207 protein-coding genes, 2 tRNA genes, 1 other RNA gene and 2 pseudogenes (2 of these 212 running past the window's edge) are annotated in these 225,591 nt (G+C 63.1%); 113 read left to right on the top strand and 99 right to left on the bottom strand.

Annotation, left to right across the window (positions count from 1 at the left end; translation table 11 throughout):
- The 9 genes from dhaL to NKJ80_RS01545 all read right to left on the bottom strand — a co-directional run.
- Positions 1 to 279: the 5' portion of a dihydroxyacetone kinase subunit DhaL gene (dhaL, locus tag NKJ80_RS01585; protein ID WP_023668780.1), read on the bottom strand. The gene continues 324 nt to the left of window position 1, outside the view; the window shows 279 of its 603 coding nt (coding positions 1–279); its start codon is at positions 277 to 279; its stop codon lies beyond the left edge, outside the window.
- A gap of 70 nt (positions 280 to 349) precedes the next feature.
- On the bottom strand, positions 350 to 1,993 hold the full coding sequence (locus tag NKJ80_RS01580; RefSeq protein WP_352496919.1) for a dihydroxyacetone kinase subunit DhaK: 1,644 nt from the start codon (positions 1,991 to 1,993) through the stop codon (positions 350 to 352).
- Between the two features lie 60 nt (positions 1,994 to 2,053).
- Entirely contained in the window at positions 2,054 to 3,067 is a 1,014-nt protein-coding gene (locus tag NKJ80_RS01575) for an ABC transporter ATP-binding protein (protein ID WP_352496918.1), read from the bottom strand.
- Complete coding sequence (locus NKJ80_RS01570) at positions 3,060 to 4,172, bottom strand: ABC transporter ATP-binding protein (RefSeq protein WP_352496917.1); 1,113 nt, start codon at positions 4,170 to 4,172, stop codon at positions 3,060 to 3,062. The genes NKJ80_RS01575 and NKJ80_RS01570 overlap by 8 nt, the downstream gene beginning before the upstream one ends.
- Before the next feature lie 2 nt (positions 4,173 to 4,174).
- Positions 4,175 to 4,378 (bottom strand): hypothetical protein, encoded by a 204-nt coding sequence (locus tag NKJ80_RS01565; protein WP_023694181.1) that lies wholly within the window; start codon positions 4,376 to 4,378, stop codon positions 4,175 to 4,177.
- 214 nt (positions 4,379 to 4,592) lie between these two features.
- Positions 4,593 to 5,543 carry a carbohydrate ABC transporter permease gene (locus tag NKJ80_RS01560; RefSeq protein WP_352496916.1) on the bottom strand — a complete coding sequence of 317 codons (951 nt, stop codon included), beginning with the start codon at positions 5,541 to 5,543 and terminating at the stop codon, positions 4,593 to 4,595.
- Complete coding sequence (locus NKJ80_RS01555) at positions 5,540 to 6,487, bottom strand: carbohydrate ABC transporter permease (protein ID WP_352497096.1); 948 nt, start codon at positions 6,485 to 6,487, stop codon at positions 5,540 to 5,542. The genes NKJ80_RS01560 and NKJ80_RS01555 overlap by 4 nt, the downstream gene beginning before the upstream one ends.
- 229 nt (positions 6,488 to 6,716) lie before the next feature.
- The gene (locus tag NKJ80_RS01550; protein ID WP_352496915.1) at positions 6,717 to 8,048 is read right to left on the bottom strand and encodes an ABC transporter substrate-binding protein; all 1,332 of its coding nucleotides are present in this window, start codon (positions 8,046 to 8,048) and stop codon (positions 6,717 to 6,719) included.
- Between the two features lie 251 nt (positions 8,049 to 8,299).
- Positions 8,300 to 8,998, bottom strand: a complete 699-nt coding sequence (locus tag NKJ80_RS01545) for a PIG-L deacetylase family protein (protein ID WP_352496914.1) — start codon at positions 8,996 to 8,998, stop codon at positions 8,300 to 8,302.
- 26 nt (positions 8,999 to 9,024) lie between these two features.
- Between NKJ80_RS01545 and NKJ80_RS01540 the strand changes: the two genes are divergently transcribed.
- The 4 genes from NKJ80_RS01540 to NKJ80_RS01525 all read left to right on the top strand — a co-directional run bounded on the left by NKJ80_RS01540 (position 9,025) and on the right by NKJ80_RS01525 (position 14,426).
- Complete coding sequence (locus tag NKJ80_RS01540; protein ID WP_023725843.1) at positions 9,025 to 9,915, top strand: DMT family transporter; 891 nt, start codon at positions 9,025 to 9,027, stop codon at positions 9,913 to 9,915.
- 40 nt (positions 9,916 to 9,955) lie between these two features.
- A complete protein-coding gene (hrpB, locus tag NKJ80_RS01535; protein WP_352496913.1) occupies positions 9,956 to 12,418 on the top strand; it encodes an ATP-dependent helicase HrpB in 2,463 nt (820 codons plus the stop codon).
- A gap of 32 nt (positions 12,419 to 12,450) precedes the next feature.
- Complete coding sequence (locus NKJ80_RS01530; protein WP_023729620.1) at positions 12,451 to 13,776, top strand: ActS/PrrB/RegB family redox-sensitive histidine kinase; 1,326 nt, start codon at positions 12,451 to 12,453, stop codon at positions 13,774 to 13,776.
- An 86-nt stretch (positions 13,777 to 13,862) separates the two neighbouring features.
- Entirely contained in the window at positions 13,863 to 14,426 is a 564-nt protein-coding gene (locus NKJ80_RS01525; protein ID WP_023672848.1) for an ActR/PrrA/RegA family redox response regulator transcription factor, read from the top strand.
- A gap of 233 nt (positions 14,427 to 14,659) precedes the next feature.
- Here NKJ80_RS01525 and NKJ80_RS01515 read toward each other — a convergent pair.
- Positions 14,660 to 15,778 (bottom strand): annotated as a pseudogene (locus NKJ80_RS01515) (integrase core domain-containing protein); the annotation flags it as partial.
- Between the two features lie 312 nt (positions 15,779 to 16,090).
- On the opposite strand from NKJ80_RS01515, the gene nhaA reads away from it, so the two are divergent.
- A complete protein-coding gene (gene nhaA, locus NKJ80_RS01510) occupies positions 16,091 to 17,278 on the top strand; it encodes a Na+/H+ antiporter NhaA (protein ID WP_352496910.1) in 1,188 nt (395 codons plus the stop codon).
- Positions 17,279 to 17,329: 51 nt separating this feature from the next.
- Here the strand turns inward: nhaA and NKJ80_RS01505 are convergent, their stop codons facing one another.
- From NKJ80_RS01505 to NKJ80_RS01490, 4 genes are all read right to left on the bottom strand, one after another.
- Positions 17,330 to 17,830, bottom strand: coding sequence for an MmcB family DNA repair protein (locus NKJ80_RS01505; RefSeq protein ID WP_352496909.1), 501 nt, complete (start codon positions 17,828 to 17,830; stop codon positions 17,330 to 17,332).
- Between the two features lie 404 nt (positions 17,831 to 18,234).
- A complete protein-coding gene (locus tag NKJ80_RS01500) occupies positions 18,235 to 18,426 on the bottom strand; it encodes a hypothetical protein (RefSeq protein ID WP_023828578.1) in 192 nt (63 codons plus the stop codon).
- Positions 18,419 to 18,604, bottom strand: a complete 186-nt coding sequence (locus NKJ80_RS01495) for a hypothetical protein (protein ID WP_352496908.1) — start codon at positions 18,602 to 18,604, stop codon at positions 18,419 to 18,421. Before NKJ80_RS01495 ends, NKJ80_RS01500 begins: the two co-directional genes overlap by 8 nt.
- 181 nt (positions 18,605 to 18,785) lie before the next feature.
- Positions 18,786 to 19,310: a hypothetical protein gene (locus NKJ80_RS01490; protein WP_352496907.1), complete on the bottom strand. Its 525-nt coding sequence runs from the start codon at positions 19,308 to 19,310 to the stop codon at positions 18,786 to 18,788.
- A 133-nt stretch (positions 19,311 to 19,443) separates the two neighbouring features.
- On the opposite strand from NKJ80_RS01490, the gene NKJ80_RS01485 reads away from it, so the two are divergent.
- Positions 19,444 to 19,533, top strand: a tRNA-Phe gene (locus tag NKJ80_RS01485).
- Between the two features lie 329 nt (positions 19,534 to 19,862).
- On the opposite strand, the gene NKJ80_RS01480 is transcribed toward NKJ80_RS01485, so the two are convergent.
- The gene (locus NKJ80_RS01480; protein WP_023828575.1) at positions 19,863 to 20,816 is read right to left on the bottom strand and encodes an IS1595 family transposase; all 954 of its coding nucleotides are present in this window, start codon (positions 20,814 to 20,816) and stop codon (positions 19,863 to 19,865) included.
- Here NKJ80_RS01480 and NKJ80_RS01475 point away from each other — a divergent pair.
- A complete protein-coding gene (locus NKJ80_RS01475; RefSeq protein ID WP_023828574.1) occupies positions 20,815 to 21,243 on the top strand; it encodes a hypothetical protein in 429 nt (142 codons plus the stop codon). The genes NKJ80_RS01480 and NKJ80_RS01475 overlap by 2 nt on opposite strands.
- Positions 21,244 to 21,502: 259 nt before the next feature.
- On the opposite strand, the gene cueR is transcribed toward NKJ80_RS01475, so the two are convergent.
- The gene (gene cueR / locus NKJ80_RS01470) at positions 21,503 to 21,922 is read right to left on the bottom strand and encodes a Cu(I)-responsive transcriptional regulator (RefSeq protein ID WP_023703112.1); all 420 of its coding nucleotides are present in this window, start codon (positions 21,920 to 21,922) and stop codon (positions 21,503 to 21,505) included.
- A gap of 238 nt (positions 21,923 to 22,160) precedes the next feature.
- On the opposite strand from cueR, the gene NKJ80_RS01465 reads away from it, so the two are divergent.
- Positions 22,161 to 22,778 (top strand): L,D-transpeptidase, encoded by a 618-nt coding sequence (locus NKJ80_RS01465; RefSeq protein ID WP_023692663.1) that lies wholly within the window; start codon positions 22,161 to 22,163, stop codon positions 22,776 to 22,778.
- A 182-nt stretch (positions 22,779 to 22,960) separates the two neighbouring features.
- On the opposite strand, the gene NKJ80_RS01460 is transcribed toward NKJ80_RS01465, so the two are convergent.
- From NKJ80_RS01460 to NKJ80_RS01435, 6 genes are all read right to left on the bottom strand, one after another.
- Entirely contained in the window at positions 22,961 to 23,530 is a 570-nt protein-coding gene (locus NKJ80_RS01460) for a NifU family protein (protein ID WP_023685140.1), read from the bottom strand.
- Positions 23,531 to 23,731: 201 nt separating this feature from the next.
- On the bottom strand, positions 23,732 to 24,223 hold the full coding sequence (locus NKJ80_RS01455; protein WP_023672856.1) for a universal stress protein: 492 nt from the start codon (positions 24,221 to 24,223) through the stop codon (positions 23,732 to 23,734).
- A gap of 101 nt (positions 24,224 to 24,324) precedes the next feature.
- On the bottom strand, positions 24,325 to 25,392 hold the full coding sequence (gene trpS / locus NKJ80_RS01450; RefSeq protein WP_023672858.1) for a tryptophan--tRNA ligase: 1,068 nt from the start codon (positions 25,390 to 25,392) through the stop codon (positions 24,325 to 24,327).
- A gap of 172 nt (positions 25,393 to 25,564) precedes the next feature.
- Complete coding sequence (murJ, locus tag NKJ80_RS01445; protein WP_352496906.1) at positions 25,565 to 27,172, bottom strand: murein biosynthesis integral membrane protein MurJ; 1,608 nt, start codon at positions 27,170 to 27,172, stop codon at positions 25,565 to 25,567.
- Positions 27,173 to 27,248: 76 nt separating this feature from the next.
- A complete protein-coding gene (locus tag NKJ80_RS01440; RefSeq protein WP_352496905.1) occupies positions 27,249 to 30,044 on the bottom strand; it encodes a [protein-PII] uridylyltransferase in 2,796 nt (931 codons plus the stop codon).
- A 33-nt stretch (positions 30,045 to 30,077) separates the two neighbouring features.
- The gene (locus NKJ80_RS01435) at positions 30,078 to 30,920 is read right to left on the bottom strand and encodes a glycosyltransferase family 25 protein (protein ID WP_352496904.1); all 843 of its coding nucleotides are present in this window, start codon (positions 30,918 to 30,920) and stop codon (positions 30,078 to 30,080) included.
- A 176-nt stretch (positions 30,921 to 31,096) separates the two neighbouring features.
- On the opposite strand from NKJ80_RS01435, the gene NKJ80_RS01430 reads away from it, so the two are divergent.
- From NKJ80_RS01430 to NKJ80_RS01415, 4 genes are all read left to right on the top strand, one after another.
- Positions 31,097 to 33,610 carry a heavy metal translocating P-type ATPase gene (locus NKJ80_RS01430; RefSeq protein ID WP_352496903.1) on the top strand — a complete coding sequence of 838 codons (2,514 nt, stop codon included), beginning with the start codon at positions 31,097 to 31,099 and terminating at the stop codon, positions 33,608 to 33,610.
- Positions 33,611 to 33,653: 43 nt separating this feature from the next.
- Positions 33,654 to 34,037, top strand: coding sequence for a CopM family metallochaperone (gene copM / locus NKJ80_RS01425; protein WP_023823806.1), 384 nt, complete (start codon positions 33,654 to 33,656; stop codon positions 34,035 to 34,037).
- A gap of 96 nt (positions 34,038 to 34,133) precedes the next feature.
- Positions 34,134 to 34,979, top strand: a complete 846-nt coding sequence (locus tag NKJ80_RS01420) for an aldo/keto reductase (protein WP_352496902.1) — start codon at positions 34,134 to 34,136, stop codon at positions 34,977 to 34,979.
- A 52-nt stretch (positions 34,980 to 35,031) separates the two neighbouring features.
- Positions 35,032 to 35,790 carry an MBL fold metallo-hydrolase gene (locus NKJ80_RS01415; protein WP_245261098.1) on the top strand — a complete coding sequence of 253 codons (759 nt, stop codon included), beginning with the start codon at positions 35,032 to 35,034 and terminating at the stop codon, positions 35,788 to 35,790.
- A gap of 4 nt (positions 35,791 to 35,794) precedes the next feature.
- On the opposite strand, the gene NKJ80_RS01410 is transcribed toward NKJ80_RS01415, so the two are convergent.
- The 3 genes from NKJ80_RS01410 to mutS form a co-directional block, all read right to left on the bottom strand.
- Entirely contained in the window at positions 35,795 to 36,349 is a 555-nt protein-coding gene (locus NKJ80_RS01410; protein WP_023703548.1) for a TetR/AcrR family transcriptional regulator, read from the bottom strand.
- 66 nt (positions 36,350 to 36,415) lie between these two features.
- Positions 36,416 to 36,880: a nuclear transport factor 2 family protein gene (locus NKJ80_RS01405; protein WP_352496901.1), complete on the bottom strand. Its 465-nt coding sequence runs from the start codon at positions 36,878 to 36,880 to the stop codon at positions 36,416 to 36,418.
- Positions 36,881 to 36,953: 73 nt separating this feature from the next.
- The gene (mutS, locus tag NKJ80_RS01400) at positions 36,954 to 39,683 is read right to left on the bottom strand and encodes a DNA mismatch repair protein MutS (RefSeq protein WP_352496900.1); all 2,730 of its coding nucleotides are present in this window, start codon (positions 39,681 to 39,683) and stop codon (positions 36,954 to 36,956) included.
- Positions 39,684 to 39,847: 164 nt separating this feature from the next.
- Here mutS and NKJ80_RS01395 point away from each other — a divergent pair, with 164 nt between their 5' ends.
- From NKJ80_RS01395 to NKJ80_RS01385, 3 genes are all read left to right on the top strand, one after another.
- The gene (locus NKJ80_RS01395) at positions 39,848 to 41,029 is read left to right on the top strand and encodes a glycosyltransferase family protein (protein ID WP_352496899.1); all 1,182 of its coding nucleotides are present in this window, start codon (positions 39,848 to 39,850) and stop codon (positions 41,027 to 41,029) included.
- 143 nt (positions 41,030 to 41,172) lie between these two features.
- Positions 41,173 to 43,452 carry an NADP-dependent malic enzyme gene (locus NKJ80_RS01390; protein WP_023685127.1) on the top strand — a complete coding sequence of 760 codons (2,280 nt, stop codon included), beginning with the start codon at positions 41,173 to 41,175 and terminating at the stop codon, positions 43,450 to 43,452.
- Positions 43,453 to 43,576: 124 nt separating this feature from the next.
- Positions 43,577 to 44,650 (top strand): sensor domain-containing diguanylate cyclase, encoded by a 1,074-nt coding sequence (locus NKJ80_RS01385; protein ID WP_023732507.1) that lies wholly within the window; start codon positions 43,577 to 43,579, stop codon positions 44,648 to 44,650.
- A 71-nt stretch (positions 44,651 to 44,721) separates the two neighbouring features.
- Here the strand turns inward: NKJ80_RS01385 and NKJ80_RS01380 are convergent, their stop codons facing one another.
- A complete protein-coding gene (locus NKJ80_RS01380) occupies positions 44,722 to 45,714 on the bottom strand; it encodes an adenosine kinase (RefSeq protein WP_023692653.1) in 993 nt (330 codons plus the stop codon).
- 215 nt (positions 45,715 to 45,929) lie between these two features.
- Here NKJ80_RS01380 and NKJ80_RS01375 point away from each other — a divergent pair, with 215 nt between their 5' ends.
- Together NKJ80_RS01375 and NKJ80_RS01370 are read left to right on the top strand one after the other, a co-directional pair.
- Entirely contained in the window at positions 45,930 to 46,832 is a 903-nt protein-coding gene (locus NKJ80_RS01375) for a DMT family transporter (RefSeq protein ID WP_023690035.1), read from the top strand.
- A 197-nt stretch (positions 46,833 to 47,029) separates the two neighbouring features.
- Entirely contained in the window at positions 47,030 to 47,731 is a 702-nt protein-coding gene (locus tag NKJ80_RS01370) for a sulfate transporter family protein (protein ID WP_023690036.1), read from the top strand.
- Between the two features lie 5 nt (positions 47,732 to 47,736).
- On the opposite strand, the gene NKJ80_RS01365 is transcribed toward NKJ80_RS01370, so the two are convergent.
- From NKJ80_RS01365 to NKJ80_RS01340, 6 genes are all read right to left on the bottom strand, one after another.
- Positions 47,737 to 48,735 carry a proline racemase family protein gene (locus NKJ80_RS01365; RefSeq protein ID WP_352461788.1) on the bottom strand — a complete coding sequence of 333 codons (999 nt, stop codon included), beginning with the start codon at positions 48,733 to 48,735 and terminating at the stop codon, positions 47,737 to 47,739.
- A 13-nt stretch (positions 48,736 to 48,748) separates the two neighbouring features.
- Positions 48,749 to 49,552 (bottom strand): isocitrate lyase/PEP mutase family protein, encoded by an 804-nt coding sequence (locus tag NKJ80_RS01360; protein ID WP_023732504.1) that lies wholly within the window; start codon positions 49,550 to 49,552, stop codon positions 48,749 to 48,751.
- 77 nt (positions 49,553 to 49,629) lie between these two features.
- On the bottom strand, positions 49,630 to 50,448 hold the full coding sequence (locus NKJ80_RS01355; RefSeq protein WP_245274483.1) for a hypothetical protein: 819 nt from the start codon (positions 50,446 to 50,448) through the stop codon (positions 49,630 to 49,632).
- A gap of 176 nt (positions 50,449 to 50,624) precedes the next feature.
- Positions 50,625 to 51,284 (bottom strand): HAD family hydrolase, encoded by a 660-nt coding sequence (locus tag NKJ80_RS01350; protein ID WP_352461785.1) that lies wholly within the window; start codon positions 51,282 to 51,284, stop codon positions 50,625 to 50,627.
- 1 nt (position 51,285) lies between these two features.
- Positions 51,286 to 51,771, bottom strand: coding sequence for a dUTP diphosphatase (dut, locus tag NKJ80_RS01345; protein WP_023672879.1), 486 nt, complete (start codon positions 51,769 to 51,771; stop codon positions 51,286 to 51,288).
- Between the two features lie 85 nt (positions 51,772 to 51,856).
- Positions 51,857 to 52,327 (bottom strand): Lrp/AsnC family transcriptional regulator, encoded by a 471-nt coding sequence (locus tag NKJ80_RS01340; RefSeq protein ID WP_023672880.1) that lies wholly within the window; start codon positions 52,325 to 52,327, stop codon positions 51,857 to 51,859.
- Positions 52,328 to 52,440: 113 nt separating this feature from the next.
- Between NKJ80_RS01340 and NKJ80_RS01335 the strand changes: the two genes are divergently transcribed.
- The 3 genes from NKJ80_RS01335 to NKJ80_RS01325 all read left to right on the top strand — a co-directional run bounded on the left by NKJ80_RS01335 (position 52,441) and on the right by NKJ80_RS01325 (position 55,180).
- Complete coding sequence (locus NKJ80_RS01335; RefSeq protein ID WP_023685117.1) at positions 52,441 to 52,695, top strand: DUF6356 family protein; 255 nt, start codon at positions 52,441 to 52,443, stop codon at positions 52,693 to 52,695.
- A gap of 15 nt (positions 52,696 to 52,710) precedes the next feature.
- The gene (locus tag NKJ80_RS01330) at positions 52,711 to 53,505 is read left to right on the top strand and encodes a class II glutamine amidotransferase (protein WP_023685116.1); all 795 of its coding nucleotides are present in this window, start codon (positions 52,711 to 52,713) and stop codon (positions 53,503 to 53,505) included.
- Between the two features lie 301 nt (positions 53,506 to 53,806).
- Positions 53,807 to 55,180 carry an amidase gene (locus tag NKJ80_RS01325; protein WP_352496898.1) on the top strand — a complete coding sequence of 458 codons (1,374 nt, stop codon included), beginning with the start codon at positions 53,807 to 53,809 and terminating at the stop codon, positions 55,178 to 55,180.
- Here the strand turns inward: NKJ80_RS01325 and NKJ80_RS01320 are convergent.
- Positions 55,174 to 56,247, bottom strand: a complete 1,074-nt coding sequence (locus tag NKJ80_RS01320) for an NAD(P)/FAD-dependent oxidoreductase (RefSeq protein ID WP_023672884.1) — start codon at positions 56,245 to 56,247, stop codon at positions 55,174 to 55,176. The genes NKJ80_RS01325 and NKJ80_RS01320 overlap by 7 nt on opposite strands.
- A 138-nt stretch (positions 56,248 to 56,385) precedes the next feature.
- Between NKJ80_RS01320 and NKJ80_RS01315 the strand changes: the two genes are divergently transcribed.
- A complete protein-coding gene (locus NKJ80_RS01315) occupies positions 56,386 to 57,978 on the top strand; it encodes a peptide chain release factor 3 (protein ID WP_023755673.1) in 1,593 nt (530 codons plus the stop codon).
- Positions 57,979 to 58,157: 179 nt separating this feature from the next.
- On the opposite strand, the gene NKJ80_RS01310 is transcribed toward NKJ80_RS01315, so the two are convergent.
- A complete protein-coding gene (locus tag NKJ80_RS01310) occupies positions 58,158 to 58,628 on the bottom strand; it encodes a VOC family protein (RefSeq protein ID WP_023672886.1) in 471 nt (156 codons plus the stop codon).
- Between the two features lie 270 nt (positions 58,629 to 58,898).
- Here NKJ80_RS01310 and ilvD point away from each other — a divergent pair, with 270 nt between their 5' ends.
- Positions 58,899 to 60,743, top strand: a complete 1,845-nt coding sequence (gene ilvD, locus NKJ80_RS01305; protein WP_031246581.1) for a dihydroxy-acid dehydratase — start codon at positions 58,899 to 58,901, stop codon at positions 60,741 to 60,743.
- A gap of 10 nt (positions 60,744 to 60,753) precedes the next feature.
- On the opposite strand, the gene NKJ80_RS01300 is transcribed toward ilvD, so the two are convergent.
- Together NKJ80_RS01300 and NKJ80_RS01295 are read right to left on the bottom strand one after the other, a co-directional pair.
- Positions 60,754 to 61,224, bottom strand: coding sequence for a hypothetical protein (locus NKJ80_RS01300; protein WP_156033682.1), 471 nt, complete (start codon positions 61,222 to 61,224; stop codon positions 60,754 to 60,756).
- Between the two features lie 54 nt (positions 61,225 to 61,278).
- Positions 61,279 to 63,036, bottom strand: coding sequence for an ABC transporter ATP-binding protein (locus NKJ80_RS01295; protein WP_352496897.1), 1,758 nt, complete (start codon positions 63,034 to 63,036; stop codon positions 61,279 to 61,281).
- 175 nt (positions 63,037 to 63,211) lie between these two features.
- Between NKJ80_RS01295 and NKJ80_RS01290 the strand changes: the two genes are divergently transcribed.
- The gene (locus NKJ80_RS01290; protein ID WP_352496896.1) at positions 63,212 to 64,492 is read left to right on the top strand and encodes an amidohydrolase family protein; all 1,281 of its coding nucleotides are present in this window, start codon (positions 63,212 to 63,214) and stop codon (positions 64,490 to 64,492) included.
- A 72-nt stretch (positions 64,493 to 64,564) separates the two neighbouring features.
- A complete protein-coding gene (locus tag NKJ80_RS01285; RefSeq protein WP_352496895.1) occupies positions 64,565 to 65,488 on the top strand; it encodes a DMT family transporter in 924 nt (307 codons plus the stop codon).
- Between the two features lies 1 nt (position 65,489).
- Here the strand turns inward: NKJ80_RS01285 and NKJ80_RS01280 are convergent, their stop codons facing one another.
- The gene (locus NKJ80_RS01280) at positions 65,490 to 66,392 is read right to left on the bottom strand and encodes a phosphotransferase family protein (RefSeq protein ID WP_023715584.1); all 903 of its coding nucleotides are present in this window, start codon (positions 66,390 to 66,392) and stop codon (positions 65,490 to 65,492) included.
- Positions 66,393 to 66,498: 106 nt separating this feature from the next.
- Here NKJ80_RS01280 and NKJ80_RS01275 point away from each other — a divergent pair, with 106 nt between their 5' ends.
- Positions 66,499 to 67,131, top strand: coding sequence for a class I SAM-dependent DNA methyltransferase (locus NKJ80_RS01275; protein WP_352496894.1), 633 nt, complete (start codon positions 66,499 to 66,501; stop codon positions 67,129 to 67,131).
- Positions 67,132 to 67,143: 12 nt separating this feature from the next.
- Here the strand turns inward: NKJ80_RS01275 and NKJ80_RS01270 are convergent, their stop codons facing one another.
- Both NKJ80_RS01270 and NKJ80_RS01265 read right to left on the bottom strand, forming a co-directional pair.
- Positions 67,144 to 69,597 (bottom strand): GcvT family protein, encoded by a 2,454-nt coding sequence (locus NKJ80_RS01270; protein WP_352496893.1) that lies wholly within the window; start codon positions 69,595 to 69,597, stop codon positions 67,144 to 67,146.
- On the bottom strand, positions 69,594 to 70,478 hold the full coding sequence (locus NKJ80_RS01265; RefSeq protein WP_352496892.1) for a phosphotransferase: 885 nt from the start codon (positions 70,476 to 70,478) through the stop codon (positions 69,594 to 69,596). Before NKJ80_RS01265 ends, NKJ80_RS01270 begins: the two co-directional genes overlap by 4 nt.
- 420 nt (positions 70,479 to 70,898) lie before the next feature.
- Between NKJ80_RS01265 and NKJ80_RS01260 the strand changes: the two genes are divergently transcribed.
- The 10 genes from NKJ80_RS01260 to NKJ80_RS01215 all read left to right on the top strand — a co-directional run bounded on the left by NKJ80_RS01260 (position 70,899) and on the right by NKJ80_RS01215 (position 80,618).
- Entirely contained in the window at positions 70,899 to 71,663 is a 765-nt protein-coding gene (locus tag NKJ80_RS01260) for a DeoR/GlpR family DNA-binding transcription regulator (protein WP_352496891.1), read from the top strand.
- A 69-nt stretch (positions 71,664 to 71,732) separates the two neighbouring features.
- On the top strand, positions 71,733 to 72,008 hold the full coding sequence (locus NKJ80_RS01255) for a hypothetical protein (RefSeq protein WP_155923951.1): 276 nt from the start codon (positions 71,733 to 71,735) through the stop codon (positions 72,006 to 72,008).
- A 55-nt stretch (positions 72,009 to 72,063) separates the two neighbouring features.
- Positions 72,064 to 72,675, top strand: a complete 612-nt coding sequence (locus tag NKJ80_RS01250; protein ID WP_023692634.1) for a DedA family protein — start codon at positions 72,064 to 72,066, stop codon at positions 72,673 to 72,675.
- Positions 72,676 to 72,755: 80 nt separating this feature from the next.
- Positions 72,756 to 73,667 (top strand): LysR family transcriptional regulator, encoded by a 912-nt coding sequence (locus tag NKJ80_RS01245; RefSeq protein WP_023673412.1) that lies wholly within the window; start codon positions 72,756 to 72,758, stop codon positions 73,665 to 73,667.
- 211 nt (positions 73,668 to 73,878) lie between these two features.
- Positions 73,879 to 75,033 carry an ABC transporter substrate-binding protein gene (locus tag NKJ80_RS01240; RefSeq protein ID WP_023692632.1) on the top strand — a complete coding sequence of 385 codons (1,155 nt, stop codon included), beginning with the start codon at positions 73,879 to 73,881 and terminating at the stop codon, positions 75,031 to 75,033.
- Positions 75,034 to 75,243: 210 nt separating this feature from the next.
- Positions 75,244 to 76,242 (top strand): ABC transporter ATP-binding protein, encoded by a 999-nt coding sequence (locus tag NKJ80_RS01235; RefSeq protein WP_352497095.1) that lies wholly within the window; start codon positions 75,244 to 75,246, stop codon positions 76,240 to 76,242.
- A gap of 220 nt (positions 76,243 to 76,462) precedes the next feature.
- Entirely contained in the window at positions 76,463 to 77,428 is a 966-nt protein-coding gene (locus tag NKJ80_RS01230) for an ABC transporter permease (RefSeq protein WP_352496890.1), read from the top strand.
- On the top strand, positions 77,418 to 78,233 hold the full coding sequence (locus NKJ80_RS01225) for an ABC transporter permease (RefSeq protein ID WP_023673416.1): 816 nt from the start codon (positions 77,418 to 77,420) through the stop codon (positions 78,231 to 78,233). Before NKJ80_RS01230 ends, NKJ80_RS01225 begins: the two co-directional genes overlap by 11 nt.
- Before the next feature lie 105 nt (positions 78,234 to 78,338).
- Positions 78,339 to 79,766, top strand: coding sequence for a gamma-aminobutyraldehyde dehydrogenase (locus NKJ80_RS01220; RefSeq protein WP_352496889.1), 1,428 nt, complete (start codon positions 78,339 to 78,341; stop codon positions 79,764 to 79,766).
- A 153-nt stretch (positions 79,767 to 79,919) separates the two neighbouring features.
- Positions 79,920 to 80,618, top strand: a complete 699-nt coding sequence (locus NKJ80_RS01215) for a DUF3592 domain-containing protein (RefSeq protein WP_352496888.1) — start codon at positions 79,920 to 79,922, stop codon at positions 80,616 to 80,618.
- Between the two features lie 28 nt (positions 80,619 to 80,646).
- Here the strand turns inward: NKJ80_RS01215 and NKJ80_RS01210 are convergent, their stop codons facing one another.
- From NKJ80_RS01210 to NKJ80_RS01165, 10 genes are all read right to left on the bottom strand, one after another.
- The gene (locus NKJ80_RS01210; RefSeq protein ID WP_023834344.1) at positions 80,647 to 80,961 is read right to left on the bottom strand and encodes a hypothetical protein; all 315 of its coding nucleotides are present in this window, start codon (positions 80,959 to 80,961) and stop codon (positions 80,647 to 80,649) included.
- A gap of 55 nt (positions 80,962 to 81,016) precedes the next feature.
- The gene (locus NKJ80_RS01205; RefSeq protein ID WP_352496887.1) at positions 81,017 to 81,379 is read right to left on the bottom strand and encodes a nuclear transport factor 2 family protein; all 363 of its coding nucleotides are present in this window, start codon (positions 81,377 to 81,379) and stop codon (positions 81,017 to 81,019) included.
- A gap of 76 nt (positions 81,380 to 81,455) precedes the next feature.
- Positions 81,456 to 81,935, bottom strand: coding sequence for a carboxymuconolactone decarboxylase family protein (locus NKJ80_RS01200; protein WP_023688798.1), 480 nt, complete (start codon positions 81,933 to 81,935; stop codon positions 81,456 to 81,458).
- A 110-nt stretch (positions 81,936 to 82,045) separates the two neighbouring features.
- Complete coding sequence (locus NKJ80_RS01195; protein WP_023823790.1) at positions 82,046 to 83,599, bottom strand: alpha/beta fold hydrolase; 1,554 nt, start codon at positions 83,597 to 83,599, stop codon at positions 82,046 to 82,048.
- Between the two features lie 134 nt (positions 83,600 to 83,733).
- Positions 83,734 to 84,048 (bottom strand): formate dehydrogenase subunit delta, encoded by a 315-nt coding sequence (locus tag NKJ80_RS01190; protein WP_023688796.1) that lies wholly within the window; start codon positions 84,046 to 84,048, stop codon positions 83,734 to 83,736.
- Entirely contained in the window at positions 84,038 to 84,868 is an 831-nt protein-coding gene (gene fdhD, locus NKJ80_RS01185; RefSeq protein WP_352496886.1) for a formate dehydrogenase accessory sulfurtransferase FdhD, read from the bottom strand. The genes NKJ80_RS01190 and fdhD overlap by 11 nt, the downstream gene beginning before the upstream one ends.
- 220 nt (positions 84,869 to 85,088) lie before the next feature.
- Positions 85,089 to 88,001 carry a formate dehydrogenase subunit alpha gene (gene fdhF / locus NKJ80_RS01180; protein WP_352496885.1) on the bottom strand — a complete coding sequence of 971 codons (2,913 nt, stop codon included), beginning with the start codon at positions 87,999 to 88,001 and terminating at the stop codon, positions 85,089 to 85,091.
- A gap of 10 nt (positions 88,002 to 88,011) precedes the next feature.
- Entirely contained in the window at positions 88,012 to 89,568 is a 1,557-nt protein-coding gene (locus tag NKJ80_RS01175) for a formate dehydrogenase beta subunit (RefSeq protein ID WP_023673426.1), read from the bottom strand.
- Positions 89,565 to 90,044 (bottom strand): formate dehydrogenase subunit gamma, encoded by a 480-nt coding sequence (locus NKJ80_RS01170; RefSeq protein WP_023738147.1) that lies wholly within the window; start codon positions 90,042 to 90,044, stop codon positions 89,565 to 89,567. Before NKJ80_RS01170 ends, NKJ80_RS01175 begins: the two co-directional genes overlap by 4 nt.
- 194 nt (positions 90,045 to 90,238) lie before the next feature.
- A complete protein-coding gene (locus NKJ80_RS01165; RefSeq protein ID WP_023688790.1) occupies positions 90,239 to 91,138 on the bottom strand; it encodes a LysR family transcriptional regulator in 900 nt (299 codons plus the stop codon).
- Between the two features lie 158 nt (positions 91,139 to 91,296).
- On the opposite strand from NKJ80_RS01165, the gene NKJ80_RS01160 reads away from it, so the two are divergent.
- From NKJ80_RS01160 to NKJ80_RS01150, 3 genes are all read left to right on the top strand, one after another.
- Entirely contained in the window at positions 91,297 to 91,938 is a 642-nt protein-coding gene (locus NKJ80_RS01160) for a DUF47 domain-containing protein (protein WP_023673429.1), read from the top strand.
- A gap of 3 nt (positions 91,939 to 91,941) precedes the next feature.
- Positions 91,942 to 92,946: an inorganic phosphate transporter gene (locus tag NKJ80_RS01155; protein ID WP_023703518.1), complete on the top strand. Its 1,005-nt coding sequence runs from the start codon at positions 91,942 to 91,944 to the stop codon at positions 92,944 to 92,946.
- Positions 92,947 to 93,024: 78 nt separating this feature from the next.
- Entirely contained in the window at positions 93,025 to 94,215 is a 1,191-nt protein-coding gene (locus tag NKJ80_RS01150; protein WP_023703517.1) for an Mrp/NBP35 family ATP-binding protein, read from the top strand.
- Between the two features lie 159 nt (positions 94,216 to 94,374).
- Here the strand turns inward: NKJ80_RS01150 and NKJ80_RS01145 are convergent, their stop codons facing one another.
- Positions 94,375 to 94,833 carry an SRPBCC family protein gene (locus NKJ80_RS01145; protein WP_352496884.1) on the bottom strand — a complete coding sequence of 153 codons (459 nt, stop codon included), beginning with the start codon at positions 94,831 to 94,833 and terminating at the stop codon, positions 94,375 to 94,377.
- Positions 94,834 to 94,976: 143 nt separating this feature from the next.
- Here NKJ80_RS01145 and NKJ80_RS01140 point away from each other — a divergent pair, with 143 nt between their 5' ends.
- Together NKJ80_RS01140 and NKJ80_RS01135 are read left to right on the top strand one after the other, a co-directional pair.
- Positions 94,977 to 96,782: an IlvD/Edd family dehydratase gene (locus tag NKJ80_RS01140; protein ID WP_352496883.1), complete on the top strand. Its 1,806-nt coding sequence runs from the start codon at positions 94,977 to 94,979 to the stop codon at positions 96,780 to 96,782.
- 136 nt (positions 96,783 to 96,918) lie between these two features.
- Positions 96,919 to 97,317, top strand: a complete 399-nt coding sequence (locus NKJ80_RS01135) for a hypothetical protein (RefSeq protein ID WP_023692622.1) — start codon at positions 96,919 to 96,921, stop codon at positions 97,315 to 97,317.
- Positions 97,318 to 97,334: 17 nt separating this feature from the next.
- On the opposite strand, the gene NKJ80_RS01130 is transcribed toward NKJ80_RS01135, so the two are convergent.
- The gene (locus tag NKJ80_RS01130) at positions 97,335 to 98,954 is read right to left on the bottom strand and encodes a trimethylamine methyltransferase family protein (protein WP_023745244.1); all 1,620 of its coding nucleotides are present in this window, start codon (positions 98,952 to 98,954) and stop codon (positions 97,335 to 97,337) included.
- Positions 98,955 to 99,160: 206 nt separating this feature from the next.
- A complete protein-coding gene (gene pdxR, locus NKJ80_RS01125; RefSeq protein WP_352496882.1) occupies positions 99,161 to 100,654 on the bottom strand; it encodes a MocR-like pyridoxine biosynthesis transcription factor PdxR in 1,494 nt (497 codons plus the stop codon).
- 427 nt (positions 100,655 to 101,081) lie between these two features.
- Between pdxR and pgi the strand changes: the two genes are divergently transcribed.
- Both pgi and NKJ80_RS01115 read left to right on the top strand, forming a co-directional pair.
- Complete coding sequence (gene pgi, locus NKJ80_RS01120; RefSeq protein WP_502902170.1) at positions 101,082 to 102,725, top strand: glucose-6-phosphate isomerase; 1,644 nt, start codon at positions 101,082 to 101,084, stop codon at positions 102,723 to 102,725.
- Positions 102,722 to 103,453 carry an HAD family hydrolase gene (locus tag NKJ80_RS01115; protein ID WP_352443985.1) on the top strand — a complete coding sequence of 244 codons (732 nt, stop codon included), beginning with the start codon at positions 102,722 to 102,724 and terminating at the stop codon, positions 103,451 to 103,453. The genes pgi and NKJ80_RS01115 overlap by 4 nt, the downstream gene beginning before the upstream one ends.
- A 140-nt stretch (positions 103,454 to 103,593) precedes the next feature.
- Here the strand turns inward: NKJ80_RS01115 and NKJ80_RS01110 are convergent, their stop codons facing one another.
- From NKJ80_RS01110 to NKJ80_RS01100, 3 genes are all read right to left on the bottom strand, one after another.
- A complete protein-coding gene (locus tag NKJ80_RS01110) occupies positions 103,594 to 105,084 on the bottom strand; it encodes a gamma-glutamylcyclotransferase family protein (RefSeq protein ID WP_031239443.1) in 1,491 nt (496 codons plus the stop codon).
- A 132-nt stretch (positions 105,085 to 105,216) separates the two neighbouring features.
- Positions 105,217 to 105,900, bottom strand: a complete 684-nt coding sequence (locus NKJ80_RS01105; RefSeq protein ID WP_502902178.1) for a class I SAM-dependent methyltransferase — start codon at positions 105,898 to 105,900, stop codon at positions 105,217 to 105,219.
- Between the two features lie 80 nt (positions 105,901 to 105,980).
- The gene (locus tag NKJ80_RS01100; protein ID WP_352496881.1) at positions 105,981 to 107,972 is read right to left on the bottom strand and encodes a long-chain fatty acid--CoA ligase; all 1,992 of its coding nucleotides are present in this window, start codon (positions 107,970 to 107,972) and stop codon (positions 105,981 to 105,983) included.
- Positions 107,973 to 108,448: 476 nt separating this feature from the next.
- Between NKJ80_RS01100 and NKJ80_RS01095 the strand changes: the two genes are divergently transcribed.
- The 5 genes from NKJ80_RS01095 to NKJ80_RS01075 are packed head-to-tail and all read left to right on the top strand — an operon-like array spanning position 108,449 to position 113,688.
- The gene (locus tag NKJ80_RS01095; protein WP_023669491.1) at positions 108,449 to 110,047 is read left to right on the top strand and encodes an ABC transporter substrate-binding protein; all 1,599 of its coding nucleotides are present in this window, start codon (positions 108,449 to 108,451) and stop codon (positions 110,045 to 110,047) included.
- 47 nt (positions 110,048 to 110,094) lie between these two features.
- Positions 110,095 to 111,102, top strand: a complete 1,008-nt coding sequence (locus tag NKJ80_RS01090) for an ABC transporter permease subunit (RefSeq protein WP_023692619.1) — start codon at positions 110,095 to 110,097, stop codon at positions 111,100 to 111,102.
- Positions 111,103 to 111,128: 26 nt separating this feature from the next.
- Positions 111,129 to 112,013 carry an ABC transporter permease subunit gene (locus NKJ80_RS01085; protein ID WP_050485757.1) on the top strand — a complete coding sequence of 295 codons (885 nt, stop codon included), beginning with the start codon at positions 111,129 to 111,131 and terminating at the stop codon, positions 112,011 to 112,013.
- Positions 112,013 to 112,858: an ABC transporter ATP-binding protein gene (locus NKJ80_RS01080; RefSeq protein ID WP_023692618.1), complete on the top strand. Its 846-nt coding sequence runs from the start codon at positions 112,013 to 112,015 to the stop codon at positions 112,856 to 112,858. Before NKJ80_RS01085 ends, NKJ80_RS01080 begins: the two co-directional genes overlap by 1 nt.
- Positions 112,858 to 113,688, top strand: a complete 831-nt coding sequence (locus NKJ80_RS01075) for a dipeptide ABC transporter ATP-binding protein (protein WP_023682050.1) — start codon at positions 112,858 to 112,860, stop codon at positions 113,686 to 113,688. The genes NKJ80_RS01080 and NKJ80_RS01075 overlap by 1 nt, the downstream gene beginning before the upstream one ends.
- Positions 113,689 to 113,811: 123 nt before the next feature.
- On the opposite strand, the gene NKJ80_RS01070 is transcribed toward NKJ80_RS01075, so the two are convergent.
- The 6 genes from NKJ80_RS01070 to NKJ80_RS01045 all read right to left on the bottom strand — a co-directional run bounded on the left by NKJ80_RS01070 (position 113,812) and on the right by NKJ80_RS01045 (position 119,696).
- Entirely contained in the window at positions 113,812 to 115,608 is a 1,797-nt protein-coding gene (locus tag NKJ80_RS01070) for an ABC transporter ATP-binding protein (protein ID WP_027049321.1), read from the bottom strand.
- Positions 115,608 to 116,654 carry a glycosyltransferase family 2 protein gene (locus NKJ80_RS01065; RefSeq protein WP_023682048.1) on the bottom strand — a complete coding sequence of 349 codons (1,047 nt, stop codon included), beginning with the start codon at positions 116,652 to 116,654 and terminating at the stop codon, positions 115,608 to 115,610. Before NKJ80_RS01065 ends, NKJ80_RS01070 begins: the two co-directional genes overlap by 1 nt.
- Positions 116,651 to 117,763: a glycosyltransferase family 2 protein gene (locus NKJ80_RS01060; protein ID WP_023682047.1), complete on the bottom strand. Its 1,113-nt coding sequence runs from the start codon at positions 117,761 to 117,763 to the stop codon at positions 116,651 to 116,653. Before NKJ80_RS01060 ends, NKJ80_RS01065 begins: the two co-directional genes overlap by 4 nt.
- Entirely contained in the window at positions 117,760 to 118,941 is a 1,182-nt protein-coding gene (locus NKJ80_RS01055; protein WP_023736161.1) for an acyltransferase family protein, read from the bottom strand. The genes NKJ80_RS01060 and NKJ80_RS01055 overlap by 4 nt, the downstream gene beginning before the upstream one ends.
- Positions 118,941 to 119,129, bottom strand: a complete 189-nt coding sequence (locus tag NKJ80_RS01050; protein WP_023736160.1) for a hypothetical protein — start codon at positions 119,127 to 119,129, stop codon at positions 118,941 to 118,943. Before NKJ80_RS01050 ends, NKJ80_RS01055 begins: the two co-directional genes overlap by 1 nt.
- A 491-nt stretch (positions 119,130 to 119,620) precedes the next feature.
- Positions 119,621 to 119,696: transfer RNA gene (locus NKJ80_RS01045), tRNA-Thr, on the bottom strand.
- A gap of 352 nt (positions 119,697 to 120,048) precedes the next feature.
- Between NKJ80_RS01045 and NKJ80_RS01040 the strand changes: the two genes are divergently transcribed.
- A complete protein-coding gene (locus NKJ80_RS01040) occupies positions 120,049 to 121,290 on the top strand; it encodes a hypothetical protein (RefSeq protein WP_023736159.1) in 1,242 nt (413 codons plus the stop codon).
- Positions 121,291 to 121,342: 52 nt separating this feature from the next.
- On the opposite strand, the gene NKJ80_RS01035 is transcribed toward NKJ80_RS01040, so the two are convergent.
- The 3 genes from NKJ80_RS01035 to NKJ80_RS01025 all read right to left on the bottom strand — a co-directional run bounded on the left by NKJ80_RS01035 (position 121,343) and on the right by NKJ80_RS01025 (position 125,037).
- Complete coding sequence (locus tag NKJ80_RS01035; RefSeq protein WP_023740782.1) at positions 121,343 to 122,161, bottom strand: isocitrate lyase/PEP mutase family protein; 819 nt, start codon at positions 122,159 to 122,161, stop codon at positions 121,343 to 121,345.
- Between the two features lie 43 nt (positions 122,162 to 122,204).
- A complete protein-coding gene (locus tag NKJ80_RS01030; protein WP_352496880.1) occupies positions 122,205 to 123,803 on the bottom strand; it encodes a cisplatin damage response ATP-dependent DNA ligase in 1,599 nt (532 codons plus the stop codon).
- Between the two features lie 223 nt (positions 123,804 to 124,026).
- Positions 124,027 to 125,037 carry a ligase-associated DNA damage response exonuclease gene (locus NKJ80_RS01025; RefSeq protein ID WP_023731394.1) on the bottom strand — a complete coding sequence of 337 codons (1,011 nt, stop codon included), beginning with the start codon at positions 125,035 to 125,037 and terminating at the stop codon, positions 124,027 to 124,029.
- 105 nt (positions 125,038 to 125,142) lie between these two features.
- Here NKJ80_RS01025 and NKJ80_RS01020 point away from each other — a divergent pair, with 105 nt between their 5' ends.
- A complete protein-coding gene (locus tag NKJ80_RS01020; RefSeq protein ID WP_023699440.1) occupies positions 125,143 to 126,075 on the top strand; it encodes a class I SAM-dependent DNA methyltransferase in 933 nt (310 codons plus the stop codon).
- A gap of 104 nt (positions 126,076 to 126,179) precedes the next feature.
- Positions 126,180 to 126,536 carry a hypothetical protein gene (locus NKJ80_RS01015; protein WP_023725789.1) on the top strand — a complete coding sequence of 119 codons (357 nt, stop codon included), beginning with the start codon at positions 126,180 to 126,182 and terminating at the stop codon, positions 126,534 to 126,536.
- Between the two features lie 12 nt (positions 126,537 to 126,548).
- On the opposite strand, the gene NKJ80_RS01010 is transcribed toward NKJ80_RS01015, so the two are convergent.
- From NKJ80_RS01010 to NKJ80_RS00980, 7 genes are all read right to left on the bottom strand, one after another.
- On the bottom strand, positions 126,549 to 127,490 hold the full coding sequence (locus NKJ80_RS01010) for a 2-hydroxyacid dehydrogenase (protein ID WP_023696755.1): 942 nt from the start codon (positions 127,488 to 127,490) through the stop codon (positions 126,549 to 126,551).
- A 19-nt stretch (positions 127,491 to 127,509) separates the two neighbouring features.
- On the bottom strand, positions 127,510 to 129,141 hold the full coding sequence (locus NKJ80_RS01005) for an ABC transporter ATP-binding protein (protein ID WP_023688772.1): 1,632 nt from the start codon (positions 129,139 to 129,141) through the stop codon (positions 127,510 to 127,512).
- Positions 129,138 to 130,277, bottom strand: a complete 1,140-nt coding sequence (locus NKJ80_RS01000) for an ABC transporter permease (protein ID WP_023682037.1) — start codon at positions 130,275 to 130,277, stop codon at positions 129,138 to 129,140. Before NKJ80_RS01000 ends, NKJ80_RS01005 begins: the two co-directional genes overlap by 4 nt.
- Positions 130,277 to 131,374 (bottom strand): microcin C ABC transporter permease YejB, encoded by a 1,098-nt coding sequence (locus tag NKJ80_RS00995; protein ID WP_023669509.1) that lies wholly within the window; start codon positions 131,372 to 131,374, stop codon positions 130,277 to 130,279. The genes NKJ80_RS01000 and NKJ80_RS00995 overlap by 1 nt, the downstream gene beginning before the upstream one ends.
- Before the next feature lie 174 nt (positions 131,375 to 131,548).
- On the bottom strand, positions 131,549 to 133,417 hold the full coding sequence (locus NKJ80_RS00990; protein ID WP_023682036.1) for an extracellular solute-binding protein: 1,869 nt from the start codon (positions 133,415 to 133,417) through the stop codon (positions 131,549 to 131,551).
- Positions 133,417 to 135,294, bottom strand: coding sequence for an extracellular solute-binding protein (locus NKJ80_RS00985; protein ID WP_023682035.1), 1,878 nt, complete (start codon positions 135,292 to 135,294; stop codon positions 133,417 to 133,419). Before NKJ80_RS00985 ends, NKJ80_RS00990 begins: the two co-directional genes overlap by 1 nt.
- A gap of 151 nt (positions 135,295 to 135,445) precedes the next feature.
- On the bottom strand, positions 135,446 to 136,111 hold the full coding sequence (locus NKJ80_RS00980) for a c-type cytochrome (RefSeq protein ID WP_023669512.1): 666 nt from the start codon (positions 136,109 to 136,111) through the stop codon (positions 135,446 to 135,448).
- Positions 136,112 to 136,304: 193 nt separating this feature from the next.
- Here NKJ80_RS00980 and NKJ80_RS00975 point away from each other — a divergent pair, with 193 nt between their 5' ends.
- Together NKJ80_RS00975 and NKJ80_RS00970 are read left to right on the top strand one after the other, a co-directional pair.
- The gene (locus NKJ80_RS00975) at positions 136,305 to 137,030 is read left to right on the top strand and encodes a 3-deoxy-manno-octulosonate cytidylyltransferase (protein WP_023669513.1); all 726 of its coding nucleotides are present in this window, start codon (positions 136,305 to 136,307) and stop codon (positions 137,028 to 137,030) included.
- A 23-nt stretch (positions 137,031 to 137,053) separates the two neighbouring features.
- A complete protein-coding gene (locus NKJ80_RS00970; RefSeq protein WP_023682034.1) occupies positions 137,054 to 137,917 on the top strand; it encodes a prephenate dehydratase in 864 nt (287 codons plus the stop codon).
- 7 nt (positions 137,918 to 137,924) lie between these two features.
- Here NKJ80_RS00970 and NKJ80_RS00965 read toward each other — a convergent pair whose 3' ends face one another.
- The 3 genes from NKJ80_RS00965 to NKJ80_RS00955 form a co-directional block, all read right to left on the bottom strand.
- Positions 137,925 to 138,230 (bottom strand): Dabb family protein, encoded by a 306-nt coding sequence (locus NKJ80_RS00965; RefSeq protein WP_023669515.1) that lies wholly within the window; start codon positions 138,228 to 138,230, stop codon positions 137,925 to 137,927.
- 75 nt (positions 138,231 to 138,305) lie between these two features.
- Positions 138,306 to 139,247 carry an NAD(+) diphosphatase gene (gene nudC, locus NKJ80_RS00960; protein WP_352496879.1) on the bottom strand — a complete coding sequence of 314 codons (942 nt, stop codon included), beginning with the start codon at positions 139,245 to 139,247 and terminating at the stop codon, positions 138,306 to 138,308.
- Between the two features lie 35 nt (positions 139,248 to 139,282).
- On the bottom strand, positions 139,283 to 139,702 hold the full coding sequence (locus tag NKJ80_RS00955; protein WP_023669517.1) for an HIT domain-containing protein: 420 nt from the start codon (positions 139,700 to 139,702) through the stop codon (positions 139,283 to 139,285).
- 157 nt (positions 139,703 to 139,859) lie between these two features.
- Between NKJ80_RS00955 and ffs the strand changes: the two genes are divergently transcribed.
- The 12 genes from ffs (at position 139,860) to NKJ80_RS00895 (ending at position 151,571) form a co-directional block, all read left to right on the top strand.
- Positions 139,860 to 139,956: signal recognition particle sRNA small type (ffs, locus tag NKJ80_RS00950), an RNA gene on the top strand.
- Between the two features lie 204 nt (positions 139,957 to 140,160).
- The gene (locus NKJ80_RS00945) at positions 140,161 to 141,972 is read left to right on the top strand and encodes a DNA polymerase III subunit gamma/tau (protein ID WP_352496878.1); all 1,812 of its coding nucleotides are present in this window, start codon (positions 140,161 to 140,163) and stop codon (positions 141,970 to 141,972) included.
- A gap of 31 nt (positions 141,973 to 142,003) precedes the next feature.
- Positions 142,004 to 142,327: a YbaB/EbfC family nucleoid-associated protein gene (locus NKJ80_RS00940; RefSeq protein ID WP_023669519.1), complete on the top strand. Its 324-nt coding sequence runs from the start codon at positions 142,004 to 142,006 to the stop codon at positions 142,325 to 142,327.
- Between the two features lie 218 nt (positions 142,328 to 142,545).
- A complete protein-coding gene (locus NKJ80_RS00935) occupies positions 142,546 to 143,514 on the top strand; it encodes a cell wall hydrolase (RefSeq protein ID WP_023696746.1) in 969 nt (322 codons plus the stop codon).
- A gap of 97 nt (positions 143,515 to 143,611) precedes the next feature.
- On the top strand, positions 143,612 to 144,217 hold the full coding sequence (gene recR / locus NKJ80_RS00930) for a recombination mediator RecR (RefSeq protein ID WP_023696745.1): 606 nt from the start codon (positions 143,612 to 143,614) through the stop codon (positions 144,215 to 144,217).
- A gap of 194 nt (positions 144,218 to 144,411) precedes the next feature.
- Positions 144,412 to 145,689 carry a lytic murein transglycosylase gene (locus NKJ80_RS00925; protein ID WP_023696744.1) on the top strand — a complete coding sequence of 426 codons (1,278 nt, stop codon included), beginning with the start codon at positions 144,412 to 144,414 and terminating at the stop codon, positions 145,687 to 145,689.
- 264 nt (positions 145,690 to 145,953) lie between these two features.
- A complete protein-coding gene (locus NKJ80_RS00920) occupies positions 145,954 to 147,597 on the top strand; it encodes an ABC transporter substrate-binding protein (RefSeq protein WP_023725785.1) in 1,644 nt (547 codons plus the stop codon).
- 19 nt (positions 147,598 to 147,616) lie between these two features.
- Positions 147,617 to 148,684 carry an ABC transporter permease gene (locus NKJ80_RS00915; protein WP_023669524.1) on the top strand — a complete coding sequence of 356 codons (1,068 nt, stop codon included), beginning with the start codon at positions 147,617 to 147,619 and terminating at the stop codon, positions 148,682 to 148,684.
- Positions 148,681 to 149,601, top strand: coding sequence for a nickel transporter permease (gene nikC, locus NKJ80_RS00910; RefSeq protein WP_023682024.1), 921 nt, complete (start codon positions 148,681 to 148,683; stop codon positions 149,599 to 149,601). Before NKJ80_RS00915 ends, nikC begins: the two co-directional genes overlap by 4 nt.
- Before the next feature lie 10 nt (positions 149,602 to 149,611).
- On the top strand, positions 149,612 to 150,448 hold the full coding sequence (locus tag NKJ80_RS00905) for an ABC transporter ATP-binding protein (RefSeq protein WP_023669526.1): 837 nt from the start codon (positions 149,612 to 149,614) through the stop codon (positions 150,446 to 150,448).
- Positions 150,445 to 151,194, top strand: a complete 750-nt coding sequence (locus NKJ80_RS00900; protein WP_023669527.1) for an ABC transporter ATP-binding protein — start codon at positions 150,445 to 150,447, stop codon at positions 151,192 to 151,194. Before NKJ80_RS00905 ends, NKJ80_RS00900 begins: the two co-directional genes overlap by 4 nt.
- A 38-nt stretch (positions 151,195 to 151,232) precedes the next feature.
- Positions 151,233 to 151,571, top strand: a complete 339-nt coding sequence (locus NKJ80_RS00895; RefSeq protein WP_023696743.1) for a DUF2185 domain-containing protein — start codon at positions 151,233 to 151,235, stop codon at positions 151,569 to 151,571.
- Between the two features lie 12 nt (positions 151,572 to 151,583).
- On the opposite strand, the pseudogene NKJ80_RS00890 reads toward NKJ80_RS00895, so the two are convergent.
- Positions 151,584 to 152,367, bottom strand: a pseudogene (locus tag NKJ80_RS00890) (efflux RND transporter permease subunit); the annotation flags it as partial.
- Between the two features lie 194 nt (positions 152,368 to 152,561).
- Here NKJ80_RS00890 and NKJ80_RS00885 point away from each other — a divergent pair.
- Positions 152,562 to 153,839 carry a 4-aminobutyrate--2-oxoglutarate transaminase gene (locus NKJ80_RS00885; protein WP_023738174.1) on the top strand — a complete coding sequence of 426 codons (1,278 nt, stop codon included), beginning with the start codon at positions 152,562 to 152,564 and terminating at the stop codon, positions 153,837 to 153,839.
- Positions 153,840 to 153,960: 121 nt separating this feature from the next.
- On the opposite strand, the gene NKJ80_RS00880 is transcribed toward NKJ80_RS00885, so the two are convergent.
- Entirely contained in the window at positions 153,961 to 155,214 is a 1,254-nt protein-coding gene (locus NKJ80_RS00880) for an NAD(P)/FAD-dependent oxidoreductase (RefSeq protein ID WP_023696740.1), read from the bottom strand.
- 489 nt (positions 155,215 to 155,703) lie between these two features.
- Here NKJ80_RS00880 and NKJ80_RS00875 point away from each other — a divergent pair, with 489 nt between their 5' ends.
- The 18 genes from NKJ80_RS00875 to trmB all read left to right on the top strand — a co-directional run bounded on the left by NKJ80_RS00875 (position 155,704) and on the right by trmB (position 172,957).
- On the top strand, positions 155,704 to 156,996 hold the full coding sequence (locus tag NKJ80_RS00875; protein WP_352497093.1) for an imelysin family protein: 1,293 nt from the start codon (positions 155,704 to 155,706) through the stop codon (positions 156,994 to 156,996).
- A gap of 53 nt (positions 156,997 to 157,049) precedes the next feature.
- On the top strand, positions 157,050 to 157,361 hold the full coding sequence (locus NKJ80_RS00870) for a (2Fe-2S)-binding protein (RefSeq protein ID WP_023669536.1): 312 nt from the start codon (positions 157,050 to 157,052) through the stop codon (positions 157,359 to 157,361).
- Positions 157,327 to 157,812: a bacterioferritin gene (bfr, locus tag NKJ80_RS00865; protein WP_023669537.1), complete on the top strand. Its 486-nt coding sequence runs from the start codon at positions 157,327 to 157,329 to the stop codon at positions 157,810 to 157,812. The genes NKJ80_RS00870 and bfr overlap by 35 nt, the downstream gene beginning before the upstream one ends.
- Positions 157,813 to 157,824: 12 nt before the next feature.
- Entirely contained in the window at positions 157,825 to 159,414 is a 1,590-nt protein-coding gene (locus NKJ80_RS00860) for a di-heme oxidoreductase family protein (RefSeq protein WP_352496877.1), read from the top strand.
- The gene (locus NKJ80_RS00855; RefSeq protein WP_023682016.1) at positions 159,414 to 160,493 is read left to right on the top strand and encodes an imelysin family protein; all 1,080 of its coding nucleotides are present in this window, start codon (positions 159,414 to 159,416) and stop codon (positions 160,491 to 160,493) included. The genes NKJ80_RS00860 and NKJ80_RS00855 overlap by 1 nt, the downstream gene beginning before the upstream one ends.
- 3 nt (positions 160,494 to 160,496) lie before the next feature.
- A complete protein-coding gene (locus NKJ80_RS00850; RefSeq protein ID WP_352496876.1) occupies positions 160,497 to 161,612 on the top strand; it encodes a DUF1513 domain-containing protein in 1,116 nt (371 codons plus the stop codon).
- A gap of 106 nt (positions 161,613 to 161,718) precedes the next feature.
- Positions 161,719 to 162,396, top strand: a complete 678-nt coding sequence (gene tsaB, locus NKJ80_RS00845; RefSeq protein ID WP_352459200.1) for a tRNA (adenosine(37)-N6)-threonylcarbamoyltransferase complex dimerization subunit type 1 TsaB — start codon at positions 161,719 to 161,721, stop codon at positions 162,394 to 162,396.
- Positions 162,396 to 162,890 carry a ribosomal protein S18-alanine N-acetyltransferase gene (rimI, locus tag NKJ80_RS00840; RefSeq protein WP_352459199.1) on the top strand — a complete coding sequence of 165 codons (495 nt, stop codon included), beginning with the start codon at positions 162,396 to 162,398 and terminating at the stop codon, positions 162,888 to 162,890. The genes tsaB and rimI overlap by 1 nt, the downstream gene beginning before the upstream one ends.
- 28 nt (positions 162,891 to 162,918) lie before the next feature.
- Positions 162,919 to 163,719, top strand: coding sequence for a lyso-ornithine lipid O-acyltransferase (gene olsA / locus NKJ80_RS00835; RefSeq protein ID WP_023682014.1), 801 nt, complete (start codon positions 162,919 to 162,921; stop codon positions 163,717 to 163,719).
- Between the two features lie 76 nt (positions 163,720 to 163,795).
- Complete coding sequence (gene miaB / locus NKJ80_RS00830; RefSeq protein ID WP_352459198.1) at positions 163,796 to 165,205, top strand: tRNA (N6-isopentenyl adenosine(37)-C2)-methylthiotransferase MiaB; 1,410 nt, start codon at positions 163,796 to 163,798, stop codon at positions 165,203 to 165,205.
- Between the two features lie 83 nt (positions 165,206 to 165,288).
- Entirely contained in the window at positions 165,289 to 166,281 is a 993-nt protein-coding gene (locus NKJ80_RS00825; protein ID WP_027049340.1) for a PhoH family protein, read from the top strand.
- A gap of 17 nt (positions 166,282 to 166,298) precedes the next feature.
- Entirely contained in the window at positions 166,299 to 166,805 is a 507-nt protein-coding gene (gene ybeY, locus NKJ80_RS00820) for an rRNA maturation RNase YbeY (RefSeq protein ID WP_023711440.1), read from the top strand.
- A gap of 28 nt (positions 166,806 to 166,833) precedes the next feature.
- The gene (locus NKJ80_RS00815) at positions 166,834 to 167,928 is read left to right on the top strand and encodes a hemolysin family protein (protein WP_023682011.1); all 1,095 of its coding nucleotides are present in this window, start codon (positions 166,834 to 166,836) and stop codon (positions 167,926 to 167,928) included.
- Positions 167,929 to 167,948: 20 nt separating this feature from the next.
- Entirely contained in the window at positions 167,949 to 168,419 is a 471-nt protein-coding gene (locus tag NKJ80_RS00810) for a VOC family protein (protein WP_023669548.1), read from the top strand.
- A 77-nt stretch (positions 168,420 to 168,496) separates the two neighbouring features.
- Positions 168,497 to 170,089: an apolipoprotein N-acyltransferase gene (gene lnt / locus NKJ80_RS00805; RefSeq protein ID WP_023669549.1), complete on the top strand. Its 1,593-nt coding sequence runs from the start codon at positions 168,497 to 168,499 to the stop codon at positions 170,087 to 170,089.
- 137 nt (positions 170,090 to 170,226) lie between these two features.
- Entirely contained in the window at positions 170,227 to 170,646 is a 420-nt protein-coding gene (locus tag NKJ80_RS00800; RefSeq protein WP_023669550.1) for a helix-turn-helix domain-containing protein, read from the top strand.
- Between the two features lie 222 nt (positions 170,647 to 170,868).
- Positions 170,869 to 172,134, top strand: a complete 1,266-nt coding sequence (gene metK / locus NKJ80_RS00795; protein WP_023669551.1) for a methionine adenosyltransferase — start codon at positions 170,869 to 170,871, stop codon at positions 172,132 to 172,134.
- Positions 172,135 to 172,255: 121 nt separating this feature from the next.
- On the top strand, positions 172,256 to 172,957 hold the full coding sequence (gene trmB, locus NKJ80_RS00790; RefSeq protein WP_023669552.1) for a tRNA (guanine(46)-N(7))-methyltransferase TrmB: 702 nt from the start codon (positions 172,256 to 172,258) through the stop codon (positions 172,955 to 172,957).
- Positions 172,958 to 172,998: 41 nt separating this feature from the next.
- On the opposite strand, the gene NKJ80_RS00785 is transcribed toward trmB, so the two are convergent.
- Positions 172,999 to 173,163 carry a hypothetical protein gene (locus tag NKJ80_RS00785; RefSeq protein WP_023669553.1) on the bottom strand — a complete coding sequence of 55 codons (165 nt, stop codon included), beginning with the start codon at positions 173,161 to 173,163 and terminating at the stop codon, positions 172,999 to 173,001.
- Positions 173,164 to 173,498: 335 nt separating this feature from the next.
- Here NKJ80_RS00785 and rimP point away from each other — a divergent pair, with 335 nt between their 5' ends.
- The 10 genes from rimP (at position 173,499) to NKJ80_RS00735 (ending at position 185,721) form a co-directional block, all read left to right on the top strand.
- Positions 173,499 to 174,143, top strand: coding sequence for a ribosome maturation factor RimP (gene rimP, locus NKJ80_RS00780; RefSeq protein WP_023669554.1), 645 nt, complete (start codon positions 173,499 to 173,501; stop codon positions 174,141 to 174,143).
- A gap of 47 nt (positions 174,144 to 174,190) precedes the next feature.
- Positions 174,191 to 175,786: a transcription termination factor NusA gene (gene nusA, locus NKJ80_RS00775; RefSeq protein ID WP_023669555.1), complete on the top strand. Its 1,596-nt coding sequence runs from the start codon at positions 174,191 to 174,193 to the stop codon at positions 175,784 to 175,786.
- Positions 175,787 to 175,824: 38 nt separating this feature from the next.
- Positions 175,825 to 176,475, top strand: coding sequence for an RNA-binding protein (locus NKJ80_RS00770; protein ID WP_023669556.1), 651 nt, complete (start codon positions 175,825 to 175,827; stop codon positions 176,473 to 176,475).
- Positions 176,472 to 179,036, top strand: a complete 2,565-nt coding sequence (gene infB, locus NKJ80_RS00765; protein WP_023669557.1) for a translation initiation factor IF-2 — start codon at positions 176,472 to 176,474, stop codon at positions 179,034 to 179,036. The genes NKJ80_RS00770 and infB overlap by 4 nt, the downstream gene beginning before the upstream one ends.
- 161 nt (positions 179,037 to 179,197) lie before the next feature.
- Positions 179,198 to 179,617: a 30S ribosome-binding factor RbfA gene (rbfA, locus tag NKJ80_RS00760; protein ID WP_023669558.1), complete on the top strand. Its 420-nt coding sequence runs from the start codon at positions 179,198 to 179,200 to the stop codon at positions 179,615 to 179,617.
- Complete coding sequence (gene truB, locus NKJ80_RS00755) at positions 179,617 to 180,588, top strand: tRNA pseudouridine(55) synthase TruB (protein ID WP_352496875.1); 972 nt, start codon at positions 179,617 to 179,619, stop codon at positions 180,586 to 180,588. The genes rbfA and truB overlap by 1 nt, the downstream gene beginning before the upstream one ends.
- 44 nt (positions 180,589 to 180,632) lie before the next feature.
- Entirely contained in the window at positions 180,633 to 181,727 is a 1,095-nt protein-coding gene (gene corA / locus NKJ80_RS00750; RefSeq protein ID WP_023682006.1) for a magnesium/cobalt transporter CorA, read from the top strand.
- A gap of 95 nt (positions 181,728 to 181,822) precedes the next feature.
- Complete coding sequence (gene rpsO / locus NKJ80_RS00745; RefSeq protein WP_280790898.1) at positions 181,823 to 182,197, top strand: 30S ribosomal protein S15; 375 nt, start codon at positions 181,823 to 181,825, stop codon at positions 182,195 to 182,197.
- A 277-nt stretch (positions 182,198 to 182,474) separates the two neighbouring features.
- Entirely contained in the window at positions 182,475 to 184,622 is a 2,148-nt protein-coding gene (gene pnp / locus NKJ80_RS00740; protein ID WP_023682005.1) for a polyribonucleotide nucleotidyltransferase, read from the top strand.
- Positions 184,623 to 184,707: 85 nt separating this feature from the next.
- The gene (locus NKJ80_RS00735; protein WP_023715304.1) at positions 184,708 to 185,721 is read left to right on the top strand and encodes a class I SAM-dependent methyltransferase; all 1,014 of its coding nucleotides are present in this window, start codon (positions 184,708 to 184,710) and stop codon (positions 185,719 to 185,721) included.
- Between the two features lie 16 nt (positions 185,722 to 185,737).
- Here NKJ80_RS00735 and NKJ80_RS00730 read toward each other — a convergent pair whose 3' ends face one another.
- The 4 genes from NKJ80_RS00730 to fabA all read right to left on the bottom strand — a co-directional run bounded on the left by NKJ80_RS00730 (position 185,738) and on the right by fabA (position 190,180).
- Complete coding sequence (locus NKJ80_RS00730; RefSeq protein WP_023688736.1) at positions 185,738 to 187,291, bottom strand: putative bifunctional diguanylate cyclase/phosphodiesterase; 1,554 nt, start codon at positions 187,289 to 187,291, stop codon at positions 185,738 to 185,740.
- A gap of 183 nt (positions 187,292 to 187,474) precedes the next feature.
- Positions 187,475 to 188,287 (bottom strand): enoyl-ACP reductase FabI, encoded by an 813-nt coding sequence (gene fabI / locus NKJ80_RS00725; RefSeq protein ID WP_023669564.1) that lies wholly within the window; start codon positions 188,285 to 188,287, stop codon positions 187,475 to 187,477.
- A gap of 34 nt (positions 188,288 to 188,321) precedes the next feature.
- The gene (gene fabB, locus NKJ80_RS00720) at positions 188,322 to 189,542 is read right to left on the bottom strand and encodes a beta-ketoacyl-ACP synthase I (protein ID WP_023696728.1); all 1,221 of its coding nucleotides are present in this window, start codon (positions 189,540 to 189,542) and stop codon (positions 188,322 to 188,324) included.
- Between the two features lie 122 nt (positions 189,543 to 189,664).
- Positions 189,665 to 190,180 carry a 3-hydroxyacyl-[acyl-carrier-protein] dehydratase FabA gene (gene fabA, locus NKJ80_RS00715; protein WP_023669566.1) on the bottom strand — a complete coding sequence of 172 codons (516 nt, stop codon included), beginning with the start codon at positions 190,178 to 190,180 and terminating at the stop codon, positions 189,665 to 189,667.
- A gap of 344 nt (positions 190,181 to 190,524) precedes the next feature.
- Between fabA and irrA the strand changes: the two genes are divergently transcribed.
- Both irrA and NKJ80_RS00705 read left to right on the top strand, forming a co-directional pair.
- Positions 190,525 to 190,956 (top strand): iron response transcriptional regulator IrrA, encoded by a 432-nt coding sequence (gene irrA, locus NKJ80_RS00710; RefSeq protein ID WP_031193300.1) that lies wholly within the window; start codon positions 190,525 to 190,527, stop codon positions 190,954 to 190,956.
- A gap of 10 nt (positions 190,957 to 190,966) precedes the next feature.
- Positions 190,967 to 191,326 (top strand): DUF4260 domain-containing protein, encoded by a 360-nt coding sequence (locus NKJ80_RS00705; protein WP_023669568.1) that lies wholly within the window; start codon positions 190,967 to 190,969, stop codon positions 191,324 to 191,326.
- 13 nt (positions 191,327 to 191,339) lie between these two features.
- Here NKJ80_RS00705 and NKJ80_RS00700 read toward each other — a convergent pair whose 3' ends face one another.
- Positions 191,340 to 191,897: an SH3 domain-containing protein gene (locus tag NKJ80_RS00700; RefSeq protein ID WP_023669569.1), complete on the bottom strand. Its 558-nt coding sequence runs from the start codon at positions 191,895 to 191,897 to the stop codon at positions 191,340 to 191,342.
- 157 nt (positions 191,898 to 192,054) lie between these two features.
- On the opposite strand from NKJ80_RS00700, the gene NKJ80_RS00695 reads away from it, so the two are divergent.
- A complete protein-coding gene (locus NKJ80_RS00695; protein ID WP_352496874.1) occupies positions 192,055 to 193,056 on the top strand; it encodes a 2-hydroxyacid dehydrogenase in 1,002 nt (333 codons plus the stop codon).
- Positions 193,057 to 193,068: 12 nt separating this feature from the next.
- Here the strand turns inward: NKJ80_RS00695 and NKJ80_RS00690 are convergent, their stop codons facing one another.
- From NKJ80_RS00690 to dnaA, 7 genes are all read right to left on the bottom strand, one after another.
- A complete protein-coding gene (locus tag NKJ80_RS00690) occupies positions 193,069 to 193,482 on the bottom strand; it encodes an aconitase X swivel domain-containing protein (protein WP_352496873.1) in 414 nt (137 codons plus the stop codon).
- Entirely contained in the window at positions 193,479 to 194,732 is a 1,254-nt protein-coding gene (locus tag NKJ80_RS00685; protein ID WP_352496872.1) for an aconitase X, read from the bottom strand. The genes NKJ80_RS00690 and NKJ80_RS00685 overlap by 4 nt, the downstream gene beginning before the upstream one ends.
- Positions 194,729 to 195,217 carry a GNAT family N-acetyltransferase gene (locus NKJ80_RS00680; RefSeq protein ID WP_023745275.1) on the bottom strand — a complete coding sequence of 163 codons (489 nt, stop codon included), beginning with the start codon at positions 195,215 to 195,217 and terminating at the stop codon, positions 194,729 to 194,731. The genes NKJ80_RS00685 and NKJ80_RS00680 overlap by 4 nt, the downstream gene beginning before the upstream one ends.
- Positions 195,218 to 195,221: 4 nt before the next feature.
- Positions 195,222 to 195,977, bottom strand: coding sequence for a molybdopterin-synthase adenylyltransferase MoeB (locus NKJ80_RS00675; RefSeq protein ID WP_352496871.1), 756 nt, complete (start codon positions 195,975 to 195,977; stop codon positions 195,222 to 195,224).
- Between the two features lie 31 nt (positions 195,978 to 196,008).
- On the bottom strand, positions 196,009 to 197,154 hold the full coding sequence (gene recF / locus NKJ80_RS00670) for a DNA replication/repair protein RecF (RefSeq protein WP_352496870.1): 1,146 nt from the start codon (positions 197,152 to 197,154) through the stop codon (positions 196,009 to 196,011).
- Positions 197,155 to 197,212: 58 nt separating this feature from the next.
- Positions 197,213 to 198,331 carry a DNA polymerase III subunit beta gene (dnaN, locus tag NKJ80_RS00665; RefSeq protein ID WP_023669575.1) on the bottom strand — a complete coding sequence of 373 codons (1,119 nt, stop codon included), beginning with the start codon at positions 198,329 to 198,331 and terminating at the stop codon, positions 197,213 to 197,215.
- 277 nt (positions 198,332 to 198,608) lie between these two features.
- The gene (dnaA, locus tag NKJ80_RS00660) at positions 198,609 to 200,153 is read right to left on the bottom strand and encodes a chromosomal replication initiator protein DnaA (RefSeq protein ID WP_031195619.1); all 1,545 of its coding nucleotides are present in this window, start codon (positions 200,151 to 200,153) and stop codon (positions 198,609 to 198,611) included.
- Between the two features lie 605 nt (positions 200,154 to 200,758).
- Here dnaA and NKJ80_RS00655 point away from each other — a divergent pair.
- Positions 200,759 to 200,974, top strand: coding sequence for a hypothetical protein (locus tag NKJ80_RS00655; protein ID WP_155923752.1), 216 nt, complete (start codon positions 200,759 to 200,761; stop codon positions 200,972 to 200,974).
- A gap of 26 nt (positions 200,975 to 201,000) precedes the next feature.
- Here NKJ80_RS00655 and rpsT read toward each other — a convergent pair whose 3' ends face one another.
- The 4 genes from rpsT to NKJ80_RS00635 all read right to left on the bottom strand — a co-directional run bounded on the left by rpsT (position 201,001) and on the right by NKJ80_RS00635 (position 204,362).
- Entirely contained in the window at positions 201,001 to 201,267 is a 267-nt protein-coding gene (gene rpsT, locus NKJ80_RS00650; RefSeq protein WP_023681995.1) for a 30S ribosomal protein S20, read from the bottom strand.
- Positions 201,268 to 201,426: 159 nt separating this feature from the next.
- Positions 201,427 to 202,200: an enoyl-CoA hydratase gene (locus tag NKJ80_RS00645; RefSeq protein ID WP_023681994.1), complete on the bottom strand. Its 774-nt coding sequence runs from the start codon at positions 202,198 to 202,200 to the stop codon at positions 201,427 to 201,429.
- 40 nt (positions 202,201 to 202,240) lie between these two features.
- Entirely contained in the window at positions 202,241 to 203,131 is an 891-nt protein-coding gene (gene mutM / locus NKJ80_RS00640; protein ID WP_023681993.1) for a bifunctional DNA-formamidopyrimidine glycosylase/DNA-(apurinic or apyrimidinic site) lyase, read from the bottom strand.
- Entirely contained in the window at positions 203,124 to 204,362 is a 1,239-nt protein-coding gene (locus NKJ80_RS00635) for a phosphopentomutase (RefSeq protein ID WP_352496869.1), read from the bottom strand. Before NKJ80_RS00635 ends, mutM begins: the two co-directional genes overlap by 8 nt.
- A 175-nt stretch (positions 204,363 to 204,537) precedes the next feature.
- On the opposite strand from NKJ80_RS00635, the gene NKJ80_RS00630 reads away from it, so the two are divergent.
- Positions 204,538 to 205,491 carry a PhnD/SsuA/transferrin family substrate-binding protein gene (locus tag NKJ80_RS00630; RefSeq protein WP_352496868.1) on the top strand — a complete coding sequence of 318 codons (954 nt, stop codon included), beginning with the start codon at positions 204,538 to 204,540 and terminating at the stop codon, positions 205,489 to 205,491.
- 26 nt (positions 205,492 to 205,517) lie between these two features.
- Here the strand turns inward: NKJ80_RS00630 and NKJ80_RS00625 are convergent, their stop codons facing one another.
- The 3 genes from NKJ80_RS00625 to NKJ80_RS00615 all read right to left on the bottom strand — a co-directional run bounded on the left by NKJ80_RS00625 (position 205,518) and on the right by NKJ80_RS00615 (position 207,377).
- Positions 205,518 to 206,153 carry a TadE/TadG family type IV pilus assembly protein gene (locus NKJ80_RS00625; RefSeq protein WP_023699476.1) on the bottom strand — a complete coding sequence of 212 codons (636 nt, stop codon included), beginning with the start codon at positions 206,151 to 206,153 and terminating at the stop codon, positions 205,518 to 205,520.
- Positions 206,154 to 206,183: 30 nt separating this feature from the next.
- Positions 206,184 to 206,801, bottom strand: coding sequence for a TadE/TadG family type IV pilus assembly protein (locus NKJ80_RS00620; protein ID WP_050587055.1), 618 nt, complete (start codon positions 206,799 to 206,801; stop codon positions 206,184 to 206,186).
- 153 nt (positions 206,802 to 206,954) lie between these two features.
- Positions 206,955 to 207,377: a pilus assembly protein N-terminal domain-containing protein gene (locus NKJ80_RS00615; protein ID WP_023681988.1), complete on the bottom strand. Its 423-nt coding sequence runs from the start codon at positions 207,375 to 207,377 to the stop codon at positions 206,955 to 206,957.
- A gap of 347 nt (positions 207,378 to 207,724) precedes the next feature.
- On the opposite strand from NKJ80_RS00615, the gene NKJ80_RS00610 reads away from it, so the two are divergent.
- The 9 genes from NKJ80_RS00610 (at position 207,725) to NKJ80_RS00570 (ending at position 217,080) form a co-directional block, all read left to right on the top strand.
- Complete coding sequence (locus NKJ80_RS00610) at positions 207,725 to 207,913, top strand: Flp family type IVb pilin (protein WP_023692564.1); 189 nt, start codon at positions 207,725 to 207,727, stop codon at positions 207,911 to 207,913.
- Between the two features lie 211 nt (positions 207,914 to 208,124).
- A complete protein-coding gene (locus NKJ80_RS00605) occupies positions 208,125 to 208,643 on the top strand; it encodes an A24 family peptidase (protein WP_023688722.1) in 519 nt (172 codons plus the stop codon).
- A 205-nt stretch (positions 208,644 to 208,848) separates the two neighbouring features.
- The gene (gene cpaB, locus NKJ80_RS00600; RefSeq protein WP_023669587.1) at positions 208,849 to 209,661 is read left to right on the top strand and encodes a Flp pilus assembly protein CpaB; all 813 of its coding nucleotides are present in this window, start codon (positions 208,849 to 208,851) and stop codon (positions 209,659 to 209,661) included.
- Positions 209,658 to 211,169 carry a type II and III secretion system protein family protein gene (locus NKJ80_RS00595; RefSeq protein WP_352496867.1) on the top strand — a complete coding sequence of 504 codons (1,512 nt, stop codon included), beginning with the start codon at positions 209,658 to 209,660 and terminating at the stop codon, positions 211,167 to 211,169. The genes cpaB and NKJ80_RS00595 overlap by 4 nt, the downstream gene beginning before the upstream one ends.
- Positions 211,170 to 211,182: 13 nt before the next feature.
- Positions 211,183 to 211,920, top strand: a complete 738-nt coding sequence (locus NKJ80_RS00590) for a CpaD family pilus assembly protein (RefSeq protein ID WP_023732427.1) — start codon at positions 211,183 to 211,185, stop codon at positions 211,918 to 211,920.
- A gap of 55 nt (positions 211,921 to 211,975) precedes the next feature.
- Positions 211,976 to 213,259: a CpaE/TadZ family protein gene (locus NKJ80_RS00585; protein WP_023692561.1), complete on the top strand. Its 1,284-nt coding sequence runs from the start codon at positions 211,976 to 211,978 to the stop codon at positions 213,257 to 213,259.
- 86 nt (positions 213,260 to 213,345) lie between these two features.
- Complete coding sequence (locus tag NKJ80_RS00580) at positions 213,346 to 214,854, top strand: TadA family conjugal transfer-associated ATPase (protein ID WP_023688717.1); 1,509 nt, start codon at positions 213,346 to 213,348, stop codon at positions 214,852 to 214,854.
- A 155-nt stretch (positions 214,855 to 215,009) separates the two neighbouring features.
- A complete protein-coding gene (locus tag NKJ80_RS00575; protein WP_023669592.1) occupies positions 215,010 to 216,023 on the top strand; it encodes a type II secretion system F family protein in 1,014 nt (337 codons plus the stop codon).
- Positions 216,024 to 216,063: 40 nt separating this feature from the next.
- Positions 216,064 to 217,080 carry a type II secretion system F family protein gene (locus tag NKJ80_RS00570; protein ID WP_023692560.1) on the top strand — a complete coding sequence of 339 codons (1,017 nt, stop codon included), beginning with the start codon at positions 216,064 to 216,066 and terminating at the stop codon, positions 217,078 to 217,080.
- Between the two features lie 113 nt (positions 217,081 to 217,193).
- Here the strand turns inward: NKJ80_RS00570 and NKJ80_RS00565 are convergent, their stop codons facing one another.
- Positions 217,194 to 218,015 carry a tetratricopeptide repeat protein gene (locus NKJ80_RS00565; protein ID WP_023669594.1) on the bottom strand — a complete coding sequence of 274 codons (822 nt, stop codon included), beginning with the start codon at positions 218,013 to 218,015 and terminating at the stop codon, positions 217,194 to 217,196.
- A 237-nt stretch (positions 218,016 to 218,252) separates the two neighbouring features.
- Between NKJ80_RS00565 and NKJ80_RS00560 the strand changes: the two genes are divergently transcribed.
- The 3 genes from NKJ80_RS00560 (at position 218,253) to NKJ80_RS00550 (ending at position 220,924) form a co-directional block, all read left to right on the top strand.
- The gene (locus tag NKJ80_RS00560) at positions 218,253 to 219,614 is read left to right on the top strand and encodes a leucyl aminopeptidase family protein (RefSeq protein ID WP_023732424.1); all 1,362 of its coding nucleotides are present in this window, start codon (positions 218,253 to 218,255) and stop codon (positions 219,612 to 219,614) included.
- A 69-nt stretch (positions 219,615 to 219,683) separates the two neighbouring features.
- Positions 219,684 to 220,034 carry a MarR family winged helix-turn-helix transcriptional regulator gene (locus tag NKJ80_RS00555; protein ID WP_023669596.1) on the top strand — a complete coding sequence of 117 codons (351 nt, stop codon included), beginning with the start codon at positions 219,684 to 219,686 and terminating at the stop codon, positions 220,032 to 220,034.
- A 29-nt stretch (positions 220,035 to 220,063) separates the two neighbouring features.
- Positions 220,064 to 220,924, top strand: coding sequence for a C40 family peptidase (locus tag NKJ80_RS00550; RefSeq protein WP_023732423.1), 861 nt, complete (start codon positions 220,064 to 220,066; stop codon positions 220,922 to 220,924).
- 142 nt (positions 220,925 to 221,066) lie between these two features.
- On the opposite strand, the gene NKJ80_RS00545 is transcribed toward NKJ80_RS00550, so the two are convergent.
- A complete protein-coding gene (locus NKJ80_RS00545; protein ID WP_245260071.1) occupies positions 221,067 to 221,261 on the bottom strand; it encodes a hypothetical protein in 195 nt (64 codons plus the stop codon).
- On the opposite strand from NKJ80_RS00545, the gene NKJ80_RS00540 reads away from it, so the two are divergent.
- Entirely contained in the window at positions 221,169 to 223,673 is a 2,505-nt protein-coding gene (locus tag NKJ80_RS00540) for a ligase-associated DNA damage response DEXH box helicase (protein WP_352497092.1), read from the top strand. The two genes, NKJ80_RS00545 and NKJ80_RS00540, sit on opposite strands and share 93 nt — an antisense overlap.
- Positions 223,670 to 224,386, top strand: a complete 717-nt coding sequence (gene pdeM, locus NKJ80_RS00535; protein WP_023681974.1) for a ligase-associated DNA damage response endonuclease PdeM — start codon at positions 223,670 to 223,672, stop codon at positions 224,384 to 224,386. Before NKJ80_RS00540 ends, pdeM begins: the two co-directional genes overlap by 4 nt.
- 4 nt (positions 224,387 to 224,390) lie before the next feature.
- Here the strand turns inward: pdeM and NKJ80_RS00530 are convergent, their stop codons facing one another.
- Positions 224,391 to 225,362 (bottom strand): quinone oxidoreductase family protein, encoded by a 972-nt coding sequence (locus NKJ80_RS00530; protein ID WP_352496866.1) that lies wholly within the window; start codon positions 225,360 to 225,362, stop codon positions 224,391 to 224,393.
- Positions 225,363 to 225,456: 94 nt separating this feature from the next.
- On the opposite strand from NKJ80_RS00530, the gene NKJ80_RS00525 reads away from it, so the two are divergent.
- On the top strand, positions 225,457 to 225,591 hold the 5' portion of the coding sequence (locus NKJ80_RS00525; protein ID WP_023699491.1) for a LysR substrate-binding domain-containing protein. Its footprint extends 744 nt past the window's final position; only the first 135 of its 879 coding nucleotides appear in the window; the start codon lies at positions 225,457 to 225,459; its stop codon lies off the right edge, out of view.

Raw genomic sequence — 225,591 nt, 5'->3', positions numbered from 1 at the left:
AATCTCCTTGCCCAGCGCCAGGAACAATGTACCGAAGAGCGGCCCGGATGCACCGCCAACCGTCATCACCAGCTTGGTGCCGATCGCCTTCAGCGCCTCGGGCAGCGGCTTGGCCGAAAACGCCTCGGCATCGGCACGCAAGGCCTCAAACCCGCGCTTCATGTTCAGCCCATGGTCACCGTCGCCGATCGCCTGGTCGAGCGCGGTCAACTCTTCCGAGTGAGCGGCGATCGTGTCCGCGGCGGCGGTGATCAGCCTGGCAAGGTCGAACGCTGCCATGTCCAGATTCCCGGTTTCGGTCCTGCCGGCAGTATCGAAAGAATTCTCATTCGACAATCGAAGCATGCCATCAGGCCGTTGCATGCAGCGCGGCGGCGGCCGCGAACACTTCGGCCACGGCATGGGCGCCAGGGTCGGCCACGCCCTGCAATTTGGTGCCGACATAGGCGGAGCGTCCGGCTTTCGCCTTCTCCATGGCCGCGGTCGCCTCGGCGCCGTGCCTCGCCGCGGTCGCCGCGGCATCCAGCCCCTTGGCGTCGAGCGCCTTCAGCGCCGGCTCCAGGGCATCGACCATGGTGCGGTCGCCGACCCCGGCGCCGCCATAGAAGGTCATCCGGTCAAGCCCGGCAAGCAGCGCCTTGGACAGGGTTGCTCCGCCATTCGAAGCCTGAGCCGCCGCCGTGAAGAAGATCGACAGCAGGACGCCTGAGGAGCCGCCCATTGCGACGCCCAGACTATCGCCTATAGCCGCAAGCGTGGCGGCAGGGTCGGCCAGCGGCAGCGCATCGAGCCGTTCCAGCACGCTGCGCGCGCCGGTCGCAACCGTCGAGCCGGTATCGCCGTCGCCCGTCTTGGCGTCTAGCCCGTTCAGTGTCTCTTCGAGCGCGATCAGCCGTCCGCAGACCGTGACGATCAAACGCCTGGTGCCGGAATCCTGGCTGGCCCTTTGGGCTGCGCTGTTTCCAGCCGCTTTCGCCATAGGCACGATAGCCGGCGCGACGACGGTTTTGGCCGGCATCCAGGCATGTGGGCCGACAGGCGCCAGCAAGGCTGCCTCGCGCGCCGCATCGAGCTTGATCAGCGACAGCGAAAAACCGTTCATGTTGAGCGCCGTCATCAGCGGTCCGGGGCCGATCGCAAGCTTCACGGTCTTGGCCAGCGGCGAGGCCAGCACGGCATTGGCGACCAGCGACATTTCGAGCGGCGGCACCGAGCCGAGATTGTTGATGAGCAACGCGTGGCTGGCGTTCGGGTCGAGCCGCACCGCCAGCCGCTCCGCCATGATCGCCACAAGTCTGTCGGCGCTCTGCACGGCGATGCGCTCGACGCCCGGCTCGCCATGGATGCCGAGGCCGAGTTCGCCGTCATTTTCGCCGAACCGCTCTTCATGTGGCTGGCCGGGGATCGAGCAGGACGACAGCGACATGCCGAGCGAGATGATGTCCTTCGCCGCCACGCGAGCGGCTGTAGCAACGGCTGCCAGGTCTTGACCGGTCTCCGACAAATGGCCGGCGATCTTATGTACGAACAAGGTGCCGGCGACGCCGCGCGGCTGGTTGATATCCGGCAGGGCGATGTCGTCGGCGACGATCGCCATCTCGACGCGAAACCCTTCGGCGCGCGCTTTCTCGGCCGCCAGGCCGAAATTGAGCCGGTCGCCGGTGTAGTTCTTGACGATCAGCAGGCAGCCGGCCGGGCCGGTCACCGCGCGGATGGCGGCCAGCACCGCCTCGACGCTGGGCGAGGCGAAGATCTCGCCCGAAACCGCCGCCGTCAGCATGCCCTTGCCGACAAAGCCGGCATGGGACGGTTCGTGTCCGGCGCCGCCACCGGAGACGACGGCAACTTTCGCCTTGTCCCAGTCGGCGCGCAGCACGACCTTGATCTCGGGATAACCGTCGAGGCGCGCGAGATCGCCGGAACCGATGGTCCGCAACAGGCCATCCAGCGCCTCGGTGACGATCGTTTCCCTGCGGTTGAAAAAGTGCTTCATCGAGTTCGTCCCGTATTCGCAATCGTCAGTCAGAAGCCGGCGTCTAGACCGCCGAAATCTTCACATCAGCCTTTGTCCGTCGGCGCCGAAATACAGCGGCGAGCGGTAGCGGATCACCACCTTGTCGCCCTCGGCCAGATCCGTATCGGGGTCGGTGAGCGTCACCAGTTTCTTCGGGCCGACCGTAACATGCAGATGGTTCTGGTCCCCGAGATGTTCGACCCAGTCGACGACGCCGTCGGCATGGCCGTTTGCGGTCTTCTCGATCGACAGATGCTCGGTGCGCGCGCCGATGGTCTTGGTTCCGGTCGGCGCCCCACCATCAGGCAGCAGCCCGGCCGGCAGCAGGTTGATCGCCGGCTGGCCGAGGCGGGCCGCGACATGAAGGTTTGCCGGCTCCGAATAGATCATGCGCGGCGTGCCGATCTGCACCAGCACGCCGTCATTGAGGATGCCGATGCGGTCGGCCATGGTCATCGCCTCGATCTGATCGTGGGTGACGTACAGCATGGTGGCGCCGAGTTCGGCCTGGATACGCTTGAGTTCGAGCCTGAGATCGGCGCGCAATTTGGCATCCAGCGACGACAGCGGTTCGTCCATCAGATAGATCGACGGCTTGCGCACCAGCGCGCGCCCAATGGCGACGCGCTGCATTTCGCCACCCGAAAGCTTGGTCGAGCGGTTGTTCAGCTTGTGGTGGATGCGCACCATCTTCGCCACCTCTTCGACGCGGCGGCGAATCTGGTCCTCCGGTACTTTCCGCGCTGGCGAACGCAGCGGGAAGGCGAGGTTGTCGTAGACCGACAGATGCGGGTAGAGCGAATATTGCTGGAACACGAAGGCGGTGTCGCGCTCGGCCGGCGACAGCGTCGTCGCATCGTGGCCGCCAATATGGATCGTGCCGCCATCCGGCCGCTCCAGTCCGGCGATCAATCTCAGCGTCGTCGTCTTGCCGGCGCCGGTCGGGCCGAGCAGCACGACGAATTCGCCATCGGCGATGTTAAGGTCGAGGCCATCGACGGCGACATGGTCGCCGAAGCTTTTGGTCACGCCCTTGATGTGCACGTCAGCCATGCTGCGCTCTCCCTTGAGAGGCGGTATCGTGGATCGCGGTGCGCACCGCCCGACCCGAGCCCTTGTCGAACAGCGACAGCCGCGCGCTGTTCAACGTCAGCCCGACATGATCGCCGGCAGCGAGCCGGATTTCGGCCGGCACCCGCGCCTTGATGATGCCGTCCGCCGTCTCCACCGCCACGATCTGCGTCGTGCCGAGATATTCGGTGCCGTAGATGGTGCCGCGCAGTTTCGACGCATCGTCGAAACGGATGTGCTCGGGACGGATGCCGAGCGCCATGTCGGCGGGCGCAATTTCCTCGCGCACTTCCGGCACCGCCACCTTGGCGCCTTGCACGACGATCTCCTTCGCCCCCTTCGCCAATCCGCCGCCAAAGCCGAGAAAGTTCATTGGCGGCGAGCCGATGAAATCGGCGACGAACATGGTTGCCGGGCGGTCGTAGATCTCGCGCGGAGTGCCGAACTGTTCGATGACGCCATGGTTCATCACCGCGATCTTGTCGGCCATCGACATTGCTTCCATCTGGTCGTGGGTGACATAGACCGTGGTGGCGTGGATGCGGTTGTGCAGCTCGCGCAGCTCATGCACCATCAGATCGCGGAATTCGGTGTCGAGCGTGCCGAGCGGCTCGTCCATCAGAAAACACTTTGGCCGCCGCACGATGGCACGGCCGAGCGCGACCCGCTGGCGGTCGCCGCCGGCAAGCCCTGAGACCGATTTGTTGAGCAGATGGTCGATGCGCAAAAGCTTGGCCGTCTCGTCGACGCGTTGGCGGATTTCGGCCGACGGCATTCCTTGCGCGAGAAGCGGGAAGCCGATGTTCTTGCGCACATTCATATGCGGATAGAGCGCGAACAGCTGGAAGACAAAGGCGATGTCGCGTTCGCGCGCCCGGCGCATGGAGACGTCCTCGCCGCCGAGCAGGATCTGGCCACCGGTCGGCAATTCGAGGCCGGCGATCATGCGCAGCGTCGTCGTCTTGCCGCAGCCCGAGGGACCAAGCATCACGAAGAACTCGCCATCCTCGACGACAAAGCTGGAATCCTGCACCGCGACGAAATCGCCGAAGGCCTTTCTCAAATGTTGGACGCGGATTTCGGCCATGATTATTCCGGGAATTTCGAGACGATGATGAACATCACCGTGCCGGCGAGCATGGTGATGAAGGAATAGGTGTAGAGCGCCAGCGCGAAAGGCTGGAACAGCATCAGGAAGCCGACGGCGATGAGCGCCGTCGCAATGTTTTCCATGAGGCCGCGTCGAGCCCAGCGCGGCCAGGATGACTTTTTGGAGATGGCTGGGCGCGTCATGCGTAGCTCCCTTCCTTCTGCCCGGCAACGGGGCGAGACGGTTGCCAGGTGGTTCCCCCACTCCGTCGCTGCTTCGCAGCGCCACCTCTCCCCCCTCCGGAGGGAGAGGAAGGGAGTCTGGTTGAATGAAGTTCGCGCCCTTCCTCTCCCCCGTCGATCGGGGGGGAGGTGTCGAGCGAAGCTCGACGGAGTGGGGGTCGACCTGGCACACCACTCATTTGCGAACCGCGCCGAAAGTGATGCCGCGCAGCAACTGCTTGCGTAGCAGGATGGTGAAGACCAGGATCGGCACCAGGAAGATCGTCGTGCCCGCCGCCACCGCCGGCCAGTCCTGGCCGCCTTCACCGATAATGGTCGGGATGAAGGGCGGTGCGGTCTGCGCCGTGCCGGAGGTCAGCAGCGCCGCGAATGCATATTCGTTCCAGGCAAAGATCAGGCAGAAGATGGCGGTCGCGGCGATGCCGGTGGTCGCTTGCGGCAGCACGGTACGCCAGAAGGCCTGCAGCCTGGTATAGCCGTCGATCATCGCCGCTTCTTCATACTCGCGCGGGATCTCGTCGATGAAGCCTTTCAGCAGCCACACCGCGAGCGACACGTTGACCGCGGTGTAGAGCAGGATCATGCCGAGCGCGGTGTCGGACAGGCCGAGCTCGCGGTACATCAGGTAGATGGGAATGGCGACCGCGATCGGTGGCATGAAGCGCGTCGACAGGATGAAGAACAAGAGGTCATCGGCCAGCGGCACCTTGAAGCGCGAGAAACCGTAGGCCGAGAGCGTGCCGAGGAATACGGCGCAGAAGGTGGAACCGAAGGCGATGATCAGTGAGTTGACGAAGCGCGGCAGGAAGTTGGACGGGCCGGCAATCGCCATGTTGCGCTTGCGCGAGGTCTCGTCGCAGAAACCGGTCGCGGGTCCGAGCGAGTTGATGTAGTCGGGCGTTTGCCTGGTGCGCGTCGTGAACAGGTTGCAATAGCCCTCGATGCTCGGCTGGAACAGAATCTTGGGCGGATAGGCGATCGAATCCGGCGGCGTCTTGAAGCTGGTGGCGAAGATCCACAGCAACGGCACGATCGAGATCAGCGCGTAGAGCACGATGATCGTGCCGGCGATCCGCTTCGAATTGGCCGAGGGGGCGACGACGGAGTGGGCGGTGGTCAGGCTCATCTCTGCTTCACCTTGTTCAGCGCCTTGACGTAGATGTTGGCCAGCCCAAACACCGCGACGAACAGGATGATGGCGAAGGCCGAGGAATATCCGGTGCGCCAGCTCTCGAACGCCTGCCGCTTCAGCGTGATCGAGGCGACCTCGGTGGTCGAGCCCGGCCCGCCACCGGTCAGCAGGTTGACCATGTCGAACATCTTGAAGTTCTCGATGCCGCGAAACAGCACCGCCAGCATGATGAAGGGCAGCGCCATCGGCAGCGTGATCGACCAGAACTGCCGCCAGTTGGACGCGCGGTCGACCTCGGCGGCTTCATAGATGTATTCGGGGATGGAGCGCAGGCCGGCGAGACAGATCAGCATGACATAGGGCGTCCACATCCAGGTGTCGACGATGATGATCGACCACGGCGCCAGCGACACGTTGGACAGCATCTGGATGTCGGTCGGTGGTATCCGGGTGACGAACGAGATGGCGTAGGCGAACAGGCCGATCTGCGGCTCGTAGAGGAAACGCCAGAAATTGCCGACCACCGCCGGCGACAGCATCATCGGCACCAGGATGATGGTCGTCCAGAAGGCGTGGCCGCGAAACTTCCTGTCGATCAGCCACGCCAGCGTGAAACCGATCAGCGTCTGCAGCAGGATCGTCCAGAACACGAAATGCGCCGTCGTCTGCATGGCGATCCAGATGTCCTGGTCGCCGAGGATGCGCTGGTAGTTGGCGAAGCCGAGGTTTTTCACCACCTCGTTCGGGCGGTTCGCGCGGAAGTTGGTGAAGGACAGGTAGATCGCCCAGAACAGCGGGAAGATGTTGATGGCCAAGAGCAACAGGATCGTCGGCGAGATGAACAGCCAGGCGAGGCCCTTGTCGCTCATCCCCCGGACCTTGCGGGCCAACGGCTCCGGGGTCGCCCGGGCAACGTTCTCCGCAGTCCGATTGAGCATGGTGAGTCCTGCTTCGGTCACGTCAAGTCTCGACACTGGAATTTATCTGAACTGCGTCCCGTGCCAAGGGCAGCACGGGACCAAGAGCATGATGCCGAAAAGTGTGAAGCGGTTTTCGGACGACATCATGCTCTCTCTCTTTTTAGCCCTGAGGCGGATGATTTCTGATCGATTCGGCCTGAAAATCATCCGCCTCTGGGGTCAGGCTCGGGAGGAGCCGTTGGTCCGGTTACATCTTGCCGTCGTCCTGGAACACTTGCGTCCAGTCCTTGACCAGGCCGTCAAGCGCGTCCTTGGCCGAACCCTGGCCGGCTACGACATAGTCGTGGAAGCGCTTCTGCGACGCCTGCAGCAGCGGTGCGTAGCTCGGCTCGGCCCAGAAGTCCTTCACGATCGCCATCGAGTCGAGGAAGGTCTGCGCATAAGGCTGGCTGGACGGGAAGGCCGGGTCCTTGACCACCGCGTTCAGGCAGGAATAGCCGCCGAGCGACCACCATTTGGCCTGCACATCCTTGTTGGCGAACCACTTGATGTATTTCAGCGCCGATTCCTGCTTGTCTGAATAGGACACCACCGAAATGCCCTGGCCGCCGAGCTGCGCGAACTGGGCGCCGCCGGGACCCTTCGGATTGACGAAGTAGCCGATCTTGTCGCCGCCGACATTCTCGTCCTTCTGCAGGCCGGGCCAGGTGAAGGCGAAGTTCATGTGCATGGCCACCTGACCGGATTTGAAGGCGTCGACGCCTTCGCCCATATAGCTGTTCGAGGCACCCGGAGGCGTGCAGCAATCATAGAGCGACTTGTAGAACTCCAGGCCTTTGACCGCGTCTGGCGAATTGACGAAGCCTTCCATCTCGTAGGGCTTCTTCAGGTTTTCATACTGGAAGCCGAAGCTGTAGAGCACGTCCATGGCGCCCATGGTGATGCCCTCCGAGCCGCGCTCGGTGTAGATAGAGGCGCCATAGACGGTCTTGCCGTCTATCTCGCGCTTCTGGAAGAACTCGGCGACCTGCTTCAGTTGGTCGAAGGTGGTCGGCGGGCCGAGATCCCAGCCAAATTTTTCCTTGAATTCCTTCTGCAGCTCCGGCTTGGAGAACCAATCCTTGCGGTAGGTCCAGCCGACGACGTCGCCCATGGCCGGCAGCGCCCAGTAGTTCGGCGTGTTCTTCGGCCATTCGGAATAGCCGACGACGGTTGCCGGCACGAAGTCGTCCATGCTGATCTTCTCCTTGTCGAAGAAGTCGTTCAGCTTGACGTAGTGGCCGTTCTCGGCCGAGCCGCCGATCCACTGGCTGTCGCCGATGATCAGGTCGCAAAGTTTGCCGTGCGAGTTGAGCTCGTTGAGGAAGCGGTCGGCATAGTTGGTCCACGGCACGAATTCGAATTTCATGCCGATGCCGGTTTCCTTGGTAAAATCCTTGGACAGTTCGACCAGCGCGTTTGCCGGATCCCAGGCGGCCCAGCAAAGCGTCAGGTCTTCAGCGTGCGCCGCGTTCGAGACGGCTGTCGACGCGGTAATCGCCGAGGCCAGCCCCAACGCCAGTTTCAAGCTCGATTTCATGCCTTCCTCCCATTTGCGAAACGCGCCCGGATGGCCGTTTCAAGAACCCCTCAACCCTCGCTCCTCCGAGGGGCTAAACACGGCACGCTATGCGTCGCCAGGGCGGCGCGGTGCGCCGCAGATGTTTAGTAATTTGTTTAGTGATGCAATTTTTACTAAACAAGGCAAGCGAATTCGTCGCTGCGCCGCAACATGGCGAAACGGCGATTGAAATCGTTGGATGATTGCCGGACGGCTCGCCCGGAAGTTGCTTAGCCGGGGTCGCCTATAATTTTCGTCTGCGGCGTCACCGGCCGAACAGGGGGCGCGGGCGGCAGCAGCGCGCGGATGTCGGCGAAGGGAAATGTTGGCTCGAATCGGAAGGCCTCGGCCAGGGAGCCGGGAACGCTGTTGCATTGCCCGGCGCGAAACTCATTCTGGACGCGCGCTCTGTCGACATATTGCTCCGGCCACTGCGACTGGTGCGCTCGGATCGCCTGCGTCTTGATATCGCCGTAGGCGGAAATGTCGACGTAATGCGTCGGCACAAAACCGGTGCCGCCCATCGTGTCGGCATGCAGCACGGGGACGCCGAACGAGGCCGCGATGCGCACGCCGTCCGACAAAGCACGATGGTCGGCGTGATAGTCGTTGGGGGCATGCGTGATCACCAGATCCGCCGCGGTCTCGCGTATCAGCGCTTTCAGCGAAGCGATCAGTGCCGCATCGGCCACCAGTTCGCCGTCGGGAAAGTCGAGAAAGCGAAGGGTTGCGCCGAGCAACGCCGCAGCGGCCGCCGCCTCGTCGCGGCGGACACGAGCCAAAACGCTCGGGTCGCCCATGCCGCCCCTGGCGCCATCCGTGGCCACGGCAAAAGTCAGTTCTGCGCCTTGCGTGGCATAGGCAGCCAGCGTACCGAACATGAATATCTCGATGTCGTCGGGATGCGCGCCGAGCGCCAATACCTTCACTGCACTCTCCCCGGAAATGGAAAAACGTGACGAACGGAATCCTGCTCGCCCTCATCGCCTATGCAAGCTATTCGTGCAGCGATGCCGTTATCAAGAGCCTTGGCGGACAGTTCACCGTCTTCGAGATCGGCTTCTTCATCACGCTGTTTGCCGGCTGCTTCCTGTTTTTCAGCCGCCCAGTCGATGAGCGCTGGCGCGACTTCTGGCGCACCGGGCGGCCATGGGCGGTGCAGGCCCGCGCTTGGGCCGGCATCGCCTCCGGCGTGCTCAGCGTCTACGCCTTCACCACCATTCCGCTGGCCGAGACCTATGCACTGATCTTCCTGGCGCCGCTTTGCGTTACCATTCTCTCGACCGTCATCCTGAAGGAAAAGGTCGGTCCATGGCGCTGGCTGGCGGTGGTTGCCGGCTTTGCAGGTGTCATGCTGGTGGTGCGGCCAGGTTTTCGCGAGTTGCATCTCGGACACCTTGCCGCCTTCACGGTGGCCTTCCTCGCCGCGGCCAGCGTCATCCTGATGCGGTCGCTCGCCCAGCAGGAAAAGCGCACCACCATGCTCGGCGTGCTCATCGGTTACGGGCTGCTGTTCAACGGGGCCGGCACCATCGCCACATCGTTCACCCTCCCCAACGCCATGCAACTGCTGTGGCTGGTGCTGGGCGGCGCCTTTACCGCCGGCGGCCAATTGCTGCAGCTGCTGGCCGCCAAATACGCGCCGGCCAACCGCATGGCGCCGACGCATTATTCGCAGATCGTCTGGGCGGTCATCCTCGGCGCGCTGTTCTTCCAGGAGTATCCGGACTGGATATCGCTGGTCGGCCTTGCCGTCGTCGGCGCGTCCGGCCTGCTCACCATGGTGCGCGAGGAGGTGCGGCTGGGCACGGTGCGCTGGAACCCGTTTTCACGCACAAGGCTTTGAGCCGTTGCACGGTTGTGGTGACCGCTGATATGCGGACGCAATGACGACGAGATCCTTGCCGGAGCTTCCGGTATCCGCCGTGCTGCCGGCCCTGAGCGAGGCGCTCGGCTCCGGCAACAGCGCCGTCCTGGTGGCGCCGCCCGGCGCCGGCAAGACGACGCTGGTGCCGCTGGCGCTGCTCGATGCGCCCTGGCTGGTCGCCGGCAAGATCGTCCTGCTCGAACCGCGCCGGCTCGCCGCCCGCGCCGCCGCCCGCCGCATGGCGGAATTGCTTGATGAAGAGCCCGGCGCCACTGTCGGCTATGCCATGCGCATGGAAAACCGCACATCGGCCCGGACAAAAATCCTGGTCGTCACCGAAGGCGTCCTGGCGCGCTTGATCCTAGACGATCCCGAGCTGCCCGGCGTCTCGGCGGTGATTTTCGACGAATTCCACGAGCGCTCGCTCGACGGCGATTTCGGCCTGGCACTGGCGCTCGACGTGCAGGGCGCGCTGCGGCCGGATTTGCGGCTGCTGGTGATGTCGGCAACGCTCGATGGCGCGCGCGTCGCGAAACTCCTGTCCGGCGCCTCGGTGATCGAAAGCCAAGGCCGTGCGTTCCCCGTAGATGTCAGATACGACGAGCGGCCAGCCGGCGTTCCCATCGAAGACGCCATGGCCAAGGCGATCCGCTCCGCTCTTGCCGGCGAGAGCGGCAGCGTGCTCGCCTTCCTGCCGGGACAGCGCGAGATCGAGCGCACCGCCGAGCGGCTGCAGGGCCGGCTCGGCGCCGACACCGACATCGTGCCGCTCTACGGCCAGCTCGATAACAGGGCGCAGGATGCCGCCATCAAACCGGCGCCGCCCGGCCGCCGCAAGGTGGTGCTGGCGACGTCGATCGCCGAGACCTCGATCACCATCGACGGCGTGCGCGTCGTCATCGATTCCGGCCTGTCGCGGCTGCCGCGCTACGAACCGGCGAGCGGCCTGACCCGGCTGGAGACGGTGCGCGTTTCCAGGGCGTCCGCCGACCAGCGCGCCGGTCGCGCCGGACGCACGCAGCCAGGTGTCGCCATTCGGCTGTGGCGGGCCGAGCAGACGGCGGCACTTCCCGCCTTCACCCCGCCCGAGATTCTTGAGGCCGATCTGTCCGGGTTGCTGCTCGATTGCGCCGCCTTCGGCGTCGCCGATCCGGCGAGCCTGTCCTTCCTCGATCCGCCGCCCACTCCCGCGCTCAACGAGGCGCGGGCGCTGCTCCTGGCGCTGCACGCCATCGATGCGGCCGGCCGGCTGACGGAGGCGGGCGGCGCGATGCGCAAGCTGGCGCTGCCCGTGCGGCTCGCACACATGGTCGCTGAAGCCGCTGGCGGCGGCCACGCGCTCGAGGCTGCGATGCTAGCCGTCCTGCTCACCGAGCGTGGCCTCGGCGGCGATGGCGCCGATCTCGAACGGCGGCTCATCCGTTTTCGCACTGAGAAGTCGCCGCGCGCCGTTGGGGCAAGGCAGCTGGCCGAGCGGCTGGCGAAGCAGGCGGGCGGCGCCAAGAGCAGCGAAGCCGCTTCTGCCGGTCTTTTGCTCATCCACGCCTGGCCGGACCGCGTCGCCAGGGCGCGCGGCGAGCGTGGCCGTTTCGTGCTCGCCAACGGCTCCGGCGCCATGCTCGACGCCGCCGATCCGCTGGCCGGTGAGACCTGGCTGGTCGTCGCCGACCTGCTGGGCAAGGCGCAAAACGCCCGTATAACCGCCGCGGCCTCGGTCCACGAGACCGACATCCGTGCCGCTCTCGCCGACAGGATCGAGATTCGCCGCGAGACGAGTTTCGACCGCGAGCGGCGCGCGGTGCGCGTGCGCGAGACCGCCAGGCTCGGCGCCATCACTTTGTCGGAGCGCATGCTGCCCGCACCAACTGGAACAGACGCCGACCGCGCCATCCTGGATGCCTTGCGCGAGCACGGCCTGTCGCTGCTGGAATGGGGCAAGGACGGCGAGACGCTGCGCCAACGGCTCGGCTGGCTGCATCGCGGCCTAGGCGCGCCTTGGCCCGATGTTTCGGAAGCCGCCCTGCTCGAACGCCTCGACGACTGGCTGCTGCCGTTCCTGTCGGGCAAGGCGTCCTTCGCCGCCATCGACCCCGGCACGCTGTCATCGGGCCTGATGGCGCTGGTGCCGCATGATTTGCAGCGCAAGATCGGCACACTGGCGCCGACCCATTTCGACGCGCCGTCCGGCAGCCATGTGCCGATCCGCTATGACGGCGAATGGCCGGTGCTGGCGATCCGCGTGCAGGAACTATTCGGCCTTGACCGCCATCCGGCAATCGCCAACGGCACCGTGCCGCTGACGCTCGAGCTGTTGTCGCCGGCGCACCGGCCAATCCAGACGACGCGCGACCTGCCCGGCTTCTGGCGCGGCTCCTGGGCCGATGTGCGCACCGACATGCGCGGCCGCTATCCCCGCCATGTCTGGCCGGAAAATCCGCTGCTCGCTGCGGCCACCGCCCGCGCCAAACCGCGAGGGACCTAGCGCTTGTCCTTTCCCGGCTATAATCCTTGGCCATGATCAACATCGTGCACGCGCCAGACTTCCAGCAAAGCCAGCGGCTGCGCCTCAACACGCTGATCCGGCTGCGCTGGCTGGCCATCGTGGGCCAGAGCCTGGCGGTGCTGGTCGTCGCCTATGGGCTCAAATTCCCGCTGCCGGTCAGCCTCTGCTTCGCGCTGGTCGCCTGCTCGGCCTGGCTTAACCTGGTGCTGACCTTCCGCTATCCGGCAGCGCACCGGCTGACCCCGTTCTCAGCCTTTTTCATCCTGACCTTCGACAGCCTGCAGCTTGCCGGCCTGCTCTTTTTGACTGGCGGCCTCACCAACCCGTTCTCGGTGCTGATGACCGTGCCCGTCGTCATCTCGGCGGCGTCGCTGCCGCTGCGGCTGACTGCGGTGCTCGGCGCGCTGGTCATGGCGGCGGCCACGTTGCTGGTCTTCTTCCACCAGCCGCTGCCATGGTACGAGGGCGCGCCGCTGCCCATGCCATTCATCTATGTCGCCGGCATATGGATGGCGGTGTTTTCCTCGATCGCCTTCACTGCCATCTATGCCTTCCGCGTTGCCGAGGAAGCCCGCCTGCTCGCCAATGCGCTTGCCGCCACCGAACTGGTGTTGCAGCGCGAGCAGCATCTGTCGGCGCTCGATGGCCTCGCCGCCGCCGCCGCGCACGAACTCGGCACGCCGCTCGCCACCATCGCGCTTGTCTCCAAGGAAATGGAGAAGGCGCTGGGTAACGATCCGAAATATGGTGAGGATGTGAAGCTGTTGCGCTCGCAGAGCGAGCGCTGCCGCGAGATCCTGAAGCGGCTGACCAGCCTGTCCTCCGAGGGCGAGGCGCATCTGTCGCGTCTGCCGCTGACCTCGCTGGTCGAGGAGGTGACGGCGCCGCACCGCGATTTCGGCATCTCGATCAAGCTTCGGCCGGGCGAGCGCGTCGGCCCCGAACCGGTGGGACGGCGCAACCCCGGCGTCATCTACGGCCTCGGCAATCTCGTCGAGAACGCGGTCGACTTCGCCCGCAACAGTGTGACGGTGCGCTGGAGCTGGGACGAGCTCGACGTCACCTTCTCGATCATCGACGACGGGCCGGGCTTTCCGCCCGAAATCATCGACCGCATCGGCGAGCCCTATATGTCGACGCGCCAGGGCAACGAGGCCGGCGGTGGCCTGGGTCTCGGGCTGTTCATCGCCAAGACCTTGCTCGAACGCTCCGGCGCCACGCTCGATTTCCGCAATTCGAGCGGACTGGGCGAAGGCGCGATCGTGCAGATATCGTGGCCGCGCACGGTCTTCCTCAACCCGGAATCGGTGGGGATCTCGATGTTCGACACCGCGTAAAAGCCTTGGCGGAGGCGGCAAAATTGGACAATGGCGTTCAGGAACTATATCTGCGTAAAATTAAGGCAGCAGGATTTTTTGAGATAATGACTGGCGAAGAAGCAATTGGCGCAATGGTCGAAGGCGAGGACACCTCGCTGCTCATCGTCGACGACGACAAGCCGTTCCTGACGCGGCTGGCCCGCGCCATGGAAACCAGGGGTTTCGTGGTCGAGACGGCCGAGAGCGTCGAGGAGGCAGTGGCCAAGGCGCGCGCCCACCCGCCGGCCTATGCGGTGGTCGACATGCGGCTTGGCGACGGCAACGGCCTCGACGTCGTCGCCGCCATCCGCGAGAAGCGCGACGATGCCCGCACCGTCATCCTCACCGGCTACGGCAACATCGCCACCGCGGTGACCGCGGTGAAGCTCGGCGCCATCGACTATCTGTCGAAGCCGGCTGACGCCGACGACGTGTTTGCAGCGCTCACCCGCACCGCCGGCGAGCGCGCCGCCCCCCCGGAAAATCCGATGTCGGCCGACCGCGTGCGCTGGGAACACATCCAGCGCGTCTACGAAATGTGCGACCGCAACGTGTCGGAAACCGCGCGCCGGCTCAACATGCATCGCCGCACGCTGCAGCGCATACTCGCCAAGCGCGCACCACGCTGAGGTTCACGCGCCGGTGGCGCCGGCCGCCAATTGCCGAACCTCAGCGCTGCCCCTCACCTGCCTGCCGGCATCCTCTCCCCGTATAGAGACGGGGGAGAGGGGCGCTCTCATCGCCGGTTTCGCCAATCGCCGGCGTTGCAGGAGACGACGGCGAGGCTGAAGCTGCTGTCCAGTCGATAGATGGGTAACACTTTGAACCGGATACATAGGTGACACTTCTCTCCCCCTATGCGGCGGACAAGCTTCATGCGGCGTGTGTCGATGATGCCGAGCGGGTGGGCATGGAATGAGAGTGTCCATTGTCCGTCTTCGGTCTCCAACGCAGCGACCGGTTCGCCCGCCAGCGCTTGCGAGACATATATGAAGCCGCCATTCCATCGGATCTCGCCATTGTGGCGCACGCGGCGGACCGAGGCCTCGGCCGGATAGACGGGCTCGGGTGGTGTCCTGGGCATGGCGCGCTGTGAGGACCGGTAGTGCTGGGCGGGCGTATCCATGCCCAGCGCCTCATGGGGACGTTCCTCATTGTAGCTTTGCCGGAAGGTCTCGAAGGCCTGGCCCTGTGCCGTTCAGTCGGCTTCCGGTGCCTCGGCCATCGGCAGCATGGTCAGGTGAAAGCGCTCGTGACGTCCGTTCTGCTGTGGCCTGCCGGGTGCGATCCGCTCCAGCGTGATGCCAAGCTTGATGAAGCGCACGACAAGCGGCGTCAGCCCGGTGACGCCGGCCGATGCGAAGGGCGGGCCATTGTCGCTTCTGAAGCGATCCGGCAGGCCATGCTCTTCAAACAGCCGCTCAAACACCGGCCAGGCTTCGCTATCGGCCGTCGACCCCGTCGCTTCGAGCGCCAGAAGATAGCGGCTCGACGCATCCATCACCGTCAAGGGTTCGCAACGCCAGCCGTCGCGGGTCCGGAACCAGCCCTTGTGATCGCCAGTCCACACCGCGTTCGGTTCTTGCGGCTGTGGCCAGGGTCCATTGCCGCAGGCCCGCAGGCGGGGTCGCTTGCGGGCGCGGACAAGCCCATGCCGCGCAAGGATCGCGCCGACCGTCGAGGCTGAAGGCCACATGAACTCGGGAGCCGTGCGCCTGAGCCGTGCCACGATCTTCTTTGGACCCCAGAGCGGATGCAGCTCCTTGGCCGCCACAATCCGCTCAACTAGGTCCTGAGCTGTCGCCCGGCCTTGATTGAGCGGTGCTCGCGGCAGGTCGTGCAAACCTTCCGGGCCGAACTCCCGATAACGTCCGAGCCATTTGTAGCCGTTCTTGCGTGAGATCCCGTAGGCCGCACAAAGCGCAACCATCGTCTCATCCCCAGCAAGACACTCCACAACAAACCGTAGCCGCTCGTCCATGATGCCAGTCTCTCGTCAAACCATCGCCGGTCCTCCCGGCGAAGGAGAAAACTGTCACCCATGCTATCGGTCCATTCTGTTACCTATCTATCCGGTTCGGACACTGCCTCTTTCTCCCCGTCGCTATGTGGGGAGTTGAGGAATGGTCCGCGAAGCGGACGAAAAGCCAACTGCTTGGCTTTTCGAATGACGAACGTCCGGCAGGACAATGAGGGGCGGCGCCAACGCTGGAAACAGTTGCGCTTGCCGTGCCATCGACCTTTGCCCATCATCGGCAATAACGCCGCCGGAAAACCCGGCAACGGAGCACAGATGCGCGACAAGCAGCCGAAATCCATCCTTCGCGAATTCCTCGACGGCGAGGCGGCGGGCGGCATCATCCTGATGGTTGCGGCAGCCCTTGCGCTGATCGTCGCCAATTCACCATTGGCCGAAACCTATTTCGCCGCTCTCCACGCCTATCTCGGCCCGCTCAGCGTGTCGCACTGGATCAACGATGGGCTGATGGCGGTGTTCTTCCTGCTGGTCGGCCTCGAGATCAAGCGCGAGATGCTCGACGGTCAGCTCTCGACCTGGCCGCGCCGCGTGCTGCCGGGCGTCGCCGCCGCCGGCGGCATGCTGGTTCCCGCACTCGTCTATGTCGCCATCAACCGCAACAACGCCGCCGCGCTCTCCGGCTGGGCGATCCCGACCGCCACCGACATCGCCTTTGCGCTCGGCGTGCTGTCGCTGCTCGGCAACCGCGTGCCGGCGTCGCTCAAGATCTTTCTCACCGCGCTCGCCATCATCGACGATCTCGGCGCCGTCATCATCATCGCCATCTTCTACACAAGCGGCCTATCGCTGGCCTATCTCGGTGCGGCCTTCGCCGTCATCGTGGTGCTCATCGTGCTCAACCGCATGCGGGTGACGAGGCTGACGCCCTACCTCGTGCTCGGCGCCGTGCTGTGGGTGCTGGTTCTGAAATCGGGCGTGCATGCCACGCTGGCCGGCGTCGCGCTGGCGCTCACCATTCCGCTGAAAATCTCTGCCGGTAGCGGCCACGATCTCGACCATTCGCCGTTGCACCGGCTCGAACACGGCCTGCACAAGATCGTGCCCTTCTTCGTCATCCCGATCTTCGGCTTTGCCAATGCCGGCGTGTCGCTGGCCGGCCTCAGCGCCTCTGCCCTGGTCGAGCCGCTGACGCTCGGCGTTGCCGCTGGCCTGGTGCTGGGCAAGCTGGTCGGCGTCTTCGGCTCGTCCGCGCTTGCCATCCGGCTCGGCTTCGCCGACCTGCCGGTCAATGCCGGCTGGCTGCACATGATCGGCATTTCGCTGCTCTGCGGCATCGGCTTCACCATGAGCCTGTTCATCGGCCTGCTCGCCTTCGCCAACGACATGGCGCTGCAGGACGCCGTCAAGGTCGGCATCCTGGCGGGGTCCTTCGTTGCAGCGCTGCTGGGTGCCGCCGTGCTCCTGATGGCGCCGGCGGCAGGGGTGGAGGAGGTGGTGGAGTAGGTGTTCTTGGGTTCCTCTCCCCACTTCGTGGGCGAGGAACTTGAGCTTCGTCTACTCGCTCTCCCCCGCCAGCGCCGGCACCGCCACACCCGCCAGCTCCGCCGCCAGCAGCCGCGCCGCACCCGCCCGCGCGATTCGCAGCATCAGCGCCTTGCGCGTTGCCGCCGCCATCCGGTGCTCCGGCGCATCGCGCAGGATCTCCGCGCCATAGCCGTCGGAAAGGATGAAGCCGCATTCCTCCGGGAAGATCTCCGAGGGCACGCCCGGATGGGTGGCGAAGAAGAAGCGGTCGGAGTGCAGCCGATAATCCGGCCATTTGCGGTCGACGCGAAAATCCTCGATCGAGGATTTGATCTCGATGATCCAGATGCCGCCCTGCCGGGTCAGCGCCACAAGGTCGGCGCGCCGCCCGGTGGCCAGCGACAGTTCGGGCAGCACATGCATGCCCATTTGCGTCAGCAGCCGCCGCACGCCACGCCGCACCAGCATGGCGCGTTCGGACTGGCGGCCGTCGATGAGAGGATTGAGGAGAATCGGGGAGATGATCGGCATGGCAGCCACCATGCCAGATTTTGTTCATGGTTTGAACCCGTGCTTGGACGGCGATTATCCGGTTGACAAACCCAAAGTCAAATAGGATTACATGCCTGACAGGGCGGCACAGGGGAAGCTTCAGGCCCCGCTATCAATCTTTAATATATAACTCAAAAAGGACACAATTATTCCAATAATTACGGCGAGATGAAGTGCCATGTAGACGTATAGCAGGGGTTTCCTCTCGCTCTTTTCCCACCTATTTGCTCTGTTATCTAAAAGACTGAAATATATAAATATCAAGACTGGCGTTGCAGCAAAAAGAAACATCGGAAGTGGCACGGAGCGCCTCAAAGAATATGGAACGCGAACCATACCGTGCGCAATTTCCGAAAGCTACCCAGCCGTAGGGGCATGGCTTTCTAGGTCTTGGGCCGGCGGTAGAGCGGGATAATACAAACACCACCTATCACCAAGGCCAGCGCCGTAAAAAACACCGCGTCGCTATTCTCGAAGGTGATGATCCGATCTACGAACAGCGTGCCTGCCCCGATGGCTATCGCAAATCGTCCAGCTCCGTCTTGGCTGCTTTTGTCTTCGTTTGCATCAGCCACGCTTGGCCTCTTCGCGCTTCCGCCGCACGAGTTCCTTTATCTGCTGCTTAGTAAGCTTCGGCGCGTGGGCGATCTTATTCACCACGGCTTCAAAGGCGGCGTCGGTTTGGTTGATCATAAGTTCCTCAGACGCTTCCCGAAATTTGTCAATCTGCGGCATATCCGATGGCTTGGGCATAGGAATATAGACTCCGATTCGTGCGTATGCTAAACGAATGGGCGGGGATCACTCCCCGCCCAAACTCTATCTTATGAGGCGCGGTTGGGAATAGCCCGCCGCGCGCGGTAAGTGGAGCATGGGTAGCTCCAGTCTCCCGGCAACTGTCCAGTGCCGGGTCTGGCCGTCGACCAGCGGAAGTTCAGCCTTTCAGAAGATCTGACTGGCTCTCGATTGACGAACCTGGCAGTTCGTCGGTGACTTTTGAGGCCTCTGCATCAACGGCAGGGGCCTTATCTTTTGGTAGCGCGTAAAGGTTATCCGGGGTCTTTTCCAATTCCCCACGTTTGAACATGCGCCACGCGATCGGGCCTACAGCCTCATTCGGCACATCGGGCCAAAACGCCCTAGCAATTTCTTCCCTTATCTCTTTCGGCGTCAAACCGCGACGCCCTTGACGATAGTATTTGGCAAGGGCGTCTGTGATCATTTCCGGCATTGCTGGAAGGTCGTCCGGCTTAGGGGTTCGAGCGATATTCGCCGGCAGGATATGATCAATTTCGAGCGGGGCGGCAATTCCCAATAGCTTCGCCACTGTGCGCTCAGTCACGTTGAGTTCCGCGATCTCTGTCTCTAGTCGCGCGATCTTGGTCACCAGCTTTTCGCGCAGGTCTGCAAGGTCGGCCCGTTTGCGCCGAATCGTCTCGATGTCGATGGTCTCGCTCATGGCAAAGGCGTTTAGCACCCGGAAGCCTCGATTGCAAGAGATATGGGATGGGAAGGCATTCCTGATACGAAATGTTCTTCTCTGTTCTCTTGGCTGCCTTGACTCTTGGCCACGACTCGCCATTATGACGACAGGTAGGTTGGCTGAGCGGTTTAAGGCAGTCGCCTGAAAAGCGACCGGAGGTTTGCGTCTCCCGAGGGTTCGAATCCCTCACTTACCGCCACTGATTGCAACGAAAGGCGCGTTGCGAAGGAGGGTTACAAGATAGGCGGGCACGCAAACTCGGCCCGCCTATTTCAATTGAATCGCAACCTTTTATGCATTATGTTGTTCAAGTTCCTACAGGGTACGCAAACCTCCTAGGAGGACTCTGTGGATAGATGCGGTGATTCGCATCTTCTCAGCCGCAAGGCTGGGTGGCGGTAAGTGATCCAAAACGGAAAGAGCTGGCCTCACGGTCAGCTCTTTTTGTTTGGGTGTCGCTTGTGGCGCGCATATCGCCAGAGTGGGAGTTCTAGCTGCACCGGCTTTCGGAAGTGCGTCCGCTTCTCGTCAAGCAGGTCTATGATAGGTGAGGCGCTTGCCAGCGGCACCCTTCAACGCGATGAAAGCGCGGGTGCCGTCATCAACACCCATGGCAATGCGGTTGCTGTAGCGGAAATCGAACTCGGCAAGGTAGCGATGCAGGTGGTGTTCGCCGCAATGCTGATAGACGCCCTTCATGCCGCGCTTGAAAATCGAATAGAAGCCTTCCACTGTGTTCGTGTGGATGGTCTTTTCGCCTTCGTAGCGGACGTATTCGTCCTTAGTATGCGTGACGACATCGTGCGAGGCGAAATCCTGGCTGGCACGGCGATAGATGCCGCTTTCGTCGCTCATCAATGCGCTCTCGCGAGCGATGTTGGCGCGAACGATCGGCATCACGTTGCCCATGCGGGCCGTATCGACGTGGAAGGAACGGGCGCGGCCACCACGCTCTACCAGCGTAACGACCGTGTTCTTGTGAGCGCCACCGCCACGTTTGACGGGAGCGTTAGCGAGACGGCCAATGTAGGTCTCGTCAACTTCTACGGTCTTGCCGTTGCCGCCAAGCGGGGAGAAGTCGCCAGATGCCATTGCAAGGCGAATGCGGTGGCACAGGAACCAAGCGGTCTCATACTTGCATTCGAGTATGCGGTGCATCTGGTGAGCGCTGATGCCCTTCTTAGAGGCACACATAAGGTGGATAGCCTGAAGCCACTTGGTGAGCGGCATATGGCTTTCCTCAAAGATCGAACCCATACGGACGGTGAACTGCGAGCGGCAAGCGCTGCACTTGTACAGGCCGTGACGCTCGACACCATTGGGGTTCTTCTTGGACGGCTTGGTGCGAACGCCCTTCAATGCGTAGTGGCGATCAACAGAGCCGCACTTGGGGCAAACCGGACCATTCGGCCACAAGATGCCTTCCACATGCTCGAAAGCCTTGGCTTCGTCGTGGAACTCGGGGCGGGACAGAACGGACATGGAAATCTCCTATGCCCTTACCCCACGTAATCACTTTGGGTTTGTCAACCGGATAATCGCCTGTGACCATGGCGATCGTATGGTTGACAAACCCATAGGCGAATTTTCTCTCGCAATGATAAGAAGCACGGTCCTTGGCACGAGGGGAGACACCATGGGGTTTTTGGGATTCATCAACCGGCTTTTCCCCGCGACCGAAGAGTTGCGCCGGTACTCAGCGATCGCGGGTCCCTATTCATTCATGTTTCTGGTGAAGCGCATCCCAGCCGAAAACCGGAAATTCGTACGCTTCCGCCTCAGCCATATGGGAGCGGTCCAGGATAGTTACACATTCAGCGTCGAGGAGTTCGGTTCCCTCGTTGATGCCGTCCTGAAGACAAAGGCAGAGCTAGATGACCCACTGCTCACGAGCGCTACCCAGCCGTAGGGGAATGGCGGCAATTATACGGTTGACAGAACTGAGGCTACGACTTGATCCGAGCGCCTTCCGCGATCGCACCATATCTGTATCGGCGCGGTCTGGTATTGCTCCGGAACGCCCCTGCGTCCGCCGATCAACTTCCGTTCTTAGCTATAAGGCGGCCGGACTAAAGTCTTGCGCCGGGAACGCAAAGGTCTGATGTAACCGCTTTGGTTCCGTTCTTGTGCCTTGGACGTTCCCGTATTTTAGTCAGTCGAGATACTACCTATATGGCCGAAGCCGGCCTGTTCTCGAGCAGCGCAGCCCCCGCAATGTCATCCAAAATCGGGCAATCCGGCCGGTCGTCACCATGGCAGGCCTGGATCAGCGTCTGCAAGGTCGTGCGCATCGACTGCAGCTCGCGCACCTTTTCCTCGATGGCGCTGACATGGGCGGCGGCGATCTCGCGCACATCGTGGCTGGCGCGGCTGCGGTCCCGGTAGAGCGCCATCAGCTGCCGGCAATCGTCGATTGAAAAGCCGAGGTTGCGAGCGCGGCGCAGGAAGGCTAGCCGATGGATGTCGTCGCTGGAATAATCGCGATAGCCATTGCCGGCGCGCGCCGGGGCGATCAGGCCGATCTCTTCATAGTAGCGGATGGTCTTGGCCGGCAGTCCGGACCGCGCCGCGGCATCGCCTACATTCATTGTTATTCCTCGATGTGGTTCCCTGATTCTAGGCTATCCGACAGGACCGACCATTGTTTTTCCTTCACAATCCCGTGAGTCCTGTTGCCGAAATGCCATAGTTGCCGGCTTACCGGCACGTAAGCTCCTGCATATAGGCATCGCGCGCTTGGCAAGCAAAGCAAATGCCAGCATGAATGATTTCAGGAAAAGCGGCCGTAACGTGTCGCGACATCTTGGTGGGGCATCGGACCATTTCATGCGCATGAAGTCATTTGCAATCGTCGCCGCACTTGCGTTGTCGGCCGCGATCTCGGGTTGCAGCACGATCGGCTCTCAGCTGTTCACCAACAACTACGGTTCGGTGAACGATGCAGGCTACCAACTGCCGCGCATCCCGATCGAGAGGGTGCCGCTGAAGTACCACCGGCAAGAGGTAAACTACGACACCTCGGAAAAGCCGGGCACCATTGTCGTCGATACTCAGAACAAGTTTCTCTACTTCGTCGAAGGCGACGGCCGGGCGATCCGCTACGGCATCGGCGTCGGCCGCGAAGGCTTTGAATGGCACGGGACCGCCCATATCGCGCTGAAGCGCGAATGGCCGACCTGGACGCCGCCGCGGCAGATGATCCAGCGCCAGCCGGAGCTAGCGAAGTTCGCGAGCGGCATGGAGCCGGGCCTGAAGAACCCGCTCGGCGCGCGCGCCATGTATCTGTTCAACAAGGGCGGTGATATGGGCTACCGCCTGCACGGCAGTCCGGAATGGAATTCGATCGGCAAGGCGATGTCGTCAGGCTGCATCCGGCTGATGAACCAGGACATCATCGACCTCTACGACCGCACGTCGGTCGGCGCCAAGGTCATCGTGATGTAGGACCATGATCCGGAACCGAGGTCCACGAAAGCGAAAAGTGGAACCGGTTTTCGGGAAGATCATGGTCAAAGTAGGCGTTACCCTTCGTACGCGGACCGTCTAGGCAACAACGGACGTCCAAAACAGAAAACCGGGCAATCTGGCCCGGTTTTTTGTTGCTCGCTCGAATGCGTGAAGGGGTCTTAGGAGACCTGCTCGACCTGCTGTACTTCCGGCACGAAGTGGCGGAGCAGGTTCTGGATGCCGTGCTTCAGCGTCGCCGTCGAGGACGGGCAGCCGGCGCAGGCGCCCTTCATGTGCAGGAACACGGTGCCGTTCTCGAAGCCGCGGAAGGTGATGTCGCCGCCATCCTGGGCAACCGCCGGGCGCACCCTGGTGTCGAGCAGTTCCTTGATGGTGATGACCAGTTGCTCGTCAGCCTTGTCGTAGAATTCGCCGGTCTGGCTGGTCTCGGCGGCGGGGCCGGCGTTGACCATCACGGGCGCGCCCGACATGAAATGCTCCATGATGGCGCCCAGGATCGCCGGCTTCAGGTGCTGCCAGTCCGGGCCGTCCTTGGTCACGGTGATGAAGTCATAGCCGAAGAAGACGCCGGTCACGCCGGGGATCTCGAACAGCCGGCCGGCCAGCGGCGAGGCGCTGGCTGCACTGTCGGCGTCGCGGAAATCGGCGGTGCCTTCAACAAGGACTTCCTTGCCGGGCAGGAACTTCAGCGTTGCCGGGTTCGGCGTCGATTCAGTCTGGATGAACATGGCCGTCTCCGTGCCCCAGTCGGGCAGCTAGTTTGGAATAGTTCTAAATAGGCTCAATCTGCTGGACATTCAAGCGAAACGCGTCGCTCAAAACGGCTGGCTGGCGGAATGTCTTTGCTGGCTGGGGATGAATCCCGCGCGGGCTATAAATCCAGGATCGTGATGTTATCCGAACCGCTTCACACTTTCCGGCATCACTCTCTATGCGAGGCTGTCGATCTCCTCGTCGGAAAGGTTCTGCGGCACCACTGTGACGGGAATAGGGAAGGCGGCGCCCTTGCCGGCAACAGCCCCGACCAGCGGCCCAGGTCCTTCCTTGCCGGCACCTGCCGCCAGCACCAGGATGGCGATGTCCTGGTCTTCCTCGATCAGCTTGTGGATCTCTTCGGTCGGCTTGCCTTCGCGCACCACCATCTCGGGCTCGATGCCGAGCTTCTGGCGCACCTTGTTGGCGTAGCCGTCGAGTGCCGCGCGCGCCGTGGCGTTGGCTTCCTCGCGCATGATCTTCTCGACGCCCAGCCAGTGCTGAAAGTCGTCCGGTGTGATGATGTAGAGCAGCACCAGCGTGCCGCTGGTGCTCTGCGCCCGCTTGGAGGCGTACGCGACGGCGCGCTCGCACTCCGGCGTGTCGTCGATGATCGTCAGGAATTTCCTGCGATGGCCGGCTTCGCGACTGAGGCGTTTGGAGACCATGTCTATCTACTCGATGTTTTCGGCCGCAATCTGCCACCGCGACAGACCGGCGGCAAGCCGCCGGCCTTGGGCCAGAATGGTGCGGTGCACTGACGGTAGGATCAGCCCTGCAACAGGCCGATAATGTCGCGTACCGTCTTCATGGTGGTCTCAGCCAGCGCGCCGGCGCGTTCGCCGCCGTCTCTCAGCACCGCGTCGACATAGGCGCGGTCGCCCTCGATACGGCGCATCTCGCCGGCGATCGGCGCCAGTTTTTCCACGGCAAGGTCGGCGAGCGCCGGCTTGAACACGGAAAACTGCTGGCCGCCGAATTCCTTCAGCACGTCCGCCTTCGACATCTCGGCCAGCCCGGCATAGATGCCGACCAGGTTTTCCGCTTCCGGGCGGCTTTCCAGTCCGTCGACTTCGCTTGGCAACGCTTCCGGGTCGGTCTTGGCCTTGCGGATCTTCTTCGAGATGGTGTCGGCATCGTCGGTCAAATTGATGCGCGACAGGTCGGACGGGTCCGACTTCGACATTTTCTTCGAACCGTCGCGCAGGCTCATGATGCGCGCCGCCGGCCCGCCGATCACCGGTTCGGTTATCGGGAAGAACCCGTTTACCGTCTCCTCGCCAACCTGCATCTCGACGCCGACGCCAAGACTGGCGATGCGGCTCGAAAAATCATTATTGAACTTTTGCGCGATGTCGCGGGTCAGCTCCAGATGCTGCTTTTGGTCCTCGCCCACCGGCACATGGGTCGCGCGGTAGAGCAGGATGTCGGCCGCCATCAGCGAGGGATAGGCAAGCAGGCCCAGCGAGGCGTTCTCGCGGTCCTTGCCGGCCTTGTCCTTGAACTGCGTCATCTTGTTCATCCAGCCGATGCGCGCCACGCAATTGAAGATCCAGGCAAGCTCGGCATGCTGCATCACCCGCGACTGGTTGAAGACGATGTGCTTCTTCGGGTCGATGCCGGAGGCAAGGAAGGCCGCGGTAATCGAGCGGGTCTGGTCGGCGAGGTCGTCATGGACGAGTTGTGCCGTCAGCGAATGCAGGTCGACGACGCAATAGATGCAGTCTGACGTGTCCTGCAGGGCGACGAATTTCTTGATGGCGCCGAGATAGTTGCCGAGATGCAGATTGCCGGTCGGCTGTACCCCGGAAAAGACGAGCTGTTTGAAGGCGGTCATGGGTTCCTCATGGCTTGTGGAGGGCCGTATAAGCGTGATTCCGAAAAGTTGCAGACTTTTCGGAGCCAATCACGCGGCTGGAAACCACGCGCGGCGAAAGTCTTGCGACGGCGCGCTTATGGACGAAGGGGCGGAGAGGATCAAGACCGATGTTGCTGTTAGCTCGCCCGGACTATTCGTCCAGATCGGCCTTTGGCGCTGGCGCCGCTGCCTTGCCCGAGCCGCGTTTCACATTGCGCCGGATCATTCCGAAATCGGCGCCGCCGGTGGCGAAAGCCGTGACGAAGTAGAGCAGCGCCCCGCCGGCTACCAATGAGAGAAGCGTCACGGCCTTGATCACCAGTGGCGAGCCGGGGCCGAGCCTGACGGCCAGCCAGTGCTCGGCGAAATAGAGCGCCACCGCCATCACCGCAGCCGACAGCACCAGGCGCGGAATGCGCTTCAGCAATGGCACGTCGCGGCCCCAATGGCCACGTCGGATCAGCACCGCAAGCAGCATCACCGCGTTGACCCAGCCGGCGACGGCCGAGGCCACCGCAATGCCGGGCGCGCCCATTTTGGGGAACAGCGTCAGCGCGGTGATTACGTTCACGCCGACCGAGATGGCGGCGAACATCATCGGCGTGCGCGTGTCCTCGCGGGCGAAATAGCCGGGAGTGAAAGCCTTGATCAGCACGAAGGCCGGCAGGCCGAGGCCGAAAATCGCCAGGATCGCGGCCACGGTCGGCGTCGAGCCGTTGGCGGCGAAGGCGCCGCGCTCATAGACCAGCCGCACGATCGGCTCCGCCATCACCCACAGTGCCGCCGCCGCCGGCAAGGTCATGAACAGGGTGAACTCGACCGAGCGGTTCTGCAGATTGGCCGCCTCGACCAGATTGCCCGATTTCAGCGCCCGCGACAGCTCCGGCAGTAGCACGATGGCGACGGCAACGCCGACGACGCCGAGCGGCAGTTGGTAGATGCGGTCGGCATAGGCAAGCGAGGACACGGCGCTGTCCTGCGCCGACGCGATCGCCGTGCCGATCAGCTGGTTGATCTGGGTGATGCCGCCGGTGATCGCCGCCGGCAGGGCCAGGATCATCAGGCGCTTGACATTGGGCGTCATCTTCGGCCGGCGAAAACCGATGGCGATGCCGGCATTGCGCACCGCCACCCAGACAATGGCGAGCTGTACCAGCCCCGCCGCCAGCACGCCCCAGGACAGGCTGAAACCGACCTCACGGGCATCCATGCCGTGGTACCAGGCGTAGCCGAGCACGCTGATCAGGATGATGTTGAGGAATGCGGGCGCCACGGCAGCCGCGAAATAGCGGCGCAGCGAATTCAGCATGCCGGCCATCATCGCTGCGAGCGACATGCAGATGAGATACGGGAACATGATCGTCGCCAGCAGGACGGTCGTCTCGAACTTACCCGGCGTGTCGGCAAAGCCCGGCGCCACGAGATAGCGCACGATCAGCGGCATCGCCAATTCCATGACGATGGTCAGCGCCAGAAGTGCGGTGAACAGGACGCCGAACACTTCCTCCGAAAAGCGCTTGGCGCCGTCGGTGCCGTGAGTCTCGATCTCCTTGGCAAACAGCGGCACGAAAGCGGCGTTGAAGGCGCCTTCTGCAAACAGCCGGCGAAACGTGTTGGGAAACTGAAAGGCGGCGTTGAAGGCGTCCGCCACCGGCCCGGTGCCGAGTGCGGCCGCCATCAGCATTTCGCGGCCAAAGCCAAGGGCGCGGCTCATCAGCGTGCCGGACGCAACCGTGGCGAATTTCTTGACGAGGCTCATGCGCGGGGAGATTGCCTGGATGGTTGGGACAAAGGGGATGATTGGGACAAAGGGGGTGATTGGGACAAAGTGATGGTCACTCGGCCGCCGCCTTGGCCTTGCCGCCGCGCTCCGGGACAACGCCTTCAAGTGCCTCGATCAGCCTTGTGTGGATGGCGGCGGTGCGCGCCGGATTGTCGATCTTCTGCCCCGTCAGGTCGGTGACATAGAAAGTGTCGATCACCTTCTCGCCGAAGGTGGTGATGTGGGCCGAGGCGATGTCGAGCGAGAGATCGGACAACGCACTGGTGATTTCCGACAACAGCCCAGGCCGGTCCAGTCCCTCGACCTCGATCACCGAAAACCGGTTCGACAGCGTGTTGCGGATTTCGGCGCGCGGCGGAATCTTGAACACCTTGGCGCCGCGCCGCGGCCGGGTGCGCTTCTCGATCATCTCCGGCAACCAGCTCTTGCCCGACAGCACGTCCTCGATCAGCCGGCCGACGCGCTCGGCGCGACGGCGCTCATCCTCGTCGCGGTCGAATTCCCGTGAGATCAGGATGATGTCCAGCGCGCGGCCGTCGGACGTGGTGAAGATCTGCGCGTCGACGATGTTGCCGCCGGCTCCCGCGCAGGCGCCGGCAATGACCGAAAGCAGGCGCGGATGATCCTGCGCCAACACGGTGATCTCGGTCACCGCCTCGAATTGGTGGGTCCTGACCACGGTGGCGAGCTTCTTGCCTGCCGCGTCGGCTTCGCGGATGAATTCGGCATGGCGCAGCTGATCGGGGAGGTCGACCGTCAGCAGATAGTTCTCGTAATGCAGGCCGACATAGCGCTTGCGGGCCTTGTCCGGCCAATCGGCCAGCGCCTCGGCCAGCCGCTCGCGCGCCGCCGCCGTCCGCTTGGCGCGCGACACTTCCGAGAAGCCGCCGGTCAAAAGCAGTTCGGTCTCGTAGTAGAGCGTGCGCAGGAGCTGGCCCTTCCAGCCGTTCCACACGCCCGGCCCGACACCCCTGATGTCGCAGACGGTCAGGATCAACAGCATTTTCAGCCGCTCGACCGATTGCACGATCGAGGCGAAATCCTCGATCGTCTTGCGGTCGTTGAGGTCGCGCGTCTGCGCCGTCATCGACATCACCAGATGGTTCTCGACCAGCCAGGCGACGGTCTCGGTGTCGGCGGCCGACAGCCCCATATGCGGGCAGATGCGGCGTGCGATCCGGGCGCCGGCCTCTGAGTGATCCTCCGGCCGGCCCTTGGCGATGTCGTGCAGCAGCACCGCGACATAGAGTGCCTCGCGGCTCTTCTTTAGCCCCGGCATCAGCGTGTGCGACAGCGGATGCACCTTTTCGCCGTCGCCGCGCTCGATCTCGGCCAAGACGCCGATGCAGCGGATCAGGTGCTCGTCCACCGTATAGTGGTGGTACATCGAGAACTGCATCATGGCGACTATTCTGCCGAAATCGGGGATCAGCCTGCCGAGCAGGCCGGCCTCGTTCATGCGCCGCAAATTAAGCTCGGCATTGCGGTCCGAGGTCAGGATGTCGAGGAACAGCCGGTTGGCCTCCTCGTCGCGCCGCAGCGACTTGTTGACCAGACCGAGCGAGCGGGTGAGCAGCTTCAGCGCATCGGGATGGAACTCCAGCCCGTGCTTGTCGGCGAACCAGAACAGCCTGAGCAGATTGACCGGGTCGCGCTCGAACACGCTGTCGTCGGCGACGTTGATGCGGTGATTGTCGACAATGAAGTCCGACGTGCCTGCCAGCTTGCGCTTGCGGCGCTGGAAGGTGAGGAAGATGCGGTTGAAGCCGGGCACATGCTTGGCCTGCTCTTCCTCGAGCGCGGCGCAGAAGATGCGGGTGAGGTCGCCGACATCCTTGGCGACGAGGAAGTAATGCTTCATGAAGCGCTCGACCGCCGACAGACCGGGATGGGTGGTGTAGCCCAGCCGTTCGGCGATCTCGCGCTGGATATCGAAATGCAGCCGTTCCTCTGGCTTGCCGGTGAGGAAATGCATGTGGCAGCGCACCGCCCACAGGAAGTCTTCGGCCTTCTGGAATTCGCGGTACTCGGCCTCGGTGAAGACACCTTTCTCGACCAATTCCTCGCCGGTGCGCACGCGATAGAAGTATTTGGCGATCCAGAACAGCGTCTGCAAATCGCGCAGGCCGCCCTTGCCGTCCTTGACGTTGGGCTCGACCAGATAGCGGCTTTCGCCGGCCTTGGCATGGCGATCGTCGCGTTCGGCGAGCTTGGCCTGCACATATTCCGGTCCGGTGGTGCGCACCACTTCATGGTCGAAGCGAGCGAGCAATTCGTCGAAGAGCTTCTGTTCGCCCCACAGGAACCGCGCTTCCAGGATCGTGGTGCGGATGGTGATATCGCTGCGCGACAGCCTGAGACACTCGTCGATGTTGCGGGTGGCGTGGCCAACCTTCAACCCGAGGTCCCACAGCATATAGAGCATATATTCGACGATCTGTTCGCCCCACGGCGTCTGCTTGTAGGGCAGCAGGAACAACAGGTCGATGTCGGAGCCCGGCGCCAGCGTGCCGCGGCCATAGCCGCCGACGGCGACGACCGCCATGCGCTCTGCGGTCGAGGGGCTTTTCACCCGGTAGACGTGGGTCGCGGCGAACTCGTAGAGGGCGCGGATGATCTCGTCCATCAGATGCGACAGCCGGGCGGCGCAGGCCGTGCCGCTGCCATCGTCCATCAGCATGCGCTCGGCAACCTTGCGGCCCTCGGTCAGCCGATCCTTCAGCAGCCGGAGCGCACCGACGCGCGCGCCGGGCTCGATGCCGCTGGCCGCCGAGATCAGCGCCGTCATGTCGCGGCGCAAAGCCTCGCTGTCGATCAGCGCGTCGAGCTTGAGGGAGATTTTTGCCATGGATTGCCGGTGGGCCTCGCCTTTGCGCGGCGTCTATAGCGCGTTTTCACGGCGCTGTGTATGGGGCGGACGGACGCGTCGGCCGCGATACCAGAAAGGGATGATCATCTCGCGCCGGAGCCGGAAGAGATCGGCGATCTGCCACGTCAACCGCCTGGTCTCGATCCTTACCTTGGCGGTGATTGGCCTGGGGCGCCGTTTACCTATCCCGCTTGCCACCCATTCCTCTGTTCGCTCCTGCTTGAGCAGGCTTGGCAATCTCACCGGACTGTCGCCGAGGAATTGTGCCTGCAGGCACAATGCTGGGACGAGTTGGTAAATGACCTTGTCGGACGAGGTAGCAAAACGCGGATTGAAGATGAGGTGATCGACGGGAATGCTGATCTCATTCGTTGCCGCAAGAAGGTCCCGCGCGGCCTGTCTGGACAGGATGTATCCCGCCGTACCGATATGGAGCCCGTGCAGTCTGCTCGCAAAAAAACCGTGGCCGCAGGCAACTTGCTTGCGTGAAATTACGGTCCGGTTGAAGAACGTTTCCAACTTGACGATGTCCGCATCGGCGGGAATCCAGCCCGCATCGGCAAGCAAAGCGCCGGCTTTGTCCGGGAAAACGACGTCGTCCTCGAAAATCGCCGCGTAAGCATCCTCACCTGCAGCGATCGTCGACCAACACTGTTGGTGGCTGAGCAGGCAGGCAATCTCGGCGTCGGCCAGGCGCAAATGCTTCTTGCCCTGCGGCATTTCGGCCAGATCCGGCCGATCTCGCGCATCGATGGCGGCGACCCGCTCGAAGGCGATGCCGATGCGCGCGAACTCCGCCGTTACATGGGCGAGGCGATCGCGGGACCGATCGAGATTGATAATCAGGCATTTCATTTGGGTGGGATCGATGCAGTGGGACGCGCGTCCATAGCATGGGAACAAAGTTGCGTAAGCGATTTTCCCTCGATGTGCGCGATGACGGCCACGATCGAAAAGTGGAAATCGCCCCTTGACCTTCCAGTTACTGGAAGCACTACCTCCTCACCCAGACAGATATAAGGCACTTTTCGATGGCGCATTCCGAGCATCACCACCACGCGCACGCGGCCGATGGCAACTGCTGTACGGCAAAGGCTGCTGAGCCGGCCGCCGAAGCAGTGGTGCGCGATCCGGTCTGCGGCATGAGCGTCGATCCGGCAGCCGGCAAGCCGACGGCCGAGCATGGCGGCCGTCTCTTTCACTTCTGCAGCGAGGGTTGCCGTACGAAATTCGTCGCCGGGCCCGAAAAATACCTGACCGCCACCGACCCCGTCTGTGGCATGAGTGTCGACCGCGCTACCGCCAGGCATTTTTTCCGCCACGAAGGCCAGGGTTTCTATTTCTGCTCGGCCGGCTGCCGGGCGAAGTTCGAGGCCGAGCCGCAAAACTATCTCGGTGACAGGCCGACGCCGTCGCCAGTGCGGAAAGGCACGCAATACACCTGCCCGATGCATCCCGAAGTGATAAGAGACAAGCCCGGCTCCTGCCCGATCTGCGGCATGGCGCTTGAGCCGATGGGCGTTCCCACTGGCGATGAGGGCCCGAACCCCGAACTGGTAGACTTCACCAGACGGTTCTGGGTCAGCGCGGTGCTGTCCCTGCCGCTGCTGATCGTTGCCATGGCGCCGATGCTCGGCCTGACGTTCCAGGCGTTTGTCGACGGGCGAACGATGGTCTGGCTGGAATTGGCGCTGGCCAGCCCCGTCGTGCTGTGGGCGGCCTTCCCGTTCTTCCACCGAGGCTGGGAGTCGCTGGTCAACCGCAGCCCCAATATGTGGACGCTGATTTCGCTCGGTGTCGGCGCTGCCTATCTCTACAGCGTGGCGGCCACTCTGTTCCCGGACATTTTTCCACACCAGTTCCGCGGTCATGGCGGCACAGTGCCGGTCTATTTCGAGGCAGCCGCCGTCATCGTCGCGCTGGTATTCCTCGGTCAGGTGCTCGAATTGCGGGCGCGCGAAAAGACCGGCTCGGCCATCCGTGCGCTGCTCGACCTGGCGCCGAAGACGGCACGGCTGATCGGGGAGGACGGCTCCGACACCGACGTGCCGCTCGTTGCGGTCAAGACCGGCGACCACCTACGCCTCCGTCCGGGCGACGCCGTGCCGGTCGACGGCACTGTAACGGAAGGCCGTTCCTCCATCGACGAATCGATGATCTCGGGCGAGCCGCTGCCGGTCGAAAAAACGAAAGGCGATGCCTTGACCGGCGGCACGCTCAACAAGAACGGTTCGCTGATCATGCGCGCCGAAAAGGTCGGCTCCGAAACGACGCTTTCGCGCATCGTCGAGCTGGTCGCAAAGGCGCAGCGTTCGCGCGCGCCGATTCAAGGTTTAGCCGATCGCGTCTCCTTCTACTTCGTGCCGGCCGTCGTGCTGGTCGCGCTCATGGCCTTTGCCGCCTGGGCGATCTTCGGTCCCGAACCCAGCTTGATCTTTGCCATCGTCTCGGCGGTCTCGGTGCTGATCATCGCCTGCCCCTGCGCGCTCGGCCTGGCGACGCCGATGTCGATCATGACTGCCACCGGGCGCGGGGCGCACGCGGGCGTGCTGATCAAGGACGCGGCCGCGCTCGAGCGCTTCGCTTCGGTCGACACGTTGATCGTCGACAAGACCGGCACCTTGACCGAAGGCAAGCCTCGCTTGACCGATGTCGTCGCTGCCGAAGGCCTGTCTGAGAATGAATTGCTGGCGCTCGCCGCCGGCCTGGAAAAAGGCTCGGAGCATCCGCTGGCCGAGGCCATTGTCGGCGGCGCCGGCGAACGCGGCCTGACGCTCGTTGAGGCCGGCGGCTTCGACGCCGTCACCGGCAAGGGCGTATCCGGCACGGTGTCTGGCAGGAAGGTTTCGCTCGGCAACGCCGCCATGATGGCCGATGTCGGCATCGACACCGCTTCCCTGTCGGCCAGGGCCGAGGCGCTGCAGGCAGAAGGCAAGACGGCGATGTTCGTTGCGGTGGACAAAAAACTGGCCGGCATTGTCGCGGTCGCCGATCCGGTCAAGGCAACGACAGCCGAGGCGATCAGGGCGCTGCACGACAGAGGCTTGCGGATCATCATGGCGACCGGCGACAATGAATGCACGGCGCGCGCCATCGCCAAAAGCCTTGGCATTGACGAGGTGCGCGCCGGCCTGCTGCCGGAACAAAAGGCAGCCCTTGTCGAGGAGTTGCGTGCGAAAGGTGCCGGCATCGCCATGGCCGGCGACGGCGTCAACGATGCGCCGGCCCTGGCCAGCGCCGATGTCGGCATCGCCATGGGCACCGGCGCCGATGTCGCTGTCGAGAGCGCCGGCATTACGCTGGTCAAGGGCGATCTCAACGGCATCGTCAGGGCGCGAACGCTCGCCCAGGGGACGATCCGCAACATCCGCCAGAATCTGTTTTTCGCCTTCCTCTACAATGTGCTTGGCGTGCCGGTTGCTGCCGGCGTGCTCTATCCGCTCACCGGCACGCTTTTGTCGCCGATGCTGGCGGCGGCGGCCATGAGCCTGTCTTCGGTTTCGGTCATCGCCAACGCATTGCGGCTGCGGACGTTGAAACTCTGAGCAAAGCCCCCAGATACGAATTTCAATCAACAGGAGATCATGGATGACCTTGGCTAAGAAAATCGTGCTTTTGATGATGGCGGCGGGAATGCTGCTTGCCGTTTTCCTCGAAAGCGTCCCGGCGCAATCCGAAGAGATGAAACACGACATGGGCGCGATGGGCGCGCAAGGTCCTTCGACCGACGGCTACAAGGCGGCGATGGACAAGATGCACACCGACATGATGATCGAATATTCCGGCAATGCCGATGTCGATTTCGTGCGCGGCATGATCCCGCATCATCGGGGCGCGATCGACATGGCCAAGGTGGAACTCGCCAATGGCAAGGATCCCGAAATCCGCAAGCTGGCCGAAGATGTCATCGCCGCGCAGGAAGCGGAGATCACCAAGATGCAGGCCTGGCTCGCCGCCCATCCGGTCAAGTAGCGCAGCAACGACTGCGGAGAAGAATGCGGGATCCATTCTGGATTTCTCCCTGTGCTTGTGATGCCATGCGCATTGACCGCCATACGAGGAGCCTCCATGCCCACGACCATAAGAACCACCACGCTGCCTTCGGGCGAGGCCGTCCAGGTGCTGGGACAGGGCACATGGAAGATGGGCGAGGATTCCCGCCGCCGCGCCGGGGAGGTCAATGCCCTGAAGCTCGGGCTGGACCTCGGCATGACGTTGATCGACACCGCTGAAATGTATGCCAGCGGCGGCGCCGAGGAGGTGGTGGCGGAAGCCATTGCCGGGCGCCGCGACGAACTCTTTCTCGTCTCCAAGGTATTGCCGTCCAATGCCTCGCGCACCGGTGTGGCGCGGGCCTGCGAAAACAGCTTGAAGCGCCTGCGCACCGACCGCATCGATCTCTATCTCCTGCATTGGCCGGGCAGTGTGCCTCTAGGCGAAACGGTCGACGCTTTCGAGGCGTTGAAGAAGGCCGGCAAGATCCGTCACTGGGGCGTCAGCAATTTCGACACCGACGAAATGGAGGAGCTGACCGGCCTGTCGTCTGGAGATCATGTCCAGACCAACCAGGTACTCTACAATCTGTCGCGGCGCGGCCCCGAATTCGATCTCGCACCGTGGAGCCGGCAGCGCGGCATCCCGCTGATGGCCTATTCGCCGGTCGAGCAGGGCGCGCTGGCGCGTAATCCCCGGCTGGAAACCGTTGCCGCCCGCCACAACGCAACGCCGGCACAGATCGCCTTGGCCTGGGTGATGGCGCAGCCCGGTGTCATCGCCATCCCGAAGGCGAGTAGCCAGGAGCATGTCCGCCAGAATTTTGCCGCGCTCGACATCGAGCTGACGGCCGAAGACCTCGCCGAACTCGACCGCGCCTTTCCACCGCCGACGCGCAAGCGCGGGCTGGAGATGATCTAGATTGGAACGGGTTTCGACCGGGTATCATCATACGGCGTATAGAGTCGGAGCCATGACGGTCACGTCGCTGCGCGACGGTTACGTCGACATGCCAATCAGGCGGCTGCGCCAGCCCGGAGACCGGACATTCGGTGACAACCTGCCCTCGCATGTACCGCTCGTCGACGGTGCGCTCAGGCTGTCGGTCAACGCCTTCGCCATCGATGACGGCGACGACATCACGCTGATCGACACAGGGGCTTCGAACGCCTGGCACCCGACAATGGGGCACCTGCCCGAGGCGCTGCGCGAGGCGAAGATCGCCACCGACCGGATTCGGACTGTTGCTTTCACCCACACCCATCTCGACCATATACACGGGCTCATCCTTGCCGATGGTGACGACGGCTTCCCGCAGCTCTCTCGCCTGCTTGTCCCGCGCGCTGAGCTCGGCATGTTTCGCGACGTGGCGAGGCTGGAACGCTTCCACGATCGCGCCCAGCCTCTCGATGCTGGACAGCGCGTCAGCGCTGACATCGATACGATCGGCTCCGCTGGCCATGAAGCCGGCCACACTTGCTTTCGCGTTGTGAGCGCAGGCGAAACACTGTTGATCTGGGGCGACATCGTACATGTGCCGTCGCTTCAATTCGATCGACCCGAGATCACGTGGGAATTCGACGCAGACCAGCAGCAGGCGAGGGCAAGCCGGTTGCAAATGCTGGCGCTTGCGGCCAACAACGACTGCTACGTTGCCGGCGCGCATCTTGATTCGCCCGGCGTCGGCCGGGTTTTTCGAACCGAGACGGCTTTCCGCTTCGAGCCCTTGTAGCACTCTAGCCGAGCGCCGCCCGCGCCCGTCGCAACGCGCGCGAAAACACTGCCGTGTCGTCGAAGGCGCGTGCCAGCGTGAGCGCGCCCTGGATGGCGCCGACCGCTTCTTCGGCGAGTTCGTCCGCCCTGTCAGCGCTGTGCCCGCTTCGGGTCAGCGCTTCGGCAAGATGCGCCACCCAGCGGCCGAAATAGCTTCTGATCGCGATGGCGAAGAGGTCGCGGGATTCGTCCAGCGCGAAGGCGCCGATCAGGCACACCTGGCGGCCCGACCGGAAATAGCTCTCGGTCGCTTCGAACATCCGGTCGATGCCCGTACGAGGGTCGGCCCTGTCCTGCAACGGCACGAAGACATTCTCCTCGAACCAGCCATCTATATGGGCAATGACAGCCGCCGCCATCTCTTCCTTGCCGCCGGGGAAGAAGTGGTAAAGGCTGCCTTTGCCTAGGCCGGTCGCCGCACCGATCCGCGCCAGGCTCGCCCCTTCATAGCCGTGTTCGCGGAAAACCTCGCCGATGATGGAGAGCAAATCGGCGCGATCGGGCGCGATCCTGCGCATGCGCTAGTTTTTCCGCTTGAGCATGATCTTTGCCGAAAACCGCGACACAGCTCTAGGGATCATATTCTAAAGTCCGAGTTCGGACAGGCCGGGATGGTCGTCCGGCCGGCGGCCGAGCGGCCAGTGATATTTGCGCTCACCCTCGGCGATCGGCAGGTCGTTGATGCTGGCGACGCGCCTACGCATCAGTCCATCCGCGTCGAATTCCCAATTCTCATTGCCGTAGGAGCGGAACCAGTGGCCACTGTTGTCGCGCCATTCATAGGCAAAGCGCACCGCGATGCGGTTGTCGTTCCAGGTCCAGACCTCCTTGATCAGGCGGTAGTCGAGCTCGCGAGCCCATTTGCGCGTGAGGAAGGAGACGATCTCATTTCTGCCCGAGACGAACTCGGCGCGGTTGCGCCAGGTGCTGTCCTGCGTATAGGCGAGCGAAACCCGTTCGGGATCGCGGCTGTTCCAGGCGTCTTCGGCAAGCCGAGCCTTCTGCGCGGCGGTCTCGGCGGTGAAGGGCGGCAGCGGCGGACGGCTCATATCATTCTCCCATCGGCAAAGGCGATGGCGAGCATTGTACCAATCGGTACAATTGGTCAAGGCCGAAATCGGGCTAGGTTTTCCCCGCCAGCCCCTTCAGCCGGTAGAGCGCTTCCAGCGCCTCGCGCGGCGTCATCTCGTCTGGATTGATCTCACCCAGCGCTGCGCCCAATGCGTCGCTCTTCGCAGGCTTTGCCGCTTCCCGCTTCATTGCCACCGAAAACAGCGGCAGATCGTCGACCAGCCGGTTGGCCTTGCCGGAGACATCGCCTTCCTCGAGCTGATGCAGCACCTCTTTGGCGCGGCCGACCACCGCTTCCGGCAGACCGGCAAGGCGAGCGACCTGAACGCCATAGGAGCGATCGGCGGCACCCTTGCCGACCTCGTGCAGGAAGACCACGTCGCCTTCCCATTCCTTGACCCGCATGGTGACGTTGGAAAGGCGCGGCAGCTTGCCGGACAGCGCCGTCATCTCGTGGAAATGGGTGGCAAAGATCGCCCGGCAGCGGTTCTTCTCGTGCAGGTACTCGACCGCCGCCCAGGCGATCGACAGGCCATCGAAAGTGGCGGTGCCGCGGCCGATTTCGTCGAGGATCACCAGCGCCCGCTCACCGGCCTGGTTGAGGATCGCCGCCGTCTCGACCATCTCGACCATGAAGGTCGAACGGCCACGCGCCAGATCGTCCGAGGCGCCGACGCGCGAGAACAACCGGTCGACGACGCCGATATGGGCCGATGTCGCCGGCACGAAGGAACCGGTTTGGGCGAGGATGGCGATCAGTGCGTTTTGCCGCAGGAAGGTCGACTTACCGCCCATATTCGGACCGGTGAGCAGCCAGATCGCGCCGGCCTTGGCCCCGTCTTGCGGCGACAGATCGCAATCATTGGCGACGAACGGCCCTTCGCCCGAGCGCCGCAGCGCCTGTTCCACCACCGGATGGCGTCCGCCCGAGATATCGAAGGCGAGGCTGGAATCGACCAGCGGCCGGCACCAGGCTTCACTCTCCGACAACAGCGCGAGCGCCGCCGACACGTCAAGTACGGCAAGCGCATCGGCGCCGGCGCGAATTTTTTGCGCCTCGGCGACCGCCTCTGTCGTCAGCGTGTCGAAAGCGGCAAGCTCGATGCTCAGCGCCCGGTCGGCGGCATTGGCGATTTTGGTCTCGAGTTCGGCAAGGTCGGTCGTGGTGAAACGCATGGCGTTGGCCATGGTCTGGCGGTGGATGAAGCGCGCCTTGGCGCCGTCGCTTCCGGTCATGATTGAATGGTGGTTGGCCGTCACCTCGATGTAATAGCCCAGCACATTGTTGTGGCGGATTTTCAGCGAGCGGATGCCGGTCTCCTCGATCAGCGAGCGCTCCAGTCCGGCGATCACCTTGCGCGATTCGTCGCGCAGCGCCCGCATTTCGTCGAGCTCGGCATGGTAGCCGCCACGCACGAAGCCGCCGTCGCGCCTCAGCAGCGGCAGTTCCTCGCCAAGAGCCTGGGTCAGATGCTCGGCCAGCGCGCGCGGCAGCGCCTTTATCGCGGCAAGTGCCGCGGTCAGCTCAGCGGGCAGGACGGTCGTTCCGAACAGTTCGGCAATGGTGGCCGCCGCTTCGAAGCCGGCACGCAGCGCGCCGAGATCGCGCGGACCGCCGCGGTTGAGCGCCAACCGCGACAGCGCCCGCGGCATGTCGGCGACGCTCTTCAGGCTTGACCGGACAGCCTGGCAGAGCCGCGTCTCGGTGCGGAAGAACGATACCGAATCAAGCCGGGCAGCAATCGCCGCCGGATCGGTCAGCGGCGCCATCAGCCGGTCGGCGAGCAGCCTGGCGCCGCCGCCGGTGACCGTGCGGTCTATAGCCTTGAACAGCGAGCCGTCGCGGCTGCCCGACAGCGTGCGCAACAGTTCCAGATTGCCGCGTGTCGCAGGATCGATGAACAGCGTCGAGCCCTGCTCCTCGCGTTCGGGACGCGACAAAGGCGGCCGCTCGGCCTTCTGCGTCTTTTCGACATAGGCGATGGCGCCCGAGATCGCCGACAATTCGGCGCGCGAGAAGGCACCGAAACTGTCCGGCGTCGCCACTTCGAAGAAGCGCGCGATCCGCCCCGCTGCCGAAGCCGAATCGAAAAGCGACGGCGGCTGCGGGCTGGCGACGCGGCCGATGAAGTCGAACACCGGCTTCAGCTCGGGATCGTAAAACACCGGCTCGGCGACGATCAGCTCGCGCGGGTCGACGCGGAAGACATCGGCCAGCAGCCGGTCGGCCGTGGTTTCGGCGACGCGGAAGACGCCGGTCGAGATCTCGATCCAGGCCAGGGCGAAGGCGTCACCGCTGTTGCCGCCCTTCACCCGCCCCAGCGCCATCAGGAAGCTCGATTCCGACGGCGCCAGCAATTTATCCTCGGTGATGGTGCCGGGCGTCACCAGCCGCACCACGTCACGGCGTACGACCGATTTGCCGCCGCGCTTCCTGGCTTCCGCCGGGTCCTCGATCTGCTCGCAGACGGCGACGCGGAAACCCTGGCCGATCAGCTTCTGCAGATAGTCGTCGGCCGCATGCACCGGCACGCCGCACATCGGAATGTCGTTACCCTGGTGCTTGCCGCGCTTGGTCAGGACGATGCCCAGCGCCTTGCTCGCCTTTTCGGCGTCGTCGAAGAACAGCTCGTAGAAATCGCCCATGCGGTAGAACAGCAGCGAATCCGGGTTCGCCGCCTTGATCTCGATAAACTGCTCCATCATCGGCGTGACGCTGCCGACGGGCGCAGGCGGTGTCACCTCGGGGGCGTCGGTTTCTGCTGAAGTGTGCATGTTCATGCCCGCACGCTAGCAGATGTGGGTGCGGGGTTTAATGCCGGCGGCTCGAAAAGCAGGGGACGACCGGCCTCGACGGCGGCTTGTGCTCCCTCTACGCCGGGTGAAGCCGTTGGTTGCATCGGGCGACAACCAGACCCTATGATCGCCCTGGCGGGATAGGCGGCATGGATCAGGACAAGCAGGAAGGGTTCGAGGAACTGGTCGGTCCAGCTGGATCGACCGGTACGCGCCTGTTGCTTTTGGCGGCGCGGCGCGTGCATCGGACCAAAAGCAAGCTGCGCGGGTCGGTGCGCAAACGCGTTCCCTTCCTCCTGCCGAAACACGGACCGCTGTCCGATCTCGATGGTGGGATCGAGATGTCGCTGCATGTGCTCAGCCGCGACCCGCTGGTGCTCTATGTCCCGATTGGCGGAGCCCGTCCGCTCTATCCGCTGGCGGCCCTTGGCCGGCGCCTGGCGGGACGGCGCGTCACCTTCCTGACGATGCAGACCTGGACCATGGAGCGGCCGGCTGTCATCGCCCGGATGGGCCGCGATCTCGCCTGGTATGCCGGCCGGTTTCCGCTGCACGAAATCATCTTCCTGTGCAACACCGAGGAAGAGCGCCGTCTCGTCGCGGCTGCGGGCGGCAATGCCATCTTCTCCAACCACAATCTGATGGTGTCGGAGGATATATTCCGGCCGCTGCCGGACGTGCCGGTCGAATTCGACGCGGTCTACAATGGCCGCATCTCGCCGATCAAACGCCATCACCTGGCCTTCGACATAGAGCGGCTGGCCCACATCACCTATTCGATCGGCGAATTGCCGCCGGTTGCCGCCCGCGCCTTTGTTCGGCGACTGCAGGCGCGTTCGCCGCTCCACCAGATCGCCAATCCGCTCGTCGACGGCTGGCCGGGCAAGCTGACGGCGCAACAGGTCAACCACGTCTACAACCAGGCCGCCGTCGGGCTGTGCCTGTCGGCCGTGGAAGGAGCGATGTACTCCTCGATGGAATATCTGATGGCCGGCCTGCCGATCGTCAGTACGCCGAGCCTTGGCGGTCGCGACGTCTATTTCGATCCGGATTATTGCATCGTCGCCGATCCGGAACCGGCTGCCATTCGCCGCGCCGTCGAGACGCTGCGAGATCGTGCCATAACGCGTCAGCACATCCGCCGCCGCACGCTGGAGAAGGTTCACGCCCAGCGCATCGAGCTCATGGCGTTCCTGACTGCATTGCTGCGGCGCAAGGGAAGCCGTGCGCCACCCATCGAGACTTGGCCTTTCCCCGGCACAGACGGCATGATGCGTCGGGGAACGGTGCGCGAAATCGCTGCCTTCGTCAGCGAGCCAGAGCCGACGTGACGCCGTTCGACCTCGGGAGATTTCGCTGCGGGCGTGAAGATTGCTTGGCGGTTTACAGCGGTGGCGTGTAGCCTTGATTCAGAAGTTTCAAAAACACGCACCCGTCTCAAGGGTGCGGCACCGGCGAGGAAATCAAAAGCATCATGGCCAAGAAAACCGAAAACAGCGGCCCCTCCGTCAGCGCCGAGGAGGCGCTGGAATTCCACGCTATGGGCCGCCCCGGCAAGCTGGAGATCGTCGCCACCAAGCCGATGGCGACGCAGCGCGATCTGAGCCTCGCCTATTCGCCGGGTGTCGCGGTTCCTGTGCTGGCCATTGCCGAAGACCCCAGCCGCGCCTTCGACTACACGACGCGCGGCAACATGGTCGCCGTCATCTCCAACGGCACCGCCATTCTCGGCCTCGGCAATCTCGGCGCGTTGGCCTCCAAGCCGGTGATGGAAGGCAAGGCGGTGCTGTTCAAGCGCTTCGCCGATGTCGATTCCATCGACCTCGAGGTCGACACCGAGGATGCCGACGAGTTCATCAATTGCGTGCGCTTTCTTGGGCCGTCCTTTGGCGGCATCAACCTGGAAGACATCAAGGCGCCGGAATGCTTCATCATCGAGCAGCGCCTGCGCGAACTGATGGACATCCCGGTCTTCCACGACGATCAGCACGGCACCGCCATCATCTCGGCCGCCGGGCTGATCAACGCGCTGGAGATCACCGGCCGCGACATGAAGACCACGAAAATGGTCTGCAACGGCGCCGGCGCCGCCGGCATCGCCTGCATCGAACTGATGAAGGCGATGGGCTTTGCCCCCGAGAACATCATCCTGTGCGACACCAAGGGCGTCGTCTACCAGGGCCGCACCGAAGGCATGAACCAGTGGAAGTCGGCGCATGCGGTCAAGACCGACACGCGCAGCCTGGCCGAGGCGCTGGACGGCGCCGACGTCTTCCTCGGCCTGTCGGCCAAGGGCGCATTGACCACCAAGATGGTGCAGTCGATGGCCAAGAACCCGATCATCTTCGCCATGGCCAATCCCGACCCGGAGATCACGCCGGAGGAAGTGGCCGAAATCCGCACCGACGCCATCATGGCCACCGGGCGTTCCGACTACCCCAACCAGGTCAACAATGTGCTGGGCTTTCCCTACATCTTCCGCGGTGCGCTGGATGTCAGGGCCACCACCATCAATGACGACATGAAGATCGCCGCAGCGAGAGCGCTGGCCGACCTGGCGCGCAAGGACGTGCCCGACGATGTCGCCGCCGCCTATCAGGGCAACCGGCCGAAATTCGGCCCGAACTACATCATCCCGGTGCCGTTCGATCCGCGCCTGATCTCGGCCATCCCGCTCGCGGTGGCCAAGGCGGCGATGGAGTCGGGCGTCGCCCGCAAGCCTATCCTCGACCTCGACCGCTACGCGCAGGAGCTGTCGGCCCGCCGCGACCCGATCGCTTCGACCTTGCAGCGCATCTACGATCGCGTCCGCCGCCAGCCCAAGCGCATCGTCTTTGCCGAGGGCGAGGAAGAACAGGTGATGCGCGCCGCCGTCTCCTATGTGAACCAGAAGCTCGGCACCGCGATCCTGCTCGGCCGCGACGATGTAATCAAGGAAAACGCCAGGCACGCCGGCATCGACCTGAACAAGCAAGGCATCGAGATCATCAATGCCAGGCTTTCGCGCCGCAACGGCATCTACACCGATTATCTCTACGAGCGCATGCAGCGCAAAGGCTTCCTGTTCCGCGACTGCCAGCGGCTGATCAACAACGACCGCAACCATTTCGCTGCCTGCATGGTGGCGCTGGGCGATGCCGACGGCATCGTCACCGGCGTCACCCGCAACTATTCCACGGCGCTTGACGATATCCGCCGCGTCATCGACGCCAAGCCCGGACACCGCGTCATCGGCGTCTCCATCGTGCTCGCGCGGGGCAAAACAGTCCTCGTCGCCGATACCGCCGTGCACGACATGCCCAATGCCGAACAGATCGCCGACATCGCCGAAGAGGCGGCGGGATTTGCCCGCCGCATGGGCTACGAGCCGAGGCTCGCCATGCTTGCCTATTCGACCTTCGGCCACCCGCAGGGCGAACGCTCCGAGCGGGTGCAGGAAGCGGTGCGTATCCTCGACAAGCGCCGCGTCGATTTCGAATATGACGGCGAGATGGCCGCCGACGTTGCGTTGAACGCCCGTGCCATGGCGCAGTATCCGTTCATCCGGCTGACCGGCCCGGCCAACGTGCTGATCATGCCGGCGTTCCACTCGGCCTCGATCTCGACCAAGATGCTGCAGGAACTCGGCGGCTCCACCGTCATCGGCCCGCTGCTGGTCGGCTTGAACAAACCGGTCCAGATCGTCTCGCTCAACGCCAAGGATTCGGACATCGTCAACATGGCTGCGATCGCGGCCTATAGCGCGGGAGCCTGATTGGCGGCAAAATCGCCAACGCATAAGAGATTGATAATATTCGGCTGCTATAGGGAACGTTCTCGCCCCCTATGGCCTTATGGCATTGGCGGCGCGCTCAGACCGCCAAAACGGGGGTGCGGCCATGAAGCATGACACGGCATCTGTGGTCGGCCAGGGGGTCTATCACGACGAGCGCCTGGATGCGCTGCTGAGCATCACCGGCCGCATGGACGGTTATCTCTACCGTTGCCGCAACGATGCGTCCTACACCATGCTCTACATCAGCGACGGCATTTTAACCGTCAGCGGTTATCGGCCGAGCGACTTCATTCAAAATGCCGTGCGCGACTATGTCTCGGCGATCCACCCGGATGATCTCGCTGCGGTCTATGCCGCCGTCGATACCGCGCTCGAGGCGCGCTGCAACTGGAACGTCGACTACCGCATCGTGCCACAGGTCGGCGAGCCGCTCTGGGTGCGCGAGATCGGAGGCGGGGTCTGGGATGGTGCCGGCGAACTCGAATTCCTCGAAGGTTTCGTCGTCGACATTAGCGACCGTAAGGTAGTCGAGGATCTCAATGCCGAACTGCTGCTCGAACTCAAGGCCGCCAATGAGGAACTCTCCGTACAAAAGCGCGAGATCGAGCTGGCCAAGCAGCAGAGCGATCATTCGGCCAACCACGATGCATTGACCGGCCTGCCCAACCGGCGCGCCTTTCACAACGAGCTGAGGTCGGTGATCGACCGCTGCGACAGCACCGGCCAGGCGGCCGGCCTGCTGTTCATCGACCTCGATAGGTTCAAGAAGGTCAACGACACGCTCGGCCACGAGGCCGGCGACGCGCTGCTGCAGGAGGTGGCGGGTCAGCTTCGCACCATCCTGCGCAGCGCTGATTTCGTGGCGCGGCTCGGTGGAGACGAGTTCGCATTCCTGTTTTCAGGAGAGGCTAGCCGGGCCCGACAGAAGGCCGTGGGCGTCGCCGAACGTATCCTGGAAAAGCTGCGGATCAAGGTGCCGACGCCGAATGGAGCCATCCATGTTGGTTGCACCGTTGGCGTCGCCATCTACCCGGCGGAAGCGTCCGATTCGGAGGCGCTGATAACGCTCGCCGACCGACTGATGTACATCGGCAAAAAGAGCGGCCGCAACCGGCTGGTCACCGCCGGGGCTTTGGAACCCGGGCCTACGTCCGACGACCTTCGCCGCACCGCCTGAGCGGAGCGCCGGACAGCCTGATCCGGCGGGAACCCCTCATCTGGCTCGGCGCTGCGCGCCGAAAGACGGCCCTACAGCAACCCCGCCAATTGGGCCGCGCTGCGCAGGTTTTGCCGCGGCCGTGGCCCGAGCTGCTGGATCACCAGCCCGGCGGCCAGCGAGCCGAGATCGCCGCAATCCTTCAGGCTGCGCCCCGAGGTGTAGCCGTAGAGGAAACCGGCGGCATAGAGGTCGCCGGCGCCGGTGGTGTCGACCAGTTCGCGGATCGTCGTCGCCTGAATGGTGACGGTCTCGTCGCCGCGCACGATCACTGAGCCTTTTTCGGAGCGGGTGACGGCGGCAATCTTGCAGTCTTTGCGGATAGCCGCCAGCGCCTCGTCGAAGGATTTTGTCTGGTAGAGCGACTTGATCTCGTGGCTGTTGGCAAAGACAATGTCGACAGTGCCCGAGCGCATCAGCTCGAGGAACTCGTCCCGGTAGCGGTCGACGCAGAACGAATCCGACAACGTCATCGACACTTCGCGCCCGGCCTCGTGTGCGAGCTTCGCCGTCTGCCGGATCGCCTCCTTGGCGCGCGGCGGATCCCACAGATAGCCCTCGAAATAGGTAACCTTGGCGCCGGATGCCTTGTCGGCCTCGACGTCTTCCGGGCCGAGTTCGACGCAGGCGCCGAGATAGGTGTTCATCGAACGCTCGCCATCGGGGGTGACGAATATCATCGAGCGCGCCGTCGGCGGCTGTCCCTCAAGCGGCCTGGTGTCGAAGGCAACGCCCTGGGCATGGATGTCATGGGCGTAGATTTCGCCGAGCGGATCGTTCGACACCTTGCCGAAGAAGGCGGCGCGGCCGCCGAAGCTGGCGACGCCCGCCGCCGTGTTGCCGGCGCTGCCGCCCGAGGCCTCGATCGCCGGCCCCATGCGGCTGTAGAGCAGCTCGGCGCGCTTGGTGTCGATGAGGTTCATCGCACCCTTGATGATGCCGTTGGTCTCGAGAAAAGCGTCGTCGCACTGGGCGATGATGTCGACAATGGCATTGCCGATGCAAAGCACGTCAAAATCCGGCATCAATGTCTCCGCCTCGGAACCTGCCGGCTTTCTGCCGCGCCCGGGCGGGTCTACAGCATCACCCCGAAAAATGGCAACCGATTTCCATCCTTTGCCGGCCCAAGCCGGCGCGCGCGCCTGGGACGAGGCTCCATCACAGTTCGACCGTGGCCGAAGCATCTGACCGCCGGGTCGCCTACAAGCTTGGCTTCAAATCAAGCGCTGGAAGCACCCGCATGCAAGCAAAGACCGACATGACCACCGAACTGGCGCTGCTTGGCGTGCTGGCCGCCCTGTGGGGCGCGTCCTATACCTTCATCAAGATCGGTGTCGAGACGATCCCGCCGATATCCTTCATCGCTGCCCGCACCTTGATTGCCGGCGCCATCCTGCTCGCGCTGATCCGCTGGCGCGGCCTCGCCATGCCCAAGGACAGCGCGACCTTGTGGCGGTTCATGGTCCAGGCCTGCCTCAACAGCGTCGTGCCGTTCACGCTGATCGCCGCCGCCGAGCGCTCCATCGACGCCGGTCTGGCCACCATTCTCAACGCGACCTCGCCGATCTTCACCTTCCTGCTGACCGCGCTTATCACCCGCCATGAATCCGTGACCGCACGCAAGCTGTTCGGTGTCGGTGCCGGCATTGCCGGCATTTGCCTGATCGTCGGCACCCAGGCGCTTGGCGGGCTCGGCCATCAATTGTGGGCGCAGCTTGCCGTCATTGCCGCCACGGTCTGCTATGCCGGCGCCGCCATTTTCGGCCGCGGCTTTAGGGGACTCGACCCGATGCTGCCGGCCGCCGGCTCGATGCTGTGCGGCGCGGTCATCCTCGTCCCCTTGAGCCTGGCCTTCGACCGCCCGTGGACCCTGTCGCCTTCAATGGCGTCGATACTGGCCTTGTTGGCATTGTCGGTGTTCTCCACGGCGCTGGCCTTCTGCATCTTTTTCCGCCTCATCCACACGCTTGGTTCGGTCGGCACGACGTCGCAGGCCTATCTGCGCGTGCCGATCGGCGTCGGCATCGGCGTCGTGTTCCTCGGCGAGAGCCTTGGGCCGACAGCTTTCTGGGGCATGGGCTGCGTCGTCGCCGGCGTTGCGGCAATGACCATCCCAGCCCGCTCCCGGGCGCTGGCGCGCTAGATCGTGATGAGATTTGGTTGAAATCTCATCATGATCTAACCCTTTGTTGGAGCATGATCTTTTCCAAAAACCGGTACCCACTTTTTGGGATCATGCTCTAGTTCCCGTCCGGAATTGCGCCCGCTCCAGCAGGCTTGCGGCTGACAGGGTCTCAGCCTATGTCGGAGATATCCGTTCGTTCCTGGGGGTGAAACGCCGTGATCTTCAACGCTGCCCGCGCCGCCTTCAGCCGGCTGTTTTCTCCCGAATTCCGCGCGGTTTTCCTGAAGACGCTGGGCTTGACCGTCCTGGCGCTGGTCGCGTTGTGGTTCGTCTTGACCGGGCTTGTCGATTGGCTGGCCCTGCCATGGGTTCACTCCTTGCTGCCCGGCCTGCCGTCCTGGGCCGGATGGCTGAGCGGCATCATCGCTGCCATCGCGCTTGCCTTCGGGATGGCGCTGCTGATCGCGCCGGTGACGGCAATCGTGGCGGGCCTGTTTCTCGAAGACATCGCCGAAGTGGTCGAGCGCACCGACTATCCGGCCGATCCCGTCGGACGCGCCATGCCGGCGCTGCGCTCGCTCGTGTTGTCGGTGAAATTCTTCGGCGTTGTCATCCTGGGCAACATCGTCGCCCTGCTGCTTCTGTTGGTTCCGGGCGTCAACATCGCCGCCTTCTTCATCGTCAACGGCTATCTGCTGGGACGTGAATTCTTCGAATTCGCCGCCATGCGCTTCCGCCCGGAAGACGAGGCGAGGGCGTTGCGCCGGAAACATGCCGGCACCGTGTTTCTGGCCGGGCTGCTCATTGCTGCCTTCCTCGCCGTGCCCCTGCTCAACCTGCTGACGCCGCTCTTTGCCGCCGCCATGATGGTGCATCTGCACAAGGCGGTCGGCGCGCGGGAGAGCGCCGGGCGATAGGCCTATCAACGCAGAAGAAAACCGCGTCCCAATTCGTCATCCGGCTCGACGGTGAATTCCGCCCGGCCCGAATAGTAGGCGCGGCCGCCGACGCGGGCGATGATCGCATCATGCGGGCCGGCCATGGTCGTGCGCGCCACCGCTCCGGAAAAGCGCGAGCCGGCGATGCTTTCGAAGGACCGCTCCTGACCAGGGTTGATCTCACCCTTGGCATGCATTGCCGCCAGCCGCGCGGTGACGCCGGAGCCGGTCGGCGAGCGGTCGACCTCGGCATCGGCAAAGACGCAGATGTTTTTTGTTGCCTTGCCGGAGAACGCATCGTGTCCATCGGTGAGGATGGTGCCGTAGAGGAAAGCGAGATCGGCATGGTCGGGATGCGATAGAGGGAACGCCGCCTTCAGCCGCTCGGTCAGCGCGGTTGCCGCGTCGACGAAATCGCGCACCCGGCTGCGGCCGAACTCCAGGCCGAATTGATGGCAGTCGGCCAGCGCGTAGAAGGCGCCGCCATAGGCGATGTCGAACGCAATCTTGCCGTATCCCCCCAATTCGATTTGTTGGTCATGGGCAAACAGAAAGGCCGGCACGCTTTCGAACGACACCGATCCCGCTTTGCCGTCCTTGACCTCCACCGAAGCGACGACCAAGCCGCACGGCGCCTCGATGTTGACCATGGTGATTGGCTCCTGTTTCGCCACCAGGCCTTCGTCGACGGCGTAGCGGCCAAGCGCAATGATGGCGTGGCCGCACATCGTCGAATAGCCCTCGTTGTGCATGAACAGCACGGCCAGCTCGGCGCCGGGCAGGTCGGGCTCCACCAGCAGCGCGCCATACATGTCGTAGTGACCACGCGGCTCGAAGACCAGCAGCTTGCGCAAATGGTCGAGGTGGTCGCGCACATAGGCGCGCTTTTCCAGGATCGTGCCTTTGGGAATGTCTGGATAGCCGCCGGTGACGATCCTGAGCGGCTCGCCGCCGGTGTGCATGTCGACGACGGTGAGCGTCATGCGCCGGGACCCCCTAGCCTGAGGATTTGGAAAACAGCGCCTGCAATTTGCCGAACGGGATGGCGGCCCGGGTGAAGCCGAACGTGCCGTCCTGCTGGATCTCGCGCGCCGCGGTTTCCAGCATGCCGAAGGCGAAATTGGTCAGCCACGGACCGAGCGAGATGCGCTTGACCCCGGCCATGGCAAGGTCGGCGATGGTGAAGGCCGGGAGTGCCATGACATTGACCGGCCTGCTCACCGCCGAGCAGATGTTCCGGATGGTCTCGACATCTTTGAGGCCGGGCGCATAGAGCACATCGGCGCCGGCCTTTTCGAAGGCCTGCAGCCGCTTGATCGTGTCGTCGAGATCCGGTTTGCCCCAAAGGAAATTCTCGGCCCGTGCGGTGAAGACGAAATCATGCTTGAGCGCCCGTGCGGCCTCAGCAGCAGCTGCAACGCGCTCGACGGCGTGTGAAAACTCATAGATGGGCTTGTCGGGATCGCCGGTATGGTCCTCGATCGAGCAGCCGGCGAGACCTGCCGCTTCGGCCGCAAAAACCGTCTCGGCGGCACTCGTCGCGCTGTCGCCCTTGCCTTTCTCGAGATCGGCCGACACCGGCAGGCTGGTCGCCGCCGTCAGCTCGCGGCAATGGTGGATCATCGCCTCGAAGGTCACTGCGCCATCGGGCAGGCCGCGCGAGAAGGCAAAACCGGCGCTGGTCGTCGCCAGCGCCTTGAAGCCGAAGGAGGCCAGGAGCTTGGTCGTGCCGACATCCCAGGGGTTGGGCATGACGAAGGTCGAGGCGTGCAGGTCGCGAAAGATCTTGCCCTTGTCCATGAGTGCTCCCTTCAGATGCGGAAATGCCGGCAGATTCTATCGTGCAGCAATGCACCGGGCAAACAAATGCGGTTGGCTCAGAAGCGTTTGGCGTTCTCTCCTGCCAATTTGTCCAGCGCATCGGAATCCTTGACGTAGTGCAACGTCTTCTTGTCCCAATGATAGGTAACGGAAATTGTGTGGGCTTCAGGCTTGGGCGGCTGGTCGTCGCAGCTCTCGCCGTTGAGCACCGTGGCGTCGGTCACCGTCACTTTGACCGCGGCATAAGGCTGTCCGTCAGCGATCGTCTGGAAAGCAACATCCTGCTTGCGGCTGTAGGCGCACAGGTTCTCATCGAAGGTGAAGATCATGTCGATCAGTTGGAATTTGTCGTCGCGCACCATGATCAGCGGCGTGATCGCGTAGTTTTGGCTTGAATTGAAATGCGCGCTCATGGTGATCACAATGTCGTCGTTCGGCCCAACGGAAAGCTTGCCCGGTTCACGGAAATAGGTGCCGCGGTCGAGCGCGACATTGACGACGTCGAGCAGCTTCGGCCTGTCTGTGATGTCGTAGAGCGCCAGCACGGCATAGCCTTCGGCGCTGTCGGGAGAGTCGCCGAGGTCGTAGAGCATCGCCAGCCGGTCCTTACCCCCGGCCTTGATGGCGAGCACGCCGGCGTTGGAGAGGCCCGATGTCTCAGGCGGCGAACCGCCGCCATCCGGTCCCTCGATGTGGCGCATCTCGATCGGCAATCCACCCCGGTAGAAACCGTTGCTGTCACCTGCGAGGCCGGGAATGACCATCCTTGCGAGGTCCAGATAGGTCACATCCATGTGACCGGGGATGGCGCTGCCGAATTCCGGGAAGCTGACGGCTTGCGCGCCGGCTGCGGTCCAAAGCCACGGCAGCAGCACAAGCGCTAGAGCAATTTCAGGAAAAGTGTGTGCGGTTTTCCGGCCGGAAATTGCGACAAAACAAAAAGATAGAGCGGTTCGCCGTTTCCATGAAACGGTGAAACGCTTTAGGATGGAGCGAAGCAGGTTCGTTGGCATGGGTGCCTCAGGCTGGCCGCGCGGAACCTAACACAGCTTCAGTGGATCGGCACCAGCCCGGCAAGTTCGCGCATGTCGTCGAACAGGACGCCGCCGGCGCTGGCCAGGCCATCGCGGTCGGAATAGGGATCGCCATGATAGGAATAGACACGCATGCCGGCGGCAATGCCGGCCTGCGTGCCGGCAACGCTGTCCTCGATGACGATGCAGTCGGCCGACGCAAAACCCATGGTCTTTGCCGCATGCAGGAACAGGTCCGGGAACGGCTTGCCGCGGCTGACCATGGTCGAAGAGAACATGGCATGCTCGAACAGCGGCAGCAGCCCGGTCTGGCCGAGCGTGATGTGCATCTTCGAGATACGCGCGGAAGTGGCGACGCAATAGGGAATGCCGGCCGCGCGAACCGCCTCGATGAAGTCGCGCACGTAGGGGATCGCCTCGACGCCATGCGCAAACAGATCGGGCAGGCCGGCATTCCAGCGATCTACGAAATCGGCGCCGAGCCGCACCGTGGTCGTCTCTTCGATTTCCTTCTGCACCGAAGCCATGCTGCGGCCGGAAAAATATTTGCGGCAATATTCGAATGTGGTGGGATAACCGGCGGCAACAAACCACTCGGCAAGCCGCCGGTTGGCAAGGTTCTCGGTGTCGACCAGGATGCCGTCGCAGTCGAAGATGACCAGTTTCGGTATGCTCATTTCAGGCGGTGCCGGTCGATCCGAACCCGCCCGCGCCGCGCGTCGTGGCGCCGGCCAGCGAGCGCTCCTCAACCGTCACCTGCGTCACCGCGGCAAAGACGATCTGGGCAATGCGCATGCCGCGCGTCACCGCGAAATCCTCGTCGCCAAGGTTGATCAGCAGCACCTTGACCTCGCCGCGATAGTCGCTGTCGACCGTGCCCGGTGAATTGAGGACGGTCAGCCCATGCTTGAAGGCAAGGCCGGAGCGCGGCCGCACCTGGCCTTCCATTCCTTCGGGAATTTCCAGGATCAGACCGGTCGGCACCAAGGCGCGCTTGCCAGGCAGGATCAGCAGCGGCCGGTCTTCCGGCACCGCGGCGCGCAGATCCATGCCGGCGGCGCCGGTGCTTTCATAGGCGGGAAGGGGAAGTCCATCTCCATGCGGCAACCTGACGAAGCCGACAGTGGGACCAATGACGGAGGAATTTTGGAAGGCTGCGCGCATAAAATCGATCCTATCGGCGCGAACGGCGATTCGGTCAACTCGTCCGCAGGCCTATCAACGGCTTTCTTTCAGGCGTCAGTGTGACCTAGCGCAATTCCATCGGAACGACGGTCGTCTCCTTGATCTCCTCCATGACGAAGGAGGCCGAAACGTCCGACAGCGCCACCTTGGCGATCAGCCGCTGATAGAGCCGGTCATAGGCCTTCATGTCAGCGACGCGGGCGCGCAGCACGTAGTCGAGATCGCCGGACATGCGATAGACCCCGGTGATCTCGGGAAAACCGGTCACCGCCGCACGGAACTTCTGCAGCCAGTCCGGGTCATGATTGGAGGTGCGGATCAGGATGAACACCGAAAGTCCGAGCCCGAGCTTGTCGGCATCGACCAGCGCCACCCGTCCGGTGATGACGCCGTCCTCTTCCAGCCGCTTGACCCGGCGCCAGCAGGCGTTGCGCGACAGCGACACTTTTTCGGAGAGCTGATCGACCGATAGTGTGCCGTCGCGTTGCAGCTCGGCCAGCAATCTTCGGTCGATTTCATCAAATTCAAGCGCCATGTGGGATGAATGTCCCGAACCACGGCGTTAGACAAGGACAAATTGAGACCGATGAACCTTTACCCCGTGGCAGGATACCCACATCGGGGCTTATCCCGGCAGGAGGGATCACCATGACGACGCTGTTTTCGAAGCTGTTCACCTCTCACCCGGCCAAGGTGGGCGAGACCTATTTCAGCCATATGGCCTTTGCCGCCTGGTTCTGCTCGCGCCTCCTGATGGCCGCTGGTGCGGCACTCGTTCACGCTTTCTTGCCGTTTCTCTTCGAAACTACGGCAAGCCGAATCGTTCGCGAACTCTACGAGCGGACGCACAACAGAGGCTCGCACGCGGTCAAGGAGCCCCAGGCTCTCTTGGATCGCGCCTAGGATTGGTTAGAAGCCATGTGCCGATGGGCGGCCTATCTGGGTGAAGCGGTCTTCCTCGAAGACGTCGTCACCGCACCTTGCCACTCGCTGATCGCCCAGAGCCATTGCGCCCAGGAAGCCAAGTCGCCGACCAATGGCGACGGTTTCGGCCTTGCCTGGTATGGCGACCGGCCCGAGCCCGGCCTCTACCGCGACATCCTGCCGGCCTGGTCGGATCCCAATCTGAAAAGCCTATGCCGGCAGATCAAATCCGGCCTGTTCCTCGCCCATGTCAGGGCGTCGACCGGCGGCGCCACCAGCCGCATGAACTGCCATCCCTTCATCTCCGGCAACTGGTCGTTCATGCACAACGGCCAGATCGGCGGCTTCGAAAAGATCCGCCGCGCGCTGGAGAACTCGCTCTCTGACGCCGTCTTCGACCAGCGCGAGGGCACCACCGATTCCGAATTGTTTTTCCTGCTGATGATCGACGAGGGTCTTGCTGGCGACCCGCAAGGGGCAGTATCGCGCGCCACCGCTCGGGTTCTGGAGGCGTCACGCCACGCCGGTCTCGAACCGGCCTTGAAACTCACTGCAGCCCTTTCCGATGGGCGCGCGCTCTATGCCGTGCGCTACGCAAGCGATGCCCACGCACCGACGCTGTACACGTCGCTCCGCAACGGCGGTCGTTGCATCGTGTCCGAACCCTTCGACCGCGAAGGCGGCGACTGGCAGGCGATCCCGCCGGCGAGTTTTGTCACGATCACTGGCGATGGGATGAGCATTCGGCCGTTCGTGCCGGCTGTGGCAAGGCTGGCACTGGTCGTCTAGGCCCTAGTCTAAGCCGCATTCCTTCGCGCCCCCCTCTGTCCTGCCGGACATCTCCCCCACGAGGGGGGAGATTGGAGGTCACGGCGGCCTTCGCCAATTTTCAACGCAGGAAAAGGGGCGCCGAAGCCAAAGCTGCCAATCTCCCCCCAAAGTGGGGGAGATGTCCGGCAGGACAGAGGGGGGCGCCGTAGAGCGCCAACCTCAACCGACCGGCAAGCGCAATTTTGATCAAGCGCCGATGATCTCCGAATGCTGAACTTGGTTTTAAACCGCGATACGTTTGGCAGCAGCCGGAGCAATCATGGACCTCGCCTTTTCCTCTACCATCGATCTCGCCGCCGCAATCGCGGCGCGAAAGATCTCCGCCGTCGAAGCTCTGGACGCCCATCTGGTCCAAATCGACCGACACAACGAGGCCGTCAACGCCATCGTCAATCTCGACCGCGAAGGCGCCCGTGAGCGCGCTGAAAACGCCGACGTGGCATTGGCGCATGGCGATGCGCTCGGCTCGCTGCATGGCGTGCCCTTCACCCTGAAGGATACGCACGAAACGGCCGACATGAAGACCACGGTTGGTTTCGCACCATTCGCCGACTATGTGGCAAAGGCAGACAGCCCGGTCGTCGCCCGATTGAAAGCCGCAGGCGGCATCCTGATTGGAAAGACCAATGTCGCGACGATGCTGGGCGACTGGCAATCGGACAATCCGCTGTTCGGTCGCACCAGCAATCCGTGGAACCGATCGCGCACGTCAGGCGGGTCCAGCGGTGGCGCAGCGGCAGCGGTGGCGACCGGCATGACGCCGTTCGATGTCGGCACCGACATGCAGGATTCGATCCGCCTGCCGTCGGCTTTTTGCGGCGTCTACGGGTTGAAACCGACCGAGCACCGCGTGTCCCTGGCCGGCGCCTTCCCCGATCCGAACGGCGCGGCGCGTAGCGTGCGGCTGATGTCCTGCCTCGGCCCGCTGGCGCGCAGCGTGGGGGATCTTGCGCTGATCTACAAAATCATCGCCGGCCCGGACGGAGCAGACACCGACCTCGCGCCGGTGCCCGTAGAGGCCATGCCCAGGCTCGACCTCAAGACATTGCGCATCGCCGTCGCGCCGTCCTTCCCCGGCTTTCCGGTGGCTGGTAAAATCGCTGCCGCGGTCGAAAGCCTTGCCAAGCGGTTGCAATCAGCAGGGGTGATTGTGGAAGAAGCGAACTTGCCTGAGATCGATCTGCATGACGATCTGGAGCAGGGCGGCGATCTGATCGGCATGATGCTGGAGGCAGCGCAGCCCGAACCGCCGGAGCAGCCAACGCCGATCACCAATTGGTTCGAGGCGCTCGCTCGCCGCGACCGCTCGATCCTGGCCTGGGACAGGTTCTTCGAAACCTGCGATGCCTTGCTGTGCCCGGTCGCCATGACCACGGCCTTCGCGCATTGTGAGCCCGGCACGCCGATCGAAGTCGACGGCAAGGAGCAAAGCTATTGGATGCTACCGGCCTATGGCGCGGTCTTCAATTATTCCGGCCATCCGGCACTCTCGCTGCCCTGCGGGCAAGACCGCGACGGCCTGCCTATCGGCCTGCAACTGGTCGGCAAGCGCTGGTCGGAATCGCGGCTGCTCGGCATCGCCAAGGCGATCGAAGCGCTGACCGGCGGCTTCAAGCGTCCGCCGGGCTACTGAGCAAACCGACCCAACCCATAAGGCGTCAGCAGCGGATCACGCTCGCCGTCGAGAATTTCGCGCGTGGCGAACAGCCCGACCGCGGGCGCCAGCGTTATGCCGGAATGCATGACGGCGACATAGAGACCTTCCGTGCCCTCGGCGCGGCCGATGATCGGAAAGCCGTCGATCGGCGTCGGCCGGTAGCCAACCGTGTGGAAATCGAATTCCAGTTCGTCGGCGCCGCGCAAAGCCGCCTTCATTGCTGCAAACAGCTCGCGCGCCGTGGCGTCGGGATTCTCACCGGGATCGCTCCCCGCGAAATCCGAGCCGGCGATGATGCGGCCCTCCGCCGTCTGGCGCATATGCAGCTTTTCGGCATGCACCAGCCCGTTGAGGAGCTTCTTGTAGGGCTGCGAGTGGACGATCAGACCGGGCGGCGTCTCGATTGGCAGCTTGATGCCGGCGGTAGCGGCAATATCGGGCGCCCCGACACCGGCTGCGATCACCACCTCTTCGGCTGGCATCAGCCCATGCGATGTATCGACACCGGCAATCCTGCCATCGGTCTGGACAAGTGCGGTTACAGAACTGGAGAGAACGCGCGCACCTTGCCGTTCTGCGTGGGCCAGCAGCGCCTTGGCCGCTGCGACCGGTTCGGCCACGCCTTCCTCCGCGACATAGACAGCGAATTCCGGCGGCTCGACGAGATTGGGCTCGATTTGCGCTGCCCGCCCGGCGTCGACGCGTTCGATGCCGTAACCCCAGCAAGCGTGCTCAGCCGCGTAGGCTTCGAGCCTGTCGGCCGGCAGATCCCAGCACAGCCCGCCGCACCAGGCGAGCGGCAGGCCGGGCAGCTCGTTTGCCAGCCGCTTCCATTCGGCCATCGCACGGATGCGCAGCCGGAAATAGATTTCGGGATTGCCCCAGCTGGCGTTGATCCAGGCAAAGGAGTTTGGCGTGGCGACGCCGCCGGCACCACTATCGGAAATCACAGTCACCCGCGCCCCGGCCTTGGTCAGGTGCCAGGCGATGGACGCCCCGATAATGCCGGCGCCAATGACGATGACTTCTTTAGCGCTGCTCATACCGGACCTCTCAGAATGGGCTCCTCTGATGCCACCGTAACGATTCAAGCTCAAGTGTGGTCGGCCTGCCGGCCCGAAACTGTCGACAGGCCAGCAATGCGCTGCTAGAAGCCCGCGCCACAGACAGGATTCCAGAAATTGGCTGAAGACATCGAACAGGCGGTATCGCGCCGCCGCACTTTCGCGATCATCGCCCACCCAGACGCCGGCAAGACGACGCTCACCGAAAAGCTGCTGCTGTTCGGCGGCGCCATCCAGCTTGCGGGCGAGGTCAAGGCCAAGAAGGACCGCATCCAGACGCGGTCCGACTGGATGAAGATCGAGCGCGAGCGCGGCATTTCGGTCGTCACCTCGGTGATGACCTTCGAATACGAGGACAATGTCTTCAACCTGCTCGATACGCCCGGCCACGAGGATTTTGCCGACGACACCTACCGCACGCTGTCGGCGGTGGACTCGGCCGTCATGGTCATCGACGCCGCCAAGGGCATCGAGCCGCGCACGCTGAAGCTGTTCGAGGTCTGCCGGCTGCGCGATATCCCCATCATCACCTTCATCAACAAGATGGACCGCGAAAGCCGCGACCCCTTCGAGATTTTGGACGAGATCGAGCAGAAGCTGGCGCTGGACACTGCCCCCATCACCTGGCCGATCGGCCGCGGCAAGACTTTTGCCGGCACCTACCACCTGGCGCTCAACGCTGTGCGCAGGGGCGATGCAGAGAAAGACCGCACGCCGGTCAACGGCCCCGACTCCAACCGCGTCGCCGGCCTGCTGCCGGAAAACGAGCGCGAAGCCTTCATCGAGGAGCTGGAACTCGCGCGCGAAGCCTGCCGCCCGCTCGACATCGACGCCTTCCGCGAAGGCCATCTGACGCCGGTCTATTTCGGCTCGGCGCTGCGCAATTACGGCGTGCGCGACCTGATCGAGGCGCTCGGCGCCTTCGGCCCGCCGCCGCGCGCGCAGGAGGCAGACACCCGCAAGGTCGAGGCGACGGAGGAGAAGATGACGTCCTTCGTGTTCAAGATCCAGGCCAATATGGACCCCAACCATCGCGACCGCATCGCCTTCGTGCGCGTCTGTTCGGGCAAGCTCGAGCGCGGCATGAAGGCCAAGCTGGTGCGCACCGGCAAGCCGATGAGCCTGTCGGCACCGCAGTTCTTCTTCGCTCGCACCCGCGTCACCGCCGACGAAGCGTTTGCCGGCGATGTCGTCGGCATTCCCAACCACGGCACGCTGCGTATCGGCGATACGCTGACCGAAGGCGAGGAGATACTGTTCCGCGGCGTACCTAACTTCGCGCCGGAAATCCTGCGCCGTGTGCGCCTCGGCGACGCGATGAAGGCGAAAAAACTCAAGGAAGCGCTGCACCAGATGGCCGAGGAAGGCGTCGTGCAGCTGTTTTCGCCGGAAGACGGCTCGCCGGCCATCGTCGGCGTTGTCGGCGCGCTGCAGCTCGACGTCTTGAAGGAAAGGCTGAATTTCGAATACACGCTGCCGGTCGAATTCGAAATGTCGCGCTTCTCGGTCTGCCGCTGGATCTCTGCCGACGACAAGGCCGAAACGCTTCGCTTCATTGAGGCGCATCGCGGCGACATCGCCCGCGACCTCGACAACGACCCGGTGTTTCTGGCCCAGCACGCCTTCTCGCTGAACTACGAAGCCGAACGCTGGAAGGCGATCCGCTTCGCAACCGTCAAGGACTACCAGGTCCGCGACAAGGCGGCCTAAGGCGCCCCTTTTCCTTCTGCCCGCTTACGGGGAGAAGGTGCCCGAAGGGCGGATGAGGGGCAGCGCCGACGTTGAAGGGTCAATTGGCTCCAACGCGCGCCGGCCCTTCGCATGGCTCAGGGCGTTCGAAGCTCGAAAAGCCAAGCAATTGGCTTTTCGTCCGCTACGCGGACCCCTTCTCACCCCTCCGCAGCTTCCTCGATCTTCGCAATATCGATCTTGCTCATCTGCATCATCGCCGACATCACCCGCCCGGCCTTGGCCCGGTCCGGATCCAGAAGCAGGCGCGGCAGTTGCTCCGGCACGACTTGCCAGGAGACGCCGAACTTGTCCTTCAGCCAGCTGCATTGCGACGGTTCGCCGCCGCCTTCGATGAGCTTGTCCCAGAAATAATCGACCTCTTCCTGCGTCTTGCAGTCGATCGACTGTGACATCGCCTCGTTGAACTTGAATTGCGGTCCGCCGTTGAGTGCCTGGAACTGCACGCCGTCGAGTTCGAACGTGGTCACCAGCGCCTTGCCGGCATCGGCATGGCCTTCGGGCCAACGCAGCACGCTCAGCACCTTCGAATTCTTGAAGATGGAGACGTAGAAATTCATCGCCTCTTCGGCCTGGCCATCGAACCACAGGCAGGTGGTGATCTTTTGCATGTCATGCTCCTCGGGTGTTTGGTTGCGGTTACAGGTGAAGCGGCTGACTTATTGAAATGGTGCCATTCCCTTGCCGTCGTCCCAAGGACGGATGCCGGGCTAGCGATCCGACACTGGCCGGCAATCTTTTTCGAAACCCTGATTTCAGCGAGACTCTGGCGCATTGCAAAAATGTGGCCAGACCATACTTGCCGGTCTATAAACCCTGCGATCCAAATCCAGCGCCGCCACGCTCCGCGTTGAGCGCAGCCAGCCAGCCAAGGAAAATTCATGCCTGCCTATCGCTCCCGCACCACCACCCACGGCCGCAACATGGCCGGCGCCCGCGGCCTGTGGCGCGCCACCGGCATGAAGGATTCGGACTTCGGCAAGCCGATCATCGCGGTGGTCAATTCCTTCACCCAGTTCGTGCCGGGTCATGTCCATCTGAAAGACCTTGGCCAGCTGGTGGCGCGCGAGATCGAGAAGGCCGGCGGTGTCGCCAAGGAATTCAACACCATCGCCGTCGATGACGGCATCGCCATGGGCCATGACGGCATGCTCTATTCGCTGCCGTCGCGCGAGCTGATCGCGGACTCGGTCGAATACATGGTCAACGCGCATTGCGCCGATGCCATGGTCTGCATCTCCAATTGCGACAAGATCACGCCCGGCATGCTGATGGCCTCCTTGCGCCTCAATATCCCAAGCGTCTTCGTCTCCGGGGGGCCGATGGAAGCCGGCAAGGTGGTGCTCGCCGGCAAGACACAAGCGCTCGACCTGGTCGACGCCATGGTTGCCGCCGCCGACGACAAGATCTCCGACGAGGACGTCAAGGTCATCGAGCGCTCGGCTTGCCCGACCTGCGGCTCGTGCTCGGGCATGTTCACCGCCAATTCGATGAACTGCCTGACCGAAGCACTGGGGCTCTCGCTGCCGGGCAACGGCTCGACGCTGGCAACCCACGCCGACCGCAAGCGGCTGTTCGTCGAGGCGGGTCACCTTATCGTCGATCTCGCCCAGCGCTACTACGAGCAGGATGATGAGACGGCGCTGCCGCGCAGCATCGCCTCGAAGGGCGCCTTCGAGAACGCCATGACGCTCGACATCGCCATGGGCGGCTCGACCAATACGGTGCTGCATATCCTGGCCGCCGCCCACGAGGGCGAAGTCGATTTCACCATGGAAGACATCGACCGGCTGTCACGGCGGGTTCCGGTGCTATGCAAGGTCGCACCGGCCAAGTCCGACGTGCATATGGAAGACGTCCACCGCGCCGGCGGCATCATGGCGATCCTCGGCCAGCTCGACAATGCCGGGCTGCTCAACCGCGACCTGCCCACGGTGCACACGGCGAGCCTCGGCGAAGCGCTCGACCATTGGGACATTTCCCGCACCTCCAGCCAAAGCGTCCGCGATTTCTTCCTCGCCGCTCCGGGTGGCGTGCCGACACAGGTCGCCTTCAGCCAGGACCGCCGCTGGGACGAGCTCGACCTCGACCGCGAGAAGGGCGTCATCCGTTCGGCCGAAACGCCGTTCTCGAAAGACGGCGGCCTTGCCGTGCTGAAAGGCAATCTGGCGCTCGACGGCTGCATCGTGAAGACGGCCGGCGTTGACGAGTCGATCCTGAAGTTCACCGGCCCGGCCCGCGTGTTCGAAAGCCAGGACGCTTCGGTGAAGGCGATCCTGTCCAACGAAATCAAGGCCGGCGATGTCGTCGTCATCCGCTATGAAGGGCCGCGTGGCGGCCCCGGCATGCAGGAAATGCTCTACCCCACCAGCTATCTGAAGTCGAAAGGCCTCGGCAAAGCCTGCGCGCTGGTCACCGACGGCCGCTTCTCCGGCGGCACATCAGGCCTGTCGATCGGCCATGCCTCGCCCGAAGCAGCGGAAGGCGGCACGATCGGACTGGTGCAGGAAGGCGATACGATCGAGATCGACATCCCCAACCGCACGATCCGGCTTGCTGTCAGCGACGCTGAACTCGACGCGCGCCGCGCGGCCATGGAGGCGAAGGGCGCCATGGCCTGGAAGCCCGAGGAAAAGCGCAAGCGCAAGGTGACGACCGCGCTGCGCGCTTACGCCGCCTTCGCCACCAGCGCCGACAAGGGCGCGGTGCGGCACGTGCCGGAGTGATCCAGCCCGGCTAGTGGTACTGGCCGTACCAAGGCGATTTCGGATCGGGAAGATAGGGCCAATCCGTGCGGGTTGGCAGCGATCGCTTTGCGTCTTCCGCCTGTGATGGTGTCAAGAAGATGCCGAACAGGTCGTTTCCACCGTTGAGCGCGTAGTATCGCACGCCCGAATGGGTGAGCTGGTCATTGATGATTTTGAAGAAGACATAAGTGGCCGTGCCCCAGCTTTTGTCTTCGCTGCCCACACTATCCGGGGCGTATATCACGAACTCCTGGCCAGCCGAGCGCACGGCATATCGTGAAGCGTACATGTCTACGCTTTCCTCGATTGCGATTGGGTCTTTCACATATTGCCGAAGCTCGGGCAAAACTTCTTGGTAGGTCTTTGCGATTCCTTGTTCGGCGAGGTTCTCCGCGTCGAGGTGATGCGCCTTGTCGTAGTCGAGAGCCATGGCAGGAGATTGCGCGGCAAAGGTGCCCAACAAGACGGATCGTAGAAAGGACATGAACCGAGCAGCGCGCATACTCGCACTCCGTTATGGCATCAGCTGATATTCGTAAAGCTTCTGATACAGCCCGCCCTGGTTGAGCAGCGTGCGATGCGCGCCGCTTTCCACCACCTTGCCGGCCTCCAGCACCACGATCGTGTCGGCCTGGTGCACGGTCGACAGGCGGTGGGCAATGACGATGGTGGTTCGCCCGACCGTCAGCTGCTGCAGCGCGTCGCGGAACAGCGCCTCGGATTCGGCGTCGAGTGCGCTGGTCGCCTCGTCGAGCAGCAGGATCTCCGCATTGCGCAGCATGGCGCGCGCGATCGAGATGCGCTGGCGCTGGCCGCCTGACAGCAGCGCGCCATTCTCGCCGACATCCGTGTCGTAGCCTTTCGCCTGGGCGCTGATGAAGTCATGTGCATTGGCGGCCCTTGCGGCGGCCATTACTTCCTCGTCGGTGGCGCCCTCGCGCCCGAGCCTGATGTTGTGCATGATCGTGCCGGCAAACAGGAACGTGTCCTGGCTGACATAGGCGATCTTTTCCCTGACCGAGGTGAGCGTGGCACAAGAAATGTCCTGGCCATCGAACATCACCTTGCCGACCTGCGGGTCGTACATGCGCATGATCAGGTTGAGGATGGTCGACTTGCCGCTGCCCGAGGGTCCGACCAGCGCCGTCATCTTGCCGGCGGCAAGCGTCAGGTCCAGTCCCTCGAACACCGGCGCGCTTTCGGGGTAGGCGAAGCTGACATTGTCGAAATGGATCTCGCCCGGCCCGGCCCGCAGCGGCTTTGCATCCGGCTTTTCGGCCAGCGTCAGCGGCCGGTCGGCGAGCTGGAACATCATGCGCACGCCGACAATGCCGGTTTCAAGCGAGATGCGTACCCGGGCCAGGCGCTTGGCCGGTTCATAGGCCAACAGCAGTGCCGCGATGAAGGCCATGATGTTGCCCGGCATCTGACCGCCGCCGCCCAGAACCAGAAAGCCGCTGACAAAAACGGCGCCAGCGATGGCCAGCCCCGCAAGCGTTTCCATCACCGGGCTGGTGGCGGCCTCCAGCGTGGCGATGTTGTTGGCGCGGCTCTCCACGTCCGACACGGCCTTGTACATGCGCTTGCGCATGGCGCCTTCGAGACCGAAGGATTTGACGACGCGCACGCCGATCGCCGTTTCCTGCATCACCTGCACGATCTGGCCGAGCGAACGGAATTCTTGCGAGGCAATTTTTCGGACGCGCTTCAGGATACGATTGACGCCGTAAATGGCGATCGGCCCGATCACCAGACAGATGAGGGACAGCGCCGGCTGCTGCCAGACCATCACCCCCACCAGCGCAGCCAGCGTCACCAGATCGCGAACATAGGACGTGACGATTTGGTCGAGCACGCTGCGCGCGGCCTGGGCATTGTTCGTCATGCGCGAAATCAGTTCGGACGAAGAGGTCGAATGATAGAATTCGATGCCTTGTGCAAGAATGCTGTCATAGATCTTGCGCTGCCGGTCGGCGATGATGGCATTGCCGACCCTGCTCATGAAGTAGGCCTGGATGAAGTTTGCGAAGCCCTTGAGAATGAAGATCGCTCCGGTCGCCGCCGCGATCAGATTGACCTGCCCAATCCGCTTGTAAACCACGAATTCATTGGTGATTTCGCGCAGCATATAGGCGCTGGCTGCTGTCGTTGCCGCCACCACCAGCATCGACAGAATGGCCGCAGCGTAGCCAAATCTATGCGCGTGAAAGGATTCCCGCAAAAGCCTTGCGATAAGGCGCTGGTTTTCCGTCGAAAGGAAGAAGCGAAACAAATGGCAGATCCCATGCCTGACTGACGAATTTCGGATTCGCCACCGGGGCGAAAGGCGGCTTATAGAGCGAGTTGTGGCTGGATGGAACCTTTCGCTTCGGCGAAGGCAAACGGCTGCGGCAAGGTGTCTTTTACGCCACGATTACGGCGTTCGAGCTTCAGGGAGATGACGGCAGATGGATTTCGACCTTGTTGTGCGCGGCGGAACGCTGCCCGACGGCACCGTCGCCGATCTCGGCATCATCGGCGAGACGATCGTCGCCATAGAGCCCGAACTGCATGTCAGCGCCGGCACGTCGATCGACGCCCGTGGCAATCTGATCTCGCCGCCCTTCGTCGATCCGCATTTCCATATGGATGCAACGCTGTCCTACGGCATTCCACGCATCAACGCTTCGGGTACGCTGCTGGAGGGCATTTCGCTATGGGGCGAGCTGAAGCCGCTCCTGACGCATGACGCGGTGCGCGAGCGGGCGCTCGCCTATTGCGACTGGGCGGTCTCGATGGGCCTGCTCGCCATCCGTACCCATGTCGATGTCTGCGACGACCGGCTGCTGGCGGTCGAGGCGCTGCTCGACGTCAAGAAGATTGTCGCGCCCTATATCGATCTGCAACTGGTAGCCTTCCCGCAGGATGGCTTCTACCGTTCGCCGACGGCGCGCCAGAACACGCTGCGCGCGCTCGACATGGGCGTCGACATCGTCGGCGGCATCCCGCATTTCGAACGCACCATGGCCGACGGCACGCGCTCGGTGACCGAATTGTGCGAAATCGCGGCTAAGCGCGGGCTGATGGTCGACCTGCATTGCGACGAGACCGACGATCCGCTGTCGCGCCACATCGAGCAGCTTGCCTATGAGACCCACCGCCTTGGCCTTCAGGGCAAGGTGGCCGGCTCGCACCTGACTTCAATGCACTCGATGGACAATTATTACGTCTCCAAGCTCCTGCCGCTGATTGCCGAGGCCGGTGTGTCGGCGATCCCCAATCCGCTGATCAACATCATGCTGCAGGGCCGCCACGACACGTTTCCCAAACGGCGCGGAATGACCCGGGTGAAGGAGATGCTGGCGCTCGGCATCCGCGTCGGTTGGGGCCAGGATTGCGTTCTCGACCCCTGGTATTCGCTGGGCACCGCCGACATGCTCGACGTCGCCTTCATGGGGCTTCACGTCGCTCAGATGTCGAGCCCTGCCGACATGGCACGCTGCTTCGACATGGTCACCAATGTCAACGCCGCCGTCATGGGCCTCGATCATCTCGGCCTTGCCGTGGGCAAGCGCGCCAGCTTCGTCATCCTCGATGCCGGCAATCCGATCGAAGCCTTGAGGTTACGTGCCGAACGGCTGTGCGTCGTCGCCAGGGGCAAGGTGGTGGCCGAGCGCACGAAGCAGGAGACACGGCTGTCGATCGCCGGCCGTCCCGGACAGGTGAACCGGCGGCACAAAACTGCGTAGAAACAGCCGATTTCCGCCGCTGGTCTTACCGATTTGCCTCGTCAAAGCGGCCGCTTGCAGCTAGGGAGCCGCATGGCCCAGTCGCTCGTCCGCACCTTTACCATCAGGAACGTGCTTTTGGCCGGCATCCTTTTGATGCTGGCCGGCGACTTCATGTTCGCGCTGAACGACGCGATGGGCAAATGGCTGGTCGCCAGCTTCTCGGTCGGTCAGGTGGTGCTGATCCGATCGATCGGCGCCTTCATCGTGCTCGGCCCGATGATCGCCAACCAGGGCGCCGGCAGACTGTTCCGGATGGAGCGGCCGGTCCTCCAGATTCTGCGCGTGCTGGCGACCACGGTGGACACAGCCTTGTTTTACGCGGCCGTCGTCTATCTGCCGCTGGCCGATGTGATGAGCTTCTACATGGCCGGGCCGATCTATGTGGCGGCGCTGTCGCATTTCCTGCTCGGCGAAAAGGTCGGCTGGCGCCGCTGGGCCGCCATCCTGGTCGGCTTCTGCGGCGTGCTGATCATCTTGAAACCCTCTTCGGCGGCGTTCTCGCAGTCCTCGCTGTTCGCGCTGGTCGGCAGCATTGCCTTCGCCTTCGCCATCATCCTCAGCCGCCGCCTACGCGGCACCAGCGACACAACGCTGGTCACCTGGCAGACTATCGGCACGCTGCTGGTCGGCGGCGTGATGACCATAGGCGCCTGGCAGACGCCCTCGGCACTCGATTTCGGCGCCATGCTCCTGCTCGGCATCGTCTCCTGCAGCGCGCATCTGATGATTACCAGGGCGCTGAAACTGGCCCCTGCCTCGACGCTGGCGCCGCTGCACTACAGCCTGCTTCTATGGGCGGTGATCTTCGGCCTGGCATTCTTCGGCGACGTGCCGGGACCGCGCATCCTGATCGGCTCGGCCATCGTCGTGCTCGCCGGCCTGTTCATCTTCCACCGCCAGAAGGTGGTCGAAACAGTCGTGCCGCCGGAGAACGTGCCGAAAGGCGTGAATTGACCTAACCTTGGCGCACCGCCGCCAGATGCCGTGAAAACTCAGGCGTTTCCATCAGCGCCTTGCAACGGGCGAAGCGGCCGTCGGCATAGGCGCGGAAATCCTCGACCGGGTTGTTGTTGGCAAGCTGGATAAGGCCCCAGAGCGTCCACAACAGGTCGCACATCGCCTTGTAGGTGACGACGCGGCCGCGCTCGGCCGGTTTTGCCTCGCCGCCGAAATAGGCGCGCATCATCTCTTCCTCCTGCGCGGTGTCGAACCGGCCTTCGACCGAGAGGTCGCCGAGGTCCCAGAGCGGGTCGTTCATCCCCGAATATTCCCAGTCGACGATCCACATCCGCTCGCCCGTATCGAGAAAATTCTCGCACAGTGGATCGCAATGGCAGGCGGCAATCGGCAGTCTATGCGCGGCAAGGGACGCACGCACGGTGTCGGATTCGCGCACCACGTCGTGGTAGCCCGGCGGCAAGGCGACTTCCTTGGTCGATAAGACCTTGAGATAGTCGTCGATCATCGCAAACAGCTCGAAGCGGAACGGAAATACCGCACCGGACGTGTGCAGCTTGCGGAAGGCTTCTCCGGCGCGGGCCGGGCTGCCGGCGCGCAGCTTGAACTTTTCCGGCGACATCGTCACGGCGCCGGCAACGAAGCGGCTCGCCAGCACGCCTGTCGCGGGGTCGACATGCAGCACTTCGGGGCTGACGCCCGCTTTGGCCGCCTCACGCGCCGCCACCGCTTCATTGGCGCGGTTGATATACTCCTCGGTGCCTTTGCCGGGGATACGCAGGCAGATATCGCCGGCCCGAAAGACGAGATTGGTCATCCCGCCCAGCCGCTCCAGCGGTCCGTCGTAGCCCGCCAATGCCGGAATTGCCGCAAGTGTTGCGCGTGCCTCGTCCGTCCCCATGCCTGTTGCCCTTGGCCGTGTATTTCTTGCGACAACGGTTCCACAGTTTTCGCCGTTTGGCTATCATCCGATCGAGGGTGAGCAGCGAACTGGCGGAGAAACAGCCATGGCGGGCAACAAGGATCATGGCGGGCTTGGCGCCGCCTATGCGGCGCAACGGCCCGAGGACGTCGCCGCGATCTATGACAGTTGGTCGGAAACCTACGATGCCGACATGTCGGCCGCCGGCTACCGCCATCCGACGATCTGCCTGGCCCTGCTCGCACGGCATCTGCCGCGCGGCGCCGCACCGCTTCTCGACGCCGGCGCCGGCACCGGGCTGATCGGCGAGTGGCTGGCCATCACCGGCTATCCCCAGGTCGAAGCGCTCGATATTTCGCAAGGCATGCTGTCTAAAGCGGCGGCAAAGGGCGTCTATTCGGCGCTGCATTGCCTGGCGCTCGGCGGGCCACTGCCCTTTGCCGACAATGCCTATGCCGGCATCGTCTCGGCCGGCGTTTTCACCTCCGGCCATGTCGGCGCCGAGGGGCTGGACGAACTGATCCGCGTCTGCCGTCCCGGTGGCGTCATCGTGCTGACCATCAAGAACACGCTGTGGAACGCCGGCTTTGCCGATCGCATCGCTGCGCTCGCGGCTGAGGTCAGGGTCGTTCGTGCCGAGGAGACTGCGCCTTATGTTTCGATGCCGGGCGAGGCTGACACCGTGCCCAGCCGCGGCCTTGTGCTGCGCGTGAGCTGAGTCTGGCGCAGCCTATGCCTTGATCCTGCTCATCGAAGGATCGTACATCGGTTCGAGATGGATCTTCGCCGGCGTCCGTTCCATCGCCACCACCAGCTCATAGTCGCCTGAGCTGAGAAAATCGTCGCTGACGCCATCGGCGTTGCGGACATAGCCATAGCCGATGTTCTTAGCCAGCGTGTAGCCATATCCGCCGCTGGTGAGATAGCCGACCGGTTCGCCATTGCGCAAAATCGTCTCGCGCCCGACCAGCACGATATCGGGATCGTCGACCGTGAAGCCGGCAAAGCGTTTCTTCAGGTCGGCGCCGCTGATCTTTTCGAGCGCCCGCCGGCCGACGAAATCGGTGTTCTTCCTCAGCTTCACCGCCCAGCCGAGGCCGGCCTCCTGAGGCGTGTCGTTGGGGGTGATGTCGGAGCCCCAGGCGCGGTAGCCTTTCTCCAGCCGAAGTGATTCCAGCGCCCGGTAGCCGATCGGCCGGATGCCGTGCGGCTTGCCTGCCGCCATCAGCGTGTCGAAAATCTCGCCGGTGGCGGCGATCGGCACATGCAATTCCCAACCAAGCTCGCCGACATAGGTGACGCGCAGCGCCCGAACCGTATGGCCGGCAGTCGTGATCTCGCGGATATGGCCGAACGGGAAGGCGGCGTTCGAGACATCGGCATCGGTCACGGCAGCCAGAACGTCGCGGGCCCGCGGTCCCATCAGTGACAGCGTGCCGAAATCCTCAGTGACATCTTTCAGCGTCACGTCGAGACCCTTGCCGACATGGTCGCCGATCCAGGAGAGATCATGCGTGCGGAAGCCGGTGCCGGTCACGATGTAGAATTTGTCTTCGGCGAGCCTGGCCACCGTCAAATCGGCCTCGATGCCGCCGCGCGTGTTGAGAAGCTGCGTGTAGGTCAGCCGTCCCACCGGCTTGGCGACATCGTTGGCGCAGATCCAGTCCAGCGCCTTAGCCGCATCCGAACCCGTCATTTCGTATTTGGCGAAGGACGACTGGTCGAAGATGCCGACTTTCTCGCGCACATGGCGGTGCTCCTCGCCCACCGGGCCAAACCAGTTCTGCCGGCCCATGGAATAAATGTCTTCGGGTCTGGCGCCCTGCGGCGCGAACCAGTTCGGCCGCTCCCAGCCGAGTTTGGAGCCGAACACGGCGCGATGTTCTTTCAGCCGGTCATAGAGCGGCGAGACGATGCGCGGCCGGCCCGAGACGTACTCCTCATGCGGAAAGCCGATCGTGTAATGCTTGCCATAGGCTTCCAGCGTGCGATCGCTGACCCATTGCCGATCGCGATGCAGGCCGGAAAAGCGCCTGATGTCGACCACCCAGAGGTCGAGCGGCGCTTCGCCGTCGACCACCCACTGCGCTAGCACCCAGCCTGCGCCGCCGCCCGAAGCGATGCCGAAGGCGTTGAAGCCGGCGCCGACGAACATGTTGGCGCATTCGGGCGCGACACCGAGGATGAAATTGCCGTCCGGCGTAAAACTCTCCGGCCCGTTGATCATCTGCTTGACGCCGACCGTCTCCAGCGCCGGCACGCGCACGATCGCCTGGCTCATATGCTGCTCGAAATGATCGTAGTCGTCGTCGAACAGGCGGAACTCCCAGTCATCGGGGACATCGCCGCCGGACAGGCCGGTCGTCCAGGCTTGTGGGTTCGGCTCATAGCCGCCCATCACCAGCCCGCCGACCTCTTCCTTGAAATAGGTACGGCGGTCGGGATCGCGGATTGTCGGCGCGTCGGTCGCCAGCCCGTCGATCTTCTCGGTGATGATGTACTGGTGCTTGACGGGTTGCAGCGGCACGGAAATGCCGGCCATCGCGCCGACCTGGCGCGCCCATTGCCCGGCACAGTTCACCACCTTGTCGCAAGCAATGTCGCCCTTGTTGGTCTTCACCGCGGTGATGTGCCCGTCCATCATGTCAAATCCGGTGACGCGGACATCCTCGAACAGCTTCGCGCCATGCATGCGCGCGCCCTTGGCCAGCGACTGCGTGATGTCGGAGGGGCTGGCCTGCCCATCGGTCGGCAGCCAGGAGGCGCCGACGAGGTCGCCGGTCTCCAGCAGCGGCCACATCTTTTTGACCTCCCCCGGCGACAGCAACTGCATGTCCATGCCGAAGCTCCTGGCCGTCGTCGCCAGCCGTTTATATTCGGTCCAGCGGTCGGCATTGGTCGCAAGCCTGAGGCACCCGGTCATCTTCCAGCCGGTAGCGAGCCCGGTTTCGGCTTCCAGCCCCTTGTAGAGCTCGACCGAATATTTGAGCACGCGGGTGATCGAGGCGGACGAGCGCAGCTGGCCGACCAGCCCGGCCGCGTGCCAGGTCGAACCCGAGGTCAGCTTCCCCTGTTCCAGCAGCACGACATCGGCCTTGTGGTCGCGTGCCAGGTGATAGGCCGTCGAACAGCCGATAATACCGCCGCCGATGACGACGATGCCGGCATGTGTAGGCAATGTCATGGCTGTGTCCCGTATTTCGTCCGGTAATTGTCCAGCGCCGCGTCGAGCCGCGTCAGGTTCTGCGCGGTGTAGGCGACGTAGTCGATGCCGGGCGCGTCGAGGTAAAGTTCGGAAACCATGCTCCACATCGCCTCGCGCAGCAGCGAGGCGCATTGCATGGCCGCGTGCGAGCGGCGGATCGCCTCATCCGGCTCGCGCATGAAATACGCGGTGAGGAAAGTGAAGGACTCCGCGTCGCTCATCTCGGCGTTGGAGGCAACGCCGGCAAGATCGAACATCGCGGTGTTGAAACCGGCATATTCGAAATCGATGAGCCACAACCTGTCGCCATCGTCGAGAATATTTGCCGGCAAAAGATCATTGTGGCCGAAGACGATCGGCAGCAGTTTCTGGGCCCGCTCCAACTCGTCGGCCAGAGCCAGCAGCCTGGGCAGCTCGTCGCGCTTGCGGCTGCCGCCTTCGCTCAGCGTTCGCGCATAGTCGCGGATGACATGGAAGACCCAGAACATGAAGCCGGCGCCGGAGATGTGATTGGGCATCTCGCGATGGAACCCGCGCATAAGGGCCGCGACGCGGCCGATATTGGCGCGCACGTCCTCGGCAACATAGGTTTTCGCGCCGAGAAATTCCGTGACCATGATGCCGGGTTCGGAATGGTGGACCGCCGGCGCGAAGCCTGCGGCGTGCGCCGCGCGGGCCGTCATCACCTCGCGGTCGCGAAAGACGTGGTGAAATGGATAGTCCTGGCCGAAGCGCACGACATGCCGCCCGGCCGCGTCCTTGACCAGATAGTTGGCGTTGCTGAGGCCGCCCGGCAGCGGCGCAATGTCGATGCTGCCATTCCAGCAAGGCAAGGCCCGGATGCGGTCTTCAGCAGTCACGGGGCCATCCCTGACTTTTGCGGAGCTTTCCTGGGCGCCATGCGCCGCGCAACGAGCGTTGGGAAACGCAAAAAATCTCGTCGGTGCGGGACGCAGGAACTCCTATCCCGCGCCGCACCGACGAGCCCCTCTGGCCAGGTTTTGATACCCGGTCTCCGCCCCCGCGGATTTGAGAAACTTTTGTGCCAGTTCAAACCCAGACGGTCTGGCCAGACGGTCCGGTCCGTGAATTGCGGCTCTGCCATCACCCTCCCGTGGCAGTTCCGAAGCTGTCACGCCGTCAATGTCACGCCAGTGCTACCTAACTGTCAATGAAATGTTGTGACTTTTTTTGGGTGTTTTGCCCGAAACCACGAGCAATTCCTTTAAAAACGGCGGCATTGCCCTAAAACCGGGCAGGCCGCAAATTCAGGAAGCCAGATGATCCATTCGAAACGGCATGGCGAAATCCTCCGCCTCCTCCAGGAAGAGGGCACCGTCACCATTGCCAGCCTCGCCGACCGGCTGGGGGTTTCGCTTGAAACGGTGCGCCGGGATGTCAAGCCACTGACCGGCAATGGCTCGGTGCTCAAGATGCATGGCGCCATCGGCCTGCCGTCGATGGCCGGCGAAGCGCCGTTCGAGCGGCGCATGCGCGACAATGCGGAGGCCAAGCGGCTGATCGCCCGCATGGTCGCTGCCACCATTCGCGACGGTGAATCGGTCATGCTGGACACCGGCACCACGACCTCGTTCCTGGCCCGCGAACTGCTCGGCCACCGGCGGCTGACCGTGGTCACCAATTCATCCGACATCGCCCGCACGCTGGCCACCGTCAACGGCAACAAGGTCTATATGGCCGGCGGCGAATTGCGCAGCGATTCCGGAGCCGCCTTCGGCGCCTCGGCGATCGATTTCGTCAGCCGCTTCTCGGTCAGCCATGCGGTGATTTCGATCGGCGCCGTCGATGCCGCCGCAGGCCTTGCCGACTACGATCTGGAAGAGGCGGAGTTCGCCCGCATGGTGCTGTCGCGCGGCCAGCGCTCGCTGGTCATCACCGACCACACCAAGTTCGGTCGCCAGGGTCTGGTCCAGGTCTGCGGCTTCGACGGTTTTTCCGAACTCGCCACCGACCAGCCGCCGCCGCGCGACATTGCCTCGGCACTTGCCGAGGCTGGAGCGCGCCTCAGCATCGCTGCGGCCTAGCCAAACACCAGCGACTGGCGCGCCGCGATCCCGGCCCATGCCGCCACCCGATACCACGAAGGCGATGTTGTGCATCATGCGCGCCGCGTCGCCGGCCGCATAAGATGTCGTTCTGGTGAAAAATTGCTTTTTTCAATCATCCCGCTCTTCGCAATGTCCATGCAACTTGGCAGCCGCAAACAGCGCCTCGTCGAAATGCGGGCCGGGCGAATCGCCCGCATCAGCAATGAGGCCACCATGCTGCAAACGATGCCTTGTCTTTCCTGGACGCTTGCGCGCTCCGACCTGGAAGCGGACCCGGCTTGGCCGGACATTCCGCAACTTTCCGCCGGCGACGGTGTATGACGGTGTATAAGGTGTCCAGGATCAAGAACCTCAAAACCTATGACTGGCGCTTCGCATGACTGATCCACTGTCGGCGATCCTGGGCTTCGGCCTGCTTGGTGTCGGCTGTCTCGCCTTCACTGAAAAGATCCTGCCGCTGCCGCCCTCGCATGTGCTGCTGCTGTTCCTCGGCATGACGGCAGCCTCCGATCTCCTGGCGCTGGCGATCCTGCTTCTGGTGACGACGCTGTCCGCCATCACAGGCTGCCTTGTCTGGTATAGTGTGGGCCGTAGGATTGGATTGGATCGTGCCGACAGGCTGGTCGAGCGTTTCGGCAAATATGTCTGCTTGCGCTATGCGACCTACAGCAAGCTTGGTCAGGCCTACCGCCGCCATCATGTCCGGGTCTCCTTGCTGGCGCAGTTCATCCCGACGGTTCGCAACTATCTGCCGATCGCGGCCGGCGCGCTCCGTCTTCCACTCTTGCCCTTCGCGGCGGCGACGCTGCTCGGCGCCACGCTATGGAACACCGGCTTCCTCGTCACCGGCTACCTTATGCGCGGCAGCGGCCGGGATTCCTATGCCATCGGCTTTCGCATCATCGTCATCGTCCTGGCGCTGGAGACGGCGTTCATGCTCGCGCTTCGCTACGGTCCTGCCTGCCGGCGGCGCCTCGGGTTCGGCTGACCAGGAGGCGCCTCAAGCCGTATGGGTATAAGCTCCGCCTTCGGCTTTCCTTCCCCGGCGCGCCGGTGTTTAGTCCGGCCATGGCTTTCACCATCCGCCAGCTGCAGTTCTTCATTGCCGTCGCCGAGCAAGGCACGGTGTCGGGCGCCGCACAAAACCTCTCCATCTCGCAATCCTCGGTCACCGAGGCGATCAAGGAGCTGGAGAGCGATCTCGGCGTCGAATTGTTCGAGCGCCATCCGCGTGGCCTCAACATTACCCACAAAGGCCACCAGTTCCTGCGCCATGCGACCAAGATCCTGGCCGACGTCTCCGACGCGCGCCGCGCTTTTTCCGACGACCAGGTGGTGGCCGGCGGGCGGCTGCAGCTCGGCGTCACCTCGCTGGTCGCGGGCTATGTGCTGTCCGATCTGCTGGCGCGCTACCGCCGCGCCTATCCCGGCGTCGATGTCTCGGCCATCGAGGACAATGGCGACTATCTCGAACATCTGCTGATCGGCGGCAAGCTCGACATTGCCGTCATGGTCACCTCCAATTTGCGCGACCGCACCGCTCTGCAGTCGGAAATCCTCGAGGTCTCGGCCTACCGGCTGTGGGTCCCGCTCGGCCACAAGCTGGCCAGCGCCGACATTATCGGCATAGGCGACATTGCCGGCGAGCCGCTGATCATGCTGACCGTCGACGAGATCGAGGAGAACACCGGCAAGCTTCTGGCGGCGATCGGCGCCAGGCCGCATGTCGCCTTTCGCACCCGCTCGGTCGAAGCCGTTCGCAGCCTCGTCGCCACAGGTGCGGGCGTGGCGTTGCTGCCCGACCTAGTCTACCGGCCGTGGTCGCTGGAAGGCGACCGCATCGAATCGCGCGACATTTCGGGTTCCCTGCCGGTCGTCCAGGTCGGCATGGTCTGGCGCCGCGGCTCCGGTCTGCCGCAGGCGTCGCGCGACTTCATCGGCCTTGCCCAGTCGCAGCGTATGGTACGCCAGCAGCGTTGATAGGGTGCGTGGTTATCTATCGGAAAAACCGATATCGCGTTTCTGATAAATGAATTTGCGAAACCGGAATTTTCCGAGCACTTTTCATGTCAGGGACGAAAGCCGCGATCAGAGCGGCAACGTGCCATCGGATGAACTGACGCTTTTCAGCCTGCGGCTGACCGCGGCGGCGACTCGCTTCGCAGTCAGGCGCCAAAATGGGAGATTGACGATGAATTCATTCCTGAAGACGTGCACCGCCTTGACGGTCGCGCTGACCTTTTCCGGTCAGGCCGTCGCCCAGGTCAAGGAACTTGGCAAGGGCGAAGGGGAGGTCAGCATCGTTGCCTGGCCGGGGTACATCGAGCGCGGCGAAACCGACAAGGGCTATGACTGGGTGACCTCCTTCGAGAAGGAGAGCGGCTGCAAGGTCAACGTCAAGACCGCGAACACCTCCGACGAGATGGTCTCGCTGATGAATGAGGGTGGGTTCGATCTAGTCACCGCTTCGGGTGACGCATCGCTGCGCCTCGTTGCCGGCAAGCGCGTGCAGCCGATCAACACCGATCTCATCCCGAGCTGGAAGGCGGTAGACGACCGTCTGAAGGATGCGCCCTGGTTCACCGTCGACAAGGTGCATTACGGCGTTCCCTATCAGTGGGGCCCGAACATCCTGATGTACAACACCGATGTCTTCAAGGAAGCGCCCAAGAGCTGGAACGTCGTCTTCGAGGAAATGAACCTGCCGGACGGCAAGTCCAACAAGGGCCGCGTCCAGGCCTATGACGGCCCGATCCACATCGCCGACGCCGCCAACTATTTGATGTTCCACAAGCCGGAACTCGGCATTAAGGACCCGTACGAATTGAACGAAGACCAGTACAAGGCAGCGCTCGAGCTGCTGCGTGTTCAGCGGACGCTGGTCGGCCGCTACTGGCATGACGCCGCCATCCAGGTCGACGATTTCCAGAACGAAGGCGTCGTCGCTTCCGGTTCGTGGCCTTACCAGGTCAACACGCTGGTTGCCGCCAAGAAGCCGGTCGCCTCGACCGTGCCGGAAGAAGGCGTCACCGGCTGGGCCGACACCACCATGATGGAGGCCGACGCCGCGCATCCCAACTGCGCCTATATGTGGCTTGAGCATTCGCTGTCGCCCAAGGTCCAGGGCGATGTCTCGGCCTGGTTCGGCTCGCTCCCCGTGGTGCCCGCTGCCTGCAAGGGCAACGAGCTGCTCGGCGAGGAAGGCTGCAAGACCAACGGCTACGAGAACTTCGACAAGATCAAGTTCTGGAAGACCCCGGTCTCCAAGTGCGCAACCCAGAACGACCAGTGCGTGCCTTACTACCGCTGGGTGTCCGACTATATCGGCGTCATCGGCGGGCGTTGAGCTCCCTTTAACCCACCCCCTTGTGGGGAGGGTCGACGCGCAGCGTCGGGGTGGGGGCAGCGCTGACGTCCGGTGCTAGTCACCCCCACCCGCGGCTTCGCCGCGACCTCCCCATCGAGGGGGAGGTGAAGTGCCGTGCCCGCTGGCCTGATTGGTGGCGGCAAGAGCTATTTCGACGAACCACAAACCGGCAACAGATCAGGACAGCCCATGACCTCGGCCGTTTCCTTCCAGAAAGTCTCTCGCCATTTCGGCAGCGTGCGCGCCGTCGATGCGGTCGATCTCGACATCGTGCCGGGCGAGTTCTTCGCCATGCTTGGTCCGTCGGGGTCCGGCAAGACTACCTGCCTGCGCCTCATCGCCGGCTTCGAGCAGCCGACATCGGGCTCGATCTCGATCTTCGGCGACCGCGCCGAGGGCATGCCGCCCTATCGTCGCAACGTCAACACCGTGTTCCAGGACTACGCGCTGTTCCCGCATCTGAACGTGCTGGACAATGTCGCCTACGGGCTGATGGTCAAGGGCGTCGCCAAGCCGCAGCGGCAGAAGGCGGCGGAAGAGGCGCTGTCATTGGTGCGGCTTCCAGGCTTTGGCGCCCGCCGTCCCGGCCAGCTCTCCGGCGGCCAGCGCCAGCGCGTGGCGCTGGCCCGTGCGCTGGTCAATCAGCCCAAGGTGCTTCTGCTCGACGAGCCGCTCGGCGCGCTCGATCTCAAACTGCGCGAGAACATGCAGGAAGAGCTGAAGTCGCTGCAGAAGGCGCTCGGCATCACCTTCGTCTTCGTCACCCACGACCAGGGCGAAGCGCTGTCGATGGCCGACCGCGTCGCCGTCTTCAATGACGGCAAGATCATGCAGATCGGCACGCCGGAAGACATCTACCAGCGGCCGAAGACCCGCTTCGTCGCCGATTTCGTCGGCTCCTCCAACGTACTGCCGCCGGACTTCGTCCAGCGCTATTCCGGCCAGCATCGCTGGGGCAGCCTGCGTCCCGAATCCATCCGCATCGGCCGCGCCGCCAAAGGCGAGGGCGTCGCCGCGCGCCTGGTCGGAACCAACTATCTCGGCGCTACGACCAAGCTGGCGCTCGACGCCGACGGGTTGAGGCTGCACGCCATCGTGCCGGCCGGGACAAAGCTGCCGGCGGAAGGCGAAGCGGTGGTGCTGACGTTCAACCGCGAGCATTTGCATTTGATGGACGAGCCGGCATGATTGAGGTTTGCGCCAAGCACCCCCCTCTGTCCTGCCGGACATCTCCCCCTCAAGCGGGGAGATTGGCTGTTCCTCCCGGTTTCGCCAATCTTCAACGTTGGGGATTTGGCGAGGCAGCGAAACTGCTGATCTCCCCCCTTGAGGGGGAGATGTCCGGCAGGACAGAGGGGGGTGTGAAGGAACGCGGCTTCTCAGGGTTCCTTCAGCACGCGGTCGCCCCATGACCATCGCCGCGCTCAACTCAACCTCCGCCCCCGCCATCCTGCCCGGCAGCGGTGGCATGCGCGGCGCACTGTCGGACCTTTTCTGGCGCAAGCCGCAACTGCTGCTGTTCCTCATGCTGCTGCCGCCGGTTCTATGGCTCGGCGTTATCTATATCGGCTCGTTGTTCGCACTTCTGGCGCAGAGCTTTTTTTCGATCGACGAGTTCTCCGGCCTCATCAACCACGAATTCACGCTGAAGACCTATGGCGACCTGTTCCAGCCCGCCAATCTCGACATCATCCTGCGCACGGTCACGATGGCGGTGCTGGTCACGCTGGCCTCGGCCGTCATCGCCTTCCCGATCGCCTATTATGCGGCGCGCTATGCCCGCGGCCGGTGGAAGGCGCTGTTTTATCTCGGAATCATGCTGCCGCTGTGGTCGAGCTACCTCGTCAAGATCTACGCCTGGAAGTTGATCCTCGCCAAGGAAGGCATTCTGACCTGGCTGCTGGCCAAATTGCATCTGCTTTGGATGCTCGATGGCTGGCTGTCGCTGCCGGTCGTCGGCGGCAATTCCCTGTCGGTCTCCGCCACCGGAACCTTCATCGCCTTCGTCTATGTCTGGCTGCCGTTCATGATCCTGCCGGTGCAGGCGGCATTGGAGCGCGTGCCCGGCAATCTGGTCGAGGCGTCCTCCGATCTCGGGGCGTCGCCGGGCCAGACCTTCCGCAACGTGCTGTTCCCGCTGGCGCTGCCCGGCATCGTCGCCGGCTCGATCTTCACCTTCTCGCTGACGCTGGGCGACTACATCATCCCGCAGATCATCGGCACGTCGCGGCTGTTTATCGGCCAGGCCGTCTATTCGCAGCAGGGCACAGCCGGCAACATCCCTCTCGCCGCCGCCTTCACCGTCGTGCCCATCGTCATCATGGGTTTCTATCTCTGGGGCGCCAAGCGCATGGGGGCCTTCGATGCGCTCTGACGGTTCGCAATCCGCCCCGCTCGGCCTCAAGATCGCAGCCGCTTGCGGCCTGCTCTTCCTGCACCTGCCGATCCTGCTGATCTTCGTCTATGCCTTCACCACGGAAGAGAAGAGCTTCGTCTGGCCGCCGCCGGGGCTGACCACGCAATGGTTTGCCGTCACCTGGAACCGGCCGGATGTCTGGCAGGCGCTGTCGCTGTCGGTCCGTGTCGCCGCCATCTCGACGGCGATTGCCTTGATCCTGGGCACGCTGTGCGCCGCCGCCGTGTCACGGACGAAATTCTTCGGCCGCGAGACGATCTCGCTGCTCGTCATCCTGCCGATCGCGCTGCCCGGCATCATCACCGGCATCGCGTTGCGCTCGGCCTTCTCGCTAGCCGACATCCCGTTCTCGTTCTGGACGATCGTGCTCGGCCACGCCACCTTCTGCGTTGTCGTCGTCTACAACAATGCGGTCGCCCGTTTCCGCCGCACTTCCGGCTCAATGATCGAGGCCTCGATGGATCTCGGCGCCGACGGCTTCCAGACCTTCCGGCACGTCGTGCTGCCCAACATCGCCACCGCTCTGCTTGCCGGGGGGATGCTCGCCTTCGCGCTCTCCTTCGACGAGGTCATCGTCACCACCTTCACCGCCGGCCAGCAGCAGACCGTGCCGATCTGGATGCTGGAAGAGCTGATCCGCCCACGCCAGCGTCCGGTCACCAATGTCGTCGCCATGGTCGTGGTGCTGGTGACGCTGCTGCCCATCCTTGCCGCCTATTACCTGACCCGCGACGGCGACCAGATCGCCGGTTCGGGCAAATGAAGAACAGCGAATAGGGAGTAGCGAATAGCGAATAGGGGAGATTGCACGACCAGCCCTATTCGCTACTCGCTATTCGCTACTCGCTCCTGACCGAGGAGAACCTGCATGGACACCCAGATGCTGATCGGCTCGAAGTTCGAGAACGGCACCGAGACCGAGGAGCCGATTCTGAATCCAAAGACCGGGGCGACCATTCTCAACCTGCCTGAAGCAAGCCAGGCGCAGATCGAGGCGGCTGTTACTACCGCCGGGCGAGCATTCGTCTTGTGGTCACGCACAACGCCGGCGCAGCGCTCCGGCTATCTCCTCAAGATCGCCGACCGCATCGAGGCCAACGCGCGGGAGTTCGCGGCGCTCGAGGCGCTGAATTGCGGCAAGCCGATCAACGCCGTGCTCAATGACGAGATCCCGGCGATCGTCGACTGCTATCGTTTCTTTGCCGGCGCTGTGCGTTCGATGCCGGGCGTGGTCGCCGGCGAATACATTCCCGGCCACACCTCGATGGTGCGGCGCGATCCGATCGGCATTGTCGCTTCCATCGCGCCGTGGAACTATCCACTGATGATGATGGCCTGGAAGCTGGCGCCGGCCATTGCCGGCGGCAACACCGTCGTCTTCAAGCCGTCGGAGCAGACGCCGCTGACGGCGCTGAAGCTGGCCAGGATCCTGGCCGAGGTTCTGCCCGAGGGCGTCGTCAATGTCGTGCTCGGCCGCGGCGACAGCGTCGGCAACACGCTGATTAATCACGCCAAGGTCAACATGATTTCGATCACCGGCGACGTCGCCACGGGCAAGAAGGTGCTGCAGGCCGCCGCCAAGTCGGTCAAGCGCACGCATCTGGAACTCGGCGGCAAGGCGCCGGTCATCGTTTTCGACGACGCCGACCTTGGCGCCGTGGTCAACGGCCTGCGCGCTTTCGGCTACTACAATGCCGGGCAGGATTGTACAGCCGCCTGCCGCATCTATGCCGGCAAGAAGATCTACGACAAGCTCGTCGCCGATCTCTCATCTGCCGTCTCGACCATCAAATACAACCAGCCCGACGACACCGAAAACGAGATCGGGCCGCTGATCTCGCGCCGCCAGCGCGATCGCGTCTCGAGCTTCGTCGAGCGCGCTTCGGAACTGAAGCACATCGAGATCACCACCGGCGGCAAGCCCGGCGAAGGCTCCGGCTTCTATTACCAGCCGACGGTGGTTGCCGGCGCGCTGCAGGAAGACGAGATCGTGCGCCGCGAAGTGTTCGGTCCGGTCGTCTCCATCACCCGCTTCTCCGAAGTCGATGAAGCCGTGAACTGGGCCAATGACAGCGACTACGGCCTGGCATCCTCGGTGTGGACCAAGAACGTCTCGCGCGCCATGGCGACGGCCGCCCGTCTGCAATATGGCTGCACCTGGATCAACACCCATTTCATGCTGACCAACGAGATGCCGCATGGCGGGCTGAAGCAGTCTGGCTACGGCAAGGACATGTCTCTCTATGCGCTGGAGGATTATACCGCCGTTCGTCATGTGATGGTGGCGCATGGGTAGAGGCCGCCACTATCTCTAAAATATTCGCCAACCCGTTTTCTGTACATTAAGCGAGAGTTACTTTTGCGGTACGGCGGGAGTTCACGATTTACTGAATATTCAACCTGAACGAGCAGCCTCTTGCCGGGAAACCGCGCGGCGAGGGGTTTGCGCATGAACACGACCAAGATCAAGCTGGTACTCATTGCCGGCTTCTGTCTGATGATCGCTGTGTTCGGCGGCAAGGACATGATCAAGAAGAGCGGCTGGCCCGAGGCGCCTGCTGAAATCCTCGCGGTCAATGTCGAATGCGACATGGAATCGACCACCCACAAGATTGTCTACAAGACCGTCAGCACCGCCACGATCCCGTGCGAACTGGTGGATGCGTTCAAGACGGTTCATGCTGACAAAGAGTGGAAGGTGACCCAGAAATTCACCGGCACCTTGCGCGTCGGCACCGGCGCCGACGCCGTCGAGGCCACGATGGAGCTGAACAAGAACGGTGCCCGCGAACCGCAGGTCGGCGACAAGCTCACCGTCGTCCAGAACCCCGCCAACCCCACCCAGATCGAACGCACCGGCATGACCGGCACGCGTTTGACGATCGTCATTGGGGCTGGACTGCTCGGCGCGTTGCTTCTCTATCTTGCTTTCAAACCCCGCCGGCGGATGTCGACCTCCGCCGTGGCGGGCAACCCTGCCGGAGATGCCGGCGCGGACCAGCGCGCGCGCCAGGCCGACGCCTTGATAGCGGCGGCCCTGGCCAAGCAGGCCACATTGCCCAATCAGCCGGCACGTGTCGCGGCTGCCGGATTGGCCAGGGAAGGGCGGTTTTCCGGGCAGCGGACGAGTTTCGGCCGCCGCAACTGATGGCCGAAAACTGCTGCACCTGCCACGGCTACTCCACGATGCGGTAGATGTTCCAAAGGCTGGTGCCTGAAACGACGTAGGGCTCCATCTCCTTGCCCCATTTGGCGTGGGCGTCGATCATGCCGATCCTGGCGAAGAAACCCTCCAGCTGGGCAAGGCTTTCGACCTGATGATGCGATTCGACCGTCGCTTCCCGAGCTCCGATCGAACCGGTCATGATCTGGAACTCGAGATCGGCAATGCCGACCTGAGAGCCGATCTCGCGTTCCCATTTCTTCAACAGGTCGAGCACGGTCTGCTTGTGCCCGAACTTGGCGTCGATCTGCCATCTGGCGCTGAACATTTTTGTCTCCTCCAGTTTTGCGGCCCAAACCGCGGTTGATCTTTTCGCGGTGCAACTACTCGTCCCAAGCCTGCACGACCGTCTGTCGTGCAATCCGCCCATTCTTCAGCTCCAGCATCGCCGCGCAGAACACTTTCGTTCCGTCCGGATAGACGCAGGCCTGGGTGAAGGCGAGATTGTCGCCGTCGGCGATGGTGGTGTCGACCTTGTGGGTCATCGCCCGGCTGCAGATGTCGTCCCAGAACGTGCTGATCGCCGCCCGGCCGCGGATCTCGCGCGGCTTGCTCGGCGGATTGTTGCGGTCGATCACCCGCACCAGCGCGTCGTCGGCATAGAAGCTCGCCAGCATCCTGCCGTCCCGTCCTTCGATCGCTTTCTTGATCGCCGCGCCGTCCACGCTTTGCGTCTTTGTCAGCATTTCTTCCTCCATGGCCCGTCGATCGGGCGGTTGATGATCAAGCACTGCCCGGCGCGCACCGCCGGGCGTTTGTCTTTCACTGCGACTTGGCTTTGACGGCTGCGAACACGCCGTCGGTCTGCTGTTTGAAGGTCGCGAAATCGACCTGGCTGCCGTTGAGCATCGTCGACCAGTGGCGAACGATGGCCGCCATCGCGATCGCTTCCTTGATCTCCTCATCGGTCGCGCCATTGAGCTTGGCGGCCTCGGTGTGGAAATAGATGCAGTACTGGCAGGGGATCTGCGAGGCGACGGCCAGCCCCAGCAGTTCCTTGGTCTTGCCGTCGAGCGCGGTCTTGGGGTTGAGCTGCACACCCTTGATCTCGGCCCAGGCGCCGGCAACCGCGACATCCGGCAGCGTCTTGAACATGTCCGGCACCGAGCCGAGCGTCGCCTCGATGTCCTTGTAGGCGGCGGCCGCCGAGGCATCCTCGGCCCTGGCGGGAGCGATCGTGAACAGCGCGCCAACGCCTGCCGCTATCACCAGCGATTTGATCGACCTGTTTGACTTCAGCATTGCATCCTCCATCCGCAGTGCCTTTCCCGGCGACATCCGCCTGGCCTGCGTGGAGAGAATTGGTACGCCTCGACCCCACCTGGCCGCTTCGCCCGAAAGCGCCATGGTCCCTATGGCCCGTCCGGGCCAGCCTGCCTGGCGGAAAATGCCGCTGCCGCCGCCCGTGACGGCAAATCGAGCTTCAGCAATATGTTGGCGACATGACGCTTGACCGTATGCTCGCTGAGCCTCAGCTCGGCGGCGATCGCGGCATTGCTCTTGCCGTCGGCGATCAGGATCACCACCTCGCTTTCGCGCGCCGTCAGTTGAGCCGGCTCGGCGGGTTTCGCCTTGGGGCGGCAGGCCGGCTCCAGGTGCTGTTCCGACGTCGCCTGGACCAGCGCCAGCGGCTCGTCCAGCTCATCCACCGTGACACGCCCGGCATCGATGAAATACAGGCCGGACCCCGCCGCCAGATCGGCCGCCAGCCGCGACGCCAGAATGTCGCCGCGCCCGGCATGGGCGGCGATCTGCATCGTCACCCGTGCCATCAGCCCCACGGGCGGCCCGCGCATTTCGACCTCGCCGACATGGGCGCCCTGGGCGCTTGCAATGCCCATATGTTGCGCCGCATCGCGCAGTGCCGCCGCGCAGCGTATGGCCCGCGCCGGCCCGTCGAAGCGCGAGATCATCAATTCGCCATGGATGCCGGCAACGCGTCCGCCATGACGGCCGACCAGCTGCCGCCAGCTCTCCTGGAAGCGCTCGCTGCGCTCGCTCCACATGCGGTCGCCAACCCGCGCCGTGTCGTAGATGCGTGTCGCCAGAAGAGCGGCAAGCACGCGCTCCGCTTCGGCCACGGCACGCTCGCCGGTCAGGAATTCCTCGATCAGGTCGGCCACCCGGTCGACATCGCCGGTCCAGATCGGGTGGTCGCGCCCGGGGACCTCGACCAGTCGCGCATTCGAGATGTTTTTCGCCAGAAAGCGGCTGGCTCCGGGGTCCACCCGCGCGTCGTTGCGGCGATGGATGAGCAGAGTCGGTGCGCCGATCGCCGAAAGCACGCCGCGCACGTCGATCCCGGCATTCATTCGGGCAAGAGCGGCCGCTGCCGTCGGACTGGCCGACAGCCGCTCGAAGCGGGCCCACCACTGGGTGAAATGCGCATCATCTACCCGGCCGGGAGCGAAGTTGGGCAGTGTGGCGCCCGTGCCCCATTCCGTGCCGGCCGTCGCGATGAAGGCCTCGAGGCGCTCCGGCGACATCACCCATTTGTGGAAATGCGCATAACCGCCATAGAGCGCCAGCGCTCGTGTCCGTTCCGGATAGGTGGCGGCAAACAACATTGCCATCGGCGCGCCTTCCGAAGCGCCGAGCAAGGCCGCGCGGCCGCTGCCGGTGGCATCCATCACCGCGCGCACATCGTCCATGCGGGTTTCGAGGCTGGGCAGGTGGCGTGGGTCGACGCGGTCGGACAGGCCGGTGCCGCGCTTGTCGAACAGGATCAGCCGCGAGAACGCCGAGAGCCGTTTCAACAGCCTGGCGTAGCCCTCGTCTTCCCAATGCAGGTCGAGATTGGAGATGAAGCCAGGCACGAAAACCAGGTCGAACGATCCCTGGCCGACCACCTGATAGGCGATCCGCACGTCGCCGCTGAGGGCATATCGCGTCTCGATCGGCCTCACGTTGCTATCCCGCCCGGCCAGACGATTTCTGATCGCCGACCATAGCAGACGCCCGGCGGATGCGGCAGCCAAACTTTAGAAGACAGGAATATAGCCCGCGGCGAACCGTGTTCGCCCGCCATTTCTGGGGGAGGCTATTTCTGGGGAGCGGCGCTCTCTGCACCCGTGGGTTGGACGTAGCCGATGCTCACATCGGCCTGCTCCTCGGTCTTCGGCCGCTTGATCCTGGCCGAGGCCACGACGACGAGTTCGTCAAAACCTTCGCCGCCGCTGTCCAGCATCTCGAAGAACTGCCGGCGCATCCTGGGCTCCCAGAACTTGTTGATGTGCTCGGCCACGCCCGCCACACCTTCCTCGCGGGGCCTTGAATGGAAGAAGGCGGCGATCTGGTTGGCCATGCGCACCAGCTTTTCCCCGGTGCTCGTGATGTGTTCTTCGTCATGCGACATGCTGGGCAACTCCCAAGACCACCCGTTCCGGGTGGGTGAAAACATCGAAATCGTCGCCGCGCACCAGCGCCACCAGCGTCATGCTGGCCTCATCAGCGGTGCGGATGGCGAGCGCTGTCGGCGCCGAGACGGCGATGATGAAGGCCGAGCCGATCGCCGCCGTCTTCTGCACCATCTCCACCGAGACGCGTGATGTCACCACCACCGCGCCCGATGCACCGTCAATGCCGGCCTTCGCCAGCGCGCCGGCCAGCTTGTCCAGCGCATTGTGCCGGCCGACATCCTCGCGCGCCATGACGATGCCTTTGCCGGGAATGTAGAAGCCCGCTGCATGCACGGCGCCGGTTTCTGAATGCAGAGGCTGCACCTTGGACAAAAGCTTTACCGAACGGGTGATATCGTCGGCTTCAAGCGTAAGCTTGGACGCACCAACCTTGTCGACCGAGCGCATCGCTTCCTCAATCGATTCGATGCCGCACAGCCCGCAGCCAACCGGCCCGGCCAAGCGCCGGCGCCGCGTCTCGAAGCGCGTATTGGCCTGGTCCTTCAGCCGGATCTGGATATCGATGCCGGCGCCATGGTCCTCGACCTCAATCGCATCGATTTCGTCAGGCAAGGCTATGATGCCTTCGGTCAGAGAGAAGCCGAGCGCGAAATCCTCGAAATCGGCCGGGCTCGCCATCATCACCGCATGGGTGGTGCCGGCAAAGGAGAACGCCACCGGCGTCTCCTCCGGCACCATGCGGTTGGCCGCCGCAGTGCCGCTGGCGCGGTGGGCAAGGCGAGAGATTTGGGTGGTGGCTTGGCCTTTTCGGGTCACGAGGCGCGCCCCTCTGCCCTGTCCGTCCTTCGCAGTAGCTGTGGAGGCTCGCGCCTTTCCTCTCCCCCCTCCGGAGGGAGAGGAAAGGCGCCAGGCGGCATAAGCTCGCGTCCTTCCTCTCCCCCGTCGATCGGGGGAGAGGTGTTGAGCAAAGCTCGACGGAGTAGGGGTCGACCAACCGTCAAGATTGAAGCTCTTATTGTCGAACGCCGTGGCAAGACTACTCCGCCGCTTCCAGCTTTGCGATGCGGCGGCTCTGCTCGGCCTGCTCGTTATAATCGCGCTGCCAGTCCGAAGGCCCGTTGGAGGCGCCGACCTGCACCGCGGTCACCTTGTACTCCGGGCAGTTGGTCGCCCAGTCGGAGAAGTCGGTGGTGATGACGTTGGCCTGCGTGTCGGGATGGTGGAACGTTGTGTAGACCACACCTGGCGACACCCGGTCGGTGATCAGCGCACGCAGCGTCGTCTCACCCGAACGGCTGGTCAGCCGCACCCAGTCGCCATCGCGCAGGCCGCGGTTCTCGGCATCGTGCGGATGGATCTCCAGCCGGTCCTCCGAGTGCCACATGACGTTTTCGGTGCGCCTTGTCTGTGCACCGACATTGTACTGGCTGAGGATGCGGCCGGTGGTCAGCAGCAACGGGAAACGGGGCCCGGTCCGCTCGTCGGTCGCCACATATTCTGTGCGGATGAACTTGCCCTTGCCGCGCACGAAGCCGTCGATATGCATGATCGGCGTGCCGAGCGGCGCCTTCTCGTTGCAGGGCCATTGCACCGATCCGACACGGTCGAGCAGATCGAAGGAGACGCCGGCGAAGCTTGGCGTCGTTTTGGCGATCTCGTCCATGATTTCGGAGGGATGCTGGTAGTTCCAATCCAGCCCGATCGCGCGGGCAAGCTCCTGTGTCGCTTCCCAGTCGGCATAGCGCGCCTTCGGCTCCAGCACCTTGCGCACCATGTTGATGCGGCGCTCGGCATTTGTGAAGGTGCCGTCCTTTTCCAGGAAGGTCGAGCCCGGCAGGAAGACATGCGCGTAGTTGGCGGTCTCGTTGAGGAACAGGTCGTGCACGACCACGCATTCCATCGCCGCCAGGCCGGCCGCGACATGCTTGGTATCAGGGTCCGACTGCAGAATGTCCTCGCCCTGGATGTAGATGCCCTTGAACGAGCCGTCGACGGCGGCATCCAGCATGTTGGGGATGCGCAGGCCGGGTTCGTCGTCGAGCTTCACCCCCCAAAGGCTCTCATAGATGTCACGCACCGCCTCGCCCGAGATGTGGCGGTAGCCTGGCAGTTCGTGCGGGAATGAGCCCATGTCGCAGGAACCCTGCACGTTGTTCTGGCCGCGCAGCGGGTTCACGCCGACGCCGGGACGGCCGATATTGCCGGTCGCCATGGCAAGGTTGGCGATAGCCATAACCGTGGTCGAACCCTGGCTGTGTTCGGTGACGCCAAGGCCATAATAAATCGCGCCATTGCCGCCCTTGGCATAGAGGCGCGCAGCACCCCGGATCAGTTCGGGGTCGACGCCGGACAGCTTGCCCACGATTTCGGGGCTGTTTTCCGGCAAGGCGACGAAAGAAGCCCAATCCTGGAACTCCGCCCAGTCGCAGCGATCGCGGATGAAGGCTTCGTCGAAAAGCCCTTCGGTAACGATGACATGCGCCAGCGCCGTCAGCACCGCCACGTTGGTGCCGGGCTTCAGCGGTAGGTGATAGTCGGCCTCGATATGCGCTGACTTGACCATTTCGGTGCGGCGCGGATCGAGCACGATCAGCTTGGCGCCCTGGCGCAGCCGCTTTTTCAGCCGCGAGGCGAACACCGGGTGCGCGGAAGCCGGATTGGCGCCGATGATGACGGCGACATCGGTGAAGTCGACGGAATCGAAATCCTGCGTGCCGGCCGAGGTGCCATAGGTCTGGCCGAGGCCGTAGCCGGTCGGCGAGTGGCAGACGCGGGCGCAGGTGTCGACATTGTTGTTGCGGAAGCCTTGGCGCACAAGCTTCTGCACCAGATAGGTCTCTTCATTTGTGCATCGCGAGGACGTGATGCCGCCGATCGAGGTGCGGCCGTATTGATACTGGATACGGCGGAATTCCTTGGCCGTATGGGCGATGGCCTCTTCCCAACTCACTTCGCGCCAGGGATCGCTGACCTTTTCCCGGATCATAGGCGACAGGATGCGGTCCTTGTGGGTGGCATAGCCATAGGCGAAACGGCCCTTCACGCAGGAGTGGCCGTGGTTGGCCTTGCCGTCCTTGTAGGGCATCATGCGAATGACTTCGTCGTCCTTCACTTCGGCCTTGAACGAGCAGCCGACGCCGCAATAGGCGCAGGTGGTGACGGCGGAGCGCTCGGGCATGCCTTTCTCAAGCACGGTCTTTTCACGCAGCGCATCGGTCGGACAGGCCTGCACGCAGGCGCCGCAGGATACGCATTCGGAGGCGATGAAATCCTCGTGCATGCCGGCGACCATGCGCGATTCGAAACCGCGGCCCTCGATCGTCAGCGCGAAGGTGCCCTGCACCTCCTCGCAGGCCCGCACGCAGCGCGAGCAGACGATACATTGCGCCGGATCATAGGTGAAATATGGGTTGGACTCGTCGCGGGCGATGTAGTCGACCGCCAGCGAGCCATGGCCGGGCGCGACGCCGTTTTCCTGCTTGACGTGGTTGCGGCCCTCGATGCCGAAGCGGTTCTCGGTCAGGCCGACCGATTTCGCCACAACGTCGAACTCGCTGGCGCCGGTGCCGGCCTTCTCGTTCCAGCCGGTCGGGTGGTCGGAGACGTAAAGCTCCATGACACCGCGGCGGATGGCGTCGAGCCGCTCGGATTGCGTGCGCACCACCATGCCTTCGCCGACGGGCGTCGTGCAGGATGCCGGCGTGCCGCCGCGCCCGTCGATCTCGACCAGGCAGACGCGGCAGGAGCCGAACGAGTCCAGCATGTCGGTAGCGCAGAGTTTTGGGATCTCGACCCCGCCTTCCATCGCCGCGCGCATGATCGACGTACCCTCCGGCACGCTGATGCTGCGGCCGTCGACGATCAGCGTAACCTGCTTTTGCGCCTTCGATTCCGGGGTTCCGTAATCGAGTTCTTCGATGAGTGTCGGGAAGTCGGCCTTGATATTCATCTGCCAGCTCCTATTCAGCAGCCACGCGCGCCGGCGCGGGCTTGAAATCTTCGGGGAAATGGGTGATCGAGCTCATCACCGGATAGGGCGTGAAGCCGCCCAGCGCGCAGAGCGATCCGAACTTCATCGTGTTGCAGAGATCGGTGACCAGTGCCAGGTTCTTCTCCGGCTCGATGCCGGCGGCAAGCCGGTCGATGGTCTCCACCCCGCGTATCGAGCCGATGCGGCAGGGCGTGCACTTGCCGCAGCTTTCGATGGCGCAGAACTCCATGGCAAAGCGCGCCTGCTTCAGCATGTCGGCCGTGTCGTCGAACACGGTGATGCCGGCATGGCCGATCAGTCCGTCGCGCTTCGCGAACTCTTCGTAGTCGAACGGCGTGTCGAACAGGCCGCGCGGGAAATAGGCGCCGAGCGGGCCGCCGACCTGCACCGCCTTCACCGGGCGACCAGTGGCCGTACCGCCGCCGATATCGTCGACGATCTCGCCCAGCGTCATGCCGAACGCCGCCTCGAACAGGCCGCCGAACTTGACGTTGCCGGCGATCTGTATCGGGATCGTGCCGCGCGAGCGGCCCATGCCGAAATCCTTGTAGAAGGCAGCACCCTTGTCCATGATGATGGGCACGGAGGCCAGGCTGATGACGTTGTTGATCACCGTCGGCTTGCCGAACAGACCCTGGATTGCCGGCAGCGGTGGCTTGGCTCGCACCACGCCGCGCTTGCCTTCAAGGCTGTTCAGCAGCGAAGTTTCCTCGCCGCAGACATAGGCGCCGGCGCCGACGCGGATTTCCATGTCGAAGGCGTTGGGCGAACCCAGCACGCTGACGCCGAGCACGCCTGCCTTGCGGGCGACCTCGACAGCCTTGTTCATGACAGCCACCGCATGCGGATATTCCGAGCGGATATAGACGAACCCCTTGGTCGCGCCGGTGGCGATGCCGGCAATCGTCATGCCTTCGATGAGCACGAAGGGGTCGCCCTCCATAATCATGCGGTCGGCAAAGGTGGCGCTGTCGCCCTCGTCGGCATTGCAGACGATGTATTTGCGGTCAGATGTCGTATCGAGCACCGTCTTCCACTTGATGCCGGTCGGGAAGCCGGCGCCGCCTCGGCCGCGCAAGCCCGATTCCGTGACCTGTTTGACGATGTCGAGCGGCGCCATGGCCACCGCGTTCTGCAGGCCCTTGAGCCCGCCCAGTGACTTGTAGGCATCGAGCGATAGCGGGTCGTTGATGCCGCAACGCGCAAAGGTCAGGCGCGTCTGCTTGGCCAGGAACGGGATTTTGTCGGGCGCGCCCAGCCAGCGCTTGTGATGCCCGCCGGTGAGAAAGCCGCTGTCGAACAGGCTCTTGACGTCCGATGGCTTGACCGGCCCGTAAGCGACGCGGCCCTTTTCGGTCGCGACCTCGACCATCGGTTCGAGGAAATAGGCGCCGCGCGAGCCGTTGCGGACGATCTTGGCCTCGACACCCCGTTCGGCCAGTTCCGCACGAACAGCCTTGGCGACTTTTTCGGCGCCGAGCGCCAGCGCGCCGGAGTCACCTGGAATGTAGATGCGCGGGATCATGAGCGTACCTCCGCGACGATCTCTTCGATCTTCTCGTCATCGAGCCGCCCGATCACCTCACCATCCAGCATCGCCGACGGTGAACAGGCGCACAGCCCGAGGCAATAGACAGGCTCAAGCGTAACCGATCCGTCGCGGGTGGTCTCATGGAAATCGATGCCGAGCAACTGCTTGACCTTTGCGGCGATCGCATCCGAACCCATCGACTGGCAGGCTTCCGCCTGGCAAAGCTTGAGCACATGCCGGCCAGCCGGCCGGGCACGGAAATCATGATAGAAGGTCACGACGCCATGCACTTCGGCCCTCGACAGGTTCAGCCCATCGGCGATGACGGGCACGGCGTCCTGCGGCACGTGGCCAAATTCTTCCTGGATCTCGTGCAGGATCGGCAGCAGGGGGCCTTCGAGGCCCTTCAACTCCTGGATGATCGCCGCCGTGCGCGACTGTATCTCGGTACTTGCAGGCTGCATCGTCACGCAGCGCCCTCCCTATCGTAGCGATCGATGCATATAATCGTCCAAAAGCATGAAGCAGTTTTGGAACAACGACATGCCTACGCCGCTTAATCGCTAAGTGCTTAAGAAATCAGAGAAAACCTCTGAAATCAATAAAGCGGTTTCGTTGCACGATAGAAAATTTCTATCGCGCTGATTGACCAGTTATGACTAGCTCAGCGATTGGCGCGGAAATCGTCTGCCAGCGCCATCGCCTCGTCCAGCAGCGCCTGCACCAGCGGCGTGTGCGGTTCGCGCGGCGCGGCGACCAGCCCGACAGTGTGGCTGGCATCCGGTTCGACGATCGGAATGGCCCGGATCGGTTCGGAAAAACCGAATGTTTCCGCCAGGTTGAGCGGCATGATCGACGACCATTTGCCTGTCCGTATGTGGGAGAACAGCACGATCATCGAGTTGGATTCCAGTGTCGGCCGCACCTGCACGCCGGCCTCGGCCAGATGCTGGTCGATGATGCGGCGGTTCTGCATGTCCGGCGTCAACAAGCAGAGCGGCAGCTGGCTGATTTCGGCCCATGTCACTTTGTCGCGATCCGAATAGGGATTTCCGACCGCCGTGATCAGCTGGTAGCGCTCGTCATAGAGCGGCACGCTGGTCACCCGTCCGAGAGGCTCGTTGTCGAGATAGGTGATGCCGGCATCGACGTCGAAATTGCCGAGCAGCGACAACACCTCGATCGAGGTGCGCGACAGGATAGAGAAGGTGACGCCCGGATGCTTCTCGCGAAATGGCGTCGTAAGCCGCGCCACCATGGCGAGGGCGGTTGGGATGGCGGCAATACGGATACGCCCGGACAGGCCATGTCGCGCCGCCCGCATCTCTTCGCGCATGGTCCTGGAATCGCCGACGATGCGACGCGCCCACACCAGCACCTGCTTGCCTTCCGGCGTCAGCCCCTGAAAGCGCGAACCGCGATTGACCAGCATGACGCCGAGCTGGCCCTCCAGCTGCTTGATCCCGGCCGACAAGGTCGGCTGCGTGACGCCGCACGCTTCCGCCGCCCGGCCGAAATGCTCCTCCTTGGCCAGCGCGATGAAGAATTCGAGCTTGTCGATCATACCATCCGTCCGTTCGTTGCGCGCAAGGTCGGGGAAATTGCCTTTCGCCGCAAGCTCTACCCGCAATTGGCCATGCATCCACATCTTTGGGCCGGCTGGCTGTTTCCCCCGGCCGAACACGGCGCTATGTGGTTGGATGGAATACGAGGAGATCGGACATGCTGGGCTGGTTCCGCAAGCTTTTGCCGCGCGAAGATCGCTTCTTCGACCTCTTTGAACGGCATTCCCGCACCGTGGTCGGCGGCGCCGAGGCGCTGGAGCAGCTCCTGCAGGGCAAGGACATCGATCGTTGGTGCCAGAAGATCATCGATCTCGAGGACGAGGCCGATCATATCACGGCCGAAGTGCTGCTGGCGGTGCGGCGTTCCTTCATCACGCCCTTCGATCGCGGCGACATCAAGGACCTGATCCAGTCGATGGATGACGCCATCGACATGATGCACAAGACCGTCAAGACGGTGAAGCTGTTCGAAAAGAAGGAATTCGACCCGCTGATGCAGGAGATGGGCGGCGTCATCGTTGCCGCCTCCAGGCTGGTTGCCGAAGCAATCCCGCTGCTCAGCAAGGTCGGCACGCACACGGTACGCCTCAACGCCATCGCCGAAGAGGTGATGCGCGTCGAAAGCCGCGCCGACGATCTGCATGAGCAGGGATTGAAGGACCTGTTCAAGCGGCATGGCCGCAGCGATCCGATGGCCTACCTGATCGGCTCGGAGATCTACGGCCAGCTGGAGAAGGTGGTCGACCGCTTTGAGGACGTCGCCAACGAGATCAGCGGCATCGTCATCGAGAACGTTTAGGCAATGGAAGCCACCATCGCCTTTCCCGTGCTGATCGGCCTTGTCGCCGTCGCGCTGTTTTTCGATTTTCTCAACGGCCTGCACGATGCAGCGAACTCCATCGCCACCATCGTCTCCACCCGCGTGCTGAGACCGCAATATGCGGTCCTGTGGGCGGCTTTCTTCAATTTCATCGCCTTCATGTTCTTCGGCCTTCACGTGGCTGAAACTGTGGGAAAAGGTATCGTCGACGTCAGCATCGTCACGCCGGCGGTGATCTTCTCGGCGCTCGTTGGCGCCATCGTCTGGAACATCGTCACCTGGATTGCCGGCATCCCGTCCAGCAGTTCGCATGCCCTGATCGGCGGGCTCGTCGGCGCCGGCGTTGCAAAGGCTGGGCCCGGCGCCATCGTCTGGACCGGGCTTGGCAAGACGGTCGCCGCAATCGTCGTGTCGCCGGCGACAGGGTTTGTTCTGGCGCTGGTCCTGATCCTGGCCGTTTCCTGGCTGTTCGTGCGCCAGACACCGTTCGCCGTCGACAGCACCTTCCGCGTCATGCAGTTCTTTTCGGCCTCGCTTTATTCGCTAGGGCACGGCGGCAACGACGCCCAGAAAACCATGGGCATCATCGCCGTGCTGCTCTATTCGCAAGGTATGCTCGGCGGGACGTTCTACGTGCCGCTGTGGGTCGTCCTCACCTGTCAGACAGCACTGGCGCTCGGCACTTTGTTCGGCGGCTGGCGCATCGTTCACACGATGGGCTCGAAGATCACCCGGCTGAATCCGATGCAGGGCTTCTGCGCCGAGACCGGCGGCGCCATCACCCTGTTTGCCGCCACCTGGCTCGGCGTCCCCGTGTCGACCACCCATACCATCACCGGGGCCATCATCGGTGTCGGCGCCGCCCGCCGCGTCTCGGCCGTGCGCTGGGGCATTGCCGGCAACATCGTCATCGCCTGGATCGTCACCTTGCCGGCCACGGCTGCAATTTCGGCGCTCACCTACCTAGCGGTTGGCCTGGCAGGGTGAGGCGGACACCGGTGGTGCTTGGAGTCGCTGCCAATCTGCACTATCTGAGCCGCAGCCAAACGCCTTAGGGAATAATGCATGTCCGTCACCAAGGAAATCGTCACCGAGCGTCTGAAGACGGTCAACGGGCCGGACTTCACCGGCAACATCGTCGACCTCGGCATGGTTTCGGAGATTTTCATCGCCGATTCGAAAGTGTTTTTCTCGATCACCGTTCCCGCCGCCCGCGCACAGGAGATGGAGCCGCTGCGCGCTGCAGCCGAGCGTGTCGTCAAGGCGATCCCTGGTGTCGCCGGCGCCGTCGTCGCGCTGACGGCGGAGAAGAAGGGCGGCGGCATGGAGGCTCCGGTTGCGTCGCGTCCCGCGCCCAGGCCCGCACCGCCGGCTGCGCCAGGCGGGCCGCGCCCAGCTCCACACACTCCAGCCCCGCACGCCTCGGCCTCGCAAAGCTCGGGCAAGCGCGGCGTGCCCGGAATCGAGGCGATCATCGCGGTGGCGTCCGGCAAGGGGGGCGTCGGCAAGTCGACCACCGCTGTCAACATCGCGCTTGGCCTCGCCGCCAACGGTTTGCGTGTCGGCGTGCTCGATGCCGATATTTATGGCCCGTCCATGCCCAGGCTGCTCAACATCCATGGCCGGCCGCAGACCGTCGACGGCAAGATCCTGAAACCGATGGAGAATTACGGCCTTAAGGTGATGTCGATGGGCTTCCTCGTCGACGAGGAGACGCCGATGATCTGGCGCGGTCCGATGGTGATGTCGGCGCTGACGCAGATGCTGCGCGAGGTCGAATGGGGCCGCCTCGACGTGCTCGTCGTCGACATGCCGCCCGGCACCGGCGACGCCCAGCTGACCATGGCCCAGCAGGTGCCGCTGGCCGGCGCCGTCATCGTCTCGACGCCGCAGGACCTGGCGCTGATCGACGCCCGCAAAGGATTGAATATGTTCAAGAAGGTCGACGTGCCGCTGCTCGGCATCGTCGAGAACATGAGCTATTTCATCGCCCCCGATACCGGCAAGCGCTACGACATCTTTGGCCATGGCGGGGCGCGGCGCGAGGCCGAGCGCCTCGGCGTGACTTTCCTCGGCGAAGTGCCGTTGGAAATGGGCATTCGCGAAAGTTCTGATGAAGGTGCTCCGGTGGTGGCGTCGAAGCCAGACAGCGCCGAGGCGAAGATCTATCGCGGCATTGCTTCGAAGGTCTGGGACCGGGTCAACGAAGAACGCGGCGCGGCCGAAGCGGCGGTGCCGAACATCGTGTTCGAGTAGCTCGGATATCCCTCCCCTCAAGGGGGAGGGTGGCCCGAAGGGCCGGGGGGGTCCGCGGTGACACGCTCGACGCTATTTCTTTACAAGTCGAGGCAGCTCAACTCAGGTTGAGGCGGTTGAGGCGACCCCACCCGCCTCGCTTCGCGAGGCACCCTCCCCTCAAGGGGGAGGGGAACCCACCTTCTCGCCAAAGCTTGAAAAAAACTGCCCGGCCAGCTTCTTCGAAGTCGATTCGATGAGCCGGCTGCCGAGTTGGGCGATCTTGCCGCCGACTTCGGCTTTGGCCGCGTATTTGAGGACCGTCGCATCCGGCCCGTCCGCCGTCAGCGTCACGTCGGCGCCACCCTTGGCGAAGCCGGCAATACCGCCCTTGCCCTCGCCCTGGATGGTGTAGGAGTGCGGCGGCTTCAGGTTCTTCAACGTCACCTCGCCGTTGAATGTCGCCTTGATCGGTCCGATCTTCAGGACCACCGTCGCTGCCATTTCGGTCGGCGATTTCATCTCCAGGTTCTGGCAGCCGGGAATGGTCGCCTGCAAAACCTTCGGATCGTTCAGCGCGTCCCACACTTTCTGCAGGGGGGCGGCAATGCGTTCCTCGCCTTCGATCACCAAAGCCATCGATACCTCCCGGACAGACTTCGAAGGCCTAACGCACGGTCTGGTCTGTGTCTATCGCACCAAAGTCCGGTTGCGACGGTGCGCCCTCTTGCCTGCTTCCGCGCGTTGCCATATCGATTTGTCTTACAAATACGGAGACCATGATGGCAGGCGCCCCCACCGGAAAGAAGAAATTTCGCTCGCAGGAGTGGTTCGACAATCCCGACAATCCAGGCATGACCGCGCTCTACCTCGAGCGCTACCTGAACTACGGCCTGACGCGGGCCGAGTTGATGTCGGGCAAGCCGCTGATCGGCATCGCCCAGACCGGCTCGGATCTGTCGCCGTGCAACCGCCACCATATCGAACTCGCCAAGCGCGTGCGCGAAGGCATCGTCTCGATGGGCGGCATCCCCTTCGAATTCCCGTGCCATCCGATCCAGGAGACCGGCAAGCGCCCGACCGCGGCACTCGACCGCAACCTTGCCTATCTCGGCCTGGTCGAAGTGCTTTACGGCTATCCGCTCGACGGCGTCGTGCTGACCATCGGCTGCGACAAAACCACGCCGGCGCTGCTGATGGCGGCGGCCACCGTCAATATTCCGGCCATAGCACTTTCGGTCGGACCGATGCTCAATGGCTGGCACAAAGGCAAGCGCACGGGATCCGGCACCATCGTCTGGGAATCGCGCCAGCGGCTCTCCGCCGGCGAGATCGACTATGACGAGTTCATGGACATCGTCGCCTCATCGGCGCCGTCGACCGGCTATTGCAACACCATGGGCACCGCCACCACGATGAACTCGCTGGCCGAGGCGCTCGGGATGCAATTGCCGGGCTCGGCTGCCATTCCGGCACCCTACCGCGAGCGCGGCCAGATCTCCTATGAGACGGGCAAGCGCATCGTCGAGATGGTGCATGAGGATCTGAAGCCGTCCGACATCATGACGCGCAAGGCGTTCGAGAACGCCATTGTCGTCAATTCGGCGATTGGCGGCTCGACCAATGCGCCGATCCACCTCAACGCGATTGCCCGCCATCTCGGCGTGCCGCTCACCAATGACGACTGGCAGACGGTCGGCCTCCATGTGCCGCTCATCGTCAATCTGCAGCCATCTGGCGAATATCTCGGCGAGGACTATCATCATGCCGGCGGTGTGCCGGCTGTGGTTGCCGAACTGATGAAGGCCAAGCTGCTGCCCTATCCCGAAGCCATGACCGTCAACGGGAAATCGATCGGCGACAATTGCAAGGGGGTCGCCAACGAGAATACCGATGTCATCCGCACTGTTGCCGAGCCGCTGAAGGCCAATGCCGGCTTCATCAATCTCAGCGGCAATCTGTTCGATTCCGCCATCATGAAGATGAGCGGCATCTCGCCGGAATTCCGCGAACGCTATCTCTCCAACCCGAACGACCCGGAAGCCTTCGAAGGCAAAGCCATGGTCTTTGACGGGCCGGAGGACTACCACGCCCGCATCGACGATCCGGCGCAAGGCATCGACGAGCACACCATCCTGTTCATGCGCGGCGCCGGCCCGATCGGCTATCCCGGCGGCGCCGAGGTCGTCAACATGCAGCCGCCCGCTTATCTCATCAAGAAGGGCATTCACGCGCTGGCCTGCATCGGCGATGGCCGCCAGTCGGGCACATCCGGCTCGCCGTCTATCCTCAACGCTTCGCCGGAGGCCGCCATTGGCGGCGGCCTGGCGCTGCTCAAGACCGGCGACCGTGTGCGCATCGACTTACGCAAAGGCACTGCCAACATCCTCGTCACCGACGAGGAAATCACGCGCCGCCGTGCCGAACTGCAGGTCGATGGCGGCTATCATTATCCCAAGCATCAGACGCCATGGCAGGAGATCCAGCGCTCCATGGTCGACCAGTTCTCGGAGGGCATGGTGCTGAAGCCGGCGGTGAAATACCAGGACGTCGCGCACACCAGCGGCGTGCCGAGGGACAACCACTAGGCGTTGCAAGTTTGGTGAAATCGAAGGCGGCTTGCCATCGGGCAGGCCGCCTTTTCTCATGGCAACGCTCTTGTATCGATTGGGCCAAGTCTACAGATACGTCGTGTCGATAGGTCCTGCACAAGGGCACCCATCAATGACGAAGCGGCGCTCTTCCCTCGGTTTCCTCGGCATGTTCGGCCGCTCGGGTGACTTGCGGGAACTGGACAACGCGCTGCGCGGCGCCGACCTTCACCCGGCACTGGTGCCAGAGGGAGTAAAGCTCACCATCGTCAATCTGATGAAGGATCACTGGCCGGACGAGCCCCCGCCAGAGGCTTATCGGTCTGTGGCGCAGCTGTTTGGTTATTGCATCGCAGGCCCACAAACCTTTGAGCAGGCCAATGGGCCGGAGCGGCGGCTGGACGCTGAGCGCCGCATCGAGGCAGCGCTTGAAACCGGCGACAGCCTGGATGCCCAGATCGTGCTGATGGCGCTGCATGGCAAGCTGATCAGCGCCGAAGTCGTCGAGCGCTTTGGGCTAAGTGCGGACTGACCTTCGTAAGGTGAAGCTTACCCGCCCATGCCGCTGCGTGGCAGCTTGATCATCTCGCCGAAGCGGGCGCGCAATTTGTCGTCTAGCAGCTTCGGCACATGGCGCGGGAAGCGCTCGGCAAGCACGCGCTTCTTTTCGATGATCGCCCGCTGCAAGATGTCGGGCCGGCCCTTCTCGTTCCATTCCTTGGGCGAAAAGCGGTCGCCGACGGCCGGATAAAAATACTCGGTCTGCATCAGGCGCAGCGTCTGCTCGTTGCCGAGATAGTGGCCTGGGCCATTCATGCAGACTTCGGTGATGGTGTCGATCGACAGCGCTTCGTCGGTCACTTCGATGCCCCGCACGCAGCGCAGGCAGTGGCCCAGCATGTCATTGTCTATGATCAGGCTCTCCAGGCAAAAGCCGAGCAGCGAGGCGTGCATGCCCGCCGATTCATAGACCAGATTGAGGCCGGCAAGACCGGCCATCACGTCGGTGATCCCCTTTTCATAGCCGGACTGGATGTCGGGCAGTTTCGAATCCGTCATGCCGGCGGCCGAGCCGCCCGGCAGGTCGTAGAACTGCGCCATCTGCGCGCAGGCCGAAGTCAGTACTGCCTGCTCGGCCGAGCCGCCCGACATGGCGCCGGTCCTCAGGTCGGAGACGAACGGCCAGGTGCCGAAGATCGCCGGATGCCCGGGCTTGATGGCGTTGACGTAGATGAGGCCGACCAGCACTTCGGCCACCGCTTGCACCACAGCGCCGGCAATCGCCGCGGGAGCGGTGGCGCCGGCCTGGCCGGCCGATAGAAGCAGGATCGGGATGCCGCCGTCGACACAGGCTTCGAGCACGCCGCAGGCGTCCTCGGCAAACTTCATCGGCGGCACGACGAAGCAATTGGAGTTTGACACGAACGGCCGGGCGCGAAAGTTCTCCTCGCCGCCGGCGATCGCATAAAGCATTTCCAGCGCCGGCTGCACGTTCTCGCGCACCGTGAACGAGGTGCCGACATGCTTCGACGTGCCCATCACGCAGGCGTAGAGCGTGTTGAAGTCCATTTCGAGCGGATCGGGAATGTCGCGCGGCACCATCGGCCGCTGGAAGAAATGGATGTTGTCGAGCCCTTCGACGAGGCGAGCGGCATCATAAATGTCCTGCACCAGCGACTCGCGGTATTCGCGCTTTTCGACATCGACCAGATGCACCGCCGCACCCGCCGTGCCGTAATGCACGCGCTTGCCCTGGATCAGCATGTCATGCCTGGGGTCCTGGCCGTGCAGCGTAAAATTTCGCGCGGCTCGTCTGATCGTGTCCATCACAAGCCCGCGTGGGAAACGGACGCGGCCGTCATCGCCGTAAACGGCGCCGACCCCGGTCAGCGCCTCGACGCAGGAGGGAATGGCATTGGCGAAGCCGACGGTCTCCAGCAGCGTCAGCACCGCTTCATGGATGCGCTCCTGGTCGTTCCGGTTGAGCGGGCCGTAACTGCCGCCTTCAAGCCCGGCACGTACCGGCCTGATGTCGTCGGCCAAAGGTGCTGCCCGCATGGCGCGGCGCGCTTCGCGCCCGCCGGATCGTCGCGAACGCTGGTCGGCTGATGTATCTTTAGGAGCCGCATCCTTAAGAGCCGCATCCTGCTGCTCAACAGCCACTGACATGGGGGGCACTCCACCTTTAGCTTGCGAAACACGACGCGGTGATTGGTCCACCGTCGGCCTGCTTCGTCCCTCTGTCAGCCGACTATGCCGTTGCCATTGGCCCAGCCTATGGGCCAGTCAACGCAGCCGAGTATGCCAGAGAGCTAATGCAGAATGTTGGTGATCATGCCAAGGGCCGGGCTGTTCAAAGCCCCGGCACAGGCAAATCAGGCTGCAGCGGGCCTGCGTCCGGCTGCGGTCGCGAGCTCGCGAATACCCGGCTCGATGTGCTGCAGTGCGATCGAGGAAATGCCCAAGCGCATGAAACGCGACGGCTTTTCGGTGCGATCGAAGAAGCGATCGCCCGGCTCGATGATGACGCTGCGCGAGGCCGCGGCCTCGGCCAGTCCACGTGAATCGGTGCCGCGCGGGCCTTCCAGCCAGAGCGATGTGCCGCCGGCCGAATCGGTCGAGCGCCATTCCGGCAGGAATGCGGAAATCGCATGGACCAGACGCTTGCGCCGCTCGTCGAAGGCCGACGACAGCCGCCGCACCAGGGCTTCGTGATGGCCGAGCGACAGGAATAGCGCGACCGCGCGCTGGTTGTTGGCCGGCGGGTGCCTGAGCATGAAGCGACGCAGCGCCCTGAGCTCGGAGATTAGTCCAGCCGAAGCGACGATGTAGCCAAGCCGCAGGCCCGGAGCCAGCGTCTTCGACATCGAGCCGACATAGACGACGCGACCCGAGCGATCGAGGCTCTTCAGCGCCTGCTGCGGCGCCTCGTCGAGAAGCTGGCTGTCATAGCCGTCCTCGATGATGATCTGGTTGTGGCGGTTGGCGCGCGCCAGAAGGTCCTGCCGCCGCTCCGCCGACAGCGGCACCATGGTCGGGCAATGGTGGCTGGGGGTGACGAAGACAAAGCCGGAATCGTTGGGAATGGACGAGGTGACGATGCCGGACTGATCGACCGGAACCGGCTGGATTTCGGCGCCTGCCAAGCGGAAGATCGAGCGCGCGTCAGGGTATCCCGGGTCTTCCATCGCGACCTTGGAGCCCTTGGCCATCAGCAGTGTCGCCAGCATATAGAGCGCGTTCTGGGCGCCAAGCGTGACGATGATCTCGTCCGGATTGGCGAAGATGCCGCGCCGCGGCAACAGCCGCGCCTGGATCTGCTCGATCAAGAGCGGATCGTCGCGATCGACCATGTCGGAGGCCCAGTTGCGGATTTCGAGCACGGCCAGCGCCATGCGGTTGCACTCACGCCATTCGGCTGTCGGGAACAGCGCCGGGTCGAACTGGCCGTAGACGAAGGGGTAGGAGGACTTGATCCAGTTGTCGTGCTTGGCCGGTGGCGGCATGTCGCTGGCGGCGATCTGCCGGCGTGCCTTCCAGTCGATCTCGTTCTGCTGGTCGGGCGCCTTCTGGTGCGGCTTGGCGGGGGTGGCCAGCACATCCGGATTGACGAAATGGCCGCGCCGTTCGCGCGCCACCAGGAAACCTTGGTCGACCAATTGCTGGAACGCCAGCACCACAGTGCCGCGCGCGACGCCGAGTTTTTCAGCCAGGATGCGGCAGGACGGAAGCGGCATCGAAGCGGCGATCTGCCGGTCGAGAATGGCGGCGACGATCGCCTGACGGATCTGCGCCTGCAGGGTCTGGCCCGATTCCGCCGAAATCCGGAACAGGCCGGACCATATGGCCGTGTCGTTACGCTGTGGCATGGAAGGTGTTCCTCGATGGCCAGTCTTTTTTGCTTGGCTGGACCAGCGGAAGGTAACCGTGGCACAAGGGGTTGCGCCAATCAATTTTTCTGATCGCTGGGATTTATGCCAGTGATCTATGCGCGACGCGCAGCGTCGTCGCATCCCCGGGTGACGCTTGCGTCATCCCGCAGCGCGGACGCCCGCGCGATGCGCAGCGTCGTCGCGCCTCATTGTCCCCAGCGCGATGCGAAGCGTCGTCGCTACTCCCATCACATCATCCAGCGCGACGCGCAGCGTCGTAGCTTCATCACATCGCACTATGCTGCACTGCGTCATCCCCACGCATTGAAACATGGGGAATTCGGCTCGATAACATCACCCCGACGACACGCGCCGGAAACATCCGGTCTGATAAGATGTCGTGAAAAACGATCAGGAGCCGGCAGTGGATCATTCCTCCTTCGACAACCAGCTTGTCGCATTGCGTGCTGCGCGCGCGGCGGCATCGGGCACGATGCGCGAGGCTTTTGCCGCGGACCCCAAGCGCTTCGAGACATTTTCGGCCAGCGACGGCGACCTTTTGCTCGACTGGTCGAAATGCGCGGTCGACCAGCGCACGATGGAACTGCTCGAGAAGCTCGCCGCCGCCGCCGATCTCGAAGGTCGCCGCGCCGCAATGTTTTCCGGCAAGAAGATCAACATCACCGAAGACCGCGCCGTGCTGCACACGGCGCTGCGCAACCTCTCGGGCAAGGGCGTCACGGTCGATGGCCAGGACGTCAAGGCGGATGTGCTGTCCGTGCTCGACGCCATGGGCGCTTTCGCCGACGCCATTCGCTCCGGCAAGGCCGCCGGCGCCACCGGCAAGAAAATCACCGACATTGTCAACATCGGCATTGGCGGCTCCGATCTCGGCCCGGCCATGGCGACGCTGGCGCTGGCGCCCTATCACGACGGCCCGCGCGCGCACTACGTCTCCAACATCGACGGCGCCCATATCCACGACACGCTGAAGGGCCTGTCGGCCGAAACCACTCTGTTCATCATCGCCTCGAAGACCTTCACCACGGTCGAGACGATGACCAATGCCGAGACGGCGCGCGAATGGGTGCAGAAGGCGCTCGGCAAGGAAGCTGTCGGCAAGCATTTCGCCGCCGTCTCGACCGCGCTCGACCTGGTTTCCAAGTTCGGCATCGAAGCCGATCGCGTGTTCGGCTTCTGGGACTGGGTCGGCGGCCGCTATTCGCTGTGGGGCGCCATCGGTCTGCCGGTGATGATCGCCATCGGTCCGCGCAATTTCCGCGCCTTCCTCGACGGCGCGCATGAGATGGACGAGCACTTCCGCACCGCGCCCTTGCAGAAGAACCTGCCGGTGTTGCTGGGGCTGGTCGGCTGGTGGCATCGCGTGATCTGCGGCTATCCGGCGCGTGCCGTCATCCCTTATGACCAGCGCCTGTCGAGGTTGCCGGCCTATCTGCAGCAGCTCGACATGGAATCGAACGGCAAGGGCGTCACCCTCGACGGCACGCCGGTGACGACGCCGACTGGGCCGCTGGTCTGGGGCGAGCCCGGCACCAATGGCCAGCACGCCTTCTTCCAGCTGCTGCATCAGGGTACCGATTTCATACCGGTAGAATTCCTCGCTGCCGCCGTCGGCCATGAGCCGGATCTCAAGCACCAGCACGATCTGCTGCTTGCCAATTGCCTGGCGCAGTCGGAAGCGTTGATGAAGGGCCGCACGCTGGACGAGGCGCGCGCGCAGATGTTGGCAAAGGGCATGAAGCCGGCCGATGTCGACAGAATAGCCCCGCACCGTGTCTTCTCCGGCAACCGCCCCTCGGTGACGATCCTCTACCGCAAGCTCGACCCGCGCACCTTCGGCCGGCTGATCGCGCTTTACGAGCACCGCGTCTTCGTCGAAGGCACTCTGTTCAACATCAATTCCTTCGACCAATGGGGCGTCGAGCTCGGCAAGGAGCTGGCGACCGGCCTGTTGCCAGTCGTGGAAGGCAAGGAGAGCGCCGACAAGCGCGACGCATCGACCGCCGGGCTGGTGGCGCGCATCCAGCAACTGCGGGGGGCGCAATGAAAAATCCGGCCGACATCAAGGGCATCTTGTTCGACAAGGACGGCACGCTTGTCGATTTCAACGCGACCTGGCTCAGCATTGCCGATTTCATGGCCATGGACGCAGCCGAGGGCGATCGCTGGAAGGCCGACAGGCTGCTTTCGGCGGCGGGCTTCGATTTTGTCGCCAAGCGCTTCAAGCCCGATTCCATCTTCGCCTCGGGCACCAACATGGATGTCGTCGAACTATGGTTCCCGCGTCTGTCCGACGAGGACCAGATGCTGGCCGTCGCCCGCTTCAACGAGATCACCTCGGTGCAAGGCTCGTCGATGGCGGTTGCCTTGCCCGGCGTCGTCGCAGCGCTGACGGCTCTGCACAAGCGGTCCTACCGGCTCGGCGTCGCCACCAACGATTCGACTGCCGGTGCCGAAAAGACCATGGTCACGCTCGGCGTCGCGCAGCTGTTCACCGCCGCCTATGGCTATGACGCGGTCGCCAATCCGAAACCGGCGCCGGACACGATCGTCGCCTTTTGCGACCTGACCGGGTTGAAGGCGTCCGAGATCGCCATGGTCGGCGACAACCGCCACGACCTGGAGATGGCGCGTGCTGGCGGCTGCGGCCTGGCGGTCGGCGTGCTCTCCGGCACCGGCACGCGTGAATCGCTGTCGGCGATCGCCGATGTCGTTTTGGATTCGGTCGCCGATTTGCCAGACTTTCTCTCGGCGCGGGTCAAGGAGACAGTCTGACGGGGGCTTGGGGGGATTCAATCAACTTCGGCTTTCCTACCAATGGAAGTTGCCGTTGGGCTCATCTGCCTGAACGGGCAGGTTGCGGTATAGCGGACATCGGGTCAGCAGTCAGGGGTGCAACTCGCACCGATGCCCTCTCACCGCCCAAGACCTCCCAGCGTAGCCCGCTGCTTCCTGTTCCGTGTCTTGTTGATATCTTCGATCGCTTCAACCGACTGGATGTATTCGGCAATATACTCCGGCGGCAGGCCGTGTTCCCTGCCACCTGCAAGGACAAAATCCTTGTACCAGCTATAGGGTTTGAGGCTATCGTCGATGTAGTCGGGAGTGGAGAGATAGGTAAGAACTTTTCGCCTGCGACCTTTGTCATTGATGACCGTGACCGTCGCGTGCTCGTAGCCGCTGCCGACGCCTTCGGCCTTATCTAGCTTAGCGCGCTCGGTAGGATCGAAGCTGAACAGGACTCCAATCACGCTATTCTCGTCGCCCGTGGCAAATGCGTTGCACTTCCCGGACTCGTCAACGCTACGCTTATGAAATCGAAGCGTATGACCCGGCAAGGTGGCAATGCCGATTGGATTGCAGCTCGGCATGCGATCGCGCAGCCGGGCGGTCGACATATTGGACCCGTAGGCAAAATACACAACGTGCTCCGGAGGACCGGTCTCCGTGTTCTTCAGCGGCTCGATCAAGGGACTTCCCGGCTTTAGGATCGTGCGTAGCGGTACTGTCATGATGCTGCACCCGTCGGTTTTTTCGCCTTCGCGTGTGATGATGGGCTGTCCGTCGCCGAGATCGAGAATTGGAACCGGCCTGCCGGCCCATCCGCAGTCGACGCACTGCGGTCGTTCCCAGAGTACACCGGGCGCCTCAGTATTCTCGCCATGTCCGGGTTCAAGATGCGGTGAGCCGCAGTTCGGGCATTCCCAAGGCACACCGCGCAACTCGCGAATGATCAACGATGTCGCCAAGCCGACGGCGTGTTGGATCAATGAGTGCGCCATCTCGGCATCAATCCAGGTGGCCGACTTTGAATGCGTCAGCCAGTTGGAAAACGTCCATGCGGACTCAAGCGCGCTCTTGACGGTCCCGCGACGCTCCTTGTTGGTGTCACCCGGCAGAAGATCGTTGCAAATGATCTCGGTCCACGCGCGGAAGTTCGCACGCTGTGGTGGCGTGTCTGTCCATATTGCAGCGTCCTGCGCGACGCCGATGAGCTCGAGCAGCGCCTCGCGGCAGCGAACACCGACGGCCTGATAGTCCGAGAGGCCATGCGCCTGTGTCACGGCGGTTCCTGCTTCTTCCATCTTTTCGAAGACCGGGCCGAACGGGAGGATGCGTAGATCATCTTCCTGTTGTTTTTCCGTACGCGGGATCCGGAGCATCAGGCCAATATGGAAGGTAAGGGCAAGATCCATATTTGGGAATTGCTCCTGAGAGTAGAGGTTTGTGCCGCCCGTGATGACCCACCAGCGATCCTTGTTGGTGTGGACGTCCCACACATCGTGGCGGGTGTTGAGGACGGCCTCCGAGTAGACCTTCTGCATAAAGGCCACTTCGAGGTCGGGCGCCTGCCATTCAAAGTATTCCCGTACTTCCTCGATCTCCTCTTCGGTAGCTTTCAACATGATTGGCTCCCTGCGGTGGACTCGTTGCACCCCGCTGCAAAGGGCTGTGAACCTCAACATAATCCGATGTCGCTGAGCTTTCAAAATCCGGCACGTAACGCGGGATGTCCGCAATGGGCCGAACCGGGTCATTCAGAGTGATCGGCTTTTGATCTCAGCGCAGCAATCTTCCACCTCAAACGAAAACACACCGCTCAGCCTGCCCGCAGCGCCCTTCGCGTCACCGAAGTCCGGCACTTGATATTCCGCAACCAATCGTAGCCGCGACAGCGGCAGATCGGCGCGGCGGGGGTCGCCGACCAGCACTTCGATGCCGGCTGCCAGGCAGCGGTCGAGGAACGGAATAACCCGTATCGCAACCTCGCGGCCGTAGAACACGTCGCCGGCAAGCACGAGGTCGACGGCCGGCGGCGGGCCTGTGGTGATGTCCTTGTCGACAATGGTGATCTCGACGCCGTTGGCCGCGGCATTGATGCCGATCGCGGCGACGCCGTTGCGATCGATCTCGGCCGCGATCACCGCGCTGGCGCCGGCCTTGGCGGCGGCGATGCCGACGAGGCCGGAGCCGGCGCCGAGATCGAGCACGCGTCGGCCGGCTACGCTTTGCGGATGGTCGAGTATATAGCGCGCAAGCACCGCCCCGCCGGCCCATGGATAGGCCCAGTAGGGCGGCGGTGGCTGAGGCGCGTCGTCGACTGGCTCAACCGCATCGTCGTCCGCGCCTTGGTGCGGGTCGACAAGCCGCCTCAGGCCGCTGCCGGGATGAGCCGTGTAGAGTTGGATTTCAGGAAGTGCTGGAACAGGCGCAAGGCGCATGTTCGCCTTGATGAACGTCGCCGCGTCGGGACGCGGATTGTCGTCTACACTTTCGCCGCGACTAGGCTCGTCGTTCAAATCTATTCCCGCAGCGCCCGGCGCAAAATCTTGCCCACCGGAGTCTTCGGCAGTTCGGTCCTGAACTCGATGTATTTCGGCCGCTTGTAGCCGGTCAGGTTCTCGCGGCAATAGGCGGTCAGCGCCTCGACGGTCAGCGCCGGGTCCTTCTTGACCACGAACAGCTTCGGCACCTCGCCCGAATGCTCGTCCGGCACGCCGATCGCCGCTACTTCGAGCACGCCCGGATGCTGGGCGACGACTTCCTCGAGTTCGTTGGGATAGACGTTGAAGCCGGAGACCAGGATCATGTCCTTCTTGCGGTCGACGATCTTGGTGTAGCCGCGCTCGTCCATGAAGCCCATGTCGCCGGATTTGAAAAACCCGTCCTTGGTCATCACCTTGGCGGTCTCGTCCGGCCGGTTCCAGTAACCGGCCATGACTTGCGGCCCGCGGATGCAGATCTCGCCGACTTCGCCCAGCGGCAGGTTGTTGCCGTCATCGTCGCGGATGACGATCTCGGTCGACGGCAGCGGCAGGCCGATCGTACCGGTGAAATTGCCGTCGCTGAACTTGTTGGCGGTGGCCACGGGCGAGGTCTCAGACAGCCCGTAGCCCTCGGTGATCGAATTGCCGGTCAGCGCCTTCCAGCGCTCGGCAACCCCCCTCTGCACCGCCATGCCGCCACCCAGCGTCATGATCAGCGGCTTGAAGTCGAGCTTGCGGAAATCCTCGTTGTTGAGCAGCGCGTTGAACAGCGTGTTGAGGCCGGGGAAAATGTGCATCGGGTATTTCTGCAGCTCCTTGACGAAGCCGGGAATGTCGCGCGGGTTGGGAACGAGCACGTTCTGGGCGCCCTGCTGCATGCCCATCAGCGCGTTCACCGTCAGCGCGAAGATATGGTAGAGCGGCAGTGCGCAGATGAAGTTGAGATGCGCCGGTTTCGGCTTGATCGCATAGGCGTCCTGCAGCCACAGCGTGTTCTGCGCGACATTGGACAGCACATTGGAGTGCAGCAGCACAGCACCTTTGGAAATCCCCGTGGTTCCGCCGGTATATTGCAGGAAGGCAACGTCGCCGGCCTCCATCTTGGCCGGTTTGAAGGCGATGCCGGCGCCGGCTTTCACCGCCGCATTGAATTTGACATGGCCGGGCAGCGACCAGGCCGGCACCATCTTCTTCACCCGGCGCACGACGAGGTTGACGATCGTGCCCTTGAGGGCGCCGAGCATGTCGCCCATCGCCGCGACCACCACATGCTTGACCGCCGTCCTGGCAATCACCGCGTCCAGGGTGCTGGCGAAATTCTCCAGAATGACGATCGCCTGCGCGCCGGAATCCTTGAGCTGATGTTCGAGCTCGCGCGGCGTGTAGAGCGGATTGATGTTCACCACGACATAGCCGGCGCGAAGCACGGCCATCATCGCCACCGGATATTGCAGCACATTCGGCATCATCAGCGCCACGCGTGCGCCTTTCTGCAGGCCCTTCGATTGCAGATAAGCGCCGAAGGCGGCCGATTGCCGCTCGAGTTCGGCATAGGAGATCGACTTGCCCATGCAGACGTATGCCGGCTGGCCGGAAAACTGCTTACAGGCGCCGACGAGGAAGTCGCCGATCGAACTGTAGGGCAGGGCGCCGATCTCCGCCGGCACTACTTTCGAATAGCTTTTTAGCCATGGCTTTTCCGGCAAGCCCGCGGCAAGCGCCGTCAGCGTATTAGGCAGTTTTTTGGCCGCGCCCGGCGATGGCTTCGAGGCGGGCTTCGCCGCGGCTGTCTTGGCGGCTGGCGGCTGGGCGGGCTTTGCAGCGGGTGCTGTCTTCGCCGCGCGCTTGACCGCAGGTTTCGCTGCCGGCTTGGCGCTTGCCTTCGCCGGCGTCGAGGTTGCCGTTGGCTTGACGGCGGGAGTGGCTTTGGCCGGTGGCGCTTTCGACTTGGCGGCAGCGGCGGCCGGTTTTGAAGCTTTCGCCGCTTTTGCTTTCGCCGGGGCCGTTGTCTTTGTTGCTTTCGCCACCTCTAGCCTCCCTCGGTCGTTCTGTTGCCTGCTCCTGCTGCGCCGCCTCGATGTGGTGAGGCGTCCTCCGCTGCAGCGATGTCGCGGATTCCCGGAAAATCCAGCGTGTCATCTATCTATTGCGACTATCGGCGGCCGTGCAAGTCTTGCCCCAGCGGCAGGACGGCAAAGATTTGCCGTCGAAATCCTTCCCGCGATGCCAGCTCAGGCAATGCCGTCCGGTCATCTCGGTGGCGAAACCCAGGCTTGTGGATTTTTGGCTTACGATTGCTGCGATCAATGAAAAAATGCGGTCGTTAACAATCCCGTGATTAGCAGATTTTGCTATTTGTTTCTGCAGTTCGTCAAAGACCGAGAAATATTTTCTGCTTACGGTGGGGTAGGCAAACAGGGTGTTCCAAAGCCGGAAAAACGGTGCTTATATGCGCGCTTCGCGAGCCTATAGAGGGGCTTGGAAGAACATCAGGGAGTGCTCAATGAAAAAGAAACTGACTTTTGCAGCCGCGTTGCTGGCTGCAAGCGTCCTCGGCGGTGTGGCCAATGCCAAGACGCTGGTCTATTGCTCGGAGGCCTCGCCGGCCAACTTCGACCCGGGTACCACGACGGGCGGCAACGACTTCGACGCCTCGTCGCGCACCGTCTATTCGCGCCTGGTCGAGTTCAAGCATGGCGGCACCGAAGTTGTGCCCGGTCTCGCCGACAAATGGGAGATTTCGGACGACGGCCTGGTCTATACTTTCCACCTGCATCCGGGCGTGAAGTTCCAGACGACGGATTTCTTCAAGCCGACGCGTGATTTCAATGCCGACGACGTCGTCTTTTCGTTCGATCGCCAGTTCAACAAGGAAAACCCCTGGAACGGCGAGAAGTACCTGCCGAACCTGACCTGGGACTACTACACCGGCATGGACATGCCGAAATACGTCGCCAAGTGGGAAAAGGTCGATGACCTGACCGTGAAGCTGACGCTGACCGAGCCGAACGCGCCGATGCTGGCCAATCTCGGCATGGACTTCGCCTCGATCGTGTCGAAGGAATATGCCGACCAGCTGGAAAAAGACGGCAAGATGGCCGACTTCTCGACCAAGCCGGTCGGTACAGGTCCGTTCCAGTTCGTCGACTACCAGCTGGATTCGGTCATCCGCTATGCGGCCAACCCGGACTACTTCAAGGGCAAGGAAAAGATCGACGATCTCGTCTTCGCGATCACGCCTGACGCCACCGCCCGCATCCAGAAGGTGCTCGCCGGCGAATGCGATATCGCGCCCTATCCGAATCCTGCCGACATCGGCACGATCAAGGCCAACGCCGACGTGACCCTGATGGATCAGGCTGGCCTCAACATCGGCTATATGAGCTATAACACCACCATCCCGCCGCTCGACAAGCCTGAAGTGCGCCATGCGCTCAACCAGGCGATCGATCGGGAATCGCTCATCAAGTCGCTGTTCCAGGACGCCGGCGCCACGCCGGCCGTAAACCTGATCCCGCCGACCATGTGGTCGTGGAACAAGGACGTGAAGTCCGACGCCTATGATCCGGAAGCCGCCAAGAAGGTGCTGGCCGATGCCGGATTGAAGGAGATCCAGCTTTGGGCCTCCGACCGCGTCCGTCCCTACAACCCGAACTTCCAGCGCGCCGCCGAACTGATCCAGGCTGACTGGGCCAAGGTCGGCGTCAAGGCGGAGATCGTCAGCTACGAGTGGACGAAGTACCGCGAAGAAGGCAAGAAGAAGGAGCGTCCGGGCGCCTTCCAGATCGGCTGGACCGGTGACAATGGCGATCCGGACAATTTCTTCGCCACGCTGTTCGCCTGCTCGGCCATCGGCGTGTCGAACTACTCCAGCTGGTGCGACAAGGACTTCGAGGATCTGATCCAGAAGGCCAAGAAGACCAGCGACCAGGCCGAACGCACCAAGCTCTATGAAGAGGCGCAGGTTGTCTTCCAGAAGCAGGCTCCGGCCTTCCTCATGGCACACAGCCAGGTCTACGCAGTCGTGCGCAAGAATGTCAGCGGCTTCATGATGGACCCGCTCGGCATTCATCGCTTCGACGGCGTCGACAAGGCCGAATAGAACTGTTAGGCGGGCGGCGCGCAATCAGGCGCCGCCCGCTTTTCAAGATGCTCCGATATCTCCTAAACAAAATCGTCTTGGTGCTGCCGACGCTGATCGGCATCACCATCTGCGCCTTCGCTTTCGTCAGGCTGCTGCCCGGCGATCCCATTCTTGCCATGGCCGGCGAGCATGGCGTGTCGCCCGAGCGTTACGCGGAACTGAAGGAACAGTTCGGCTACAATTTGCCGATCTGGCAGCAATACGCGCATTATGTCCGCGATGCCGCGACCGGCAATTTCGGCGTGTCGATTTCGTCCAAGCGGCCGGTCATCGAAGATTTCATGACGCTCTTCCCGGCAACCGTCGAGCTCTCAGTCTTCGCCATGATCTTCGCCATGGTGCTGGCCATCCCGGCCGGCATCATTGCTGCGGTCAAACGCGGCTCCTGGTTCGACCAGGGGCTGATGGGCACCGCCCTTGTCGGCTATTCCATGCCGATTTTCTGGTGGGGTCTGCTGCTGATCATCTTTTTCTCCGGCTATCTCGGCTGGACCCCGGTTTCAGGACGCATCGGCCTTCAGTTCTTTATCAAGCCGATCACCGGCTTCCTGACCCTCGACAGCCTGCTCTACGGCAAATGGGATGCTTTCCGCTCGGCATTGAGCCACCTGGTGCTGCCGACAATTGTGCTCGGCACCATCCCGCTGGCGGTGATCGCGCGCCAGACGCGCTCGGCCATGCTCGAAGTGCTGGGCGAAGACTATGTGCGGACCGCCCGCGCCAAGGGCCTGTCGTCGTCCCGCGTCATCGGCGTGCATGCGCTGCGCAATGCGCTGATCCCGGTGGTCACCACCATCGGCCTGCAGGTCAGTACCCTGCTCGCCGGCGCCATTCTCACAGAAACCATCTTCGCCTGGCCGGGCATCGGCAAGTGGATGGTCGAATCCATATCCAAGCGCGACTATGTCGTCGTGCAGTCAGGCTTGCTGCTGATCGCCCTTATCGTCATGGCCGTGAACCTGATCGTCGACGTGCTTTATGCCGTCATCAACCCGCGCATCAGGGCGGCGTGATGAGCCAGTCGACCGAAATCGCCCCGATGGCCGCCGGCAACCCTGACCGACTGACCGGCTTCAGGACTTTCTGGCACTATTTCTCGGTAAACCGCGGCGCCGTCATCGGCCTGTTCGTCTTCATCCTTTTGGTGCTGGCCGCGCTCTTTGCACCGCTGCTCGCGCCCTATGCGCCCGACATCCAGGACAAGACCGCTTTCTTGCGTCCGCCGGCCTGGCAGGCAGGCGGCAGCATGGAATATCTGCTTGGCACCGACGCGGTCGGCCGCGACATGCTCTCGCGCCTGCTCTATGGCGCGCGTTTCTCGCTGCTCATCGGCGCCGTCGTGGTCACGCTGGCGCTTGTCGGCGGCATCACGCTCGGCCTTTTGGCTGGCTATTTCCGGGGCTGGGTCGACGTGGCGATCATGCGGGTCATGGATCTGATCCTGTCCTTCCCGTCGCTGCTCTTGGCGCTGGTTCTGGTCACCATCCTCGGCCCCGGCCTGTTCAACGCCATGCTGGCCATCGCGCTTGTCCTGCAACCCCACTTTGCCCGTCTGGTGCGCGCTGCCGTCATGGCCGAAAAGAGCCGCGAATATGTGGTCGCCGCCAAGGTCGCCGGCGCCGGCCATATAAGGCTTATGCTGCGCACCATCCTGCCCAACTGCCTGGCGCCGCTGATCGTGCAGGGCACGCTGTCCTTCTCCAACGCCATCCTGGAGGCGGCCGCTCTCGGCTTTCTCGGCCTTGGCGCCCAGCCGCCGACACCGGAATGGGGAACCATGCTCGCCTCGGCGCGTGAATTCATCCTGCGCGCCTGGTGGGTGGTGACCTTCCCCGGTCTGGCCATCCTCATCACCGTGCTTGCCATCAACCTGATCGGCGACGGTCTGCGCGATGCGCTCGATCCGAAGCTGAGGAGGTCGTAATGGCGCTGCTCGACATCCGCAATCTCGTCGTCGAGTTCCAGACCGCATCCGGCCCGTTCCGCGCGGTCGATGGCGTCTCGCTCCATGTGAACGAACGTGAAGTGCTGGCCATCGTCGGCGAATCCGGCTCCGGCAAGTCGGTGTCGATGCTGGCTGTGATGGGGCTGTTGCCGTGGACGGCGACGGTCACTGCCGACCAGATGAGCTTCAACGGTCGCGATCTTCTGAAGATGAGCCCGGCCGACCGTCGCAAGATCGTCGGCAAGGACATGTCGATGATCTTCCAGGAGCCGATGGCCAGTCTCAATCCGTGCTTCACCGTCGGCTTCCAGATCGAGGAAGTGCTGCGCTTCCATATGGGCATGGACAAGGCCCAGCGTCGCGAGCGCGCCATCGAATTGCTGACGCAGGTCGGCATTGCCGAGCCGGCCGAACGGCTGAACTCGTTCCCGCACCAGATGTCGGGCGGCCAGTGCCAGCGGGTGATGATCGCCATCGCCATCGCCTGCAATCCCAAGCTTCTGATCGCCGACGAGCCGACCACCGCGCTCGACGTTACCATCCAGAAGCAGATCCTCGACCTGCTGGTCTCGCTGCAGGTCAAATACGGCATGGGCCTGATCATGATCACCCACAATATGGGCGTCGTCGCCGAGACCGCCGACCGCGTCATCGTCCAGTACAAGGGCCGCAAGATGGAAGAGGCCGACGTGCTGTCGCTGTTTGAATCGCCGAAGAGCAATTACACCCGCGCGCTTTTGTCGGCGCTGCCGGAAAATGCCGTCGGCGACCGGCTACCGACCGTCTCGGACATGCTGTTCGAACCGGCTGCCGGGGGCGTCTGATGAGCATCAAGGTCGTCGAAGGCAAGGACATCGTGCGCGACTATCACGTCGGCGGCGGCCTGTTTCGCGGCGCGCGCACCGTGCATGCGGTCAAGGGCGTCTCGTTCAGCGTCGACAAGGGCAAGACGCTGGCCATCGTCGGTGAATCGGGCTGCGGCAAGTCAACGCTGGCGCGCATCATCACGCTGATCGATCCGGCAACGTCGGGCGAACTGTTCATCGACGGCAACAAGGTCGACATCGCAAGGAACGGCCTGACCAGGGAGATGCGCCGCAAGGTGCAGATCGTCTTCCAGAACCCTTACGGATCGCTCAATCCGCGCCAAAAGATCGGAGATGTGCTGGGCGAGCCGCTGCTCATCAACACCGACAAGCCGGCCGAAGAGCGGCGCGACCTCGCCATGAGGATGCTGAAGAAAGTCGGCCTCGGAACCGAGCACTACAATCGCTATCCTCACATGTTCTCGGGCGGCCAGCGCCAGCGCATCGCCATTGCCCGCGCGCTGATGCTGAACCCGAGCCTGCTGGTGCTTGACGAACCGGTCTCCGCGCTCGATCTTTCGGTGCAGGCGCAGGTGCTCAACCTGCTCGCCGACCTGCAGGACGAATTCCAGCTGACCTATGTCTTCATCAGCCACGATCTGTCGGTCGTGCGCTACATCGCCGACGATGTGATGGTGATGTATTTCGGCGAAGCCGTCGAATACGGCTCGCGCGAGGAGGTCTTCGCCGACCCCAAGCACAACTACACCAGGACGCTGTTCGCCGCGACGCCGCGCGCCGACGTCGCCTCGATCAAGGCGCGGCTGGCGAAGAAGAAGGCCGCCTGACCTCTCACCGAGAATTGTTTTTGAACAATCGGAAATGCGTCGCGGCGGTGGTTTGCCGGCAGGATTGATCGCGATCTGCGAGCTGCCGGGCGTAAGCCGCGTCGCAGGTTGGGGTGCGCCCCATCACTCACCCGCTCCGTGCTGGTAAAGCTCGTCCATGCTGAGCATTGCCAGGGTTGCGAAGGGGGCCTGTTTTTTCACCCGACCGCGGCTCAAGATCACCACGTCGTCGCAGAACGATATGGTGCTGTAATGATGACTGATGACAATGGTGGTGCGGCGGCCGGCCCGCGACTTCAGCGTCTCGACAATAGCGGCTTCTGACAACCCATCCACCGCACTGGTGGCTTCGTCGAGGATGAGAATATCGGGATCGCGCACCAGCGCCCGCGCCAGGGCGATCCTTTGCCTTTGTCCGGCTGACAGGTTGATGCCCCGGTATCCGACCAGCGTCGCGTAACCCTGCGGCAGGTGCTCGATGAATTGATGTGCCTCGGCCAGCCTTGCGGCGCGCATGGCGTCGCTGGCCGAGGCCGTGTCGTAGCCGTAGATAATGTTTTCAAAAATGGTGCCATCGACCAGTTCCAGCTCCTGACTGGCCAGGGCAATGTTCCGCCGCCACTGGCTTGGGTCGACTTCATCGAGCGGTGCCCCATCGACGAGGATCCTGCCGCTGTCGGGTTTGACGAAGCGGCACAGGAGATTGACGATCGTCGTCTTGCCGGCGCCCGAGCGGCCGATCAGCGCCGTCGAGCGGCCGCTGCGGATATCGAACACCGCCTTATGCAGCACCGCCTCGCGCGCGTCGGGGCCTGACAGGGGACCGGAATAGGCGAAGCTCACATCATCGAAGCTGATCCCTTGGCGCAAGCCGTCGAACGGCAGGCTGCCCTGCGGCGCCTCGGGCTTGTCGGAAGGATCGAGCAGCCATTGTACCTCCTCCAGCGAGCCGCTCATGCCTTGCAACTGACTCCAGGACATCTGCAAGGCGCGCATATGCGGCTGCAGTCGGTAGAGCAGGATGAGGAAGGCGACGGTCAGCGGGAAGCTTACATTCGCCAGCCAGGCTCCGATCACCACCGCCAGGAACAGCATCGCGTGCAACACCTCGGTCAGTGGCGGCAAGACGCCCTGGCGGATTGAAAGCACGAAAGCCGCCCGCCGCACCCCGTCGGACGCTTTGGCGAAGACCGCCTTTTCGCGGTTCTCCTGCCCGAAGATGCGAATTAGGCGCCCGGCATGCACCAGATGCAGCATCTGCGACGCCAGTGCGCTGTTGCGCGAGACGACGCTGCGGCTCGGCGCCTTCAGATTGGACGACAAAACCCCGTGCGCCAGCTGGACGAGCGCCAGCCCTAGCGTCACCAGCAGCGTCATCTGCCAAGAGAGGAGCAGGAGGAAGGCGAGCAGGATGACGGCGGCCGAGGCACTGACGATCGCGCCGAGCAGGGCCTGGATAGCGTCGGATGCTCGCCACGATTCGTTGGAGATGATGTTGAGCAGCCGCCCGGGGCTTTGCTGCAGGAAAAAGGGGTAGCCGACCCTGAGCAACTGCTCCGACAGTGCGCTACGGATCGAATAACCTGCCTTGCCGTAGATGTAGCTGGTCAGCAGCGTGTTGGCGAAGGCAAAGACATTTTTCAGTACGATCGAACCGAGGATCGCGGCCGAAATGGCGATCAGCCGCTGGCGCTCGCCGAGGTCCGCTCCAACCTGCTGGAGGAGGGCGGAGAAACCGGCCATGCCTGATGTTTCGCCACGTCCCATAATGATGCCAAGCAGCGGAATGATGAGACCGATGCCGAGGCCTTCCAGCGCGGCGCCCGCAAGCCCGAGCCCCACCACGACGGGAACGAGCCGCAACAGCCTGCCACCAAGCGCGCGGCGCAGCATTGGCAGGGCTGACGGAATCAGTGACATTATCGCGCTCTGGCCTCCGCATTGGCTTCGCTGGCTTCTCGGTCGTGGCGCAGCGGCAGCCGTTTTGGCCATCCCATCATGACGAGCAGCGCAAATCTGGCGGCACCTGCCAGATTCATAACGACAATAGGCCAGTGCGACAGATCGAGGTCGCGGTCAAAGCGAGGACGGCCCGCCAGTTCCCTGAACGCGGCCCGCGCGGACCAATAGACATGGCGAAGCAGCCAAGGGGCGTGGCGGACATGTTTCAGGCACAGCGCACCATTACCGAGGCTATAGTCGCGGTGCAGCCTGTCGATCGATTTGCGGTCTCGCCGGCCGTGATGATGCAAGACCGTCATGTCGGGCACATACTCGACCGGCATGCCGAGCAGCATCGCCCGCACGAGATAATCAGTATCTTCAGCCGAGCGTAGCGGGCCGCCAGCGCCGAAGCGTTCGTCGAACGACCCGATGCGGGCCGCGACGTCGCGGTGCATGGTCATGTTGCAGCCGAGCACGAAGCCGCCGGGGTGGACCGCCGGGGTCAGCCGCTCGCTTGCCTCGCAGAGCTTTATGGTGAAGGGCAGGTCCCGGGCATCACCGAGCTCGACCCGGCCGCCGCGGATCAGCCACTTCTCGCCACTCCGGTAGTGCCGCTCCAGGTCGCGGAGATAGTCGCGGTCGAGCTTGCAGTCGTCGTCGACGAAGACCAGCACGCGGCCTCGCGCTCGCGCCAATCCGGCATTGCGGGCAGCGGCTAGTCCGGGGCGAGTCTCCGAGACGGCTGTGACTGGGATGTCGGAAGTTTCGGCGATAGCGGCCAGCCGCTTTGACGTGCCGTCCCGTGAACCATTATCGACCACCACCAACTCTGCCGCGAAGGTGGCGTGCACCCGGCATGCCGCCTGGATCGAGGCTATGCAAGCCTCCAGCACAGCGGCGCGGTCGCGCGTGCAGACGATGAAACTGACCTCGAGCGACGGCCGCTCCGATCGGGGAGATGTCGGGACAGGCGCACTCGCAAACTGGTGATCGCGCAGGAGCGGGTGGGGCCTGTCGGTCATACCAGTCCCCGCTGATAACGCGCAAGCACCGCTTCGGCCGGCGTGGTTTTGAAGAAGTAGGCCACCGCGTCCGCCCGCTTTCCGGCCCTTATCGAGAGCAGGCTGAGCCAAGGCGCCCAGACGCCGGGACGCAGCGCATATTGTTCGCGGCGCCGGATGAAATTCCATCTCGCCGTCCGCGTGAGCAATTCGTGGGTCAGCGGCGGTTCTCCTTCGTCGCCGACGAGTTGGTAGAGGAAATAGAACAGGTTCAGCGCGCCTGCCTCGAAGCTTGGCCGTGTGTCGGTCGGCAGCTCGGAAATCCGCTCTTCGAGCGCACGGATGAAATCGGCTGCGCGCGAAACCGTGTCGAAAGAGACGGCCTCGCCGATGTCGCGCAGATCCGCTGTGGTTTCCGCAAGCCCCTCACGCTCGAGATTTTCGGCCACGATCCGCAAATGCGTCCTGCGCATTTCCTTGGCATGCCGCATGGTCACGCTTCCCGCATGGATGCGATAGACGAGCAGGCTATCGGGCAATATGGTCGCCGGGAAACGGCCGGCAAGCCGTCTGAAGAGATCGAAATCCTCGGCATGCCTATACTTTGGATCGTAATAGAGATCGTTGTTCCCAATAACCTTCCTGTTATAGATCACCGTCGGATGTAAGAATATCGTAAAGAACATCGACAATATGTCGAGCCGGCCGAGCCGGAACACCGGGTCTAGCCTGCCTTTGGCGATACGGCCGTGAAGCAAGGTATCGACGCAGGCGCCGCAGAAGCCGAGATCGGGCCGCCGCTCGAACAGTGCGACCTGGCGCGAGAGGCGCCGGGGATAGGCGACATCGTCCGCATCCATTCGCGCAACAAGCTCGCCCTGGGCCAGTCGTAGCCCTTCATTGAGGGTGGCGACGAGGCCGCGGTTCTCACGCGAGATGACAGAAACGCGATTGTCTGCCCGGCGGTATCGTTCGAGAATCTCGAGCGAGTTGTCAGTCGATCCGTCATCGATAGCGATGACCTCCAGGCGATCGTAGTCTTGCCGCAGAATGCTCTCCAGCGCAGCGGTGAGATAAGGCCCGGCATTGTAGACCGGCAGCAGGACGGAGACGAGCGGCGCGGTGGTCATCTCTGTGCATCCGTTCGCCGGAGTTCGAGTGCGGCGCGGCCATCGGGGGATCCGCCGGGATAGGCGTCCGCCGCCCTGCCGAGCCAGCCGGCATCGCCAGAGCGTGCCTGGGAGCGGCGGCGCGCTACATAGGGGAAGCGGCGCTTGAGGCCGTTGAGCGGCTTTTCGAAAGCCGTCCACGAGATCGAAGCGACGGCGATCGTGGCGGCGCTCGCGACCAGGAAACGCCCTGGCCCCTGCTCCGAGACATTGAGCGGGATCCAGGGCTGTGACTTGACGGCGAGCGACAGAAGGATCGGATGGTAAAGATAGACGCCGTAGCTGATGCGGCCCAGTGACAGCAGCGGTGGCAGTTCGAAAACCCTGCCGAGGACGCCGCCAAGGCCGGCTGAACAGACGGCCACAACGGCCACCAGCGGCACTAGGGGCAGGATCTGCAGCAACGCCCAGCGGGCCCATTCCAGCATAGGATCGGCCGGCGCAGGGATAAGCCACTCAATCGCCAGGAAGACAGCCGCAAGGGCTGGCCAGCCTAGCCGCATCCATTGCGGCAGGCCGGCGCCTCTGGTCCGCCGGCAGGCAAGCAAAGCACCAAACGCCAGCGCGTCCATCGATGCTGGCGGCAGCAGGTCGCGCGCTAGCGCCGGGGTGGCGGTGATCGGCCAGTAGAAGCGATAGGCCAGCGACAACAGGATGACGCCGATAGTGATCGCTTCCACCCGCCGGCGGGGTGCGAGAAGCACGACCAGCGGCCAGGCGATATAGAACTGCTCCTCGATGCTCAGGCTCCAGAAATGGCAGAGTAGCCAGGGCGTCCATTCGTTGCGCAGCGCGTACCAAAAATTCGACAGGTAAAGCGCATGCCAGACGAGCGAGCCACTGGACTGCTCCAGATCGGTCAGCCAGACGAACCCAAGCACGGCGAAATAGGGCGGGAATATGCGCAGCGCGCGCCTGATGTAGAAGGAACTCAATGCAGGGCCGGCTTTGAATTCGGCCGCGGCGCGCGCTTCGAGCAGCAGTCGTGTGATCAGGAAGCCGCTCAGCACAAAAAAAAGCCGCACCCCGATGTGGCCCCAAAAGGAGGAGCCGTTGGGTGCAAGGAAATGGGAATAGAGAACCATCGTGACAGCGATGGCGCGCAGAGCGTCCAACTGATTGTCACGCGCGACCGCCATCAGCCATTTCCGCCGGTCTGAAATCTCCGATGAAGCCAGCGGCCCTGCATTCCGGGCCTCAGGTCGAGGCCTGCCAGCGTCGAGAGTGCGCCGAAAACAACAAACCCGCGCCTTTTGCGCGGGGCAGCCTCGAAATCGGTGCTGGCCAGCGAAAAATTCAAGCTGATCAACTTGGCGGAATCCTCCACGGCGCACTTCCAGTACCAAATCCCCCAAGAAATGGTGCAACCGGGTAATGGTGCAGTGCAACACAAAATATCTATCGAGCTGTAATATTTGTGTGAGTTAGTGCTAAAAATGGGTATGATTTGCGAGTGCGTTGCGTCGCTGAGGGTTTTTCACGTCCGCAATGCTGTACGAGAAGTGGTACCATGTCAGAAAAGACACGGTTTAATTACACAACTATAATCCGGAGTGTCTGATATAGGTCAAAATTGACGAAGATTATTCTAAGGTAGTGGTTTTGTATCTTATAAATTATGCTTGTAGTGTCGGGTTCTCTAGGTTGTCGATCTTGCGCGATGCAGCATAGTCGATGGTCAAGCGTCTGACGACGCAATCCTGTGGCGGCGGCCATATGGCGCATGTCGACGAGGCAGACAGGAAGTGCCGGTGTTGGCGTAGGGAGTGACGTGCATTAGCCTTGCACCTGCCGTCACGCTTGCGTCGGATGGAGAACTGGTGCCGCTTAGGTGACTCGAACACCTGACCCCATCATTACGAATGATGTGCTCTACCAACTGAGCTAAAGCGGCCCGGGAAGCGCGAGGTTCCAGGATCGGCTGGGTGATAGACTCAACCGGCCGCTAATTCAAGATGGGCAACCGCGATTTCGAGCCGGCATCCGGCAATTCGTCCCGGCATTTTCCATTGGCGCGCAATGAGCCACCGCCTCATTTGCTTTTTCGGCTACGCGGAGACGTCGCGGTGGACTGCGCACAAACTGCCCGGCAAGGCGGCAAAACCGACTGATTTTATTGCCAAAACGCATCGAAATGGGCCTTGAACAGGCCTGTAAGGCAGAATGCGGGCGCTCGCCCGTTGATTGATTGGTCTCCTGCGGCTAACGATCATGGCAATGTAAGCGAACGGACAGGGGAAATTCGCTTGGACGCGATCGAAAAAGCGATCCGCAACGCCTTCGAGAAAGGCAACGCCGAGGACCGGGCATTTCGCGAGAGGGTCTATCGGTCGGCTTTCGCGGCGCTCGACCGCGTGCTCCAGGCCAATCCCGGCGTGACGGTGGAAGCCGCCATCAAGCGCCGCAAGGCGGTCCAGGAAAAGATCGCCGAGATCGAATCCGAATTCCTGCCCGCGGTCCCCGATGTCGCCGCGCCCACGCAGAGCGCCGCGCCGACGCAGAGCGCTGCGCAGACACAAGATACCGCGCTGCCGCAACGCGTTGCGCAGCCGCAAGACGCCGTACAGGGCGCCGCCGAAGCGCCCGCGGTCGATGCCCCGACAGGTGTCGCGGCCGGACCGTCGCCGGCGATCGTCGTTGATGAACCGGTTCAGCCCGAGGCATCCGACGCGCCGCGTTCGCGCGTGCTGCCGGTCGTCCCCGACATCATGCCTGACGCCACGCTGCCCGGCGCCCCGGCGATCGATATGGCCGATTCCGCGCCGGCCGAGGCCGCGGCGGAAGTGGCGCCTGATCGCGATGAAAGGCGGATAAGGGGCCGCCGCCTGCCGCTGACGGCGATCTTCTTTGGCGTGACGTTGCTCGCCGCCGCCGGCATCGGCCTCTATTTCGCCGTGCAGACCGGGGTGTTCAAGACGCCGGCGCAGCTCGACACGGCGCCGCCCGAAGCGCCGCCGACCGTCGACGATGACGACTTCACGCCGCCTGCCGGTACAACTGAGCCGCAGCAGCCTGGCGCGCCGCAGCAGCCTGGTGTCGCCGAACAGACGCGCGACTGGATCAACGTGTTTACACCCACCGATCCAACGCATGTGGCGACCCCGTCCGACGCCAAGGCCGATGTCGTGCAGGACGACACCGGCTCCTTCCTGCGCATCCGCTCCGGTGCTTCCGGCTCGGCCATCAGCTTCGATGTCGGGCAGGGCGTGCTGGAGAAGCTTGCCGGCAAACATGCCGTGTTCGACATCGTCGCCCGCGCCGAGGACGGCAAGGACACGCAGATCTCCGTCGACTGCAATTTCGGCGATCTCGGCGATTGCGGCCGCAAGCGCTATGCGGTCGGCCAGCAGCGTAACGAATATCTGTTCGACGTGAAATTCCCCGACAAGCCCCCGGGCGCCGCCGGGAGCATCGCCATCAACTCCGACTTCGACAAGCAGGGCAAGGCGGTCGACATCTACGAGATCCGCGTCTCGATCGAACCGTAGGTCCCGGTGCCCGGTGGTCACAGCCTGGATTTGCGGGCGCGGCTCCTGCCAGCTAAATCATCGCTTTGGGGCTGTGCAGGACGCCCCAGGCCGGGGCGGAGTCCAGCGCGCCGAAGTCGCCTGCCGCAATCTCCCGGCAGATGGTCAGCAGCGCTCCGCCGGCAGCGCGGGCGAGCGATCCACCGACGCTGATCCGCCGCACACCGGCTTGCGCAATCTGGTCGAGGGTCAACCCGGAGACACCCTGGCCGATCACATGATTGACGGGAGTTTTGACTGAGCGGCAAAGCTTTTCGAGGGACGCCAGGTCCGGCACACCCGGCGCATAGAGAACCTCAACGCCGACAGCCTCGAATGTCCTGAGGCGGCGAATGGCCTCTTCGAGATCATAAGCGCCTTTGCCGAGGCCGTCGGCGCGGGCAGTCAGCACGATGTTGTATTTTCGCGCGGCCTCTGCGGCGGCGGCTATCCGCGCCACCGCGTCGTCAAAATCGCGTATCGGCAGATCGGAATTCGGCTGCCGATCCTCGATGGACAGCCCCGCCAGTCCAGCCTCGGCCGCCAGCCGAACGGTCTCGGGAACACCCTCGGGCGTGTCTTCGTACCCGTCCTCGAGATCGGCGGTAACGGGAACATCGGTCGAGGCGGCGATATCGGCGGCATAGGCCAGGCTCTCGGCGCGGCTGACGTCCAGCGCTCCGTCTTTCCTGCCTTTCGAGAATGCGTAGCCCGACGATGTCGTCGCCAGCGCCTTGAAGCCGAGACCCGTCATCATCCGCGCGCCGGCTATGTCCCACGGATTGGGGATCACGAAGCAGCCGGATTTGTGAAGAGCACGAAATCGTTCAACCTTGTCGGATCGGGAAATCATCTACGCTCCTGCCTGGGTTGGTACTCCCGGTTCGGAATTAAGTCTAGCGATCAAGCAGCGCCTGCAGCGTCTCGATGCGGTCGGCTTCGGCGGTCGGCTTGTCCCAGCGCAGCCGTGAGATGCGGGGAAATCGCATCGCAACGCCGGATTTGTGGCGGGTCGAACGGTTGAGACCTTCGAAAGCCACCTCCAGCACCAGGCCTTGGCTGCGGTCGGCGCGCACCGAGCGCACCGGGCCGAAACGCTCGACGGTGTTGTCGCGGACAAATTTGTCGATCTGCTTCAGCTCCTCGTCGGTGAAGCCGAAATAGGCCTTGCCGACCGGCACCAGTTCCTCCGCGCCTTCCGGCCCCGACCAGACGCCGAACGTATAATCGGAGTAGAAGCTGGACCGCTTGCCATGGCCGCGCTGCGCATACATCAGCACAGCATCGACCGTGTGCGGATCGCGCTTCCACTTGAACCACGGGCCTTTCGGCCGTCCCGCGAGATAGGGCGAATCCCAGCGCTTCAGCATCACGCCTTCGATGATCGGGTGCGGCGGCGCGCGGCGCAGTTCCTCCAGCGTTTGCCAATCCGGGAATTCGACGAATGGCGACAGATCGAAACGGTGCGGGTCCAGCGTTGTGATGAAGGCCTCAAGACGGGCCCGCCGCTCGCGGAAAGGTAGCGCGCGCAAATCTTCGCCGTTGATCTGCAGCGCATCGTAGCAGCGCATGAACGCCGGGTATTGCTGCTGTATCTTCGGGGCCACGCTCTTGCGATTGAGCCGCTGTTGCAGGTCCGAAAACGTGCCGGTCGCCGCGGGCTCGCCGACCAGCAATTCGCCGTCGAGCGCGGCGGAAAAATCCATTGCCTGGGCGAGATCGGGAAATGCGCCGGACACATCGTCGCCGGTGCGCGAATAGAGCCGGCGCACGCCGCCCTCGCACACCGCCTGAACGCGGATGCCGTCCCATTTCCATTCCGCGGCATAGTCGGCCGGATCGAGCTTTTCGAGGTCGCCGTCACCGACCGGGTTCGACAGCATCACCGGGCTGAACAGGGCAAGTGCGGTCCGCTTCGGCTTCTCGGCCTTGCCTTCCAGCCACGCAAACAGCGAGATATAGGGCGGTGTCAGCCCGTGCCACAGCTCCTCGATCTCGGCGACATCGACCTTGCCGAAATCGGCCAGCGCCTGTTTGGCCAGCCGCGCCGAAACGCCGATGCGCAAGCCGCCGGTGACGAGCTTGATGATGGCAAAGCGCGCCGAAATGCCGGCGCTGTCGAGCAGCCCGGCCAGCACCTTGGGTCCGTCCGAGCGGCTCGCCGCCTGCAGCTTCGCCACGACATCGCCAAGCGTCGGCTCCCGGTTGGGGATATGTCCCGGCGTCTGCGGCCAGACCAGCGACACGGTTTCGGCAAGGTCGCCGACATAGTCGTAGGAATAGCCGAACAGCACCGGATCCATGCGCTCGGTGACCAGCGTGCGCAGCATCGCCGGCTTGACCGCCGCAATGTTGAGGTCGCCGGTGATAGCCGCCAGCGCCAGCCCGCGGTCGGGGTCCTCGACGCTGCGGAAATAATCGACGAGCAGCGTCAGCTTGCCATTGCGCGACGGCGTCAGCACCAGGCGGTCGAGGAGTTCGGCGAAACGGTTCATGCGTCGCCCCACGCCAATGGTGAAAACCGGCGCGAGGCACCCCCCTCTGGCCTGCCGGCCATCTCCCCCTCAAGGAGGGAGATCGGATGTCGCGCCGGCCTTGGCCAATCTCCGATATTGGCGGAGATGAGCCGGCATTGGAGCTGCCAATATGCCCCCTTGACGGGGAGATGTCCGGCAGGACAGAGGGGGGCGCAACGGGTCGCGGCGCTGGTGATCACCATCAATCGCCCTCGTCCTCATAGCCCACCAGGTGCAGTGGCCTGGCGGCGATGCCTTCCAGCTCGCACCAGCGCACCAGCGCTTCCTCGCGGCCGTGCGTCACCCAGATTTCGCCGGCGCCCGTCTCCTTGACGGTAGCGGTCAGTTCATCCCAGTCGGCATGGTCGGAAATGATCAGCGGCAGTTCGACGCCGCCTTGCTTGGCGCGCTGGCGGATGCGCATCCAGCCCGAGGCGAAGCATGAGATCGGGTCGGGAAAGCGCCGCGCCCAGCGGTCGGCGAAGGCCGATGGAGGGCCGACAACGATGGCCCCGGTGAAATCCTGCTTGCCGCCGCTGTCGACGGTTGCCGGCTCCAGCGTGCCGAGGTCGATGCCCTGGCTCTGGTAATATTCGCTGAGCTTGGCCAGCGCGCCGTGGATATAGATCGGCCTGTCATAACCGGCATCGCGCAGCAGCCGCATCACCCGCTGTGCCTTGCCCAGCGCATAGGCGCCGACCAGATGCGATCGCTCGGGAAACTGCGCCGCCGATTTGAGCAGCCGGGCGATCTCCTCCGTGTCGGGCGGATGGTGAAACACCGGCAGGCCGAAGGTCGCCTCGGTGATGAAGACGTCGCATTGGACCGGTTCGAACGGTGCGCAGGTCGCGTCCTTCTGGCGCTTGTAGTCGCCGGAGGCGACGATGCGCCTGCCCTTGTGCTCGACCGCGATCTGCGCCGAGCCCAGCACATGGCCGGCCGGATGGAAGGTGACGCTGACATCGTTCAGCGCCATCGCTTCGCCAAGCACGGCCGCTTGCGTTGTCCCGGCAAAATCCTCGCCATAACGCAACCCCATAATGTCGAGTGTCTGCTGCGTAGCCAGCACCGAACGATGGCCGGATCGGGCATGGTCGGAATGGCCATGCGTGATCAACGCCCGGTTGACTGGCCGCACCGGGTCGATGAAGAAATCGCCGCATGGGCAATAAAGGCCTTCAGGCCGGGGATGGAGCAGGTCGCTGGCGCGCATCCACTGAAGATAGTGGCTAATTCCAGCGCGGGAAGCCTGTTGCAAGAGACTGCTGACTCGGCCTACAGCCAGCCACCGGCCGCATCAGCCGGCGGGGCCATCGCCATGCAACCGCTGAAAATCTCGTCCGGCGACCTGACCGCCGACCGTCGCGCCGACTATGCCGAGATGCTTTTCGGCTCGGGCGAGCACGCGGCAGCGGCGGAGCTGCTGCTCGGCGCGCTGGAACTGGCGCCGCAATGGGCGGCGGGCTGGTTCCGCCTGGGCGAGATGCAGGAGGCAACGGGGCTGCTCGACCTGGCGACGCAGGCCTGGGCGGCTGTGCTGAAACTGGACCCGGCGGATCGCCTGGGTGCTGCGCTGAAGCTGCAGCTGATCGGCAAGGCGCCGGCTGCCGCAGCGCCACCCAGCGCCTTCGTCGAGACGCTGTTCGACCACTATGCCGAGACTTTCGAGGACTCGCTGGTCGACAAGCTCGGCTACCGGCTGCCGGAGTTTCTCGATCGCGCCATTCGCGCGGCAAGACCGGGCCGCTTTTCGCTGGCGCTCGATCTCGGTTGCGGCACCGGTCTGATGGGCGAGAAACTGCGGCCGGTCGCCGAACGGCTGGAGGGCTACGATATCTCCGCCGCCATGCTGAAAAAGGCCCGCGCCAAGGGCGTCTACGACCTGCTCGCCAAGGCCGATCTGCAGCATTTTGCCTATGCCGGGCCGAAAGCCGATCTGGTGGCGGCGGCCGACGTGTTCATCTATGTCGGCGCGCTCGATCGCGTGGTGAAGACCGTCGCCGGCATTCTGGCCACCAATGGCCTGTTTGCCTTTTCCGTCGAAACGCCAGCCAAGGGCGGGGCGGGCGGCGACGCCGGTTTTGCGCTGCAGCCGTCTCGTCGCTACGCCCATTCTCAAGCCTATGTCGAGCGGGTGCTTGCGGCAAACGGCCTGTCGGTGCTGTCGATGCAGCCGACCGTCATCCGCTGGGATCGCCGCCAGCCGGTCGGCGGGCTTGCCGCGCTGGCGGTGCCCTCGTCCAAGGGTTGATGTCTCGTCTTGTTCGAAAACGTGAATAGGATTTTTGCGGCTCGCGCGGCATCAGGTAGGATACAAGCCGAGAAAAGCCCTCGGCAGGCATTGAGGAGGAACACATGCGCTGGAACATGATGGTCTTGGCGTCCTGCCTGGCGATGGCCGGCTGCAGCAGCTCGATGTCGGAGCGGCAGGACCAGGACGTACAATCGTCGCTGCAATATGACAACGTGCCTTGCGACCAGTTGCTGGCGCAGCGCAACGAACTGGCGCAGCAATACCATCTGTCGACGGACGCCAAGCCGAGCTTCTCCAATCCGGCGATGGGCTTCGGCCCGTTCACGCCGGATATGCGCTCCAAAAGCAAGCGCGATACTGATCTGGCAAGTGGCAAGATCGACGCCATGAACCGCTCGATCGTCCGCCGCGACTGCGGCAAGCCCAACAAACAGAAGAAGTTCACCCTGCCGAGCTGAACCTGAACTTCCTCAGTACCCCGCCTTGCGGTCGACCACGTTATCAAGCTTTTCGCCGCGCTCGAAGGCATCCATCTGCCGCAACATGCTCGGCGCCAGGTGGACAGGGTCGGAGGTCGCCGCCGCGTGCGGCGTCACGAACACTTTCGGGTGACTCCAAAGCGGACTGGTCTTCGGCAGCGGCTCGACCTCGAACACGTCGAGGCTCGCCTCCTTCAGCGTGCCGTCGTCCAGCGCTCGCAAGATGTCGGCGTCCTTCTGCAGCCGGCCGCGCCCGGCATTGATCAGCACCGAGCCGCCGAGGCCGTTTCGCTTGCGCAATTCCTTCAGCACGCCGTAATTGATGATGCCGTGCGTGTCCGGCGTCAGCGGCAACAGCACCACCAGTATGTCGGTGGCGTTGAGGAAGGGGATCAGCCCGGCCTCTCCGGCATAGGTCGCAACGCCTTTCATGGCCTTGTCGCTCCGCGACCAGCCATTGACGGCAAAGCCGAGCGACAACAGCACCGATGCCGCCGCGCGGCCGAGATTGCCGAGCCCCATAATGCCGACCGAGATGTCACCGGCCGGCCGCTGCGGCGGTTCGTGCCAGGTCTTCTTCGGCTGCTGCGCACGATAGAGCATGCCCTGGCGGTGATGGTCGAGCACGCGCCAGACGACATATTCGGTCATGTACTGCGTCAGGTTCTCGGCGACCACTTTGACGATCGGCACATCGGGCAGGCCGGGATCGGCGAAGATGTGGTCGACGCCGGCGCCGATCGAGAAGATTGCGCGCAGATTGGGCAGCGATTTCAGTAGGTTCGGCTTCTGCTTCCACACCACCGCATAGGTGATCGACGGATCCGAAGCGCCGTCCGGCTCCAGCACCACTTCGCGCTCGGCCGACAGCAGCTCGCGCCAGCGCTGCGGATGAAAGCCGGTGACGGCAAGCAGGATTTTGCCTTTTTCCATTTGCGGATTGTATTCCCTGTTATTCGCTGACGATACCGACCGGCGCCGTCTCGATCTTGAACGCGGCCGAGATCAGCGCCTTCGTATAGTCGGTCTGCGGCCGCTCGAAAATCTGTTCGGAAGGGCCGGCTTCGACGATCTTGCCATTGCGCATGACGATGACGTCATTGGCAAGGGCGCGAATGACTTTCAGATCGTGGCTGATGAACAGATAGGCAAGGTCGTGCCTGGCCTGCAGATTGCGTAAGAGGTCGACCACTTGCGCCTGCACGCTCATGTCGAGCGCCGAGGTCGGTTCGTCCAGCATGACGAAGCGTGGATTGAGCACCATGGCGCGCGCAATGGCGACGCGCTGGCGCTGGCCGCCGGAGAATTCATGCGGATAGCGGTTCCTGGTCGCCGGATCGAGCCCGACCTCCTTCAGCACGGCGACGACCTTGTCGTCGCGTTGATCGGGCGACAGCTTCGGCTCGTGGATCTTCAAGCCTTCCTCGATGATCTCCGAGACCGACATGCGCGGGCTGAGCGAGCCGAACGGGTCCTGGAAAACGATCTGCAACTCGCGGCGCAGCGGCCGCATGGCGTTGAAGGAAAGCTGGTTGATGTCGCTGCCATTGAACTGGATGGTGCCGGTCGATGAGATCATCCGCGCCAGCGCCAGCCCGAGCGTCGTCTTGCCGGAGCCGGATTCGCCGACGACGCCTAGCGTCTGGCCGGCGCGTACGGTGACGTCGATTCCGTCAACAGCCTTCACATTGTCGACGGTGGTGCGAAAGAAACCCTTTTTGATCGGGAACCAAACCTTGATGTCCTTGCCGGTCATAACCGGTTTGGCGGCGTCGTTGGCGGCCGGCGGCTTGCCCTTCGGCTCGGCGGCCAGGAGGTGCTTGGTATAAGCGTGCTGCGGGTTGGCGAAGATGTCCCTGGTCGGCCCGGTCTCGACGATCTTGCCTTTGGTCATCACGCAGACGCGGTCGGCGATCTTTCTGACAATGCCGAGATCATGGGTGATGAACAGCATTGACATGCCCTTGCGGCTCTTCAGCCCCGCCAGCAATTCGAGGATCTGCGCCTGGACAGTGACGTCGAGCGCCGTCGTCGGCTCGTCGGCGATCAGCAGTTCAGGCTCGTTGGCCAGCGCCATGGCGATCATGACGCGCTGGCGTTGGCCGCCGGACAGCTGGTGCGGATAGGCGTCGAGCCGCTTTTCCGGTTCGCGAATGCCGACCTCGTTGAGCAGCGCCAGCGTGCGCGCCTTGGCCTGGCGGTCGCCCATGCCCTGATGCAGCGCCAGGATCTCGACGATCTGCTGCTCGATCGTGTGCAGCGGATTGAGCGAGGTCATCGGCTCCTGGAAGATCATGGTGATCTTGTTGCCGCGCACGCTGCGCAACTGCTTTTCGTTCATCGCCAAAAGGTCGGCGCCCTGGAACAGGATCTTGCCCGAGGGATGGCTGGCCGTCGGGTAGGGCAGAAGCTTCAGCACCGACAGCGCCGAGACCGATTTGCCGGAACCGGATTCGCCCACAAGCGCCACCGTCTCGCCCTTGGCGAGATCGAAGGAGATGTGGTCGACGGCGGTCGACTCGTTGCCGCCTTGGGTGAAGGCAACGCTGAGATCGCGGACGGAGAGCAGGAGTTCGCTGCTCATCGGAACGCCTTGCGCGGGTCGAAAGCATCGCGCGTTGCTTCACCGATGAACACCAACAGCGACAGCATCAGCGAGATGACGATGAAGCCCGATATACCGAGCCAGGGGGCATTGAGGTTACTCTGCGCCTGTTTTAGCAGTTCGCCGAGCGACGCGGTGCCGGGCGGCAGGCCGAAGCCGAGATAGTCGAGCGAGGTCAGTGTCGAGATCGAGGCGCTGACCAGAAAAGGCATGAAGGTCAGCGTCGCCACCATGGCATTGGGCAGAAGATGGCGCAGCATGATGGTGCGGTTGGACACACCAAGCGCGCGGGCCGCGTTGACATATTCGAAGTTGCGCGCGCGCAGGAATTCGGCGCGCACCACGCTGACAAGCGACGTCCAGGAGAAGAGCAGCATCAGCCCGAGCAGGATGAAGAAGCCCGGCGGCAGGATGGCGGCGACGATCAGCAGCAGATACAGCAGCGGTATCGCCGACCAGATTTCTATGAAGCGTTGAAAGAGAAGGTCGGTCCAGCCGCCGAAATACCCTTGCAGCGCGCCGGCGGCGACGCCGATAACCGACGAACCCGCGGTCAGGATCAACCCGAACAGCACGGAAATCCTGAACCCGTAGATGATGCGCGCCAGCACGTCGCGCGCCTGGTCGTCGGTACCCAGCCAGTTCCAGTTGCCGACAATGCAGTCAGGATCGGCAGCGCCTTGCGGATATTGGCTGCATCGCCTCTGCGCGTCGTATTCCCATGACGGTTTTGCGGGAGCGGCGTCGGGGATCGCATTGTTGACGGTGCGGTAGGAATAGCGGATTGGCGGCCAGATCATCCAGCCATTGGCGTTGATCTCGTCGCGGATGACCGGGTCGCGATAGTCGGTGACGGCGTAGAAGCCGCCGAATTTTTCCTCGGGGTAGGCGACCGCCACCGGGAACAGGATCTCGCCTTTGTAGTAGGCGACGATCGGTCTGTCGTTGGCGATCAGTTCGGCAAACAGCGACAGCACGAACAGAGCGAGGAATATCCACAACGACCAGTAGCCGCGCCTGTTGGCCTTGAAGTTCTGCCAGCGCCGCTTGTTGAGCGGCGACAGCCAGGGGCGGGCGATCCTTGTCGGTGTGATCTCGGCTGCAGCCTGCGTCATCAGACGTCTCTCCGCTCGAAATCGATGCGCGGATCGACCCATGTGTAGATCAGGTCGGACAACAGCGTCACGAACAGGCCAAGTAGCGAAAATATATAGAGGTTGGCGAACACGACCGGATAGTCGCGCGCCAACACGGACCTGAAACCGAGCAGCCCGAGACCGTCGAGGGAAAAGATGTTCTCGATCAAAAGCGAGCCGGTGAAAAAGGCCGAGATGAAGGCCGCTGGAAAGCCGGCAATGACGATCAGCATTGCGTTGCGGAACACATGTCCGTAAAGCACCCGCCGCTCCGACAGGCCCTTGGCACGGGCCGTCACCACATACTGTTTGCGTATCTCTTCCAGGAAGGAGTTCTTGGTCAGCAGCGTCGTCGTCGCGAAGGCCGACAGCACCAGCGCCGTCAGCGGCAAGGTCATGTGCCAGAAATAATCGACGATCTTGTCGGGCCACGACAATTGGTCCCAATTGTCGGAGACGATGCCGCGCAGTGGGAACCAGTCCCAGAAGGAGCCGCCCGCGAACAGCACCATCAGCAATATGCCGAACAGGAAGGCCGGTATGGCATAGCCGACGATGATCACGCCGCTGGTCCAGACGTCGAAGGCGGAGCCGTCCTTGACCGCCTTGCGGATGCCAAGGGGAATCGAGATCAGATAGGACAACAGCGTGATCCACAGCCCAAGCGAGATCGACACCGGCATCTTCTCCAGGATCAGGTCAAGAACCGAGATGTCACGGAAATAGCTGTCGCCGAAATCGAAGCGGGCATAGTTCCACAGCATCATGCCGAAGCGTTCGAGCGGTGGTTTGTCGAAGCCGAATTGCTTTTCCAGCTTCTTGATGAATTCCGGATCGAGCCCTTGCGCGCCGCGATACTTCGAGCCGACGTCACCGGCCACATCGAAATTGCCGCCGCCTCCTGCATCGCCGCCGCCGCTGCCGAGGCGGTCGCTGCCGCCCTGGTTGGTCAGGCTGGCGATGACCTGCTCGACCGGTCCACCCGGTGCGAATTGAGTGACGACGAAAGCAACCGCCATGATGCCGAACAGGGTCGGTATCATCAGCAGGATACGGCGCAGTATGTAGGCGCCCATCAGCTTTCACCCTCCCCCTTGTGGGGAGGGTCGATCCGCGAAGCGGAGCGGGGTGGGGGTAGTCTCGATCCGGCGTACGCCGTCACACCCCCACCCCGGTTCGCCATTCGCGCTGCGCACGAAGTGCTCACCGACCCTCCCCACGAGGGGGAGGGTAAAGTGCCGCGCAACAGCCTACCCTTTGCCAATTTTTGCCGCCTTGCCCTTGTCGACCCACCACAGCGCTTCGACCGGGAAGTCGAAATCGGGTTTCCGCTCGGGAAAACCGAACATGTCCCAATAGGCGCTTCGATGATTCGCCAGGAACCAACTTGGAATCCAATCCCTCCGTGCACGCAAGACCCGGTCGAGCGCGCGCATGGCAATTGTCAGGCTTTCGCGACCCTCGGCGGCACCTGCGGCGTCAACCAGGGCGTCGATGGCCGGGCTCGACGTTCCCGGCAGATTGCGAGAGCCCGATACGGTAGCTGCTCGCGAATGGAAAATGGTTTCGAGGTCGTCACGGGTTGGCGTCGCCGGAAACGAGGCCGCGACCGAGACGAGGTCGTAGTCGAACGAATTCTGCCGCAGCTGATATTGCGCGGCATCCACCAGCCGGATCGAGGCATCGATGCCGACCGCCTTCATGTTTTCGACCCAGGGCGAGTAGACCTGTTCGAAGACTTCGTCGTCGACAAGAAACTCTGCGGACAACCGACCACCCTTGTCGTTCACGACGAAATTGCCGGACCGTTTCCAGCCGGCCTCGGCCAGAAGCTTGGCCGCCTTGCCAAGCAACTGCCGGTCGCGGCCGGAGCCGTTCGACGCGTCCTGGATCACGGCTTCGCCAAAAGCCTCGGCGGGAATCTGCTCACGCAGCGGCTCAAGAAGAGCCAATTCTTGTGGCGACGGTCTGCCCTCGGCGCGAAATTCGGATTTCTCGAAGCAGGATTGCGAGCGCTCATAGGAACCGTAGAAGAAATTGCGCCGCGTCCATTCGAAGTCGAAGCAGAGCCCGATCGCCTGCCGCACGCGCGAGTCGCGAAACTGCTCGCGCCGCTGGTTGACGGCGGTGCCCTGCATCGAAGGCACCGTTTCGGCCGGGAATTCGTGCTTCACCACCTTGCCGGCAGTGAACGCTGGGAAGTCGTAGCCGGTCGCCCAGACGCGCGAGGTGAATTCCTCCCTGTAGAGGATTTCTCCCTTCTTGAACGCTTCGAAGGCAACGCTACGGTCCTGATAGAACTCAACGCGGATCCGCTGAAAATTGTTCTGGCCGCGATTGACCGGCAGGTCGTTGCCCCAATAATCAGCCACACGCTCATATTCGATCCAGGCCCCTGCCGACCAGCGACCGACCTTGTAGGCGGCTGACCCCAACGGCGGGTTCATCTGCGAGGAATCGAACGGGTTGGCCGTGTAGAACGCCTTCGACAGGACCGGGAACTCGACGACGTTGAGGATGGTGCGGCTTGTCTGCTTGCCGGAAAACCTAAGCTGCAGCGTGTGGGCATCCACGGCAATCGCGTCATCCAGATGCGTTAGCGGCAGGGAATAGTACGGGTGCCCCTTGTCCTTGAGCAGCTTGAAGGTGAAGGCGGCATCCTCTGCCGTCAATGGCGTGCTGTCATGGAAGCGGGCCTGCGGGCGCAGCGAGAAGGTGAAGTCGTTGCGGTCGTCGGAAATCGTCACGCTGTCAGCGATCAGCCCGTAAACGGCGTCAGGTTCGTCGTACGCTCTCACCATCAGTGAATCGAAGCACATCTCCGTGCGCTGGGGCGAATCGCCTTTGGGAACGAACGAATTCAGCGTGTTGAAGGTCAGCGGCGTCTGGTTGGCAAGCCAGTTGCGCGGCAGGAAGTTGAAGACGCCACCTTGCGGCGCATCGACATTGACATAGTCGAAATGAGTGAAGTCCGGCTTGTATTTGAGGTCGCCGAAAGCCGACAGTCCATGCAGTTTCACGCCGGTTGGGCTGGCGGCGAAAGCCTTGCCCGGCAGCAGCGCAGCAACGGCCGCGGCGCCACTGAGGGCCAGGAAATCGCGGCGAGGGAGCCCCGCCATCAATTGCTGCCCTTGTACTTGGCGGCCAGGGCCTTTTCCTTGTCCGCATCGATCCACCAGGAATCGATATCGGCGCCACGGTAGCCGGGCTGCTTTTCCGGGATGCCGAACTTGTTCCAGTAAGCCAGCCACACAACGGCGCGATAGTATTGCGGCACCACATAGTAATTCCACAGCAGCACGCGATCGAGCGCATGGGTGGTGGCGACGAGGTCATCGCGATCCGTGGCAAAAATGATGCGGTCGACAAGGGCGTCAACGACCGGGTTCTTGATGCCGGAATAATTGCGCGATGCCGGTGTGTCGGCGGCCTTGGAGCTCCAGAAATCGCGCTGCTCGTTGCCGGGCGATTCCGACTGTTGGAGCTGTCCTGTGATGACGTCGTAATCGAAGTTTCTGACGCGGTTGGTGTACTGGCTCGGGTCGACGATGCGCAGTGTTGCATCGACGCCGATCTTGCGCAGATTGGCGATCCAGGGGCTGGAAATGACCTGGTCGGTTTCATTCGAGCCTAGGATTTCAAACTTGAATGGCTCGCCGGTCTTGGCGTTGACCATCTTGCCGCCCTTGATCACCCAGCCGGCCTGGGCGAACAGGTCGACCGCCTGCTTCAGATATTTGCGCTCCGCCTGCGGCGAATCGTAGACCGGCAACTTGAATTCCTGGGTGAATACTTCCGGCGGCAGCTTGTCGCGGTACTTCTCCAGGATCTCCAATTCCTTGCCTTGCGGCAAGCCGCTAGAGGCTAGGTCCGTGCCCTGGAAATAGCTGTGGGTGCGAGTGTTGAAACCGAAGAACAGCGTGCGGTTCATCGATTCGAAATCGAACGGGTAGGTGAGCGCGGCCCTGACCAGACGATCGGCAAACAACCTATGTCTCTGGTTGAGCATGAAAGCCTGCATCGGCTCGGGCGAGGTGGTCTTGAACTCCTGCTTGATCACATCGCCGGCCTTGATCGCCGCGAAATCATAAAATGTCGCCCAGCGCTTCGAGCTGTTTTCCGGCTTGATATCGTCGAGGCCACCTTTCTTGAACGCCTCCCAGGAGGCGTTGTCGTCAAGAATGTAGGTGAAGTGCTGCGTGTCGAAATTCTCCCGGCCGATCTTCACAGCCAGCTTGGCGCCCCAATAGTCGGGGACGCGCTGCCAGACGATTTCCGACCCCGCCTTGAAGCTGGCGATCTTGTATGCAGCCGAGCCCAGCGGCGGCTCCAGCGTCCCCTTGGTGATGTCGCGCTTCTTGCCATTGTCGTCGGTGCCTTCCCACCAATGCTTGGGCAGCACGACAAGGTCGCCGAGGATCTTGGGCAGTTCGCGATTGCCCTTCTGGTCGAAGTGGAACTCGACCTCACGGTCCGAGACAGCGACGGCGTCGGTGACGTTTTCGAAATAGCGGCTGTACATCGGGCTGTTGGCCTTCAGCACCTGGAACGACCAGATCACGTCGTCAGTGGTGATCGGCTGTCCGTCATGCCATTTCGCCCGTGGGTCGAGCCGGTAGGTGGCCGAGGAATAGTCGGTAGGGTACTTGTAGGCATCGGCGATGAGCGGGTGGCTGACGCTGCCTTCGTCAGTCGCTTGATCCATGAGCGTGTCGTAGAGCAGGCCGCCGCCAAATGGCTGCAGGCCGGCCGCCGGCGAGCCCTGCACGACGTAGGGATTGAAGCTGTCGAACGTGCCGGAAACGACCGAATTGTAGGTACCGCCCTTCGGTGCATCCGGATTCACATAATCGTAGCGCTGGAAGTTCTCGCCATATTTGGAGGGGCCGATCAGCGAAGAGGTGGTGTGCCATTCCTGGGGGAAGGATGCCTGCAGGCCGCCTGCGAGGGCGCCCACAACCAGAAAGGACCTCAGAAGCGTTCGGCCAACCGTCATGCGTTCTCCTCGTCGCGATGCCCGGCAATCCTAAATGATTTGACGCCGGTGAAAACCGCCATGCGGCGGCTTTGTCGCCGCATATGCGATTTTCCTAACAAAAAGCCGGGCTGAACCCGGCTTTTTTGAGGTCATGGAGATGACAATTCGGTTATTTGGCGGGCGCCGGTGCCGGCGTCGCAGGGGCTGGAGCTGCACCTTCAGCCGGCTTGGCCGGAGCGGCACCCTCGGCCGGCTTGGCCGGCGCCGTTGCATCGGCGGCGGCACCTGGCGTCGGCAGCGGCTTCGGGCTATCCGACAGCGTGCGCAGATAGGCAATGACGTTGGCGCGGTCCTCGTCCTTCGGCAGGCCGGCAAAGCCCATCGCCGTGCCCTTCACGAATTTCTTCGGCGAGGTGATGAAGTGGTTGAGATTGTCATAGGTCCACTTCTCGGCGCCGCCCTTGGAAAACTCCTTCATGCCGGCCGAATAGGCAAAGCCCTCATGCTCGGCGACGGGGCGGTCGACGATGTCCCAGAGATCCGGGCCGACCTTGTTGGGGCCGCCTTTTTCGCCGGAATGGCAGGCCTGGCATTTCTTAAAGACGGCCGCACCTTGCTCGACATTGGCGGTGGCCAAAAGGTCGGCGATCGGCTTCGCCTCTGCTGCGGGTCCGGCGGCGCCGCCTTCGGCAGGCTCCGTCGCCTCGATGGCAAAGCCGGGTTTTTCCGGCGCCGGCGAGGCAAACAGGGCGTCGGACACCAAACCGACCGAGAAGACGACGAAACAGGTTCCAAGCAACCCGGCGAGCAGTTTGTTGACTTCGTTGGAATCCATACGCCCCAGGGCTCCCTTTTCCGGCGGACCTCTCCGTCCACTCCGTCCGTCGGTATCGTGACCCACCCCGTCGAGCCGGTCAAATCGGGCGGAAACTAGGTCTTTTGCTTGGGCGTTGCAACACCTATAAGGGCGCTTCCAGTGAGACCTTTTGCCACTTTCCCCATCCTCTTTCGAACGCCTTGCAACCTCGATGTCCACGCTCATCCTGATCCCGGCCCGCATGGCCTCGACGCGCCTGCCGGGCAAGCCGCTGGCCGACATAGCCGGCGCGCCGATGATCGTCCATGTCGCCCGCCGCGCCGCTGAGGCTGGGCTTGGCCGGGTAGTGGTGGCAACCGACACGCGCAACGTGGCCGAAGCGGTGCGCGCGCACGGTTTCGAGGCGGTGATGACGCGCACCGACCACGAATCCGGTTCCGACCGTATCTTCGAGGCGCTGACCGCCCTCGACCCCGATCGCAAGGTCGAAACCATCGTCAATGTGCAGGGCGACCTGCCGACCATCGATCCCAAGATCATCGGTGCGGCGCTGAAACCGTTCGAGGACGCTGCGGTCGACATCGCCACGCTCGGCGTCGAGATCGTCCGCGACGAGGAAAAGGCCAACCCCAACGTCGTCAAGATCGTCGGTTCGCCGTTGTCGGCGACGCGGCTGAAGGCGCTCTATTTCACCCGCGCCACCGCGCCCTGGGGCGAGGGGCCGCTCTATCACCATGTCGGCCTCTACGCCTATCGGCGCTCAGCCCTCGAACGCTTCGTCGCGCTAAAACCTTCGCCGCTCGAACGGCGCGAGCGGCTGGAGCAGTTGCGGGCGGTGGAGGCCGGTATGCGCATCGATGCCGAGATCGTGCAATCGCTGCCGCTGGGCGTCGACACGCCGGAAGACCTCGAACGCGCCCGACAAATTCTTTCCTGAGACCTTCAACCTGAGATATCGGCATGCCTGACAAGACCAACAGAATAGCCTTCCAAGGCGAACCGGGCGCCAATTCCGACACCGCCAGCCGCAACATGTTCCCTTCGATGGAGCCGTTGCCGTGCCCCACCTTCGAGGATGCCTTCAACGCGGTCGAGACCAACAAGGCCGACCTCGCCATGATCCCGATCGAAAACACCATCGCCGGCCGCGTCGCCGACATTCATCATCTCTTGCCGGAATCGAAACTCCACATCGTCGGCGAGTATTTTCTGCCGATCCACTTCCAGCTGATGGTGCTGCCAGGCGTCAAACGCGAAGAGATCAAGACCGTGCACAGCCATATCCATGCGCTGGGACAGTGCCGCAAATACATCCGCAAGAACGGTTGGAAGCCGGTGATCGCCGGCGACACGGCGGGCTCTGCGAAGCTGGTCTCGGAGCTCAAGGACCGCACCATGGCCTCGCTCGCCCCGGCGCTAGCCGCAGAACTCTACGGCCTCGACATCATCGAGAAGAACGTCGAGGACACGGATTCGAATGTCACCCGCTTTGTCGTGCTGACCAAGGACAAGCGATTGGCCGAACGGCCCTCGGCCGACACCAAGATGATGACGACCTTCATGTTCCGTGTCCGCAACGTGCCGGCTGCGCTCTACAAGGCAATGGGCGGTTTCGCCACCAACGGCGTCAACATGACGAAGCTGGAGAGCTATCAGTTGGGCGCCTTCACCGCGACGCTGTTCTACGCCGATATCGAGGGCCATCCCGACGATCCACTGGTCAAGCTGGCGCTGGACGAACTGCGCTTCTTCTCGCGCGAAGTGCGCATTCTGGGTGTCTATCCCGCCAGCGAGTCGCGCGAGCAGTGGAAGGTCGCGGACTAAGGTTCCCCTAAACCAGCAGGGTCAGCGGCACATAGTCGATTTCCATGAAGGTTTCGACTTCCGGGATCCAGCGGTCGCGCACGAAGGCAACGTGGTCGGGATGCTCGTTATATCTGGTGTAGGCGGCCTGATCGACGAACTCCATCGAGAAGCCGAAGTGATAGTCGTTCTTCGGGCTGACTTGCCGCAGCGGCTCGAAATGGGTGACGCCCTTGATTGCGCTGAGAATGCGCTTGGCATCGGAGAGGAACCGCTTTTCCTCCAGCGAGTACTGCGGGTGCTTCAGGGTGAAAACCACGGTGTGACGGATCATTTTTTGCTCCCGTTAAGCAATTCCAGGAAAAGTGTGAAGCGGTTTTCCGTCCGGAATTGCGTAAAATAACAAGTCTTATTCGCTGTCGACCCAGGCGCGGATCAGATGATGCGCGATCGCGCCTTTCGGCGGCGTGACCAGATTGTCCTTGTGCGTCCTCTCCAGCATGGAACGCACCTCGTCGCGAAAAAACCAGCGGCAATCTTCCAACTCGTTGAGATCGGCCTGGATGTCGTCACTGAGCGGTTCGCCGAAACAGCCGATCATCAGCGAATAGGGGAACGGCCAGGGTTGGCTGGCATGGTAGACAACGCGGCCGAGCCGGATGCCGGCTTCCTCCAGCGTTTCGCGGCGCACCGCCGCCTCGATCGTCTCGCCCGGCTCGATGAAGCCGGCAAGCGCCGAGTACATGCCGGGCCCGAAATGCCGGCCGCGGCCGAGCAGGCATTTTTCCCGCGTCGCCGTCAGCATAATCGCCACCGGATCGGTGCGTGGAAAGTGCTCGGTGCCGCAATTTGGGCAATGGCGCTTGTAGCCGCCGGCCCGCATTTGCGATTCATGGCCGCATTTGCTGCAGAAGCGATGGGTGGCATGCCAGGCAAGCAGGGCGGCGCCTTGCGCCAGCGCGCCCGCTGCCGCCTCGTCGATCAGCCCCTGCATATAGACCGAGCGAAAATCGATCGCCTTCATGGTCTCCGGCAGCTGTTCGGGATCGAGGCCGACCGGCACGGCAAGTACCGGGCCGCTCTCGGCAAAGCCAAGCAGCACGCCTTGTGCGAGTGATGGCTGCAGCTTCTGGCTCTCAGCCAGATCGAACCAAGGGTCGAAGCTGCCATCGTGCAATTTCAGATACAGCCGTCCGCCATGCATCGGCAGAAGACGTGCCGAGGGATCGGCCAACGCCCTTTCGACGGAATCGTCGGCGCGGTTCTCGGATTGCCGATCAATCGTGTTTCCGGCGAAGCCGACGAACTGGCTCGGTTCGCGCAAGGGCGCGTCAAAAAGGCGAAGGGTCATGGAAGCTCGAACGTCTAGGGATGGACACAGGCGGCTTATAGCGCCGCCTTGATCTGTTGCGCAAACTGGCGGATGCCTGAACGCTCATAGGGCTCGCGCATGCCGTGCCCCCACACCGGCCCCGGCCAGCCCGGATCGCCTTCCGAGCGGGCGATGACGTGGACATGCAATTGCCGAACGATGTTGCCGAGCGCGCCGGTGTTGATCTTGGTGCAGCTCGTGGTTCTTTTCAGCGCCTGCGCCACCATGTTGGTTTCGAAGGTCAACATCGCCTGGTCGAGCGGCGTCATGTCGTGGATTTCTTCGGCCCCCGGCCGCTGCGGCACCAGGACCAGCCATGGCCAGCGGCTATCGTTCATCACCCTGAGCTCGCACAGGCCGAGCCACATCAGCTGCTCGCTATCCGCCTCCAGCCTGGAGTCGAGCGTGAATCCGGCCTTGAGGCCCGGTAGCATTGGCGTTTCCCTTGCGCTTCTCGCATTATTCCCAAACTCATCACGCTAGAGCGGCTGCACGGGGGCTGCAAGCGATTCATTGAGCGGCGGAGTTCACGGGCATCCGATTCTCAATGCACCCTTGCATTTGATCGCTGAATTGCCGATATGGAACGCGGGAGGTTGGTGGTGGACGATCCACTCGCCAACCGGGTCAGGTCCGGAAGGAAGCAGCCCTAACGAGCCCGGAACGGGTCATTGTTCCAGCCTCCCACCTCATCGGCCCCTCTCGCGACATTGACGACGCATTGCAGCGCGGGCGAGACTATTGGAGCAATTCCAGGGAAAGTGTGAGCGGTTTCCCGTCCGGAATTGCGTTAAAGCAAAGGGTAGAGCGGTTTGCCGTTTCAGAAAACGGTGAAACGATCTAGCAGGAATCGGCTACGCTGAGACGCGGCCTTTTGGAGCTTTACGGGCGAATGAGCGAAGCCGGAAATTCGGACCCCGAAAACCTGGAGAAGCAAAAGGCCGTCGCCTATCGCGTGCTGGCGCGCAAATATCGTCCGTCGAATTTCTCCGAACTGATCGGCCAGGAGCCGATGGTCCGCACTTTGACCAACGCTTTCTCCACAGGCCGCATCGCCCAGGCCTGGATGCTGACCGGCGTGCGCGGCGTCGGTAAGACCACGACGGCGCGCATCCTGGCGCGGGCGCTCAACTACAAGACGCCGACGGTCGACCATCCCTCGGTCGACCTCGCCCTCCTGGGCGAGCACTGCCAGGCGATCATGGAAGGCCGCCATGTCGACGTCATCGAGATGGACGCCGCGTCGCATACCGGCATCGACGACATCAGGGACATTATCGAGCGCGTGCGCTATGCCCCGGTGTCGGCGCGCTACAAAGTCTACATCATCGACGAAGTGCACATGCTCTCCACCCAGGCCTTCAACGGCCTGTTGAAGACGCTGGAAGAGCCGCCGCCGCACGTCAAATTCATCTTTGCCACCACCGAAATCCGCAAAGTGCCGATCACCGTGCTGTCGCGCTGCCAGCGTTTCGACCTGAGACGCATCGATGCTGGCGCACTGGTCGCGCACCTCTCCTCGATTGCCGGCAAGGAAGGCATATCGGTCGACGACGACGCGCTGGCGATGATCGCGCGCGCCGCCGAAGGCTCGGCCCGCGATTCGCTCTCCATCCTCGACCAGGCGATCGCCCATGGCGGCGGCGCCGTCAGCGCCGAAGCGGTGCGCGCCATGCTGGGTCTCGCCGACCGCGCCCGCATCGTCGACCTGTTCGAACATGTCATGAAAGGCGATGTGGCGGCCGCCCTTGCCGAATTCCGCAACCAGTACGACACCGGCGCCGATCCGGCTGCCGTGCTGACCGATCTGGCCGAATTCAACCACCTCGTCACCCGGCTGCGCTTCGTGCCGACGGCTGCCGACGACGCTTCCCTGTCCGAGGATGAGCGCCGCCGCGGCGCCGACTTCGCCAGCACGCTGTCGGTCAAGGTTCTGTCGCGAACCTGGCAGATGCTCTTGAAAGGCATTCCCGAGGTGCAGTCGTCCAACCGACCGGTCAGCGCCGGCGAGATGGTGCTGATCCGGCTGGCGCATGCCGCCGACCTGCCGACGCTGGACGAGGCGCTGAAATCTCTGGAGAGCGGCGCTCCGGCGTCCGGTGGTGCGTCACGCCCGAATGGTGCGCCGGTAAATGCCGGCAATGGCGGCGGCGCCAGCGCGGTAGCGCAGACCCGGATGCCGTCCGGGCCAGCCGGTGCGCAAACCATGCGATTGGTCGACGCGCCCCCGGTCGCCTTTGTCGCGCCTCCGCAGCCGGTCGTCGAGCCGCAATCGCCGCCGCTGAAATCGCTGGCCGATATTGTCGCTCTTGCCGACGCGCAGCGTGACATCGCCTTTAAGGTGCTGGTCAAGAGCTGTATTCGCCTGGTGCGCATCGAGCCCGGCCGTATCGACGTCGGCCTGACCGCCGATGCGCCCAAGATGCTGCTCAACGACTTGACGACGAAGCTGCGCGCCTGGACCGGCCGCAACTGGCTGGTGTCATTGTCGAAGGAAGAGGGCGGCCAAACGCTGGCCGAGATGGAATCGACCAGGCGCGAGACTGCTTTCTCCGACGCGAAAAGCGATCCGGCTGTGGCCGCCATCCTGGCGCGCTTTCCCGGCGCCAAGATCATCGACGTGCGCATTCCCGACGCGCCGGAAGTCGACACCGACAAGGCCGAAGCGCCGGTCGAGCCGCCGTCCGACGACGACGAAACCTGACCATAGCCACGAATCCGCAAAGGACCCGACCATGAAAGATCTTCTCGGCCTGATGGGCAAGGCGAAGGAAATGCAGGCCAAGTTCCAGGCCATGCAGGACGAGATCGCGACGATTGAAGCAAGCGGGCAGGCGGGCGGCGGGCTGGTCAATGTCACGCTGACCGGCAAGTTCGAAATGAAGTCGCTGAAGATCGATCCGTCGCTGTTCAAGGAGGACGAGGTCGAGATTCTCGAAGACCTGCTGCTGGCCGCTCACAATGACGCCAAAAATAAGGTCGAGCAGATTATGCAGGAGAAGACCAAGGCGCTGACGGCAGGCTTGCCGATCCCGCCCGGAATGAAATTGCCGTTCTGAGCCGGCTCCAACCAGTTAATTGATTATGAAGGGAAATCGGCTGCGGAGGCTGTTGTTAAGACTTTCTCCGGCTTTGCTCACGCGGACATATCCGGGCATTTATAAAGTTTTACCTATGCTGCACGAAAGCTAATCCTTTAGCCATCTTTTTGCCTTTAAGAGTCTCATTCTTGCCACATCTCGGGGCAGGCTGGCATCTGGACAATGAGGCATTTTTGTTGATCGCGACGCGATGGAAGACGCCGCTTCTGCTCGGCATCATCTTCTCCCCTATGTTCCTGGCCGGTTGCAGCCAGACCACGTCTTCGCACGGCCTGTCGGTCGCCAGTCTGACCGACGCCATCACGCCCAGCTTCCTTTCGACGCGCGCCTACCGCAACACGCCGAAGGAGAAGGAATGTCTGGAGCGGGCGATGTTCTTCGAGTCCAACCGCTCGAGCCGTGACGGCATGATCGCCGTCGGCACGGTGGTGATGAACCGGCTGCGCTCCGGCAATCATGGCAGCACCATTTGCCAAGTGGTTGGCGAACCGGGCCAGTTCGCGCCCGGCGTGATGACGCGGGCGATGAATTCGAAAGCGATGCCCGATGTCGAGGAGGCCGCCGATGCGGTGCTCAAGGGCGAGCGCAAGGCCAAGCTGAAAAACACGATGTACTTCCACACCGCCGGCCTGAGGTTCCCCTACAAGAACATGCATTACACCATGGTTGCCGGCGGCAACGCCTTCTACGAGAAGCGCGGTCGCAACTGGCAGCCGCTGCCGGATGAATCCACGACCATGGTTGCCTCGGCGCAGCCGCGCGCGCCTGTGCCTGAAGCGCCGGTGCAGGTTGCCTACGCCGAGCCGGTGGTGAAGACCATTGTCCGTCCAGATCCTGCCAAGCAGGCCGCGGCGGTTCGCGCAGCCAAGGCGACACGTGCCCCGGCCGAGCAGACCTATGTGACGGCTTCCGCGGCGCCCGCCAAGAGCGCCCGCGTCGCCGCCAAGCAGACGGAGGTGGCGATGCAGGAGCCGATGGCCGAGCCCGATGCCTCGCGTTTCGGCGGCACGCTGAACGCCCGCCACATCACCTCGGTTCCATCGGCAACGCAGGAAGCGTCGATGGGCTTCCAGTCGACGCCTGAGAATACCGACGCTATCGGCGCGATGATTATCGACCAGACCCGGCCAGCGTCAGCTTACTGACGCCAAAAACAGTTTCCAAGCCCGCCATGGCAGCATGGCGGGCTCGGTGCGTATGCGGCATGTTTCAAAGCGCGCGGAAAAATCCTAGATCAGTGCGATGTCGAAGCGAATCGCCGGTCCCGAGATCGAACGCCTGATCCAGCTCCTGGCCAAGGTGCCGGGGCTAGGGCCGCGTTCGGCCAGGCGTGCGGCACTGCACCTCATCAAGAAGAAGGAGCAGCTTTTGTCGCCGCTCGCCGCCGCCATGGCTGAAGCCGCCGACAAGGTGCGCATCTGCACGACCTGCGGCAACGTCGATACCTCCGACCCTTGCATGATCTGCACCGATCCGCGCCGCGATGCCTCGACGCTGATCGTCGTCGAGGATGTCTCCGACCTCTGGGCGCTGGAGCGGGCGGCGGCCATGAATGTGCGCTACCACGTGCTCGGCGGCACGCTATCGCCGCTCGACGGCATCGGCCCCGACCAGCTCAATGTCCGCTCGCTGGTCGACCGCGTCGCCGGCGGCGAGGTGAAGGAGGTGATCCTCGCCGTCAACGCCACGGTCGAGGGCCAGACGACGGCGCATTATCTCACCGACCAGCTCTCGGGTTTCGAGATCAAGGTCACCAGACTTGCGCATGGCGTGCCGGTCGGCGGCGAACTCGACTATCTGGATGAGGGGACGCTGGCGGCGGCCTTGCGCTCGCGGACGGCGTTTTGACGCAATTGGCGGGCAGGATGTGCGACATGAAAGCTTCGCATTCTTCGAGGTTTGCGCCAAACACCCCCCTCTGTCCTGCCGGACATCTCCCCCTCAAGGGGGGAGATCAGCAGCTTCTCGGGCGGCATTCTTCTTTCAACGCTGGTGGTTGGCGAAAACCGAAGCGACAGCCAATCTCCCCCCTTGAGGGGGAGATGTCCGGCAGGACAGAGGGGGGCGCGACAGAACGCGGATCTTTTGGATTGGCGCTCGTTGCGCTTCTCGCATCCCTCGTTGCCCTGCTTTTTGTAGCCCCCGCCTCCGCCGCCAAAATCGACGACCAGTTCCGCGCCTGGCTGAAAACCGATCTCTGGCCGGAAGCCCAGACCAAAGGCATCTCCAAATCCACCTTCGACGCCGCTTTCGACGGCGTGAAGCCGAACCTCAAATTGCCCGACCTCGTCCTGCCCGGCGAGAAACCCAAAACTCCGCAAAAACAGCATCAGGCCGAGTTCGGTTCGCCCGGCGCCTATTTCGCCGAAAAGACGGTGCGCGCCGTCACGTCAGGTGGGCGCACGCGCGAGGCGGCCAACGCCAAGACGCTGGCTGCGATCGAAAAGCGCTACGGTGTCCCGGGCGAGATACTGTTGGCGATCTGGGGCCGCGAGACCGGCTTCGGCGCGGCGAAAATGCCCTACGACGCCTTCGAGGTTCTCGGCACCAAGGCGTTCATGTCGACCAAGAAGGACTTCTTCCGCACCGAGGTACTGGCGGCGCTCGAGATCGTCGAGCATGGGTTGGCGCCGGTCGGCGCCATGAAATCGTCCTGGGCCGGCGCGCTCGGCCAGCCGCAATTCATGCCGACCTCGTTCCTGAAGCACGCCGTCGACTACGACGGTGATGGGCACCCGGACATCTGGAATTCGACGCCGGACGTGCTGGCCTCGATCGCCAACTATCTCGTCCACTATGGCTGGGTGAAGGGGCGTGGCTGGGGTTTCGAGGTGACGGTTCCGGAAAGCGTTTCCTGCTCGCTCGAAGGTCCCGACCAGGGCAAGAAGATCTCAGCCTGGGCGGCGATGGGAATCAGCCGCGTCGGCGGCAAAGCCTTTCCGGCCAACGAACCGAAGGCGGAAGGGTTCCTTTTGATGCCGGCCGGACGCAGCGGTCCGGCCTTCATCGCCACGACAAATTTCTACGTGCTGAAGCAATACAACACCAGCGACCTCTACGCCCTGTTCATCGGCCATGGCGCTGACCGCATCGCCCATGGCGATGCTGATTTCGTCGGCAGCTGGGGTGCGGTCGGCGGCCTGCATCGTTCCGACATCGCCGCGCTGCAACGGGCGCTGGAGGCCAAGGGCTACGATGTCGGCAGCGCCGACGGCCTGCCCGGCTTCAAGACCCGCCGCTCGATCGGCTCCTGGCAGGAAAAGAACGGCCGCCCCGCCACCTGCTTCCCCGACGCCGATCTGGTTGCTGCCATCAAGTAACACCGAAAAGAGCAGATTTTTCCCCATCGGCGGCTGCAATTGGCTCGCCCATGCTTCGACGCGCACAGCATATTCCGGTCCAGTATGCCGGCTCGCAAAAATGCCCGTTGCCGGTTGGAGGGCTGCCGGATAGGGTGTTGACCAACTGGAAAAAAATCAACACGGTATGGGGTCTAACGGTCGTCCTCCGGCCGCGAAAAAGATTACTGCAGCCCTGAGCCGGGAACTCGGGGTCAACAATCAACAAAACAGGGAACAATCATCATGATGATGGAAAAGTTTGCTCTACGTTCGCGCGTCTGGCTCGCAGGTGCTGCCATGTCCGCTCTGCTCATTGGCGTCGCGCCGGCCTTTGCCGTGACCCCCGCCGACACGCTGGTCGAAGGTTTTGCCATCGACGACATCATCTCCATGGATCCGGGCGAGGCGTTCGAACTGTCGACCGCAGAGGTCACCGGCAACACCTATGATCTGCTGGTCCGCCTCGACCTCAGCGACACCTCCAAGGTCAAGGGCGACCTTGCCGAGAGCTGGACCGTTTCCGACGACGGCCTGGTCTATACGTTCAAGCTCAAGCCCGGCCTAAAGTTCGCTTCGGGCAATCCACTGACCGCGGCCGATGTCGCCTATTCCTTCGAGCGCGCCATCAAGCTGGACAAGCCGCCGGCATTCATCATCAACCAGTTCGGCATCAGCGGCGACAATGTTGCCGACAAGGCCAAGGCCGTCGACGACACCACCTTCCAGTTCACCGTCGACAAGGCCTATGCGCCGAGCTTCGTGTTAAACTGCCTGTCGGCAACGGTCGCTTCGGTCGTCGACGCAAAGCTGGTCAAGGAACATGTCGCCGCGGTGACGCCAAGTGCCGACTACAAATGGGACAACGATTTCGGCAACGCCTTCCTGAAGACCGGTTATGCCGGCTCCGGCGCCTACAAGCTGCGCGAATGGCGGGCCAATGAGGTCGTCGTGCTCGAGCGCAACGACAATTACAATGGCGAGAAGGCCAAGCTCGCCCGCGTCATCTACCGCAACATGAAGGAAAGCTCGGCACAGCGCCTGGCGCTCGAAGCAGGCGACATCGACGTTGCTCGCAACCTCGAGCCGAACGATCTCGACGCCATCGCCAAGAATGCCGATCTCACCACGACCAGCGCGCCGAAGGGCACGGTCTATTATATCAGCCTCAACCAGAAGAATCCGAACCTCGCCAAGCCCGAGGTTCGCCAGGCGTTCAAATATCTGGTCGACTACGATGCGCTGAGCACGACCATCCTCAAGGGCATTGGCGAGATTCACCAGACCTTCCTGCCCAAGGGCGTTCTGGGCGAACTGGACGAAAATCCGTTCAAGTTCGACGTCGCCAAGGCCAAGGAACTGCTGACCAAGGCCGGCCTGGCCGACGGCTTCAGCGTAACCATGGACGTACGCACGGGACAGCCGACCACCGGCATGGCGGAATCGATCCAGCAGACGCTTGGCCAAGCCGGCATCAAGCTGGAAATTATCCCCGGCGACGGCAAGCAGACGCTGACCAAATACCGCGCCCGCAATCATGACATCTATATCGGCCAGTGGGGCCAGGACTATTTCGATCCGAACTCCAACGCCCAGACCTTTGCCTCAAACCCGGACAATTCGGATGAAGGCAAGACCAAGACGCTGGCCTGGCGCAATGCCTGGGACATCCCGGACCTGACAAAGCAGACCGAAGCAGCCTTGCTGGAGAAGGATGCCGGCAAGCGCGCCGATATGTACAAGAGCCTTGAAAAGACGATCCTCGACACCAGCCCCTTCGTCATCATCCACCAGCAATTGGAAGTGGCAGGCCTGCGCAAAAACCTGAAAGGCTTTGCGCTCGGTCCGAGCTTCGACACCAACTTCGTCGGCCCGGTCTCCAAGGAATAGCGCCGGCGGACGCGCCCTGATGAGCGCGATTGAAAACCAGGCGACGGCGGGGCAGGGAAGCGCCCGCGCCGTCGCTATCTTGTTGGCGATCGGCCGCTTCCTGGTCATCGCCGTCACCACCTATCTCGGCCTGCTCGCGGTGACCTTTTTCATCGGCCGCGTCATCCCGATCGATCCGGTGCTGGCGGTGCTCGGCGACCGCGCACCGGCCAATGTCGTCGAGCGCACCCGCCGCGAGATGGGGCTCGATCTTCCGTTGATCGAGCAATTCTATATCTATCTCAAGCATGCGCTGAACGGTGATTTCGGCACCTCGGTGCTGACCACCAATCCGGTGATGACCGACATCCGCCGCGCCTTTCCGGCAACGATCGAACTGGCGACGCTGGGCACTCTGATAGGCTCGTTGATTGGCGTGCCGCTCGGCGTGCTGGCAGCGGTAAAACGCGGCAGTCTCATCGACCAGATCGTTCGCATTGTCGGCCTGATTGGCTATTCCGTGCCTATCTTCTGGATCGGGCTTCTGGGGCTTGTCCTGTTCTACGCCAAGCTCCAATGGGTAGCTTTTCCCGGCCGCCTCGACATCGTCTACGAGTACACATTCACACCGATCACCGGCTTCTACCTGCTCGACGCCGCGCTGCAGGGCCAGTGGGATGTCTTCTACGACGCTTACCGCCACATCATCCTGCCGGCAGGGCTGCTGGGCTATTTCTCGCTCGCCTATATCAGCCGAATGACGCGCTCCTTCATGCTGAACGAGCTGTCGCAGGAATACATCGTCGCCGCGCGCGCCAAGGGCCTGTCTGAAACGCGAATCATCTGGGGCCATGCGCTGCGCAACGCCGCGGTGCCGATGGTCACGGTGATCGCGCTGTCCTATGCCGGGCTGCTCGAAGGTTCGGTGCTGACCGAGACGGTGTTCTCCTGGCCCGGCATCGGCCTCTACATCACCAATTCGCTGCAGAACGCCGACATGAACGCCGTGCTCGGCGGCACCATCGTCATCGGTTCGGTGTTCATCGGCATCAATCTCCTGTCCGATGTTCTCTACAAGGTGCTCGATCCGAGGACGAAGACAGGATGAGCGCCGAAGCAATCCAAACGCGCCGCGATTGGCTGCTCAGCGATCGGCCGGCCTCGCGCATGCAGGCAAGGCTCGGCCGCGCCTATGTCGCCTGGCGGCGCTTTTCCGCCAACCGGCTGGCGTTTCTCGGCCTGCTCATCATCATCGCGCTGCTGCTGGTCGCCGCCTTTGCCGATGTGCTGGCGCCCTATTCGCCGACCATCGGCGATCTCAAGAACGCGCGGCTTTTGGCGCCGAGTGCGGCGCATTGGTTCGGCACCGACGATCTCGGCCGCGATATCTATTCGCGCATTCTTTTCGGCTCGCGCTGGACGCTCTACGTCGTCATTCTTGTCGCCGTCATCGCAGCCCCCATCGGCCTTTTGGTCGGCACCGTCGCCGGCTATGCCGGCGGCTGGACCGATGCCATTCTGATGCGCATTACCGACATCTTCCTCGCCTTTCCCAAGCTGATCCTGGCGCTGGCCTTTGTCGCGGCCCTTGGCCCCGGCATCGAAAACGCGGTGCTGGCCATCGCCATCACCTCGTGGCCGCCTTACGCCCGAATTGCGCGGGCCGAGACGATGACCGTGCGCAATTCGGATTACATCAAGGCGGTGCAATTGATGGGCGCCTCTCCGTTCCGCATCGTGCTGCGCCACATCATGCCGCTATGCATCTCTTCGCTCATCATCCGGGTGACGCTCGACATGGCCGGCATCATCCTCACCGCCGCCGGCCTCGGTTTCCTTGGCCTCGGCGCGCAGCCGCCGCTGCCGGAATGGGGCACCATGATCGCGTCCGGCCGTCGCTTCGTGCTCGACCAATGGTGGGTGGCCGGCGCGCCCGGCTTCGCCATCCTGATCGTCAGTCTCGGCTTCAACCTGCTGGGCGACGGCCTGCGCGATGCGCTCGATCCCCGGAGTGGCGACCAATGAGTGGTGACCAATGAGCGGTGCACTTCTCGATGTCGACGACCTGCGCGTCACCTTCCCGACTCGGACCGGCCTCATCCAGGCGGTGCGCGGCGTCACCTTCTCGCTCGGCCGAGAGCGGCTGGGCATTGTCGGCGAAAGCGGCTCCGGCAAGTCGCAGACCGGCCGCGCCATCATGGGGCTGACGCCGCCGCAGGCTCTGGTTTCGGCCAAGAAGCTCGCCTTGGACGGCATCGATCTTTTGGACATACCCGCCCGCCAGCGCCGGGCGCTGCGCGGCAAACGCATCGCCATGATCCTGCAGGATCCGAAATATTCGCTCGACCCGGTGATGAGCATCGGCCGCCAGATCGTCGAGACGCTGCGCACGCATGAAAAGGTCTCCAAGGCCGAAGCGCGCGAGCGGGCGCTGGCCATGCTGGAAGCTGTGCAGATCCGCGATCCCTCGCGTGTCTTCGACCTGCATCCGCACGAGGTGTCCGGCGGGATGGGCCAGCGCGCCATGATCGCAATGATGCTGATCGCCGGACCGGAACTGATGATCGCCGACGAGCCGACCTCGGCGCTCGACGTCACCGTTCAGCTCGATGTGCTCGGCATCCTCGACCGCTTGGTCAGTGAGCGCGGCATGGGTCTGATCTTCATCTCGCACGATCTGCGGCTGGTCGCCTCCTTCTGCGACCGCGTCATCGTCATGTATGCCGGCAAGGTGGTCGAGCAGCTCAAGGCGTCGGAGCTGCGCGACGCCCAGCATCCCTACACGCGCGGCCTGCTCAACTGCATGCCCAGGATCGGTTACGAACGCCACCCGCTGCCGGTGCTCGACCGCAAGCCGGAGTGGGCGGCATGACGCCAGCCATTTCGATTGAAGGGCTGGAGGTGGTGTTCGACCGTTTTCGCGCGCTGAAAGGGGCGAACCTCGAGGTGAAGTCCGGCGAATCCTTCGGCCTGGTCGGCGAGAGCGGTTCCGGCAAGTCGACGCTGCTCAAAGCCATTGCCGGCCTGGTGCCTGTCGCATCCGGTACTATCACGGTCAATGGCAAGACGCTGGGAGCGCGCCGCGACAAGGCTTTTTATCGCGAAGTGCAGATGGTCTTCCAGGACCCCTATGGTTCGCTGCACCCGCGTCAGACCGTCGACCGCCTGCTACAGGAGCCGCTCGCCATTCACGGCTTTGCCGATGGCGAGCAACGCATCCAGCGCGCCCTCGACGAGGTCGGATTAGGCAACGGTTTCCGTTTCCGCTACGCGCACCAGCTCTCCGGCGGTCAGCGTCAGCGCGTGGCGATCGCGCGGGCGCTCATCCTCGAACCGTCGATCCTGCTGCTCGACGAACCAACCTCGGCGCTCGACGCTTCGGTGCAGGCGGAAGTGCTCAACCTGCTGGAAGAGGTTCGCCGTCGGCGCAAGCTGACCTTCCTGATGGTCAGCCACGACCTCGCCATCATCACCCATATGTGCGAGCGCCTGATGGTGATGCAGAACGGCGAAGCGGTGGAGAACCTGACGGCGGGCCAGCTGATCGGGCACCGCGTGGAGAAGGATTACACACGCAATTTGCTTAGGGCGAGCGAGGGGTTTGTTCGGACGGCGTGAACTAGTTTCTTCCGCAGAATAATCGCTTGGGGAATTCCATGGAAGAATGGAAGTTTGCAGATCCGCCCAATGTCGCGGTGCTATCGGACAAGAGCATATTCAAACGGGGCGACTGGATCGCATACGTTGTGCATGAAGCTGACGATGACGAGAACTACAACGATGAAGGGGGCAGTTGGCAATTCTATAGCAGCGACTCTCGAGATTGGGATGAACGCGAGATAATGCTCGTTGGCCTGCAAGAGGTGGTGCAGCAGGATGAAAGCATCCTGGCATTGGCCGACTTGCCAAAAGGCTGGCATGCTTGGCGGACGTCAAAATCATCGCCATGGCAGCGAGCGAAATCGCGCCCCGAACCCTCTAACGATAACGAATGATCCGGCAAAGCCTTAAGCGGGGTCTTGCGCCAGTTCGCCGTTCTCCGGAACAGATGGTTCGTCCCCCTGCTTAGGCTCCTTGATCCTGAACCACGTCACATAAAGCGCCGGCAGGAACAGCAGCGTGATCGCCGTGCCGGCGATGATGCCGCCCATCATGGCGTAGGCCATCGGGCCCCAGAACACTTCGCGCGCGATCGGGATCAGCGCTAGGCTGGCGGCCGCGGCCGTCAGCGCGATCGGCCGCATGCGGTGCTCGGTCGCTTCGATCACGGCTTCCCAGCGGTCTTGGCCCTCGGCCACCAGATCCTCGATCTGCACGATCAGGATCACCTGAGTTGCGGATCAGGATGCCGATCAGCGCCAGGACGCCCAGAATGGCGACGAAGCCGAGCGGTGCGCCGCTCGGCACCAGGGCCGCGACCACGCCGATCAGGCCGAGCGGCGCCACCGCCACGACCAGGAACAGGCGCTGAAAACTTTGCAACTGGATCATCAGGATGGTCGCCATCACGAACAGCATCAGCGGCACCACCGCTGCGATCGGTCCCTGGCTTTTGGCGCTTTCCTCGACCGAGCCGGCGGTTGCAACGGAATAGCCGGGCGGCAGTTTGGCGATGAAGGCGTCGACCGACGGCTTCAATTCGTTGACGACGGTGGCCGGCAGCACGTCGCCAACGAGGCCTGCGCGAACGGTGATCATCGGGATGCGGTTGCGCCGCCACACCGTCGGCTGTTCGAGGTCGTAGCGGAAGTTCGCCACCGCGGCGAGCGGGATCGCTTCGCCGTTCCCGGTGACGGGTGAGCTGTCACGGACTGCCCCGTACGTGTATCGGTCGGCTGGTTAAGACCGGTCTGTCGAAGTGGCCCGCATCGACGACAGGCCCAATCGCCCGGCGGCGGTGCCAACTTGAGGAAAACGTGAAATAAGGTCAGAAGAGGCTTGGCATTCATCTAACGAGAACGGGCGTCGGCCCGATGAGGGACGAAATGAAGAACGCAGCCATTTCCGAGCGCAAGAACCAGTCGATCTCGCGCGGCGTCGGCATGACGACGCAGATCTATGCCGACCGCGCCGAGAATTCGGAGATCTGGGATGTAGAAGGCCGCCGATACATCGATTTCTCCTCCGGTATCGCCGTCGTCAACACCGGCCACCGCCATCCCAGGGTGATCGAGGCGGTCAAGGCACAGCTCGACCGCTTCACCCATACCTGCCACCAGGTCGTGCCCTATGAGAGCTATGTCAGGCTGGCCGAACGGCTGAACGGCATGCTGCCCGGCAAGTTCGAGAAGAAGACCATCTTCGTCACTACGGGTGCTGAAGCGGTCGAGAACGCCATCAAGATCGCCCGCAACGCCACTGGCCGCCAAGCCGTCATCGCCTTTGCCGGCGGCTTCCACGGCCGCACCTTCATGGGCATGGCGCTGACCGGCAAGGTCGTGCCCTACAAGGTCGGCTTCGGCGCCATGCCGGGCGACGTCTACCACGCGCCGTTTCCGGTGCCGCTGCACGGCGTGTCTACAGCCGATTCGCTGGTCGCACTCGACAAACTGTTCAAGGCCGATGTCGATCCGGCTCGCGTTGCCGCCATCATCATCGAGCCGGTCCAGGGCGAGGGCGGCTTCTACGACGCGCCGCGCGAATTCCTGACGGCGCTGCGCAAGCTCTGCGACCAGCACGGCATGCTGCTGATCGCCGATGAGGTGCAGACCGGCTTTGCCCGCACCGGCAAGATGTTCGCCATGGATCATCATGAGGTCGCGGCCGACATTACCACCATGGCGAAAAGCCTGGCCGGCGGCTTCCCGCTGGCGGCGGTCACCGGCCGCGCCGAGATCATGGATGCGCCCGGTCCTGGCGGGCTCGGCGGCACCTATGGCGGCAGCCCGATCGGTGTCGCCGCAGCACACGCCGTGCTCGACGTAATCGAGGACGAAAAGCTGTGCGACCGCGCCAATACGCTGGGCGCCCGGCTGAAACAGCGGCTGCAGTCGATCCGCGACGATGTGCCCGAGATTGTCGACATCAGGGGTCTCGGCTTCATGAACGCGGTCGAGCTCAACGACGTCAAGAGGGGCCTGCCGTCGGCCGAGATCGCCAATGCGATCCGGCTGAAGGCGCTCGACAAGGGGCTGATCCTGCTGACCTGCGGCGTCTACGGCAACGTCATCCGTTTCCTGGCTCCGATCACCATCCAGGACAATGTCATGAACGAGGCGCTCGACATTCTGGAAAGCTCGATCCGCGAAGTCTGCGCTGCCTAGCGCAAAACCCTACCTCCCCTTGTGGGGAGGTCGGACCGCAGGTCCGGGTGGGGGGCCTCGCGCCGACCCCAACCCCGCTGCTTCGCAGCGACCCTCCCCACAAGGGGGAGGGTAAGTGCGTCTAGCCCGCAGCCCGTGCCGGCTCATCCTGCTGGAACGCTGCCAGTGCAGCCTTCAGCCCGTCAGGTCCCTCAGCAATCGTCTGCGCCATCGGCGAAAACCCGGCCCCGAGCATCTTGCGGCCCAGCATATGGTCGCCCGGCCTGTTGACGGATTCGATGCCGAGCAGCCGGCTTCCAGCATAGTGGTAGATCGAGAACTTGTTCTCAGCGAGGTCGCCCAGCACGACATGGCTGTCGCCGCCCGAGGTCAGCCCGACCATCTGCAGTTTCATGTCGCCGATGTCAGACCAGAACCACGGCACCGCCGCATAGGCGTCCGTATGGCCGGTGATCGTGCGTGCGGCAAGCCGCGCCTGGTCGGTGGCGTTCTGCACCGATTCCAGCCGCACGTCGCCGCCGGTCGACCAGTGGCGGTAGGAAGCGGCGTCGCCGATGGCCAGAATATCAGGCACTGAGGTGCGCATCTGTTGGTCGACGCGGATGCCATTGGCGACAGTCAGTCCGGCAGCCTGCGCAAGTTCGACATTCGGCACGGCGCCGATGCCGACGATGACCATGCGCGCGGGCAGCCTTTCGCCGGTGGAGGTGATGGCAGCGCAGACATGGCGGTTTTCCCCTTCCAGCCTGGCAATGGTGGTGCCGGTGAGGATACGCACGCCGATCGCCTCCAGCCGTTGGCGGACATGGCTCGCCACCACCGGCGCCACGGCGCGGCCAAGCAGCCGGTCGACAGCCTCGACCAGGGTGACGTTGCGGCCGGCGGCCCTCAGCGTTGCCGCGATCTCCAGCCCGATGAAGCCGCCGCCGAGGATGACCACGTCTTCGCTTTGGGCGCTGAGCGCGCGGATCAGCCGCGCATCGGCGATCGAGCGCAGCGACAGCACGCCCGAGAGGTCGGCGCCCGGCAGCGGCAGAAGCCGCGGCCGCGAACCGGTGGCCAGGATGAGCCGGTCGAACGGCAGCACGCCGCCGCCCGCTATGTCCAGCTTGCGGCCTGCCGTATCGATGCTGTCGATTCGGACGCCCGGCCTGAAGTCGATGGCGCTGCCGGTGTAAAAGGCCTCGCCGCGCAAGGGTTGCGGCTTGGCATCGGCGTCCTTGATGAAGGTCTTCGACAGCGGCGGCTTGTGATAGGGCAGATCGGTTTCGTCGCCGATCAGTATGACAGGCCCGTCATAGCCTTCCTCGCGCAGGCTGGCGGCCGCTTGCACGCCCGCATGACCCGCACCGACAATGACGACCCCGTTCTTCATCGCAACCCGAATTCCTGTTTCAAATCTGGAGCATGATGCCGAAAAGTGTGAAGCGGTTTTCGGACGACATCATGCTTTGATTGTGAGCCGTTCCGCCAGATGGCGATTGTCTGCCGCCGTCGCAAGAGCCCCGGTCCGGGTCGCACCCGGAACGTCGCTTGTCAATCGCGGCGTCTCTCACCTTGGCTGCTGGCTACGATTTAAAGTTGATAGTGCTAGTTTAGAATAATTCTAAACTGTTGTTTCAATTGAATTTTCTAGGGTTCACCAGTTGACTTCCGGCCTCGCCATCGTTTTATGGAGGCTCGCGCGTCAGCGCATCCCTTTGATGTTTGGGCCTTGAACCCGTTCGATTGGAGGCATTTGGTGTCTTTCTCCCGTGAGCCGCAGAGCGGCGCGGCATCTGTGGTGTCCTACGGCATGCCTATGTCCCGGCACCGTTTGGCACGCGCGCCTTTTACCGAATCCCCTTTGAACTGGAGACTGATGATGACAGCGCGATATGGCGGCAGACTGGCTGCGATCGGTGCCACGGCTATGTTGACGGCGGCGGTTTTCATCCTGCCGGCCAAGGCGGCGGAGATCGATGCCAAGGCGGTCATCAAGACCTATTCCGACATCGCGCTGGCCAAGTACGAGGATTCGCTGACCACGGCGCAGGCGCTCGACAAGGCTGTCGACGCGCTGCTTGCCAACCCGTCGGCGGACACGCTGAATGCCGCCCGCGATGCCTGGAAGGCGTCGCGCGTGCCCTACCAGCAGACCGAGGTCTACCGCTTCGGCAACAAGATCGTCGACGACTGGGAAGGCAAGGTGAACTCCTGGCCGCTCGACGAAGGCCTGATCGACTACGTCGCCAAGAGCTACGGCACCGAGTCCGACGCCAACGCGCTCTACACCGCCAATGTCATCGCTAACAAGGACATCGAGATCGACGGCAAGAAGGTCGACGCCTCGAAGCTTTCGCCGGAGTTCCTCGCCGGCACGCTGCAGGAGGCCGGCGGCATCGAGGCCAATGTCGCCACCGGTTATCACGCCATCGAATTCCTGCTCTGGGGCCAGGATTTGCACGGCACCGGCCCGGGCGCCGGCGAGCGTCCGTACACCGACTACGACCTCAAGAACTGCACCGGCGGCAATTGCGATCGCCGGGCCGAGTATCTGAAGTCGGCCAGCGATCTTCTGGTCTCCGACCTGCAGGAGATGGTCGGCAACTGGAAGGAAGACGGCGCCGCCCGCAAGAACCTCGTCGATGGCCAGCCGAACACCGCTATCTCGGTGATCTTCACCGGCATCGGCTCGCTGTCCTACGGCGAACTGGCCGGGGAGCGCATGAAACTCGGCCTGCTGCTGCACGATCCCGAAGAGGAGCACGACTGCTTCTCGGATAATACCTACAACTCGCATCTCTATGACGCCATCGGCATCCGCGCCGCCTATCTCGCCAGCTACACGCGCATCGACGGCACCGTCGTTTCAGGCCCGTCGGTGCACGATATGGTCAAGGCGGCCGATCCGGCGATCGACAAGGAACTGTCCGACAAGCTCGATGTCTCGGTCGCCAAGATGGAGGCGATCAAGGCGCGGGAAGTGGCCGGCGAGGCCTACGACCAGCAGATCGCCGAGGGCAACACCGAAGGCAATGCTACCGTGCAGGCGGCAATCGACGCGCTGGTCGACCAGACCAAGTCGATCGAACGCGCCGTCGGCGCGCTGAAGCTGAACAACATAGCCTTCGAGGGGTCCGACAGCCTCGACGCACCGGACAAGGTGTTCAAGTAGCACCCCAACCAAGCCAAACGGCGCGGAGGGGCGCCGTCAGCCAGAGCCAATCCATGCTGATCTGCCATTGCAACATCATCACCGAAAAGGAGATTGAGCAGACGATCGTCGATCTGCTGGATCAGGACCCCTGGCAACTGATCGTGCCGGCGAAGGTCTATCACACGATGCAAAAGCGCGGTCGCTGTTGCGGCTGCTTCCCAAATGTGGTCGAAACGATCATTCGGGTCACCGAAAATTACCACACCCGTTCGGAGGCGAGCGGCGTGGACATCGTTTCACACCTGGATCGCGTCAGAGGCCTGCGCGTCCAATATGGGAGCAGAATCCATGAAAGGCGAACCGCAGATCATCGAGCGGCTTAACGAGGCTCTGTTCCTGGAGCTTGGCGCCGTCAATCAATACTGGGTGCATTTCCGCCTGCTCGAAGATTGGGGATATGCCAAGCTGGCAAAGAAGGAACGCGCCGAATCGATCGAGGAGATGCACCATGCCGACCGGCTGGTGGCCCGTATCATCTTCCTCGAAGGGCATCCCAATTTGCAGTCCGTGGCGCCGTTGCGCATCGGCCAGAACGTCAAGGAAGTGCTCGAATCCGATCTCGCCGGCGAATATGACGCACGCACCGCCTACAAGCGTTCGCGCGAGATCTGCAACGAAGCCGGCGACTACGTGACGATGAAGCTGTTCGAGGAATTGCTGGCGGATGAGGAAGGTCACATCGACTTCCTCGAGACGCAGCTCGACCTCCTTGCCTCGATCGGCGAGGAAAAATACGGCCAGCTCAACGCCGCATCGGCGGACGAGGCGGAATAGGACCATGCAGGAATGCGGCGCCCCATAGATATTCTGCGCCGCTTGCGGCGGGCCGCCGGCCCGCTGCTCCTCAAAAACCCGCGATATCAGGCCTTTCGCGGGCTTTCGGTTGTAACCCTGGCGGCAATTTTGGCCCCGGCCCTGGCCGGATCGTCGGAACCGGTCGGCCTCGCCACGAGCCGCACCGACCTGACGCCGAAGGACCAGGCCCGCGTCCTTGCAGTTACCAGGCCAACCCAGGATTTCTCCAAGCCCGAATCCTTCGAAACGATGCAAGGCGGCGCCGGCACGTCGCGCAAGCAGGTCGACCGCGACGCCTTCTCGCAACCCTCTGAAAACATTACCTTCGAGGAACAGGGCAATTTCAAGCTCGGCAATGCGCTTTTCCGCAAGAACTGGGTGTCGTCGCCATCCTCGACCCAGGCCTCGGACGGTCTCGGACCCCTGTTCAACGAGCGCGCCTGCCAGAATTGCCATTTGAAGGATGGCCGCGGCCGCCCGCCGGCCGCCGACAGCCGCACCACGTCGATGTTCCTGCGGCTAGCGCGCGATGCGAGCACGGCCGAGGAAAAGACCGAGATCGCCGCGCACAAGGTGCTGAACTTCCCCGATCCGGTCTACGGCGCGCAGTTGCAGGGACTGGCGGTGCCCGGCCTCAAGGGCGAAGGCCGCATGTATGTCGACTATCGCGAGGAAAAGGTCACGCTCGGCGACGGCAGCCTGGTTTGGCTGCGCAAGCCGAGCTATTCGGTCGACGGGCTTGGCTACGGCCCGCTTGACCCGCGCACCACGCTGTCGCCGCGCCTGACGCCGCCAATGATCGGCCTTGGCCTGATCGAGCAGATCGCGCCGGCCGACCTCCTTGCCCATGCCGATCCCGACGACCGCGACGGCATTTCCGGCATGCCCAACATGGTGCGTGACCTCAGCAGTGGGCAACTGACGCTTGGCCGCTTCGGTTGGAAGGCCCAGACCGCGTCGATCCGCCAGCAGGCGGCGGACGCCTTTGCCGGCGACATCGGCATTTCGACGCCGGAAGAGCCCAGTCACTGGGGCGATTGCACCGCAGCCGAAGAGGCCTGTTTGGCCATGCCCAATGGCGTGCAGAAGCGGCTCGGCCCGGTCGAGGCGCCACCACCGGTGATGGACCTCGTCACCTTCTATTCGCAGAACCTTGCGGTGCCGGCGCGGCGCGATGTCGGCGCACCCGCCGTGCTCGCCGGCAAGAAGCTGTTCTACGAGATGGGCTGCATTGCCTGTCATACGCCGAAATTCGTCACCATGCGCGGGAACAAGGCGCAGGCGTTCCAACTGATCTGGCCCTATTCCGACTTTCTGCTGCACGACATGGGGCCTGGCCTTGCCGACGGCCAGGCGGTGGGCGATGCCACGGGCAGTGAATGGCGCACCCCGCCGCTATGGGGCATCGGCCTGACAAAGACCGTCAACGGCAACGCTTTCTTCCTGCATGACGGGCGTGCGCGCACGCTTGCCGAAGCGATCCTGTGGCATGGTGGCGAGGGGCAGAAAGCGCGCGATCGCTTCGCCGCCGCCAATACGGCCGACCGCGATGCTCTCATCAAATTCCTGGAGTCATTCTGATGCTCAAGCGGGTTTTGCCTGTTCTACTCCTCCCATTGGCTCTGTTCGGTGCGTCCCCGGCATCGGCCTCGGTGAAAGCCTCCGACGTGATCCAAAGAGCGATCGACGGCTTTGTCCGCCCCGCCTATGCCAGCCTGCATGGCCATGCCGGCACCTTGGCGAAGGCCATGGACGCGCTCTGCCAGGCGCCGTCGCAGGGTAACCTCGATGCCGCGCATGCCGGATTCTCGGCCACGGTCGCAGCCTGGTCGTCGGCTGAAATCATCGGCTTCGGGCCAATCAAGGAGAACAACCGGCTGGAGCGCATGCTCTACTGGCCGGACCGAAAGAGCATCGGCCTGAAGCAGGTGCAGGCGGCGCTGGCCGGCAAGGATCCGACCGCCACCGATCCGGCGCAGCTGGCGGGCAAGAGTGTCGCGATGCAGGGATTAGGGGCGCTTGAGTTCGTGCTTTACGGCGACGGCGCCGAGACGCTCGTCGGCAAGGACGAGCCCTATCGCTGCGCCTATGGCGCGGCGATCGCCAAGAATATCGAGACCATGGCGGCCGATGTCGACGCCGCCTGGAAAAAACCGGACGGTTTTGCAGGCCTGTGGGCCAATCCCGGACCCGACAATGCGCTTTACCGCGACGGCACTGAAGCGGTGACCGAATTGGTCGGCGTGTTCATCAATGAACTCGAAATGGTGCGCGACGTGCGCCTCAAAGGTTTTCTCGGCGCCAAACCGCAGGGTGACAAGCCGAGGCAAGCGATCTACTGGCGCTCGCAAAACACCGGCCTTTCATTAGCCGGCAACCTCTCCGGCATTGATGCGCTGTTCCAGGCCTCGAAGCTCGGCGACGCGCTGCCCGAGGATAGCAGATGGATGGCGGAATCCATCCATATCCAGCTCATCAATGGCGTTGCCACTGCCAAATCCATCCAGGGTCGGATCGACAAGACGCTCGCCGATCCCGCGGAGCGCGGAAAACTCGAACATTTCGCGCTGATCACCTCCAGCCTGTCGGGCTTGATCGGCACCCGGCTAACCGCCGAGTTCGGCCTGACCGCCGGCTTTTCGTCACTGGACGGGGACTGACCAATGGTTGCGACACGCACGCCGCTGATGGACCGCCGCGATTTTCTCAGAGCTGCCGGCGCCGGCTTCGTCGCGTCAATGGCGCCGCGGGCCTGGGCGGACACGCTTGCCGCCGATGCCGTCTTTGCCACCGCCTTCGTCAAGCGCGACGGCAGCTTTGGCGCCGCTGTGTTGTCGGAAGCCGGAAAAGTATTGCATGCGATCGACCTGCCCGACCGTGGCCACGACGTCACCTTCGATCCGGTCTCGAAGCGCTCCGTGGTCTTCGCCCGGCAACCCGGCACCTTCGCCGTGGTCTTCGACCATGCCGGCCGCGAGCCGCCGCTGACCATCGCCAGCATCACCGGTCGGCATTTCTTCGGCCACGGTGTGTTTTCCACCGACGGCGCGCTGCTTTACGTCACCGAAAACAATTTCGACAATGCCGCCGGCGTCGTCGGGATCTACGACGCACGGGCCAAGTTCAGCCGCATCGGCGAGTTTCCGACCTATGGCATGGGGCCGCACGAGCTCTTGCTGCTCGGAGACGGCCGGACGATCGCCATCGCCAATGGCGGCATCGAGACCCATCCCGACTATGGCCGCGCCGAACTCAACATCGCGACGATGAAGCCGTCCTATGTACTGGTCGATCGCACAACCGGCGATCTCATCGAAAAGCACGAACTGCCGCCGGCTCTGCACCAGCTGTCGATTCGCCACATGGATGCCGACCCCACAGGCACCGTCTGGTTCGGCTGCCAGTATCGCGGGCCAGGCACCGATCGCCCGCTGCTAATCGGCCGCGCCACGCGCGGCAAGGGGCTGCAGCTGCTCGACATGCCGCAGGACGTGCTATCCGGCTTCCGGAACTACATCGGCTCGGTCGCCGCCAACCCGATTGCCGGCACGGTCGCGGTGTCTTCGCCGGAAGGCAATTCGCTGGCCGTGATCGACGCCGCCAGCGGCAAGATCGTCGCCACCAAGGCGCTGGTCGAGGTCTGCGGCCTGGCGCCCGACGGCCCGGGCTTCATGGCAACCACGGGTGCCGGCGAAATCATCGAAGGCAGCGGCGCGACGCGCTCCGAGCCCGACTATGTCTGGGACAACCACATGCTGCGCATCGCGCCGGCGGCGTAAGTCGTCCGGCCTGCACCGAGCGAAGCCGCTTAACAATTTACGCGCTGGCTCTTGCGGCGGCGCGCCGTGGCGGGCAGAGGGAGACTGTTTTTCGAACCGGTCGCCCATGAAACTGCTCGCCATCGACTGTGCCGCCAATCTCTGCGCCGCTTGCGTCTATGACGCATCGGGCGGCAGAGAGCTCGGCCGCTCGGTACTCGATCTCGGCAAAGGCCACGCCGAACACCTGATGGCCGTCATTGACGAAGCGTTGAAAGCGGACGGCACCGATTATGCCGGCCTTGGCGCCGTTGCGGTCTCCATCGGTCCGGGTTCCTTCACCGGCCTGCGGGTGGGCGTCTCGGCGGCGCGCGGCCTGGCGCTGGCGCTGAAGATCCCGGCGATCGGGGTAACGACACTGGAGGCGCTGGCGGCCGAGGCGAGGGCGGCATTTCCGGGCCGCCCGATCCTGGCCGCTCTCGATGCAGGCCGCGAGGAGATCCATGCCGCGTTTTACGATGCGGAAGCGATTTTGCGCTATGGTCCGGCTGTGACCACACTTGCCCAAGCCGCGGGAATGGCGGCGGACAATCGTCCGGTGCTTGCCGGCACGGCCGCCGTGCAGATCGCAGCCGCGGCCGGTCGCGATTTCGATATCGGCCCGACGGCTGCCACCGCCGACATTGCCGTCTACGCCCGGCTCGCCGCTGCAAAAGGTGAGGGCGACAAGCCGAAGCCACTCTATCTGCGCGGCGCCGATGCCAAGCCGCAGGCCGGGTTCATCCTGTCGAGGCAGGAAAAGTGATGCGCATCCCTTTCCTCCAGCCGCGCCGCAGGGACTATGCGCTCGAGCCGCTGACCATCGCCGACAGCCCGGCAGCGTCGGTGCTGCATCGCGAGGATTTCGTCCGGCCCTGGACCGATGGCGAATTCGCCGCGTTGCTCCAACAGGAAACCGTGTTCGGCTATGCCGCGCGCGAAATCGGCCAGGGCGCCAAGCCGCCGGTCGGCTTCGTGCTGGCCAGGCTTGCAGCCGGCGAGGGCGAAATTCTGACCGTGGCGGTGGCGCGCTCGCATCGCCGCCAGGGGCTCGGCTGGCAGTTGATGGACGCGGTACTGCGCGAATTGCATGCGCAGCGCGCCGAGGCGCTGTTCCTTGAGGTCGACGAGACCAATGTCGCTGCCATCGCCCTTTACCGGCGGCTCGGCTTCCGCCAGGTCGGCCACCGCGCCAATTATTACCGCTCGACCGAACATGGTCCTACCGGCGCGCTTGTCATGCGCCGCGATCTTCGCTAGCCAAAGTTTTGGGGCAGGGCCAAGCTGCATGATCGGAAAAATCAGGATTTTCCTGGCGCTGAGCCTCGTTGTCGTCGGTTCGCTGGTCCTTGTGCCTTTGCAGCTGCTGTCGATGAAGACCGGAATCTGGCGCGAGACGGTCATTCTGAAGGTCTGGCACAGCCTCATCGTCCGGACGCTCGGCCTGCGCATCCATGTCAAAGGCGCACTGTCCAGTCAGCGCCCGCTGCTGGTCGCCTCGAACCATATCTCCTGGACCGACATCATGGTGCTCGGCTCTTTTGCCGATGTCACCTTCATCGCCCGGGCGGACATGGAGGGATGGCCGCTGATCGGCTGGCTGTCGAAACTGCAGCGTACGGTCTTCATCGAACGCGAACGCAAGCGGACAGCTGGCGACCAGGCCAGCGAGATCGCCAGCCGCATGGCCAAGGGCGACGCCATGGTGCTGTTTGCCGAGGGCTCTACCGGCGACGGCAACACCATCCTGCCGTTCAAGAGCACCTTGTTCGGCGCCGCCTCGATGGCGATTTCGGAAGGCGCGGCCGAGCAGGTCTTCATCCAGCCGCTGGCGATTGCCTACACGCGGGTGCACGGCGTGCCTCTCGGCCGCCGGCACCGGCCGCTCGCTGCCTGGATCGGCGATCAGGACCTGATGCCGCATCTCAAGGTGCTGATGGCCGAAGGCGCCATTGACGTCGAGGTGCATTTCGGCGAGCCCATCGCCTTTTCCAAGGGCTCGAACCGCAAGGAGACGTCGAGGATGATGGAAAGCCAGGTGCGCGCCATGATGCAGGCCGCGCTCGCCGATCCCCGACCGAGCCGCTAGCGCAGGCCGAGCGCCTACGAGACGATGCCCGAGAATCGTCTGTTTTTTGTCACGGAAAGGCGTTAGAAGCCGCCGGATGGATTTGAACACGATAGAGCGGAACGACCCCGACAGCGTCGCGCAAAACGCGGCTGCGGCATCCGCCCCGGCCAAAAAGGTCTTCGTCAAGACCTATGGCTGCCAGATGAATGTCTATGACTCACAGCGCATGACCGATGCGCTGGCCGCCGACGGCTACACCGCGACCGATGTCATCGCCGACGCCGATCTGGTGCTGCTCAACACCTGCCATATCAGGGAGAAGGCGGCGGAAAAGGTCTATTCCGAGCTCGGCCGCATCCGCGACATGAAGGCTGAACGCGCAGCAGTTGGGCGCGAAATGCTGATCGGCGTCGCCGGTTGCGTTGCGCAGGCCGAAGGCGCGGAAATCATCCGCCGTTCGCCTGCTGTCGATCTGGTCATCGGCCCGCAGACCTATCACCGGCTGCCCGATGTGCTGGCCCGGGTGCGCGGCGGCGAGAAGATCGTCGAGACCGAATACGCCATCGAGGACAAGTTCGAGCATCTGCCGCAGCCGAAGCGTGCCGAAATGATCAAGCGCGGCGTCACCGCCTTCCTCACGGTGCAGGAAGGCTGCGACAAATTCTGCACCTTCTGCGTCGTGCCCTATACCAGGGGCTCGGAAGTGTCGCGGCCGGTGGCGCAGATCGTCGCCGAAGCCGAGCGGCTGGCCGATGCCGGTGTGCGCGAGGTGACGCTGCTGGGGCAGAACGTCAATGCATGGCACGGCAAGGGTGAGGATGGCATGGAATGGGGGCTTGGTCGCCTGCTGTTCCGGCTGGCCGAAATTCCTGGCCTGGCGCGGCTGCGCTACACCACCAGCCATCCGCGCGACATGGACGACGAATTGATCGCTGCCCATCGCGATCTCCCGGCTTTGATGCCTTATCTGCACCTGCCGGTGCAATCCGGGTCAGACCGCATCCTCAAGGCGATGAACCGCAGGCACACGGCCAAGGACTATCTGGCGCTGCTCGAGCGCATCCGCGCTGCGCGCGGCGACATCGCGCTGTCCGGTGACTTCATCGTCGGCTTCCCCGGCGAAACCGAGGCGGATTTCGAGGCGACGATGGGTCTGGTGCGCCAGGTGAACTACGCCTCGGCCTTCTCGTTCAAATATTCGCCGCGTCCCGGCACGCCGGGCGCCGATATGCCCGATCACGTGCCGGAAGCGGTCAAGGATGAACGTTTGCAACAGCTGCAGGCATTGTTGCTCAAGCAGCAGCAGGATTTCGGCCTGGGCCTGGTCGGCAGCACCATCGACACGCTGATCGAGAAGCCCGGCCGTCAGGCCGGCCAGAAGGTCGGCCGCTCGCCCTGGCTGCAGCCGGTTATTGTTGATGAAAAGGCCGGCGAAATCGGTGACATTATCCGGGTGCGAATCACGAAGACGGGCTACAATAGCCTGTTCGCCGAGTTGGCTTGATGGCCTCGGCAGATGAGGAGAGACGGTTGAGCGCTGCTGAAGTGAAGACTCTGCCCCAGAACCAGACGTCCGGGGCCTCTGACATGGCGCACATCGTTCTGACTTTCGACAACAACAAGCTTGCCAGCGCCCTGTACGGCCAGTTCGACGAGAACCTGGCCCGGCTCGAGCAGAAGCTCGGCGTCGACATCCGCTCGCGCGGCAACCAGCTCACCATCAAGGGCTCGGCCTCGGCGGCCGAGCAGGCGCGCCGCGCGCTCGACAATCTCTACGGCATTCTCCAGAAGGGCACCGATATTGGCCAGTCCGACGTCGATGGCGCCGTGCGCATGGCGATTGCCGCCGACGACCAGCTGACGCTGCCGACGCTGGAACGCAAGGGCAAGGTTTCGGCCGCCCAGATCTCCACCCGCAAGAAGACGATCTATGCCCGTTCGCTCAACCAGGACGCCTATATGCGGGCGCTGGAGCGTTCGGAACTTGTCTTCGGCATTGGCCCCGCCGGCACCGGCAAGACCTATCTGGCGGTGGCGCATGCGGCGATGCTGCTCGAACGCGGCATGGTCGAGCGCATCATCCTGTCACGCCCAGCGGTCGAGGCCGGCGAGCGGCTGGGTTTTCTGCCCGGCGATATGAAGGAAAAGGTCGATCCGTACCTGCGGCCCCTCTATGACGCGCTCTACGACATGATGCCGGCCGACAAGGTCGAACGTGCTATCGCTGCCGAGGTCATCGAAATCGCGCCGCTGGCCTTCATGCGCGGCCGCACGCTGGCGCATGCCGCCGTCATCCTCGACGAGGCGCAGAACACCACGCCGATGCAGATGAAGATGTTTTTGACCCGCCTCGGCGAGAATTCGCGCATGATCGTCACCGGCGATCCGACGCAGATCGATCTGCCTCCAAGCACCAAGTCGGGCCTCGTCGAAGCCTTGCGTGTCCTTGACGGCGTGGCCGGCGCGGTAACCGTGCGCTTCAACGATGTCGACGTTGTGCGCCACCCGCTGGTGGCCGAAATCGTCAGGGCCTATGACCGCGACGCCAAGCTGGCACGCGGCCTCGGCGCCGAGAGCTGATGTGACGATGCGGGCTCATGCCTGAAGACATAAGACCTGGCGGCGGGGACAGTTCGGTTCCCGTCGAGATCGATATGTCGGTCGAGGCCGGCGACTGGCCCGATGAGGCGGCGCTGACGCGTCTGGTCGATCGCGCCGTGTCGGCTGCCTTTGCCGAAACCGCTGCTGCCGGTCCTTCCGAACTCAGCATCGTCTTTTCCAACGATGCCCATATCCGTACCCTCAATGCCGGCTGGCGCGGCAAGGACAAGGCGACCAACGTCTTGTCTTTCCCGGCTTTTCCGTTCCCCAGGGGTGGCAAGCTGCCGCCCATGCTGGGTGACATCGTGCTGGCCGCCGAGACGGTGGCGCGCGAAGCCGCCCTGGAAGACAAGCCCTTCGAGAACCATATCACCCATCTCGTCGTCCACGGCCTGCTGCATTTGCTGGGCTACGATCACGAGACCGATGCAGAGGCCGAGGAGATGGAAGCCATCGAGCGCTCGGCGCTCGCAAGGCTTGCCATTCCCGATCCCTACACGTAATGACAAAAGACCAATTGACCGGACGACGATGAACGACAAACCAGAAACTGCCGCCCGCCCCGAGGCTGGCAGTGCGACAAAGCCTTCCGATACGACGGAAGAGGGATCGAGTCCGAGTCCCAGTTCCGGCAGCCCTGCTTCTGGTAGCATTGCCAGCGAGCCATCGCCTGCCGGTCCGTCCCTGTTCGACCGCGTCTTGGGCCTTTTCAGGCAGCGGAACGGCACCAGCCTGCGCGAGGAAATCGCCGGCGCGCTTGCCGAAACGACCAGCGATGCCGGGTCTTTCTCGCCTGGCGAACGCGCCATGCTCAACAACATATTGCGCCTGCGCGAGGTACGCGTCGAGGACGTCATGGTGCCGCGCGCCGATATTGAGGCCGTCGAGATCACCACGACGTTGGGCGATCTGCTCGGTCTGTTCGAGCAGTCCGGCCATTCCCGCATGCCGGTCTATTCCGAGACGCTCGACGATCCGCGCGGCATGGTTCACATCCGCGACGTGCTGGCCCACATCACCAAGGTCGCCCGGGTCAAGAAGGGCAGAACATCCAGGAAGACGCCGGCAACGACGCTTCTCGACCTCGCCCAGGTCGATCTCGGCCGCACCATCGGCGACCTCAATCTGATCCGCCCGGTGCTTTTCGTGCCGCCCTCGATGCTTGCCTCCGACCTGATGGGCCATATGCAGACGACGCGAACCCAGATGGCGCTGGTCATCGACGAATATGGCGGCACCGATGGTCTCGCCTCGCTGGAAGACATCGTCGAGATGGTCGTCGGCGATATCGAGGACGAGCATGACGAGGACGAGCCGCTGATCACCCAGACCGGCGAGGGCGTATTCGTCGTCGACGGCAAGGCCGAGATCGACGAGGTCGCCAAGATGATCGGCGAGGACTTTACCGCCGGCGAGCATGGCGAGTATGTCGACACGATCGGCGGCATGATCTTCAACACGCTGGGCCGCGTGCCCGCGCGTGGTGAGGTTGTGCAAGCCATCCCCGGCTTCGAATTCCACGTGCTCGACGCCGATCCGCGCCGCGTCAAGCGGGTGCGCATCGTCCAGAACCAGAAGGGCGAGCGTCGCCGCCGCGTGACCGCCCCCCGCACCGAGCAGGCCTAGGACAGAACGTTGCCCGGCCGATGACGATCGACGATCCCTTCAAGCACTCAACCTTTGGCTCGGGTGTGTTCTACAAGGACCCGCGAGCCGCATTGAAATGGCTCGAAACGGCCTTCGGCTTCGAGCCGAGCATGGTGGTCAGCGACGCCGACGGACGGCTGGTCCATGCCGAAATGCGCTTTGGCGACGGCTACATCATCGTCGATTCCGAATGGGCCGATCATATTGCCAGTCCGGTAAGCGTCGGCGGCAAGAACACTCAGTCGGTCTGTGTGCATCTGAAAGACGGCCTGGACGTGCATTGTGAGCGGGCAATGGCGGCTGGAGCCCAAATCGTCGAGGAGCCTGCCGCCCATTTCTACGGCGAACGGCAGTATCGGGCGCGCGACCCCGAAGGCCATGTCTGGACCTTCACCCAGACCGTGCGCACCGTGCCGCGCGAGGAGGCCGAGCACCTGAGCGGGCTCACCATCGAGGGATGGCACCGATAGCGCAGCGATCGGCCGGTTCGCGTTTCAATAAATCTGATAAATCTTGGCTCCTGATTCGCGCGACTTGGGAAGTCTGTATGGAGCGCCTTGCCGGCCGGATAATTCTGCTTTGGGGCTGGCGACGCGCGCTGGTGGCGTTTCTTGCCGGGGCGCTGGCGGTGCTCGCCCAGGCGCCTTACGATTTCTTCGCCGTCTGTTTCGTCTCGTTTCCACTGCTGGTCTGGCTGCTCGACGGCGCCACCGGCGAGGCTTCCGACGGCTGGCTCAGGCGCCTGCGGCCGACTTTTGCCATCGGCTGGTGGTTCGGTTTCGGCTATTTCCTCGCCGGCCTGTGGTGGATCGGCGAGGCGCTTCTGGTCGAGGCCGACAGTTTCGCCTGGGCCTTACCCTTCGCGGTCGTCGGCATTCCTTTGGCGCTGGCATTTTTCTACGGCTTCGCCGCCGTCGTCGCGCGGCTGTTATGGACCAACGATATTGGCCGCGTTGCCGCCCTTGCCTTTGCTTTTGGCCTGACGGAATGGCTGCGCGGCTTCCTGTTCACCGGCTTTCCCTGGAATGCCGTCGGCTATGCGGCGATGCCCGTGCCGCTGTTGATGCAAAGCGTGTCGGTGACCGGCATGGTCGGCATGAACGCGCTGGCGGTCTTTGTCTTCGCCATGCCGGCCTTGCTTGCAGCACGCCGGCATGTCCGTCTCGGTGTGGTCCTGCTTGCCATTCTCGTCGCCGCCCATGCTGGCTTCGGCTATTTCAGGCTCGCGACCCCCGACAAGCCGACAACCCGCACTCTCGATGTCCGTATCGTGCAACCGGATGTCGACCTCAGCGAAAAATGGGACGCCTCGGTGCGCGACCGCATCTTCGCCACGATGATGGGCCTGTCGGCCGCAGCGCCCGATCCCGGCCATAACAAACCGCAGTTGATCCTGTGGCCGGAGACCTCGGTACCCTTCCTGTTCACCGAGCGTCCGGACGCGCTGACCGCGGTCGGCGACATGCTGCAGCCTGGTCAGATGCTGATTGCCGGCGTCGTGCGCGAGGAGCGCGGATCCGGGGCGGATGCCGACAGCCGCTACTACAATTCGGTGGTGGCGATCGATGACAAGGGCGAAATCGCTGATGCCGTCGACAAGGTCCATCTGGTCCCGTTCGGCGAGTATCTGCCGTTTTCCGGTCTGCTCAGCCGCTTCGGCATCGGACAGCTCGTCGCCGGGCCGATGAATTTCGCCGCCGGCAACGAGCGCCATCCGATCGCTTTGCCCGGCGGCATCAGCGCCTTGCCGTTTATTTGCTACGAGGTGATCTTTCCTGATCTTGTGGCTGTTGACGCAACGTCATCCCAGCTTATTGTGAACGTCACCAACGACGCATGGTTCGGCGACACGCCTGGGCCGTACCAGCATTTCAGGCAGGCTCAGATTCGCGCGGTGGAAAACGGATTGCCGCTGTTGCGCGCCGCCAACAACGGCATTTCCGCCGTTGTCGATACGCGGGGACGCATCGTCGACGCATTGGCGGTCGATGCACGTGGCGCCATCGACGTGCGGGTGCCGATCTCCGGCCAAGCCTTCATCTCCGCCGCGGGGCGGCGCATTAACGGAATGCTGATCATGTTGGTGTTTGCCGCAATCGCCCTCAGCTTGAACGTAAGGCAACGGCTACGGGTGAATTGACAGTCGACACATTAGAAACTCATACTGTTACCGCCTAATTTTCTCGAAGTCGGTTGGTGTTTCTGTTGGGGCAGTTGGCTCCGGCTTCGTTTGGGCGAGAAAAATAGAAAAGGCCGGAAAAATTCGGCGAGGAAAAAATGACAGAAGAAAACAAGAAGAAACCGAATCCGATCGACATCCATGTCGGAAGTCGCGTCCGCCTTCGGCGCAATATGCTTGGAATGAGCCAGGAAAAGCTTGGTGAAAATCTCGGTATTACGTTTCAGCAGATCCAAAAATATGAAAAAGGAACGAACCGCGTCGGCGCCAGCCGTCTGCAGGCAATAGCCTCGATACTCAGCGTGCCTGTCGCCTTCTTTTTCGAGGATGCGCCAGGGCAGGAGCCGGTGGGTAATAGAGGATTTGCCGAGGACACTTCGATGGCTTTCGCCGTCGAATTCTGCGGCAGTCCGGAAGGGCTTCAGCTCAACCGCGCGTTCGTCAAGATCGCGGATGTGAAGGTGCGCCGCCGGATTATCGACCTTGTGAAGTCCCTTTCTGCCGAAGATGCCGAGTGATTCGGTGGGTCGATTGACCCATTGGCCCCAGTAATCCCCCGGGCCCGAGTAGCCCAGAGGCTCGACTGCCGGCGGCGCCAAGCCGCCGGTGGTACAAGATATATTGCTGCGGCACTCATGCCAGAACCGCGGCACCGCTTGACGAGCGGCGCCCGGCACCGTTAACACGTGGCGCGCCAAAATCGGCAGCCCTGCCGATCGTTTTTTCAAGAGGGGACACCCGTGACGCGGCAGAACTACTTCTTCACCTCGGAATCCGTGGCCGAGGGTCATCCCGATAAAGTCTGTGACCGCATCTCGGACGAGATCGTCGATCTGGTCTATCGCGAGGCCAAGAAGACCGGCATGGACCCGTGGAAAGTCCGCGTCGCCTGCGAGACGCTCGCAACCACCAACCGCGTCGTCATCGCCGGCGAAGTAAGGGTTCCCGATACTCTGCTGAAGCGGGACAAAGCCGGCAACATCCTCAAGGACGCCGCCGGGCATTCGGTCGTCAACCCGGCCAAGTTCAAGTCGGTCGCCCGCAAGGCGATCCGCGAAATCGGCTACGAGCAGGCCGGCTTCCACTGGAAGACGGCAAAGATCGAGGTTCTGCTGCACGGCCAGTCGCCCGACATCGGCCAGGGAGTCGACAACGCCGCCGACCGCCAGGGCGAAGAGGGTGCCGGCGACCAGGGCATCATGTTCGGCTATGCCTGCCGCGAGACCCCGGACCTGATGCCGGCGCCGATCTATTACAGCCACAAGATTCTCGAACTGCTCGCCGCTGCCCGTCACGAAAACAACGGCGAAGCCGGCAAGCTCGGACCCGACGCCAAGAGCCAGGTCACCGTTCGCTATGTCGATGGCAAAGCCGCCGAAGCGACGCAGATCGTGCTGTCGACGCAGCATCTCGACGCGACCTGGGATTCCAAGAAGGTCCGCAAGGTCGTTGAGCCTTACATCCGTGAGGCGCTCGGCGACCTCAAGATCGCCGACGATTGCATGTGGTACATCAACCCGACGGGCAAGTTCGTCATCGGTGGACCGGACGGCGACGCCGGCCTGACCGGCCGCAAGATCATCGTCGACACCTACGGTGGTGCTGCCCCGCACGGCGGCGGCGCCTTCTCCGGCAAGGACACCACCAAGGTCGACCGCTCCGCCGCCTATGCGGCGCGCTATCTCGCCAAAAATGTAGTGGCGGCCAAGCTCGCCGACCGCTGCACCATCCAGCTGTCCTACGCCATCGGCGTTGCCCAGCCGCTGTCGGTCTATGTCGACCTGCACGGCACCGGCAAGGTCGACGAGGCCAAGCTCGAGGAAGCGCTGCGCACGGTGATGGATTTGTCGCCATCCGGCATCCGCAGGCATCTCGACCTCAACAAGCCGATCTACGCAAAGACCTCGTCCTACGGCCATTTCGGCCGCAAGGCCGGCCGAGACGGGTCCTTCTCCTGGGAAAAGACCGATCTGGCCAAGGCGCTCAAGGACGCGATCGCTGCTTAGGCATGATTCCAAAAAGTGGTACCGGTTTTTTGGAAAAGATCATGCTCCAACAAAGGATTAGATTGAGAATGAGATTTCAGCCAAATCTCATCTCAATCTAAGCGCGGCGCGCGACCAGGCCATGGATCCACAGGACAGGCGGAGCCGCGCGACCGAAGGGTTCTTCGGCCGCCGGCACGGCAAGACCATTCGCCCGCAGCAGGCCGCGGCGCTGGAAAGCGGTCTTGGAGCGTATGGCCTCGACCTCTCCGTCCAGGCACCGGCAGAATTGCGCGCGCTATTCTCAGCGGATGTTTCAACGGTTCGGCTGGAAATCGGCTTCGGCGGCGGTGAGCATCTGCTGCACCGTGCCACGGAGGCACCGGCGACCGGCTTCATCGGTGTCGAGCCGTTCGTCAACGGCATGGCCAAGTTGATGATGGCGGTGCGGGAAAAGCCGCTTGCCAATCTTCGCGTTTATGACGACGACGCCACGCGCCTGCTCGATTGGTTGCCGCAGGCGTCGCTCGACGGCATCGATCTGCTCTACCCCGATCCCTGGCCGAAGAAAAAGCATTGGAAGCGGCGCTTTGTCAGCCCGCTCAACCTCGATCGGTTCGCGCGCGTGCTGAAGCCGGGCGGAAAATTCCGCTTCGCATCCGACATCGACACCTATGTGAACTGGACCTTGTTGCACTGTCGGGCGCATGGCGCGCTCCTCTGGCAGGTGCAAGATGGGGCCGACTGGCATCGGCCCTATGAAGGCTGGCCGGGCACACGCTACGAGGCAAAAGCCATTCGCGAGGGCCGACGGCCGGCCTATCTCACCTTCATCAGAAAATAGTTCGATGCGGGAAAGTGTCCCGCATCGACAGCCGGTCTGGTTCAGAAACGGCCGATCTTGCCGAAAGCGGTCGGGTCCATGCCGAGCCGGCGCAGATCGTTGGCGCGCGGCTTGCGGCCGGCTTCGACGGCCCGCGAGGCGGCAACGGCGCTGCCGAACAGGGCAAAGGCGTCGCCTATGGCGGAAAACACGGTACGGTTGCTCATTGTCTTGACCTTTCGCGCGCCACCGCGCGCTCATCTTTGATTTGTGCAGTGCAACATAGATAGGGATGTGAAATCCGGGATCACAGGGCCGTTACCGCATAGCCGGCATGCGCCGCGCGCAATCCTGCCAGCCGTCCCCGGCTGCACTCTGCCCGGCCCGTCAACAGACTTGAAACACCGGCCGGGATCGTTTATATCAGCCTCAAATTCTTGGTCGGTATGACGAAGAGTGGGTCCACCCGGTCCCGCTCTTTTTTATTACCTGCCGGTCAGCCATCAGCAAAGAGATGGTTCGGGACGACGATCATCCTGATCCAGAGAACGACAGGAACCGCATGACTGCAACGGCAAGCGAAGCCGACGACCGCATCATCCGCGAAAGCGGTATCGATGCGCGCATCGCGCTGATCGTTCAGCCGGTGTTGCGAGGCATTGGCTTCCGTCTCGTGCGGGTGCATCTGTCGGGCCAGAACGGCCTGACGCTGCAGATCATGGCCGAACGCGAAGACGGCACCATGACCGTCGAGGATTGCGAAGAGGTCAGCCGCGCTGTGTCGCCGGCGCTCGACGTCGATGACCCGATCGAAAAGGCCTATCATCTCGAAGTGTCGTCGCCGGGCATCGACCGGCCGCTGGTACGCAAGTCGGATTTCGTCACCTGGACCGGCCATCTTGTGAAGATGGAAACCTCGGTGCCGGTCGCCGACCGCAAGCGCTTCAAGGGCAAGATCGCCGAAGCCGGCGAAGACGACATGCTGCTCGAGCGCGACAAGGCCGCCTACGGCGAAGAGCCGACGGTTCGCATTCCTTATGACGCGATCGCCGATGTGCGGCTGATCCTCACCGACGACCTTATTCGCGATGCCCTTTCGAAGGACAACCGGGAACGCAAGGAAGCCAAGAAACGCCGCGGCGAAGCTGATGATGCACCCGAAGGTGCTGAAGGCGGCGCGGAAGACGAAATCGAACAGGAACTATGATGAGCGGCCGGGCCTAAAAGCTCGGCAACAAGCTCGGGAGAAATAAGATGGTTGTAAGCGCCAACAGACTTGAACTGCTGCAGATCGCCGACGCGGTGGCGCGTGAAAAGTCGATCGACAAGTCGATCGTCATTGCCGCCATGGCTGATGCGATCCAGAAGGCCGCGCGCTCGCGCTACGGCCAGGAAACCAACATCCGCGCCGACATCAACGCCAACACCGGCGAGATGAAGCTGCAGCGGCTGATGGAAGTGGTCGAGAAGGTCGACGACTACGCCACCCAGATCGCCATTTCCTCGGCCCGCGAGCGCAATCCGGACGCCCAGCTTGGCGACTTCATCGCCGAACAGCTGCCGCCAATGGATTTCGGCCGCATCGCCGCCCAGTCGGCCAAGCAGGTCATCGTGCAGAAAGTGCGCGAGGCCGAGCGCGACCGCCAGTATGACGAATACAAGGACCGCATCGGCGAGATCGTCAACGGCACCGTCAAGCGCGTCGAATATGGCAACGTCATCGTCGATCTCGGCCGTGGCGAGGCCATTATCCGCCGCGACGAGCTGATCCCGCGTGAAAACTACAAGTACGGCGACCGCGTCCGCGCCTATGTCTACGACGTGCGCCGCGAACAGCGCGGCCCGCAGATATTCCTGTCGCGCACCCATCCGCAGTTCATGGCCAAGCTCTTCACCATGGAAGTGCCGGAAATCTATGACGGCATCATCGAGATCAAGTCGGTCGCCCGCGACCCAGGCTCGCGCGCCAAGATCGCCGTCATTTCGCGTGACTCGTCGATCGATCCGGTCGGCGCCTGCGTCGGTATGCGCGGCAGCCGCGTCCAGGCCGTGGTCGGCGAATTGCAGGGCGAAAAGATCGACATCATTCCGTGGTCGCCTTCGGCCGCCTCCTTCATCGTCAACGCGCTGCAGCCGGCGGAAGTCGCCAAGGTCGTGCTCGACGAGGATGCCGAGCGCATCGAAGTGGTGGTTCCCGACGACCAGCTGTCGCTGGCCATCGGCCGTCGCGGCCAGAACGTGCGTCTTGCCTCGCAGCTCACCGGCTGGGACATCGACATCCTGACCGAGGCCGAGGAGTCCGAGCGCCGCCAGAAGGAATTCGTCGAACGCTCGTCGCTGTTCATGGAAGCCCTCGATGTCGACGAGATGGTCGGCCAGGTTTTGGCCTCCGAAGGCTTCACCAGCGTCGAGGAAGTTGCCTATGTCGATTCGGGCGAGATCGCCTCGATCGACGGTTTCGACGAAGACACCGCTTCGGAAATCCAGACCCGCGCCCGCGAATATCTGGAGAAGATCGAAGCCGAGCATGACGACAAGCGCAAGGCGCTGGGCGTCACCGACGAACTGCGCGAGATCCCTGGCGTCACCACCGCCATGATGGTGACGCTCGGCGAGGATGGCGTGAAGACGATCGAGGATTTCGCCGGCTATGCCGCCGACGACCTGACCGGCTGGAAGGAACGCAAGGACGGCGAGACCAAGGTATTCCCGGGTGTGCTCGCCAATCACGGCGTGTCGCGCGCCGACGCCGAGCAGATGGTTCTGGCAGCCCGCCTCAAGGCCGGCTGGATCACCGAAGACGAGCTTGCAGCCGAACAGGTCCCGGCTGACGAAGCCGTTGGTGCGTGAGGTGAAACCGCATCGCACACAACCCGCCCCAGGACGAGATGAACGATCGCACCTGCATCGTCACGCGCAAGCAAGCCGAGCCGGATGAGCTGATCCGTTTCGTCGTCGGCCCGGATTCGGCCGTCGTTCCTGACCTAAAGAGAAATCTGCCCGGCCGTGGTTGTTGGGTGAGCGCCGACCGCCTACATATCGACAAGGCGGCGGCGAAGAACCTGTTTGCCCGCGCCTTCAAGGCGCAGGTCGTCGTGCCGCCCGATCTCGGCGGCATGGTCGACGGACTGCTTGCACGATCCGCTTTGGGTATGCTCGGCCTTGCCCGCAAGGCTGGCTCGATCGCACTCGGCGCAACCAAGGTCGAGAGCGCGGTGCGCTCGGGGTTGGCGCTTTTCGTGCTCCACGCGACCGAGGCATCCGACGATGGCGTGCGCAAGATCAGTCAGGCGCGGCGGGCAACTGTCCACCTCGGCGGGCCGGCAGTCCTTGCCTACAAACTTTTCTCCGAGGCCGAGTTGAGCTTGGCATTGGGGGGTACAAATGTGATACATGCTGCCGTTCTCGCGGGAGACGCGGGCAAGGCGGTTGAGAGGCGCATGGTTGCGCTCGACCGATATCGGGGCGGAACCCCCGACGATCTGGCAATGCTTGCGGCCGTTGCTGACGAAGATGATGCTGCAGAGGATATGGAATGAGCGATACGAAATCGGGCGACGATAAGACGTTGAGTGTTACACCGAAGAAGACCTTGACGCTGAAGCGCCCCGGTACCGAGCAGAGCGTCGTGCGACAGAATTTCTCGCATGGCCGCACCAAGCAGGTCCAGGTCGAGATCAAGAAGCGCAAATTCTCCATGCCCGGCGACAAGCCGGAGCCGGTGGCTGCACCCGTATTTACGCCCAAGCCCGCGGTAGTGGCAGCCCCCGTCGTGCAGGAAGCGCCCAAGGCGCCGCCTCCGCCGCCCCCGGCCGAACGCGGCGGCATGGTGCTGAACGAACTGTCGCGCAATGAAATGGAAGCGCGCCGCAGGGCGCTCGAAGGCTCCAAGGTTCGCGACGTCGAGGACCGCCAACGCGCCATCGAAGAGGCCAAGCGCCGCAACGAGGATGAGGAACGCCGCAAGCGCGAGCGCGAGGAATCCGCGCGCCGTCAGGCCGAGGAAGAAGCCCGCCTGCAGACCGAGGCCGAGTCCCGCCGCCGCGCCGAGGAAGAAGCGCGCCGCCGCGCGCCGCAGGCTGCCGAGCTTGTGGCGTCGGACGATGAGGAAGAGGTCAAGCCGAAGCGCACCGCCGCCGGTGCCCCGGTACGCCGTCCGGTTACGCCCGAAGTGGCGCGCCCGGCCAAGCCGACCAAGGCCGAGGAAGACCGTCGTCGCGGCAAGCTGACCCTCAACACGGCTCTTTCCGACGAGGACGCGCGCGCCCGCTCGCTGTCGTCGATGCGTCGCCGCCAGGAAAAATTCAAGCGCGCGATGCATAATGAGCCGCGCGAGAAGGTTATGCGCGAAGTGATCCTGCCTGAAACCATCACCATCCAGGAACTGGCGCAGCGCATGTCCGAGCGCGCTGTCGATGTGGTCAAGTACTTCATGAAGCAGGGCCAGATCCTGAAGCCGGGCGACATCATCGACGCCGACACGGCCGAGCTGGTCGCCACAGAATTCGGCCACACGGTCCGCCGGGTCGCCGAGTCCGACATCGAGGAAGGCCTGTTCAACATTGCCGACAATGCCGAGGACCTGGTGTCGCGGCCGCCTGTCGTGACCATCATGGGCCATGTCGACCACGGCAAGACCTCGCTGCTCGACGCCATCCGCAATGCCAATGTCGTCTCCGGCGAAGCCGGCGGCATCACCCAGCATATCGGCGCCTACCAGGTCGAGAAGAACGGTCAGAAGATCACCTTCATCGACACGCCCGGTCACGCCGCCTTCACGGCGATGCGCGCCCGCGGCGCTCAGGCGACCGACATCGCCATCCTGGTGGTGGCGGCCGACGACAGCGTCATGCCGCAGACCATCGAATCGATCAGCCATGCCAAGGCGGCCGGCGTTCCGATCATCGTGGCGATCAACAAGATCGACAAGCATGATGCCGATCCGCAGAAGGTTCGGTCGGAACTGCTGCGCCATGAGGTGTTCGTCGAATCGATGGGCGGTGAAGTGCTGGACGTCGAAGTGTCGGCGACCAAGGGCACCAACCTCGACAAGCTGTTGGAAGCGATCCTGCTGCAGGCCGAAATCCTCGACCTCAAGGCCAATCCGGACCGTACCGCCGAAGGCGTGGTCATCGAAGCCCAGCTCGACAAGGGCCGTGGCCCCGTCGCCACCGTACTGGTGCAGACCGGCACTTTGATGCCGGGCGACATCCTCGTCGCCGGCAACGAATGGGGCCGGGTGCGCGCGCTGGTCAATGACCGTGGCGAGCAGATCAAGGAGGCTCCGCCGGCAATGCCGGTCGAGGTGCTTGGCCTGCAGGGCACGCCGCAAGCCGGCGACCGCTTCGCTGTCGTCAACAACGAGGCCCGCGCCCGTGAGATCACCGAATATCGCCAGCGTCTGGCGCGCGAGAAGGCAGTGGCTCGCCATGCCGGCCAGCGCGGCTCGCTCGAACAGATGATGTCGCAGCTGCAGACGAGCGGGTTGAAGGAATTCCCGCTGGTCATCAAGGGCGACGTGCAGGGTTCGATCGAGGCGATCAACGCCGCTCTCGACAAGCTTGGCACCGACGAGGTGCGTGCGCGCATCGTTCATGCCGGCGCCGGCGCCATCACCGAAAGCGACGTGTCGCTGGCGGAGACCTCGGGGGCCGCGATCATCGGCTTCAACGTCCGTGCCAACGTGCAGGCACGTGCGGCCGCGGCGGCCGCGGGCATCGAAATCCGCTACTACTCGATCATCTACAACCTCGTCGACGATGTGAAGGCAGCACTTTCCGGCCTGCTGTCGCCGGAACGCCGCGAGACCTTCATCGGTAATGCCGAGATCCTCGAGATCTTTGACATCACCAAGGTCGGCAAGATCGCCGGCTGCCGTGTCACCGAAGGCAAGGTCGAACGTGGAGCGGGCGTGCGCCTGATCCGCGACAACGTCGTCATCCACGAAGGTACGCTGAAGACCCTCAAGCGCTTCAAGGATGAAGTCGCGGAAGTTCCGGGCGGCCAGGAGTGCGGCATGGCTTTCCAGAACTACGAGGACATGCGCGTCGGCGACATCATCGAGTGCTTCCGCGTCGAGATGGTGACCCGGACGCTCTGAGTTCGTATACTGTCGATACGACCGGGCGGTGGTCGAAAGACCGCCGCCCTAACTTTAATGCCTGTCGCCCAAAAGTGCGGGATAAACGACATGCATAGAACAAATATGAGACATGGCGGCACGGTCCCATCCCGCGCCTCACGCTTTCCGGATTGAGAAAAATGCCCCGTCCAACCGCCTCCAGCCCATCCCAGCGCATGCTTCGCGTCGCCGAACAGGTGCGCCATGCGCTGTCGGAAACCTTGCAGCGCGGCGAGATTATCGACCCGCTGATCGAGAACACCGTGGTTTCGGTCTCGGAAGTGCGCATGTCCACTGATCTGAGGGTCGCAACGGCCTTCGTTTCGCCGCTTGGCGCCAAGGACACGGGTGCGGTCATCGACGCGCTCAACAAGCATGCGAAGTTCGTCCGTGGCCGCGTCTCCGGCGCGCTCCGCCAGATGAAGTTCATGCCGGAGTTCCGCTTCAAGCTCGATACGTCCTTCGACAATTTCGCCAGGATCAACGATTTGCTGAAATCGCCCGAAGTCGCGCGAGACTTGGGTGCCGATGGCGAAGACAACGACAAGGACGAGAAATAGTGGGGCGCCGCGGCAAGAAGAAGGGCCGGCCGATCTCCGGCTGGGTGGTGCTGGATAAGCCGGTTGGCATGGGTTCGACCGAAGCCGTCTCCAAGATCAAATGGCTTTTCCAGGCCGAAAAGGCCGGCCATGCCGGCACACTCGACCCGCTGGCCTCTGGCATGCTGCCGATCGCGCTGGGCGAGGCAACCAAGACCGTGCCTTATGTGCAGGACGGCGCCAAAATCTACCGGTTCACCGTCGCTTGGGGCGAGGAGCGTTCGACCGACGATCTCGAAGGCCCGGTGACGCAAAGTTCCGACCGCCGTCCGGCGCAAGAAGATGTCAGGGCGCTGCTGCCGAACTACACCGGCGTCATCATGCAGACACCGCCGCAATTCTCGGCCATCAAGATATCAGGCGAACGCGCCTACGATCTCGCTCGTGGGGGCGAGACAGTCGACATCCCCGCGCGCGAGATTGAGATCGGCCGTCTGGACATCGTCGAGCACGCTGCCGGCCACACCTTGTTCGAGGTCGAATGCGGCAAAGGCACCTATGTTCGCTCGCTGGCCCGCGACATGGGCCGCGACCTCGGCTGCTTCGGCCACATCGCCGAATTGCGCCGGGTCGAGGTCGAGCCGTTCACCCAGGAGGATTTCGTCACCCTCGCCGAACTGGAAGTCGCCCGTTTCGGCGAACAGCGCGAAGCTGACGGAGAGGGCGACGCCGATGTTGCCGACGCGCCGATCGACTTTGGCGCCATCGATGCGCTGCTTGTCGACACGGCCGCCGCGCTCGACTGCCTGCCCCAGATCGCCATCAGCGACGAAGCGGCGACCAAGATCCGCCTTGGCAATCCCGTCATCATCCGCGGCCGCGACGCGCCCGTGGAAGCCGAGGAAGCCTGCGCCACCGCGCGCGGCAAGCTTGTCGCCATCGGTGCCATCGAGCAAGGCATGTTCAAGCCGAAGCGGGTCTTTGCCGGCTGACCACTCTCGTCTAGTCTTACGTCGACGTCACATCCGAGGGGCACATGGCAAAGGCTGAGGCGGTGAAGAAGCGGGCGCCGGTGACAACGCGCCGGCCGCCGGTTGGCGCCTCGCCCGGCACGCTGATCGCCGATCCGGCGGCGCGACGGTCCGAGCTGCGGCTGACGCTGATTTCGCCTGAAAAATTCAAGACCATCAACGATGCCAGCATCGACGATCTCAACACCCATTGCGACAACTGGCCGGTCGTCTGGTTGGACTGCACCGGTCTCGCCAACATCCAGCTGATCGAGGAGATCGGCCGGATCTTCAACCTGCATCCACTGGCTCTGGAAGATGTCGTCAACACCGGCCAGCGGCCGAAGGTCGACTTCTTCGAGGACCACGCCTTCGTCGTCATGCGCATGATCGACGACGTCAAGGTGCATCGCTATGAGCAGATCGCGGTGTTCTTCGGCAAGAAATTCGTCGTCACCTTCCAGGAGCGCGAAGGCGATCCGTTCGACCCCGTACGCAAGCGCATCGCGGCAGCGTTGCCCAACCGCTTGCGGATGCGCGGCGCCGACTATCTGGCCTATGCGCTCATCGACTCCATCGTCGACAGCTATTTCCCGCCGATTGAGGCCGCTAGCGAGGAGGTCGATGGCATCGAGGACGAGATGCTCAACACGCCTCACAAGCATCAGATGCGCCAGCTGCACGAATTGCGGCGCGACGCCAATGTGCTCAAGGGCGTGCTGTGGCCGATGCGCGACGCGCTGGCGACGCTGATCCGCAACGACGTGCCCTATGTGAAGCCGGAGACGAAAATCTTCTTCAACGACACGCTCGACCACGCATTGCGGCTGATCGAGCTGGTCGAGAACCAGCGTGATATGCTGACCGGCTTGATCGAAATGCATTTGTCGCTGAGCCAGGCGCGCACCAACGACGTCATCTCTTATCTCACCATCGTCTCGGTGATTTTCATGCCGCTAACCTTCCTGGTCGGTATCTGGGGGATGAATTTCGATCCCGAGAGCTCGCCGTGGAACATGCCGGAACTGAAAGCCTACTATGGCTACCCGGCTTCGCTGCTGTTCATGCTGGCCGTTGCTGTCGGGCTGATCGTCTTCTTCAAAAGCAAGAAGTGGCTGTAAGCTTCAGGTATCAGGGGGATCCTGGATTCCTGAGCAAAGGGCTGCGACGAGCCGGCTTTATGAATGGGCTGGTGTTTTCCAGGGAATTGCCTTATATGCGCCGCAGCATCGCGCCATGTCGCTTTGCTTGCACCGGCCCCTGCTGGACGACATCCCGGCTGAGGGCGACCCGTTTCCTCAAACAGATAAGGAAAAACACGATGTCGATTACTGCCGAGCGCAAACAGGAATTGATGGGTGAATTCGCAACCGCCAAGGGCGATACCGGGTCTCCGGAAGTCCAGGTGGCCATCCTTTCCGAGCGCATCAAGAACCTGACCGACCACTTCAAGGACCACAAGAAGGATAACCATTCCCGCCGTGGTCTGCTCGCTCTCGTCTCCCAGCGCCGCAGCCTGCTTGATTATCTCAAGCGCAAGGATGACGCGCGCTATCAGACGTTGATCGAGAAGCTCGGTCTGCGCCGTTGACGAATTGACCGGCGGGCTTTCGAAGGAGAGCCCGCCGGTCGCGCATTCTGCCAGTCGCATCGATTGGCCAGACCCGGTTTCGAGCGTGCAGAGGCCACTCGAAACCGCCCATGGACGGTCATGGGGCAGGATTGCAGGACGCTCGTGCGCTAACCAGCGCCGAATCTACCCGAGCTTCCCGTTGTCTTGCCCGTGGCTGCCCGAGAAAGGAAGCCAGGGAAAGGGCATCCGCGCACCGTGAAACGGCGCGGCCCTTTCCGCTTACTAAGGACAAGATATGTTCAACTACCACAAAGTGGAAATCGAATGGGGCGGCCGTCCGCTCATCCTGGAAACCGGCAAGATCGCACGTCAGGCTGACGGCGCGGTGCTTGCGACCTATGGCGAAACCAAGGTTCTCGCCACCGTCGTTTCGATGAAGGAGCCGAAGCCAGGCCTCGATTTCTTCCCGCTGACCGTCAACTACCAGGAAAAGACCTACGCCGCCGGCAAGATCCCGGGCGGCTACTTCAAGCGCGAGGGACGTCCGAGCGAAAAGGAAACGCTGGTTTCCCGCCTGATCGACCGCCCGATCCGCCCGCTCTTCGCCGACGGCTACAAGAACGACACCCAGATCGTCGTCACCGTCGTCCAGCATGACCTCGAGAACGATCCCGATATCCTGTCGATCGTCGCCACCTCGGCCGCTTTGACGCTGTCGGGCGTTCCCTTCATGGGCCCGATCGGCGGCGCTCGCGTCGGCTACATCAACGGCGAATACGTGCTCAACCCGCATGTCGACGAGATGCAGGAATCCAGGCTCGACCTCATTGTCGCCGGCACCGCCGACGCCGTGCTGATGGTCGAGTCCGAAGCCAAGGAACTCGGCGAAGAGCTGATGCTCGGCGCCGTCATGTTCGGCCACAGGGGCTTCCAGCCGGTGATCGACGCCATCATCAAGCTGGCCGAAGTTGCCGCCAAGGAGCCGCGCGATTTCACAGCGCCGGACTACTCCGCGCTTGAAGCCGAAATGCTGAAGATCGTCGGCGACGAGCTCAGCAATGCCTACAAGAACGTCGATAAGCAGAAGCGTTACGCCGCCGTCGACGCCGTCAAGGCGAAGGTCAAGGCAGCGTTCGCTCCGGCCGAAGGCGAAGACGCCAAGTACACCTCCGAGCAGATCGGTTCGGTGTTCAAGGAACTCCAGGCCAAGGTCGTGCGCTGGAACATCCTCGACACCGGTTCGCGCATCGATGGCCGTGACCTCAAGACTGTCCGCAAGATCGTCTCGGAAGTCGGCGTCCTGCCGCGCACGCACGGTTCGGCGCTGTTCACCCGCGGCGAGACCCAGGCGCTGGTCGTTGCCACGCTGGGTACCGGCGAGGACGAGCAGTATGTCGATTCGCTGACCGGCATGTACAAGGAGAAGTTCCTCCTTCACTACAACTTCCCTCCCTACTCCGTCGGCGAGACCGGCCGCATGGGTTCGCCGGGCCGCCGCGAAATCGGCCACGGCAAGCTCGCCTGGCGCGCTATCCGTCCGATGCTGCCGAGCGCGGACCAGTTCCCCTACACGCTGCGCGTCGTCTCGGAGATCACCGAGTCCAACGGTTCGTCGTCGATGGCCACCGTCTGCGGCACATCGCTGGCGCTGATGGATGCCGGCGTTCCGCTGGCCAAGCCGGTTGCTGGTATCGCGATGGGCCTGATCAAGGAAGGCGAGCGCTTCGCGGTTCTGTCCGACATCCTGGGTGACGAAGATCACCTCGGCGACATGGACTTCAAGGTTGCCGGTACCGAAGGCGGCATCACCTCGCTGCAGATGGACATCAAGATCGAGGGCATCACCGAGGAGATCATGAAGATCGCGCTGGACCAGGCCAAGGACGGCCGCCAGCATATCCTCAGCGAGATGGCGCATGCTCTGACCGGCGCCCGCCCCGAACTCGGTGAGTTCGCACCGCGCATCGAGGTCATGCACATCCCGACCGACAAGATCCGCGACGTGATCGGCTCCGGCGGCAAGGTTATCCGTGAGATCGTCGAGAAGACCGGCGCCAAGATCAACATCGAGGACGACGGCACGGTCAAGATCGCTTCGTCGAACGCCAAGGAGATCGAGGCGGCCAAGAAGTGGATCCATACCATCGTCGCCGAGCCGGAAGTCGGCGAAATCTACGAAGGCACGGTCGTCAAGACCGCCGACTTCGGCGCTTTCGTCAACTTCTTCGGTCCGCGTGACGGCCTCGTCCACATCTCGCAGCTTGCCAACGACCGGGTCGCCAAGACCTCGGACGTCGTCAAGGAAGGCGACAAGGTCTGGGTCAAGCTGATGGGCTTCGACGAGCGCGGCAAGGTCCGCCTGTCGATGAAGGTCGTCGACCAGGCCACCGGCAAGGAAATCGCCCGCGACAAGAAGGCCGAAGGCGAAGAAAACGCCGCCTGAGTGGTCTGACAATAGAGTTGAACGGGCGCGGCTTATGTCGCGCCCGTTTTCGTTTAATACCCGTCTACGACATGAGAATCGAAGAATGGCCGCTGAGCCGCTGAAGACACTGTTCCATCCCTTCGAGGCCGAGGGGCTCCCTCTGCCGCAAAAGGGCGAGCGTGTGTTGTTCCTGGGTGCGGAGCCCGGCTTCCGCTTGCCGGAAGGCTTCGAGGCAGAGCTCCATCTTGCACAGGGTTTCCGGCCGCATCTCCGAGCGCTGGAGCGTGCCGGTCACAAGGTAACGCCCCGCTCGGAAGGCGATGCATTCGATGCAGCGCTCGTGCTTGCCGGCCGCCATCGTGGGCTAAACGAGATGCGTATTGCCGAGGCGATCGAACGCGTCACGCCGGGCGGTCTGATCATTGTCGCCGGCGGTAAGGACGAAGGCATCGCCAGCCTGCGCAAGCGCATCGACGAGCTTGTCCCCATCGAAGGGCATCTGCCGAAATATCACGGCATCGCCTTCTGGCTTCGCCGTCCGGTCGATCTGGCGCCTGCGGAAAAACTGCGCGTCGCCAATCCTGCCTTGGTCGTAGAGGACCGCTTCCGCACTGCGCCGGGCATGTTCTCCTTCGACCGGATCGACGCCGGCTCGAAACTTCTGGTCGACAACCTGCCCAAAGACCTGCGCGGCAACATTGCTGATTTCTGCGCCGGCTGGGGTTATGTCGCCGCCGAGGTCGCGGCACGTTCATCCGGTATAACGGGGCTCGACCTTTACGAAGCGGATTTCGACGCGCTTGAGGCGGCCAAGGGCAATATCGGCCAGACAGGCTTCGAGCCCGGCTTCTTTTGGACCGATCTGCTGAGCGAGCCGGTCGAGCGGCGCTATGATGCCATCGTCATGAACCCGCCCTTCCATCGCAGCCGGGCGGCCGAGCCGGAAATCGGCGCCGGCATGATCCAGGCGGCGGGCAAGGCGCTGAAGCCGGGCGGGCGGCTGTTCATGGTGGCGAACCGTCAGCTGCCTTACGAACCGGTTCTGAAGGCCGTCTTCTCCAGCCATGCCGAGCTCGCCCGCGACGGCATGTTCAAGGTTTTCTCCGCGCGCCGATAGGACGGTGCCGGTCGCCTCAATGCATGCTGACGATGCGCGCCGGCTCGTGGACGGGAATGGTCGGTCTGATATCGCCAGGCTTGATCTTGAGCGGCGCCGGCCTGCCGAACAGATAGCCTTGCACCATCTCGCAACCAGCTGCTCGCAAAAGCGTCGCCTGGTTCTCGGTCTCGACGCCTTCGGCGATGATGCCGACGCCGAGCGCCCGCGACAGGCCGACGATGGTAGAGACGACGGCGCCCGAATTGGAATCGGTGTCGATGCGGCTGACGAACGAGCGGTCGATCTTCAGCTTGCCGAAGGCGAAGTCGATCAGGTAGCTGAGATTGGAATAGCCGGTGCCGAAATCGTCGACGGCCACCGAAATGCCCATGTCGGCAAGCTGCTGCAGGATGATGGCGGCGCGGTCGCGGTCCTGCATCATCGCCGTCTCGGTCACTTCGAGCTCCAGCCGCGACGGCTTGATGCCGGTGCTGGCCATCGTGTCGCGCACGATACCGACGAAATCCTTGGTCCTGAACTGGACCGGCGAGATGTTGACGGCAACGAAGCAGTCCTCGGGCAAATGACGGGCATCGCTGCAGGCCTTGTTCAGCACCCAATTGCCGATCGGGTGGATCATGCCGGTCTCTTCGGCGATAGGAATGAATTCCATCGGCGGGATCATGCCGCGTTCCGGGTGCTTCCAGCGGATCAGCGCCTCGTAGCCGACGACACGGCCGGTCGGCAGGTCGAGCTGCGGCTGGTAATGAAGGTCGAAATCGCCACGGTCGAAGGCGATGTGCAGTTCGGATTCGATCCAGTGGCGGTAGTCGGCGACCTGGCCCATGTCGGAATGGAAGACCGACCAGTTGCCCACGCCGCCGGCGCGGGCATTCTGCAGCGCCAGGTTGGAGCGGCGCAGGATGAGGACCGGATCGACGCCATCCTTTGGCATCGCCACGATGCCGACCGACAGGCCGACCGACTGCAGGTGGGAATCGAGCTGGTACGGCTTCAGCATCTCCTCGATCATGGTTTCGACGGTGCTTTCCATGGACCTTTGGAGTTGGTGTTCCCAGACAAGGATAGCGAACTCGCCGGCGCCGATGCGCCCCATGACCGCGCCTTCGGGCATGCAGGCCTTCAACCGCTTGGTGAAGCCGCGGATCAGTTCGTCGCCATGGCTGTAGCCGATGGCGTCGTTGATCTGCTTGAAGCGGTCGATGTCGATGTCGATGAGGAACACCGGCTCACCGGTCCTGATCGTCGCGGACGCCGCGTCGGCAATCCTGCCGACCATCGCCGGCCGCGCAAAAAGCCCGGTCAGCTTGTCGAAATGGGTTTCGTTGAAAACGTAGTCCACCGATTCATCGACGCCGGCGAAGAAGGACAAGGCAGCACCGGCGGCGGCCAGCGCGCATAGCGCCGACGCGATGCCGATCATAGTTTCCGCCTGCATGCCGGCAAAGCCGTCCCCGAAACCATGCCGGAGGCCCCAAAGCCCAAGGATGAAACTGCCAAGGCCCGAACTGGCGACGGTGAGCAGCCGGAACACAGGTGTTCGCTTCGGGTTGCTGACAGCAGGCATTGCTCAGTCCCTGTCGCATGATCCCGAAATCAACTCGACTTCGGGAAATATCAAGCGCAAATTCATAAAGGCTAAAGCATCCTTTGCGCCCAGCAAGAACGCGCAGAGCCCAAGCCCATAGGACTTCTAGCGGATATCTCCTTAAAATGAGTTTCCGCCGATGCATCTAATTTTACTGGTGAGTTAATCGCGTACGCTGTCGGTCTGCTTCAACTCATCCAGGGTTGGCATCGACACGATGTGATAGCCGGAATCCACATAATGGATTTCGCCGGTGACGCCTGACGAGAGGTCGGACAAAAGATAGAGCGCCGAGCCGCCGACCTCGTCGATGGTCACCGTGCGGCGCAGCGGCGAGTTGCGCTGCTGGTAGGAGTACATGTGGCGGGCGTCCGAGATTCCGGCGCCGGCCAAAGTACGCACCGGTCCCGCCGATATGCCGTTCACCCGGATGCCGCGCGGGCCATAATCGTTGGCGAGATAGCGCACGCTGGCTTCCAGCCCGGCCTTGGCGACGCCCATGACGTTGTAGTTCGGCATGACGCGGACAGAGCCGGCATAGGTCAGCGTGATCATCGCGCCGCCTTCGCTCATCAGCGGGGCGGCATGGCGGGCGACCTCGGTGAAGGAGTAGCAGGAGATGACCATGGTGCGGACGAAATTGTCGCGGCTGGTGTCGGCGTAGAGCCCTTTGAGCTCGTTCTTGTCGGAAAAGCCGATGGCGTGGACGACGAAGTCGAGCCCGCCCCATTCCTTGCCGAGCGTCTCGAAGGTGGCGGCGACCGATGCGCTGTCCTCGACGTCACAGGGCACCACCAGAGACGCGCCAAGCTTCTCGGCAAGCGGCTTGACGCGGCGCCCGAATGCGTCGCCCTGATAGGTGAAGGCAAGCTCCGCTCCGTGTTCGGACAATTTCCTGGCGATGCCCCAGGCGATCGAATGATCGTTGGCGACGCCCATGACAAGCCCGCGCTTGCCCTTCATCAGTCCGTCCATGGCCGGCAATCCCCCTACAAAAAAAACGCTGGCCTTATGCGGAATAGCGCTGGAAAATCAGCGTTGCGTTGGTGCCACCGAAGCCGAACGAGTTGGACAAAACCGTGTCGATCCTGGCGTCGTCGATGCGCTTGCGCACGATCGGCATGCCCTCGAATTCGGGATCGAGGTTTTCGATATGGGCGCTCTCGCCGATGAAGCCGCCTTGCATCATCAGGATCGAGTAGATCGATTCCTGTACGCCGGCGGCACCCAGCGAATGGCCGGTCAGCGACTTGGTCGAGGTGATGAACGGCATCGTGTCGCCGAACACCTCTCGGATGGCGCCCATTTCCCGGGAATCGCCGACCGGCGTCGAGGTGCCGTGGGTGTTGATGTAGTCGACCGGCGTGGACACCGTCGCCAGAGCCTGGCGCATGCAGCGCACCGCGCCTTCGCCCGACGGCGCCACCATGTCGTAACCGTCCGACGTTGCGCCATAGCCGACGATCTCAGCGTAGATCTTGGCGCCGCGCGCCTTGGCGTGTTCGAGCTCCTCCAGGATGAGGACGCCCGCGCCGCCCGCGATGACGAAGCCATCGCGATTGGCGTCATACGCGCGGGAAGCTGTCGGCGCACGATCGTTATACTTCGACGACATCGCGCCCATGGCATCGAACAGGTCCGACATCGTCCAGTCGAGGTCTTCATGGCCGCCGGCAAACATCACATCCTGCTTGCCCCACTGGATCAGTTCGTAGGCGTTGCCGATGCAATGCGCCGAGGTCGAGCAGGCCGACGAGATCGAATAGTTGACGCCGTGGATCTTGAACCAGGTGGCGAGCGTCGCCGACGCGGTCGACGACATCGCCTTCGGCACCGCGAACGGACCGATGCGCTTGGGGCTGTTGTTCTTGAGCGTGGTCTCGGCCGCCTCGACGATGGTGCGGGTCGAGGGGCCACCCGAGCCCATGACAATGCCGGTGCGCTCATTGGTGATGTCGCTTTCGCCAAGCCCGGCGTCGGCGATCGCCTGGTCCATCGCGACATGGTTCCAGGCCGCGCCCTGGCTCAGGAAGCGCATGGCACGCCGGTCGATCATAGGGGTCGGGTCGAGCGTCGGCGCGCCCCAGACCTGGCAGCGGAAGCCGTGTTCGGCGAAGGAATCGGAGAAGCTGATGCCTGATTTGGCATCGTGGAGCGAGGATTGCACCTCGTTGGCGTTGTTGCCGATCGACGATACGATGCCGAGGCCTGTGACGACGACCCTTCTCATTCGCAACTCCTTCCAGCGGATGATCCCGAAACCCTAGTCGGTTTTCGCCGGCGATCATACGCAAAACCAAAATGCCGCAGCGTCGTTGCGCGTCCGGGAACGCCCTGCTGCAGTGGCGCCGGTCAGGCGGCCGATTGCTTGGACAGCCCCACTTTGAGGTCTGTCGCCGCGTATATGGGTTCGCCGTCGGCTTTAAGCCAGCCATCGGCGATGCCGAGAACCAGGCGTCCGCGCATGACGCGCTTGAAATCGATGCCGTATTCCACTTTCTTGACCGAAGGCGTCACCATCCCCTTGAACTTCACTTCGCCGGTCGACAGCGCCATGCCCTTGCCCGGCTCGCCGAGCCAGCCGAGGTAGAAACCCGTCAATTGCCACATGGCGTCGAGGCCCAGGCACCCCGGCATGATCGGATTGCCGATGAAATGGCAGGCGAAAAACCACAGGTCCGGCTTGATGTCGAATTCGGCGCGGATGAAGCCCTTGTCGTGGGCGCCGCCGGTCTCGCTGATCTCGGTGATGCGGTCGAACATCAGCATCGGCGGATAGGGCAGCTGGGCGTTGCCGGGCCCAAACAGCTCGCCGCGGGCGCAGGCAAGCAATTCCTCATAACCGTAGCTGGATTTCGAACCCGCCATATGTCTCGTCCCCATAATGTCCCGGGCGGTGGGGCGCCCTTGTCGTTGGTTTCCTAACACAATCCCTTTCGGTCCGGAAACCAGCGTTTGCGCTTAACCCGCCCGTCTGCCCGGGTCAATGCGCGCTCTCGCATCGGCCCGAAATCGATCTCGATTCCGGAAAGCACGATGCGACGCCAAAAAAGCGATAGAGCGCACTTAGTGCGTCCAACTGGACGCACGTCGCTCTATTGATCGTATTCCGCCAACAGAATATATGTCGGGAGGTATCCAGTTTCGGTTGATGACGTTTTTTCGCCACTCTGGGCGTGTCTTGAGGCAGAACTGTGGGCTTGGACGGATAGATGGATCTGGGCGGCCGGAAGGAAAATGTCGCTGTGGACAAGCGGGTTCGCGAAGCCGGCCTTAGGCCGACACGCCAACGCATTGCGCTGGCCGATCTGCTGTTTGCCAAGGGCGACCGCCACCTTTCGGCCGAGGAACTGCATGAAGAGGCGGTCGCCGCCGGCGTGCCGGTCTCGCTCGCCACCGTCTACAACGCGCTTCACCAGTTCACCCAGGCCGGCCTGCTGCGCATCCTGGCGGTCGAGGGGTCCAAGACCTATTTCGACACCAACACCTCCGATCACCATCATTTTTACATCGAAGGCGAAAACAGGATCTTCGATATAGAAAGCGGTCCGGTGACCGTCTCCAACCTGCCGGAGCCACCCGCAGGCATGGAGATCGCCAATGTCGACATCGTGGTGAGGCTGCGCCCGAAGCGCAGCGTTTAAGCCCCAACCCGTGAAACCTGTCGATTTTGCAATCCGGCTCGAATGGGTTGCGGTCGCGGTCGTGGCTATAGTCGCCTATGCCGCGTCAGGCGTTTCCTGGTGGCTGTTCGCCCTGCTTATTCTGGCGCCCGACCTGTCGATGCTGGGCTATCTCGCCGGGGCACGGATCGGCGCTGTCGCTTACAACGCGTTGCACATCCTGATCGTCCCGCTGTTGCTGGCCCTCGCCGGATATGTTCTGGCCAATTCGACGGCGACCGCGATTGGTCTGATCTGGATCATCCACATCGCCGTCGACCGCGCGCTCGGCTACGGTCTCAAACTCTCGACCGGTTTTCAGGACACCCATCTCGGCCGTATCGGCCGTTAGGCCTCCAGCAATCTCAATTCTTGACGTGCTCGCCGGGATAGGCGCCCCACACCTGCGACTGGGCGATCCAGCCGGTGTGGCCGTCGAAGGTCATTTCGCACCACTGGCCATCGCAGGTTTTGATCGTGCCCGTAACGCCCGGCTCGATGATGGCGATGACGCTGGCGTCCTTATCGGCATCGTCGAGCAGATTGATTCGGCCACCTTTGGTGCGTTGCCAAGGGGCGACGATCGCGGTCCGGCGGCCGGACAGCAGCGACTGGTTGATCCAACCCTCCGAGCCATCGGCATCGCGCACCCGCCGCCAGGTATCGAATTCCTGGATGATTTCCATCGGCAGGCCGGCCTTTGTGTACATCCAGTCGACGGAATAGTTGGCGCCGGGGCCAACGCGCGAGTTGACGCGAGCCGATTTCAGGCTGACGAAACGCGGCAGCGGCAGGCCGCTCGGCCCGAGCGTGACCGTCTGCACAGGTGCGGCGGCACCTTGCGCCGCGGCTTGCGGGGAATGCAGGAGAGCGCCGAGAAGCGCTGCGCTGAGGATCAGGCGAAGCGACGCGAAACCAGACACTTTCATTCCTTTCGGCGCGTGCCCTTTGGTCCGGGCGCCCCTTTTTCTTTGTCTTCGGCGGCACCGCTTGTTACAGGAGTGGCAGGCACCGCGACCGGTATTCAGTTTCGCCTGTCTTGGTTAAAGAGGTCTCAACGAGATCGGGTTCGAGGAAACAATGGCAGGCAAAAAACGGCCTCTCGTCGTCATCACGCGCAAGCTGCCCGATCCGGTCGAGACCCGCATGCGCGAACTCTTCGACGCCAGGCTGAATGTCGAGGACCGCCCGATGACGCAGCCGGAGCTGGTCGCGGCGATCAAGGAAGCCGATGTGCTGGTGCCGACCATCACCGACCAGATCGATGCGGCGCTGATTGCCCAGGCCGGCGACAATCTCAAGCTGATCGCCAATTTCGGAAATGGCGTCGACAAGATCGATGTGGCGGCGGCGGCCAGGAAAGGCATTACCGTCACCAACACGCCGAACGTGCTGACCGAGGATACGGCCGACATGACCATGGCGCTGATGCTGGCCGGCCCGCGGCGGCTGGCCGAAGGCGCCAATGTGCTGACCAGCGACAAGAAATGGGCCGGTTGGTCGCCGACCTGGATGCTCGGCCGGCGCATCTGGGGCAAGCGCCTCGGTGTCGTCGGCATGGGCCGTATCGGCACTGCGGTTGCGAGGCGCGCCAAGGCTTTCGGCTTGTCGATCCACTACCATAACCGCCATCGCGTGCTGCCGGCGGTCGAGGAAGGGCTGGAGGCGACCTATTGGGAAAGCCTCGACCAGATGCTTGCCCGCATGGACATCATCTCGGTCAATTGCCCGTCGACGCCGGCGACCTTTCATCTGCTTTCGGCGCGGCGCCTGGCTCTGCTTCAGCCCACCGCCTATGTGGTCAACACCGCGCGCGGCGACATTATCGACGAGGAAGCGCTGGTCAAGCTGATCCAGGACGGCAAGATCGCCGGCGCCGGCCTCGACGTCTATGAGCACGAACCGGCGCTGAACTCGAAACTGCTGAAGCTTGCCGCCAAGAACAAGGTCGTGCTTTTGCCGCATATGGGTTCGGCGACGATCGAGGGCCGCATCGACATGGGCGAGAAGGTGATCATCAACATCCGCGCCTTCTTCGACGGCCACCGGCCGCCGGACCGCGTGCTGCCGCTACGGACTTGAAGCGGGCCGCGTTCAGGATGCGGTTGTGAGGGCGCCATCCGCCGCGACACTCACACGCTTGCCGCGATAGGCCTCAAAATCGTCGCGCTCGAGCCTGAGCGCTACCGGCGTCCGCCAGCCCATTTCCCTGGCCACAATCAAGCCAAGCAGCAGGATCGCCTCCGGCTCGTGCAGCACGAGTGCCGTCGGCGCATGGCCATTGTGGACGAGTTCCATCAGCACGGCTGACGCTGAGGACGAGCCGATCGTGCCGGGCAGGAACAGCACACGCCCGGAAATGGTCTCGCCATGCTGCGGGTGACGGACATCGGCGATGCGGCCGCTCTTCGGATCGACGCCGCCCCAGAAGCTGATTGGCGCGGTCAGCACCAAGGCCAGCCCTTCGCCTCCGCTGCCCGGCACCAGTATGTCGGCTGCAGCATTCATGCGGCGATATCCGTAAACCTGGGCTTACCGGCAACCGCGCTTTCCACGCAGTCGGCCAGCGAGCCGTAAAGCACGGCGTAACCGGTATTGCCCGGCGCGTAGTGCGCGAATTTTCCCGAATTGGTCATCAGCACGCCGTCGGCCAGATCCGGCAGGATCGGCGTCACCACCACGCAGGTGTCGGCGACGATGATGACGCCGCTGGCTTCGAGCATCTTGCGCTTGCCGTTCTGCTCCAGCCTGGTGAGCACGTGGCGGCCGGTGCAGGCGTAAATCGGCACGCTGAGCCGCCGCCCGCCGATCAGCCGCTCAAGTGCATCGAATTCGGCCAAAGACAGATGCGGACTGCCGATCGCCACGGCATCGACGGCGGTCTGCGTGGCTGCGGTGGACAGGCCGGCGCGGGCCTTCATGGCCATCTCCGGCGTTACGCGGATCATCGTTTCCGGCCTGCCGCCCACCAGGATGGTCTCGGCGTCGGGCGCCTCGGGCGTGACGCCGGCAATGTGGAACAGGCCGACGGCGCCCGACGATGCCGCCGCCGCGCCGAAGGCCTTCAGCGCATCCTCGCCGGGATGGCTGGATATGCCGGTGACGACGCCGACCGCATTGCCGACCTCACGGCCGTAGAGGTTGCCCAGCACCGGCCAGGCGATCTCCGAACCAAGGAACGAGGCGGAGAGGCCGGACACATCGAACGCCAATCGTGCCTGCCGGTTCTCGGGGCGATGCAGGCCGTAATCCGGCGCGCGGCCCGATATGGCGCAGGCGATGTCGAGGAAGTCGCCATAGCGGTTGGTGCGTGCCCCCAGCACCGAATTGCAGAACACCACCGCGTTCGATTCACCCCAGGCGACATCGCTGCCAAGCGCTGGCCTGTGGCCGGCTTGATAGGGCACGCAGGTCCAGCTCTGCTCGCAGCCAAGTTTGCGGTAGGCCTCCATCATTCGTCGCGCCATGCCGCGCGCCGGCTCTTCGAGGCGCACGCGCGAGCAGCCCATCAGATCGAGCGCGCCGACATTGAGCGTCGAGCGCACCGCGACCCTGGCGCCGCCATCGACCAGCCTTTCGGCAAACAGCGTGCCGGAATCGCCGTGATAGAGCGCGCCGTCTATATGCGTCGAGGCGATCGGGATCAGTCGCGGCGCGCCGAGCAGCGCAGCGCTTTCGGCAACGATGCGCATCGCCATCGCCGCGCCGTCATGGCCGGAGGCGATTGTCTGCTCCTGTGCGCTGAGGGCGAGGCTCACGCGAACTCCTTGCGCATGGTGATCGAGGTCGGCCGGTCATAACCGTCATGCGCCGTGCGCGCGGTTTCGCGGAAGCCGAGACGCGCAAAGGTTGCGTGATTTGCCGTGAGCTCGACCCGCGTCTGCAGTTCGATGGCGGGTTTGTTGCGGTTGCGGGCAAGATCCTCGACAGCCTGCATCAATCGTCTGCCGATGCCTCGGCCCTGAAGCCCGAGTTCGACGGCGAGCTTGCCGACATAGAAATCATCGGGTCTCTCCAGCGCAAAAACGCAGCCTGCGATCTGGCCGCCCTGCAGAGCCACGAACACCGTTTCCCGCCCAGCCTTGTCCCTCAGGCTTTCGACGCTCAGCAGATGCGCAGAGGAGGGCGGATCGATGACGCCGTCCATCGGCGCAAAGGAATGCATGATTAGGCTGAGCAGTTCATCCCAGCGCTCGAAATCGGAGGCGAGCTGCGTAACAAGGACGCTGGTGGACTGATCCATGCGGTCAGTTTCTCTTGTAGCGGATCGTGTCGAAGCGCGCCGACAGCGCATCGTAGAGCAGCAGCCGGCCGACCAGTGGTTCGCCGATGCCGGTGATCAGCTTGATGGCTTCCATCGCCTGCAGCGTGCCGACGACGCCGGTCAGCGCACCGACGACCCCGGCCACGGCGCAGGACGGCACCAGCCCCTCTGGCGGCGCTTCGGGAAAGAGGTCGCGATATCCAGGGTTCGGCTTGCCGTCGGCGCCGGTGCCGAACGGCATCAACACCGTCACCGAGCCGTCGAAGCGGCCGACGGCGGCATGCACGAGCGGGCGCTTTTCCGCCGCGCAGGCATCAGCCACCACATAGCGCGTCTCGAAATTGTCGGAGCCGTCGACGACCACGTCGTAGCGCGCGACGAGGACGGCAGCATTGTCGGCCGACAGCCTGAAACCGTGCAATTCCACCGCGACATGGGGATTGATCCGGGCGATCGCTGCTTTGGCGCTCTCGGTCTTCGCAATGCCGACCGTATCGGTGGCGTGGATCACTTGCCGTTGCAGATTGGACAGCGAGACAATGTCGTCGTCGACGATGCCAAGCGTGCCGACGCCGGCGGCAGCGAGATATTCCAGCACCGGCGCGCCGAGGCCGCCGGCGCCGATCACCAGTACCCGCGCCCGCTTCAGCCTCTGCTGGCCGGCGCCGCCGATCTCGGGCAGCACGATGTGGCGGGCATAGCGTTCGAGCTCTTCGTCGGTGAGGGCGGCAGGGGTCATTGCCCGACCATATAGCGGAGCAAAAACCTTGTCAGGTCTCTTCGGTTGGCCCAACCGTGCCGTGGTCGACGGTGAGGAACTGCGCGCGTCCCCTCAGGCTGGAAAACAGCGCGGCGTCGGTTCCGGTCATGAAGGCCTGGCAGTTCAGCTCCTCCAGGATCGAGAACAGCGCGGCGCGCCGGCCGGCATCGAGATGCGCCGCAATCTCGTCGAGCAACAGGATCGGCGTCATCGCCGACATCTCGCCGGTCAGCCTTGCGTGCGACAACACGATGCCGACCAGCAGCGCCTTCTGCTCTCCGGTCGAGCAGAGTTCGGCCGGCATCGCCTTGGGGCGGTGGCGCACCAGCAGATCCGAACGGTGCGGGCCGTCGAGCGTGCGTCCGGCGGCGCGGTCGCGCTCGCGGCCGTCGGCAAGGGCGGCGCGATAGCGTTCCTCGACGTCCACGGCGGGTGCTGTGGCGACGTCGCTTTCAAGGTCGCCGGAGAGGCTGATGTCGGCCTGCGGAAACGGCCCGCTGGAAGGCAGCCTGTCGATCATGGCGGTAAGCAGGCGTACCAGTTCGGCGCGCGCAGCCGCGATCGCCACGCCGGTTTCGGCCATCTGCATCTCGATGGCGTCGAACCAGGCGCCGTCGCGCGAGCCTTCCGTAAGCAAGCGGTTACGTCCGCGCATCGCCTTCTCGTAATCGAGCGCACGCTGGCCGTGGCCGGGATCGACAGCCAAAACCAGCCGGTCGAGAAAGCGCCGCCGGTCCGCGGCAGGTCCCGGGAAGAGGCCGTCCATGGCTGGCGTCAGCCAGACCACGCGCAGCCATTCCAGCATGGCGTCGGCCGACCGTGCCGGCGCGCCATTGATGCGCACCTTGCGACCGCCTTCGCGGGCCGCTTCACCCCCGGTGATGCCGGTGCCGATCTCGACCTGCCCCTCCGGCCCGTCGAGCCTTGCGTGCAGCGCAAAGCCGCCATCGCCGCCTTCGCGGGCCACGTCGACATAGGGCGCCCGGCGCAGGCCGCGGCCAGGCGTCAGCAGCGAGATGGCTTCCAGGAGATTGGTCTTGCCGGCGCCATTGTCGCCGGAAAACACCACCGCGCCGGGTGAAAAGCCGATCGACAACGCCGCATAATTGCGGAAATTCGTAAGTGTGAGCTTACTTATGTGATTTTGTTCCGGCAACCGCTATCCGCCTATAGAAGTCGCCGCAATCACTATGCTGCAGTGTGCCGCAGTGCGGCTACACCCGCATCGGCATCAGCACGTAGAGCGCGGTCTCATCGGCCATGTCGTGGATCAGCGTCGGCGAGCCGGCATCGGCCAGCATGAACTTGGCTTCCGTGCCGGTCAGTTGAGCAGCGACGTCGAGCAGATATTTGGCGTTGAAGCCAATCTCGATCGGGTCGGACGAATAGTCGGCCGCCAGTTCCTCGGTGGCGCTGCCCGAATCCGGATTGTTGACGGCAAGCGTCACCTGGCCTTCGGTGATCGAAAGCTTCACCGCGCGGCCGCGCTCGGAGGAAATGGTCGAGACGCGATCGACGGCGGCGGCGAAGCTCTGGCGGTCGATGATCAGCTTCTTGTCGTTGCCGGTCGGAATGACGCGCTGGTAGTCCGGGAAAGTGCCGTCGATCAGCTTCGAGGTCAGAACCACGCTGCCGATGGTGAAGCGGATCTTGGTGTCGGACAATTCGGTGGTCACCGCGACATCGGGATCGTCGACCAGCTTCTGCAACTCGCTGACCGTCTTGCGCGGAATGATGATGCCCGGCATGCCTTCGGACCCGGCCGGAGCGTCGATCTCGGCGCGCGCCAGGCGGTGGCCGTCGGTCGCCACTGAACGCAGCTTCAGCTTGCCGCCGGTTTCATGCGTGTGCAGGTAGATGCCGTTGAGATAGTAGCGCGTCTCTTCGGTGGAGATGGCGAACTGGGTCTTTTCGATAAGGCCTCTCAGGGCGACGGAATCGAGCCGGAAGATGTGTGAGAAGGATCCCGCCGAAAGCTCCGGGAAATCGGACTGCGGCAGGCATTGCAGGCGAAAGCTCGAGCGGCCCGACGTTACCGTCATGGCGTTGCCGTCCTCGTCGGTCTTCAGCATCACTTCGGCGCCGTCGGCCAGCTTGCGCACGATGTCGTAGAGCAGGTGCGCCGGAACCGTCGTCGCCCCGCCGCGCTCGACCTTTGCCGGGGTCGCTTCGGTCACTTCGAGGTCGAGGTCGGTGGCTTTCATTTCAAGGCTGGCGCCCTCGGCGCTGAGCAGCACGTTCGACAGGATCGGTATGGTATTGCGCCGCTCGACCACGCGATGAACGTGGTTGAGCGACTTCAGGAGATTGGACCGTTCCAGGATAACACGCATGACGAAACAGGCTCGCTTGAATGAATGGACGGGTCACCAGTGGGCGGCGCCCCGCGAAAGGTCTGAACAGGCTCAGAATCTATGCAAACTGACAGGAAAAAGCCAGCAAACGCAAGTCCGGGCCACCGGTTCGCGCCGGTTAAGCGGGCTTTCTGGGGATAAAGCGCACGTTGGCCGGCAACCGATGCATGTCGCCGGAAACTGCGCAGCGGTTTTGGGACAACGACATGCATCAAAACAAGAAAATTTAAAGCGCGACGACCGTTTGCCGCGCCGATCAGGCTTGGTCGTTGATCAGCCTGCGCAACAGTTCCAGTTCCTGCGCCAGCGTGTTGTCGACGCCGGAAAGGTCCTCGATCTTGCGCACCGCATGCAGCACCGTGGTGTGGTCGCGCCCGCCGAACCGCCGGCCGATCTCCGGCAGCGAGCGCGGCGTCAATACCTTCGACAGGTACATGGCGACCTGCCTGGGCTTCACGATGGTGCGCGTGCGCCGGTTGGACAGCAACTCGGTCTTCGACACATTGTAGTGGCGCGCCACGATGCGCTGGATGTCCTCGATGCGCACCCGCTTCGGCTCGCCAGAGCGATAGATGTGCCCCAGGATCTCGTCGATGCGGTCGATGGTGATCGCCGGCTCGAACGACTGACGAAACAGCAGCTGGTTGAACGCGCCCTCCAACTCACGACCGCTGCCGGTTACCGTGCGGGCGACATGGTTGAGGATCTCCTCCGAAATATTGAGCGATGCATCGTCGACCTTGGCGGTGGCAAGCCGAAGTTTGAGCATGCCGATGCGCATGGCGAAGTCCGGCGCCGACATTTCCAGCGCGACACCGCCATTGAGGCGCGAGCGCACCCGCGGTTCCAGCGATTCCAGTTCCGACGGCGGCCTGTCAGCGGCAACCACCACTTGCTTGGCGCTGTCGAGCAGCATGTTGATGAGATGGCAGAATTCGTGCTGGATCGACTTGCCCTGCAGGAACTGCATGTCGTCGATGATCAAGAGGTCGATGTCGCGCAGCTGTTCCTTCAGCGTCAGCGCATTGTTGTCGCGGATCGCGGTGGCGAAGCGCCACATGAAATATTCGGCCGTCAGATAGACGACGCGCGATTTCGGGTTCTGTTTCAGGGATTCGGCCGCAATCGCCTGCAAAAGGTGCGTCTTGCCGAGCCCGACGGTTGCATGAAGGAACAGCGGGTTGAAGCGCACCGCGCTCGACTGCGATTCCGCCACGGCTTTGGCTGCGGCGAAAGCCACCCGGTTCGACGGGCCTTCGATGAAGGAGCCGAACGTGTAGCGCGGGTCGAGCGGCGACCCCAGCACATTGTGCCGGAATTCGCTCTCGATCGGCGTGCCGGGACGAGGGGCGGGCGCCCGCTCCACCCTGCCGGGGCCGACCGTGCCGGCCGCCAATGCGGTCTGCGTATGCTTGGTCATCTTGCGCGCCGGCACGGCCTCGGGTTCGACGCCATTGCGGGCAGGACGGGTCGCGGTGCGCACGACCATCTCGATCTTGAGGATTTCGGGATCCTCGTGCTTCCACAGATCGGCGATGAGATCGAGATAATGGCCATTGATCCACGAGCGCAGGAAGGCCGTGGGCACCGAGATGCGTACAATGCCCCGGGAAGCCTCAGCCACCTTCATACGGCCGAACCAGCTCGAATAGACCTCGGTTCCCAGGCGCGCCTTCAACTGGGCCTTGACCCGGTCGAACTTCTGTTCCGCGTCGCTGGAAGCCGCCATATCGTGCGCTCCGACCAATGTTCCGGGAAATGGCAGGTCGCCCGTAAGCTCCCGCTCGATGCCGCTCTGCATGATTGTGCGTCCCTTTTCCTTTGTACCTTTTTTCCGCCGGGAGTGCGCCTCCTGCACCCATGTTTCCGGCGACCGTATCTTCGCTACAACACCACCGCCGCCGCCGGCGGATGACGTTGCCTCGTCAGAATGGGATCGGTCCCGGCTGCTTAAGGCCAGTCCGTCTGACATGTTCGGGCAAAGCGGTGCTACCCGGCGAAAACGCCGGTGCGCCATCAAGCTGCCATGTACAATTACGCCAGTCCCCTATCGTATCGAAAAGGCAAGCCATACCCGTTCGCGGAATTGATCCACGTCATGAATTCTGCCACTGTTAGCTGGCCGATTCAGGCTGGGTTAAGGGCTAATGGCCCGTCCCTTTCGATAGACCGACATTACCGAAATCGCTGTGGATAGGGCAAGGCCACCTCTAACGGATTTTTAAGGAATCTGGTTAGTGAACAACGGTTCGGGCTCCGTGCTGGAAGCGCATATTTTGACAAAGCCATTGGGATTCAAACCCTTTTGCCGCGAATATGAAAATGGCTGTGCGGTTTGAAATTTTCTGAAATAATTCGCTTGACACCAACTTGCTGCCTATCGCCCACAGGCGATGTGAACAAGCTGTGGATCACTTCCAGCAAGTCGTTGAAAAATATCAGCAATTTGTGACAGCCAAATTTATTGGCGTGGGCCGTTTCGGCGGATTGGAATATCAGTGGGAGTGTATGTGCCGGCAAAGCATTCCAGACTCTGGAATGCGGCTCGGGCGTGCTTTGCGGCCGTTCTTTTTAAGTGCTTGCCGGCAAACGAAAAAACCCGGCACGATTGGCCGGGTTTGAAAGAACGACAGTTCAGGAACGGTCAATCAGGCCGACAGCACCTTGAGGCGGTGAGCCAGACGCGACACCTTGCGCGATGCCGTATTCTTATGGATCACGCCCTTGGTCGCGGCGCGCATCAATTCCGGCTCTGCGGTCTTGAAGGCTTCCAGCGCGGCTGCCTTGTCGCCGGCAGCCAGTGCCTCTTCGACCTGGCGGACATATGTACGCACGCGCGAGCGGCGGTTCTTGTTGATCGCTGCGCGGCGGGCGATCTTGCGCGTTGCCTTTTTGGCCGAGGAGGTATTGGCCATGATGCCTCTCTTCTGATCTGGTGGGCGCATGCGGGATGCCGCAGGGCGCAAAAAACAATCGGGCAGCCAACGGCCGCCTCGGTTGGAGCGGCTTATAGTTCAGCTTTTCCGGCGCGTCAACGCCGCTTTGGCTTCTTTTTGGTCCTCGCCGCCGCCACTCTAGCGATTGGTGAAATTCGGCTTCCGCTTCTCGGCAAAGGCTGCCATCCCTTCCTTCTGGTCGTCGAGCGCAAACAGCGAGTGGAACAGCCGGCGTTCGAAGCGCAGTCCCTCCGCCAGCGTCGTCTCGTAGGCGCGGTTGACTGCCTCCTTGGCCATCATCACCGATGGCAGTGAAAACTCTGATATCCTGGCCGCGGCCTTCATCGCCTCCTCGATCAACTCGCCGGCCGGCACGACGCGCGAGGCCAGGCCGCTGCGCTCGGCTTCGGCGGCATCCATCATCCGACCGGTCAGGCACATGTCCATGGCCTTCGACTTGCCGACAAAGCGGGTCAGCCGTTGCGAGCCGCCCATGCCGGGAATGACGCCAAGCGTGATTTCGGGTTGGCCGAACTTGGCCGTGTCGGCGGCAATGATGAAATCGCACATCATCGCCAGTTCGCAGCCGCCGCCCAGCGCATAGCCCGCGACAGCGGCGATCATCGGCTTGCGCGCACGGGTAAACTCTTCCCAGCCGACGAAGAAATCCTGCACATAGGCCTCCGCGTAGGTGACGGCCTGCATTTCCTTGATGTCGGCGCCCGCCGCAAAAGCCTTCTCGGAACCGGTGATGACCATGGCGCCGATGCCGGGATCGGCGTCGAACCCCTTTGCCGCCGTCAGCAAATCCGCCAGCACCTGCGCGTTCAGCGCGTTGAGCGCCTTAGGCCGGTTCAACGTGATCAGGCCGACCTTGCCGCGCGTCTCGACGATGATGGTTTCATAGCTCATGGGCTGGCCTCCTGGTTGCGGCACTGAAGGACCGTCTAGCTTACCGCTGGCAGGTCCGGCAATAAAAGGTCGAGCGGCCGCTTTGCACGATGCGCTCGATGTGGCCGCGACAGCCGGGCGTCGGACAGGGCTCGCCTTCGCGATCGTAGACCGCGAAGGAATGCTGGAAATAGCCCAGCGACCCGTCTGTGTGCACATAGTCGCGCAGCGAAGACCCGCCGGCGGCGATCGCATCGGCGATCACCGAACGGATTGCCTCGGCCAGTCGTTCGCTCTGTTCCTTGGCCTTCTTGCTGGTCCCGGCGATGGTGCCTGCCTCGCGCAATGGCGAAAGGCCGGCGCGCCACAGCGCTTCCGACACATAGATATTGCCGAGCCCGGCAATCAGCTTCTGGTCGAGCAGCGCCGCCTTCAACGGCGATCTGCGGCCCTTCAGCAGAGAGGCGAGCAGGGCGCCTTCCAGCGCATTGCCGGTCGGCTCGACGCCCAGTCCCGCGAGCATCGGATGCGCCTCGGCCAGGCCTTCCGCAAACAGCATGAAGCCGAACCGACGCGGGTCGTTGAAGACCACGCGAGACTGGACGCCGACAGGCGACACGACATGGAACACCACATGGTCGTGCTTGGCATTCCTCGAGCGCTCTTGATGGAACGTGCCGGGCGTCTCTTTCTCATCGGCGGTCTCGATGCGGAACGAGCCCGACATGCCGAGATGGCAGATCATCACCGGGCCATCGTCCAGGTGTATGGTGAGATATTTGGCGCGGCGGCCAAGCGCGATGACCGTCTTGCCGGTCAGCCGCTGCGCAAATTTCGCCGGAAACGGAAATCTGAGATCGGGCCGGCGCGCCTCGACGCGTACGATCCGCGCGCTTTCCAGAACCGGCTGCAGGCCGCGCCGGACGGTTTCGACCTCGGGCAGTTCAGGCATGGCCGCCTATCGCCGCATGGAAGGAAGCGCCGTGGCGGCCGCGCGCCAGCTTGAGGTGTTCGGCGACCGTCTCGCCGATATCGGCGAAGGTGGTCCTGAGCCCGATGTCGCCGCCCGTGAGACCCGGTGCGGTGCCGATGACCGGGACGCGTTCGCGCGTGTGGTCGGTGCCTCGCCATGTCGGATCGTTGCCATGGTCGGCGGTGAGGATGAGCAGATCGCCCGGCTTCAGCTTTGCCAGTGCCTCGGGCAGCCGGCGGTCGAAGGCTTCGAGCGCTGCAGCATAGCCGGCGACGTCGCGGCGATGGCCAAAATCGGTGTCGAAGTCGACGAAATTGGCGAACACCAGGTCGCCGTCGCCGGCATCGTCCATCGCACCCAGCGCCTTGTCGAACATTGCCATGTTGCCGGGCGCCTTGCGTACTTCCGAGATACCGCGATGGGCGAAGATGTCGCCGATCTTGCCGACCGCGATCACCCGGCTGCCGCGCCCGGTCAAGCGGTCGAGCAGCGTCGGCTCAGGCGGCGGCACGGCGTAGTCATGGCGGTTGTAGGTGCGCTCGAAGGTGGCCGATGTTTCGCCCAGGAAAGGCCGTGCGATCACCCGTCCGATCTTCAGCGGATCGACCAGCCGGCGTACCGTCTTGCAGAACTCGTAGAGCCGCTCCAGGCCGAAATGAACTTCGTGCGCTGCTATCTGCAGGACGGAATCGACCGAGGTGTAGCAGATCGGCTGGCCAGTGCGGATATGCTCCTCGCCGAAGCGCTCGATGATCTCCGTGCCGGGCGCATGGCAGTTGCCGAGAATGCCCGGCACCTTACCCTCGCGGATCATCGCTTCGGTCAGTTCGGCAGGGAAGGTGGGCACCTTATCGGGGAAATAGCCCCAGTCGAACCGCACGGGCAGCCCGGCGATTTCCCAGTGACCCGACGGCGTATCCTTGCCGCTCGAAATCTCCTGCGCGGCGCCGTGGAAAGCGGAGGCTGAAACAGCGGCTTTGCTGTCGAATTGGAAGCCGGTTGCGGTTTCTGCTGCGCGGCCGAGACCGAGCGAAACCATGGTGGGCACCTTCAGCGGTCCCTCGCGCAGGCCCTCGCGATCGGCGCGGGCTTCCGCGCAGGCCAGCGCGATATGTCCCAATGTGTTCGAGCCGGCGTCGCCATAGGGTTCGGCATCGGCGGCGCCGCCAATGCCGAAAGAATCGAGAACGAAGAGGAAAGCGCGTGCCATCGGTGCCGTCATTGCCAGTCTGGTTGACCAGACATAAGGTCCCGTCGCGGCATTGGCAAATCGTAAACCAGGCGGCAACGGCCTGACGCGATGGTCGCGAAGTCGGGCAGGCGCGCTGTACGCATCCTTGAGACATGCAATGCGCTTCAAGGAACGGTGTGCGGGGCATGGATCGATGAGACGGGCTGACCTCGGTTGGAGTGCACTGGCGACCACTGTAGCACTGCTGGCCTCGCAGCTCGCCGCGCACGCCGACTGGCGCGACCAGATCGGCACGTTTCGCATCGGCATCGTTGCCGAGCCGGGCGCCGGCAACACGGTTCCGGGTCTGGCCATGCTGACTGACGCCTACGGCAGGGCGCTCGGCATGAAGGTGGAATTCGTCGTCGCGCATGACTATGCGGCGCTGATCGAGGCGCAGGCCAATGGCCGGGTTCAGTACGCGGTCTATTCGGCGACCGCCTACGCCACCGCCTCGGAGCGCTGCGGCTGCGTCGAACCTCTTGTGGCGCCGGTCGACGCCGACGGTGCCACGGGCATCCGCTCCGTGCTTTTGACGCGCGACGGCAGGCTTTCCGATCTCGCGGCCCTGGAAACGCACCGCATCGCCATGGCGCCTTCCGACTATGTCGGCGGTTCGCTTCTACCGCTCGCCGGGCTGGCGGCCGACGGCATCAAGATCAGCCAGGATGCGCCATTCCTCGCTCATGCCGGCTCGGCTGCCGCCGCAGAAGCGATGCTGGCCGATGGCCAGGCCGATGCCGTGTTCGGCTGGGAGCGGGCCGCGGCGGAAAACCGGACGGCGATTGCTGGCGATCAGCCGGCTGATCCGGACGGCACGGCGGCGCGACTGGAGGCGGCGGGGATTCCAGAAGCCGCACTCCAGATCATCTGGACCTCCGGCGTGCTCAGATACGGCCCTCATGCCGTCCGCAGCGATCTCGACCCCGAAGCCAAACGCCGACTGACCGTCTTCCTCACCAATCTCAGATCGCAGTCGCCGGAAGTTTACGATTTCGTGGAATCGAAACATTCGGGAGGGTTCACGCTCGCCGCTGCGAGTGACTATGCGATGGCCGCTTCCATCGTGCGCCTGGTGTCAGGCAGTACCGACAGCAGCGCGCAATGAACCCGGGTTGAATGGGTAGAACTGCTTCAGCAATCGCTGCAGGGGATCGACGTGGCCCGGCGCGGCCTGAGATAGTAGGTTTCGCTCATCGTTATCTTGCCTTTGTTGAAGGCCGAGATAAATCCGAGCGGCTTTTCGGAGCCTTCCGACCAGGAGATGATCGGTTGGTATGCTAGAGTGGTTTTGACACGAATGAGGAAAGTCCCCGCAACATTGAGCGTCGCCGGAACGGTGGTGGAAGTTGTCGGGTTGGAGTCGCGGCCAGTCTTCCCATCCAGCACGCTCCAGGACCACGCCACCTTTGCTTGCGGTATCGGATTGTTCGGGTCGGTTCTGATGTCGATTGCCGTAATGGAGATATTGGCGACCGAGCGGTTGTAAGGCTGAAGGCTGGAGTTGCCGATCTTCATGATGTCGGTGAGATCTGCGTTGACCACCGACGTTTGCTGCGTGACGAGGTCGGCAACCATGGAGCTGATGCGGCTGACCTTCTTGCTGGCCTCGATGGCTTGCGAGGCCTCCATGGTAATGAAATACATGATCAGCAAGACAGGCACGATGAGGGCAAACTCGACGGCCGCTATGCCGCGCCGATCGGAAAAAAACCGCGCCGCTCTCTTCCAGACAACCGACATCCCCGGATGTGCCCCCGCACGAAACATGCACTTTTCCTTTTGCTTACACGTGCAATTTCAGTTGTCGAATGGCTCGTTTTGCCACGTTGTCGTCGCGTAATGCAGAGTCTTGCCGCCATCCATATTCGACATGTATTGAGCCATGAAATCGGTCATGACCGGCCAAGGGTAAAAGACCCGCAGCATGTTCTTTGATTCTGCCGGACCTATTGTAGGGGTCCCGAAAGCCGGGTCCTTGCCTGTATCCGGATCCTTGCCCGTCAGCGTGATGGTCGAGCCGGAAATCGTGAAACCCGCACTGGCTGCCCCGGCAAAGGTCTTGAACGGGCGCAGATCCACCAGCAAACCGGGGCAACCCTTCGCGACAATGATCTCGAGTCTGGCGCAGACCAAGCCCTTCAGCTTCTCTTCCGTCACATCGGCTTGCCTCAACTGGCCAGTACGCAACTGACGGGCGATATCATCGGTGATGTTGGCCATCACCTCCTGTCCGGCAAATGAAACGCAGCTCTCGAGGATGGCGAAGACGAGAGCCGCAAACGGTAGCGCAAGCATCGCGAATTCTATCGCCGTGCTGCCGCGCCGATCACGAAGGAAACGACGGGCAAACGTCACGCGCCCTGCCTTGGCCTTGCAGATCTCGCGTTCTGAATCCTCGTCCAAAACGTCGCCCATATCCCGTTCCTGCGATCCTGATGCGGTACCGTCAGCACCACTATCAAGAACCCATTTAGCTCCGGTTTGAATGACCGTTAAATTCGACCAGGCGACATTAACCGGCCGCTAACCGACGCGGCTTTCCCGAGACAATCGAGCCAACTGAGGCGCTTACTGCCCAGCGCTCATCTCGGCTTCGGACGACTTTTCCGAGTCGCTCTTGTACGAGCTTTCGCAATAGGGCGTGCAGGACATGGTCTGTACCGAGGCGCGCCTGTAGATACGCACGGACGACGCGTCCTGGCGCACCACGGTCACCTGCTCGTCGACGATCGGGCTGCCATCGTGGTCGAGGACAACCAGATTGGTGACGCCGAACCCCTTGCCAGTCAGTACGATCGTCGATGCATCCTGGACGGAGGCGTCGGCAATCGCCGGATTGCCGACGACTATGGTATCGGCGGGGCGTGTCAGTTTGACGATCTTGGCCTGATTCATCGTCACTTCGATGCCGGCTCCGGCCTTGGCCGGCAGCACAAAAGCCGGGACGGCGAGAAGCGCGACAAGCAGGAATGACGATTTCATGGCAGTCATTAAGGCGCTCCACAGCGGCAAAACTTGTTCAAAGAAACATGAAGGAGATTGGTGAACCAACGGTTAAACCCTTGACCGGCGCCGGGGTATTCGCACCAATCCTGCTGCCAGCTAATATAACAATGCATCCTGCCGATAGCCGTGAAATTACAGCTCTTCACGGGCAGGCGAGCTACTGTCCAGCGTTTAGTTTACGGTTAACCACGCAAGCTGTTCGAAGCGGGAAAGGAATCGGTAAGGCTGTTTATTAAGCCGATTGAAAGAGCTTCTCCGTAGATTGGCAGCATCCGATCAACCATCACAGAAGTTGACGGAAGTGCTGTAACACGTGGAGTAGGAGCTCTCGAATGTCTAATCTCATCGCACGTTTCGCGAAGGACGAATCCGGCGCGACCGCTATCGAATACGGTCTGATCGCCGCTCTCATCGCGCTTGCCATCATGGTTGGCGCTGGTCAGCTCGGCAATGCCCTGAACGCCAAGTTCACGACCATCGCGGATTGCGTGAACGATCCGACGAACGCTGCTTGTAAGTAATGATCTAGCATCCTGTTTCGACGGGTAGACTGGAAGGGCCGCCTCGCTGGCGGCCCTTTTGTCTTTTGAAGATCGTTTGGCTTTGGTCTTGCTGCGCCGCTTAGCGTGCTGACATTTCCCAGGATTTGGCCCGGATGAGCAGAACTCACCAATCCTTAACCCAAGCTGCCTAACCTGCAGCCATCGTTGCCTTTCCAACCATGAGAGACCGATGCTCAACGCACTGATCTTCGTTGTCTTTCCGTTTTGCATGCTTTTTGCGGCGATCTCCGACGCGCTGTCGATGACAATCTCCAATCGGGTGCCGGTGCTGCTTGTGGCCGTCTTTGCCGTGGTTGCGCCACTGACGGGTATGGACTGGGCAACTTATGGCTGGCATTTCGCCGCCGGCGGCCTGGTGCTGGCCGTGACTTTCGGTCTGTTTGCGCTCGGCGGCATGGGCGGCGGCGATGCCAAGCTTTTGGCAGCCACGTCCATCTGGATGGGGCTCAACATTCACCTTGTCAATTACCTCGTGGCTTCGACGTTCATCGGTGGCCTGCTGACGCTCGCCATTCTCCTCTATCGGAAATCGCCGCTGGCGACCTACACCAGTCACAATCCGGTCCTGCGCCATTTCGCCGACGAGATGAATGGCGTTCCCTATGGCATCGCACTCGGCATTGGCGGGCTGCTGACCTATCCGGATTCGCCCTTGATGGAATGGGCATTGGCAAGGTTGGCGACCTGATGTAGCGAACCTCCTCTGCCCTTCCGGCATCGATCCTGAAAAGAGGCGGCTTGGCCGCCTTTTTCATTTGTCGGAGCATGGTCGTGTAATTATGTAAACCTTGAATTAATCACGATCGTAAGCATTGTATTAACCTTGTTTTGACGATTGCCGCTGCAAAGTCCGGCCTGGCTAGGTGGTTGCCTAAAGGCGAGGGTTCGGACAGATGCCAGCATCCCGACTGATCATTCTGGGCGTGGCGGTGGCCGCGGCGGGTGGTGCAGGTTATGTTGCCAAGAATATGGTGGCGGTCCCGCCCCAGCAGGTCGTCGTCGATGCCCCGCAGGCACCGGCCATCGCCTTGCAGGATGTGCTCGTGCTTTCCGGCGACGTGCCGATGGGAAGCCCGCTTGAGAACAATCTCAGCTGGGAGTCCTGGCCGTCCGATGGCATCAATGCGAATTTCATCACCCGTGCCGCCGAACCCGAAGCGCGGGAGAAGCTGAAGGGCTCCGTCGCCCGCATGGCGATGTACACCGGTGAGCCGTTGCGGCGCTCCAAGCTGATCGGCGAGGGGCAGAGCTTCATGTCTTCGATCCTGCCCACCGGCATGCGTGCCGTCGCCACCGCGATCTCGGCCGACACGTCGGCAGGCGGCTTTATACTGCCTAACGATTTTGTCGACGTCATCATGACCCGCAGATCCGACACCGGCAACGGCGGTAGCGGATTCACCACCGAGACCATCCTCAAGAACATCCGCGTCCTGGCGATCGATCAGACCATCCAGGAGGACGAGGAAGGCAAGAAGACCAGGGTCGGACAGACGGCGACGCTGGAGCTGACGCCGCAGCAGGCCGAGATCATCACCGTCGCCCAGCAGATGGCCGATCGCCTGACGCTGGCGCTGCGCTCGATCACCGACAACAAGGAAAAGGGTACCGATGAAGCCGACTACCTCGTTTCCGGCAATGGGCGGCGCGGAACGGTGCGGTTGATCAAATCGGGCGAAGTTTCCGAAGTAGGGGCAAGGAAATGAGGTTAGTCGCTAGACTGCCGGTCACCACGGCTGCGGCCATCGGCCTGCTTTTTCTCGGAGCCCATGCAAGTGGCCTTGTCGACGCCAAGGCCGCCGGAAAGAGCGTCGGGGTCACGGCCTCGTCGGCCACGCAACGTGTCAAGCTTGGCCTCAACAAATCGGTGGTCATCGATCTGCCGAGCGACGCCTACGACATCCTGGTCGCCAACCCCGCGGTCGCCGATGCGGTGACCCGCACCGCAAGGCGGATCTATCTGTTCGGCAAGTCGGTGGGCGAAACCAACATCTTCGTCTTCGGTCCCAATGGCGAGCAGATCGCCAGCCTGGATCTGGCCGTCGAACGCGACGTCGCCGGATTGGAAGATTATCTCAAGCGCTTCCTTCCGAATGCCGAGATCAAGGTAGAGTTGCTGAACGACAACGTCGTCCTGACCGGGACGGTGGACACGCCGCTCGATGCCAAGCGCGCCGTCGATCTGGCAACCATCTTCGTGTCCGGCGGTGAAGCGACGACCGGTCAGTATTCGCAGACCGCGGCAGGCGGCAATGCCAATGGCGGCGTCGACATCAACAATCCGGATGCCGAACGCCGGGTCTCGAAGATCGTCAACCTGCTGCAGATCATCGGCGACGACCAGGTGACGCTGAAAGTGACCGTGGCCGAAGTCAGCCGCTCGGTGATGAAGCAGCTCGGCGTCAACATGGTTGGCAAAGGCAGCTCCAACGGCATCAGCTTCAATGCGACCAGTGACACCTTCCCCGGCCTAGGCAAGCCGTTGTCGAGTTCGGGGGGCAATTTCGCCACCTCGGCTCTGCAGGGCTACATCACTGCGATGGAGCAGTCCGGCGTCATGAAAACGCTGGCCGAGCCTACTTTGACGGCCGTCTCCGGCGAGAAGGCGACCTTCAGGGTCGGCGGCGAATACAATATGGTCAGCGCCGTTACAAACGCCAAGTCGGACGCCAATCAGAATGCCGACAGGGTTTGGACGGCTCAGAAAATCGAATACGGCATCGGCCTGGAATTTCAGCCTGTGGTGCTGTCGCCCGGTCGCATCAGCCTGAAGGTCAGGACGTCGGTTTCCGAACCGACCACCGAAGGCGCGGTCTCTTTCGGAGACACCAATATTATATCGCTGCGTAAACGTTTGGCCGACACGACCGTGGAACTGCCTTCGGGTGGATCGATGATGATAGCCGGCCTCGTCCGCGACGACGTCAGGCAGGCCGTAAACGGCTTGCCCGGACTGACCAAGATCCCGGTGCTCGGCACGCTGTTCCGCAGCCGCGATTTCGTCCGCAACGAAAGCGAGTTGGTCATCATCATCACGCCTTATCTGGCGCGGCCGGTGGCGAGCAACGACCTGGCCAAGCCGGATGACAATTTCAACGCCGCCGGCGATGGCCCGGCCATGTTCCTTGGCCGCGTCAACCGCGTCTACGGCACCATGCAGACAGACAAGCCCAACGGCCGCTACCACGGCGTTATCGGCTTCATCTACAAGTAAGCGGGGAGCGGACATGTCTCAGTCAGCATCGAAAGCAATGGCGGTCGCCGCGACAGTGCGGTCCGGCCGTGCCCGGATCAGCCGATCGGCAATGCCGATCCTGGCGATCGCGATCGCCGCCTCGCTCGCGGGTTGCGCCAAGCGCGACAGCATCACGGTTGGGGCGATTCCCGATGATTATCGCACCACGCATCCGATCGTGATTGCCGAGAAGAACCAGAAGCTGGACCTCCCGGTCGGCGCCGGCGATCGTGGCATGACCGGCTCGCAGCGCGACACGCTTCTGGGCTTCCTTGACGGCTACGACAGGAGCGCTGCCCCGGCGCTGACGATCGCAATCCCGATCGGCTCGGCCAATGAGGTGGCGGCGACTGCCGCGGCGCGCGATTTCGCCAGACTGGCGATTGCCGGCGGCATCAAGCGAAACCGGATCGTGGTGACCTCCTACCAGTCGGTTTCCCCGGAAGCCTCGGCGCCTATCCGCGTTTCCTATATTTCGGTGAGAGCCCAGACCGACAAATGCGGGCGCTGGCCCGAAGACATCCTCGCAACCTCCGAAAACAAGCACTACGCCGATTACGGCTGCTCCTCTCAAAACAACCTCGCTGCGCAACTCGCCAATCCGGCCGATCTGCTCGGGCCAAGAAAGTCGTCCGATATCGACGCCGAGAACCGCGGCGCGGTGATCGACGTCTATCGCGGCAGAGGTATTTCGGACGAGTTCCTAGGCAGTTCGGAAGTGACGTATTAGGAGCGCCGGTCCCGCGTAGAGACCGGAACGAGAAGTCACGGAAAAGAGCATGACGATGAGCAATCTTGCCTACGACACGCCCGGAGACGGCGGCGACAGCTCCCAATCGGATGTTGCAGCGATGCAGGCGCTGCGGCCGGTGCCGCGTATTTCTATCCAGGCATTTTGCGAGACGGAAGGTGTCGCGCATCCGGTGGAGCGGGCCGGCGAGGATCGCCGCATGGCCAAGGCGCATCTGAAAGTGCATATGGGCGGCATCGCCACGGCGATCGAATTCTATCAATCGGCGCCGACGCCGAACCTCATCCTGCTGGAATCGCGCAGCGAACCGAAGCAATTGCTGGAGCAGCTTGCCCAGCTTTCAGAATATTGCGATCCCTCCTCCAAAGTCGTGGTGATCGGCCACTACAACGATGTCGGTCTCTACCGCGAACTCATTCGCTTCGGTATTTCCGAATATGTCATCGCACCGGTGTCGATGGCCGATATCGTCTCCGTGGTGTCATCGATCTTCGTCGATCCGGAAGCCGAGCCGATCGGCCGCTCGATCGCCTTCATCGGCGCCAAGGGCGGCGTCGGCTCCTCGACCATCGCCCACAATGTAGCGTGGGCGATGTCATCGCTGTTCAAGTCGGAAGTGGTCGTCGCCGATCTCGACCTGGCTTTCGGGACGGCCAACATAAATTTCGACCAGGACCCTGCGCAAGGCATCGCCGAAGCCGTATTTTCGCCCGAACGCGTCGACGAGGTTTATCTCGACCGTCTGCTTGCCCAGTGCGCCGAACATCTGTCGCTGCTCGCCGCGCCCTCCACACTGGAACGTGTCTATGATTTCGATCCCGATGCCTTCACGCAACTCATCGATACCGCCCAGCGCAGCGTGCCGCTGCTGGTGCTCGACGTCCCCCATATCTGGACGGGCTGGACCAAGAACACACTGATCAAGGCCGACGAGATCGTCATCACGGCGACGCCGGAACTGGCCAATCTGCGCAACACCAAGAACCTGGTCGATATGCTGACGAGGCTTCGCCCGAACGATCCGCCGCCGAAGCTGATCATCAACCAGGCCGGCGTGCCGAAACGGCCCGAGATTTCCGCTTCCGACTTCGCCGAGCCGCTCAGCCTCACGCCGATGTCGGTCATCGCCTTCGACCCGTTGTTGTTTGGAAATGCCGCCAACAACGGCCGCATGCTGGGCGAGATGGATGCCAGGAGCCCGGTCGTCGGCATGATCAACGAAATCGCGCATGTCCTGACCGGTCGCAGCGAAATCAAGGCCAGGAAGAAGGCAGGCCTTGGCGGCCTGCTCGGCAAGCTCTCGCGTAACAAGAAATGACGCTCCCCTCCAAATCAAGAAGTAGAGCATGATGTCGTTCGAAAACCGCTTCGGCATCATGTTCTGGACGGAATTGGTAGTCGATCATGTTTGGTAAAAGAGGCTCCGACGACGGCGGCCGGTTCACCCCGGAGTTCCGTCAGCCAGCACCGGCGCCAGCGGCGCCGGCCACTGCAACGCCTGCGGACATGGCGGTACTTGCCCGGCCCGCGGCAGCGCCGCCTGGAGCGCCGGGAACCCCGCCAACTCGCCGTGCCGTTGAGGCGCCGTCGATGGCGCCGGAGCCGCCAAAAAAGATCCAGCGCGAAAAAAGTGAAACCTACTACGACACCAAGAGCCAGGTCTTCTCCGCGCTCATCGACACCATTGACCTGTCGCAACTCGCCAAGCTCGATCCCGAGAGCGCGCGCGAGGAAATCCGCGACATCGTCAACGACATCATCGCCATCAAAAATTTCGCAATGTCGATCGCCGAGCAGGAAGAGTTGCTCGAAGACATCTGCAACGATGTGCTGGGCTACGGCCCGCTGGAGCCGCTGCTCGCCCGCGACGATATCGCCGACATCATGGTCAACGGCTCCAAGAACGTCTACATCGAAGTCAATGGCAAGGTCGAACAGACCGGCATCCGCTTCCGCGACAATCAGCAACTGCTCAACATCTGCCAGCGCATCGTCAGCCAGGTTGGCCGCCGCGTCGACGAATCGAGTCCGATCTGCGACGCCCGCCTACCCGACGGCTCCCGCGTCAACGTCATCGCCCCGCCGCTCTCCATCGACGGCACCGCGCTCACCATCCGCAAGTTCAAGAAGGACAAGCTGACGCTCGATCAGCTGGTCAAGTTCGGCGCCATCTCGCCGCAGGGCGCCGAGATACTCAAGATCATCGGCCGCGTCCGCTGCAACATCGTCATCTCCGGCGGTACCGGCTCCGGCAAGACGACGCTGCTCAACTGCCTGACCAACTATATCGACCGCGAGGAACGCGTCATCACCTGCGAAGACTCGGCCGAACTGCAACTGCAGCAGCCGCACGTGGTGCGTCTCGAAACCCGCCCGCCCAATCTCGAGGGCGAAGGCGAGGTGACCATGCGCGACCTGGTCAAGAACTGCCTGCGCATGCGGCCCGAACGCATCATCGTCGGCGAAGTGCGCGGACCGGAGGTTTTCGACCTGCTGCAGGCGATGAACACCGGCCATGACGGGTCGATGGGAACGATCCACTCCAACAGCCCGCGCGAATGCCTGAACCGTATCGAATCGATGATCGCCATGGGCGGCTATTCGCTGCCGCAGAAGACCGTGCGTGAAATCGTCGTCGGCTCCATCGATGTCATCATCCAGGCAGCACGCCTTCGCGACGGCTCGCGCCGCATCACCCACATCACCGAGGTGATCGGCATGGAAGGCGACGTCATCATCACGCAGGATATCGTGCTCTACAACATCAAGGGCGAGGACTCGAATGGAAGGCTGCTTGGCGAGCACGTGTCGACCGGCATCGGCCGTCCGCACTTCTGGGATCGCGCCCGCTACTATGGCGAGGAACAGCGCCTCGCCAATGCGCTGGAATCGATGGAGAAACGCGCTGACTGACGCATATCGAGGTTGGAAGCAATTCCAGAAAAAGTGTGAAGCGGTTTTCCCGGGAAAAGCGCGTAGCGCTTTCCCTTGGGAATTGCGTCAAAACAAAGCGATAGCGCATATCGCCGTTTCCTTGAAACGGCGATATGCGCTGGGGACCGAGGTCGATGTTCGGAATTGACACCACCGTACTGGCGTTCATCGTGCTCGCCGGCTTCAGCGCCGGTGCGGTCGCCTATGCCTTCCTGTTCACCAAGATGAGCAACGAGAAGCAGGCCGGCAAGCGGCTCGAGACGATCAAGGCCGCCGAGACCGATCGTTCGGTCGTCAAGGCTTCGCGCGACCGTGTCGCGGAGGCGGTCAAGCGGCGTAAATCTGTCCAGGACACGCTGAAACAGCTCGACGAAAAGCAGAAAACCAACGAACTCGCCGTCAAGAAGCCGCCGTTAAAGGCCCAGATTCGTCAGGCCGGCATGCAGGTCTCGATCGAGCGTTTCTATATCTACTCCGTCATTTGCGGCATCGCGCTGACGGTGCTTGCCTATCTCGCCGGCGCGCCGCTTCTGGTCCTGCCGGGCGCGCTGCTGGCGGGGGCGCTCGGCCTGCCGCGCTGGTTCGTCTCGTTTCGCCGCGCGCGCCGGGTCAAGGCGTTCCTCAACGAATTTCCCAACGCCCTCGACATCATCGTGCGCGCCGTCAAATCCGGCCTGCCGCTCAACGACGCCATTCGCCTGATCGCCAGTGAATCGCCGGAGCCGGTCAAGACCGAGTTCCGCCGGATCGTCGATTCACAGCAGATTGGCATGTCCATCCCCGATGCCACCTTGCGCATGGCTGAAACCATGCCGTGCAGCGAGGCAAGCTTCTTCGGCATCGTTATCCAGATCCAGTCACAGGCCGGCGGTAATCTCTCCGAGGCGCTTGGCAACCTGTCGCGCGTGCTTCGCGATCGCAAGAAGATGAAGGCCAAGGTCCAGGCGCTTTCCATGGAAGCCAAGGCGTCGGCCGTCATCATCGGCGCGCTGCCTTTTGTCGTCGCCCTTCTCGTCTATCTGTCGAGCCCGAACTACATCATGCCGCTGTTCACCACCAGCACCGGCAATCTGATCCTCGGCTGTTCCGGCGTCTGGATGTCGATCGGCATTCTGGTGATGCGCAAGATGATGAACTTTGAAGTTTAGGCCGACCTTGGAAAGCTCGAAACGAAAAGACTGAAAACGAATGACCGACCAAGTCGTAAAATCGCTGACCGATCCTGCCTTCCTGATAGCGTTGCTGGTTGGCATTGCGGTGTTCGCGACCGTCTTCACGGTGCTGCCGGCCCTTGGTGGCAATCAGCTCAAGACGCGCATGAGATCGGTGGCGCTGGAGCGTGACGAATTGCGCGCCAAGCAGCGCGCGCGGCTTGCCAATGAAGCCGATCGTCGCCGCAAGGGGCTGCGCGAAGAGCAGTCGATCGGCATGCGCAACATCGTCGACAGGCTGGACCTGCGGCGTGCGTTGGCCGATGAAGGCACGTTGCAGAAGCTCAAGGTGGCGGGCTTTCGTGGCCAGAACCCGCTGACGCGCTTCCTGTTCTTCCGCCTGATCCTGCCTTTTGTCGGTTTCGCGCTGGCAGCGATCTATCTGTTCGTGCTCGGCGGACTGCCGGACCGGCCGGCCTTCGTGAAACTGTTCGTCTGCATCCTTGTCGCCTACGCGGGTTTCTACGCGCCGATCCTTTACGTCAACAATCGTGCCGCCAAGCGCAAGCAGTCGATCCAGGCGGCGTGGCCGGATGCGCTCGACCTGATGCTGATCTGCGTCGAGTCGGGCATGTCGGTCGAGGCTGCCTTGCGCAAGGTCTCCGAGGAGATCGGTTCACAGTCGGTGGCGCTGGCGGAGGAATTCGTGCTGACCAACGCCGAACTCTCTTATCTGCAGGAGCGCAAGCAGGCTTATGAAAACCTCTCGGCTCGTACCGGCCTGGAATCGGTCAAGTCAGTGTCCCAGGCACTGGTCCAGGCGGAACGCTACGGCACACCCGTGGCGCACGCATTGCGCGTGCTGGCCTCGGAAAGCCGCGACATGCGCATGAATGCCGCCGAGAAGAAGGCCGCCGCCCTGCCGCCGAAGCTTACCGTGCCGATGATCCTGTTCTTCCTGCCGGTTTTGTTCGCCATCATTCTGGGCCCGGCCGGCATCCAGGTCAGCCAGCGCGGCATCTTCGGCGACCAGCACAGTTCCTCAAGCCAGTAGGCCTCGTTGCGGCCATACAAAGTGCCGCATTGCCATGCAGTGCGGCTCTTGTTTTTTCAGCTTTGATATGGGGACGGATTTTGCGCTGTGCGGGGCCGGCGCCCATGCGGCGCTCAGTTGGTCGCCGGCTTTGCCTTGTCCTGATCCTTGAGTTGGCTCCAGGCGTTCTGCTGGGCAAGCATCTGGCGAAGATAGGCTACATTGGCTTGCGCCTGTTCGGGCGAAAGCTCCTGCGAGGCGATCTTCTCGGCCTCGTCGAAGCGGCCCTGCAGTCCCACGACCAGCGCAAGGTTCTGGCGCACCCGGCTGTCGGCATTCGGTTGCTGGGCTGCCGAGCGCATATAGGTCTCGGCGGTGCGCAGATCGCCTTCCAGCACATAGGACATACCGAGATTGGAAAGGATCGAGGGTTCGTTCGGCTTTAGGTCCAGCGCCTTGCGGTAGTTCTGGCGCGCTTCATCCTTCTGGCCAAGCTGGTCGAGAATGGCGGCCTCGGCCGACATCAGCCGCCAGTCCGGATATTCTGGCGTCTGCGCCCGGCGCACGGCGTCGAGCGCCGGCTCGAACTGGCCGTTGGCGGCCAGCGCCTTGCCGTAGGCGGCAAGCACGTCGCGATCCTTGGGGTAGGCGATCGCCAGCTTGCGCATCACGGCAAGCGACTGGTCGGCATCGCCGTCCATCTGGAGCGCCGCCGCAAAATTTGTCGCCAGCCGCTTGTCGTTGGGGTTCTTTGCGTAGGATTCGCCCAGCCGCCCGGTCGCCCCGTGCAACTCGCTGGCCGACATGGTTTCCAGCGGTTTGCCGCTGGTGCGCCCGATCGAGCCGGTCGTGAGCTTGCTGGTTCCGCACCCGGCAACACCGGCCGCCAGCGCCATCAGCAGTGCCGTGGTGACCAACCGTTTGCCCGTGACGTTCATCCTGCGGTTGGTGGGCATCGGCACGGGGCTCTCCATTCCTGCGCGTGGCCATTCACGTGGCCATCTTCATCCCCGCAGAAATATTCTGTTAACCCTAACGGACAGTTAAAAAGTGAGCCGTCGGATCGGTGAACGGCCCGCCGGAAGCCTTTGGCCTGGCAGTCCCATGCCGGCCCCTGTGCATAGATGTTGAAATCATCCGACGTCCCTGTCACTTGACTGAGGACGACCTGCAAGCCTCCCGGAGACCATCGAATGCCCGTCGAACTCATCGAGACACTAAACACTGCCCTGCCGGTCCATCTGGTCGCGAGCGATGGACTGGAGGCCTTGGGGCTTTCGCCTTCCATGACCGCATGGGCGGCCGCCAACGGCTTTTCCGGCGAAGCCGGTAGGACGCTCGCCGTCCCCGGCGACAACGGTTCCCTTGCCGGCGCCTTGTTCGGCGTCGGTGATGGCGAGGGCGCGCTGGCCGTCGGCATGCTGGCGAGAGCCTTGCCGGAAGGCGACTGGCATTTTGCCGCCGCTCCAGCCGAGCCGGAACTCGCGGCCATAGCCTTGGTGCTCGGCGGTTACGTCTTCACTCGCTACGGAAAGAAATCAGGCAAGACGCTGCGTTTTGCGCTGCCGCTCGGCGTAGATGCAGGACGCGTCCGGCGCATCGCCGACGGCGTCTTCCTGGCGCGCGACCTCGTCAACACGCCGACCAGCGACATGGGACCGGACGAGTTGGAGAAGGCCGTGCGGACCCTGGCGGCCACTCACAAGGCCGAGGTGTCGGTGATCAAGGGGGATGATCTCCTGAAGCAGAATTTCCCGATGATCCATGCGGTCGGCCGGGCCTCGGTCGGAGCGCCGCGACTGATCGACATGGTTTGGGGACCGGAAGGCGCGCCGAAGGTGACGCTGGTCGGCAAGGGTGTCTGTTTCGACACTGGCGGCCTCGACATCAAACCGTCGTCGGGCATGCTCTTGATGAAGAAGGATATGGGCGGCGCCGCCAATGTGCTGGGCCTGGCCTCGATGATCATGGCTGCCGGGCTGAAGATCCGGCTGCGCGTCCTGATCCCGGCGGTCGAGAATTCGATTGCCGGCAACGCCTTCCGGCCTGGAGATGTACTGACCAGCCGCAAGGGCCTCACCGTCGAGATCGGCAACACCGACGCCGAAGGGCGGCTGGTGCTGGCCGATGCGCTGGCGCTGGCCGATGACGAGGAGCCGGAACTGCTGATCGACATGGCGACGCTGACCGGGGCAGCGCGTGTCGCGCTCGGTCCCGATCTGCCGCCTTTCTACACTGGCGACGAAGCGCTGGCGTCCGAACTGGCTGCGGCCTCGGTGGCCGTCGAGGATCCGTTGTGGCGCATGCCGTTGTGGCGGCCCTATGACGGCAGGCTGGCGTCGAAGATCGCCGACATCAACAACGTCACCACGGACGGTTTCGCCGGCTCGGTCACCGCGGCGCTGTTCCTCAAGCGCTTTGTCGAACGGACAACGGGCTGGGCGCATTTCGACATCTTCGCCTGGAACCCGTCCGATCGCCCCTACGGACCCGCCGGCGGCGAGGCGCAAGGCATCCGTGCACTGGAGCGGGTCATTTCGAGGCGCTATGCCTAGGGTCGTGAGCAAAGCACACTGCCTCTAAACTGAAACGGAACCGAAACAATTTGCCGTCATGCTCGCGCGATGTCGATTTCGATGCGTCCGAGCCAGGCGATGCGACTATGGCAGCAGGTGATGTTGTCGCAGGTGCGCGCCGGCGCGCCAGATCTCACCATGCGCCAGACGGCGATCCTGTTCACCATCTATCTCGACCCGCCGCCGCACACGGTGCGCGGCCTGGCAGCCCGCCTCAATGTCACCAAGCCGGTCATCACCCGCGCCCTCGACACTATGGGTGCGCTGAAACTGGTGTCACGCCATCGCGACGAGCTCGACAAGCGCAATGTGCTGATCCGGCGCACGGTCGAAGGCGCGCTCTTTGTCGAGCGCTTCGGGGATGGTATCGTTGCCAGGGCTCATGAACTGCCCATCTGATCAATCCATGAATTAGAACGAGTACCGATTTGACTGCCAGGGATGCCCGCCTCCACGCCTTCCGTTCCGACCTCGCCGATGCAAGGCTGAAAGGGGAGGTTTCGGCCGACCGCTTCGTCACCGGCCGTCCGGCTCGGATCACGGCCTCCGTGGCTGACGTGCGCAAGGCACCGCGCCCGGATGCCGGCGTCAACACGCAGGTACTGTTCGGCGACGATGTGCTTGTCTTCGAGGAAGCCGAAGGCTGGGCCTGGGTCCAGGCCAAACGCGACGGCTATGTCGGCTATGTCGGCGCCACCATGCTGGGCGCACGCGAGCATGCGCCAACCCACATCGTCACGGCGCCGCGCACTTTTCTCTATCCAGGCCCGGATCTGCGCTTTCCGATCAGCGGGCAATTGTCGATGGGCTCGACGGTGACGGTGACGGGCGCTGCCGAAACGCGCGGCACGCACTATGCGCTGTTGCCTTCCGGCGAGGCGCTGATCGGCGGCCATGTGCGCCCGGTCAGCGATATCGCAGCCGACTATGTCTCGGTCGCCGAGATGTTTATCGGCACGCCCTATCTCTGGGGCGGCACCTCCGGCTTCGGCATCGACTGTTCTGGCCTCGTGCAACTGGCCATGCGCATGGCCGGCCGCAATGTGCTGCGTGATTCCGACATGCAAGCGGCAGGCCTCGGCGAGCCGCTCGATCCGGGATCCGATTATGCCGGACTGAAACGCGGTGACCTCGTGTTCTGGAAGGGGCATGTCGCCGTGATGACAGACGCCGAGACGATGATCCACGCCAACGGCCACACCATGCTGGTCTCGCGCGAAGGGCTGAAGGAGGCGATCGACCGGATTGGGTATCTCTATGGCGGGCCGACGGGGTTTCGGCGGCCCTAGCGCCTCTTCCTTCGCCCGTTCACGGGGAAAGGTGCCCGAAGGGCGGATGAGGGGCGACGCCAGCGACTGAAAAGTCGCGCTGCGCCTCACCTGCCTGCCGGCATCCTCTCCCCCTAAATGCGGCGAGGGATAGCTCACCCGATCACCTTTTGTTCCGATTTTCCTTGGCGATCGCGCGCCGTCGCGCTACCTCTTTCGCGTGACCGAGCAGCCGCGCCTTGCCAAACAAAATGCCGCCGTCCTTCTGCCCGAGCCATTCATCAGATGGTTTGGCGAAAAAGGCTGGTCGCCGCGCGCTCACCAGATCGAGCTGCTGGCGAAGGCTCAAGCCGGGCAATCGGTGCTCTTGATCGCACCGACCGGCGCCGGCAAGACACTGGCCGGCTTCTTGCCATCGTTGACCGAACTGGCCAACCGCCCCAGACGCAAAGCTGGTATGGCACGGCGCGGCATCCATACGCTCTACATCTCGCCGCTGAAGGCGCTGGCCGTCGACATCGAGCGCAATCTCGGCAAGCCCGTGGAGGAGATCGGCCTGCCCGTCACCATCGAGACGCGCACCGGCGACACCCCTTCGCACAAGCGGCAGCGCCAGAAACTGGCGCCGCCCGACATCCTTTTGACCACGCCCGAGCAATTGGCGCTGCTGATCGCGGCCGGCGATGCCGGGCGCTTCTTCGAGGATCTGCGCTATGTCGTCCTCGACGAGTTGCATTCGCTGGTGACATCGAAACGCGGCCATCTGCTGGCGCTCGGGCTGGCGCGGCTGCGCAGCATCGTGCCCGGCCTGCAGACGATCGGTCTGTCGGCAACGGTGGCCGAGCCCGACGAGTTGCGGCGCTGGCTGGTGAGCCAGAATCCGCCCAAAGGCCTGGCAAGTCCCGATATGTCTGAGCTCATCGTCGTAACCGGCGGCGCGAAGCCCGAAATCTCGATCCTCGATTCGGAAGAGCGCGTGCCATGGGCCGGCCATTCGGCGCGCTATGCGACGCCGGAAATCTACCGCGAGATCAAGCGCCACAAGACCACCCTGCTGTTCGTCAACACCCGCAGCCAGGCCGAGCTGCTGTTTCAGGAATTGTGGCGGGTCAACGAGGATACCTTGCCGATCGCGCTGCATCACGGCTCGCTCGATGTCGCCCAGCGCCGACGCGTCGAGAAGGCGATGGGGGAAAACGCGCTCCGTGCCATCGTCGCCACCTCGACGCTCGACCTTGGCATCGATTGGGGCGATGTCGATCTGGTCGTCCATGTCGGCGCGCCCAAGGGCGCCAGCCGGCTGGCGCAGCGCATCGGCCGCGCCAATCACCGCATGGACGAGCCGTCGAAGGCGATCCTGATCCCGGCCAATCGTTTCGAGGTGCTGGAGTGCCGGGCAGCGCTGGACGCCAACTATCTGGGCGCCCAGGATACGCCGCCGCTGGTCAATGGCGGGCTCGATGTGCTGGCCCAGCATGTGCTGGGCTGCGCCTGCGGAGCGCCGTTTCGCGCCGACGATCTCTACGAGGAAGTGCTGACAGCAGCGCCCTATGCCAGCCTCGACCGGCCGACATTCGACCGCGTCATTGATTTCGTCGCCACCGGCGGCTACGCACTGAAGAACTACGAGCGCTACGCCCGCATCCGCCTCAACAAGGACGGCATGTGGCGGGTCTCCAATCCCCGCGTCGCGCAGCAATATCGGCTGAACGTCGGCACCATCATCGAGGTGCCGGCGCTCAATGTGCGTTACGTCAAGGCCGGCAGCAAAGGCTCGGCTTCGCACGGCGGCCGGGCTCTGGGCAAGATCGAGGAGGCCTTCCTCGAAACGCTGACGCATGGCGACACCTTCATGTTTGCCGGCAAAGTGCTGCGCTTCGAAGGCATCCGCGAGAACGAATGCTTCGTCTCGAATGCGCCGGGAAGCGACGCCAAGGTTCCTTATTATGGCGGCGGCAAATTTCCGCTTTCGACTTACCTCGCCGAGCAGGTGCGCGCCATGCTGGACGACCCGCAGCGCTGGAAGAAGCTGCCCGAGCAGGTATCGGACTGGCTGCGGTTCCAGGCCGACAAATCGGTATTGCCCAAACGCGACGACCTCTTGATCGAGACCTTTCCGCGCGGCAACCGTCACTATCTCGTCGCTTATCCTTTCGAGGGCAGGCTGGCGCACCAGACGCTCGGCATGCTGCTCACCCGCCGGCTGGACAGGGCCGGCGCCAGGCCGCTTGGCTTCGTCGCCACCGACTACGCATTGGCCATCTGGTCGCTGGGCGATATGGGCGCGATGTTCAAATCGCGGAAACCTTCGCTTGGCGCTCTGTTCGACCAGGACATGCTGGGCGACGACCTCGAGGCTTGGCTGGCCGACAGCTGGCTGCTCAAGCGCACCTTCCGCAACTGCGCGCTGATTTCAGGCCTGATCGAGAAGCGCCACCCCGGCCAGGAGAAAAGCGGCCGTCAGGTCACCGTCTCGACCGATCTGATCTATGACGTGCTGCGCAGCCATGAGCCCGACCACATCCTGCTGCAGGCGACGCGCGCCGACGCGGCGACCGGTCTGCTCGATGTCAGCAGACTTGCCGACATGCTCTCGCGTATCCAGGGTCGAATCGTGCATAAGGCACTCGAACAGATATCGCCGCTGGCCGTGCCGATCATGCTCGAAATCGGCAAGATGCCGGTGAATGGCGAGGCCGACGAAACGCTGCTGATGGATGCCGCGACTTTGGTCGAGGAAGCCATCGGTCCTGGGATGGTTGAGGAATGAATTTTTCGCTGGCGCGGGCATCGCTGATCGCCGAGGCCGACTTCGTCGGCATCGCGGGCGAGCGCGCGGTCTGTGATTCGCGCGGCGTGCTCTATTTCCCCGATCTGAGGCTGCTCGCGGTCTCTGACCTGCATCTGGAAAAAGGCTCGTCCTTCGCCAGGCGCGGCGCGCTGATCCCGCCCTATGACACCGGCGCCACTCTGCTGCGGCTGCAAGCGGTGATCGCCGACTACCAGCCGGCCATCGTCATCAGCCTGGGCGACTCCTTCCACGACGGCGGCGGTGCCGAGCGCATGCATGCGAGTTTTCGCGAGCTGCTGGAAGCGCTGATGGCCGGCCGCGACTGGTTCTGGGTCGCCGGCAACCATGACCCGGAAGCGCCGGCGGATTTGCCCGGCGAGACGGTGCGCGAACTCGCCATCGGCTCGCTGCTGTTCCGCCACGAGCCGTCGAAGGTAAGAACCGAGGGCGAAGTTGCCGGCCATCTTCACCCTTGCGCCCGCATCGTCCAGCAGGGCCGCTCGGTGCGGCGGCGCTGCTTTGCCGGCGATGGCGGCCGCATGATCATGCCGGCCTTCGGCGCTTATACCGGCTCGCTCAACGTGCTCGACCGCGCCTATGCCGGCCTGTTCCGCCGCGAGACGTTGATAGCCTATATGATGGGCGCCGCGCGCATCTTCGCCATTTCCGGTTCGATGCTGCGGCCGGGCTGAGTTTCTACGGTATAAGCACGGTTGCGCCTGTCGTCTGCCGTGCTTCGAGCCGGCGATGCGCCTCCGCCACTTCGGCAAGCGGCATGCTTGTGTGCACCGGGATTTTCACTGCGCCGCTGAGCACGACGCTGAACAGCTCCCCGCTCATGGCGACGACGTCCTCACGTCTGGCGAGATGATGGAACAGCAACTGCCAGGTGGCGAAGAGCGAACCCTTCTGCATCAAAAGCATGATGTCGAAGGGCGGGATCGACCCCGACGCTGTGCCGTAGCTGACGAAGGTGCCGAACGGCTGCAGGCAGTCGAGCGAGGCGGGGAAGGTCGCGTTGCCGACGCCGTCATAGACGGCGTGGCAGCCTTCGCCGTTGGTGACCTCTTTCAACCGTGCGGCGAAATTCTCTTTGCTGTAGTCGATGACATGGTCGCAGCCATTGGCGCGCGCAAGTTCGGCCTTTTCGGGTGAACCGACCGTGCCGATGACGGTCGCGCCGAGATGTTTGGCCCATTGCGTCAGGATGAGGCCGACGCCGCCCGCCGCGGCATGCACCAGGATGGTATGGCCCGCCTCGACGCGAAACGTGCGGCGCAGCAGATATTGCGCCGTCAGCCCTTTCAGCATCATCGCCGCACCTGTCTCGAAATCGATGGCGTCGGGCAGATGCACGACGAAATGCGCCGGCACGATGCGTTCTTCGGCATAGGCGCCGAGGGTCTCGACATAGGCGACTCGGTCGCCAGGCGCGAAGCCGCTGACGCCTTCACCGACGGCGACGATTTCGCCTGCGCCTTCATTGCCGGGAATGAATGGCAGAGCGGGCGGCGCGTATTCGCCGGTGCGAAAATAGATGTCGACGAAGTTGAGACCGACCGCCCGGTTGCGCACGCGCACCTCGCCCGGTCCGGGCTGGCCGATGTCGACATCTTCGTAGGCGAGCACATCTGGCCCGCCATGGCGGTGAACACGGATCGCTTTCATGGTTTTCTCTCCTGCGCTGTTCTCTTGAGTGTGAGATAGCGCGTGGCGAGATATCATTGTAGACTGATACCTATGACATCAGAGTTCAAACAAAATGATATCTGAACAGATCGGCCTCGACCTTCTCCGCACCTATGTCGCGGTCTGCCGGCAAGGTAGCCTGAGCAGGGTCGCCGCGCAGACCGGCAAGACCCAATCGGCGATGAGCATGCAGATGCGTCGGCTCGAG

The sequence above is a fragment of the Mesorhizobium sp. M0030 genome (assembly GCF_040323695.1).
Classification (GTDB): Bacteria; Pseudomonadota; Alphaproteobacteria; order Rhizobiales; family Rhizobiaceae; genus Mesorhizobium.
Note: the sequence above shows the minus strand (reverse complement) of the source record. Positions and strands in the feature narration are given on the sequence as shown.

Excerpts from the sequence above, each read along its gene's own strand:
- NKJ80_RS01285 (WP_352496895.1), top strand. The coding sequence starts at position 64,565 with ATGGCCCAGTCGCTCGTCCGCACCTTTACCATCAGGAACGTGCTTTTG.
- NKJ80_RS01360 (WP_023732504.1), bottom strand. The coding sequence starts at position 49,552 with ATGGACAAGGGCAAGATCTTTCGCGACCTGCACGCCTCGACCTTCGTC.
- NKJ80_RS00530 (WP_352496866.1), bottom strand. The coding sequence starts at position 225,362 with ATGAAAGCGATCCGTGTTCACCGCCATGGCGGGCCAGATGTGCTCGCC.
- NKJ80_RS00615 (WP_023681988.1), bottom strand. The coding sequence starts at position 207,377 with ATGACTGCCATGAAATCGTCATTCCTGCTTGTCGCGCTTCTCGCCGTC.
- dut (WP_023672879.1), bottom strand. The coding sequence starts at position 51,771 with ATGCGCGCAGCCTTCCAAAATTCCTCCGTCATTGGTCCCACTGTCGGC.
- pnp (WP_023682005.1), top strand. The coding sequence starts at position 182,475 with ATGTTCAACTACCACAAAGTGGAAATCGAATGGGGCGGCCGTCCGCTC.
- NKJ80_RS01550 (WP_352496915.1), bottom strand. The coding sequence starts at position 8,048 with ATGAAATCGAGCTTGAAACTGGCGTTGGGGCTGGCCTCGGCGATTACC.
- NKJ80_RS01060 (WP_023682047.1), bottom strand. The coding sequence starts at position 117,763 with ATGACCACCGCGCCGCTCGTCTCCGTCCTGCTGCCGGTCTACAATGCC.
- nusA (WP_023669555.1), top strand. The coding sequence starts at position 174,191 with ATGGTTGTAAGCGCCAACAGACTTGAACTGCTGCAGATCGCCGACGCG.
- NKJ80_RS01080 (WP_023692618.1), top strand. The coding sequence starts at position 112,013 with ATGGCGCTGCTCGACATCCGCAATCTCGTCGTCGAGTTCCAGACCGCA.
- NKJ80_RS01365 (WP_352461788.1), bottom strand. The coding sequence starts at position 48,735 with ATGACGCTCACCGTCGTCGACATGCACACCGGCGGCGAGCCGCTCAGG.
- NKJ80_RS00645 (WP_023681994.1), bottom strand. The coding sequence starts at position 202,200 with ATGAGCTATGAAACCATCATCGTCGAGACGCGCGGCAAGGTCGGCCTG.
- NKJ80_RS01230 (WP_352496890.1), top strand. The coding sequence starts at position 76,463 with ATGACCATCGCCGCGCTCAACTCAACCTCCGCCCCCGCCATCCTGCCC.
- NKJ80_RS00990 (WP_023682036.1), bottom strand. The coding sequence starts at position 133,417 with ATGGCGGGGCTCCCTCGCCGCGATTTCCTGGCCCTCAGTGGCGCCGCG.
- NKJ80_RS01460 (WP_023685140.1), bottom strand. The coding sequence starts at position 23,530 with ATGTTCATCCAGACTGAATCGACGCCGAACCCGGCAACGCTGAAGTTC.
- NKJ80_RS01220 (WP_352496889.1), top strand. The coding sequence starts at position 78,339 with ATGGACACCCAGATGCTGATCGGCTCGAAGTTCGAGAACGGCACCGAG.
- rpsO (WP_280790898.1), top strand. The coding sequence starts at position 181,823 with ATGCGCCGCAGCATCGCGCCATGTCGCTTTGCTTGCACCGGCCCCTGC.
- NKJ80_RS00680 (WP_023745275.1), bottom strand. The coding sequence starts at position 195,217 with ATGGATCAGTCCACCAGCGTCCTTGTTACGCAGCTCGCCTCCGATTTC.
- murJ (WP_352496906.1), bottom strand. The coding sequence starts at position 27,172 with ATGAGCCTCGTCAAGAAATTCGCCACGGTTGCGTCCGGCACGCTGATG.
- tsaB (WP_352459200.1), top strand. The coding sequence starts at position 161,719 with ATGAAACTGCTCGCCATCGACTGTGCCGCCAATCTCTGCGCCGCTTGC.
- NKJ80_RS00870 (WP_023669536.1), top strand. The coding sequence starts at position 157,050 with ATGCTGATCTGCCATTGCAACATCATCACCGAAAAGGAGATTGAGCAG.
- NKJ80_RS01085 (WP_050485757.1), top strand. The coding sequence starts at position 111,129 with ATGGCCGCCGGCAACCCTGACCGACTGACCGGCTTCAGGACTTTCTGG.
- NKJ80_RS00785 (WP_023669553.1), bottom strand. The coding sequence starts at position 173,163 with ATGAGCAACCGTACCGTGTTTTCCGCCATAGGCGACGCCTTTGCCCTG.
- NKJ80_RS01205 (WP_352496887.1), bottom strand. The coding sequence starts at position 81,379 with ATGCTGACAAAGACGCAAAGCGTGGACGGCGCGGCGATCAAGAAAGCG.
- NKJ80_RS01175 (WP_023673426.1), bottom strand. The coding sequence starts at position 89,568 with ATGATCCCGCGCATCTACATTCCAGGTGACTCCGGCGCGCTGGCGCTC.
- NKJ80_RS00925 (WP_023696744.1), top strand. The coding sequence starts at position 144,412 with ATGTCCGGCAGGACAGAGGGGGGCGCGACAGAACGCGGATCTTTTGGA.
- dnaN (WP_023669575.1), bottom strand. The coding sequence starts at position 198,331 with ATGCGTGTTATCCTGGAACGGTCCAATCTCCTGAAGTCGCTCAACCAC.
- NKJ80_RS00885 (WP_023738174.1), top strand. The coding sequence starts at position 152,562 with ATGAAGAACGCAGCCATTTCCGAGCGCAAGAACCAGTCGATCTCGCGC.
- nikC (WP_023682024.1), top strand. The coding sequence starts at position 148,681 with ATGAGCGCCGAAGCAATCCAAACGCGCCGCGATTGGCTGCTCAGCGAT.
- NKJ80_RS00605 (WP_023688722.1), top strand. The coding sequence starts at position 208,125 with ATGCTCAACGCACTGATCTTCGTTGTCTTTCCGTTTTGCATGCTTTTT.
- NKJ80_RS01495 (WP_352496908.1), bottom strand. The coding sequence starts at position 18,604 with ATGCCCAAGCCATCGGATATGCCGCAGATTGACAAATTTCGGGAAGCG.
- NKJ80_RS01455 (WP_023672856.1), bottom strand. The coding sequence starts at position 24,223 with ATGGTCTCCAAACGCCTCAGTCGCGAAGCCGGCCATCGCAGGAAATTC.
- NKJ80_RS01375 (WP_023690035.1), top strand. The coding sequence starts at position 45,930 with ATGCAAGCAAAGACCGACATGACCACCGAACTGGCGCTGCTTGGCGTG.
- NKJ80_RS01150 (WP_023703517.1), top strand. The coding sequence starts at position 93,025 with ATGTCCGTCACCAAGGAAATCGTCACCGAGCGTCTGAAGACGGTCAAC.
- nhaA (WP_352496910.1), top strand. The coding sequence starts at position 16,091 with ATGCGCGACAAGCAGCCGAAATCCATCCTTCGCGAATTCCTCGACGGC.
- NKJ80_RS00895 (WP_023696743.1), top strand. The coding sequence starts at position 151,233 with ATGGAAGAATGGAAGTTTGCAGATCCGCCCAATGTCGCGGTGCTATCG.
- NKJ80_RS00730 (WP_023688736.1), bottom strand. The coding sequence starts at position 187,291 with ATGCCTGCTGTCAGCAACCCGAAGCGAACACCTGTGTTCCGGCTGCTC.
- NKJ80_RS01155 (WP_023703518.1), top strand. The coding sequence starts at position 91,942 with ATGGAAGCCACCATCGCCTTTCCCGTGCTGATCGGCCTTGTCGCCGTC.
- mutS (WP_352496900.1), bottom strand. The coding sequence starts at position 39,683 with ATGAACATGCACACTTCAGCAGAAACCGACGCCCCCGAGGTGACACCG.
- rpsT (WP_023681995.1), bottom strand. The coding sequence starts at position 201,267 with ATGGCCAATACCTCCTCGGCCAAAAAGGCAACGCGCAAGATCGCCCGC.
- NKJ80_RS01280 (WP_023715584.1), bottom strand. The coding sequence starts at position 66,392 with ATGGGGACGGACGAGGCACGCGCAACACTTGCGGCAATTCCGGCATTG.
- NKJ80_RS01165 (WP_023688790.1), bottom strand. The coding sequence starts at position 91,138 with ATGATCGACAAGCTCGAATTCTTCATCGCGCTGGCCAAGGAGGAGCAT.
- pdxR (WP_352496882.1), bottom strand. The coding sequence starts at position 100,654 with ATGCCACAGCGTAACGACACGGCCATATGGTCCGGCCTGTTCCGGATT.
- NKJ80_RS00945 (WP_352496878.1), top strand. The coding sequence starts at position 140,161 with ATGAGCGAAGCCGGAAATTCGGACCCCGAAAACCTGGAGAAGCAAAAG.
- NKJ80_RS01235 (WP_352497095.1), top strand. The coding sequence starts at position 75,244 with ATGACCTCGGCCGTTTCCTTCCAGAAAGTCTCTCGCCATTTCGGCAGC.
- NKJ80_RS00875 (WP_352497093.1), top strand. The coding sequence starts at position 155,704 with ATGACAGCGCGATATGGCGGCAGACTGGCTGCGATCGGTGCCACGGCT.
- NKJ80_RS00880 (WP_023696740.1), bottom strand. The coding sequence starts at position 155,214 with ATGAAGAACGGGGTCGTCATTGTCGGTGCGGGTCATGCGGGCGTGCAA.
- NKJ80_RS01385 (WP_023732507.1), top strand. The coding sequence starts at position 43,577 with ATGAAGCATGACACGGCATCTGTGGTCGGCCAGGGGGTCTATCACGAC.
- rimP (WP_023669554.1), top strand. The coding sequence starts at position 173,499 with ATGACTGCAACGGCAAGCGAAGCCGACGACCGCATCATCCGCGAAAGC.
- miaB (WP_352459198.1), top strand. The coding sequence starts at position 163,796 with ATGGATTTGAACACGATAGAGCGGAACGACCCCGACAGCGTCGCGCAA.
- NKJ80_RS01000 (WP_023682037.1), bottom strand. The coding sequence starts at position 130,277 with ATGACGCAGGCTGCAGCCGAGATCACACCGACAAGGATCGCCCGCCCC.
- NKJ80_RS01030 (WP_352496880.1), bottom strand. The coding sequence starts at position 123,803 with ATGAACCGTTTCGCCGAACTCCTCGACCGCCTGGTGCTGACGCCGTCG.
- NKJ80_RS01435 (WP_352496904.1), bottom strand. The coding sequence starts at position 30,920 with ATGAAATGCCTGATTATCAATCTCGATCGGTCCCGCGATCGCCTCGCC.
- NKJ80_RS01115 (WP_352443985.1), top strand. The coding sequence starts at position 102,722 with ATGAAAAATCCGGCCGACATCAAGGGCATCTTGTTCGACAAGGACGGC.
- NKJ80_RS01555 (WP_352497096.1), bottom strand. The coding sequence starts at position 6,487 with ATGCTCAATCGGACTGCGGAGAACGTTGCCCGGGCGACCCCGGAGCCG.
- NKJ80_RS01015 (WP_023725789.1), top strand. The coding sequence starts at position 126,180 with ATGCGCTGGAACATGATGGTCTTGGCGTCCTGCCTGGCGATGGCCGGC.
- NKJ80_RS01430 (WP_352496903.1), top strand. The coding sequence starts at position 31,097 with ATGGCGCATTCCGAGCATCACCACCACGCGCACGCGGCCGATGGCAAC.
- NKJ80_RS01240 (WP_023692632.1), top strand. The coding sequence starts at position 73,879 with ATGAATTCATTCCTGAAGACGTGCACCGCCTTGACGGTCGCGCTGACC.
- NKJ80_RS00675 (WP_352496871.1), bottom strand. The coding sequence starts at position 195,977 with ATGACCCCTGCCGCCCTCACCGACGAAGAGCTCGAACGCTATGCCCGC.
- NKJ80_RS01075 (WP_023682050.1), top strand. The coding sequence starts at position 112,858 with ATGAGCATCAAGGTCGTCGAAGGCAAGGACATCGTGCGCGACTATCAC.
- NKJ80_RS00905 (WP_023669526.1), top strand. The coding sequence starts at position 149,612 with ATGAGCGGTGCACTTCTCGATGTCGACGACCTGCGCGTCACCTTCCCG.
- NKJ80_RS01320 (WP_023672884.1), bottom strand. The coding sequence starts at position 56,247 with ATGAGCAGCGCTAAAGAAGTCATCGTCATTGGCGCCGGCATTATCGGG.
- NKJ80_RS01245 (WP_023673412.1), top strand. The coding sequence starts at position 72,756 with ATGGCTTTCACCATCCGCCAGCTGCAGTTCTTCATTGCCGTCGCCGAG.
- NKJ80_RS01560 (WP_352496916.1), bottom strand. The coding sequence starts at position 5,543 with ATGAGCCTGACCACCGCCCACTCCGTCGTCGCCCCCTCGGCCAATTCG.
- NKJ80_RS01260 (WP_352496891.1), top strand. The coding sequence starts at position 70,899 with ATGATCCATTCGAAACGGCATGGCGAAATCCTCCGCCTCCTCCAGGAA.
- NKJ80_RS01275 (WP_352496894.1), top strand. The coding sequence starts at position 66,499 with ATGGCGGGCAACAAGGATCATGGCGGGCTTGGCGCCGCCTATGCGGCG.
- trmB (WP_023669552.1), top strand. The coding sequence starts at position 172,256 with ATGGATCCACAGGACAGGCGGAGCCGCGCGACCGAAGGGTTCTTCGGC.
- NKJ80_RS00575 (WP_023669592.1), top strand. The coding sequence starts at position 215,010 with ATGTTCGGAATTGACACCACCGTACTGGCGTTCATCGTGCTCGCCGGC.
- NKJ80_RS01065 (WP_023682048.1), bottom strand. The coding sequence starts at position 116,654 with ATGACCGACAGGCCCCACCCGCTCCTGCGCGATCACCAGTTTGCGAGT.
- NKJ80_RS01490 (WP_352496907.1), bottom strand. The coding sequence starts at position 19,310 with ATGAGCGAGACCATCGACATCGAGACGATTCGGCGCAAACGGGCCGAC.
- fabA (WP_023669566.1), bottom strand. The coding sequence starts at position 190,180 with ATGGCGGGTTCGAAATCCAGCTACGGTTATGAGGAATTGCTTGCCTGC.
- NKJ80_RS01330 (WP_023685116.1), top strand. The coding sequence starts at position 52,711 with ATGTGCCGATGGGCGGCCTATCTGGGTGAAGCGGTCTTCCTCGAAGAC.
- bfr (WP_023669537.1), top strand. The coding sequence starts at position 157,327 with ATGAAAGGCGAACCGCAGATCATCGAGCGGCTTAACGAGGCTCTGTTC.
- NKJ80_RS00900 (WP_023669527.1), top strand. The coding sequence starts at position 150,445 with ATGACGCCAGCCATTTCGATTGAAGGGCTGGAGGTGGTGTTCGACCGT.
- nudC (WP_352496879.1), bottom strand. The coding sequence starts at position 139,247 with ATGACCCTTCGCCTTTTTGACGCGCCCTTGCGCGAACCGAGCCAGTTC.
- NKJ80_RS01210 (WP_023834344.1), bottom strand. The coding sequence starts at position 80,961 with ATGTTCAGCGCCAGATGGCAGATCGACGCCAAGTTCGGGCACAAGCAG.
- NKJ80_RS01010 (WP_023696755.1), bottom strand. The coding sequence starts at position 127,490 with ATGGAAAAAGGCAAAATCCTGCTTGCCGTCACCGGCTTTCATCCGCAG.
- NKJ80_RS01055 (WP_023736161.1), bottom strand. The coding sequence starts at position 118,941 with ATGGCGGTCGCGCGTGACAATCAGTTGGACGCTCTGCGCGCCATCGCT.
- NKJ80_RS01190 (WP_023688796.1), bottom strand. The coding sequence starts at position 84,048 with ATGTCGCATGACGAAGAACACATCACGAGCACCGGGGAAAAGCTGGTG.
- NKJ80_RS00975 (WP_023669513.1), top strand. The coding sequence starts at position 136,305 with ATGTCCACGCTCATCCTGATCCCGGCCCGCATGGCCTCGACGCGCCTG.
- NKJ80_RS01215 (WP_352496888.1), top strand. The coding sequence starts at position 79,920 with ATGAACACGACCAAGATCAAGCTGGTACTCATTGCCGGCTTCTGTCTG.
- NKJ80_RS00565 (WP_023669594.1), bottom strand. The coding sequence starts at position 218,015 with ATGCCCACCAACCGCAGGATGAACGTCACGGGCAAACGGTTGGTCACC.
- NKJ80_RS01200 (WP_023688798.1), bottom strand. The coding sequence starts at position 81,935 with ATGCTGAAGTCAAACAGGTCGATCAAATCGCTGGTGATAGCGGCAGGC.
- fabB (WP_023696728.1), bottom strand. The coding sequence starts at position 189,542 with ATGAGAAGGGTCGTCGTCACAGGCCTCGGCATCGTATCGTCGATCGGC.
- NKJ80_RS00810 (WP_023669548.1), top strand. The coding sequence starts at position 167,949 with ATGACGATCGACGATCCCTTCAAGCACTCAACCTTTGGCTCGGGTGTG.
- NKJ80_RS00690 (WP_352496873.1), bottom strand. The coding sequence starts at position 193,482 with ATGAATGCTGCAGCCGACATACTGGTGCCGGGCAGCGGAGGCGAAGGG.
- NKJ80_RS01250 (WP_023692634.1), top strand. The coding sequence starts at position 72,064 with ATGACTGATCCACTGTCGGCGATCCTGGGCTTCGGCCTGCTTGGTGTC.
- NKJ80_RS01025 (WP_023731394.1), bottom strand. The coding sequence starts at position 125,037 with ATGCGCGCCAGCGACCTGCTCCATCCCCGGCCTGAAGGCCTTTATTGC.
- NKJ80_RS01570 (WP_352496917.1), bottom strand. The coding sequence starts at position 4,172 with ATGGCCGAAATCCGCGTCCAACATTTGAGAAAGGCCTTCGGCGATTTC.
- NKJ80_RS01110 (WP_031239443.1), bottom strand. The coding sequence starts at position 105,084 with ATGTTGAAAGCTACCGAAGAGGAGATCGAGGAAGTACGGGAATACTTT.
- ilvD (WP_031246581.1), top strand. The coding sequence starts at position 58,899 with ATGCCTGCCTATCGCTCCCGCACCACCACCCACGGCCGCAACATGGCC.
- NKJ80_RS01480 (WP_023828575.1), bottom strand. The coding sequence starts at position 20,816 with ATGTCCGTTCTGTCCCGCCCCGAGTTCCACGACGAAGCCAAGGCTTTC.
- NKJ80_RS00570 (WP_023692560.1), top strand. The coding sequence starts at position 216,064 with ATGACCGACCAAGTCGTAAAATCGCTGACCGATCCTGCCTTCCTGATA.
- NKJ80_RS01420 (WP_352496902.1), top strand. The coding sequence starts at position 34,134 with ATGCCCACGACCATAAGAACCACCACGCTGCCTTCGGGCGAGGCCGTC.
- NKJ80_RS00955 (WP_023669517.1), bottom strand. The coding sequence starts at position 139,702 with ATGCTACCGGGCCTCAAGGCCGGATTCACGCTCGACTCCAGGCTGGAG.
- ybeY (WP_023711440.1), top strand. The coding sequence starts at position 166,299 with ATGCCTGAAGACATAAGACCTGGCGGCGGGGACAGTTCGGTTCCCGTC.
- NKJ80_RS01340 (WP_023672880.1), bottom strand. The coding sequence starts at position 52,327 with ATGGCGCTTGAATTTGATGAAATCGACCGAAGATTGCTGGCCGAGCTG.
- NKJ80_RS00770 (WP_023669556.1), top strand. The coding sequence starts at position 175,825 with ATGAACGATCGCACCTGCATCGTCACGCGCAAGCAAGCCGAGCCGGAT.
- NKJ80_RS01580 (WP_352496919.1), bottom strand. The coding sequence starts at position 1,993 with ATGAAGCACTTTTTCAACCGCAGGGAAACGATCGTCACCGAGGCGCTG.
- NKJ80_RS01105 (WP_502902178.1), bottom strand. The coding sequence starts at position 105,900 with ATGCGCCTTGCGCCTGTTCCAGCACTTCCTGAAATCCAACTCTACACG.
- NKJ80_RS01410 (WP_023703548.1), bottom strand. The coding sequence starts at position 36,349 with ATGCGCAGGATCGCGCCCGATCGCGCCGATTTGCTCTCCATCATCGGC.
- NKJ80_RS00800 (WP_023669550.1), top strand. The coding sequence starts at position 170,227 with ATGACAGAAGAAAACAAGAAGAAACCGAATCCGATCGACATCCATGTC.
- NKJ80_RS01530 (WP_023729620.1), top strand. The coding sequence starts at position 12,451 with ATGATCAACATCGTGCACGCGCCAGACTTCCAGCAAAGCCAGCGGCTG.
- NKJ80_RS01140 (WP_352496883.1), top strand. The coding sequence starts at position 94,977 with ATGGCAGGCGCCCCCACCGGAAAGAAGAAATTTCGCTCGCAGGAGTGG.
- NKJ80_RS01035 (WP_023740782.1), bottom strand. The coding sequence starts at position 122,161 with ATGATTTCCCGATCCGACAAGGTTGAACGATTTCGTGCTCTTCACAAA.
- NKJ80_RS00580 (WP_023688717.1), top strand. The coding sequence starts at position 213,346 with ATGTTTGGTAAAAGAGGCTCCGACGACGGCGGCCGGTTCACCCCGGAG.
- NKJ80_RS00855 (WP_023682016.1), top strand. The coding sequence starts at position 159,414 with ATGCTCAAGCGGGTTTTGCCTGTTCTACTCCTCCCATTGGCTCTGTTC.
- NKJ80_RS01270 (WP_352496893.1), bottom strand. The coding sequence starts at position 69,597 with ATGACATTGCCTACACATGCCGGCATCGTCGTCATCGGCGGCGGTATT.
- NKJ80_RS01070 (WP_027049321.1), bottom strand. The coding sequence starts at position 115,608 with ATGTCACTGATTCCGTCAGCCCTGCCAATGCTGCGCCGCGCGCTTGGT.
- NKJ80_RS01565 (WP_023694181.1), bottom strand. The coding sequence starts at position 4,378 with ATGACGCGCCCAGCCATCTCCAAAAAGTCATCCTGGCCGCGCTGGGCT.
- NKJ80_RS00965 (WP_023669515.1), bottom strand. The coding sequence starts at position 138,230 with ATGATCCGTCACACCGTGGTTTTCACCCTGAAGCACCCGCAGTACTCG.
- irrA (WP_031193300.1), top strand. The coding sequence starts at position 190,525 with ATGGATCTGGGCGGCCGGAAGGAAAATGTCGCTGTGGACAAGCGGGTT.
- NKJ80_RS01310 (WP_023672886.1), bottom strand. The coding sequence starts at position 58,628 with ATGCAAAAGATCACCACCTGCCTGTGGTTCGATGGCCAGGCCGAAGAG.
- NKJ80_RS00695 (WP_352496874.1), top strand. The coding sequence starts at position 192,055 with ATGGCAGGCAAAAAACGGCCTCTCGTCGTCATCACGCGCAAGCTGCCC.
- NKJ80_RS00980 (WP_023669512.1), bottom strand. The coding sequence starts at position 136,111 with ATGGATTCCAACGAAGTCAACAAACTGCTCGCCGGGTTGCTTGGAACC.
- NKJ80_RS01380 (WP_023692653.1), bottom strand. The coding sequence starts at position 45,714 with ATGCCGGATTTTGACGTGCTTTGCATCGGCAATGCCATTGTCGACATC.
- NKJ80_RS01225 (WP_023673416.1), top strand. The coding sequence starts at position 77,418 with ATGCGCTCTGACGGTTCGCAATCCGCCCCGCTCGGCCTCAAGATCGCA.
- NKJ80_RS01145 (WP_352496884.1), bottom strand. The coding sequence starts at position 94,833 with ATGGCTTTGGTGATCGAAGGCGAGGAACGCATTGCCGCCCCCCTGCAG.
- NKJ80_RS01005 (WP_023688772.1), bottom strand. The coding sequence starts at position 129,141 with ATGAGCAGCGAACTCCTGCTCTCCGTCCGCGATCTCAGCGTTGCCTTC.
- NKJ80_RS00595 (WP_352496867.1), top strand. The coding sequence starts at position 209,658 with ATGAGGTTAGTCGCTAGACTGCCGGTCACCACGGCTGCGGCCATCGGC.
- NKJ80_RS01090 (WP_023692619.1), top strand. The coding sequence starts at position 110,095 with ATGCTCCGATATCTCCTAAACAAAATCGTCTTGGTGCTGCCGACGCTG.
- NKJ80_RS00555 (WP_023669596.1), top strand. The coding sequence starts at position 219,684 with ATGTCGATTTCGATGCGTCCGAGCCAGGCGATGCGACTATGGCAGCAG.
- cueR (WP_023703112.1), bottom strand. The coding sequence starts at position 21,922 with ATGAATGTAGGCGATGCCGCGGCGCGGTCCGGACTGCCGGCCAAGACC.
- NKJ80_RS00590 (WP_023732427.1), top strand. The coding sequence starts at position 211,183 with ATGTCTCAGTCAGCATCGAAAGCAATGGCGGTCGCCGCGACAGTGCGG.
- NKJ80_RS01130 (WP_023745244.1), bottom strand. The coding sequence starts at position 98,954 with ATGTCAGTGGCTGTTGAGCAGCAGGATGCGGCTCTTAAGGATGCGGCT.
- NKJ80_RS00620 (WP_050587055.1), bottom strand. The coding sequence starts at position 206,801 with ATGGGCGACGTTTTGGACGAGGATTCAGAACGCGAGATCTGCAAGGCC.
- NKJ80_RS01335 (WP_023685117.1), top strand. The coding sequence starts at position 52,441 with ATGACGACGCTGTTTTCGAAGCTGTTCACCTCTCACCCGGCCAAGGTG.
- NKJ80_RS01390 (WP_023685127.1), top strand. The coding sequence starts at position 41,173 with ATGGCCAAGAAAACCGAAAACAGCGGCCCCTCCGTCAGCGCCGAGGAG.
- olsA (WP_023682014.1), top strand. The coding sequence starts at position 162,919 with ATGATCGGAAAAATCAGGATTTTCCTGGCGCTGAGCCTCGTTGTCGTC.
- infB (WP_023669557.1), top strand. The coding sequence starts at position 176,472 with ATGAGCGATACGAAATCGGGCGACGATAAGACGTTGAGTGTTACACCG.
- NKJ80_RS01160 (WP_023673429.1), top strand. The coding sequence starts at position 91,297 with ATGCTGGGCTGGTTCCGCAAGCTTTTGCCGCGCGAAGATCGCTTCTTC.
- NKJ80_RS00940 (WP_023669519.1), top strand. The coding sequence starts at position 142,004 with ATGAAAGATCTTCTCGGCCTGATGGGCAAGGCGAAGGAAATGCAGGCC.
- NKJ80_RS01290 (WP_352496896.1), top strand. The coding sequence starts at position 63,212 with ATGGATTTCGACCTTGTTGTGCGCGGCGGAACGCTGCCCGACGGCACC.
- NKJ80_RS00850 (WP_352496876.1), top strand. The coding sequence starts at position 160,497 with ATGGTTGCGACACGCACGCCGCTGATGGACCGCCGCGATTTTCTCAGA.
- NKJ80_RS00630 (WP_352496868.1), top strand. The coding sequence starts at position 204,538 with ATGAGACGGGCTGACCTCGGTTGGAGTGCACTGGCGACCACTGTAGCA.
- NKJ80_RS00825 (WP_027049340.1), top strand. The coding sequence starts at position 165,289 with ATGGCGCACATCGTTCTGACTTTCGACAACAACAAGCTTGCCAGCGCC.
- NKJ80_RS00860 (WP_352496877.1), top strand. The coding sequence starts at position 157,825 with ATGCGGCGCCCCATAGATATTCTGCGCCGCTTGCGGCGGGCCGCCGGC.
- rbfA (WP_023669558.1), top strand. The coding sequence starts at position 179,198 with ATGCCCCGTCCAACCGCCTCCAGCCCATCCCAGCGCATGCTTCGCGTC.
- NKJ80_RS01095 (WP_023669491.1), top strand. The coding sequence starts at position 108,449 with ATGAAAAAGAAACTGACTTTTGCAGCCGCGTTGCTGGCTGCAAGCGTC.
- NKJ80_RS01465 (WP_023692663.1), top strand. The coding sequence starts at position 22,161 with ATGCGCATGAAGTCATTTGCAATCGTCGCCGCACTTGCGTTGTCGGCC.
- NKJ80_RS01350 (WP_352461785.1), bottom strand. The coding sequence starts at position 51,284 with ATGAGCATACCGAAACTGGTCATCTTCGACTGCGACGGCATCCTGGTC.
- NKJ80_RS01415 (WP_245261098.1), top strand. The coding sequence starts at position 35,032 with ATGACGGTCACGTCGCTGCGCGACGGTTACGTCGACATGCCAATCAGG.
- NKJ80_RS00985 (WP_023682035.1), bottom strand. The coding sequence starts at position 135,294 with ATGACGGTTGGCCGAACGCTTCTGAGGTCCTTTCTGGTTGTGGGCGCC.
- dnaA (WP_031195619.1), bottom strand. The coding sequence starts at position 200,153 with ATGCAGAGCGGCATCGAGCGGGAGCTTACGGGCGACCTGCCATTTCCC.
- NKJ80_RS01020 (WP_023699440.1), top strand. The coding sequence starts at position 125,143 with ATGCAACCGCTGAAAATCTCGTCCGGCGACCTGACCGCCGACCGTCGC.
- NKJ80_RS01475 (WP_023828574.1), top strand. The coding sequence starts at position 20,815 with ATGGAAATCTCCTATGCCCTTACCCCACGTAATCACTTTGGGTTTGTC.
- NKJ80_RS00625 (WP_023699476.1), bottom strand. The coding sequence starts at position 206,153 with ATGTTTCGTGCGGGGGCACATCCGGGGATGTCGGTTGTCTGGAAGAGA.
- fdhF (WP_352496885.1), bottom strand. The coding sequence starts at position 88,001 with ATGAATATCAAGGCCGACTTCCCGACACTCATCGAAGAACTCGATTAC.
- cpaB (WP_023669587.1), top strand. The coding sequence starts at position 208,849 with ATGCCAGCATCCCGACTGATCATTCTGGGCGTGGCGGTGGCCGCGGCG.
- NKJ80_RS00815 (WP_023682011.1), top strand. The coding sequence starts at position 166,834 with ATGAACGACAAACCAGAAACTGCCGCCCGCCCCGAGGCTGGCAGTGCG.
- fabI (WP_023669564.1), bottom strand. The coding sequence starts at position 188,287 with ATGGACGGACTGATGAAGGGCAAGCGCGGGCTTGTCATGGGCGTCGCC.
- NKJ80_RS00560 (WP_023732424.1), top strand. The coding sequence starts at position 218,253 with ATGCCCGTCGAACTCATCGAGACACTAAACACTGCCCTGCCGGTCCAT.
- NKJ80_RS01325 (WP_352496898.1), top strand. The coding sequence starts at position 53,807 with ATGGACCTCGCCTTTTCCTCTACCATCGATCTCGCCGCCGCAATCGCG.
- recR (WP_023696745.1), top strand. The coding sequence starts at position 143,612 with ATGTCGAAGCGAATCGCCGGTCCCGAGATCGAACGCCTGATCCAGCTC.
- NKJ80_RS01440 (WP_352496905.1), bottom strand. The coding sequence starts at position 30,044 with ATGGCAAAAATCTCCCTCAAGCTCGACGCGCTGATCGACAGCGAGGCT.
- mutM (WP_023681993.1), bottom strand. The coding sequence starts at position 203,131 with ATGCCTGAACTGCCCGAGGTCGAAACCGTCCGGCGCGGCCTGCAGCCG.
- hrpB (WP_352496913.1), top strand. The coding sequence starts at position 9,956 with ATGACGACGAGATCCTTGCCGGAGCTTCCGGTATCCGCCGTGCTGCCG.
- lnt (WP_023669549.1), top strand. The coding sequence starts at position 168,497 with ATGGAGCGCCTTGCCGGCCGGATAATTCTGCTTTGGGGCTGGCGACGC.
- NKJ80_RS00735 (WP_023715304.1), top strand. The coding sequence starts at position 184,708 with ATGGCCGCTGAGCCGCTGAAGACACTGTTCCATCCCTTCGAGGCCGAG.
- NKJ80_RS00915 (WP_023669524.1), top strand. The coding sequence starts at position 147,617 with ATGAGCGCGATTGAAAACCAGGCGACGGCGGGGCAGGGAAGCGCCCGC.
- NKJ80_RS00995 (WP_023669509.1), bottom strand. The coding sequence starts at position 131,374 with ATGGGCGCCTACATACTGCGCCGTATCCTGCTGATGATACCGACCCTG.
- NKJ80_RS01525 (WP_023672848.1), top strand. The coding sequence starts at position 13,863 with ATGACTGGCGAAGAAGCAATTGGCGCAATGGTCGAAGGCGAGGACACC.
- pdeM (WP_023681974.1), top strand. The coding sequence starts at position 223,670 with ATGAATTTTTCGCTGGCGCGGGCATCGCTGATCGCCGAGGCCGACTTC.
- NKJ80_RS01405 (WP_352496901.1), bottom strand. The coding sequence starts at position 36,880 with ATGAGCCGTCCGCCGCTGCCGCCCTTCACCGCCGAGACCGCCGCGCAG.
- NKJ80_RS00585 (WP_023692561.1), top strand. The coding sequence starts at position 211,976 with ATGAGCAATCTTGCCTACGACACGCCCGGAGACGGCGGCGACAGCTCC.
- NKJ80_RS01575 (WP_352496918.1), bottom strand. The coding sequence starts at position 3,067 with ATGGCTGACGTGCACATCAAGGGCGTGACCAAAAGCTTCGGCGACCAT.
- corA (WP_023682006.1), top strand. The coding sequence starts at position 180,633 with ATGGCAAAGGCTGAGGCGGTGAAGAAGCGGGCGCCGGTGACAACGCGC.
- NKJ80_RS00635 (WP_352496869.1), bottom strand. The coding sequence starts at position 204,362 with ATGGCACGCGCTTTCCTCTTCGTTCTCGATTCTTTCGGCATTGGCGGC.
- NKJ80_RS00920 (WP_023725785.1), top strand. The coding sequence starts at position 145,954 with ATGATGATGGAAAAGTTTGCTCTACGTTCGCGCGTCTGGCTCGCAGGT.
- NKJ80_RS01505 (WP_352496909.1), bottom strand. The coding sequence starts at position 17,830 with ATGCCGATCATCTCCCCGATTCTCCTCAATCCTCTCATCGACGGCCGC.
- trpS (WP_023672858.1), bottom strand. The coding sequence starts at position 25,392 with ATGACCGCCTTCAAACAGCTCGTCTTTTCCGGGGTACAGCCGACCGGC.
- rimI (WP_352459199.1), top strand. The coding sequence starts at position 162,396 with ATGCGCATCCCTTTCCTCCAGCCGCGCCGCAGGGACTATGCGCTCGAG.
- NKJ80_RS00970 (WP_023682034.1), top strand. The coding sequence starts at position 137,054 with ATGCCTGACAAGACCAACAGAATAGCCTTCCAAGGCGAACCGGGCGCC.
- NKJ80_RS01135 (WP_023692622.1), top strand. The coding sequence starts at position 96,919 with ATGACGAAGCGGCGCTCTTCCCTCGGTTTCCTCGGCATGTTCGGCCGC.
- NKJ80_RS01395 (WP_352496899.1), top strand. The coding sequence starts at position 39,848 with ATGGATCAGGACAAGCAGGAAGGGTTCGAGGAACTGGTCGGTCCAGCT.
- copM (WP_023823806.1), top strand. The coding sequence starts at position 33,654 with ATGACCTTGGCTAAGAAAATCGTGCTTTTGATGATGGCGGCGGGAATG.
- NKJ80_RS00610 (WP_023692564.1), top strand. The coding sequence starts at position 207,725 with ATGTCTAATCTCATCGCACGTTTCGCGAAGGACGAATCCGGCGCGACC.